187 protein-coding genes, 4 pseudogenes and 1 riboswitch (1 of these 192 only partly in view) are annotated in these 206,331 nt (G+C 39.5%); of the genes and pseudogenes, 54 read left to right on the top strand and 137 right to left on the bottom strand.

What is annotated here, in order from left to right; genetic code table 11:
• Positions 1-127: 127 nt before the first annotated feature.
• Both PO903_RS08665 and PO903_RS08660 read left to right on the top strand, forming a co-directional pair.
• Positions 128-1,056 (top strand): annotated as a pseudogene (locus tag PO903_RS08665) (DUF2268 domain-containing putative Zn-dependent protease).
• Complete coding sequence (locus PO903_RS08660; protein WP_273593158.1) at positions 1,031-1,810, top strand: MerR family transcriptional regulator; 780 nt, start codon at positions 1,031-1,033, stop codon at positions 1,808-1,810. The pseudogene PO903_RS08665 and the gene PO903_RS08660 overlap by 26 nt, the downstream one beginning before the upstream one ends.
• Before the next feature lie 497 nt (positions 1,811-2,307).
• On the opposite strand, the gene PO903_RS08655 is transcribed toward PO903_RS08660, so the two are convergent.
• A complete protein-coding gene (locus PO903_RS08655; protein WP_069329371.1) occupies positions 2,308-3,699 on the bottom strand; it encodes an NCS2 family permease in 1,392 nt (463 codons plus the stop codon).
• A 169-nt stretch (positions 3,700-3,868) separates the two neighbouring features.
• Positions 3,869-3,967, bottom strand: a riboswitch (purine riboswitch).
• Between the two features lie 443 nt (positions 3,968-4,410).
• Between PO903_RS08655 and PO903_RS08650 the strand changes: the two genes are divergently transcribed.
• The 5 genes from PO903_RS08650 to PO903_RS08630 all read left to right on the top strand — a co-directional run bounded on the left by PO903_RS08650 (position 4,411) and on the right by PO903_RS08630 (position 9,513).
• The gene (locus tag PO903_RS08650) at positions 4,411-5,211 is read left to right on the top strand and encodes an ABC transporter ATP-binding protein (protein WP_273593157.1); all 801 of its coding nucleotides are present in this window, start codon (positions 4,411-4,413) and stop codon (positions 5,209-5,211) included.
• A gap of 3 nt (positions 5,212-5,214) precedes the next feature.
• Positions 5,215-6,030: an ABC transporter permease gene (locus PO903_RS08645; RefSeq protein ID WP_273593156.1), complete on the top strand. Its 816-nt coding sequence runs from the start codon at positions 5,215-5,217 to the stop codon at positions 6,028-6,030.
• A complete protein-coding gene (locus tag PO903_RS08640; RefSeq protein WP_273593155.1) occupies positions 6,027-6,953 on the top strand; it encodes an ABC transporter permease in 927 nt (308 codons plus the stop codon). The genes PO903_RS08645 and PO903_RS08640 overlap by 4 nt, the downstream gene beginning before the upstream one ends.
• A gap of 75 nt (positions 6,954-7,028) precedes the next feature.
• Positions 7,029-8,105, top strand: coding sequence for an ABC transporter substrate-binding protein (locus PO903_RS08635; RefSeq protein WP_273593154.1), 1,077 nt, complete (start codon positions 7,029-7,031; stop codon positions 8,103-8,105).
• A gap of 49 nt (positions 8,106-8,154) precedes the next feature.
• Positions 8,155-9,513: an aspartate aminotransferase family protein gene (locus PO903_RS08630; protein WP_273593153.1), complete on the top strand. Its 1,359-nt coding sequence runs from the start codon at positions 8,155-8,157 to the stop codon at positions 9,511-9,513.
• Here PO903_RS08630 and PO903_RS08625 read toward each other — a convergent pair.
• On the bottom strand, positions 9,488-11,176 hold the full coding sequence (locus tag PO903_RS08625) for a PucR family transcriptional regulator (protein WP_273593152.1): 1,689 nt from the start codon (positions 11,174-11,176) through the stop codon (positions 9,488-9,490). The two genes, PO903_RS08630 and PO903_RS08625, sit on opposite strands and share 26 nt — an antisense overlap.
• Positions 11,177-11,507: 331 nt before the next feature.
• Between PO903_RS08625 and PO903_RS08620 the strand changes: the two genes are divergently transcribed.
• From PO903_RS08620 to PO903_RS08605, 4 genes are all read left to right on the top strand, one after another.
• A complete protein-coding gene (locus PO903_RS08620) occupies positions 11,508-12,899 on the top strand; it encodes an NAD(P)-dependent oxidoreductase (RefSeq protein WP_273593151.1) in 1,392 nt (463 codons plus the stop codon).
• A gap of 137 nt (positions 12,900-13,036) precedes the next feature.
• Positions 13,037-14,329, top strand: a complete 1,293-nt coding sequence (gene preA, locus PO903_RS08615) for an NAD-dependent dihydropyrimidine dehydrogenase subunit PreA (protein ID WP_069329377.1) — start codon at positions 13,037-13,039, stop codon at positions 14,327-14,329.
• Positions 14,326-15,759, top strand: a complete 1,434-nt coding sequence (gene hydA / locus PO903_RS08610) for a dihydropyrimidinase (protein WP_273593150.1) — start codon at positions 14,326-14,328, stop codon at positions 15,757-15,759. Before preA ends, hydA begins: the two co-directional genes overlap by 4 nt.
• Complete coding sequence (locus PO903_RS08605) at positions 15,759-15,986, top strand: hypothetical protein (RefSeq protein ID WP_069329379.1); 228 nt, start codon at positions 15,759-15,761, stop codon at positions 15,984-15,986. Before hydA ends, PO903_RS08605 begins: the two co-directional genes overlap by 1 nt.
• A gap of 149 nt (positions 15,987-16,135) precedes the next feature.
• Here the strand turns inward: PO903_RS08605 and PO903_RS08600 are convergent, their stop codons facing one another.
• The 7 genes and pseudogenes from PO903_RS08600 to PO903_RS08570 form a co-directional block, all read right to left on the bottom strand.
• Positions 16,136-16,921: a lytic polysaccharide monooxygenase gene (locus PO903_RS08600; RefSeq protein WP_273593149.1), complete on the bottom strand. Its 786-nt coding sequence runs from the start codon at positions 16,919-16,921 to the stop codon at positions 16,136-16,138.
• Positions 16,922-16,981: 60 nt separating this feature from the next.
• Complete coding sequence (locus PO903_RS08595) at positions 16,982-17,185, bottom strand: carbohydrate-binding protein (RefSeq protein ID WP_273594636.1); 204 nt, start codon at positions 17,183-17,185, stop codon at positions 16,982-16,984.
• A gap of 6 nt (positions 17,186-17,191) precedes the next feature.
• Positions 17,192-18,196 (bottom strand): annotated as a pseudogene (locus PO903_RS08590) (chitinase); the annotation flags it as partial.
• A gap of 348 nt (positions 18,197-18,544) precedes the next feature.
• Positions 18,545-19,384 carry a helix-turn-helix domain-containing protein gene (locus PO903_RS08585; RefSeq protein ID WP_273593148.1) on the bottom strand — a complete coding sequence of 280 codons (840 nt, stop codon included), beginning with the start codon at positions 19,382-19,384 and terminating at the stop codon, positions 18,545-18,547.
• A 194-nt stretch (positions 19,385-19,578) separates the two neighbouring features.
• A complete protein-coding gene (locus tag PO903_RS08580) occupies positions 19,579-19,947 on the bottom strand; it encodes a hypothetical protein (protein WP_273593147.1) in 369 nt (122 codons plus the stop codon).
• 222 nt (positions 19,948-20,169) lie between these two features.
• On the bottom strand, positions 20,170-21,342 hold the full coding sequence (locus PO903_RS08575; RefSeq protein ID WP_273593146.1) for a DNA glycosylase AlkZ-like family protein: 1,173 nt from the start codon (positions 21,340-21,342) through the stop codon (positions 20,170-20,172).
• A gap of 28 nt (positions 21,343-21,370) precedes the next feature.
• Entirely contained in the window at positions 21,371-21,967 is a 597-nt protein-coding gene (locus tag PO903_RS08570; RefSeq protein ID WP_273593145.1) for a lysozyme inhibitor LprI family protein, read from the bottom strand.
• Positions 21,968-22,893: 926 nt separating this feature from the next.
• Here PO903_RS08570 and PO903_RS08565 point away from each other — a divergent pair.
• Complete coding sequence (locus PO903_RS08565) at positions 22,894-23,058, top strand: hypothetical protein (protein WP_273593144.1); 165 nt, start codon at positions 22,894-22,896, stop codon at positions 23,056-23,058.
• A 950-nt stretch (positions 23,059-24,008) separates the two neighbouring features.
• Here PO903_RS08565 and PO903_RS08560 read toward each other — a convergent pair.
• Complete coding sequence (locus PO903_RS08560; RefSeq protein WP_273593143.1) at positions 24,009-27,287, bottom strand: Eco57I restriction-modification methylase domain-containing protein; 3,279 nt, start codon at positions 27,285-27,287, stop codon at positions 24,009-24,011.
• A 643-nt stretch (positions 27,288-27,930) separates the two neighbouring features.
• The gene (gene guaA, locus PO903_RS08555; protein ID WP_273593142.1) at positions 27,931-29,469 is read right to left on the bottom strand and encodes a glutamine-hydrolyzing GMP synthase; all 1,539 of its coding nucleotides are present in this window, start codon (positions 29,467-29,469) and stop codon (positions 27,931-27,933) included.
• A gap of 269 nt (positions 29,470-29,738) precedes the next feature.
• On the opposite strand from guaA, the gene PO903_RS08550 reads away from it, so the two are divergent.
• Entirely contained in the window at positions 29,739-30,392 is a 654-nt protein-coding gene (locus tag PO903_RS08550) for a DedA family protein (RefSeq protein WP_204826634.1), read from the top strand.
• Positions 30,393-30,843: 451 nt separating this feature from the next.
• Positions 30,844-32,274, top strand: a complete 1,431-nt coding sequence (locus PO903_RS08545; RefSeq protein ID WP_273593141.1) for a stalk domain-containing protein — start codon at positions 30,844-30,846, stop codon at positions 32,272-32,274.
• A gap of 104 nt (positions 32,275-32,378) precedes the next feature.
• Here PO903_RS08545 and PO903_RS08540 read toward each other — a convergent pair whose 3' ends face one another.
• The 7 genes from PO903_RS08540 to PO903_RS08510 all read right to left on the bottom strand — a co-directional run bounded on the left by PO903_RS08540 (position 32,379) and on the right by PO903_RS08510 (position 38,097).
• The gene (locus PO903_RS08540; RefSeq protein ID WP_273593140.1) at positions 32,379-33,554 is read right to left on the bottom strand and encodes a M20 metallopeptidase family protein; all 1,176 of its coding nucleotides are present in this window, start codon (positions 33,552-33,554) and stop codon (positions 32,379-32,381) included.
• A gap of 150 nt (positions 33,555-33,704) precedes the next feature.
• On the bottom strand, positions 33,705-34,340 hold the full coding sequence (locus tag PO903_RS08535) for a DUF421 domain-containing protein (protein WP_273593139.1): 636 nt from the start codon (positions 34,338-34,340) through the stop codon (positions 33,705-33,707).
• A 32-nt stretch (positions 34,341-34,372) separates the two neighbouring features.
• Entirely contained in the window at positions 34,373-34,819 is a 447-nt protein-coding gene (locus tag PO903_RS08530) for a DUF3290 domain-containing protein (RefSeq protein ID WP_273593138.1), read from the bottom strand.
• Between the two features lie 151 nt (positions 34,820-34,970).
• Positions 34,971-35,429, bottom strand: coding sequence for a thioredoxin-dependent thiol peroxidase (gene bcp / locus PO903_RS08525; protein WP_069329391.1), 459 nt, complete (start codon positions 35,427-35,429; stop codon positions 34,971-34,973).
• A 62-nt stretch (positions 35,430-35,491) separates the two neighbouring features.
• Complete coding sequence (locus PO903_RS08520; RefSeq protein ID WP_069329392.1) at positions 35,492-36,280, bottom strand: ABC transporter permease; 789 nt, start codon at positions 36,278-36,280, stop codon at positions 35,492-35,494.
• 4 nt (positions 36,281-36,284) lie between these two features.
• On the bottom strand, positions 36,285-37,079 hold the full coding sequence (locus PO903_RS08515) for an ABC transporter permease (RefSeq protein WP_137225949.1): 795 nt from the start codon (positions 37,077-37,079) through the stop codon (positions 36,285-36,287).
• Entirely contained in the window at positions 37,072-38,097 is a 1,026-nt protein-coding gene (locus PO903_RS08510; protein WP_069329394.1) for an ABC transporter ATP-binding protein, read from the bottom strand. The genes PO903_RS08515 and PO903_RS08510 overlap by 8 nt, the downstream gene beginning before the upstream one ends.
• A gap of 223 nt (positions 38,098-38,320) precedes the next feature.
• Between PO903_RS08510 and PO903_RS08505 the strand changes: the two genes are divergently transcribed.
• Together PO903_RS08505 and PO903_RS08500 are read left to right on the top strand one after the other, a co-directional pair.
• Positions 38,321-39,424, top strand: coding sequence for an LCP family protein (locus PO903_RS08505; protein ID WP_273593137.1), 1,104 nt, complete (start codon positions 38,321-38,323; stop codon positions 39,422-39,424).
• Positions 39,425-39,583: 159 nt separating this feature from the next.
• On the top strand, positions 39,584-40,903 hold the full coding sequence (locus PO903_RS08500; protein WP_069329396.1) for a glutamate-1-semialdehyde 2,1-aminomutase: 1,320 nt from the start codon (positions 39,584-39,586) through the stop codon (positions 40,901-40,903).
• A gap of 162 nt (positions 40,904-41,065) precedes the next feature.
• Here the strand turns inward: PO903_RS08500 and PO903_RS08495 are convergent, their stop codons facing one another.
• On the bottom strand, positions 41,066-42,424 hold the full coding sequence (locus PO903_RS08495) for an aminotransferase-like domain-containing protein (RefSeq protein ID WP_273593136.1): 1,359 nt from the start codon (positions 42,422-42,424) through the stop codon (positions 41,066-41,068).
• Between the two features lie 264 nt (positions 42,425-42,688).
• On the opposite strand from PO903_RS08495, the gene PO903_RS08490 reads away from it, so the two are divergent.
• On the top strand, positions 42,689-43,609 hold the full coding sequence (locus tag PO903_RS08490; RefSeq protein ID WP_273593135.1) for a DMT family transporter: 921 nt from the start codon (positions 42,689-42,691) through the stop codon (positions 43,607-43,609).
• A gap of 232 nt (positions 43,610-43,841) precedes the next feature.
• Here PO903_RS08490 and PO903_RS08485 read toward each other — a convergent pair whose 3' ends face one another.
• Positions 43,842-45,140: a VWA domain-containing protein gene (locus PO903_RS08485; protein WP_273593134.1), complete on the bottom strand. Its 1,299-nt coding sequence runs from the start codon at positions 45,138-45,140 to the stop codon at positions 43,842-43,844.
• A gap of 167 nt (positions 45,141-45,307) precedes the next feature.
• On the opposite strand from PO903_RS08485, the gene PO903_RS08480 reads away from it, so the two are divergent.
• Positions 45,308-46,393 carry a hypothetical protein gene (locus PO903_RS08480; protein ID WP_273593133.1) on the top strand — a complete coding sequence of 362 codons (1,086 nt, stop codon included), beginning with the start codon at positions 45,308-45,310 and terminating at the stop codon, positions 46,391-46,393.
• A gap of 154 nt (positions 46,394-46,547) precedes the next feature.
• Here the strand turns inward: PO903_RS08480 and PO903_RS08475 are convergent, their stop codons facing one another.
• The 18 genes from PO903_RS08475 to PO903_RS08390 all read right to left on the bottom strand — a co-directional run bounded on the left by PO903_RS08475 (position 46,548) and on the right by PO903_RS08390 (position 66,505).
• On the bottom strand, positions 46,548-47,582 hold the full coding sequence (locus tag PO903_RS08475) for a glycoside hydrolase family 88/105 protein (protein ID WP_273593132.1): 1,035 nt from the start codon (positions 47,580-47,582) through the stop codon (positions 46,548-46,550).
• Between the two features lie 88 nt (positions 47,583-47,670).
• The gene (locus tag PO903_RS08470; protein ID WP_273593131.1) at positions 47,671-48,966 is read right to left on the bottom strand and encodes a rhamnogalacturonan acetylesterase; all 1,296 of its coding nucleotides are present in this window, start codon (positions 48,964-48,966) and stop codon (positions 47,671-47,673) included.
• Positions 48,967-49,042: 76 nt separating this feature from the next.
• Positions 49,043-49,948, bottom strand: a complete 906-nt coding sequence (locus tag PO903_RS08465; RefSeq protein ID WP_502921672.1) for a carbohydrate ABC transporter permease — start codon at positions 49,946-49,948, stop codon at positions 49,043-49,045.
• Positions 49,949-49,950: 2 nt separating this feature from the next.
• On the bottom strand, positions 49,951-50,859 hold the full coding sequence (locus PO903_RS08460; protein WP_069329402.1) for a carbohydrate ABC transporter permease: 909 nt from the start codon (positions 50,857-50,859) through the stop codon (positions 49,951-49,953).
• Positions 50,860-50,970: 111 nt separating this feature from the next.
• Positions 50,971-52,263 carry an ABC transporter substrate-binding protein gene (locus tag PO903_RS08455; RefSeq protein ID WP_069329403.1) on the bottom strand — a complete coding sequence of 431 codons (1,293 nt, stop codon included), beginning with the start codon at positions 52,261-52,263 and terminating at the stop codon, positions 50,971-50,973.
• Positions 52,264-52,764: 501 nt separating this feature from the next.
• The gene (locus PO903_RS08450) at positions 52,765-54,324 is read right to left on the bottom strand and encodes a response regulator transcription factor (RefSeq protein ID WP_273593130.1); all 1,560 of its coding nucleotides are present in this window, start codon (positions 54,322-54,324) and stop codon (positions 52,765-52,767) included.
• Positions 54,317-56,080, bottom strand: coding sequence for a sensor histidine kinase (locus tag PO903_RS08445; protein ID WP_273593129.1), 1,764 nt, complete (start codon positions 56,078-56,080; stop codon positions 54,317-54,319). Before PO903_RS08445 ends, PO903_RS08450 begins: the two co-directional genes overlap by 8 nt.
• Before the next feature lie 233 nt (positions 56,081-56,313).
• Positions 56,314-57,219, bottom strand: a complete 906-nt coding sequence (locus PO903_RS08440; RefSeq protein WP_502921671.1) for an alpha/beta hydrolase family protein — start codon at positions 57,217-57,219, stop codon at positions 56,314-56,316.
• 121 nt (positions 57,220-57,340) lie between these two features.
• The gene (locus PO903_RS08435) at positions 57,341-58,615 is read right to left on the bottom strand and encodes a stalk domain-containing protein (protein ID WP_273593128.1); all 1,275 of its coding nucleotides are present in this window, start codon (positions 58,613-58,615) and stop codon (positions 57,341-57,343) included.
• A gap of 127 nt (positions 58,616-58,742) precedes the next feature.
• Positions 58,743-59,012 (bottom strand): hypothetical protein, encoded by a 270-nt coding sequence (locus PO903_RS08430; protein WP_273593127.1) that lies wholly within the window; start codon positions 59,010-59,012, stop codon positions 58,743-58,745.
• A 135-nt stretch (positions 59,013-59,147) separates the two neighbouring features.
• Entirely contained in the window at positions 59,148-60,020 is an 873-nt protein-coding gene (locus PO903_RS08425) for an inositol monophosphatase family protein (RefSeq protein WP_083243679.1), read from the bottom strand.
• Between the two features lie 47 nt (positions 60,021-60,067).
• Complete coding sequence (uvsE, locus tag PO903_RS08420; RefSeq protein WP_137225974.1) at positions 60,068-61,069, bottom strand: UV DNA damage repair endonuclease UvsE; 1,002 nt, start codon at positions 61,067-61,069, stop codon at positions 60,068-60,070.
• 92 nt (positions 61,070-61,161) lie between these two features.
• Positions 61,162-61,479: a hypothetical protein gene (locus tag PO903_RS08415; protein WP_069329411.1), complete on the bottom strand. Its 318-nt coding sequence runs from the start codon at positions 61,477-61,479 to the stop codon at positions 61,162-61,164.
• Between the two features lie 248 nt (positions 61,480-61,727).
• Positions 61,728-62,819: a D-alanine--D-alanine ligase gene (locus PO903_RS08410; RefSeq protein ID WP_273593126.1), complete on the bottom strand. Its 1,092-nt coding sequence runs from the start codon at positions 62,817-62,819 to the stop codon at positions 61,728-61,730.
• Between the two features lie 129 nt (positions 62,820-62,948).
• Positions 62,949-63,248 carry a chorismate mutase gene (locus PO903_RS08405; protein ID WP_069329413.1) on the bottom strand — a complete coding sequence of 100 codons (300 nt, stop codon included), beginning with the start codon at positions 63,246-63,248 and terminating at the stop codon, positions 62,949-62,951.
• A 158-nt stretch (positions 63,249-63,406) separates the two neighbouring features.
• Positions 63,407-64,381, bottom strand: coding sequence for a glycoside hydrolase family 5 protein (locus PO903_RS08400; RefSeq protein ID WP_069329414.1), 975 nt, complete (start codon positions 64,379-64,381; stop codon positions 63,407-63,409).
• A gap of 535 nt (positions 64,382-64,916) precedes the next feature.
• Complete coding sequence (locus PO903_RS08395; protein ID WP_137225982.1) at positions 64,917-65,360, bottom strand: copper amine oxidase N-terminal domain-containing protein; 444 nt, start codon at positions 65,358-65,360, stop codon at positions 64,917-64,919.
• Positions 65,361-65,389: 29 nt separating this feature from the next.
• On the bottom strand, positions 65,390-66,505 hold the full coding sequence (locus PO903_RS08390) for a YrpD family protein (protein ID WP_273593125.1): 1,116 nt from the start codon (positions 66,503-66,505) through the stop codon (positions 65,390-65,392).
• An 805-nt stretch (positions 66,506-67,310) separates the two neighbouring features.
• On the opposite strand from PO903_RS08390, the gene acnA reads away from it, so the two are divergent.
• Positions 67,311-70,040 carry an aconitate hydratase AcnA gene (gene acnA, locus PO903_RS08385; RefSeq protein ID WP_069329415.1) on the top strand — a complete coding sequence of 910 codons (2,730 nt, stop codon included), beginning with the start codon at positions 67,311-67,313 and terminating at the stop codon, positions 70,038-70,040.
• 211 nt (positions 70,041-70,251) lie between these two features.
• Here acnA and PO903_RS08380 read toward each other — a convergent pair whose 3' ends face one another.
• Positions 70,252-70,995 (bottom strand): IclR family transcriptional regulator, encoded by a 744-nt coding sequence (locus tag PO903_RS08380; protein WP_069329416.1) that lies wholly within the window; start codon positions 70,993-70,995, stop codon positions 70,252-70,254.
• Between the two features lie 268 nt (positions 70,996-71,263).
• Between PO903_RS08380 and PO903_RS08375 the strand changes: the two genes are divergently transcribed.
• Complete coding sequence (locus PO903_RS08375) at positions 71,264-72,355, top strand: alpha/beta hydrolase (RefSeq protein WP_273593124.1); 1,092 nt, start codon at positions 71,264-71,266, stop codon at positions 72,353-72,355.
• Between the two features lie 187 nt (positions 72,356-72,542).
• Here the strand turns inward: PO903_RS08375 and PO903_RS08370 are convergent, their stop codons facing one another.
• From PO903_RS08370 to PO903_RS08290, 17 genes and pseudogenes are all read right to left on the bottom strand, one after another.
• Positions 72,543-73,019 (bottom strand): HEPN domain-containing protein, encoded by a 477-nt coding sequence (locus tag PO903_RS08370; RefSeq protein ID WP_273593123.1) that lies wholly within the window; start codon positions 73,017-73,019, stop codon positions 72,543-72,545.
• Positions 73,012-73,527, bottom strand: a complete 516-nt coding sequence (locus PO903_RS08365) for a nucleotidyltransferase domain-containing protein (protein ID WP_273593122.1) — start codon at positions 73,525-73,527, stop codon at positions 73,012-73,014. The genes PO903_RS08370 and PO903_RS08365 overlap by 8 nt, the downstream gene beginning before the upstream one ends.
• Before the next feature lie 352 nt (positions 73,528-73,879).
• Complete coding sequence (locus PO903_RS08360) at positions 73,880-74,746, bottom strand: SDR family oxidoreductase (protein WP_273593121.1); 867 nt, start codon at positions 74,744-74,746, stop codon at positions 73,880-73,882.
• 106 nt (positions 74,747-74,852) lie between these two features.
• Positions 74,853-76,202 (bottom strand): F390 synthetase-related protein, encoded by a 1,350-nt coding sequence (locus PO903_RS08355; protein ID WP_273593120.1) that lies wholly within the window; start codon positions 76,200-76,202, stop codon positions 74,853-74,855.
• Positions 76,199-77,104, bottom strand: coding sequence for an MBL fold metallo-hydrolase (locus PO903_RS08350; RefSeq protein ID WP_273593119.1), 906 nt, complete (start codon positions 77,102-77,104; stop codon positions 76,199-76,201). Before PO903_RS08350 ends, PO903_RS08355 begins: the two co-directional genes overlap by 4 nt.
• A complete protein-coding gene (locus PO903_RS08345) occupies positions 77,101-78,093 on the bottom strand; it encodes an NAD-dependent epimerase/dehydratase family protein (protein ID WP_273593118.1) in 993 nt (330 codons plus the stop codon). Before PO903_RS08345 ends, PO903_RS08350 begins: the two co-directional genes overlap by 4 nt.
• On the bottom strand, positions 78,090-79,385 hold the full coding sequence (locus PO903_RS08340) for an ATP-grasp domain-containing protein (RefSeq protein WP_273593117.1): 1,296 nt from the start codon (positions 79,383-79,385) through the stop codon (positions 78,090-78,092). Before PO903_RS08340 ends, PO903_RS08345 begins: the two co-directional genes overlap by 4 nt.
• Positions 79,375-80,373 carry a beta-ketoacyl-ACP synthase III gene (locus PO903_RS08335; RefSeq protein ID WP_137224957.1) on the bottom strand — a complete coding sequence of 333 codons (999 nt, stop codon included), beginning with the start codon at positions 80,371-80,373 and terminating at the stop codon, positions 79,375-79,377. Before PO903_RS08335 ends, PO903_RS08340 begins: the two co-directional genes overlap by 11 nt.
• 55 nt (positions 80,374-80,428) lie before the next feature.
• Entirely contained in the window at positions 80,429-81,274 is an 846-nt protein-coding gene (locus tag PO903_RS08330) for a lipoate--protein ligase family protein (protein ID WP_273593116.1), read from the bottom strand.
• Between the two features lie 146 nt (positions 81,275-81,420).
• A complete protein-coding gene (locus PO903_RS08325; RefSeq protein WP_069329425.1) occupies positions 81,421-81,711 on the bottom strand; it encodes a hypothetical protein in 291 nt (96 codons plus the stop codon).
• Between the two features lie 13 nt (positions 81,712-81,724).
• Positions 81,725-82,216 carry a hypothetical protein gene (locus PO903_RS08320; RefSeq protein ID WP_137224951.1) on the bottom strand — a complete coding sequence of 164 codons (492 nt, stop codon included), beginning with the start codon at positions 82,214-82,216 and terminating at the stop codon, positions 81,725-81,727.
• A gap of 138 nt (positions 82,217-82,354) precedes the next feature.
• Positions 82,355-82,948 carry a GTP cyclohydrolase I FolE gene (folE, locus tag PO903_RS08315; RefSeq protein WP_137224949.1) on the bottom strand — a complete coding sequence of 198 codons (594 nt, stop codon included), beginning with the start codon at positions 82,946-82,948 and terminating at the stop codon, positions 82,355-82,357.
• Between the two features lie 60 nt (positions 82,949-83,008).
• The gene (locus PO903_RS08310) at positions 83,009-83,287 is read right to left on the bottom strand and encodes a YneF family protein (RefSeq protein ID WP_069329428.1); all 279 of its coding nucleotides are present in this window, start codon (positions 83,285-83,287) and stop codon (positions 83,009-83,011) included.
• 140 nt (positions 83,288-83,427) lie between these two features.
• Entirely contained in the window at positions 83,428-84,462 is a 1,035-nt protein-coding gene (locus tag PO903_RS08305; protein ID WP_069329429.1) for an HD-GYP domain-containing protein, read from the bottom strand.
• Positions 84,463-84,497: 35 nt separating this feature from the next.
• Positions 84,498-86,209, bottom strand: a pseudogene (gene queG, locus PO903_RS08300) (tRNA epoxyqueuosine(34) reductase QueG).
• 25 nt (positions 86,210-86,234) lie between these two features.
• The gene (lepB, locus tag PO903_RS08295; RefSeq protein WP_069329432.1) at positions 86,235-86,753 is read right to left on the bottom strand and encodes a signal peptidase I; all 519 of its coding nucleotides are present in this window, start codon (positions 86,751-86,753) and stop codon (positions 86,235-86,237) included.
• Positions 86,754-86,901: 148 nt separating this feature from the next.
• On the bottom strand, positions 86,902-87,330 hold the full coding sequence (locus PO903_RS08290; RefSeq protein WP_069329433.1) for a GNAT family N-acetyltransferase: 429 nt from the start codon (positions 87,328-87,330) through the stop codon (positions 86,902-86,904).
• 678 nt (positions 87,331-88,008) lie between these two features.
• Here PO903_RS08290 and PO903_RS08285 point away from each other — a divergent pair.
• On the top strand, positions 88,009-88,617 hold the full coding sequence (locus PO903_RS08285; protein ID WP_069329434.1) for a superoxide dismutase: 609 nt from the start codon (positions 88,009-88,011) through the stop codon (positions 88,615-88,617).
• 77 nt (positions 88,618-88,694) lie between these two features.
• On the opposite strand, the gene PO903_RS08280 is transcribed toward PO903_RS08285, so the two are convergent.
• The 4 genes from PO903_RS08280 to acpS form a co-directional block, all read right to left on the bottom strand.
• Positions 88,695-89,573, bottom strand: a complete 879-nt coding sequence (locus PO903_RS08280; RefSeq protein WP_137224947.1) for a DMT family transporter — start codon at positions 89,571-89,573, stop codon at positions 88,695-88,697.
• Between the two features lie 340 nt (positions 89,574-89,913).
• Complete coding sequence (locus PO903_RS08275) at positions 89,914-90,333, bottom strand: SMI1/KNR4 family protein (protein WP_069329436.1); 420 nt, start codon at positions 90,331-90,333, stop codon at positions 89,914-89,916.
• Positions 90,334-90,350: 17 nt separating this feature from the next.
• The gene (gene mutY / locus PO903_RS08270) at positions 90,351-91,742 is read right to left on the bottom strand and encodes an A/G-specific adenine glycosylase (RefSeq protein ID WP_273593115.1); all 1,392 of its coding nucleotides are present in this window, start codon (positions 91,740-91,742) and stop codon (positions 90,351-90,353) included.
• A 96-nt stretch (positions 91,743-91,838) separates the two neighbouring features.
• Positions 91,839-92,246, bottom strand: a complete 408-nt coding sequence (gene acpS, locus PO903_RS08265) for a holo-ACP synthase (RefSeq protein ID WP_069329438.1) — start codon at positions 92,244-92,246, stop codon at positions 91,839-91,841.
• 182 nt (positions 92,247-92,428) lie between these two features.
• On the opposite strand from acpS, the gene PO903_RS08260 reads away from it, so the two are divergent.
• Positions 92,429-93,259, top strand: coding sequence for an alpha/beta hydrolase family protein (locus tag PO903_RS08260; RefSeq protein WP_273593114.1), 831 nt, complete (start codon positions 92,429-92,431; stop codon positions 93,257-93,259).
• Positions 93,260-93,406: 147 nt separating this feature from the next.
• Here PO903_RS08260 and nadE read toward each other — a convergent pair whose 3' ends face one another.
• The 3 genes from nadE to PO903_RS08245 form a co-directional block, all read right to left on the bottom strand.
• Positions 93,407-94,216 carry an NAD(+) synthase gene (gene nadE, locus PO903_RS08255; protein WP_273593113.1) on the bottom strand — a complete coding sequence of 270 codons (810 nt, stop codon included), beginning with the start codon at positions 94,214-94,216 and terminating at the stop codon, positions 93,407-93,409.
• 152 nt (positions 94,217-94,368) lie between these two features.
• Positions 94,369-94,803 carry a BrxA/BrxB family bacilliredoxin gene (locus PO903_RS08250; protein ID WP_069329441.1) on the bottom strand — a complete coding sequence of 145 codons (435 nt, stop codon included), beginning with the start codon at positions 94,801-94,803 and terminating at the stop codon, positions 94,369-94,371.
• 104 nt (positions 94,804-94,907) lie between these two features.
• Positions 94,908-96,599: an ATP-binding protein gene (locus PO903_RS08245; protein ID WP_273593112.1), complete on the bottom strand. Its 1,692-nt coding sequence runs from the start codon at positions 96,597-96,599 to the stop codon at positions 94,908-94,910.
• 288 nt (positions 96,600-96,887) lie between these two features.
• On the opposite strand from PO903_RS08245, the gene PO903_RS08240 reads away from it, so the two are divergent.
• Positions 96,888-98,156 (top strand): BaiN/RdsA family NAD(P)/FAD-dependent oxidoreductase, encoded by a 1,269-nt coding sequence (locus PO903_RS08240; RefSeq protein WP_273594634.1) that lies wholly within the window; start codon positions 96,888-96,890, stop codon positions 98,154-98,156.
• Positions 98,157-98,260: 104 nt separating this feature from the next.
• Here the strand turns inward: PO903_RS08240 and PO903_RS08235 are convergent, their stop codons facing one another.
• Positions 98,261-99,139 (bottom strand): glycerophosphodiester phosphodiesterase family protein, encoded by an 879-nt coding sequence (locus tag PO903_RS08235; protein WP_273593111.1) that lies wholly within the window; start codon positions 99,137-99,139, stop codon positions 98,261-98,263.
• Positions 99,140-99,832: 693 nt separating this feature from the next.
• Between PO903_RS08235 and PO903_RS08230 the strand changes: the two genes are divergently transcribed.
• A complete protein-coding gene (locus PO903_RS08230; protein ID WP_069329444.1) occupies positions 99,833-100,300 on the top strand; it encodes a MarR family winged helix-turn-helix transcriptional regulator in 468 nt (155 codons plus the stop codon).
• Between the two features lie 317 nt (positions 100,301-100,617).
• On the opposite strand, the gene PO903_RS08225 is transcribed toward PO903_RS08230, so the two are convergent.
• From PO903_RS08225 to PO903_RS08200, 6 genes are all read right to left on the bottom strand, one after another.
• Positions 100,618-101,577: an NAD(P)H-dependent flavin oxidoreductase gene (locus PO903_RS08225; RefSeq protein WP_137224937.1), complete on the bottom strand. Its 960-nt coding sequence runs from the start codon at positions 101,575-101,577 to the stop codon at positions 100,618-100,620.
• Positions 101,578-101,601: 24 nt separating this feature from the next.
• Positions 101,602-102,405, bottom strand: a complete 804-nt coding sequence (locus PO903_RS08220) for an energy-coupling factor transporter transmembrane component T family protein (protein ID WP_273593110.1) — start codon at positions 102,403-102,405, stop codon at positions 101,602-101,604.
• Positions 102,398-103,255: an ATP-binding cassette domain-containing protein gene (locus PO903_RS08215; RefSeq protein ID WP_273593109.1), complete on the bottom strand. Its 858-nt coding sequence runs from the start codon at positions 103,253-103,255 to the stop codon at positions 102,398-102,400. The genes PO903_RS08220 and PO903_RS08215 overlap by 8 nt, the downstream gene beginning before the upstream one ends.
• Entirely contained in the window at positions 103,231-104,040 is an 810-nt protein-coding gene (locus PO903_RS08210) for an energy-coupling factor transporter ATPase (protein WP_273593108.1), read from the bottom strand. Before PO903_RS08210 ends, PO903_RS08215 begins: the two co-directional genes overlap by 25 nt.
• 13 nt (positions 104,041-104,053) lie before the next feature.
• Positions 104,054-104,605, bottom strand: a complete 552-nt coding sequence (locus PO903_RS08205; protein WP_273593107.1) for a biotin transporter BioY — start codon at positions 104,603-104,605, stop codon at positions 104,054-104,056.
• A gap of 177 nt (positions 104,606-104,782) precedes the next feature.
• Positions 104,783-105,112: a hypothetical protein gene (locus PO903_RS08200; protein ID WP_069329450.1), complete on the bottom strand. Its 330-nt coding sequence runs from the start codon at positions 105,110-105,112 to the stop codon at positions 104,783-104,785.
• Positions 105,113-105,319: 207 nt separating this feature from the next.
• Between PO903_RS08200 and msrC the strand changes: the two genes are divergently transcribed.
• Positions 105,320-105,799: a free L-methionine (R)-S-oxide reductase MsrC gene (gene msrC / locus PO903_RS08195; protein WP_273593106.1), complete on the top strand. Its 480-nt coding sequence runs from the start codon at positions 105,320-105,322 to the stop codon at positions 105,797-105,799.
• A 301-nt stretch (positions 105,800-106,100) separates the two neighbouring features.
• Positions 106,101-106,703, top strand: coding sequence for a nitroreductase family protein (locus PO903_RS08190; RefSeq protein ID WP_069329452.1), 603 nt, complete (start codon positions 106,101-106,103; stop codon positions 106,701-106,703).
• Between the two features lie 218 nt (positions 106,704-106,921).
• On the opposite strand, the gene PO903_RS08185 is transcribed toward PO903_RS08190, so the two are convergent.
• Complete coding sequence (locus PO903_RS08185; RefSeq protein ID WP_069329453.1) at positions 106,922-107,602, bottom strand: hypothetical protein; 681 nt, start codon at positions 107,600-107,602, stop codon at positions 106,922-106,924.
• A 448-nt stretch (positions 107,603-108,050) separates the two neighbouring features.
• Here PO903_RS08185 and PO903_RS08180 point away from each other — a divergent pair, with 448 nt between their 5' ends.
• The 4 genes from PO903_RS08180 to PO903_RS08165 all read left to right on the top strand — a co-directional run bounded on the left by PO903_RS08180 (position 108,051) and on the right by PO903_RS08165 (position 115,688).
• The gene (locus tag PO903_RS08180; RefSeq protein WP_241669423.1) at positions 108,051-108,920 is read left to right on the top strand and encodes an ABC transporter permease; all 870 of its coding nucleotides are present in this window, start codon (positions 108,051-108,053) and stop codon (positions 108,918-108,920) included.
• 13 nt (positions 108,921-108,933) lie between these two features.
• The gene (locus PO903_RS08175) at positions 108,934-109,875 is read left to right on the top strand and encodes a carbohydrate ABC transporter permease (protein WP_069329455.1); all 942 of its coding nucleotides are present in this window, start codon (positions 108,934-108,936) and stop codon (positions 109,873-109,875) included.
• A gap of 54 nt (positions 109,876-109,929) precedes the next feature.
• Positions 109,930-111,480 (top strand): DUF3502 domain-containing protein, encoded by a 1,551-nt coding sequence (locus PO903_RS08170; RefSeq protein WP_137224919.1) that lies wholly within the window; start codon positions 109,930-109,932, stop codon positions 111,478-111,480.
• A gap of 464 nt (positions 111,481-111,944) precedes the next feature.
• Positions 111,945-115,688, top strand: a complete 3,744-nt coding sequence (locus PO903_RS08165; RefSeq protein WP_273593105.1) for a collagen binding domain-containing protein — start codon at positions 111,945-111,947, stop codon at positions 115,686-115,688.
• A 104-nt stretch (positions 115,689-115,792) separates the two neighbouring features.
• Here the strand turns inward: PO903_RS08165 and PO903_RS08160 are convergent, their stop codons facing one another.
• Complete coding sequence (locus tag PO903_RS08160; RefSeq protein WP_273593104.1) at positions 115,793-116,605, bottom strand: helix-turn-helix domain-containing protein; 813 nt, start codon at positions 116,603-116,605, stop codon at positions 115,793-115,795.
• A 185-nt stretch (positions 116,606-116,790) separates the two neighbouring features.
• On the bottom strand, positions 116,791-118,161 hold the full coding sequence (locus tag PO903_RS08155; protein ID WP_069329459.1) for a dihydrolipoyl dehydrogenase family protein: 1,371 nt from the start codon (positions 118,159-118,161) through the stop codon (positions 116,791-116,793).
• A 390-nt stretch (positions 118,162-118,551) separates the two neighbouring features.
• Between PO903_RS08155 and PO903_RS08150 the strand changes: the two genes are divergently transcribed.
• Together PO903_RS08150 and PO903_RS08145 are read left to right on the top strand one after the other, a co-directional pair.
• Positions 118,552-119,208: a hypothetical protein gene (locus PO903_RS08150; RefSeq protein WP_273593103.1), complete on the top strand. Its 657-nt coding sequence runs from the start codon at positions 118,552-118,554 to the stop codon at positions 119,206-119,208.
• 59 nt (positions 119,209-119,267) lie between these two features.
• Positions 119,268-119,870, top strand: a complete 603-nt coding sequence (locus PO903_RS08145; RefSeq protein WP_069329461.1) for a hypothetical protein — start codon at positions 119,268-119,270, stop codon at positions 119,868-119,870.
• A 50-nt stretch (positions 119,871-119,920) separates the two neighbouring features.
• Here PO903_RS08145 and PO903_RS08140 read toward each other — a convergent pair whose 3' ends face one another.
• Both PO903_RS08140 and PO903_RS08135 read right to left on the bottom strand, forming a co-directional pair.
• Entirely contained in the window at positions 119,921-120,265 is a 345-nt protein-coding gene (locus PO903_RS08140; protein WP_161594296.1) for a DUF1292 domain-containing protein, read from the bottom strand.
• A gap of 88 nt (positions 120,266-120,353) precedes the next feature.
• Positions 120,354-121,553 carry an ROK family transcriptional regulator gene (locus PO903_RS08135; RefSeq protein ID WP_137224911.1) on the bottom strand — a complete coding sequence of 400 codons (1,200 nt, stop codon included), beginning with the start codon at positions 121,551-121,553 and terminating at the stop codon, positions 120,354-120,356.
• Positions 121,554-121,873: 320 nt separating this feature from the next.
• On the opposite strand from PO903_RS08135, the gene PO903_RS08130 reads away from it, so the two are divergent.
• From PO903_RS08130 to PO903_RS08120, 3 genes are all read left to right on the top strand, one after another.
• Complete coding sequence (locus tag PO903_RS08130) at positions 121,874-122,515, top strand: chromate transporter (RefSeq protein ID WP_273593102.1); 642 nt, start codon at positions 121,874-121,876, stop codon at positions 122,513-122,515.
• 12 nt (positions 122,516-122,527) lie between these two features.
• Positions 122,528-123,064, top strand: coding sequence for a chromate transporter (locus PO903_RS08125; RefSeq protein ID WP_273593101.1), 537 nt, complete (start codon positions 122,528-122,530; stop codon positions 123,062-123,064).
• 88 nt (positions 123,065-123,152) lie between these two features.
• Positions 123,153-123,752 (top strand): hypothetical protein, encoded by a 600-nt coding sequence (locus PO903_RS08120; RefSeq protein WP_273593100.1) that lies wholly within the window; start codon positions 123,153-123,155, stop codon positions 123,750-123,752.
• A gap of 81 nt (positions 123,753-123,833) precedes the next feature.
• Here the strand turns inward: PO903_RS08120 and PO903_RS08115 are convergent, their stop codons facing one another.
• Positions 123,834-124,736: an NAD-dependent epimerase/dehydratase family protein gene (locus tag PO903_RS08115; protein WP_069329466.1), complete on the bottom strand. Its 903-nt coding sequence runs from the start codon at positions 124,734-124,736 to the stop codon at positions 123,834-123,836.
• Between the two features lie 248 nt (positions 124,737-124,984).
• Here PO903_RS08115 and PO903_RS08110 point away from each other — a divergent pair, with 248 nt between their 5' ends.
• Complete coding sequence (locus PO903_RS08110) at positions 124,985-125,557, top strand: hypothetical protein (RefSeq protein ID WP_273593099.1); 573 nt, start codon at positions 124,985-124,987, stop codon at positions 125,555-125,557.
• Positions 125,558-125,711: 154 nt separating this feature from the next.
• The gene (locus PO903_RS08105; RefSeq protein ID WP_273593098.1) at positions 125,712-126,263 is read left to right on the top strand and encodes a hypothetical protein; all 552 of its coding nucleotides are present in this window, start codon (positions 125,712-125,714) and stop codon (positions 126,261-126,263) included.
• Between the two features lie 35 nt (positions 126,264-126,298).
• Here the strand turns inward: PO903_RS08105 and paiA are convergent, their stop codons facing one another.
• The 11 genes and pseudogenes from paiA to PO903_RS08050 all read right to left on the bottom strand — a co-directional run bounded on the left by paiA (position 126,299) and on the right by PO903_RS08050 (position 135,320).
• Positions 126,299-126,817, bottom strand: a complete 519-nt coding sequence (gene paiA / locus PO903_RS08100) for a spermidine/spermine N(1)-acetyltransferase (RefSeq protein WP_273594633.1) — start codon at positions 126,815-126,817, stop codon at positions 126,299-126,301.
• A 30-nt stretch (positions 126,818-126,847) separates the two neighbouring features.
• A pseudogene (locus PO903_RS08095) lies at positions 126,848-127,297 on the bottom strand (MarR family winged helix-turn-helix transcriptional regulator); the annotation flags it as partial.
• Positions 127,298-127,485: 188 nt separating this feature from the next.
• Positions 127,486-128,859: a TraB/GumN family protein gene (locus PO903_RS08090; protein WP_273593097.1), complete on the bottom strand. Its 1,374-nt coding sequence runs from the start codon at positions 128,857-128,859 to the stop codon at positions 127,486-127,488.
• Positions 128,860-129,000: 141 nt separating this feature from the next.
• Positions 129,001-129,483, bottom strand: a complete 483-nt coding sequence (locus PO903_RS08085; protein WP_273593096.1) for a hypothetical protein — start codon at positions 129,481-129,483, stop codon at positions 129,001-129,003.
• A gap of 125 nt (positions 129,484-129,608) precedes the next feature.
• The gene (locus PO903_RS08080; protein ID WP_273593095.1) at positions 129,609-130,283 is read right to left on the bottom strand and encodes a response regulator transcription factor; all 675 of its coding nucleotides are present in this window, start codon (positions 130,281-130,283) and stop codon (positions 129,609-129,611) included.
• A gap of 12 nt (positions 130,284-130,295) precedes the next feature.
• Positions 130,296-131,459 carry a sensor histidine kinase gene (locus tag PO903_RS08075; RefSeq protein WP_273593094.1) on the bottom strand — a complete coding sequence of 388 codons (1,164 nt, stop codon included), beginning with the start codon at positions 131,457-131,459 and terminating at the stop codon, positions 130,296-130,298.
• Positions 131,460-131,647: 188 nt separating this feature from the next.
• Positions 131,648-132,088: an SMI1/KNR4 family protein gene (locus PO903_RS08070; protein ID WP_273593093.1), complete on the bottom strand. Its 441-nt coding sequence runs from the start codon at positions 132,086-132,088 to the stop codon at positions 131,648-131,650.
• A gap of 136 nt (positions 132,089-132,224) precedes the next feature.
• Entirely contained in the window at positions 132,225-132,671 is a 447-nt protein-coding gene (locus PO903_RS08065; RefSeq protein ID WP_273593092.1) for a MarR family winged helix-turn-helix transcriptional regulator, read from the bottom strand.
• Between the two features lie 128 nt (positions 132,672-132,799).
• Positions 132,800-132,982: a hypothetical protein gene (locus PO903_RS08060; protein WP_273593091.1), complete on the bottom strand. Its 183-nt coding sequence runs from the start codon at positions 132,980-132,982 to the stop codon at positions 132,800-132,802.
• Between the two features lie 25 nt (positions 132,983-133,007).
• A complete protein-coding gene (locus tag PO903_RS08055; RefSeq protein WP_273593090.1) occupies positions 133,008-133,361 on the bottom strand; it encodes a DoxX family protein in 354 nt (117 codons plus the stop codon).
• Positions 133,362-133,565: 204 nt separating this feature from the next.
• Entirely contained in the window at positions 133,566-135,320 is a 1,755-nt protein-coding gene (locus PO903_RS08050; RefSeq protein WP_273593089.1) for a methyl-accepting chemotaxis protein, read from the bottom strand.
• 238 nt (positions 135,321-135,558) lie between these two features.
• Between PO903_RS08050 and PO903_RS08045 the strand changes: the two genes are divergently transcribed.
• Positions 135,559-136,437 (top strand): GNAT family N-acetyltransferase, encoded by an 879-nt coding sequence (locus PO903_RS08045; protein WP_273593088.1) that lies wholly within the window; start codon positions 135,559-135,561, stop codon positions 136,435-136,437.
• A gap of 138 nt (positions 136,438-136,575) precedes the next feature.
• Here the strand turns inward: PO903_RS08045 and PO903_RS08040 are convergent, their stop codons facing one another.
• Positions 136,576-137,007 carry a MerR family transcriptional regulator gene (locus tag PO903_RS08040; RefSeq protein WP_273593087.1) on the bottom strand — a complete coding sequence of 144 codons (432 nt, stop codon included), beginning with the start codon at positions 137,005-137,007 and terminating at the stop codon, positions 136,576-136,578.
• Between the two features lie 178 nt (positions 137,008-137,185).
• Between PO903_RS08040 and PO903_RS08035 the strand changes: the two genes are divergently transcribed.
• On the top strand, positions 137,186-138,037 hold the full coding sequence (locus PO903_RS08035; RefSeq protein ID WP_069329476.1) for an aldo/keto reductase: 852 nt from the start codon (positions 137,186-137,188) through the stop codon (positions 138,035-138,037).
• A gap of 88 nt (positions 138,038-138,125) precedes the next feature.
• Here the strand turns inward: PO903_RS08035 and PO903_RS08030 are convergent, their stop codons facing one another.
• The 3 genes from PO903_RS08030 to PO903_RS08020 are packed head-to-tail and all read right to left on the bottom strand — an operon-like array spanning position 138,126 to position 140,232.
• Complete coding sequence (locus PO903_RS08030) at positions 138,126-138,785, bottom strand: endonuclease III domain-containing protein (RefSeq protein ID WP_273593086.1); 660 nt, start codon at positions 138,783-138,785, stop codon at positions 138,126-138,128.
• Between the two features lie 39 nt (positions 138,786-138,824).
• A complete protein-coding gene (locus PO903_RS08025) occupies positions 138,825-139,481 on the bottom strand; it encodes an FAD-binding domain-containing protein (RefSeq protein WP_273593085.1) in 657 nt (218 codons plus the stop codon).
• Positions 139,441-140,232: a deoxyribodipyrimidine photo-lyase gene (locus PO903_RS08020; RefSeq protein ID WP_273593084.1), complete on the bottom strand. Its 792-nt coding sequence runs from the start codon at positions 140,230-140,232 to the stop codon at positions 139,441-139,443. Before PO903_RS08020 ends, PO903_RS08025 begins: the two co-directional genes overlap by 41 nt.
• Before the next feature lie 191 nt (positions 140,233-140,423).
• Between PO903_RS08020 and PO903_RS08015 the strand changes: the two genes are divergently transcribed.
• The gene (locus PO903_RS08015; protein WP_273593083.1) at positions 140,424-141,347 is read left to right on the top strand and encodes a helix-turn-helix transcriptional regulator; all 924 of its coding nucleotides are present in this window, start codon (positions 140,424-140,426) and stop codon (positions 141,345-141,347) included.
• 70 nt (positions 141,348-141,417) lie between these two features.
• Here PO903_RS08015 and PO903_RS08010 read toward each other — a convergent pair whose 3' ends face one another.
• Positions 141,418-142,167, bottom strand: coding sequence for an SDR family oxidoreductase (locus tag PO903_RS08010; protein ID WP_273593082.1), 750 nt, complete (start codon positions 142,165-142,167; stop codon positions 141,418-141,420).
• A 234-nt stretch (positions 142,168-142,401) separates the two neighbouring features.
• On the opposite strand from PO903_RS08010, the gene PO903_RS08005 reads away from it, so the two are divergent.
• A complete protein-coding gene (locus tag PO903_RS08005) occupies positions 142,402-142,947 on the top strand; it encodes a TetR/AcrR family transcriptional regulator (RefSeq protein WP_273593081.1) in 546 nt (181 codons plus the stop codon).
• A 99-nt stretch (positions 142,948-143,046) separates the two neighbouring features.
• On the opposite strand, the gene PO903_RS08000 is transcribed toward PO903_RS08005, so the two are convergent.
• Both PO903_RS08000 and PO903_RS07995 read right to left on the bottom strand, forming a co-directional pair.
• On the bottom strand, positions 143,047-144,087 hold the full coding sequence (locus PO903_RS08000) for a ketopantoate reductase family protein (protein WP_273593080.1): 1,041 nt from the start codon (positions 144,085-144,087) through the stop codon (positions 143,047-143,049).
• Between the two features lie 13 nt (positions 144,088-144,100).
• Positions 144,101-144,847 (bottom strand): acetoacetate decarboxylase, encoded by a 747-nt coding sequence (locus PO903_RS07995; protein WP_273593079.1) that lies wholly within the window; start codon positions 144,845-144,847, stop codon positions 144,101-144,103.
• A 164-nt stretch (positions 144,848-145,011) separates the two neighbouring features.
• On the opposite strand from PO903_RS07995, the gene PO903_RS07990 reads away from it, so the two are divergent.
• Positions 145,012-145,899, top strand: coding sequence for a LysR family transcriptional regulator (locus PO903_RS07990; protein ID WP_273593078.1), 888 nt, complete (start codon positions 145,012-145,014; stop codon positions 145,897-145,899).
• A gap of 60 nt (positions 145,900-145,959) precedes the next feature.
• Here the strand turns inward: PO903_RS07990 and PO903_RS07985 are convergent, their stop codons facing one another.
• The 7 genes from PO903_RS07985 to PO903_RS07955 form a co-directional block, all read right to left on the bottom strand.
• Entirely contained in the window at positions 145,960-146,994 is a 1,035-nt protein-coding gene (locus PO903_RS07985) for a peptidoglycan DD-metalloendopeptidase family protein (protein ID WP_273593077.1), read from the bottom strand.
• An 18-nt stretch (positions 146,995-147,012) separates the two neighbouring features.
• The gene (locus tag PO903_RS07980) at positions 147,013-148,353 is read right to left on the bottom strand and encodes an ABC transporter permease (protein ID WP_273593076.1); all 1,341 of its coding nucleotides are present in this window, start codon (positions 148,351-148,353) and stop codon (positions 147,013-147,015) included.
• Positions 148,346-149,251 carry an ABC transporter ATP-binding protein gene (locus PO903_RS07975; RefSeq protein ID WP_069329485.1) on the bottom strand — a complete coding sequence of 302 codons (906 nt, stop codon included), beginning with the start codon at positions 149,249-149,251 and terminating at the stop codon, positions 148,346-148,348. The genes PO903_RS07980 and PO903_RS07975 overlap by 8 nt, the downstream gene beginning before the upstream one ends.
• 192 nt (positions 149,252-149,443) lie before the next feature.
• Positions 149,444-150,379, bottom strand: coding sequence for an ATP-binding cassette domain-containing protein (locus PO903_RS07970; protein WP_069329486.1), 936 nt, complete (start codon positions 150,377-150,379; stop codon positions 149,444-149,446).
• 49 nt (positions 150,380-150,428) lie between these two features.
• A complete protein-coding gene (locus PO903_RS07965; protein WP_069329487.1) occupies positions 150,429-150,818 on the bottom strand; it encodes a GntR family transcriptional regulator in 390 nt (129 codons plus the stop codon).
• Between the two features lie 42 nt (positions 150,819-150,860).
• Positions 150,861-151,592: a hypothetical protein gene (locus PO903_RS07960; RefSeq protein ID WP_069329488.1), complete on the bottom strand. Its 732-nt coding sequence runs from the start codon at positions 151,590-151,592 to the stop codon at positions 150,861-150,863.
• A 341-nt stretch (positions 151,593-151,933) separates the two neighbouring features.
• Complete coding sequence (locus PO903_RS07955) at positions 151,934-152,122, bottom strand: hypothetical protein (protein ID WP_069329489.1); 189 nt, start codon at positions 152,120-152,122, stop codon at positions 151,934-151,936.
• A 626-nt stretch (positions 152,123-152,748) separates the two neighbouring features.
• Here PO903_RS07955 and PO903_RS07950 point away from each other — a divergent pair.
• The gene (locus tag PO903_RS07950) at positions 152,749-153,960 is read left to right on the top strand and encodes an MGDG synthase family glycosyltransferase (RefSeq protein WP_273593075.1); all 1,212 of its coding nucleotides are present in this window, start codon (positions 152,749-152,751) and stop codon (positions 153,958-153,960) included.
• 8 nt (positions 153,961-153,968) lie between these two features.
• Here the strand turns inward: PO903_RS07950 and PO903_RS07945 are convergent, their stop codons facing one another.
• The gene (locus tag PO903_RS07945; RefSeq protein WP_069329491.1) at positions 153,969-154,544 is read right to left on the bottom strand and encodes a xanthine phosphoribosyltransferase; all 576 of its coding nucleotides are present in this window, start codon (positions 154,542-154,544) and stop codon (positions 153,969-153,971) included.
• Between the two features lie 642 nt (positions 154,545-155,186).
• On the opposite strand from PO903_RS07945, the gene PO903_RS07940 reads away from it, so the two are divergent.
• The gene (locus PO903_RS07940) at positions 155,187-155,534 is read left to right on the top strand and encodes a helix-turn-helix domain-containing protein (RefSeq protein ID WP_083243654.1); all 348 of its coding nucleotides are present in this window, start codon (positions 155,187-155,189) and stop codon (positions 155,532-155,534) included.
• A gap of 199 nt (positions 155,535-155,733) precedes the next feature.
• On the opposite strand, the gene PO903_RS07935 is transcribed toward PO903_RS07940, so the two are convergent.
• From PO903_RS07935 to PO903_RS07850, 18 genes are all read right to left on the bottom strand, one after another.
• Positions 155,734-157,062, bottom strand: a complete 1,329-nt coding sequence (locus PO903_RS07935) for a UDP-glucose dehydrogenase family protein (RefSeq protein WP_069329492.1) — start codon at positions 157,060-157,062, stop codon at positions 155,734-155,736.
• A gap of 320 nt (positions 157,063-157,382) precedes the next feature.
• Entirely contained in the window at positions 157,383-158,561 is a 1,179-nt protein-coding gene (locus PO903_RS07930; protein ID WP_273593074.1) for a glycosyltransferase, read from the bottom strand.
• Entirely contained in the window at positions 158,525-159,892 is a 1,368-nt protein-coding gene (locus PO903_RS07925; RefSeq protein WP_069329494.1) for a sugar phosphate nucleotidyltransferase, read from the bottom strand. Before PO903_RS07925 ends, PO903_RS07930 begins: the two co-directional genes overlap by 37 nt.
• Before the next feature lie 60 nt (positions 159,893-159,952).
• Positions 159,953-161,239: a glycosyltransferase family 4 protein gene (locus PO903_RS07920; RefSeq protein ID WP_273593073.1), complete on the bottom strand. Its 1,287-nt coding sequence runs from the start codon at positions 161,237-161,239 to the stop codon at positions 159,953-159,955.
• Between the two features lie 35 nt (positions 161,240-161,274).
• Complete coding sequence (locus PO903_RS07915) at positions 161,275-161,880, bottom strand: putative colanic acid biosynthesis acetyltransferase (protein ID WP_273593072.1); 606 nt, start codon at positions 161,878-161,880, stop codon at positions 161,275-161,277.
• A 19-nt stretch (positions 161,881-161,899) separates the two neighbouring features.
• Complete coding sequence (locus PO903_RS07910) at positions 161,900-163,153, bottom strand: glycosyltransferase family 4 protein (protein ID WP_083243656.1); 1,254 nt, start codon at positions 163,151-163,153, stop codon at positions 161,900-161,902.
• Positions 163,083-164,336 carry a hypothetical protein gene (locus PO903_RS07905; RefSeq protein ID WP_069329498.1) on the bottom strand — a complete coding sequence of 418 codons (1,254 nt, stop codon included), beginning with the start codon at positions 164,334-164,336 and terminating at the stop codon, positions 163,083-163,085. Before PO903_RS07905 ends, PO903_RS07910 begins: the two co-directional genes overlap by 71 nt.
• Before the next feature lies 1 nt (position 164,337).
• Positions 164,338-164,880, bottom strand: coding sequence for a DapH/DapD/GlmU-related protein (locus PO903_RS07900; RefSeq protein WP_175425238.1), 543 nt, complete (start codon positions 164,878-164,880; stop codon positions 164,338-164,340).
• A gap of 65 nt (positions 164,881-164,945) precedes the next feature.
• Positions 164,946-166,106, bottom strand: a complete 1,161-nt coding sequence (locus PO903_RS07895) for a glycosyltransferase family 4 protein (RefSeq protein ID WP_069329500.1) — start codon at positions 166,104-166,106, stop codon at positions 164,946-164,948.
• Between the two features lie 304 nt (positions 166,107-166,410).
• Entirely contained in the window at positions 166,411-167,775 is a 1,365-nt protein-coding gene (locus PO903_RS07890; protein WP_137224864.1) for a flippase, read from the bottom strand.
• A gap of 95 nt (positions 167,776-167,870) precedes the next feature.
• Positions 167,871-168,854 (bottom strand): GDP-mannose 4,6-dehydratase, encoded by a 984-nt coding sequence (gene gmd / locus PO903_RS07885; protein WP_069329502.1) that lies wholly within the window; start codon positions 168,852-168,854, stop codon positions 167,871-167,873.
• Between the two features lie 64 nt (positions 168,855-168,918).
• Positions 168,919-169,857, bottom strand: coding sequence for a GDP-L-fucose synthase family protein (locus PO903_RS07880; protein ID WP_069329503.1), 939 nt, complete (start codon positions 169,855-169,857; stop codon positions 168,919-168,921).
• A 37-nt stretch (positions 169,858-169,894) separates the two neighbouring features.
• The gene (locus tag PO903_RS07875) at positions 169,895-170,590 is read right to left on the bottom strand and encodes a sugar transferase (protein WP_069329504.1); all 696 of its coding nucleotides are present in this window, start codon (positions 170,588-170,590) and stop codon (positions 169,895-169,897) included.
• A complete protein-coding gene (gene galU, locus PO903_RS07870; RefSeq protein ID WP_069329505.1) occupies positions 170,590-171,498 on the bottom strand; it encodes a UTP--glucose-1-phosphate uridylyltransferase GalU in 909 nt (302 codons plus the stop codon). The genes PO903_RS07875 and galU overlap by 1 nt, the downstream gene beginning before the upstream one ends.
• Before the next feature lie 373 nt (positions 171,499-171,871).
• Entirely contained in the window at positions 171,872-172,546 is a 675-nt protein-coding gene (locus PO903_RS07865) for a CpsD/CapB family tyrosine-protein kinase (protein ID WP_069329506.1), read from the bottom strand.
• Entirely contained in the window at positions 172,530-173,279 is a 750-nt protein-coding gene (locus tag PO903_RS07860; RefSeq protein ID WP_069329507.1) for a YveK family protein, read from the bottom strand. Before PO903_RS07860 ends, PO903_RS07865 begins: the two co-directional genes overlap by 17 nt.
• Positions 173,280-173,623: 344 nt before the next feature.
• Positions 173,624-173,920, bottom strand: coding sequence for a hypothetical protein (locus tag PO903_RS07855; protein ID WP_069329508.1), 297 nt, complete (start codon positions 173,918-173,920; stop codon positions 173,624-173,626).
• Positions 173,921-174,122: 202 nt separating this feature from the next.
• A complete protein-coding gene (locus PO903_RS07850) occupies positions 174,123-174,491 on the bottom strand; it encodes a hypothetical protein (protein WP_273593071.1) in 369 nt (122 codons plus the stop codon).
• Between the two features lie 462 nt (positions 174,492-174,953).
• Here PO903_RS07850 and mscL point away from each other — a divergent pair, with 462 nt between their 5' ends.
• Positions 174,954-175,430, top strand: a complete 477-nt coding sequence (mscL, locus tag PO903_RS07845; protein WP_069329510.1) for a large conductance mechanosensitive channel protein MscL — start codon at positions 174,954-174,956, stop codon at positions 175,428-175,430.
• 111 nt (positions 175,431-175,541) lie between these two features.
• Here the strand turns inward: mscL and PO903_RS07840 are convergent, their stop codons facing one another.
• Positions 175,542-175,847 carry a hypothetical protein gene (locus PO903_RS07840; protein ID WP_273593070.1) on the bottom strand — a complete coding sequence of 102 codons (306 nt, stop codon included), beginning with the start codon at positions 175,845-175,847 and terminating at the stop codon, positions 175,542-175,544.
• A gap of 170 nt (positions 175,848-176,017) precedes the next feature.
• Between PO903_RS07840 and PO903_RS07835 the strand changes: the two genes are divergently transcribed.
• Positions 176,018-176,647: an NUDIX hydrolase gene (locus PO903_RS07835; RefSeq protein WP_137224858.1), complete on the top strand. Its 630-nt coding sequence runs from the start codon at positions 176,018-176,020 to the stop codon at positions 176,645-176,647.
• Here the strand turns inward: PO903_RS07835 and PO903_RS07830 are convergent.
• Together PO903_RS07830 and PO903_RS07825 are read right to left on the bottom strand one after the other, a co-directional pair.
• Positions 176,644-177,438, bottom strand: a complete 795-nt coding sequence (locus PO903_RS07830; RefSeq protein ID WP_069329513.1) for a TrmB family transcriptional regulator — start codon at positions 177,436-177,438, stop codon at positions 176,644-176,646. The genes PO903_RS07835 and PO903_RS07830 overlap by 4 nt on opposite strands.
• A gap of 95 nt (positions 177,439-177,533) precedes the next feature.
• The gene (locus tag PO903_RS07825; protein WP_069329514.1) at positions 177,534-178,373 is read right to left on the bottom strand and encodes a zinc ribbon domain-containing protein; all 840 of its coding nucleotides are present in this window, start codon (positions 178,371-178,373) and stop codon (positions 177,534-177,536) included.
• Between the two features lie 230 nt (positions 178,374-178,603).
• On the opposite strand from PO903_RS07825, the gene PO903_RS07820 reads away from it, so the two are divergent.
• Both PO903_RS07820 and PO903_RS07815 read left to right on the top strand, forming a co-directional pair.
• Entirely contained in the window at positions 178,604-180,685 is a 2,082-nt protein-coding gene (locus PO903_RS07820) for an ATP-dependent helicase (protein WP_069329515.1), read from the top strand.
• Between the two features lie 97 nt (positions 180,686-180,782).
• Positions 180,783-181,526, top strand: coding sequence for a GTP pyrophosphokinase (locus tag PO903_RS07815; RefSeq protein WP_273593069.1), 744 nt, complete (start codon positions 180,783-180,785; stop codon positions 181,524-181,526).
• A gap of 69 nt (positions 181,527-181,595) precedes the next feature.
• Here PO903_RS07815 and PO903_RS07810 read toward each other — a convergent pair whose 3' ends face one another.
• Genes PO903_RS07810 through PO903_RS07795 form a run of 4 tightly spaced genes read right to left on the bottom strand, consistent with a single transcriptional unit; the run spans position 181,596 to position 187,231 of the window.
• Entirely contained in the window at positions 181,596-182,309 is a 714-nt protein-coding gene (locus tag PO903_RS07810) for a hypothetical protein (protein WP_273593068.1), read from the bottom strand.
• A gap of 12 nt (positions 182,310-182,321) precedes the next feature.
• Positions 182,322-183,209, bottom strand: a complete 888-nt coding sequence (locus PO903_RS07805; protein ID WP_069329518.1) for a M15 family metallopeptidase — start codon at positions 183,207-183,209, stop codon at positions 182,322-182,324.
• A gap of 12 nt (positions 183,210-183,221) precedes the next feature.
• Positions 183,222-184,091, bottom strand: a complete 870-nt coding sequence (locus PO903_RS07800; protein WP_273593067.1) for a hypothetical protein — start codon at positions 184,089-184,091, stop codon at positions 183,222-183,224.
• Positions 184,088-187,231: a DEAD/DEAH box helicase gene (locus tag PO903_RS07795; protein WP_137224848.1), complete on the bottom strand. Its 3,144-nt coding sequence runs from the start codon at positions 187,229-187,231 to the stop codon at positions 184,088-184,090. Before PO903_RS07795 ends, PO903_RS07800 begins: the two co-directional genes overlap by 4 nt.
• A gap of 273 nt (positions 187,232-187,504) precedes the next feature.
• Between PO903_RS07795 and PO903_RS07790 the strand changes: the two genes are divergently transcribed.
• The gene (locus PO903_RS07790) at positions 187,505-188,203 is read left to right on the top strand and encodes a copper homeostasis protein CutC (RefSeq protein WP_273593066.1); all 699 of its coding nucleotides are present in this window, start codon (positions 187,505-187,507) and stop codon (positions 188,201-188,203) included.
• On the opposite strand, the gene PO903_RS07785 is transcribed toward PO903_RS07790, so the two are convergent.
• The 5 genes from PO903_RS07785 to PO903_RS07765 all read right to left on the bottom strand — a co-directional run bounded on the left by PO903_RS07785 (position 188,186) and on the right by PO903_RS07765 (position 194,958).
• Positions 188,186-189,109 (bottom strand): ROK family protein, encoded by a 924-nt coding sequence (locus PO903_RS07785; protein WP_069329524.1) that lies wholly within the window; start codon positions 189,107-189,109, stop codon positions 188,186-188,188. The two genes, PO903_RS07790 and PO903_RS07785, sit on opposite strands and share 18 nt — an antisense overlap.
• 225 nt (positions 189,110-189,334) lie before the next feature.
• Positions 189,335-191,773 (bottom strand): glycoside hydrolase family 31 protein, encoded by a 2,439-nt coding sequence (locus PO903_RS07780; protein ID WP_273593065.1) that lies wholly within the window; start codon positions 191,771-191,773, stop codon positions 189,335-189,337.
• A gap of 116 nt (positions 191,774-191,889) precedes the next feature.
• Positions 191,890-193,158 (bottom strand): ABC transporter substrate-binding protein, encoded by a 1,269-nt coding sequence (locus PO903_RS07775; RefSeq protein ID WP_069329526.1) that lies wholly within the window; start codon positions 193,156-193,158, stop codon positions 191,890-191,892.
• A gap of 82 nt (positions 193,159-193,240) precedes the next feature.
• On the bottom strand, positions 193,241-194,077 hold the full coding sequence (locus PO903_RS07770) for a carbohydrate ABC transporter permease (protein ID WP_069329527.1): 837 nt from the start codon (positions 194,075-194,077) through the stop codon (positions 193,241-193,243).
• On the bottom strand, positions 194,077-194,958 hold the full coding sequence (locus PO903_RS07765; RefSeq protein WP_069329528.1) for a carbohydrate ABC transporter permease: 882 nt from the start codon (positions 194,956-194,958) through the stop codon (positions 194,077-194,079). The genes PO903_RS07770 and PO903_RS07765 overlap by 1 nt, the downstream gene beginning before the upstream one ends.
• Before the next feature lie 310 nt (positions 194,959-195,268).
• Here PO903_RS07765 and PO903_RS07760 point away from each other — a divergent pair, with 310 nt between their 5' ends.
• On the top strand, positions 195,269-196,027 hold the full coding sequence (locus tag PO903_RS07760) for a TspO-related membrane protein (protein ID WP_069329529.1): 759 nt from the start codon (positions 195,269-195,271) through the stop codon (positions 196,025-196,027).
• Positions 196,028-196,128: 101 nt separating this feature from the next.
• Here PO903_RS07760 and PO903_RS07755 read toward each other — a convergent pair whose 3' ends face one another.
• The 3 genes from PO903_RS07755 to PO903_RS07745 form a co-directional block, all read right to left on the bottom strand.
• Complete coding sequence (locus tag PO903_RS07755) at positions 196,129-196,509, bottom strand: RidA family protein (protein ID WP_137224838.1); 381 nt, start codon at positions 196,507-196,509, stop codon at positions 196,129-196,131.
• A 154-nt stretch (positions 196,510-196,663) separates the two neighbouring features.
• Positions 196,664-197,893, bottom strand: coding sequence for an MFS transporter (locus PO903_RS07750; RefSeq protein ID WP_273593064.1), 1,230 nt, complete (start codon positions 197,891-197,893; stop codon positions 196,664-196,666).
• Positions 197,894-198,166: 273 nt separating this feature from the next.
• Positions 198,167-199,597 carry a sensor histidine kinase gene (locus PO903_RS07745; protein WP_273593063.1) on the bottom strand — a complete coding sequence of 477 codons (1,431 nt, stop codon included), beginning with the start codon at positions 199,595-199,597 and terminating at the stop codon, positions 198,167-198,169.
• Between the two features lie 157 nt (positions 199,598-199,754).
• Between PO903_RS07745 and PO903_RS07740 the strand changes: the two genes are divergently transcribed.
• The 3 genes from PO903_RS07740 to PO903_RS07730 are packed head-to-tail and all read left to right on the top strand — an operon-like array spanning position 199,755 to position 202,006.
• Complete coding sequence (locus tag PO903_RS07740; RefSeq protein WP_069329533.1) at positions 199,755-200,612, top strand: carbon-nitrogen hydrolase family protein; 858 nt, start codon at positions 199,755-199,757, stop codon at positions 200,610-200,612.
• A gap of 3 nt (positions 200,613-200,615) precedes the next feature.
• Positions 200,616-201,326, top strand: coding sequence for a GNAT family N-acetyltransferase (locus tag PO903_RS07735; protein WP_502921670.1), 711 nt, complete (start codon positions 200,616-200,618; stop codon positions 201,324-201,326).
• Between the two features lie 8 nt (positions 201,327-201,334).
• Positions 201,335-202,006 carry a GNAT family N-acetyltransferase gene (locus PO903_RS07730; RefSeq protein WP_273593062.1) on the top strand — a complete coding sequence of 224 codons (672 nt, stop codon included), beginning with the start codon at positions 201,335-201,337 and terminating at the stop codon, positions 202,004-202,006.
• 633 nt (positions 202,007-202,639) lie between these two features.
• Here PO903_RS07730 and PO903_RS07725 read toward each other — a convergent pair.
• Entirely contained in the window at positions 202,640-202,867 is a 228-nt protein-coding gene (locus PO903_RS07725; protein WP_069329536.1) for a CsbD family protein, read from the bottom strand.
• Between the two features lie 362 nt (positions 202,868-203,229).
• On the opposite strand from PO903_RS07725, the gene PO903_RS07720 reads away from it, so the two are divergent.
• The gene (locus tag PO903_RS07720) at positions 203,230-205,908 is read left to right on the top strand and encodes a YhgE/Pip domain-containing protein (protein ID WP_273593061.1); all 2,679 of its coding nucleotides are present in this window, start codon (positions 203,230-203,232) and stop codon (positions 205,906-205,908) included.
• Between the two features lie 285 nt (positions 205,909-206,193).
• Here the strand turns inward: PO903_RS07720 and PO903_RS07715 are convergent, their stop codons facing one another.
• Positions 206,194-206,331, bottom strand: partial view of an HD-GYP domain-containing protein gene (locus PO903_RS07715; protein WP_273593060.1) — the final stretch only. 1,365 nt of this gene lie beyond the right edge of the window; the window shows 138 of its 1,503 coding nt (coding positions 1,366-1,503); its start codon lies beyond the right edge, outside the window; its stop codon occupies positions 206,194-206,196.

Here is a 206,331-nt window from a genome sequence, read left to right as displayed (position 1 = left end):
CTCTACATTATTGTACGATTGGGCGCATTAGAAATGAAAGTTTATGATGTGCCTATTCTTTTCTTGACTGTCACGTAAGGGGATACTTGATAATGGAATCGTCATCTTTAACAAAGGAGGGATTACAATGAATATAAAGGCACTACGTTCAGATCGAATCTATCAAACAATTATATATACTTCATCAGAACAAAAGGTAGAACAGTATCGTACACAGATGTTGCTTCCTTTTATAAAGAAATGGAATATTCAACAAATCCCGTATAAAGAAGATGCCTCTCATTCTTTTGATGTAATTACATTTAATAATATGATGAATATTGCTCCACAAGATATTACTGAAGATGTGTATCCTCTATTAGAAGCCATTTCCTCTGAGCAGTTTTGGAAAGATTGTGATGCAGCTGTGCAGGATAGTTTGAGCTTATTTGAACAAAATCAAATTCCTTTGAGTGTTACTAACTATGTGTATACCGTTTTATTAGGGGATTCTAATAGCTCCGTCTTAGCGATTAATGAAGGAATCTGCGGAGATGGTGGAATTCCTGGTCATATTCTAGTTACACTGATTCCAAATGAGTATACACTCCCTCGCATTCAGTCTGTACTCGCACATGAATGCAATCATAATGTAAGATATCAATTTATCAAATGGAATTATGAGCAGATAACGTTAGGAGAATTAATTGTGAGTGAGGGATTGGCAGAAAGTTTTGCCACTACTCTATATGGGGAGCATTTATTAGGACCGTGGGTGTCCAAAACAAATATGAGTACTTTAAATCATCACATTAAGCCCCTATTAGAAGATAAACTGGATCGAAGTGGCTTTAACCAAATAAGTCCTTATTTATACGGTGATGACATTACTAACACGAATATGGTGAACCTGTAGGCATGCCTTACGCAGGTGGCTATGCTTGTGGTTATTATTTGATTCAGTATTATTTAAAGAAAACCGGCAAAAGTATTATAGAAGCAACGATTACTCCAGCAGAAATTATTTTAGCGGAGACAAAGGAATTTTGGCATGAAACCACAATTATTTACGGTTAAAAATATACTGAATATTACAGGGATTACTAAACGTGCATTGCATCATTATCATAAAATTGGTTTGTTGCCTCCAAGTTATGTTGGTGAGAACGGATATCGGTTATATGATCAACAAGCACTTGCGACATTACAGATGATTTTGCTATTTAAAGAAATGGGATTTTCACTGACAGAGATATCTATTATGCTTCCTTTATCTAAAGATGAACAAAAAGAGATCTTACTTCATCAACGCGGTCTACTTGAACAACGAAAACAAAAGTTGACTACCGTTATTGAACAATTGGATCATTATATAGAAGGAACAGATATACAGAAGCTAAATATATTTGATGATTCTTCTACTTTCTCTCTCAAAGATCAGTATGATACAGAAGCTAAATTGGTGTATGGAGATACGGAGAAATATCAGGAATTCCAAGCAAACCTAGAACATTTATCTGATAGCGATAAAAAAGAGGCATACACACAATTTTCGGCAGATGTTGAACATATTTTTCACAGAATCGCTCAATACCAGCAACTTTCCCCATCTTCTAATGAAGTACAAGACTTAATAGGTCAATGGAGCCGCATGCTTGGGCGGTTTATGGTTTGTGATGAAGCTATTTTATTATGTATAGCAGAGACTTATGTGACTGATGAACGTTTTGTTCGTTATTTTGATCAGTTTGATGAAGAAGGTTATTTGGGCTTTTTGCATCGTTCTATTGTTTATTTTGTAAAAGAGTATAAAGAGTTGAGTGAGAGTTAAGTATGTAGGAGTAATAGCAATAAGATTCATTTAAGAAAATGAATTTGGTTTAATGAATCGAAAAAGAATAAATTGAATAGATCGAGCACATTCATTGAGGATATACACAATACTCATAAAAAATATAGAATACGAGTAATAAGCGAATCATTAAATAAGTAAATGAACCAAATATAAATAAATTAAATAGAAATGTACTAAAGAGAATTAAATTAATAGAATGAACTCAATCAAAAACCCCTTTTAACGGCTCTGTTAGCTGTTAAAAGGGGTTTTAGTTTTGTTACTCTTCGATTAATTTCAGGCTGATTTATTGCTTTTTTAGTTATGCTTAAATTTTGAGTTTTAATCATTTGCGTGTTATTCCGTTAGTTAGACTTGCGTCCATTGTGGAAAATTCCATACTGCTGTTACTTTTCAAATGATGAGTTAACTTTTAAATAATGCATTTCTTACTGGTATCATTTGATTCGAAAATATAATGTGATGATACTGGATTACTCTGAGCCCAGGAATGCATAGCGACAGATGACAAGGATAGCAAGTACCCACATCAACCAGTGTACTTTAACTTTACGCGGTGAAGCGATGTTGCTAAAGAATCCTAAAACTACGAAAGCAATAATACCTGCTGAGATCCCGTTTGCAATACCATTTGTAAATGGCATAAAGATAATTGTTAAGAAAGCTGGGAATGCTTGCATAAAGTCGTCCCACTCGATCTTGCTTACCTGACTCATCATCAATACACCAACAATTACTAATGCTGGAGCTGTTGCCGCAGAAGGAACCACCAAAGCTAAAGGAGCAATAAACAATGCACATAAGAACAATACTCCTGTAGTAATAGCGGTCAAACCTGTACGTCCACCTTCAGCTACACCTGCTGTACTTTCAACATAAGAAGTAATTGTACTTGTACCTAAAACAGCACCTGCACTTACCCCTACTGCATCAACCAACATAGCTTTGCTGATTTTCTTTTCGCCTTCTTCTTTGTTTTTGAACAATCCTGCACGTTCGGCTGTACCTACGAGTGTCCCGAAAGTATCGAATAGTTCAACAAAGGTAAAGATAAAGATAATTTCGAATAATCCTATACCGATTGCACCTTTGATATCTAATTGTCCAACCGCTAGATTATCAAAAGAAGGAATCCAATGTGCAGTAGACAAACTGCTTAGATCTGTAACACCCATTGGAATACCAATCAATGTAACTACGATAATACCGATTAATAATCCACCTTTGATACGTAATACCATCAGTATACCTATAACGAATAACCCGATAATCGCAAGTAATGTATCCGGGCTATGCATGAAATCGCCCAATGCTAATTGGAAATCAGAACCTTTAACTGTTACAGGAGCTGCTAATTGAGCAACATCTGTAACGCCTTTAACCGTAGCTGATACTGAAACTACATTTCCAAGCTTCAATCCAATAATGGTGACAAATAATCCTATACCTACAGTGATCGCCATTTTGATTGATTGTGGTACAGCGACCAGCAATAACTGACGAACTTTGGTAATTGTTAAAATGATAAAGATAATCCCCGAAAGAAACACTGCACCTAAAGCCGCTTGCCATGTGATCATTCCGTTGGAGCTAAGTACAACGGTCATAAAGTAAGCATTCAAACCCATACCTGGTGCAAGAGCTACCGGAATATTTGCAAATAATCCCATTAAAATCGTAACCAATCCAGCACCTACAGCTGTAGCGAAAAACACGCCTTCTGCGGGTATACCTGCTCCACCTGGTCCCAAGAACAAGTTATTAACGAACAGAATGTATGCCATCGTGATGAAGGTGGTTAACCCTGCGATCATTTCTGTTTTTACACTCGTGCCGTGTTCCTTCAACTTAAAGAAACGTTCCATTATTGCTATCTTCCTCCTCTTGGAAATGAATAGAGAAAACGACAAGAGACCCCGATGGACGAGCTGTTCATCGGGGTCTCTAAGAATCAGAATAACGGCGTGTCATAGCATTCCTTAAATAGCCTATGTATATCGATATCGATATACATAGACGCTAAAGAAAACCTACACTGCCATTGCTTCATTCCGTAGAGAGATCATTCCGGTGATCCGTAGAGACTCCTGAGCCTATTCTCAAGATTATACGAAGTGTTTTTCAATTGTCGCCAAACTCTATTCGCTGTCTTTGATACGTGTTGTTATTTTCATATCAAACAGCTTTACTTGTTACATTCTAGGATAGGATTATAAGGTTGTCAATCAAAAAGCGAATGTTATTTATATGTACATGTGTAATCGTTCGTCAATCTGTAAATATTATCTGTAATAATGATCACTTGATCGTTTTTCACTACCAAAAAATGATAGATTAATTCTAATTTTAACGAATATATGAGTGATCTGGACAAAGTGACGTAATTTTGTGATAGCAATCTTACTTTTTGTCTAATGCTATACGCCTTTATTTTATTTAATATGTTAGTTAATCGAACATAAAGTTAGTTTATATGACATTAAATATTGAGTTTAAGTCAATTTTTGATTATGATATGACTTAATCAGTTAGGTTAAACGTCATTAGAGGCTTATGAATCTTTGGAGGGGATAAAAATGTCTTTGACCGCTTCTACGGTAAAGCATCAAGTACAAACACCTGAGATTCAGCTAAAAGATGTTGAAATGCGTTATCCAACAGATACTGGTGATGTTCTTGCTCTACATCAAGTGAGTCTTGATATTGGAAAAGGAGAATTTGTCTCATTATTAGGCCCTTCTGGTTGTGGAAAAACTACATTACTTCGGCTTATGGCTGATCTGATTCAGCCTACCGGTGGCAGTATTCATGTCGCAGGCAAAACAGCTAAAGAAGCACGATTAGCTCAAAAATACGGGATTGTTTTTCAAAGTCCTGTGTTGTATGACTGGCGTAAAGTCAAACAAAATGTAGCGCTTCCTCTAGAGTTAGTAGGCGTTAGTAAAATCGAACGTGAACGCAAAGCCATCGAATTATTGGAATTAGTAGGACTTGAAAAATTTGCAGATCAATATCCATGGCAACTGAGTGGTGGTATGCAACAACGAGCTGCTATTGCAAGAGCACTGGCAATGGAGCCTGAAATTCTACTAATGGATGAACCGTTCTCTGCTCTAGATGAATTTACAAGAGAACGCTTAAATGAAGAGTTATTGTCTGTATGGAATAACATTCAGAATACGATTGTATTTGTCACTCACAGTATTCCCGAATCGATTTTTTTATCAGATCGAGTATTTGTATTATCCCCACATCCGGGACGATTGTCGGCAGTGGTTGAAATTCCTTTACCTAGACCACGTACACAGGAAATGCGTAACAGTCCAGCCTTTTTTGAATTGATTGCCCGTATTCGCGATAGCTTTGAAGGGGTGTGACGTATGAAAGGAAATCATCTTTTTGTACGTAATCGCCTGTTGCCTGCTATGGTCTGGGTTATTGCGATTTTGGTAATCTGGGAACTTACATCATGGGCACTATTAAATATAGGTCATCTGCCTTTGGCTCAATCCAAACTTCCTTATCTTCATGAAGTGCTAGCCACCAGTATTCAATATAGTGGAGCGTTGATCAAAGAAGGTAGTGCTACATTCGGTAATGCAGGCATAGGATTTTTGCTTGGCGCTCTGGCAGGTGTTGTACTAGCTATATTGATGAGCATCTCCACATGGATCGAAAAATTAACCTTTCCATATGCTGTAGCTTCACAAATGATTCCGGTACTCGGACTCGCACCTATTATTTATGGAATTGTACGAGATGAGTATATTTCACGGATTCTGATCTCGGGATATATTACATTTTTTCCGGTAGCACTCAATATGTTACGAGGATTACGAAGTGTTGAACCTTCCGCTCTCGAATTAATGCATTCTTATGCGGCTAAACCGTGGAGTATTTATTGGAAATTACGATTACCTGCTGCTATCCCCGGGCTTTTTAGTGGATTAAAAATTGCGGCTCCTCTAGCTGTAACTGGCGCTATTCTTGTTGAACTAATGGGAGCACAACATGGTATCGGCGTGATTATGCTTCGCAATCTGTATTATGGCCCTTCTCATGTATATATGTTCTGGTCGACTGTTTTTATCGGAGCTTTACTTGGCATACTAAGCTATTGGTTGATTAGCTTGATCGAACGTATCGTATCTCCATGGCAACCTGAATTCCGCTCCAAAGGAGGTAGCCATTCATGAACAAACCATCATCGGCACAGAACAAAAAAGTGGCTGCTACATATATCTCTGAATTACCTTCTTCAACTCTTCCTTCTCCACATTCTTTGTTAACAGAACAGCAACAAGCAAAAGGAACAGATCAACCTTCGCGCAAACGTCAGAGCAAGAACAAATCATTATTAGGTGGTGGAAAACTATGGCTTCCTCTTGGTTCAGGTATCTTATTCGTGGCGTTATGGCAAATAGAGGTTTTTCACAAGATATTTGATCTTAAAAAATATCAACTTCCTCTTCCTTCAGCAATTGCATCGTCTATACAAGAAAATTGGAGTCTTCTACTATCCTATACCGGATACACATTAGCTGAAGCTGTACTGGGCATGATCATAGGTTCTTTATTCGGATTCATTATTGCTCTTATCGCTACAGCTTCTCCACGTTGGGGTGCAGGAAGTCTTACTTTAGTAGCCGCTTTAAATGCTGTTCCTATTGTAGCGTTGGCTCCAATTATGAATCTATGGTTCGGTGATGGTATCGGTTCTCGAATCGCTATCGTCACTGCAACAACTATGACGGCTATGGCTCTTAATGCTTATAAAGGAATGTCATCTGTTGATCCACTCGCTCTTGATCTTATGCATTCCTATGCCGCCAATAAAGGAAAAGTCTTTCGTTATTTACGTATCCAACATAGCTTACCGTATGTATTTACTGCTCTCAAAATCAATGCTACTGCTAGCATGATCGGAGCTATTGTCGGTGAGTTCTTCTTTTCTTCGCAAGGACTGGGTTACCTCCTCTCTAATTCTATCAAAATTGCCAAAATGCCACTGGGTTGGTCATGTATCGTGCTGGCTGCTATCGCCGGTATTATTTTCTATATGGTGGTAGAGCGATTGGAAAAAGTATGTATTCGCTGGCATCCTTCTCAGCGCACCTAAATGACCGGGCATACATCCGCTTTATTTTCGCATATAGCTATCGAGAATAGATTAACGATTCAGGGGGAATAAAAGATGAACATCCAACCACAAAAAGTTCAAGCCAGTCTTGTAATTATGCTGGTGATTATGATTACGATGCTTGCAGGATGCGGCGGAATGAAAAGTGCTTCGACAGACACAGGTACAACAGCGAATGCCAATGAAGCGACTTCAACAGAACCCGTAACCGTCAAGTTACAGTTGAAATGGGTACCTCAAGCACAATTTGCTGGTTATTTTGTCGCTAAAGATAAAGGTTATTATGAGCAAGAAGGTCTAAATGTGGAGATTCTTCCAGGTGGCCCAGATATCGTTCCTGAACAACAGGTGGCTGGTGGTTCCGCAGATATCGGTGTAGATTGGGTTGGAAGTCTGCTGACGAGTCAGGAACAGGAAATGCCATTGATTCAAATCGCTCAAATTTTCCAAAAAAGCGGTCTAGTGGTGGTATCTAAAAAATCGGCTGGTATTAACACTCCTGCTGATCTAAAAGGTAAAAAAGTAGGCAACTGGATGGGTGGAAATGAATTCGAACTATTGGCTTTATTCGATAAGTACGGGCTTGATCCGAACAAAGATGTGAGCTTTACCAAACAAGGATTCACAATGGATCAATTTCTAGGTGGCGAATTAGATGCCGCTTCAGCTATGACCTATAACGAATATCAAATTTTGCTAGAGTCTGGTCTTAAAGATAGCGATCTGAATGTGATTGATATGAACGACGAAGGCGTAGCGATGTTAGAAGATAATTTATTTGCCAATAAAGAGTGGCTAGATGCGAATAAAGAAACTGCCGCTAAATTTGTACGTGCTTCACTTAAAGGATGGAAAGATGCGATTGCTGATCCTGAAGCGGCAGTTGACAGTGTAATGAAGCAAGCGGAATCGGGCAGTACTACGAAAGAACATCAACTCAAAATGATGCAAGAAGTAGCAAAATTGATTCAACCTGAAGGATTCGATGAAACTAAAATGGGCTACACTGACGAGAAAATGTTCCAGCAGACTGCTGATATCGCTTTGAAATTTGGCGTCATTAAAGAAGCGGCTAATGTGCAAGAAGCGTATACCAATGAAATTGTAGATATGGCTAGTAAAATGCAGTAAGAGTCACTGCTCGCTATTAATGATCCAGCAACAGAGAGGAGAAATCATCATGCTCGAATTAGGAACAGACAGTGAATCAGCAATCCAAAAGGATCAGCGCTATTTGTGGCATAATATAACTCCTTACAATGAAGCAGCTCCACCGATGATCGCTGCGACAGGTAGTGGATCATGGGTAACAGACACCAATGGTCAGCGTTATATGGATGGAATGTCTGGTCTATGGTGTGTGAATGTGGGCTACGGTCGCAAAGAGTTAGCGGAAGCGGCATATGAACAACTGTTACAACTTCCTTATTTTCCATTAACACAAAGTCATATGCCTGCGATTGCACTTGCGGAAAAGTTGAATAACTGGCTTGGTGATGATTATGTAATCTTCTTTTCTAATAGTGGTTCTGAAGCTAATGAAGCGGCTTTCAAAATCGCCCGTCAATATCAACAACAGATTGGACAGCATTATCGCCACAAATTTATTTCGCGTTATCGTGGGTATCATGGTAGTTCTATGGGTGCGCTATCAGCTACAGGGCAGGCTCAACGTAAATATAAATATGAACCGTTAAGTGGTGGCTTCTTGCATGTGGCTCCACCGGACAGTTACCGTCGTCCGGCTGGTCAAACAGTAGAAGAGTTCAACCTGCACTGTGCTCAAGCGATCGAAGATATGATCATCTGGGAAGGGGTTGAAACGATTGCCGCTGTAATTATGGAGCCTGTGATTACGGGTGGTGGTATTATTATTCCCCATCAAGTGTATATGGATCGGGTACAAGAGATTTGCCGTACTCATGGTGTGCTACTTATTATAGATGAAGTGATCTGTGGATTCGGACGATCCGGTCAAAAGTTCGGGCATCACAACTTTGGCATAAAACCGGATATTGTGACGATGGCTAAAGGATTAACGAGTGGGTATTTGCCATTATCAGCTACGGCTGTCCGCAAAGATATCTATGAAGCATTTAAAGATAAAAGTGATGATTACGGGCATTTCCGGCATGTAAATACATTTGGTGGTAATCCTGCGGCATGTGCATTAGCACTACGTAATCTGGAAGTGATTGAGCAAGAACATCTTATTGAACGTGCTCAACTATTAGGGCAACGCCTCAATACAGCAATGACGGATATTGCAGACCATCCACTGATCGGTGATATCCGTAGCTTCGGTCTGCTTACAGGAATTGAATTGGTTGAAAATAAAGACAGTAAAAAGCCAGCGTCACTCGATATCGTGAAGTCCATAATTGCCGGTTGTAAACGTAAGGGACTGATTATCGGCAAAAATGGCGATACGGTCGCTGGCTATAACAATATACTTACTTTCGCCCCTCCATTATCTTCTACAGATGAAGATTTGGAATTCTTGATTAGTACATTCAAACATGTGATGAGTGAGCATTAGGTAACGTCATTTTTTCTGGATACAAAAATTGATAAGCACGTAGAGCGACTTGAATCGATATGCGATTTTCAGGTGACATGTAATCTTCACCGAGCAGTTCGGTAATTTTGTCTAAGCGATAATATAACGATTGGCGTACGATAAATAATTTCTGCGCGGCAATCTGCTTGGAACCATCATGATCCAGATATACTCGTAATGTAAGAAGTAATTCACTGCCTTTGGACTGATCATGGTCAATCAGAGGCCCTAGATAGTTACGAATAAAGGTCTGAAGCGTTTTGCCATCATTCAAGCTGAGTAGTAATTGAAATACGCCTAATTCTTCATAAAATAGTAACGTACTATCCGAACAGGAATACAGAGATAAGGCTTGAACAGCTTCTTGATAACTGGCTGAAACATTTTTCAAATGATGACCGGATTTACTTACACCAATAATTAATTTCAAATGCTTCAGCTTATCATCTGCATGAATATGTTGTAGAGATTGTAATGCCTGTTGAAGTCTTGGCTTCGCAGGCATTTTGGCTTGTTGATCCAGAGCAATCACTGTCAGTCGATTATTTTTGAGTGTGATAAGTGGATGAAATAGATACTTTTCGAAAATAGACCGTAAAGCTAGCGAAAGATGAAATGTGATCGACTCCCACTCATTCTCTGAACTGTTCCATTTCACATCTTGCGGATTCTCAATTTCGATAAGGCAGACACGATAAGGTAATTCATTCATGGCGGCGAAATCAGGTCCAATTAGACTTTTGAGTCGATGTTCATCTTCAATCCTTCCATAAATCAATTCCTCCACCCATAGATTTTCTGAAAATAACTTGCGTTCTTCCATATAACGGGTACGTAACAATTCTTGAGCGATAGATAGCGAAGCCGAATCTAGTAATAAACAATCATACTCTTGTGGTTTGTGCGGACAGATCAACATAATGTATGCCCATGTCTGATCCAGAGCACCTACAGGCTTGAGCACAATCGTTTGTTGCTGATATTCACGAAAATAAGGTGCAGTATCATGTTGTACCCCATCCATACTTTCATTAAATGCTGCAAAAAAATCCAATAGCGGACGTTGCTTATCAGGAGCGAGTGCCGGGAAAAAGGAAGGTTTGCCTTGCAATTGTAAATAGATCACTTGATGATGCGTGCTTTGATGTAGCAATTGTAATACTTTCGTAGTGCCTTGCGAAGTGAGCGTTAACCGATTGAATTCACGTGAAATACTTTCTAATTCTTGAAGCATACGATGATGGTGATTAATAATCAATGAATGTAGATCGAGCGTAATATCTACAAACCGTACGGTTTCTTTAAAAATAATCAAAGGAAAATCGTGACGATTGGCAAGTTCAATCATTTCAGCAGGAATCTGTTGAAAAAAGTCGCCCAGTTCAATACAAAGACATGCTGCCTTTTTCTGAATTAAATTTTCCATAAATTCGAGTGCAGTTGCAAGATGATGATGGAATTGCATACCTGTAGTCAGAATCATTTCTTCTCCATGAATAAGACTTTCAAAATTAGAACTCTCCAGCACATGTACCCAACGAACATAATTCTTTGTTCCTCTTATTCCTCCGATTACTTCTGCTTGAGCAAATAAAGGTCTTGTCATCGCATCTTCGATAGTAAACATACGGTTTCCTTCCATCTCTCCCCCACCTTTCTCTAAATCATGGATCAATCACCTTCATATAAAGTAACGTTCAGCCGCACCTGTATCTACGCTATGGTCGTCAAAAATAAACTTTTGAAATTAGACACTCTGTCTAATGTAATAAAAAAGCGAATTGTCTATAGTTTTAATATATAAATGTTAGATTACATAACCTATATGGATATGAATTATACTATATTTATGCTTTATATGATATTTTAAAATAATTTCACCGAAAAAATCTATAAAAAGATCGATATTAGCGAAAAATATGTTACATTATTTAACACAAAATAGTTTTCTATACCCTAAGGAGGTTTAACCGATGGAACTTTCTTCTACATTGGCTTCGTTTACACCCGATCTATTTATGCGTAATTTTGCGGAAGCAGAACCTGGTCTAACTCACAAGGGAGCTATAGAAGAATCGAATCGCTGTCTGTACTGTTATGATGCGCCATGTATAACAGCTTGTCCTACCGGAATCAATATCCCTTCTTTTATCAAACGCATTGCAACCGATAATCTAAAAGGCGCTGCATATACGATTATGGATGCTAATCCTGTTGGTGCTAGTTGTGCTCGTGTCTGTCCAACAGAAGAGTTATGTGAAGGCGCTTGTGTACTGAATGAAAGTTCCAAACCGATAGATATCGGAAGATTACAACGTTATGCTACGGATTGGGCGATCGAAAAAGACGCTTCTTTATTCGAAGCAGGTATTCCTAACGAGAAAAAAGTAGCGGTGATCGGTGGCGGTCCTGCTGGCTTAGCTGCTGCACGTGAATTAGCACGTGAGGGATTCAGTGTCGTGATCTATGAATCGAAACCACTTGCAGGTGGACTGGATACGCATGGTATTGTCTCTTTTCGTTTACCTCAATCCATATCGCTCTGGGAAGTTGAACAAGTACGAAAGTTAGGCGTCGATATTCGCACCAATATGAAAGTAGGCACTGATATCACTGCCGAGCAATTACTGACGGAATACGATGCAGTCGTCTTAGCAGCTGGTATGGGATACGTTCCTCCGATCAAAATTGAAGGGGAACAACTACAAGGCGTCTATGATGCGATTCAACTGGTTGAACAGACCAAAACAGGTCAACCTCATGTTAATCTAATCGGCAAAAAAGTAGCGGTGATCGGTGCAGGGAATACGGCTATTGATGGAGCTACCTGTTCAGTACGCTTAGGTGCTTCTAATGTGAAAATGGTCTACCGACGGACACGCGAAGAAATGACTGCTTATGATTTTGAATATGAATTTGCCAAACAAGAAGGGGTAGAATTCAACTGGTTAACATTACCCAAGCGAATTATTGGTGATGCTACAGGTAAAGTCACTCATCTAGAGTGTGTGCAAATGAAATTAACAGGTGAACTTGGTAAAGACGGGCGGTTAGTGCCGATGCCTGTTGAAGGTTCTGAATTCTTAATGCCCGTCGATGCTGTGGTGACCGCGATTGGACAAGAACGTCGTACTGATCTGATTGAGCATTTTGGATTAGAACATACATGGGGTGTTGTCAAGATTGATACGACGACTCATCGTACCTCTAATCCTAAAGTATATGCCGCAGGCGATATTATATTCGGAGCGGGTCAAGGTGAAGCAATGGTGGTCTCTGCTGCGCAACAAGGAAAATTAGCAGCTTATGCAATCAGCCAACATTTACTTGCTCAAGAAGATCATTCTTTACGTTCGATTGTATAAAATAAGGCTTCCACTGCTATCAATACAAATAAGATTATTAAAATAAATCAATCCAAAATCTGATTTATAAATAGAAGATAGGCACATCTAATGTACTGTTTGAGATATAAGATGATATGACTAGGAGGTTGTTGATTATGGCAGATTTGAGTATTGATCTTGCAGGTATTCGTTCCCCTAATCCGTTCTGGCTCGCTTCTGCACCACCTACGAATACAGGTTATCAAGTACAGCGTGCTTTTGAAGCAGGTTGGGGCGGAGCGGTCTGGAAAACGCTGGGTGATCCGATTATTAATACATCTGCCCGATTTGCAGCGATTAATTTCAACGGACAACGAGTCGCTGGATTTAACAATATTGAATTGATCTCTGACCGTCCATTAGATGTAAATCTTAAAGAAATCTATGAAACGAAAAAACGATTCCCCAATCATGCAGTTATTGCTTCTCTAATGGTTGAACCGACTCAATACAAATGGCATGAAATTGTAAAACGAGTGGAAGATGTAGGTGTCGATGGATTGGAATTGAACTTCGGTTGTCCGCATGGTATGGCTGAACGTGGTATGGGTGCAGCTTCTGGTCAACAACCCGATCTAGTCCAAGCACAGACCACATGGGCGAAAGAAGTAGCAACGACACCTGTAATTGTGAAATTAACTCCAAATATTACGGATATCACGGTGGTGGCTCGCCATGCTGTTAAAGGTGGTGCGGATGCGATTAGTCTGATCAATACGATCAATAGTCTCGCTGGTGTCGATATTCATAGTTGGAATACCATCCCTCATGTCGGTGGCAAAGGGGCACATGGTGGATATTGTGGCCCTGCGGTAAAGCCGATTGCCCTAAATATGTTAGCCGAATGTGCTCGAGATATGAATGTAGGTGTACCTATTTCAGGAATCGGCGGCATTTCTACATGGCAAGATGTAGTTGAATTTATGTTGATGGGAGCTACAGGAATTCAAGTCTGTACTGCCGCAATGCATCACGGTTTCCGAATTGTCGAAGAAATGATCGATGGTCTCAACAACTATTTAGATGATAAAGGACTTAGCTCGGTGACTGAATTGATTGGTCAAAGTGTATCCCGTTATTCCAATTGGGGTGATCTAGACCTTAATTATCAAGTCGTTGCTCGAATCAATGAAGAAAATTGTATTAACTGCAATAAGTGCCATATTGCTTGTGAAGACACTTCCCACCAATGTATTGATATGCTGACCAATGCCGAAGGAAAAAGTATTTTGCAAGTTCGCGAAGAAGATTGTGTAGGTTGTAATCTGTGTTCTATCGTCTGTCCTGTAGATGGTGCGATAGATATGATCGAAATACAAAACGGTATGGCGCCAATGAGCTGGAACGATCGTCAAAAAATGATCGGTTCGTTGAATGATTCGTATACCGGAGCTGAGGTGATTGGATGAAAAAGATTATTCGAAATGGAACGATTGTAACGGCAGCAGATACGTATGTCGCCGATCTATTAATCGAACATGGGATCATCACCAGTATCGGGCTTCATTTGGAAGCAGAAGATGCTGAAATAATTGATGCGAGTGGTTGCTATGTATTCCCTGGAGGTATTGATCCCCATACTCATCTTGATATGCCTTTTGGTGGAACCGTTACGGCTGATGATTTTGAGTCTGGCACCAAAGCAGCTGCATTCGGCGGTACAACGACAGTGATTGATTTCTGCTTAACGACTAAAGGTAATACCTTGCAAAGCGCTGTCGATACATGGCATAAGAAATCACGAGACAAAGCTGTCATTGATTATAGCTTTCATCTGATGGTCTCAGAAATTAATGATATCGTATTGGATGAATTACCTCAGATTATTGAAAAAGAAGGCATTACCTCATTTAAAGTATTTATGGCGTACAAAAATACATTTCAAGCCGATGATGGTACATTATTTAGAACATTGCAAACAGCGAAGCGTGAAGGCGCACTTGTGATGGTACATGCTGAAAATGGTGATGTGATCGAATACTTAGTCGAACAAGCACTAGCCGCTGGACAGACAGAACCTATCTATCATGCGCTTACCCGTCCTCCTGAATTAGAAGGTGAAGCTACCGGACGTGCTGCTTACCTTACCGGTCTAACGGATTCGCAATTATACGTGGTGCATGTGACTTGTGCGGAAGCTGTCTACAAAATTGAAGAAGCCCGCCGTAAAGGTCTACGTGTGTATGGAGAAACATGTCCTCAATATTTACTATTGGATCAGAGCGATTTGGAAAAACCGAATTTTGAAGGAGCTAAATATGTATGGTCTCCTCCTCTACGTGAGAAATGGAATCAAGAAGTGTTGTGGAATGCTCTCTGGAATGGAAGTTTACAAACGATTGGTTCCGATCAATGCTCGTTTAATTTTAAAGGGCAAAAAGATCTGGGACTTGATGACTTCTCCAAAATACCGAATGGTGGCCCGATGATCGAAGACCGATTCAGTGTTCTTTATTCTGAAGGAGTTGCTAAAGGACGAATCTCACTTAACAAATTTGTCGATATTATTGCTACAGCCAGCTCACGTCTATTTGGACTTTTTCCGCAGAAAGGAACACTTGCGATTGGTAGTGATGCTGATATTGTGATCTTCGATCCAACTGTCAAACGGATGATCTCAGCGCAAACACATCATATGAATGTCGATTATAATGCTTTTGAAGGAATAGAGATTACAGGTGAACCAGTATCTGTACTGAGTCGAGGAGAATTTGTGATTCGAGATAAACAGTTTGTCGGTACACCGGGAACCGGTCAGTATTTGCATCGTAATCGGTTTGAAGTTCCTACAACCCTGTTATCTTCTACAACTGAACAAGTAAGTGGAGGGATACGATAATGTCTGCTTTCGCTGATTTTGAAAAAGAAAAGCTGGCGATCGATCAATGGCTAGATAATGGATATAAGGTTATCGCTATTCAGGAAAGTCTGGAAGGCGCATGTGTCAAATTCAGTAAAGACCCTTCTCGTGCTAAGCATGATGATCTTCATCTCATTACTGCTGATGCTCGTAAATATCTAACGACTCGCTTACTAATGAATGGACAACTCGCTCGTTCGGTGTAACCTCTCCTCTTTACGCATAGATATCCTCCTATTCAAAAAGCCCATCTATACCGAACCAGTACCTCTTACTGGATTCGATCAGATGGGCTTTGAGCCATGTTGTCATTTCAAAAAGTAGATTGGCTTAGAAGTGAATGGAAAATATGAATTTACTGCAATCCAGCAAGCAATTCCCAGACATCTGAATGACCTGGCATTTCCCCGCTTGTCCACCATTTCGCACGATACGTTTTGCCATCATAGCTGACAGTATCTCCACCAACATAAATCATAGAAGGGCTCCAAGCGTTAGCAGAAGGTTGTCCTGGATCAGTAGGAGTCGTCGGTGTTGTTCCTCCAGTACCTTGTCCCGTAATATTCACATCGATCACCTGATAAAAAGCATTGGCGGTATCGCTAATATCCCATACGCCCAAGATGACATGGTAGCCACTGCGGTCTGACGGAATATTAATTGTATGACTCACATTCGCAGCCGGCTTGGCTCCATTGTCATTAATCACAGCAATTTCTTGCAATGTACTACGCTTCAGTGGTTCATTTGGATTCCAACCTTGCTTGGTGATGTAATACTTCCAACTGGCTGTTGCATGTTGAGCTGTTAATTTCCATTGAACTTTGAGTGCACCTGTTTTGATATCTGTTTTGTGCCAGCGGGTAGATGTCTGCTCATCTAGCGGTGCAAATCCTGCTACACCGCCGCTTGCAATATGCCCATCTGTCGGTCCTGCTGATGGATAGCCTTTGAGTGCTTCAATACTTTGCGGTTCATACTGAGCACTTCCCACATTGGTATTGAGTCCGAGTGCATTCGATCCTTTGTAAGCACGACTAGCAGGCTGTTCGATATAACCATGTGCCCAAATGGTACTGCTCATTAACAAAGCACATGTACTAATAGCCACAGTCGCTGTCATCGCCTTTTTCCAATTCATTTATAGACCTCCCAAGTGTTCCAAATCTATACGGTATAAATGATATGATCGAAGAATCTATTACAGTTGTTGCCATACATCTGCTTGTCCAGGTGTCTCGCCTGTAGTCCACCATTTGGCACGATACGTTTTGCCGTTGTAGCTTACAGTATCTCCACCGACATATACGGCAGATGCTGTCCAAACTTTGGCTGTTGGTTGATCAGGATTGGTTGGTGTGGTCGGTGTCGTTGGATCGGTTGGTGCAGTACCGTTATAGATCAAGTTGTAGTACGCATTGGAAAAAGCTTTGTTATAAGGTGTTCCTGCACTATTGCTACCCAGATCCCAGTTTACTGACCATGTCATTACACCTTTGAGCGATTGACCTTGTGATTGTAATTTGGAAAATACGTTATACACTACTGTTGGATCTTTGACTGTTCCATTGCCCCCTGCATCTGGATTAGCAGGTAAGCCTAGCACTAATTTATTGGCTGGAATCTGTAGCAATCCTCTTGTGCCATGAATAAATGAATCTGCCATATAGTAAAGGAAATTATATTTGTCTGCATCTGAATTTTGAGCTAACCACTTGCTCACTTCGTCGACCCAGATGCCATCGCCTGCCTGATTGTACAATTGAGGCGCTATAAAATCATAGTAGCCTGCCAGACTGGTTAAGTACGGTTCGTAAGCTCCACCTGGTTTCAAGTATGGAAATTCAGGAGCCATACTAATCAGAAAGTTCTGACCTTGCGCTTTGTAATGATTTTTGACGATCTTAAGCGCGGCTGGAATAACCGTTGTGTTACTACCTGCTTTGATCGAATTTTGCTCCAGATCGATATCTAATCCATCAAATCCATATACATCAACCAGACGAATAATCTCATTGGCAAAAGCTTGCTCTTGTCCTGCACTGAGTTGTACATGAGCATCTGCTCCACCTAACGAAAGAATAACAGCTGTTCCTCTTGCATTTAACGTAGCGACTTGTTGACGAAATTCAGCATCGGTTCCTCGATCTGGCTTAAATGTAGGAATACCATTTCCAGTCATAAAAGCAACCGTAACCACATTGTAGGCTGTTGGAGATTCACTTAAAGCCATCGTACGTGAAGTCCCACCTGCATAACCGTCTTTGGCAGAAGATGTCCAATTTTGCCAGTAGCCTACCATAACTTTTTTGCCACTAATACTTGGCATCGTGGAAGCACTATCTGCGGCTTGAGTGGTCGGCATCGATGTAGCCAGTAACGAACAACTCATCACTCCTGCTAATACCCATTTCATTAATTTGCCTTTTTGAATGATATTCATCATATACACTCCTTCAAATAGTAGAATAAGATATTGCCTGATACCCTTACGATTTTCCCGACAGCATGCTACATGACAATGAACAACATAGGTTTTCCCATTTTCCAATAAATCCCTTTTTCAAGGTATAACTGAATTATACTGCTTAGATTGTGAAAAACTTATGTATATCCGCATAATCTAAGGCAAATTGTAGTAAAGGGCTATTCTCTCGCTTTTGATCATTAGAATAGTCAACAAATAAGATCAAAAAAACAAAAAAACCTTCTCCATATGGAAAAGGTGAACAGTGTCAAAAATGGATATATCGTGCAATACCTTTTAATATACGCCAAATAGTTCTTGCAACAACTGAGACTTGGCATAACACTGCTGTGCTTTGAACTGTTGTCCAATCTGCTCATAACTGTAGCCACATTCATAATACAGTTGATCCAAATAATAACCGATCTGATGATTAGCACAATAACGAATACCCTGAGTGGCATATTCAATCGCTGTCCGATAATCTTGCGTGTCTGAATAAGCTTTGGACAAATAATAAAAGATCGGCGTAAATTGATCATTTCCCTCACGATATATATGCAGGGCACGCAGGCATTTATGTAACCAACCGATACATGCTCGATAATCCCCGTCCATTCCATAAGCAATGGCTAGTGCTTGAATCACTTCAATCTCATACAAAGCTGGAATCCGTTCGCAATGATAAGTTAATTTCAAAGCTAACTGAATCATCGGAAAACCGCGATCAACAGCGCCTAGATGTACATGGGCATTGCCTTTCTGATACAGTACAAACTGCTGATCCATCAATGAATGTCGACATATCTCTTCGACCTGATGATCTTCGATATATTGTAACAGCTCCAGATACATATGCTTTTTCTGCAAATATTTAATGTTTTTACGAATATTCTGAATCTCATTAATCTGCTGTTCGTTCATATCGAAAAAGATACGAATATCCAGACTAAATTTATGAGCAATCTGAAATAAAATCTCAGCCGATACCGATTCGACTCCTTTTTCAATACGGCTGATCTGTGATTGATTACAAATGCCTAAAGCCAATTGTTGCTGTGTTAATCCACGTTGCTGTCGAATCTCTCGAATCCGTTGTCCGATCCAGCGGTAATCCAGTACAGTCTGGGTAACCAATGCACACTACCTCCTGAATACTTCTGTTATACGTCTATCATAAAGATAGAATTACTCTAGTATCAGGTGTAGAAATACGCATATCGAGAGAATTTCTTAGCATCTATCAGAAAATCAGATGATTTCTACTATCTCGGATAAATTGCTATTGATTCTGTTGAATAGAAACATACTTACCTAGTATTCTACAGACTCTACGGATAATCTAATGTCCCTTTTACGACAACATGTTTGCCTTTGCGATCTTCGAATACTTTGACATGCACCCGTGTACCTTCTTGAAATTTGGGAAGATTCATCGTATACACTGTTGTTTTGACAGTGGCTTGAAAAGGAAGCGCTGTTGGTCGCTCAATCTTCAGCACAAGAATAATCTCAGGTTGTCCACTGGTATACTGCCCTGTAGGAGTAGTAGAAATAATCGTTGCTCGGGCAGAGTACCCTTCTAGTATCGTCTGTTCTGCGATACTTTTCTTATTTAACATTTTTGGTAACACAATAGCAATCACTGCAAAAAAGATCAGTAATCCGATACAACTTAATATCAGTGTAAATGGCTCCAATAGTCTAATCTCCTTTGGCTGATGATAGTATTGTCCCGTTATTTATTGCGCTTAGTGTATGTATACTCACTATTCTTGTACATTGCTTATATCTTATCATGTTCTAGGAGTCACTACTAAGATTAGCAAAAGCTTCATATCATATTCGAGTCTATATTTTAATCCACAACAAAAGAGCTACCTTATTGAGACATGAGGTAGCTCTGTGACGCTCTATTCTTTTCAAGACAAGTGTGAATACTTCAGATACGTAGTCTCTTGCATAGAAACGATCTGTTCTGCTTCGACAAATACGCATAACTGTTGCAAAATCAATTCAATCGTTGACTCATGCTCAGTTGCTTGAGCAGAATCAAACAGCGTTAACTTTTGCACCTGTAATTCTCGGCGCTGGCGATCATTTTTGAGATCAACCACACCCACGATCTGTTCTCCAATCAAAATGGGCATTGCAAAGTAACCGTATGTCCGTTGTTCTTTGGGCATATAACTTTCCAGCTTATAGTCGACGTCAAATAACTTCAACAATCGTGACCGATCACGGATCATATTATCAAAAGGAGATAATAATGTCGCTGCGGTACCTTTTATATTTTCTAATGTGGTCAGTAAAGGAATATCCTGTGTACGTATAAAATGTTCTTCAGCAAATTCTTCAACCTGTATACGTTGAATATGTCCTTGCTCTAGCTGTTGCTTGATATACTGGTTAACGGCTGTTTTGTTGAGATTAAAGCAAGCTTTCAATTCTTTCAGTGTAGCGATTCCTAGATTCTCAAACGTTAACTCCATTAAATACGTATTCAATGTTGGTTCATGTTCAACTATTCGATGGTCTTCAATATCCTGGTCAGTGCGTGTATATAATTTATTGAAATGGTGATCTCGACTGACTTTGACTAAGCCTGCACGCCACAACTGATCCAGTGCTCGCCTTGCCGGTGTCATACTCCATGTCGCTCCACTTGATGGATGATTATGTTCAATATCACGCGAACGCAATGGCTGATTAAATTGCACTTGCTTATAAATATCCAAAATTAAATCCAACTTGGGTTCGTTCATGATCTTCATATGATGGTGTGCAAAATAATGATGCAAATGTTCATACGAAGATGCTGGCAACAAACACAAAGCAAACAAATACACTTCAAAGATCGACTGCTCCTCATACAACTCCAACAACCATTCCCGCTTATACCGATGATCTCTCGACCAGAAAAACAAATCCTGACTACGAGATAAGACATTCATCGTATCGAGCTGAACATAACCGAGTCGATTGAGTGTATTCAGCACTCCGTTTGCATTTTGGTAGTGATTGAGGTGAGGTTGTAGCAGTCCTTGTTGGTGCAGTTGCAGACGCTTCATCTGTGCTATGGTCGTTGTCAGCATGGAATCCTCCTGTTATTGATTGTATAGGTTATTGATACACAAATTGCAGTTGGTGATCATTGAGTTCGTAAACATATTCCATTAGTTGAATCGTTCTTTCGCGTGTTCTAGACAATTGGGTGCTGACTGCGCTAACTTGCCCTTGAGAACCAAAATGGGCATTTTTCAAAAATGTATCTTCTACAAATTCAGACTCTTTGGTATCATACGTTTTCCAGCCTGCTTGAGATTGCTGTAATAAAGCATACTGAGATGCAGATAACTTGGATTTCAGTTGTTGCATGGTGTTATTCAATTCCACATTCCATAATTTCAAATACTTCGCTTCAAGTGCAACCCAACCCGTGGTCGAGAACTGGGTAGAGTTCTGAAATTTATTATACTCTTTATGATACGCCTGATCTAATGGATTGTTATGAATAAGAGTATTAAATGTATCTTCCGGGTCCATCTGATAATCGCCGTAATATTGGTTATCTTCTTTAGAGTCTGTAGTCTCTGAAGCCGTTACTGTAGTACTTGTGCTTGGGTTAGATTGGCCAGCAGTTGTTGTAGCTTGTGGATTAGATTGACTACAAGCTGTTAATAGTACACCTGTTAAAAGTAAAGTTGTTATAAGTTTCATCGTATTCTCTCCTTGTATTGAGCTTAGTGGAATTACATTTCGATTCAAGCCTAATCACTATATGTACGAGCAAATAGTTGGCTTTGGTATAGACGTTCTAATTATTTTCGTTGTTATCATTCTACGTAAACATCTTCGCACATGTGGAACAAGTTCATTGGGAACAGTAAGCAAGCCTCCTTTATGTATGAATATCACAGAATCAGATATAACTGCGATGATGGCAAAGCTAATCCGATCTAATCTTTGCCTCTTATGATGTTCACCAAAATCATGTAGTTCATCTTATCATGGTCACAAGTTCAAAAGGTAAAAATGATATGAATATCAACTAAAATTCTGTTATTTTTTGTCTCTTTTTTTAATTTTTATAATAAAATAGAGATATAATTATAGAGGTGATTATATTGATATTAGCTAATGAACTTTTAGAAAAATATGAATATAAAGAGCCGATTATAGCTAGTATGATGGATACAAGAAAATGGGGGATTGAAAAGGAGAGTTTTCATCGTAGTATTTGGTTGAAAAAATGAACTTGAGCGTTACGAAGATGGTATTTACTATTTTACAAAATGGAACACTTTATTAAATCAAAAAAATAAGTGAACGTACTGTTATAGAACGGAAATATATAAAGTCACAAAATGAAGTCCACGGCTATTTATCTGGACTAGCATTTGCTAATCAAATCAAAATTACGACTCAAGTTCCTAAAAATCTAGAAATTGTAACAGAAAAGAATGCCAGTAAAAAACGAGAGATTTCTCTACGCTCTTATACGTTAATTTTGAAAAAACCACGTGTAGATATTAGGGAGAAAAATTATGTAATTGATTTGAAATTATCTAAGATAGAAATTAAGCAGGTCATTTTAGCATACCCTAGTAAAATAGCTAAAAGATTAATGGAGACGGAGATATACGATGTTCTTTTATAAAGATAAAGAAGCGTTCAAAAAATTAGTTATTGTACCTAGTGAAGCTTTAAATCTACCTGAGTCTATTGTTAAAAAAGACTATTATATATCTCTCTTATTAAAAGCAATCAGTGAACAGATTCCAGAAATTATATTTAAAGGTGTTAGATGATGTACTTCTATAAAATCTTTCCCTAAATCTCCATACGTTTTTTCGAAATTAAACCATATACTATACAATCTAAACTGTGAATTTCAATTGCTCTTTTCTATTTTTAGGATTACGTTCATACGTATTAACGAGATAAATCTTTTGGGAACCTTCAACTCTATTCTCATTTTCTATCTCTAAAGCTTTAATATCATTCGTCGTAATCTCTAATAAATTTTCTGATCTTTTATATAATTTTAAAAGACGAACGATATCTTGGTACTCTATTCTTTTATGTTCCAAAATGTCTACTACTTTATCTAAAGATTGGTTCTCAAAACATCCACGGCATTCAGCTTTTATTCCTAGATAATACAAAATACTAGCTGAATCTCTTCCATGCAAAAATCAAAGGAGGTAAATTATTATAATTATTTGTATTTTCATCATAATAATTTAATTTTGTAAGTCGATCCTTTGCTATTTCCAACTCTTCTACAGTAAATAAAGGTTCAAATGCTTTTTTCAATATTAATGCTTCTACTATTAAATCTAATCAATTTAAATTTACTAATTCTACAAATCCATCAGATAATTTATTAATTTTGATTAGTTTTTAGACCCCTTCGTTTGCAACCATTTATCTAAATTTAGATGGTCTATATCCAATTGCTTTAGAACCGTCATAAATTTTCAACATTGCTTTATTAGAATCATTTGTCAGTTTTCTCACCTCTATTTTTATTGGAATTTATTTCAATTTAAAAAAATTCCTTGTTATATTAGGGATAGTTATAGTAAATCTAACTCTTTTATAATTATTAACTACGTTTATTCATTTGAATTTCTATCGTACTAAATCTATATCCATGTTACCTATAACGAAGAATGCTTCATGGAATAATGAATTTTTCCTCACTAATAAAATAAGAGATACTCAAAAAACTTGAGTATCTCTTATTTTATACAAATTAGGATAGAATTTCTAAATATATTTCATCAATCATTTTAAGCATTTTTTCACTCACTGGTTCTTTCTGTTGATGAGCTCTCTTTGAAATTTCTGATAATTTTATATGATTATCATTTGCAGAATCATATTGAGGAATTTTAAACCTAGGACGGATAGGAAAAGATCTAGAATCTGAAGAATTCAACATGTATTCTTCAACAATCGAACTATTTATTATTGAGCAGATATAGTGTGCTTCATCATTTGTAATATACGATCCATCTTTATTTTGACTTATAGTCACAGCATGATTTTGGAAAATTGGCCTCTTCCACTCATCCCACGGGGTTTTAACTTGAGTTATAACACAAGCGCCCCATTTGCTATTATCTCTGAAAGCAACATAATTTTCTGCAAAGGTATAAGCGCCAACTCGAGCAAGCGAATAATAAGGAATGTTATTTCCATTTATAAGTTTATTACTATATTCATTTTGGGACTCAAATATTTCTTTATTTTTTTGGAAATAATTTGCCGTATTAGGCGCTTTTCTTCTAAGTTCTTTTAAAGGCATTGCTACTTGTGTGCTATAACTTGAGTCATAAGCAAATGGAACTAATAAGTCACTCTCTGGAGTTTGGAATTTTTTTATAGAAACGCCTTTAATCAAAGGTACTAACATTGACTTTTCAAAAAAATGATGTTTTTCTGGCATTTTAAATTTAGACCGAGAATTTTGGATATTTTTCACAGTCACATGAGTACTATTTGATGGCATAGAATTATCCACTTGAAAAATCATTAATTCTTGTGGATATACTTCAATTCCTTCACGTCCTTTATATTCACTCGTACCTGCAATTTTTGTTAAACTATCTATATTTTCGCGTTGTTTAATATACGTAAAGTAGGTACTATTATCAGTAGATTGATACAAATATCCTTCTTCTTTACTAAAAGTACTATCAAAATCAATCAAATCTATTTGAGAAGTCATACTTGGTTTCTTCACAAAAGATGTAAGCTTAATACCTTCCTTATAATTAACTTCTGTAAAATTCATAAAGTAAGTATAGAACTTTTGTTGAACTGGAGCAAATGGATGACCTGCTCTCGTCCAATTAAATATTTCTGAAAAGTACATTCGACGCTTATCAGGCAACAATAAATCTCTAAAACCTTCATATGATTTTTGATACATTAATGTATCTGGCATCAATAAAGCTAATATTCCTTTGCTTGACAGCCAATTTGTTGCAACAACATTCGTAATTAAAGCACAAATATTTAAATTAATTCCACCAGTCATCCCATCACCAGAAAAGAGTGTATCTGTAATGTGTAGAGCCTTTATTTTATCACGATATCCAGAAGGTAAACTCTTCCAATCTACCCATGGTGGGTTACCAACAATCACATCAAATTTTCCAATACTTGCGGTCGTAATATAATTTGTTATTATTCTAGCCCAAATACCATTCCACTGATTTCTTTCCATTTCAACTAATTTACTTGATAACAACTCAATATTTTGTTTCACCTCTTCAACAAGTTCATTATTTGGTATTAATGCAATCAATTTCTTTTGTACTGTTTCTTCGTCTAAGTTTTTTATATCTATCTCAATACTTGTCATTGTTTTTGAAAACCTTTTTAAATCATAAGTTATCGATTGAGGAAGAATAATATTAATATCTGAAATTTGAGTGGATATTTCATATTTAAAACAAGGTACTCCACCTATTTCTTTAATTTCTGGAACATATGCAGAATCTCCAGAGTATACAGGAATTTCAATACCCTCAGATAAAATATCATTTGATAAAAGATTAGATATATTTAAGAAATAATTAACTCTAGCAGTTAAAACAGTAACTGGATTAATATCTATTCCAACAATGGATTGTAAAACCTCGCTCAATCTTTCTTTGTCAGATAAGCCAGGTAAATTATCTAATTTTCTTTTGATCAATACTGTTAAAAAAGTCCCTGAGCCACAAGTCGGATCCAGTCCTCTCCATGTAAGCAGATTGTAACCAGATAATTTAGATATACTCTCATCAACTACCTTTTCAGCTAACCAATGCGGCGTGTAATACTCACCCAAAGCGTGTCTTACTTCTTTTGGTACCATCCCCATATAAAGTTCTTTGAAAAAATCATGTGATTGATTCTCAATATGAAATAAATCAGAATGAACATATCTTACCAGTACCCTAAGAATATTATTTATTTTTTGAGATATTTCTACAGTCCATTCTTCTTCAGCTACATACCAAGAAAAAAAATCTCCCTCAAGTAAATTCAAAATTCCATATTCTCGAAAAATTGCACCATCCTCTAAATCAAAAAAAGTTGTTCTTAAATGACTTGAGCTTAAATTTCTAAGATCATCAAAGTCCAACATTCCTTCTTGGAAACTAATATTGCTAATGACTTTAAAAGCTATCATTTTGATACAAATTGCATACGAAGTCTGTAACGCAAATAAAGCCAAATATTCCTCATCAGCATTAATAATCATTTTAGAGAAATATTCTGATATTGCATTTCTCCGTTTAATAATGGCTTCTTGCTGCGACTCATCATCATGAGAAAGTTTAAATAATTCTTTCCATTCTTCAAAAAGCATTTGAGTTTTTTTTGTCATATTATTTTGTAGTACATAGAATAATTCAATACTAAGTTGCTTACTCAAAGGAGCAGCACCATCAATTGATAATGCAAGATCTCGTTTTAAATTTCCTGCTGATAATTCCACTTTATTCACACCAATAAATGATTTCACAAATAAATCAACTAATTTTCCATCAAAGTTATCTAGCCCTTGACGATTGCTTTTACCATCTGCATAAACTATAAATTCTCCCCTTAATCCATCAGTCACAAGCGCAATTGACTTAACTTCACTGAATTCATTAAAACCAGACATATAGGATTCAGCTTGTCTTACCGCATTAGTAACTTGATTTTTATTTGAAAAATTTCTCTTATGCTTAAATTCCACAATTAAATTTCCGATGCTTGTATCGGCTCTACCTTTAGTTCTATGATAACGTGTCGAAACAGATTTTTCCTTTTCTGGAATATAATAAAAACCTAGATGTGAGAATAGATCATGAAATAAAGAGCGAAACTGATAATCAAATTCTGATTCAATCTCAGCTTCATTAGTTGCTTTATTACCTCTTGCTAAAATTTCATTAGCAACCTGATTAATTCTTTCTTTGTACTTATTCGAAACAAGAATTGTATCTAGCTCTTTTCTACGAATTTCATTAAATTGTTCTTCAGACATTTGCTATCCTCCTACATAATTTACAGTTTGAAAATTCAATGTTTAAAATCATCCTATTGGTTTCTTTAGACTGGTATCTCTTTAATTATTAAAAGTATTGTATATAAAGTTATATAGTAAAAAATTTTAATACTATTGGGATTCCTCTTTTTTGAGTCTTTTATCTTATCTAATTTCGCTTGATCAATAACCCAGTTTATTTTGATTTCTTTTATCTCTTTATCACATTTAAAAACTTATTTATTTTTATTGAATTTCTTATAATTTATTACTCTTAGATTTTAATAAAATTAAGATAAAATTTTTAATACAGTTTAAAACTTCAATTGACGTTCTTTTAAAAAATTCTTTTTATTCCATGAAATTCTTGAATCATTTTTTCACTAACTAAATACTTAATTGTATTTTATACTGCTTCTCCTATTTTAATCATTAGTTATAGTATATCAGACTAGTATACTTTCGTAATTTAAGTTTAAGAAAACTCATATTATATCTTAAACATGGAAAACCCCACCTAGAAAATTCATGGTGGGATTAACAATAAAAAATAAAATGATTTCATATTTAGTTTTTTTAATCAATGCAGAATATTCAACATACTAATATAATTAGCATAAATACTTATGTTAACTATTATTAACTACTCCCACTCAATCGTAGCTGGTGGTTTGGACGTAATATCGTACACAATACGGTTTACATTATCGACTTCATTGACAATACGTACCGAAATCTTTTCTAACACATCCCACGGGATACGTGCCCAGTCGGCGGTCATGCCGTCGATCGACGTTACAGCGCGAATACCTACCGTGTACGAGTACGTACGAGCATCGCCCATGACGCCTACGCTCTTCATGTTAGGAAGGGCTGTGAAGTACTGCCAAATTTCGCTTTCAAGACCGGCTTTAGCGATCTCTTCACGTAAGATATAATCGGAATCGCGAACGATTTGCAATTTATCTTCAGTCACTTCGCCCAAGACACGAATCGCTAGACCCGGACCCGGGAAAGGTTGACGCCATACGATGGCAGCTGGCAATCCACATTGTTCGCCGACTTTACGTACTTCGTCTTTGAATAGAGCTTTGAGTGGCTCTACCAATTCAAAGTGCATATCTTCTGGCAATCCACCTACGTTATGGTGAGATTTGATCGTTTGTGCTGTTGCTGTACCACTTTCTACAATATCGGTATAAAGTGTACCTTGTGCTAGATACGCGAAGTCGCCCAATTTGCGGGATTCTTCATCAAAGCAATAAATAAATTCGTTACCGATGATTTTACGTTTTTGCTCTGGATCGTCAACGCCTACTAATTTAGACAAGAAACGCTCTTGTGCATCAATTTTGACGACTTTCATATCGAACTTACCAACGAAAGTATCCATAACACTTTCTGCTTCACCTTTACGCAATAGACCGTGGTCGATAAACATACATGTTAATTGTGGACCGATCGCTTTGTGTAAAAGAATCGCAACTACTGAAGAATCGACACCGCCACTAAGTGCACACAGTACATTTTTGTCGCCGACTTGCGTACGAATCTCTTCGATCGTGTCTTCGATAAACGTCTCCATGCTCCATTCGCCAGAACATTTACAAATTTCATATAAGAAATTACGGATCATTTCGTTACCGAACACCGAATGACGTACTTCTGGATGGAACTGTACAGCATACAATTGGCGCTCTGCATTACTCATCGCTGCAATCGGTGCAGATTCTGTACTTGCATCCAATACGAACCCTTCTGGCAATCCGACTACATGGTCACCATGACTCATCCATACCGTGTGACTGGATTCCATACCTTTATTCAACTCACAATGAGCCATAAAGTCTACATCTGACTTACCGTACTCACGCTTCGCAGAACGTTCTACTTTACCGGACAATTGTTGAGCCATTAATTGCATACCGTAGCAAATACCGAAGATCGGCACATTCAGATCATAGATTGCTGGATCGACATGCGGTGCATTTTCTGCATATACGCTAGAAGGTCCACCGGAGAAAATGATCCCTTTCGGTGACAATTCACGAATCTTTTCGACCGGGGTATTAAAAGGCATTAATTCACTATACACCCCTAGATCACGGATACGTCTTGCGATCAACTGGTTGTACTGTCCCCCAAAATCGAGCACTACAATTATTTCACTTGGACTATTCATTCACGAGCCTCCCATATTTCAATGAGTCTAATTATACCTATGTGCAAAAGCCACCGTCAAGGCTTCTCACCTTACTATAGCAATTAAAAGCAGGGTTTCTTCCCGTCTATCTCAAGATTGCGTTTACATTTTAGGAATAACCTTATTTCTTTTAAAATACACCTATTAATAGACTTTGTACTTTCCGATAGATTATGATGTAATAGATTGTTTTATTTTAGGATTAATAGTCAAATATAGAGAAATTATAGTATTCCGGAGGACAGCACATGCAATTGATACATTATATAGAATCTCTTTTTACTCATCATGGTTATCTGGTGCTATTTCTAGGGTTGTTGCTTGAATTTATCGCTCTTCCTTTCCCCGGTGAAACAACGATGGGATATGCTGGTTATTTATCTTATATGGGTCGTCTTAATATGGCGTTATTATTACTGTGCGCGTTTGCAGGTACAACAATCGGTATGACGATCACTTATTTTATCGGTCGAAAAGCAGGGCTTCCGTTCTTGCGGAAATACGGAAAATGGCTGTTGTTGCCAGAGTCCAAGCTGGATAAAGCACAACTCTGGTTTGGTAAATATGGATATACGCTTGTATTCTTTGGCTATTTTATACCGGGGGTACGTCATTTCACCGGTTACTTCTCTGGTGTCATGAACTTTAAGTTCTGGCGGTTTGCTGCTTACTCGTATAGCGGAGCATTGATCTGGGTAGGTGTTTTTCTAGCACTGGGTCGAATTTTTGGTCCACAATGGACGATGGTCTTTCACTGGATTCATGAATATTCATTTGAAGCGATTGCGATTATTGTGGTATTGATCTTATTCTTTATTATTGTGAAGTTCCGTAGACGGTTAGGTATCGCACTTGTGAATCGTTTTGGGAAAAAGAAACCCAATGATTCCACGGAGGAATAGAACAAAGTATAAAAACAGCGAAGAACGTGGCAGTGGATGCTACGTTCTTCGCTGTTTTTAGTTATTTTATACTGAATGCGGCACTATTAGAGGATATGCTCATACTTATATTTGTACTTTTGGCAGCTTGCATAGGTGCTTTGGATACACCATCCAAAGTAATGTTAATTACGGATACGTTTACCTTGCATAAATATTTTATATTTGGATTTTTCATAGCAATTGTAGTAGCGCGTATCTTATAAAAATTGATATTGTAATTCTGTTCCATTTTGCACCATTATAAATACTAATTTTGGTGGTAAAGTATTTTCATAGGCTTCAAGTTAAAAGATTGAAGATTTGCTTTATATTTTTAATAAGATTTTGTGACTGAGAAGTGAATATATTTTATTTATAAAATATACTATTTATGTAATAAAAACCATATGTAATCAGGAGGCTCATTATCATGAAAGTAAGTAAATATGCTATACCGCTCTTTGTTTGTCTATGTTTAAGTATGTGTATGCCTTTTCATACCACATCAGCCAAAGACAATGCAACACACGCACTAGAATCTATCAGCTACATACAAACTTCATTAGGCACTTCCTACGCTATTGACAAAGACGGTACTACATGGACATGGGGTGTAGGGCGAAATTCGGGAACAGGCGATAATTATGTTCATGTTTCTCCACTTTCTTTTACTGCACCGACTGCATCTTTCAAAATGTTTGCTCCCGGTACGGACGTTTATACAAGTGCGGTGACCAAAGAGGGGTTAGTTTATACCTGGGGAGTTGATGATCCAAGTGGACAAAAAACATCCAGCCCGGTACAAGTACAAGGTCTGAAGGATATCGCTATTACAGCTACAGGTACACATCACTTTCTCGCCCTGGATAACAATGGACAAGTATGGGGATGGGGTGATAATACAGAAGGACAATTGGATAAGTCCAAAGTAAATACTACACCTTTTTATAATACACCTGTACGTCTGTCCGGTTTGGATCAAGTAACGTCTATTAATGCCAGTGATAATTATTCGATTGCCTTAAAAAAAGATGGAACGCTCTGGGGATGGGGATCTGTTAGTAGTCCTTCGATATCGCCGACGTTGCTGATCGGCGGAAAACAAATTGTATCTGCGACTATGAGCTATGGAAAAGTTATCGCTGTCAACAAAGATGGAAAAGTACTGTATTGGGATCTTACTTCTGGTATGCATGCTCCCAAAACCTATACATTGAAACTACCAGTCACTTCGACAGATAATGGTTCAGCGGGTGTAATCTATGCGATTACAACTAATGGTTCGGTCTGGGAAATAGATCGTCAAAGCAATCCACCGGTTATCACACAGGTAAAAGGATTACAAAAAATTGTACAGATCTCTTCAGGTAATAGCTTTACACTGGCTCTTGATCAGAACGGTACTGTACACAGCTGGGGCATTAATTCCACAGGGCAGCTCGGTATCGGTAGTCCATTCGCTTCAGATGGTACTCCCACACCTGTTATTGTACAAAAGCCTATCACTGTACAACTGAATAATACTGAGCTTCGGATACCCAATTTGCCATTCTTAAAACAAAATGCTGTCTATGTACCCGTACGCGGACTGTTCGAGAAAATGAATGCGACGGTTGTATGGGATAAAAAAAATAAAAACGATGTATCTATTACAAGCGGCACCACCAGTATTCGTCTGACTAAAGGAAAAAATATGGCTATTGTAAATGGAAAAAGTGTACCCTTATCTTCTCCACCGCAGTATGCTAATGAAAGTATTTTTATTCCGTTGCGCTTTATTTCAGAGACGATTGGCGCTCATGTCAATTGGGATAGCACAAATTATACTGTCAGCATTGATACCAGTGCTGACCATCATTAATATACATTAGATCATGAAACGGTAAAATAAAAAGAACCTGTCGATAGATTAACTCAATCGACAGGTTCTTTTTTATACACTTTTCTCTAACAGATTCTATCTACTTATAACAATTTATCTGCGGCAATGCCTAAAAAGACTTTAGCTCCATTCAAAAGCGCACGTTCATCAATATCGAATCGTGGATGGTGATGAGGGAATGCAGTATCTTCCGTTTCATTTTTCGAGCCGACAAAGAAGAAGTTACCCGGACGCTCTTGCAAATAATAAGCAAAATCTTCTGCACCCATCGCTGGTGGTAACATAAGAAATGCTTCTTCGCCCATCGTATCAACGACTACTTTTTGTACATGTTCTGTTTGCTCCGGTGTATTCACGACCGTTGGATACCCGTGAATATAATTAATCGTATAGGTGGCATGACTGGCTAAAGTAATACCGTGTACTAAATCACGAATATCCTGCTCGATTTTGGTGCGAATCTCTGGATCAAATGCACGCACCGTACCTTCGATTTTGGCTTTATCCGCAATAACGTTAAATGCTTGTCCTGCTTGAAATACGCCTACTGTAACAACAGCCGATTGCATAGGGCTGATATGACGGGATACAATCGTCTGCAAAGCACCGACTAACTGGCTACCAATAACGATGGAATCGACTGACAAATCTGGCTGTGCTCCATGTCCACCTTTACCTTGAATCGTAATCGAAAAGGAATCTGCCGATGCCATCGCAGGACCTGAAGCTGTTCCGATTTTGCCTAGTGGAAGAGCACTGGCTAAATGCGCGCCATAGACTTCATCGACTCCGTCTAGTGCTCCATCTTCGACCATCGCTTTGGCTCCACCTGGAAGTAATTCTTCAGCATGTTGGAAAATAAAACGAATCTTGCCTTTCAAATGTGCTTGTTGATCGCTAAGTACACTGGCTACGCCAAGTAGTGTCGCTGTATGCCCATCATGTCCGCAAGCATGCATGACGCCATCATTTTGCGAACGATATTCAACTGTATTTTCTTCATGGATAGGCAATGCGTCAAAGTCTGCGCGGAAAGCAATCGTTGGACCCGCTTGTCCGCCTTGCAGATCAGCAATCAGTCCGCCTTCGCCTACACCTGTACGTACTTCATAACCGAATCCTTTAAGTGTATCTGCAATAAATTGTGATGTTTTGACTTCTTGAAATGATAATTCAGGAAACTGGTGCATATGTCTGCGCCAAGCGACCATTTGATCAAATTGTGCTTCTATTGCTTGTATCCATTGTTGTTTTACCATAACTGTAAGCCTCCTATATAGTGTGAATCCACCTCTAAATATTCCATTATTTAGAAAAAACCAATGACTCCAAACTAACATAGCTCACTCTTTATGTCAAATTTATCATATAAATTATTGATATTATAAAGGCTATTCAAGACCTCATTTTTACTTTTTGTACGCATGTAGACGGAGTTCGCCTGAAACATATTCGCCTAAATAAATCTCTGAGATCTGATGATGTGTTTCTTCTTGGACTCGCTTTTCTAGCCATTTGATATCTTTATGAATCAGATCGAGTACATCTTGATTCACTTGTCCATCGACAATGATAGGATAGCGTATATTTTCATCTCCATACTGAATGACTGTTAATTGTCCATTTTGTTCTAAAATGGCTCGTTTTATATTTTGAATTTCGTAGATGCCCATAGCGCGTAGCTTAAACATTAATTCATTAGCCGATATTCCACAGCGTAGACATTCTCCCACTTCTACTTCACCATTGACGACGAGATTGATCGGCTTGCCATCGACAATACGCTTAATGTACGGATTGTGCTGTTTGAGGAATTTGATCATAAAGACAAGCAATGTCCAGATCATCAATACTAGAAAAAATTGCAATGGCTTCACAGCTTCATTATAGATTACACCACCTATAATTCCCCCGAGCACATAATTCTGTACTTGATCAATCGCAGATGTGGGCGCCAGATTGCCTTTGCCCATTAGATTAATCTGTAACACCAGACAAAGAATACCCAGTGCTAATTTGATAATAACCGGATAATATGCTTCCATAAATTGTGTCCTTTCTGTCGAGTGCAGTCTGTTTATTTGTCGTTCACATGAATATCTGGATTGACCAGATATACCGTTTCTAAAGTATAAGCACTCATATCATTATTAAAATGAGCACTATAGTATTGAGTAGGTGTTTTGATAATCACTTCATCTACCAGTGTCGTCGAATTCACACTGATCTTCGTCTCATCCAGTTGTTGATCTTTGGCGAGTTGATGGACAAATTGCACCATCTGCGAGTATTTCGAATACGTACTTTGATCTTGGGTATAATCTGAATACTGTACGCCAATCATAAACACAATGACCAATAGCAAAATAATACTCAAATCACGGTATTTGGTCTCGATTCGTTTACGCATATATAATGAAAACAATACAAGCAATAAGATCAAAGCAACGAAAATAAATATATATTTGAGATATACATTAAACGTCGATTGATTCTCCAAATAAGCAATCGTATAGAAATCCATAGACAAACATCCTCTCTTTTTTGACGTGTACTCTCACTTGTCTGTAGCAACGTAAGCGCAATCTTAGAAATAAAAAAAGCAACGTCTTTGGAAGGACGTTGCTTTGAAATAACTATCATAGATCATCATTAACTTGTAGAGGTAGAGCGACTTATAAAGCAGCAAATACGTCTTCCGTATGCCCTTTAACTTTCACTTTGCTCCATGCTTTGATCAATATACCTTCTTCATCAATTAGAAACGTAGAACGCACAATACCTTCGTATTCTTTGCCATACATTTTCTTTAATTGCCATACGCCAAATGCTTCAGCTACTGCATGATCAGGATCAGACAATAAAGGAAAAGAAAGTTCATACTTTTGTGCAAATTTATCATGTGACTTGACTGGATCAGGGCTAATCCCGAGAACGACCGCACCTTTTTGTTCATAAGCCGCTGCACTATCACGGAAATCACAAGCTTCTTGTGTACAGCCTGGCGTGCTATCTTTAGGGTAAAAGTATAACACGACCTTTTTGCCACGATAATTGCTTAACGAGATTTCTTGACCTCCTGATGCTTCTAGTGTAAATTCAGGCACAGGTTGTCCTACTTGTAGTTCACTCATTGTATAGCCTCCTTTGAAATATCGCTGGTAGTGATCATACACTGCTTCAGATCAGGTTAGACTTATGATCCTGCTCCGCGATAACGCTTGATCCCACCATTCCAGAATAACAATCCTAATGTGAAAAAGACAATCCCCATCACAGGTGTAATCCATGCCATACGAATCATTTCAGGTCGATCCAAAAACAGTGCGGCTGGATAGATACCCACAAATGCAAATGGTAATATCCATGTTAGCAAAATTTGAATAATACGATTGTAGATCGTGATTGGGTAACGTCCATAAGTCTGAATATTGTACATCAACGGAATAATGCCTGTTGGCGAATCCGAGTAAAATGAGATCGAAGTCAGAATCGTATAGATACCTGTATAGATCAGTGTCGAACCCAGTACCATAACAATCAGTGCAGGGATATGCCACCATAACAATTCAATCCCAAGTTGACCTCCACTCCAGAACATAATAATCACACCGATGAACGAACCGATTAATGAAGGTGGATCGAGGTTTTCTAAAAAAATCTGAAATAGATTATGTGCAGGACGGGTCAAAATGCGATCCATTTCTCCTTTGACAATATAACGATCGCCAAAGTTCCATAGATTCACAAAGCAACTATATAGCCCGTAAGGGATCATAAAGTATCCATACACAAATACCACTTCAGCTTCTGTAAATCCACCTAACGTATCGGTATGCGCAAATACAACGAAAATAAAGATTAAGTTCGTCGCTTGAAACAGCAGATCCGAGATCACTTCTACCCAAAAATCTGCACGATACGTTAAGCGTGTCTTCGCATAATTCAGAAAATATTCCCATACCAGTCCAAGATAATATTTCATCTGCTTAGCCCCCCTGTACGAACAGCCGCACACGAGCAGCACGCCATATAAAATAGATAGGAATCAATAATAGAACAAACCAAGCCACTTGAATCCCTAACACTTCCAAAATACCTGTTCCTTTGACACGACCTGTAAATACCGAACCCGGCAAATACGTAATCGCTTGAAAAGGAAGAAAATTCATAATGGAGACTAACCATCCCGGGAAAAAGCTAATCGGAATCAATAGCCCGGAAAATAGATCGACGACAATCCGCTTCATTCGCATCATCCCTTCGTTATTTTCAACAAAAAAGGCAAGCATTCCGATAATAATATTAATCTGCGAGTTAATCAGAAAACTGAAAAATAACATTATCAGAAAACCTATCCAAGAGGTGATGCTTGTCGGCAATTGAACAGGGAATAATAGTAACGCAATCAACATCCCTGGAATCATAAATAGTAAGAACCGGAACAACCCTTCTCCGAATCCTTGCATCATTTTGACCATTAAATAGTTGTATGGACGGATAAACTGAATCGCAATCGTACCGTCTCGAATCTCGGTCGCAATCTCCCGATCTAGATTGTTAAAATAAAACGAACGTGCCATCCAAGAAACAGCAACATAGGTCGTCATCTGCGCCGCTGTAAAGCCTGCAATCTGTTCTTTACCCCCGTAGATAGCTTGCCATGTAAAATAATACACACCAATATTGAGCGTATACACGAGAATACCCGAGTAATAATTAACTCGATACGCTAACATCGTCAAAAAGCGGATACGAATAAAATCCCAATACAGACTAGACATGAATCTTAACCTCCGGCTTTTCTGCTGAACCGGAACTGTAGATCTGACGTACAATTTCATCGGTACTGGTCTCTGAAATCTGGATATCCAGAATCTCGACCTGGCTGAGCACTGCTGTTAGCACATCAGACACGGCTGTATCTGCGGTTACTAAAGCTGTTGCTACCAGTTCACCTTCTTGTGTCCATTGTACCGGTAGGCTGGCTGTCCATGCCTGTAGCTGAGAAGCTGTAACGGCTTTGCCGAACTGGAAGCGTACTTCTTTCCCTTTGCCCCAGCGAGTCTTCAGATCATCTAAGCCACCATCATAGATAACATTCCCTGCATCTAGCATAATTACGCGCGAGCAGAGTGCTTCGATATCTTGCAGATCATGAGTCGTTAGCAGAATCGTTGTGCCTTGCGTACGATTGAGGTCTTTCAAAAATTCACGAATTTCGGATTTGACCACGATATCCAACCCGATTGTTGGTTCATCCAAAAAAATAATCGACGGATTGTGTAACAATGCTGCAACTAATTCACAACGCATCCGCTGACCCAGACTTAACTTACGCACTGGACGGCTTAATAAGTCTTGTAATTGTAGACGTTCCACCAGCTCATCCAAGCGTTTTTTGTAATCTGCTTCAGATACCTGATATACTTTACGAAGCAATTGGAACGATTCGATAACTCCTATATCCCACCACAACTGACTTCTCTGTCCAAAAACAACACCGATCCCCTGTACGAACTTTTCCCGCTCCTGATAAGGCACATACCCGTTGACCTTGATCTGTCCGGATGTAGGAACAAGAATACCGGTCAGCATTTTGATGGTGGTTGATTTGCCAGCACCATTTTCCCCGATATACCCACAGATTTCTCCTTGTGGTATTGAAAAGGTAATATCGTTCACCGCAGCGACTTCATTATACTGTCGTGCGAATAAGTCTTTCAGTGCTCCGGTTAATCCTCCGCGGCTCTTCTGAATCTGAAAGGTTTTGCGTAAATCTTGTACTTCGATCGCCTGCATGAGTATCTCCTTTATGCTTGATTGATGTTCATGTTAGATATGCGCTAAATTTGGCGTCATTTATAACAATCTTGTCAATTCGCTGTAATTGATTGTTGCCTAAAAAAAAATTATAATGTACGGGTGTCATGAAGAGCAATCAAAAGTGATAAACAATTTTTCAAATTGGCATTAAGATTCTGTAAACATAGTATAGACCTCACCCTCGAAAGGAAGAAAGAACATGAATGTAAAGACAAAGCGAACGCTGCTTTGGACCGTAGCAATTATTGTAGTTGCGGTTATAGGCTATGCGATTTATTATTTCACAGCAGTATTTAACCAAATTGATGGCTTGCAAAAAACAGGCGCTGCTTCACCTTTCAAAAATGTACAACCTACCAATGTCGCTGCGACTCAACCTCCAGTATGGGAAGGAACCGAACCGGTCAATATTCTGTTAATGGGTGTCGATTCTCGTAGTGCAGATGATGGTGAGATTCCACGTTCAGACACAATGCTTGTCGCTTCACTCGATCCTGTCAAAAAAACAATTCATTTATTCTCGATCTTGCGTGATACGTATATTCCGATCTCTGGTTATGGTGAGAATCGGATCAATAGTGCGATTACCCATGGACCGAATACAGCTATGAAGACCGTTAGTGACTTGCTTGGTATTCCGATCCAATATTATGTCTACACAGACTTCCAGGGCTTTATCAAACTGGTTGACGCTGTAGGTGGTATCGATTTTGATGTTGAAAAAGATATGCATTATACCAGTGCCGCAGATAAGCATGAATATGATATTGATCTCAAAGCAGGCATGCAACATTTAGATGGCAAAACAGCTCTTCAATATGTACGTTTCCGTCATGATGCCATGTCCGACTTTTCTCGTACCGAAAGACAACGTGCTTTCTTAACCGCTGTTGGCGAGAAAATGAAATCCACTACTTCGATTATGAATTTACCAACGATCTTAGAACAGGTGAATCCGTATATCGATACCAACTTGAGTACCGATGATCTCTGGAAACTAGCTTCGGTCGCTTATGATAGTAAAATGAACGGTAGTGACCAACTGCCTCCAGATGATCTATTAGCGGAGAAAAAAGTAGGCGGCGCGGATGTGATCGGCATTAAGAGTAGCGAAGAATTACAAAAATATGTACAAGATGCACTGAACAAATCAACAGTTGAACCGACTCCTGTATCTACAGGCTCTACGAAAAGTACAACAGGTACAGACAGTTCTTCCAGCTCAAGTGCTAATCCAGAACGTACAGGTAGTTCCTCTTCTTCAAGTTCAACCTCGAATAGCTCAAGCTCTTCGGTGCAGTAAGCTATTAAGATAATCACTCAACATTCTGTAGCAACAATGGTAAAATAAAAGTAGCGCAGTTCAACGATCGTTACACCTGTAATTATAGCGCCCATATCAAGGGCGCTTTTTTCTTGTCTGAACGGTGGTTGCTGTTATTTTGAATAAGGAGCGATTGTATTGAATCCACGAACACGTTCTTCCCAATTATATGAACAAGCACTAGAACATATTGTAGGCGGTGTGAATAGCCCGTCTCGCTCATTTAAAGCTGTCGGTGGCGGTGCACCTGTATTTATGGCTAATGCCAAAGGCGCTCATTTCACAGATGTTGATGGCAATAAGTATATTGATTATCTGGCGGCATACGGTCCTATTATTACAGGGCATGCTCACCCTCATATTACTGAAGCGATTACCAAAGCCGCGCAAAACGGAATTCTGTATGGTACACCGACAGAAATCGAAATCCAATTAGCAATGATGCTTAAAGACAGTATTCCTTCATTGGATAAAGTTCGCTTCGTCAACTCTGGTACAGAAGCGGTGATGTCTACAATCCGTGTCGCTCGTGCGTATACCAAGCGGAATAAAATTATTAAATTCGCAGGCTGTTATCACGGTCATTCGGATCTGGTATTAGTCGCCGCTGGTTCTGGCCCTTCTACACTAGGCATTCCAGATAGTGCAGGGATTCCAACCAGTATTGCGCAAGAAGTGATTACTGTTCCCTTTAACAATCTAGAAGCATTACGCGAAGCTCTGGAACATTGGAGCGATCAGATTGCAGCTGTAATGGTAGAGCCGATCGTTGGGAACTTCGGTATGGTAATGCCTGCTCCTGGTTTTCTAGAAGGATTATGTAAATTAGCTCATGATTACGGCGCTTTAGTCATTTACGATGAAGTCATTACAGCTTTCCGTTTCCATTATGGTTCCAGTCAGACGTATGCCGGCTTAGACAATCACGATCAGATCGTCCCTGACTTAACCGCTCTTGGTAAAATTATTGGTGGCGGACTTCCTATCGGTGCTTATGGTGGACGCAAACATATTATGGAACAAGTGGCTCCACTAGGCCCTGCTTATCAAGCAGGTACGATGGCAGGTAATCCTGCGTCTGTCGCTTCGGGTATCGCTTGTCTGGAAGTGTTACAAGGCGAAGGGGTCTATGAAGAAATGGAACGTCTAGCGATTCGCTTAACCGATGGATTGCGTGAGTCTGCGGATCGTCACGGCGTAGCGATGACCATTAACCGTATTCGTGGTGCATTTTCAACGCATTTCTGCGATCATCCAGTGACGGATTATGATCAAGCTCAAGATACGGATGGCGAGAAATTCGCAGCGTTCTTCCGTCATATGCTAGATCGTGGTGTATGTCTGGCTCCATCCAAGTATGAAGCATGGTTCTTAACCACGGCTCATGTGGATGCAGATATTGATCAGACGTTGCAAGCGGCAGATGAAGCGTTGAAGTTGGTTGCAGCAGGGAAGTAATATGCGACTACGCTTCATTATTTAGCACATCCATATATCGTTTGGATGATCCAAAACATAAATCAAGCGACTTGTGTATATATCACAGGTCGCTTTTCTTTTGCTCGATTCATTTTTATAAAAATAGTTATGATCAGTAACTAGTAGCTCCTCATCATAAAGTTACAACTTGGGCGTGATAGATAATTTGCGAATTTCTTTGGCTATGATTTGTAGTGTAGGATCAATCTGTTCTTCAGGCACATTCGATACGTTAATTCGCAGTAAATTCATAGTATACGGGCTATTAGCTAAAAAGTGCTGACTGCCATCCCCTACAACAATTTTCTGCTGTGCTAAGCGCTTGATCAAGACAGACGTGGGGAAATTATCCGGTAATCGCAAAAATGTATGCACAGCCTGATTGCGAGGAGCATTGGCAAAAATAGGATCAGCAGATAATTCATCTAATGTACGATGCAGTTGAGCAATACGGCGATCGTATCCTTCCAGTAGATACCGACGATAACGTGTAAACATTCCATTTTTGATGTACATATGTAAAGCTGCTTGCGAAAGAACAGAACTGTCGATATCGAGCAATCGTTTATATTGCGAAAAGGTAGAAATAAGCGCTTCAGGTAAAACAGCGACACCGATCCGTAGACCGGGAAAAAGAATTTTAGAATAGCTTTTGAGATAAATAACATGCTCTGACGTATCATACGCATATAGCGGATCATTCGAGACGGCATGTTCCAGATCAGACAAATAATCATCTTCTACAATATACACATCATACTTGGTAGCTAAGACAACTAACCTCTTCTTATCTGCTGTCGATAACGATGTACCGAGTGGATTATGAAATCGTGGAATCACATAGAAAAACTTAATCTCTCCACTCTGGAAAAGACGTTCTACTTTTTCCCAATCCAGTCCATGGACAGTTCGTTCTACCCCTTCTACTGGTACATGTAGCGCTCCCAGTAATTCAATCAGCAAATGGTAACTCGGTTGCTCAATCATAATCGTCTGTCGATCGTTTGGAAAAGGCATCATCGTCAAGATCGATAATGCTCGCTGAATGCCTGAAGTGACAAATAACTGCGATTCCCGTGCAAATACCTGAACCTCTTCTAACTGTTGCCTCACTTCACATAATAAGGGTGGCAATCCTTGAGGCATCCCGTACGAAAATAATTGATCTCGGTAGACTTGTGTCGCCTGATTAAGACAACTTTGGAAATCATCATAGGGAAACAATTCAGGCGCTGGGGCTGCCGATGATAAATCCACTTGATCGCGTACTGGATAACGCTGTTGATGGTACCCTTGCTGTGCCACATAATACCCACTGCGATCCATAGCATAGATCCACCGCTCGCGTGCTAATTGTTCATAGGCTCCAATAATAGTCGATGGGCTACAATGGTTCGTCTGAGACATAACACGAATCGAAGGTAGCTTCTGACCCGATAATAAAATACCTTGCTGAATCTGCTCTTGAATCTGAGCAACTAATTGTTGTTGTTTATTCATCCAATCTGCTCCTTGCCAACCTTCTCATTTTGATATGGAGGTACACATGAGTCCGAGTGATGTGTACCTCATTATTTTGAATCATATATATGTCATTCTTTAGTAGCATTAGTATGTCATATGCTACATCCATTTTTCTATTATCTTCTACTCTATCTGTATCGGTACAGTTTGATTTTATCGTGATTGTGAGCGGTTTACTAGCCGCGGTATATTGAATAAGCGTTCTTATTCTATAGCAAATGATCGTTTGGAGGTATACCGATGTCTACAGATTCAAAGCGTTTACCCGCTTATTTTGCTGCACTGGCTCATGCACTAATTATAGGATTTTCATTTTTATTTATGAAAATGACAGTCGATACCGCTCATCCATTGGATGTACTGGCTCATCGGTTTTTGTTATCTACGTTGGTGATGGGCATTCCGATTGTGTTCGGTTGGATTAAGGTCACATGTACATGGCGAGATATCTGGCGCATGCTACCTTTGGCATTGTTATCGCCGATTCTATTTTTTGCTTTTCAAGCGTTTGGGTTATTGTATGCTTCTTCTTCCGAAGCTGGCATTATACAGGCAACCGCGCCTATTTTCACATTGATCTTAGCGACTTATTTTCTTAAAGAACAATCTTCATGGATACAGAAAAGTTCACTGTTATTGTCTGTGATAGGGGTAGTGTTTATTTTTGTTATGAAAGGCGGTACCCACTTTTCATTGAGTAATCTGGGTGGTATTTTGTTGTTGGTAGGGTCTGCGCTTTGTTTTGCAGGGTACGGGGTACTGGCTCGTCCGCTGACACGACAGTACAATCCGCTTCAATTAACATGGGTGACGATGATTACAGCTTGTGTATTATTTAATGTTGTCGCACTTGGTCGCCATCTGATCCTCGGGAATATGATCGACTACGTGCAGCCCTTGCTACAACCGAATTATGGATTGGCTTTATTGTATCTAGGTATCTTATCTTCGCTAGGCACAACTTTGTTATCTAGTTATGCCCTTTCTCATCTGGAAGCAACCAAAATGAGCGTATTTAGCAATTTTGCTACGATTACATCGATGATTGCAGGCACTGTGTTTTTGCACGAGCAGTTGATGTACTATCACATCATTGGTACAGCCTTGATTATTCTCGGCGTATTGGGAACCAATTGGGGGAAGCGTTCGATAGAAAGTTGATATGTGAAAAAGAGAAATCAGGTTTTACACATCATTCATATGTAGTAACCACATGTGTAACCTTTCTTTATCTCAATGAATGGTTACAATAGATATCTGTTAGTTCTTCAAACTCAAAAAGAGCCAAAAGATGATGAAAGCCCTCTGTATATTACACAAGATGCTTTGCTACCTTCTGGCTCTTCATTCTTCATTCTTCATTCTTCATTCTTCATTCTTCATTCTTTTAACATTATGCCAAAATGCCTTTTCTTCTCGCTTCTACAATCCAGCTTGGGAACTCACTCAACAATCGATCATATAACTCTTCATCACTGACTTTGGAAATATCGTCTAACTCGAAAAAGCTCGCATTATCTATAAATCGCCCTTTGAGTTCGTCCAATTGACGCAGAATACCGTAGTTGGCATTGCCCAGGCCGACAAACTGCCAGAATAGATTCTGATGAGAACTGTCGGTAATCAGTTTAGTGATTTTGCTTTTACTACTTACTCCACCATCGCTGAAAAAGATAATATACGTCGGAATCCGTACATTCGGCTCTTCGACGGTATATTTGCGAATCACATCTTCCATCACGGGCGGTTCATTGTTCGTTCCACCTTTGCTTCCTAGCTTATACGTGCGTGCGACATAATCTTTGTAATCTTCGGCTCGTACGCTTGGAGCCCGTAAAAATTCTTTGGCAAAAAACCATACATCTAATTCTCCATTATCATCAAATGCTGTCGCAATCGCTAGAATACGCTCAAACGCTTCTTGCACGATTCCTTTTTTGTAAAGGGAATACATTGAACCTGAAGCATCGAATACTACCGCCACTCTTGCTTGAATCGGTGGAATTTGTTTCTTTTCCAAAGATAAAGTCACTTTACGTTTGAGTAAATCGATTTTGCCTAAAGATGGATTAGGCGGTGGTGTCGCAGATTCAGGTGTCGGTTCAGAAATCACGGGTGCCGGTGTAGTCTCAACAGAACTTGTTGGAACATCTACCGTTTCTTCAGGGCTGTCATCAATCTCTACCCCAAATGATTCAGCTAAAGGCTTCAATCCGCCAAAAAATCCACGTCCAATCGCTCGAACTTTAAATCCTTGCTGATAACGATAGACTTCTATAAAAATAAGCGCTGTCTCTGCGGTCGCTTCTGTAATGGTATATGTAATCTCTTGCTCACCAATATGAAGCACAGCCTGGCATCCTTGCACTTCTGCAAAAGTACCGGCTCCTTCTAATGTTGCTGTAAATACACATTTGGCAACAGGAACACTTTGTAGTTTATCCATATCTAATGTGAATTGTGTACTTCGCTCTGTCGATTGTGTACATTGAACCGATTGATGCGGATCGACATTTTGATTATAAAAAATAAAATAGTCATCCGAAGGAGCTTTGCCTGCTTCATCGACCATAAAGCAACTGATATCGAGTGGTGACGGTGAAGATTCACATTGAATTGTGACGTTCAATGAATGACCCTGTGCTAGATTAGTATTTTGCCCTTGATTCAATACGATATGTTCGCTAGCCATAACAGCAACCCCTTTTTGAATCATGATTGTTATATTCTTACCATAAAGCCTATTATTTTCCTCGTCAAATCTAAACATTACATAGGCTATAAATATACGGTATAATAGAATAGAATATATAGGTATGCTACATAAAATAAAGGATCGTACAGAAAGGATTATCTTTGATGAAAAAATGGATATTAACGATAGTATTGCTTCTATTATTACCTGTACAAGCCTTTGCTGCAAATAGTACAGATGATCATTTATCTTTTCCTGAAGATTTCCATATTGATACACAAATTGTGAATCTACCCCATGATCAAGCCGTTCTAGTAGATATGGCTGAACACAACATCGAAATGGTTGATCTCAATACATCGAAGTCACTCTGGAAACAGTCTTATGATCGTATTTTCAGCTACGATGTGTTGATCGGTTCTAATAAGATGGTATTGCTTGTTGATCATAAGAACTCGCTACAGAAAATCACATTATCTACAGCGAAAGCCACAATGGGTAAAGTGCTATCCACCACGACTTTGCCACAGACTCTGTATCAATCTGTTGCCGGGAATGGTTCACAGCTAGATTGGTCTGCACCAACAGCAACAACTAAAGAACAGATTGTAGTTCAATCAACTAAACAGTTGTCGGTCTATCAAGCACCGTGGAAAAAGGCTGTTCTCAGCACAACACCTTTGATTCAGCAGACCTTTAATTATGAAAATGCTACTCCGTATCAAGTAAATACTCAATCGCATTATGTGGTCGCTCAATATAACGGTGGTAGCTTGATGCAATCCCAAAATGTCTTTTATATCTGGGATACTGCTCAACCTACAGCAAAAGGCAAAACGATTACGACTCCATGGAATATTGATGCTGATTTTCAATTGCAAAATAATGAACTGATTCTCTACACTACCAATATTAAAGGGAATCCGTTAGGCACCAATACAGACAAACCTTTTCCAGTCTATGCACGTTATAATCTAGCTACAGGTCAACCTACGTATGAAATGATGCGTACGTTAGCGGATCGTGATGCAGAATGGACAACCGATTATAATAACAATCAAGTCTTTCTTGTAGACGATAGTGAGCAGAAAAATTATTTGTATGATCGTAACGGTAAAGAAATCTGGCAAATGTCCAAAACATCTGACAACACAGTATCCAAATTTATTAAATACGAAAATGGTCTACTGTATATGATTGTTGAGAATCTAGATCATCAGTTCTCGATCGTGAAGCAACCGCTATTGTAATCTTATCTATCTGTTGCAATAAAAAGATAAACACGCTGTTCTTATACAAAGAGCAGCGTGTTTTTTTATATCTTATTTATGGAGCTAACAAGTCTACTTAGCGTGATATCTTATCCCTTTTTTCGAGACAACTATCTATACGATAGCAAACGATTTAACCAAATACATCTTCTTTGGTTCGTACCAGTTGAGCTAGAAAAGCTAAACCTAATCCTTGTCCCCAACCTTGAATACGTTTGGCTGGCACTTTGCGGTAGCCGTCGATATCGTTCATGACAGCCGTCCCTGCGGATACACCTGTGATGGTGCCATCTTCTTTGATTTTCGACAGAATGCCATCTATCGCTTTTTGCGTATATTTATTATACAGTCTGCCTTGCAATAACAACGCTGTCGCAATACCCGCAGAACCTGATGTTTCCAGATAAGACGTCTCATCTGTCAGTACAGTATGCCATAACCCTTCTGGCGATTGCAGACGCACCAGAGCACTTAGTTGATCTCGTAGAGAACCATCGATAATCATATAGGATGGATGTTGCACCGGAATAAATTTGAGTGCTTTTGCCATCGTGAGTGCTGCCCATGAATTGCCACGCGCCCAGTACATACCTGACATATGATGCTGATTCACATGATCCCAACCATGATAATACAGATTGGTATCGTTATCTTGCAAAAACTCTTCATGTCCATGATACTGCTTCAAGCCATCTTCAATATATTTTTCATTGCCTAACAAATGACCAATCCGCAACAAATAATAACCCGCCATAAACATCGTATCTACCCATGCTTGCTGTGGAAATACATCTGTCAGCGAATTAACGGTATGCTGGAAAATACCATCGGCGAAGCGCTCTGCTTTGCTATCGAGAAATTCTGCCATTTCTTTCGCAATATCCAAATACTTCTCTTCACCTGTTGCTTCATATAAGGTTAGCAAACAGTGACCGATCGAGACGCCATTAACCGATAACTGTGGTAGTCCTTCTTCGATCTGTTCATCGATCCAGATTTTGAGTTTGTCCAAGTATTCCTTTTTGCCAGTCGCTTCATAGGCTTCACATATACCATAAAAAGCCACACCACCCGGCCAATCCCAACGGAAATCCATATTAAATGTACGTTCAACGACGCGATCTATCACATCACGGATATGTTGTTCATCAAATTGTAATGCAGGCATAATATAATCATCCTTTCGCTATCACTTATAGAGTTATAATCAGAAATCGGAATATTCTTATTACAGAATAGCTAGATCAGCATGTAGGTTAGCGTAAATACATCAATAAAGGTTGAATCGCTAGCTCACGAATACGTTCAGCAACCAATTGGGCAACTTGAAAGGCACCTTGTTCTTGAAAATGCGTATTGTCTTCCATCCCATCAGGAAAATGGATATATTCTCCCGGATACAACCATACGAATAACGACTTGCTTTGTTCTTCACCCAACGACTCTAATAGCATCTTGGTCTGCTCTGCTAGATCAATTAGGGGTACTTGCTGTTCTATCGCTAATTCTTTGACAGCTACAATATAATCGCCATGTGTATCCATAAGGAATCCATTGGCATCAAAGTAACGCCGACTTACCGGTGTGATTAAGATTGGGTTAGCCCCTTTAGTGCGAGCGACTTCGATATATTGCAATAAATAATCTTTGTACGTTGTAAATGGTTCTGTACCACGCGCAGGATCATTCTTTTCATCATTATGACCGAATTGGATCAACAGAAAATCGCCTGCTTTGAGCTGATCTGCAATGATAGTCAGTCGTCCTTCATCAATAAAGCTTTTGGAACTACGACCAGATATCGCATGATTATCTACACAGACATCATGTTTGAATAGTGCAGGCAACATTTGCCCCCAACCGGCATAAGGAGCGCCGCCTTCCTTCTGATCGGTTACAGTAGAATCTCCTGCGATAAATAGTTTGAGCACTTGAGGTACTGCTGTAATCTCTACCGCATTTAGACGTGGCGCTTTGCCACTGATATGCAGTTGCAATTTATTGTCGATCACAGGAACGGTAAATAATTTACTGATCCACTGCCCCGGCAACGTGTCGATAGGCGGTAACATCAACTTGCCTGCTCCACATTTGATAATCGTATGGGTAGCCGCTTGTTCATCTCCCACCATGATCTGGATCTGATATGTACCATTAGGTAGATCAGTTATAAATGAAGTCCCTAGCGGAATACAGAAACTACTTTTCAAATGATCGGTAGTCACGACACTCTGGTCTGTACGGTTGTAATGACTGTACATAGCGCTTCGTTCTCGTCCATATACTCTTTCTGGATGTGCAAATCCATACGACGACCTATTCTGCACATTCTCCTCGTACCGATCATCAGGAGACACAGCGATATAACCGGGAGTGACTTCTCCCGGTCCAAAATCATATCGCAATGGTGCAGGTAACGGTTCAGGCACTGAAAGATCAGATGTAGATGAAATAGGGATAGAGGACGATTCACCTAATGCTGCGTTGGCATCGCCACCTTCTGTTATCCGCCATGGTTCTGTAGAAGTATGAGTGGTTGATTGATCATTCATTGGTTCCACCATCCTTGCCTAGATCGCTTTGATCCTGAATTGCTACAGTATCGTGCATACTTTGTTGTTGTTAAAATTATCCTTTGATCCCGCTAGAACTAATCCCTTCAACGATATGTCTTTGGAAAGCGAAGAAGATTGCAACAACAGGTAGTAAGCTGACAATCGACATCGCAAACATCGCACCCCAGTTAGAAGACGATTCGCTATCTAAAAACATTTTTAGACCCATAGAGACTGTATATTTATCCGGTGAATTCAAGTACAATACCGGACCGAGTAAATCTTCCCAACGCCAGTAAAAGGAGAAAATCGCTGCTGTTGCTAGCGAAGACTTAATCAGTGGCAAAATGATCTGTATAAACAAACGGAATTTACCACAGCCATCAATCGTTGCCGCTTCATCCAAATCTTTAGGAATCGTGCGGATAAACTGTACCATCAAGAAAATAAAGAACGGTGCTCCGAAAAACTGTGGAACGACAATTGGATAGATACTGTTCAACCATCCTAATTTGGTGAAAATAATATATTGTGGAACTAGCACGACATCATGAGGCAACATCAAAGTAACCATCATAATCGCAAACCAGAAGTTCCGACCTTTAAAATTCAAGCGAGCAAATCCAAAGGCAATCACAGCAGACGATAAGACAACGCCGACCGTAGAGATCACTACAATCACCAGTGAATTCCACATATAATGTCCGAAAGAATAACCGCCGACACCTTTCCAGCCTGTAATATAGTTATCCCACATCCACTGTGCAGGTAATAATGTATTGGCTGTTGCAAAGATCGTACGGCTTTCTTTGAATGAACTCAGTAACATCCAGGCAATCGGATACATCATTAAGACAGCGAGTAAACCGACAAAAATATGATAGATAGGCCATTTGATTTTGCGCCAGAACCAACCTTTTTGCGCTCGTGTACTGCTGATCACATTGTATTCTCGGATAGACGCTTTACGTTCAGCCATAATTAACGCCCTCCCCCTTCAGATTCATAGAACACCCACATTTTAGATGTTTTGAATAATACAAATGTTAGAATACCGATAAAGATCAACATTACCCATGCCATTGCAGCGGCATAACCCATATTGTTGAACATAAATGCCTGACGGAATAAATACAGTGAATACAACATGGTTCCATCCAGTGGTCCGCCTTCTCCTTTGGAGATCACATAGGCAGGTACGAATGTCATAAATGCACTAATCGTCTGCATAATCAGATTAAATAAAATAACAGGACTGAGGAGTGGCAATGTAATATTCAGAAATTTGCGTACAGGTGAAGCGCCATCGACACTAGCGGCTTCATACATTTCCGGTGAAATATTTTTCAAGCCAGCAAGGAAAATCAACATCGATGATCCAAATTGCCATACTGATAACGTAATCAGCATACCTAGAGCAGCTGTAGCATTACCAAACCAGTTTACAGGTGCGGCACCGAACGCCATTAAGAAATGGTTGACGATCCCTTGCTCACTAAAAATATTACGCCACATAATAGATACAGCTACACTTCCACCAATAATCGAGGGCAAATAATAAATCGTCCGATATGTACCCACCATCCGTGATGCTGTATTCAGCACCATCGCAACAAATAAAGCAAAAGCTAATCGTAATGGAACACCTACAAATACATAATAGATCGTGACTCTCACCGAGTTCCAATACTTCGGATCATTGGTAAACATTTTTTCAAAATTACCAAGTCCTATCCAGCGTGGCGAAGTAAACAAGTTATAGCTTGTAAAAGATAGATAGAGCGATATAAACATAGGGATCAAAGTAAAAGCCAGAAAGCCAATAATAAAAGGACTAATAAAAGCATATCCGGTCAAATTGGTTTTTAAAGATTCATTACGTATAGCCATAAGCGTTCGCACCTCCTCAGATCGTTGAGATTTTGAGAGATAAGAGTGAACCGGGTGGAAATCCAATGTCCGGTTCACTTTCTCTACATGTATCAGCTAACGAGTGCCATATTAAGGTTGATTGTTTGACAAAATCGCATTAGCATCTGCACGGAACTTCGGTGCGACTTCAGCAGCGGTTGCTTGTCCAAAGTTAATTTGCTCCACATAATCGGTTAGTGCTGCAATAATCTCAGCAGATCCTACAGGTGGTGGAGGACTCATAGGCGAACTAATTGGTTCCATTTTGGCAACAAAATCAAATACTTGTTTCTCTGTTTCACTTAGTTCTGGTGCCACTGCTTTTTTCACAGCCGCAGAGATCGGTACACCGCGCTCACCTTTAATTAATTTATTCGCATCTTGATTGTTGATCCAGAAGTCGATAAATTTAGCTGCTTCGTCTTTGGATTGCGAACTTTTCGCTACAGCCCAGTACATACTTGGTTGCATATAAATTCCTTTTTCCATATCCGGCCCTACCATCGGAGCAAGCTCCATCGGACGATTCACAACACGCTGTAACGCTACGAATTGATTCGACCATTGCCAGATTCCGATACCTGTACCTTTTACAATATCCGACTCTTCTAGAATCCCTTTAGTCTGGTTCAATTTCTCTTGGGAAGGGACAGCACCTTCTTTGATCAGCTCTGCTAACATGCCGAAGAATTCAGTGAACAGCGCATCATCTTCATATCCAAGTGCGGTTCCTTCTGCATTGTAAAGCGATTGACCTTTGGTACGTAAAAAGTAATTAAAGAAAATATCTGCTGCCATCGAACTATCAAAGTAGATTCCTTTGTCTTTTGCTTTGAGCGCGATTTCTTTATATTGATCCCACGTCCAATTGTCTGGAATTTCATTAATACCTGCTTTTTTCAAAATCGCTGGATCATACTGGAATCCTAAAACGTTAACCCCTGTTGGCATACCGTATTGTACGCCACCAATCACACCTGTTTTAAGTACGTTTTCAGTCACATCATCAACTTTAATTTTACTGCCTAAGTAAGGGGTCAAGTCTTCCAATTGTCCATTTTTAGCGTATTGGCTAATATAGGATACATCCATTTGCATAATATCCGGCAATTGATTAGCCGCTGCTTGTGGCGCTAGCTTTTTCCAATAATCGTCAAAAGAAGCATATTCGATATCAATATTCACACCTGGATTTTGCTCTTTATACATATCAATAATTTTTTGTGTATATTCATGTCTAGTATCTGATCCCCACCAAGCAATACGAAGCGTTTTGCCATCTGTACCTCCACTCGCATTACTACCTCCGCTACCTGAATTACCGCAAGCTGTGATAAAAAGTAGAATAGTGACCATGAATAACAGTGCTGTTTTTTTTCTCATTATATTCTCCCCTTTCGTTAATCAAACAGATGATGGCTGTTCATATTGCTCAAAATAAGTAAGTAGAATACGATGATACTCTTTTTTTGTTAACGCTTACATTTAAGTGATACCTTCATTTTCGCAGATGGATGATCACAAATGAATACACAAATCCGATGTGATCGTGTAAAAAACAGAGTAGTCTGAATTTCTGCTAAGACGGATATTTGTATAAAAATGACTTGGTTTACGGTATAAAGTGGCTTTGGCTACGATCATCATCTTATTCTTGTCGTCGCTTGGTGTCATGAACTCCCTTGAATAACCGCTATGCGGTAGGGAGTTTATGACAAAGGCGATCGCTTCGCTCTTTCAGAATATGATGATGCTCTTCTCTTGCGCGTTGAGGTACTGTAAATTTGATTTAAGTCAAAATAAAAAGCGACAATCAAAAGTCGCTTTTTATTTTGAGGTATGTTGTACGATATTTTACTATTAATGTATTTTCCGAAAATAAGTTTACTCTTCACTTTTCCGATATTCGGTTGGGGTCATGCCTGTCCATTTTTTGAATACTTGACTGAAATATTGAGAGTTGCCACCGAATCCGAATAGTTCGGCGAGTTCAAATACTTTTACATCTCCACTACGACGAATATGATCGGTTGAGCGTTCAATTCGATAACGATTGACATAATGAGAGAAATTATCGCCGGTTACTTTTTTGAAAATCTTACCGAGGTAATCAGGGTTCATATAGAGCATCTGATTGGCGACACCGTTAAGTGATAATTCAGCACTGGTGTAATTTTGTTCGATGATCTGGATCATTTTATTGACGACCGAAGATTGACGATTCACATTGCTCTTATAGTAACTCATCGTTAAGTAAGCCGCCGCTTCTTGCACGAATTCATGCAATCCAGTCAGTGTATCTAACATCGCCAGTTCTGCCATTCGGCTGGTAAATAAAGAACGTTCTTCTGGTAAGCATAAGCGAATCATAACGGCATACAATTGCAGCACATACGAGCGAGTGACTCCAATATCATGTCGCCATTCGGCTAACGTTACAAATAAGCGGTCAATTTCTGCGGTCACTTCTTCCATTTGCCCTGATTTGATTAACAGTGTGAATGCTTCTTCATCCAGTTCAAAAGAAGTACTGTCTTTCTGATCGGCTAATGCTAGATCAGACTTGGTAATAATACTCCCTTCGCCTACATAGAAGCGATGATTCATACACTGTTGTGTATCCCGATACATACGACGTAATGAGATCATATAATCCGGTTCACTGAGAGCGATTGTTACTTCTAATTTGTAAAAGCCTGCAAAGACATTCTGTACATGTTCCAGATCACTAATCAGCTTCGAGATCGAAGTAGGATCATCTAATAAAAGAAGTAATTCATCTTGCATATGAATCGTTGTGCCCATCAACACGCCATCCAGTAGATCATCCGCGATATTTTTCAGTGCAAATAAATGTTCATATTCATGAGATTCTTCGACACGCATCAAAGCCATACGTACTGGACGATCACGCAGATTGAGATGAAACAGTTGCTCATAATAATCGAGATCACGTACACCGTACATTTTATTCGCAATAAATTCTTTCAGAAATTGTTCTTTCACTTGGGGCAACATACGTGTGAATTGTTCTTTCATACTGTTTACGAATTGATCCCGTTCATGTTCAACCTCACGTTCAGATAATAATTCACCGATCGCTTCTTGAATCTGACGTTCGTTGCAAGGCTTCACCAGATAATGCTTCACCCCGTATTGCATCGCTCTACGTGCATAATCAAAGTCTTTATGACCGGACAACATAATAAACCGTACATCTGGAAATGATGCATGTGTCTTCGCTACAAGTCCAATCCCATCCAATCCCGGCATCGAAATATCACTAATCACGATATCCGGACAATTCGCTTGAATCTGTTCATACGCTTCCAGTCCATTACGAGCCGTACCGATCAATTCAGTTCCACTTTCTTGCCAGTTCACAACCTGTGATATTCCTTCTAAGATCATCCGTTCATCATCCACTAACAATACTTTATACATCTTGCGCTTCCCCTCTTTCATAAGGAATACGAATATGAAAAGCAGTAATCACACCGGGTAGACTTTCAATTTCCATTCCATACTCTGAGCCAAATGTTAGCCGAATCCGTTCGATAATATTACTGAGTCCAATCCCTTCACCACGTGTCTGTACTTGTCCGCTATGCAGACGTTCTAGAAATTCAGCCGTCATCCCGGGCCCATCGTCTTCGACACTGATATAAAGTACATCTTCTTCATGTCTAGCTACAATCCGAATATGACATACGTTCACACTGGGTTCCAACGCATAATGAATCGCATTTTCGATCAGTGGTTGTAAAGTAAGCTTGGGAATAAGGGCATCTTTGAGATCGTCAGGGATATCGACTTCAAAATGTAATCGTTCTTCAAATCGCATCTGCTGAATCGTGACGTAACTATAGACGATATCAAGTTCACGTCCTAACGGGATCAACTTTTCGCTCATATTCACAGAACTGCGTAGCAGAAAACCTAAAGCTTCGACCATTTCAGAGATTTTGGATTGTTTATTTACTTTTGCCATCCAGTTAATAGATTCTAAGGTGTTGTATAGAAAATGGGGATTGATCTGTGCTTGTAATGCTTTGAGTTCGGTCTCACGAATAATGAGTTGTTTGGCATAATTTTCATCGATTAATTCACTAATTCGCCGTAACATACGATTAAAGGTACGGTGCAATAATCCAACTTCTGTCTGCGAGCCTTCGGGTACAGGCCCCAGTGTTAATTCTTCCAGACGATCCAGATTACCGGTCTCTACCGTTCTCATTTTCTGCAATAAACGTTCCATCGGTCTTGTAATACTGCGAGATAATCGTGTGCCGAAAGCTAATCCTAATAAAAAGATAGCGATAAAAATAATAGTCACCAGACGCTTCATCCATGTAATTCGTTCGAACATCAGGTCAAAAGGAGTCATATGCAAATACGTCCAGCCCGTATAAGGCGATTGAATCCGAGCGGAAAAATACCCGCCTTCCGGCAAGTTCACTACACCATATGGCTGATTGCGACTCAGTTCTTGGTTAACCTCTGTTTCGCTAAATGATAATTTCTCAGGATACACAATCTCTTGATGATCTGCGATCACCAGTGTACTTCCTGCCGACTGATGAACCTGTTTATCGACGATCCGGTCGATCCGAATACGAATAATAACCGTACCTAGATTTTTAAGCGTGAATGTCGATCCGGTAAAAGCTTTGAATTGCCGAACCGCTAACAGCGAAGATTTGCCACCAACGTACCAAGCATTCGCTCCATTATTCTGGTCTGCTAGCGTGGTTAGATCGGTTCGCAATTCAGCCGGTATGCCTTCCCGATTGCCTGCTGACATCACTTCTCCTTCTTTATCAATGACCATCATGGAGTACACAAAAGGTTCAGAACCGGCAAAAGCGATCAAGCGATTGGTCAGCTTTTTGCGTAATACATTTTTTTGATATACCGAATTAGTCTGTTCCAGTTCTGTTAAGTACCGCTGTAATTGCTCGTCTGTGACAACTTTAAATGATAAATGCTCCATATCTTTCAGTTGATTTTCGATTCCGACCGAAGACATATTGAGTAGTTCAGAAGTCTTCTCATACATTTGGCTATCATACGTTTCATACAAATTACTGAGTACCAGTGCATAAAAAGCAAAGCTTCCTAACAACAACACAGAGATAAGTAGCAACATTTTTCGATGAATACCTAGATTATTGTAAGCGCTTTTAATTCTGGTAAACATAAGAATAGTCTCCACCTTTGCTACCCCTTAGTATTTACACTTTTAATGATAACGTTTACATTTTTATTAATTAAATTCCAATTCCTGTATGTTTATTATAGCGTGAATACTCCAAAATTTCAGTATATGTTTATAAATACCAAGTTTTACAATCGTATATAGCAAAAAATAACCTCTTTTGAGCCTCAGAGGTTATTTGATATGATCTAGTTTAATACACTATAGTTTACATTTTACTTAAGCGTATTTGCTTGAAGAAAGTTTAATATATCGCTATTTAGGATCTCATGAAAATCGGTACGATTAAATCCGGCAGGATCTTGAGAAGGAGGAAATGTTGGATTTTTCATCCCTTCAGGAAAAGGGCTAAGAAATGAAAAATGTCCTGCATTTTGAATCGTTCGATATTCAACTTGTTGAGGATATGCTACTCCATGTAAAACAATTTGAGCGTGAAAATAAGGAGTATACTGATCTTGCTCCGCATCTAGCATCAGAATAGGTATATCTACATTTTTCAATGCTCCTTCTTCTCGAAACCATACCGATGCAGGTGCTAATAATACAAGTGATTGAATTCGGTGATCTGAAGTTACTTCTATCGGATGTTCAGTTTGATCTGGAGACTCATGGTCAAATGAAGTCGGTAACCCACCTGCTACAGCTAATGCTGTGTACCCTCCCAAAGAATGACCAATTAAAGATACGCGATCAGACTGTACCACTTTTTGAAATACATTATTCTCAAAAAACCAATCGATAGCTAGTCCAATATGTCTTGGTCTATGTGTAAGATTCTGTATCGTACCTTCCCATTGATTGTTATTGCGATTATTGTAAAGATGCTCTGGCATGCCTACTACAAATCCATGACGTGCTAAATATTGAGCTAATGTACGATGTACCAAAGGGGAACCACTATTCCCATGTGAGATGATCACCAAAGGGAATGACATGTCTTCGATGGGGTCTGCATCTTTTGACAATTCTAATGTGTAGGGTCCGAGTGGTTCGATACATTCAGGACTTGTTGTCGGATACATAATCGTCATTGGAAAGGATACAGCTAATGATGCATCTTCTACTATCACCTGACGATACCCTGCATGATAACGATGGCTTATTTCTTTACTTTCCACATAACACCTTCCTTTTCTTATCTATTACTATTCTAAAGTTAGTAGTTGCTTATTATGTATAGAGGGCTTATTGCTAAGAACCCTCTCTATTTGATTGCTAGATACGATGTTATTTATTCTATTATGATCTAATAAAAACCGCTTTCCAGCGAGCTACATATTGTACATTATAATCAAATGCTTGAGTGAGTACAGTTAAAGGCACATAGACTTTCTGCGTTTCTTTAGTCGTTTGTATAAAAGCACTGTTATCTATCATTTGATTAGCACCATTTACTTTGATTTGTTTACTATTTACTGGAATAGTGATTTTGTTTTTGCCACTTTGGATCGTTGCTGTTTGTGTAGCATTCGACCAGTTGACTGTTGCACCCAAAGCTGTAGTGACATCTCGCAATGTAACATAGGTTTTGCCTTTACGAATCAGCGGAGCATATGCCGTTTGAAGGGCTTGCCCGTTGGTTACAATCACAGGAGTTCCTGATGTAGCAGATTGTCCTTTTATAAATGGAGTCCTATCCCCTTTACTTCCCCAGATCGTTTGTGCAAAAGTATGAGCAATCGCATCGTACCCTGTCTGATTCGGGTGAATATCTCCCTCTGCAATATGAGTCATAGCTAACTCTTTGCCCGGAAAATCTTTAGAAACATGAGCTACACGCACATCATATCCTTGAGCGACATAAGACTTTACAGTCTGATCAACAATCTGGCTAAATTGATTAGCCACTGTATTCAGTCCTGCATATAATTGAGTGCCTACTTCAGCAGGCATAGGTTGGTATTGATCCGCAACTACAATGACTGCTTTGGCATTGAGCGATGTTAATTGCTTCATAATATGATCGATATTGATTTTGTACTTTGTACCGACTTGATCCAGATTCAGACTGGAAATATCTTGTGGCAATTCATTCAGAGAACCCAATGCGTTCAGGAAATCGTTACCTCCAATCGTCACCGTAATCAGATCCGCTTGAGCAATATCTTTTTTCGCCTGAATCGTACCTAGTGAATAGACGGCTCCCGGCAAATTAGCTTGAATATCATTCGTCGTGATCTTTGATCCTGCGGTGACTTCACTCAAATAGTTATCAAGTCCTGTGCTGGTTAATCCAAGGATGCTGTGATTCTGAGATTGTACAGCACTGCGGAATAACCCTTGTTCTGCGAGTCGGGGTGCAAATCCATCATAATTAGCAGCTTTCACTCCAGGCTCATATCCTGCTGTAATCGAATCGCCAAGAAAGACCATATGTGAAAAAGCACGCTTGGCATCTGGATTCTGACTTGAGGTGGCGGCATCCACTTGCGCTCCTCCTAGACCTACACTACTACCGACTAGACTGATTATTACCACCATCAAACCTAGTATTTGTTTATAATTCTTTTTCATTCCGTGCTTCATCCTTTCTATCTCTGGTTCTGTCTAGTAACTTCGATTGTTATTTACACCAAAAAAAGCTGTTATCTATTTTCCCTAAAGGGTGGTAGATAACAGCTCTTTACCCTGTATGATGTGATCAACGAGATTCAGTATCATCTGTTGACTCTGGGCGCTTGATTTTGTTCATGTATTCATCATAACGTCCATCGATTTCTTTCGCCATTTTACGATATTGCATCGTTTCTTCAGCGATAGGATCAAGTGTAGTCTGAATACGAATCTCATACTTCGAAGGAATCATACGTCGCTCTCTAACCTCACGGTCTTCTTCTTGCATAAATCCTTCTGTTAAACGTTCGGTTAGCTCGCGTTCTAATTCTTCGGCTGATTTCTCAGGTGAGCTCATCTTGGTCACTCCTTTAACGATAATAATAGATTCGCCATAAGGACTTGGTATTTGTAATAAAGCTGGATAGTATAGTATTACCCCAAATCGTAGGGATGTTAATCGTTGTATACCACATGATCCCGATTCAAATCATTACTTTTGAGCCGGAATATGTTGAAGCCCTGCATCGTGTAATTCAGTCATTAATTCTTGATGAATATGACCATTAGTGGCTAACACATTGCGCACAGCTAGATGGTAATCATCTCCTGAGATATCTCCAATTTGACCACCTGATTCAGTCACTAACAATGAACCTGCCGCCAAATCCCATGCGTTCAATCCAATTTCCCAGTACGCACTTAAGCGTCCTGCGGCAACATAAGCTAAATGTAATGCTGCTGAACCTCCATTACGAATACTACGTACTTTTGGTACAATCGCATTCAATCCACTCATATTCAGGCGCAATGATTCCCCTCGATCTGCTGGGAAACCTGTAGCGACCAAGCTTTCGCCCAGTGTAGCTTCTTGTGATACTTTCATCAGATTACCATGAACATAAGCACCTTTACCTTTTTCGGCTACAAACAGTTCATCATGAGAAGGGTCATAAATTACACCAATAATTACTTCACCTTTGTGAGCAAGCGCAATCGATACACAAAAGTATGGGAAACCATGCACAAAGTTAGTCGTGCCATCAATTGGATCGACGATCCATACATATTCTGAATCTTTCACTGCATCAATCGCTTTAGCCGAAGCTGCTGCGCCTGCGCCCACACTTTCTTCTCCCAAAAATTCATCATCCGGGCAGTAGGTTAGAATAAGCTTACGAATCATCTGTTCTGCGCCTTTATCGACTTCAGTGACCAGATCTTGTGAAGAGACTTTGGTATTTAATTGTTTATAGTCACCTAGCTTACTTTTGATCCATTCGCCTGTTTTGGACGCCGCATTAATAGCTACAGCTACTTTACTTTTTCCACTGACTACATAAGGTACTTTTTGTTGTTCTTCCATCATTTCATTCCCCCTGATTTCTGGAATCTACATCTACCTACATTATATCACGACAACACTTCTATACTTCCACCATCTATGATCCGTACTCCGTCATTTTCGTACTTTGTCAAGTCACGCATTAATTGAAATAGTGCATGGTCTTTATGCTTCGCTTCAAGCATGACATCCAGATGAGAAGAAGTGCGTGCAGCGACTCTGAGGAAATCCAGTAAAGGCCCTGCTTCTACACCATCTGCATGACTTCGACGATCGGTGTCGCTTTTGGGACTAGACGCATGAATTTTGGGTGGTAAGTGTATACCATCAGGCACATCAGTACGTGCTAATGGAGAATCCCATGTTTTGGCTACTTCTTCCCACCAATCGGAAGCTGGTTCTCCATGACAATTGACCATATGATGATGAATATCGAGCACCATCGGCAGACCGGTCTGCTGGGCTACTGCAAGCGTCTCGCCTGTGGTATAGGTTTTGTCATCATTTTCTAGCGTGAGACGGCACTGAATCTCTGCACTCAAGCGACCAAAATGTTCTACAAATCGTGCTGCCGATGTAGGCTTGTCTCCATAAGCTCCGCCAATATGGATATTGTTCTTTGAACGAGCATCCAGTCCCATGGCTTTGAGCATATTCACATGGTATTGCAGATCACGAATCGAAGAGATCAGTACTTCCGGTCTTGGCGTACTAAGTACTGTATAATGATCTGGATGAAACGATACTCGCAGATCATGCTTACGCACATATTCCCCGATCTCTGCAAAAGGTTCTGCCAACGCTTCAAACGGATTCCAATCGTGCAAATCGGTATGGGTCGCAAGCGGAATTAATTTGGATGAAAAACGGTACATCTGAATACCTTCAGCTATATTATGGCGTAACAAACGTAAGGTATTGTGTAAGTTAGTCGTAGCAATTTGTTCTAACAAACGCAAGCCTGCTTCACGATCAGGCAGTTTGCTGAATCTTGCCATTGTCATTGTTTTGGAAGGTGAAGAATCTGCGATCTCTAGTGACATCGCCACATATCCGAATCGTACAATCATAGGGTTCAAGTGCCTCCTCTAGTGTGATGTCCAAGGTGTATACAGAAGAAAAGCATTCGATCTAGTATGATTCTGTATGTGTATGATTAAACCTATTCTTGCTCTCCGAAAAACATTTCATGTGCAAGATCGGTCTGTACTCTTGCTTCTTCTTCTGTTAATTTGCGAACCAATTCAAGTTCTACGGCGGTGACTTCACGACCTTGGAAGTTGATTTCAGCGATAGACGCTGTGATTTTGACGATGGCAATCGCTACGTTTTTGGGTGTATAGGCGATTACTTTTTGTCCGGTTGGATAGACGCGAAATCCGCTTTTGAGCATTTTGCCTTTGCCGTATTCAAGCAGTTCGAGTAGTTCTTGTTCGTTTTTGAACTTACATACGGAGTTAAATTCGGTTTGAAATCCCATGGTCATTGCTCCTTTCGAGTGGGCGGTGGTTGAGGTGAGGTACGGACGCTTCGGGGATAGGATGTTATTGCCGTCGCATTTAAGCTCCGAAGTAGCTTTCAATGAAAGCTTGTAGCTCTTTCAGAACATTCTATCCCCTCCGCTAGAGGTACCTACACTTTTTCCACGCGGTTTAGTACATTTAATACCTTAAAAACCTTAGAGATGGGATGAAGCTAGTTTATTTTAGAATTATTGATGGTTGCTTACTATTCTCTTCCGTATTTCAGTTCATGGCGTTGGTTATAGCGATCTATACCTAGTGTGATCAGCTGATCCAATAGGTCTGGATAGGCTGTACCGGTTTCGCGCCATAGTAGTGGATACATGCTAAAAGCAGTGAATCCTGGCATGGTGTTGACTTCGTTGATAAAGATTTCGCCATCGCTACGGCGAACAAAGAAGTCGGCACGACATAGACCGTTTCCGTCGATAGCACGGAATGCGCGGATAGCGAGTTCGCGTAGATTTTCGGCAAGTTCGCTGTCGATTTCAGCAGGGATGACCATTTTGGATGTACCGTCGATATATTTAGCATCGTAGTCATAGTAATCGCTAGTGGATACAACTTCGCCGGGAACCGAAGATAATGGCAATTCGTTACCGAGTACGCCGACTTCAATTTCACGACCATCTACAGCTTCTTCGACGATCACTTTCAGGTCGTAACGTAAAGCATAGTCAACTGCTTTTTCCAGTTCATTACGGTCTTTGGCTTTGGAAATACCTACACTTGATCCGAGATTCGCTGGTTTGACGAAACATGGGTAGCCAAGATTGGTTTCGATCGTTGTCAAAATGTCGTATTGTTGCGTTTCCCACTCTTTGGCAATAAACGTTTCGTATTTACACTGTGGTAAATGAGCTTGAGCGAATAGCTTTTTCATAATCGCTTTATCCATACCTGTTGCAGAAGCAAGTACGCCTGCACCAACATAAGGCATATCCATCATTTCAAAAAGACCTTGAATAGTACCATCTTCACCATATGTACCATGGAGGAGTGGGAACAATACATCGATTTCGCTAGTTTGTCCGCTTAATTTTTTCCAAAGGATACTCATTGCTTGTGAAGTGGCTTCTGCACCACCATCGATCTGTAAATCGCTCAATTGGCTAGGCGCACCATGATACACTTCGCCCATATTCCAGCGTCCTTGCGGATCGATATAGATAGGCACTACATTATATTTGTTGTAATCAATCGCATTTAAAACAGAAAATCCAGTCTGTAAAGAAACTTCGTGTTCTCCAGATTTACCACCGTAAATCAAACCTACTGTTAATTTTGTTGCTGTCATTTCAGAACCCCCGTTAGTCATTGTACATATGAAAGCATGTGAATAAATGCTATTGTAAATGATCGTTATTATATAACCTGTATTCAGTATAAAGCTTGTAGAAAAACACTGCAAAAAAACTTTGTATGCTTATCTATTACTTGGATTGATTCGCTCATGTTCTTGTAGTTCATCTTCAATAAAACCGGCAATCATTGCTCGGTAGACCTTTTCTGCAATCGATGGATTTAATGCGTGTTCTACAGCCAGCTGACGAACTTTATGGATCACTGATTCAACTCGTGCGGGTGCTTTTACAGCATCTTTATCTTTTTTAAAAGCGGCTGCTTGCCTTACATACTGACTCCGTTCACTTAACAATTGAATGATGTGTTGATCCAATTGATCGATACGTTCCCTTACCTCATCTAAATTCTGACAATCTCTCATCTCTGCTCATCTCCTCTATTATCCTCTAGCTAAATCATTTCTAAATCTTGTTTCGTACTATTATAAATGTCTTCCTTATATTACCCAATACAAAATCAACAAAAAAAGACAACTGAACGATCCAGTTGCCTTCTTGTGATTCGCTATTACATATCGTTTTATTGATAAATTCCAGCTTTTTTCGAAGTCGCTTTGATACCATTCGGATCATTAACAACTACATTACCAGCACTTGTTAAGCTACCTGCGGGTCCATTGTTCAGATCAAGGTAAGATAGATCAGAGCTATTACCGTACCATGACCATGCTAACCAGCCGACTCCTTTTTGTTGACCATATTTCATAATGGCATACTCATCCACATCTTCACCTTGATGGTATCCACCAAATTCACCGATGATTAGAGCCAGACCTTTATTGAGTACATTTTCCATATTGGCTTTTACAGTAGCATCGTCTTTACCTGCATATTGATACATATGGATCGAGAATACCGTATTCTTTTTAGAATCGGCTGCCAATACGGCTTGTCCATAATCTACGATGGATTGTGGATATTGTCCCCAACCAGCAGCATCGACGATGAGTGTATGATTGAGTCCAGCATTTCTTAATTTAGGAATAGCTTGCTTGTAGCCATTCGCCCAACCTTCACTATTCCATGAACCGTACCATTCGTTGGCAATATTGATAATGACTCGATCTTCTTTGCCGACTAGCGCATCTTTGATACTGATCCAGTAGTTCACAGCATTGTTTAATTTGGCTACATCATCACTACCTGTCGCATCATGCACTTCCAAAACAGCGATCATTTTATATTGATTGACCAAAGCCAGAATATTTTTAACTGAGTTGATATCGTCTTTGGTGTACTGTGTTCCATCGGATAATACAATACGTACTGTATTGGCACCTGTTTTGGCGATGGCTGGAATAGCAGCATTCAGATCGTTTTTAAACCAGGTGTGAGAATGATTGACCCCTCTCATCACAAAAGGCTTGCCTGTTGAATCATACAATTTGGTACCGCTTACATAAAATCCGGTAGCAGCAGATGATTTCGATACCCCTATCGTTACAACAACCAACATCATTGCCAATACCACCATCAAGCTTTTTCTCAACAACATATTATTCCTCCTCTGCTATTTTGAAAATAAGCTGTCTTCCGACTGTCCCCTGTAAATTATCACCAAACGTATTAAATTACAATATTTGTTTTAATTGTAATTATTCAATTAGGTGATGAATACGGTATTAATCTAATAGAGCAACTAATTAGCATAATTTAAAAGAAGTATATAATTTATTTTAATCCTTTTTCATAAAGGTATTTTAAATAAAAATATAACTATATAGAAGTAAAATGATCGTATAAAGTAACTCAATATGTTTATATGAGTGATCTCATTTTTCAAACCTATTTAAGTACAGTTAAGTTGAATATAATACGCTTTAAATGAATCAGCCTTCTCATAATGATAGAGGATGAAATACTTCCATACATACTCTTTTAGAACAAAAAAAGAACTTATACATAGTTAATATAAGTTCTTTTTTCTGTATATTATTTAATATTACATAAATATCGACTGAGCTATACAACATACTTTCCATTAATTAAAAATTAAGAATAATTTAAAACACCTAAACTTTTACATTTATCTATTTAATTGTGTTTATAAATATAGTAGTTGAAGATTTTTCATATTGAACTGTTGCTCCTAAAGCTTCGCTAATAAATCTCAAGTTAACATATAGTATTCCATTTTGTATGAATGGAGACTGAGCGAGATCGTAACTTTTATTGTTTATATAAGCGGTATTTGAATTGGCAGTCAAAACAAATGATTTCATTCCATCTTTTGTTTTAGCAGTAACAGTTTGTTTAGACTGATCCCAATTCACTTCCATATTATATTTCGTAAAAATATCACGAAATGAAATCATGGCATAACCTGCATAAGAAATAAGAGCATGAGACTCAAATTTTTGTTTATTGACAAAGATCGTAGGAGTTACAGGTTGATTGCTAGCGTAGGTTGAAGGTACTGTAGCTCCGATAAAAAGCATTATTGACAGGCATAGCAGTGTGAATATTTTTTTCATTGTGATCTCCTCTTTTCAAATATGAATAATTACCCTGAAACAGTTATTGTTACTGTATTGTTTGCATCTCTTGTAATCGTCGTTTTCTCCGTTAATGGAGTACTAAAGGCACTACTTGGGACAGGATTATCATCCACTTTAATACTTGAATAAACAGCTTTGTTTTTACCTTTATTGGCTGAAGAAACAACTGTAGAAAGAAGTTTCCATTTATCTAAATTACTAATATTCAAACTTGAGCTCGCCGTTTCCATAATTGTAGTAAGCGCAGTCTTTTGAGTATGACTACAACCTTGATCTGTACAAATAGCTGTACCTGTAATTTTCATTCTAACTTTACCTTCATAATTATGCCAAACATAAAGAACAACATCCGAATCTGGAGAATACGCATTAGCTGCTTGTACATTAGAGTATCCTGCTATTAGGTCTGAAGAACTCGCTACTGAAGTTCCTTTTTTAACTACCATTGTAGGCTTCCAACCTTTAGAACTGGAACCGGGTCCTACACTCGAGTCATATACTAGCCCCATATCTGCTTCATACGTACCAGCACTAAATCCTGAATAATTATAAGCTGCTATCTCTTCTTCAACCTGTGTTTCATTTGGAAGATGAAGTTTAGTTGATAAATATCCGCCTGTTTTAACAATATTTTGCCTTCCTCCTATTCCATCACCAATTACAAAAGGTGAGCCAGCTGCTACAAGAGAAGTTGCAAGCGATTTGTTAGTGTAAACATTATCAGAAACTGTTGATTGATTTTTAGGAGTAAGCAAAGAATTCGAATCAAATTTCTGTATATCTAATTTTGGAGTTTGGTTAGGTGATTCCTCGTAAGAATAGATATAATTAGAATCTAAAACTATGTAATCATATATACCATTTTTTGTTTTAGCATCATCCATTTTATTTGTAGAAAAAATTTGGCTACTGTCCTGTTGTTTATCTCTTTGAATTCCTTGTTTTATTTCTAGAAGAACGTTATTGATGTTACTTTCTGAAATATTAAATGGATTATTAATAGAAACGCCATTAGAACTTTCTACTATTGATTGTTGAGATGCTTGAGTAATAGATAAAAAATTTGATGATAAAATACAAACTGTTACTAAACTCATAATAAGAAAAAATCTTCTTTTCATTATGAACATTACTCCATATATAATATGTATTTAATTACATTAAGAATATATATAATATATAGAGAAATGTAAAGATAATATTTTTTGAGAAAACAGATATTGATAATTAAAAATTGCGGAATTAATAATATACTTTTCGCTTCCTTATATAAAAGATTTTTTAAAAGTATTTTTAAGTATATATCCTCATTATTATCCATCAAAAATTAAAATTAAATTGCATATCTATTTATATCAATTAATGCTATTACTACAAAATAAAAGAAAACATATTATAAATAACTTATATAACTATTACAAAACGTATATGACACTATACAGTAAATAGAAACTTTAACTATTAATTTCTGGTTATATTTTTCAAGTAAAAGTACAAACAATAAAATGAATACTGCTGTTATAACAAAGAGTTTATTAAAAATTAAGATCATAACCATCTACTTTATTTTTTCGTTTTACTTTCATCCTATTCTTCCCTCTCTCATAACTTAAATACATTCATTTCCCAGGTAAATTTCTTCCAAAAACATCTTTACTACCTCCCATGTAAACGGTATACTTAATACAAGAATTACTTTTTGAAATTGTGTTTCACTGTGTGAAACTATAAACATTTTTATCGTTCTCCATTTTGAATAATTCGATTTTAGTTGCTTAATAGTATAGAATAGTAATGAATTGAACCGTTTTCATTTCTAATTTTATCCAGCAAGCGTTTGAAGATCATTTGCCAAAATGTTGAGGATTTTTCCCTGTAACGCAAAATCCAAAAAGTAAGCCGTATTTTATTTGAGGAGGGGCATCTATGTCACCAAAAGATTCATTTTCTGTTGGCCGAGAACTGAAAGTGAGAGACCAGTCTTACCGTTATTACAGCCTTAATGCTTTAGCTGAAAAAGGTTATGAACACATTTCCAAACTTCCTTTCTCTATTCGTGTGCTACTTGAAGCCGCTGTTCGTCAATATGATGGACGTGCGATTACTGAAGAGCATGTGAAGCAACTTGCGAACTGGAGTGAAGGTCGCGAAGAGAAAGAAATTCCATTTATTCCTGCACGTATCGTGCTTCAGGATTTCACCGGTGTACCTGTAGTTGTTGATTTAGCCGCTATGCGTGATTTTGTTAAAAAATCAGGTGGCGACCCTAAACAGATCAATCCTTTAGTACCGGTTGACCTTGTTATTGACCACTCCGTTATGGTAGACGCATTCGGTACGCCTGATGCACTTGAATATAATATGAATATTGAATTTGAACGTAATGAAGAGCGTTACCGCTTCTTGCGTTGGGCACAAACAGCATTTGATAACTTCCGTGCTGTTCCACCAGCTACAGGTATTGTTCACCAAGTAAACTTGGAGTATCTTGCTTCTGTAGCAGCAACTCGTACTGTTGATGGCGAATTGCAAGTATTCCCTGATTCCCTAGTGGGTACAGATTCACATACTACAATGATCAACGGTCTAGGTGTTGTTGGTTGGGGTGTTGGTGGTATTGAAGCTGAAGCAGGTATGCTTGGACAACCGCTATACTTCGTTATGCCTGAAGTAGTTGGTTTCAAATTAACAGGTAGCTTGAGCGAAGGCGCAACAGCAACAGATTTGGCGCTTACTGTTACTCAAATGCTTCGTAAAAAAGGTGTTGTTGGTAAATTCGTAGAATTCTACGGTCCAGGCCTAAGCAATATCAGTCTTGCTGACCGTGCAACTGTAGCTAATATGGCTCCTGAGTACGGTGCTACTATTGGTTTCTTCCCTGTTGATGATGAGACTTTGTTCTATCTTCGCAACACAGGACGTGCTGATGAGCAAGTAGAATTGGTTGAAGCATATTACAAAGCACAAAACATGTTCCGCACAGCCGAAACACCTGATCCAGTATTCTCAGATACGATTGAATTGGATCTAGCTTCTGTTGTACCAAGTCTTGCAGGACCTAAACGTCCACAGGATCGCATCGAATTGACTAATATGCAATCTAGCTACCGTAGTGCTGTTCGTACTCCTGTAGAAGCAGGCGGTTACGGATTGTCTGATGAGAAGATCGCTGAGAAAATCACAGTGAGTCATCCAAACGGTAAAACAACTCAAATGGGTGCTGGTGCAGTTGTTATTGCAGCAATCACCAGTTGTACGAATACATCTAACCCTAGCGTTATGCTTGGTGCTGGATTACTTGCACAAAAAGCAGTAGCTCGTGGATTGAAAGTGCCTAGTTATGTAAAAACAAGCTTAACTCCAGGTTCCTTGATCGTTACTGAATATCTGGCAAAAGCAGGCGTAGACAAAGATTTAGAAGCTCTTGGTTTCTATCTTGCAGGCTACGGTTGTGCAACATGTATCGGTAACTCCGGTCCATTGCCAGACGAAGTAGGACAAGCGATTGCAGATAACGATCTAACAGTTGCTTCTGTATTGTCAGGTAACCGTAACTTTGAAGGACGGATTCATGCTCAGGTGAAAATGAACTATCTAGCATCTCCTCCACTGGTTGTGGCTTATGCTCTTGCAGGAACAGTTGATATCGATCTACAAAACGATCCTATCGGTTATGATCCTACAGGTGAAGCTGTATACTTGAAAGATATCTGGCCTACAGCGAAAGAAATTCGCGATGCGATCGGCTTATCCATTTCTCCAGAAATGTTCCGTAGCCGTTATGAGCATGTATTTACAGCGAACAAACGTTGGAATGAAATTCCTGTACCAGAAGGCGAATTGTATGAGTGGGATGACAAATCAACTTATATCCAAAATCCGCCATTCTTTGAAAAACTGGCTGATGGTATGAAAGATATCGAAGATATTCGTAGCGCACGCGTGCTTGCACTACTTGGCGATTCGGTAACAACCGATCATATCTCACCAGCAGGTAATATTTCTCCTTCTTCACCAGCAGGCGAATACTTGAAAGAAAACGGTGTTGAGCGCAAAGACTTCAACTCTTATGGTTCCCGTCGTGGTAATCACCAAGTGATGATGCGCGGTACGTTCGCAAATATCCGTATTCGTAATCAGGTGGCTCCAGGTACAGAAGGTGGCGTAACTACTTACCTTCCTACTAATGAAGTCATGTCGATCTATGATGCATCGATGCGTTATCAAGAAGAAGGTCAGAACTTGATCGTTATCGCAGGTAAAGAATACGGTACAGGTAGTTCCCGTGACTGGGCTGCTAAAGGTACATTCTTGCTAGGCGTTAAAGCTGTTATCGCTGAAAGCTTTGAACGTATTCACCGTAGTAACTTGGTAGGTATGGGCGTATTACCACTACAATTCCAAGAAGGTTACGGCTGGAGCAGTATGGGACTTAAAGGTACAGAGACTTTTGATATCATTGGTTTGAGCAACGATGTTAAACCAGGTGAACAAGTTACGGTCAAAGGTACTCGTGAAGACGGTACAACATTTGAATTCCAAGTAACGGCTCGTCTGGATAGTGCTGTTGATGTCGATTACTACCATAACAGTGGTATCTTGCAAACTGTACTTCGTCAAATGATGCAAAACACTAATAAAGGTGAAACGGTATAATTTATCCTTCGTTTCGCTTTTCAAAGTATACATTACCAAAAAAAGGCTTCCTTAATCGGGAGCCTTTTTTGGTATACAAAAACAGCGAACTTCCTAACGCTTAGGAGATTCGCTGTTCGTTATATTGCCTTTATGATGATGAACTCTACTTTATCTATCTTGTTACTATATAGTCACGCAATTATCAGAGTAATCGTAGCATTATTAACTATCAACGCAGTTTAAAGCCCATCTCTTGCGCCGCTTGAATCAATACTGGCGCATATTCATGCAGTTTATCCATCGACAATCGACTGACAGGCCCTGAAAGAGATAGCGAAGCTCGTAATGCTCCTGTTCGATCAAAAATCGGTACAGCAACCGCTGCGGCTCCCGGTTCACGCTCTTCATAACTGGTTGAATACCCGTTACGCTGCACTTCTGCAAGCTGTTGACGATAATGCTCAACATCTACGGTAAGCGGCCAATCTGGACTATTTAACAGTTCTTCTTGCTGTTCACTACTGGAAAAAGCGACTAACACTTTACTGGATGCTCCTACTGTCAAAGGCAACCGTGCTCCTACTGGTGCAACACGTCGTACCGCCTGATTACTTTGCACTGCTTGAATCCGTAAGCGCTCGTCTCCATCTCGCAAATACAGGCTGATCGTTTCGCCCAGCTGTTCACGCAATTCTTCCATATCTGCAAGCAATAACAACGCAGGGTCATCGTTTTGTGATAGGTGAGTCGATAACTCCCAGATTTTGATCCCTAGACGGTATTTATCTGTACTGCTATTGCGAATGACAAAGCCTTTTTCTTCTAACGTAGCTAATAAACGATGTACCGTACTTTTGTGTAATCCAATTTCCGTAGCAATCTCGGTGAGTCCAAGATCGCTCGTTCGGGTAAAACACAGTAATATGTCTAACGCACGTTCTACTGCTCGTACAGTCAACTTGCGATCTTCCATTGTTGTCGCCTCCGCATTTGAATCAGTTTACAACGAATACTGTCTATTTTTGTAAGTTTCACTCAATGAAACTTGGTTACATAAATTATATCGAAGCTAGCTCTAATCGTAAAGAGAAATACGTCGATAATAAGGAAGAAGACGATCATCTAACATTGACTTTACTGAACTAGACTTTTACCATAAGTAGATATTGTCGAATCAAATCGGTTAACGCAACAATGAAGATGAGATACAACTACAAACTTTTAATTCTAGGAGGGGCAAGATGTCCAGTACTTTGCAAAAAAATGCAAAGCCCCATTCGTCTGAGCTAGAAGAGACACCTCCTGTAGTTTCACCAAGACAGATTCGAATAAAGCATGTTGTGGTAGCTTTTGTGTTATCCATAGTGTTTTTTTTCCTGTTTTGCTTTGTGGCACTGCATGCCTATATTGCTTGGGTGCTGTCTAATCCGACAGTAGCAAGTGTCTACTCTAATCCAATGCAGGCAAAAGGAATGGCTTACGAAGATGTAACATTCCCGGCAGCGGATGACAGCCGGATGATGCAAGGTTGGTATATTCCAGCGGAACAGAAATCGTCCAAAACGATTGTGTTTAGCCACGGATATGGTGCAAATCGAGAAGAAACATGGATTCCGATGTACGATCTCGCTCATTATGCGCATAAGCTTAATTTTAATGTGATTATGTTTGATTATGGATTCGCCGCTAAAACAAACAAAGAAGTCGCCACAGGTGGTAAAAAAGAATCTCAACAATTACTTGGAGCGATTCAACTTGCCAAACAAAAAGGTTCTCAAGAAATTGTCGTCTGGGGATTCTCGATGGGAGCAGGTACAGCTCTACAAGCAGGTCTCAAAACAAAAGATGTGACTGCGATGATTTTGGACAGTACCTTCTTGTTAGAACCGGATACACTCTACTATAATATCCAGCAACAGTTGGATCTTCCACGACATCCATCGCTGGAAATTCTGGAATTTCTATTACCTATTGTTAACGGAACAAGCTTGAATCAGATTCCATATCAACAGGTGAAAAAGGAAGATTATCCATTTCCTATTTTCTTTATTCATGGGACAAACGATGATAAAGCTCCTTACCAGATCGCAGAGCAACTTGCAGCCAATCAGACCAATCCCGATTCAGGAAGCTGGGTGATCCAAGGCGCTCATCATGAACTGGAATTCCGTGAACATCCACGAGAATATTTACGCAAAGTCTCAGATTTCTTAAGTAGCCTGAATCTAGCGAAAGAAGAAGACGTTAATAATGAACCGTTACTGAATGATGAATTGTCTAACAGTACTTCGGATACATCATCGTCTACTGCTAAGGATGCGAATAGTAAATAACATACGAAATAGCTATGACTTTAAAAGCCCAATTCATTCTCTTTTGAGAAGATGAATTGGGCTTTTGTTATGTATTAAGTGCTCTTACTGCATTTGTGGAGTATACACTTTTTAGAATAAATATTGATTCGGTAGATTCTCTGATTGTCTATAATTTTGAATATCAAAATCAGTCATTTTCTGCCTTTTACAAACGAGTGTCATTTCGAGAAGAATTATAATCAATATAATCGTAACCTAGAAATTCAACTCTCTGGTCAAGCGAAATACGTATCATTTCATTTCTAATATGAGTTAGTGCTCTTTCAGCGCTAGCATGATCTCTATGGCTAAAATGTCTATTGTCATCAGGATATCGTCCCAATGTATTATATTTAGCTAACGTTACACCATAAGCTTCGATACCCTCAAGAAGTGTAGGCATTTTCTCACGTAAAAGAATGATTTGTCTGGCTAGCTTATGATCATCATTCAATTCTGCTCCTAATAAAACACATACGCCTTTTAACCATTTTTCCGCACACTGACTAGCATTATAAGCGCTCTCACCAAGATAATCCATTTCAATATCTTCTCCAACATGTCTAGCAGCATCTTCTTTATTTGTTAAAAAATTTTTATAATTAACTTCAGCTTTACGAAACCAGCGATGGGGATCAACCATATAATTGAATACCTTCTCTTTCTATCGAATTCATAAAAGTTTGTCCATCATATTGTCCAATGGTACCTAGTACAATATCAAATTTTGCATCAGGAATATACTTTAAGGCTATCGTTACTAAAGAAGCATATAGGATATCGTATTCGTCTTCTTCTATACCATTACCAAGATATTCGACGTAGAAATCAAAGTCGCTTTTAGCATGACTGATTCCTTTGGCTTTGCTACCAAACAAGTATATTTTAGTAATACGCTCCTCCATTAAAGACATATCGCGGCTTATTTGTTGAGCTAATTCTAAATCTTCTTTAGCTGGTCCAATATGCTCATTTCGTTCAGCAATCATACTAGAATCAATATCTATCACCATTCGAGAAGAATCAATACCATTTTCTCGCAAAAAAATACGTAGTTGCTCAGTAATATGATTAGGTACATGCAGCGCCATAATATCTCCTCTTTCATATAAAACTGATTTTGGTGAATCCGATGCGAATAATGTAGTCATGTTTAAATCCCACTACGTTCATATAAAACTAGAAGGTTGATTAGAAAAACCACCATCAGCAAAAGTGTTTAAATCCCACTACGTTCATATAAAACTCCGAACTTTTACACCTCTAAACCCGCAGTACATCAACGTTTTGTCCCATCTGTTTTTTACGTTTTGCATTGAACCTCCAATAAGGAAAATAGACACTTGTCTAGAAACGCTTCAATCCCTTATTACACAAGGCATCCAGCGGATTCGACAAAATAATCGCTCACTGCATTTTTATCATCATTGCTTTATATTTAAATCATACGTCAGAACAACTCAATCTTTCAATACTATACGTAAATACATTTCCATATCCTTTTTAAGACTTCAACGCTCGACCAATCACCCATTCAAGCACACGCCAGGGTAATAGTTTGCGTGCCCAGATCATAATGTGAGAACCTTCTCCAATAGCATAGCGTAACTTTGGAGAACGCTTATCTACAATTTTCCCGACAAGATCAGCGACTTCTTGCGGATCAGGAGCGGATGCTGCGGATTTACGAGAATAACGCAATACTGCTTCTAAGCGAGATTGATAGGGTGAATCAGGAATCGTATGGATATCTGCCAGCCCTTTTTCCCAGATTGATGTCCGGTATGAACCGGGTTCTACTAATACCACTTTGATATTAAATTCAGCCATCTCATGATGCAAGCTTTCACTAAATCCTTCGATTGCGAATTTGGAAGTGGCATACGGTGCATATCCGGGAAAAGCAGATAGTCCACTCACACTGCTCATATTAATAATATAGCCCTGCTTTTGCTCACGCATCATCGGAAGAACCGCTTGAGTCATTGCTATCAGTCCAAACACATTCGTTTCTAATTGTGCTCGCCATGTCTCCATCGGTACATGTTCGATAAATCCACCTACAGCATACCCTGCATTATTGATAAGAATGTCTATATTTCCATACTGCTGTTGGATAGTTGTGACTGCAATCTGAATAGATAAAGAATCGGTCACATCCAGCTGGATATAATGAATACGGTCAGTGATTCCTTTTTGCTCAGCGATACGTGCCAGTTCTACGTTGCGTGTCAAATCTCGCATTGTAGCAATAACAGTAATTCCTTTTTCTGCTAATAACACTGCAATTAACAATCCAAATCCACTTGATGTGCCTGTCACCAAAGCGATACGTTTGCGTTCCAATGACGCTTCTACTTGGTTGGACATAAGATCCTCCTTTATCTACTTTATGTCTGAATATACTACTTTATTTTAGAATGATCCTATTTCATTTCGATATAGAAAATAGCTATAGAGCTACTTATCTACTGACTCACAACGCCCACTTTCGTTCGACTCGCCGTAACTTTATGATTCCGGGCGTGAACTCATATGCTGTAAAGGTAATCGCTGGCATGACGGCTTGTAAAGTATCGCAGATATGCTGGATACGATGAATGATTTGCGCTTCGACAGCTTGATCCTGTGCTATATGATCTGTTTTTCCAGTAAGACGATAGCTGATTTCCAGTTGGTTGATCTGATACTGGATCACACGATAATGTTCAATATCTGCGGAAGCTCCTATAATCGCTCTTGTGATCAGATCGGGGAATAGCGGTACTTTTTCTGCTGTCGTCTGATGAGTGACATAAAGAATATCGTCGCATCGTCCTTCAATCTGTTCGATAGTAAGCATCGGTGATCCACAAGGACAAGGCTCTGCGGCTTCGGTCAGAATATCATTTAAACGATACCGTATAATCGGTTGAGATACCCGCGAGAAGTCCGTGATAATCGGTACAAACCGTCTGCTTTGCTGATCCAACATTTCTTTCTCAATATGTACAATATCTTCGTTCAGATGCAGATTACCATATTCGCACGTCGCTCCGAGGAAACCTTCTGTACACTGATACACCTGATGTACTTTTTGCATAAAAACAGATTCAATATATTGACGATCCAAAGGATCTAATACTTCTGCCACCGAAATGATTTTGCGTGGCTCTATCGTTAACAAGCCTGATGATTGCTGCTCTGCTAATAAACGCAACATGGAAGCAGGCGCAATCAATAGACTCGGTCGGTATCGTTCAAGCTGCTCAATATGCGTTGTGATCGGTACCAATAGATCGAAATAACAAAATTGCAGTTTTCCTTTTTGTACCGATTCATACAGATTACTATTCGCTCTCAAAAAGAACGCAATCTTCTCAGGTTGCCGAATACCACCGGGTAACAACTTGGCAAGCACAGTCCCTGTCCATTGTGCTTGTTCTTGGGGACTCACTAGAAATAACCCTCGATTACCCGATGTACCCGAAGACAGTCCGATAGTCACTCCTTGCAAAGTAGGTTCAAAATCTCGTGTCTGCTCTGCTTGATCGGCAATCTCCATCGCTTCTCTTTTGGCAATACCCAGCGTATTCAATTGATCAAAATGTTCCATCATTATCGACTTATCTATCAACGGAAAGTCACGCCACTGATCATCAGTTATCCCTTGCCACAATTGCTGATAAAAAGGTGATTGTTGCCGTATATAACGCACATGCTTGATAATTTTCTTTTCTTGCCATTGCTCAAGCTCTGCTCGACTATTCCAACCTTTACGATAATGAGTACATACATAATGATAAAGGATGCGCATCGTATTTGTGAGTTCGCTTAATCTTTTCACAACCATCGCCCTCCCCACTGCTGTAATGCCTGCTTACAATGACTAGGGACGATCCGAATAGATCGAGATGAGAGGTGCAACTGACGTAATTTTTGGAGATTAAGCCTATATTGCTGACGATCTGACATAATCATACCTGCCAGAAAATGAGGCGGACGATTCTCGGTAAAAGCGATACTAGACCATACGGTATCCGCACATAACAAATAATCATCATTGGTTGTCGATACCAATAGTCCGATCATCCCTTCTGCATGACCAGACAATTCAATAGCAATCAGACTTCCATCTCCCAATATATCGTACCCCGTTTGCCACGGAAATTCTTGTGTAATCAGATCGTTGTCTCGGGATACATCATGTCCAAGATGACTATATAGCAATGAGGTTAACGGTTGGGAATCTGATCGATGCAACACACGCGAGCGTTCGGTGAGATCATCCGGCAATAAACCTGCTAGAAATCCTGCTTTAACCGCTCGGATCGAACTCAAATCTTTGACCGCTTGATACGATTCGGAAAGGTATATAAATGTCGCTTGCGGAAAGTCTTTTGCTCCAGCAATATGATCTCCATGAAAATGCGATAAGATCACATACTTAATCTGATCTGCCATAATGCCTTGCTGTTCCAATTGCGAAATGACCGAGTCCTCTTCCTGATAGATCACCGGTGTAATATAACGGTACAACGATTGTGGTAACGTGGCTGTTTCTTCAAAAAAGCGTGCACTATATCCCGTATCAAATAAGATATACCCGTGCTCAGGATGCTGAATACAAGCAAACCCTGCTGGAAATGACACCGCTCGTAACGAACCGCCTTGTAATGTCAAAAATTCAGGATGAGTACAATATCCAGCTGCTCCGATCCATAATCGCACTGCTGATGAAGTGATCATTGAGCACACCACCAATCTGCAAATCGCTCTAACCCTTGATCGACACTGATACGAGGCATATAACCTAATTTTTGCTGTGCTAACGAGATATCCAGTGTATGAGGTACTGCAATCGACCCTACACTATAACGAGTCAAGGGAGGTTCGCCTAGCGCTGGGAATAGACGATACACAGCTTCCATTCCTCCTGCGATCAGATGGGCTACCGAATAAGGTACATTTCGAGTATGTAAAGGTATATCTAAGCGTTCAAATAAACGCGACAACAATTCGACAAACGCAATCGGTTCACTATTGGATATATTGTACGCCTGTCCAAGCGCTGTCTGTGGTGCTTTTGCACCTAGTAACATTGCATCGACAACATTATCTACGTAGGTCAGATCTATCGGCGCGCGCCCCCCTTGTAATAGTGGCACACCGGATTGACGATTGACTTCTAATAACCGTGGAAATAACGTCTGATCCATCGGTCCAAAAATCGCACGCGGACGAATCATAATTGAAGCTAAACCTTGCTTTTTATAAGCTTGCAATACAATCTGTTCAGCTAATAATTTGGTTGCCGCATAATGATTGACTGACTTACGAGGTAAAGGATCGGATTCTCGAATCCCGTAGTGAGCTTTGCCATCAAAATAAATACTGGGTGTAGACACATGAATCAATCGCTGGACATCATGCCGAATACAACCATCAACAATATGTTGAGTGGCTTTTACATTGCTTTGATAAAATTGTTGATATTTGCCCCACGGCGAAGACAATGCAGCACAATGAAAAACGATATCTTGTCCTTTACAAGCTTCTATCGCTTGCTCTGCATCTCCTAGATCATAATAATTCATCTGTACGCCAATACGTTCTAATGCTTGTCCACGGCTTTCATCTCGCCCTGTTCCATGAACATCCCAGCCTAGTGCGACTAATCGTCTAGCTAGATGTCCACCCAAAAATCCTGTCGCCCCGGTAATTAATGCTCTGGTCATAAGCTCTCCTTTCCATTCCATTCGATATCATGGGTTAATGCTTCAGTCAGTGAAATACGCTCTGTACGACAAGTTCGCAACGCTTGAGCGACTAATCGAAATTGCTCCCAAAATGGCTTGCGATCGTCTGCCTGATATACCACATCTGTCGCCCTTTGTAGACTGTTCCACCAGTTTTTCCAAGCTTGCCAATCCCGATTGTATTTGATGCCTGCTATCCACATCGGTAACGTCAATACTCTAGCTGTTCCTACGGCTGGCATAATTACTTGACCACTTTGCGCTATTGACTCAGGATCTAGCAATGCTTGAATCATTGTATCTTGGTGTTGAAAAAGATGAATCCCACTGGTCGTTCGTGGATTACATTCAATCGGATATAGAATGCCTGTCGAATCTTCTTCAATAAAATCAAAACTAATCTGTCCACAAAAAGCAGTATTAGATGGATGTTGATCCTCTAAAGGTATCCCTTGAACAAATTGGCATACCCACTCGTACGCTTTATTATGCTCTATAGCTTCAAAATATACACTCGCTCCTGTACGTGATGTTCTATAGTTACTTGTATACGTAGCATGTGCGATCACGATACCTTTATGTACAAGACTATAGGTACAGATAGCTTTCCCTTTGATATATTGCTGAGCAATCCAAGCTGATGATTCATATTGTTTATTCATTGCTGTTGTTTCTGTTGTTATCATTGTATTTGCTGTAGTCTTTTGCTTTTTTGAAGCTATAATACGTCTGCGTTCCCACGGCATAATCACTCGCGATGCAAATCTAGAATAAATCGGTTTCCGCACAAATGTATGACCTTCTGCATCAGGCACCGAATAATCATAAGAGTCTGTTGAAGGCTCTACTACCGGGAAAGTGATCGGAGCGACTTGATTATTCATTATCACTTGTTCGATAAATTTTCCTTTGTGATGCAGAGTATGCAGTGTAGAGAGCGAAGGTGTAAGCACTCGACAAACCCTTTGCAATCGTTCCAGACCTTGCGCAATATAAAAAATCTCTTCACATGTCGGGAGCAAAAGATCGATCTGATGCTCTATGATCAATTGCTCTAATGCAGACAGATATAATTGCGGTTGTTGGCGGGGCGGTGGCACTTGAAAGCTCTCCACCACAGCACTCGATACACGGCACAGATGATACCTACTACTTTCAGCCACATAGACATAATGACCGTTACGATGCAAAAGGCGAGCCCACTCAAGCGCTACAGGAGCACGTCCACCTGTAATCAATATCCGTTGTGGTGTGACTGGCTCAGTACTCAAGCACCATTCCTCCTAATGATAATCCTGCCGCTGTTCCCATTAATAGAATGCGATCGCCACGTTCTATTCTTCCTTGTACAATCGCTTCATGAATGCCCATCGGAATAGATGCAGCTATCGTATTCCCATGATTAAGAGTGATATCGAGAAATTGTTGTTTGCTAATGCCTAACTTTTTGCGTATCAGGCGCATTGCCATAGCGCTACCCTGATGAGGAATAACCAATTTGAAATCTTCCATTTTGGTATGAGATTGCTCTAACAATTGATCAATAAAGTCAGGTAATAATCGGGAAGCCATGCGGAAGATTTTCTGTCCATCCATAAAAAATAAAAAAGATTCTGCTAGATCTTTTTGCAGATGAGCAGGTAATCGTGTACCTCCACCTTGAATTTCAGAATAACGTGCGCCTTTACTATAGGTTTGAAGCGAAGTATGTATAATTCGAGCAGACTCTTCTGGCGCAGATGCACCAATAATCACAGCGGCTGCTCCATCTCCGAATAAAGCTGCACTTTCTTTATTTTCCCAATTAAGCCCTGCCGATGCAATCTCTGTAGCTACCAAAAGAACATACCGATATCGTCCTGCGGCTACCAGATAAGACATCGTATCCAAGCCGACCAAAAAGCTTAAGCAGGTCGCATCAATATCAAAAGCAGGCACACCTGACTCTTCTTGTCCCATCGCTTGCTGGATAAATACCGCTGTGCTTGGTAATGGCTGTTCTTTGGTTCCACTTGTACATACAAGACAATCCATATCTGCAAATGTAAGACCTGCTGCATCCAAAGCATCTTGCGCCGCTTGTGCGCCCATCATCGAAGCTGTCTCACCTTCACTCACATAATATCTGGTGCCCACACCTGTCGCTTTGTGCGTCCAACCTGCTTGTACTCCTAGCTTCTGATCCAATTCTTCATCGGTTACTGCACGCTTCGGTAAATATTTACCGGTTCCTACGATTTTCACTTTGCGTAATTGCATGATAGACCTCTTTTCTTATTCAATCCCGTTCTTAATCCACTTCTACTTCGGTTCTCTATTCGTCATATCGCTGAATCAAGTACTCTTCCATCTGTTGAATATCTTGTAGTGAAAATAAAGTCTGTTCCTTGATCATTTCAATCGATTGACCTTCTGCTAAAATAGATTTTAATTGCTCTGTATATGAAGTTACATCGGGTACTTGCGCTAACTCAGATAGACTGCCCATCGTGCCTTGTTGTACAACAGGATATCCTTTGTCCTGCTCCCCTACTGCCAGATCATAAAAGCGCCGAATCCCTGCGGACAATTCATCTCCACGGCCTTCTACAATAATAAAAGCCGTAATAATATAGGCTTTGGCTTGTCTACGCTGAGCTATACCGCAGAACTTTCGTCCAGCAATACTCACATCATAATCTCCCGGACAAAATGCTCCTTCGATCTCACCCACATGAGCATGTGCATTCCACGGATCGACTGCTCGACTGATCCAATCCGCCATAAAGCGAAAATCGCGATGAATACTAATATTGCGCTTAGGATTAGGGAGTATAATCGATAGATTCAAAATACCGGGATGTAAAGGAACTGCCGCACCACCTGAAGGACGTACACAGACCGATGTACCCTTTTGCCGAAATTGTTCCATTGCTCGTGTAGCGTACGTCAATCGCCGATCACGCAGACCAATCGCCATACCATCTGTATGTCGCCAGAGATGAATCACAGGAGGATGCCCTTGCCCCACTTGACGACACATTAACTCTTCCCATGCTAATGGTGCTAATATCGAATCTCCTTGCTCTACCAATGGTCGTTCTACCCATACCGCCTGTTCCAAACCTACAGGCACATCGATTAATGTAGGGATAGAATGTCGATGATTGTCTGCTGACATCATGATTCCTCCACTTCAGTTGCTTGATTCTAATCATTGTATTATATCAGTTTCTATATGTCCTCTACATAAAAAAATGGTGGACACAACGCCATTTGGCATCATTTCCACCATTTTTGAATAATCACTTTTACCTTGTTATATCATCAAGAACGAACTTGAATTGCAGTATATTGTTCAAACCATTCCCGATTACTTTGCATACGGGCATCATATTGTTTTTGTCCAAGGTCTTCTTTCATACTCTGGCGAATAGCTCTCATGCCTACATTCATATCTACTAATTGCTTAGCAGAAGCAGGTTTAATCATCACTATTGGTTTTGAAGTAGTGCTCCATGTTTGAGTCACATTCTTTACACGACGTATATTTTGATTAGTATGATGAATCGATTGCAAAGAAGCTTCATTCAATTTAATTAATTTGTTTCTTAGCATCAGATCATCTCCTTTAATAATAGTATAACTCTATTATCCTTCTTGCATCAATATCATCTAAGTACATACCTTGACTATTTCCAATAAACTTTGCATTGAATCGTTGTTGATAATATCTGATTAATTCGTTTTTAGGAACAAATGAAACGAACCCATCATATCCTATAGATTGACTGTATAAACAAGCTTGTCCCAGAAGAACATCTGTTACATTCACAAAAATACGATCTTTAAAACGATAACGATTTTGAGGAGCGCTTTCTAACAAATCAACATATACATGATCATCATTATCACGATATGCTATTGCACCTTGTATGTAAGAACTATGTATAGAAAGAAGCTTATAAGCGTTATAGTCATTGTTGCTTTGGCAATATATCGACCAGTCAAATTCGACTTGCCATCCTAACTTATGAAGATTATCTGTATCAGAATCTACCATTGATACTATTTCTGCCAAGTAAACATGATTTAATCTATCTTTAAGATGCCAGTCGGGCATATGTTACAACTCCTTGATTACAAAATGACTTTATTAAGTGTAACATATTTTATACTTTCTAAATATACATCTATCTAAAATAAACAAAAACAAGACCCCTTCTATTTAGTAAGTAGGCGTCTTGTTTTTTATTCATATTTAGTCTTTAATCAATGCTAAAAATTCAGCACGTAATGGTGCATCTGTACGGAATCCACCGCGAACTGCGGAAGTGATCGTTTTGCTACCTGGCTTTTTAACACCTCGTGCACACATACATAGATGTTCGCCTTCAACCACAACCATAACGCCTGTTGGATCAAGTACTTCCACCAATATATCTGCGATTTGAGAAGTAATACGTTCTTGAACTTGTAGACGACGACTGACAGCTTCGACCAGACGAGCGAATTTGCTTAAGCCTGCAATTTTACCGCTAGGTACATAACCGATATGCACTTTGCCGAAAAAAGGAGCCATATGATGCTCACATTGACTGTAATAGACAATGTCTTTAACGATAACCATTTCTTCGTGATTCTCGTTAAAAGTTACACCTAGCGCTTCTCTAGGATCTACGCTATAACCAGCAAAAATCTCCTCGTACATACGAGTAACACGTGCAGGCGTATCAAGCAAACCTTCACGTTCTGTATCTTCTCCGATCAATTTCAAAATCTGACGGATATGGTCTTCAATCTGTGCACGGTTTTCACCGACTTCAAGATTGGTATAATCTTTGATACCAGCCATAGTGACCTCCTCTTCCCATTACAAGGTCTTTATGGACCTGATCCCTGTGATGCTACTTGCTTATCTTCTGCGTTTACCTGTATTTCCGCGACCCATAGGAGGCATTTTAGCTTTAGGCGCTTTGCCACCTTGTGGATTATTTTTCATCATTTGTTGAGCTTGTTGCATCTGCTTACCATTCAGGTTGTAACCCATTTGCTTCGCCATTTTTTGCAAAGCTGCTGGATCGTTTTGCATTTTTTCCATCTGTTTGCGCAAATAATATGCACCAATAAAAAAGCCGCCAATCAGACCGACAATCAAAGTCACGATTGGAATGACCCAGTTTAACCACGTCATAACTGCCACCCCTGTAGATGAATTATAGTGTGAAGTTCCTTGTAAAAGGGTACACTACGCCCTTAACCGATAAAGGCAGGAACAGCATTTATCATACCATTTCCGTGATCGGCTTAGCAAACATTTTCAATCGTTAGAAGTTACATCATAACTGCTTCAATAAATGTAGTCGTTGCATTCGCCAGATCAATTTCTTTGACGTCTAGATCGCCACCACTTCCGCTTACAATGCGTACCACCGGACGACCGGGTAAGCCCCTATGTTGTCTGACGATCACACCTGTTTCTTTATTCGATAATCGCACACCTGTACCATTAGGATACACCGAGATAATACGTGTAAATTCCACTAACACATCATGATCTAACATACGATCCGATTGAGCCATCATTTCTTCGCAAGCTTGATGAGGCAATAATCCCTGCCCACCGTTGTCTTTGGATGTAATCAGATTATCATAAGTATTCGCTGTGGCTACAATACGAGCATACACATGAATTTCTTCTTCATTAAGTCCACGTGGCTTGCCTTTGCCATCCATTCGTTCATGATGTTGAAGTGCAATATGAGCGATCATTAAGTTGAATTCTCGCTTGGTTTTGATGAGTTCGAATCCACGCCATGTATGATGGTTTTTGGAACCGATCTCCAGATCATCTTCCGCTATCTTTGAAAATTTACCAACATCATGCAGTAAAGCCCCTGTTGCTAAATCTTTCAGTTGATGTTGATTGAGTCCCATATTCATCCCCATCATAGCGGATAAAAGACAGACATTCATCGCATGTACATATTGCACATTATCGTTTGTTTTGATATCGGTTAATTGCACCTGTACTTCACGCATACTTGTAATATCTTCAAGCAATTGTTCAATACTAAAAGCTACTTTATTCGGACTCCACTCTTTACCGGAACGAACAGCATCGAACGTATCACTCATTTCACGGATCATCATCTGTTTGGTCGCTTCGCTGAGTACCTCTTCCATTTCAATATCAGCAAAGTTCTCATCTTGAATATACAACATCGTGACCCCGATCCGATTGAGCGTGTTAATCATATAGACGGTCAGTTGTACACCAGCAGACAATAGAATCGCTCCATTACCTGAATAAATCGCTTTGCCTAAATATTGCCCTGTCTCTACTTTATCGATGTTTACGTACCTCATGGGAAGTCTCCTTTACCGATATTAGGATATGAGCTCTATTTCAATTCAAATAGCACAGGTTCAATAGGATACCCTTCCAGATTCAACAACCATTCTTTCAGTGGTAGACCACTACCATAACCGACCATTTGTCCATTCATTCCAATCACACGATGACATGGAATAAGCAGCGGTACTGGATTACGATTATTAGCGCCTCCAACGGCTCGTACTGCTGTAGGATGGCCAATCTGCTGAGCGATCCATTTATACGAAACGACTTCTCCATAAGGAATAGTCTGTAACCCTTGCCAGACCAGACGCTGAAAATCAGTACCTTGCAAATCAAACGACAACTCAAAAATTTGCCGCTCTCCTGCAAAATATTCATGTAACTGCTGTACGGCTGACTGTAAATGATCAGGCGAATATATATACTCATGATCTCCATACCAGCGCTTCGCCCAGATCGCCATCTTATCTTTATTATCGGCATAAGATTTAAAATCTAAACGGCATATCCCGTGAAGTGACGATGTTAGCGTTATTGTTCCTGTAGGCGCCTTAATTTCATCATAATACAAAGAAATCATTCTGCGATCTCTCCTTCAAGTATAGCTTTGGCTTGGAGTAAACGTTCCGTGACTTCAGGCTCTACTTCTTTGGCGAGCGCATGGATCACTGCTTGTAGCGCATCTTCGCCACCTATTCGGCTAAGCGCCCATGCGATTGTTCCTCTGAGCTCTGGTCTAGGATCACGATGTAGTAATTCGGTTAACTTCGGCACAGCCGATTTGTCCCGGAAATTCCCGAGCGCAATAACTGCATTGCGTTGAATGGGCTTTTTGCCACGCCATGCCGCAGAAGTATCACCAAATTGTTCTTTAAATTCTCGATTACTGAGATCAAGTATCGGTAATAATAATGGCTTGGCTTTTTCTGGATCAGGGCGAAGTTCTTCTTGATGATTCCAGTTCTTGCCTTTGTTTTTGGGACATACAATCTGGCAGGTATCGCAACCATACAATCGATTTCCGATCTTACGCATATGTTCATCAGATAACATGCCTTTAGTCTGTGTTAGAAAAGAAACACAGACTTGTGAGTTCAATTGTCCGGGACCTACTAATGCTCCTGTTGGACAAGCATCTATACATTTGGTACATGTTCCACAATCTTCAGTAACTGGCGTATCGGGTGGAAACGGAATATCCGTGATCATATCACCTAGAAATATCCATGAACCTAATGTAGGTGAAATCACAGCACAGTTTTTACCGTAAAAACCGATCCCTGCACGCTGAGCCACCGCTCGATCTGACAACACCCCGGTATCTACCATACTTTCTATTCGAACTTCCGGTACCTTTTCCCGAATAAAATCTTCTAAACGCTGCATCCGATCACGTAGTACATAATGATAATCTTTGCCCCATGCTGAACGTGCCATAATGCCTCGATATTGTCCGGGTTCTGACTTAGGCGGGTTTTCCATCTTGGAATGATAGGTAACAGATATCGCTATAATCGACTTTGCTCCATCTAATGCCAAGCTCGGGTGAATACGTTTCTCAATATCCGGTTCTTCAAAACCTGATTCATGCCCTTTACGACGATGCTCTTCTAAGACTCCTTTTAAATACAAAAAAGGATCTGCTGTCGTAAAGCCTACATCATCTATGCCCAGCGATGGCGCAGCCTGCTTGATTTCAAGCTTGAGCTGTTCCCATCTGGTTGTTGTTTGTTGTAATACTTCTTGCTGCGTCATGCACTGTCACCTCCTATAATATGTTCTATAAAAATGCCCATTTGGATAAAGGCCATATAATAAAATCGGCACGCCCGACAATCTGCGTTAAAGCTATCGTACCAAAAATACGACTGTCTTTACTCATTCCTTCATGACGATTATCACCCATGACATAATATTGCCCTTCTGGCACTATCATCGGCTTGTGATCTTCATCTCCTATATCGGTATCAATATACGTTTCCTGCTGTTCAATCTGATTGATATATACTCGGTGGTTACGAATCTCAATCGTATCTCCGCCGATAGCAATGACTCGTTTCACTAACAATTTGGAGCTGGGGCTTGCACTCAATATAGGATCATGCAAAATAATAATATCTCCGCGTGCCGGTGTATGAAATTTATAGATTAATTTATTGATAAACAACCGTTCTTGCTGTACAAGAGTTGGCTGCATCGACTGTCCTTTAACTGTTGATATATTAAATACCCAACTATTCAATATGCCGAGTATGATTAATGCCAAGACCATCGTCTTGAGCCATTCCCGCCAATACATAATACACCTCATTTAAAATCTTACGTTATGTTTATTATACCTTAAATTCTTCCTAAATATAGAAAAGCACATCTTTATTCCCATCCGTGTTTCGGAGGGCAAGATGTGCTCATATGTGGATATTACATAAAATTCTTCTCTCTAAACTTTACGCATGAACAGCAACGATACTGAGTTTGTCAAAAGTCTTCAAGACTTTATTCTCTCCATATCCCATTGCTTCGTAAAGTGGTAATACAGCCTTGTTGTGCTCATCGCCAGCGACCATAATGCCACTGACATTGCGTTGCTCAAAACGTTGTTCCATAGCTTTGACAAGTGCCGTACCTACACCTCTGCGTCTAACATCAGGATGTACAGCGATGCGGTAATAACAACCAAAATTCCGATCGATTGTACCGATTAATAGACCAACAATCTCTTCGCCTTGTTCCGCTACTACGATTAGCTCGGAATCCCATGATAATTGTGTGGCGAACGGTCCCATCGTGTTCTCGTAACATTCTTCAGATAAAGCCACCTGCAAGAGTTCTGTAACGAGACTCAAATCACTTAATTTAAAGGAACGAACATTCATACTCCAAACTCCCTTTTCATCAGCTTGATTAAGTACACCCTTATAAAAAAACAAAAAGAAGGACATTCGCTTATAGAAGCGTTGCGTCCAACGATAAAGGATTGCATAAAATCCTATAGTACACATCGACCAAAAGACAACAAAAAACTGCAAAAATGTGCAGAATATAACCTCAACGATAATTAAACCACAATTTCCGCCAGATTACACCAATTTTCTTTTGAAAGCGCTTAATTACTCTGTTTTTCACCTATCAGTTCCACTTTAAACATAATTTGGTAATTAAAGGATATCCAATTATATTTATAAATAAACGCTTATAAATATTCACGACAATTATTATATCTTCAATTAAAGTTGTATGCGGGACAAAATATAGTATAACACTACTTTAGTAACCTCACTATACTTTTTGTCATATTTCGTGCATTTTCGACTCTTTTTCCTTCTATTCTTTTTATATATTAAAATAAAATAAATCGCTCGGAACCCGCACCACATCAACTTTCTAAACATAAAAGTTGATTTAGTCAAAAATATACGGTTTAATATAGAGAGTAATATGTTTATTTACATAGGGAACGGTTTTTAGCAGTTGTCATTAAGTTGAATACTATTTTTCTTATTGTTTCTGCTAACTTTCGTTTCTGAATTCTAAATTCTGGGAGGTATTTTACAATGGCATTCGAATTACCAGCATTACCGTACCCTAACAACGCTCTGGAACCACACATCGACGAACAAACGATGATGATTCACCATGACCGTCATCACAACACATATGTGACTAGTCTGAATACCGCTTTGGAAAGTGCTCCTGAATTGCAAAGCAAAAGCTTAGAAGAATTGATCAGCAACCTGGACAGCGTACCTGAAGGTATTCGTACAGCAGTTCGTAACCACGGTGGCGGACATTACAACCACAGTCTTTTCTGGGAAATTATCGGACCTGACGCTGGCGGCGCACCTACTGGTGATATCGCAGCAGCAATCGATAGCGAACTAGGTGGATTTGAGAAATTCAAAGAAGACTTCGCTAAAGCAGCAACTACTCGTTTTGGTAGCGGTTGGGCTTGGCTAGTTGTTAAAGATGGCAAATTGGCAGTAACAAGTACTCCTAACCAAGATAGCCCGGTTATGGAAGGTGCTACTCCATTGCTTGGTATTGATGTGTGGGAACATGCATACTACCTTAAATATCAAAACAAACGCCCTGACTACATTGCAGCTTTCTGGAATGTAATCAACTGGGATGCAGTAAACAAACGTTACGCTGCTGCAAAATAAGAATATACTCTTTTACAATAGCAGTATCAAAAAGCCCTTTGGAGTATTTATATTCCAAAGGGCTTTTTTTGTATTCTTTATACTCTGATCTTCTTGGTCTTCTGTACACCATTCATCAAAATAACACCTATAAAAATCACGATCAACCCGACAATCGTTCCTAAAGTAATATGTTCATTTAAGAGCAAGATTCCCCAGAAAATACCGAATAGCGGAACTAAAAAAGTTACACTTACTGTTTTGGTTGGGCCGACATGCTCCACGAGATAGAAATATAACAGGTAGCCAATAGCCGTACATAACACCGCTAACCCTAATACAGCGATCATCACCGTTAGCGAAATCGTTGCTGTCGGTACAGTCACTACACTTAAAGGAATAAGAATAATTCCGGCTGCTAGCTGTTGCCCGATCGATAACGAAAGAGCCGGTGTATTGGTAAAGGTAAGTTTCGTATATACACTGCCAATGCCATAAAATAACGCCGCTGTTAGTGAAGCACCGATCGACAACCATACTTCTAGAGTAAACGGAACTGAACTCCAACCCATCAGAATACACACACCTACAAGTCCAATCAGAATACCAATCACTTTACGAACAGATAAATATTCTTTTAACCAGATGCGAGCTACAATCGCTGTAAAAAGGGGGGTTGTAGCATTCAAAATAGCTGTTAAAGAAGCATTAAGATGAACAGCTGAATACGCAATAAGTGAAAAAGGAATAGCTGCATTTAATAGACCCAACATCAGATAATATTTCCATTCCTTTTTAAAATCAGGCAATTTGCGTACAATAAGCGCATAGATAAGTAGTACAATACCTGCAATCCATACACGTAAATCAATCAGCCAGATCGGCCCCAATACAGGTGCGGCTATTCGTATAAATATAAATGAGGCTCCCCAGAGAGCACCCAATAACAGTAACGCTCCTAATTCTTTAGGTTTCATAATGACTTACCTCCATCATTTCCAAAATATCATATCTCTGTGTACTATGTATTTTCGTTAAACTTTCAGCAATTGACTCTAATTGATAATGATTATCATTATAGATTAGAGTACCCATTGTTTCAACATGTTCTCCAAAATAAGTTACATCAAAACACACCGGATGATAAAACTTTCAATTGATTGCTTTTGGATTTGTCCTGCAAATCTACAAAGCCAAATTAGTATAGCTATATTCACAACAGAAATAGCGTACAATACTGAATCTCTACTGTACGCTATATTCTCGTTGTAACTATACTTTATGATGTCACTATCAAGCTTTAAAAATCAGTCACACTTAATAATAAGGCAGATCCTCTAGCAATTCGGCAAAAGAATGACGACAAGGAATGATCGACTCCTCTTCCTCAAGCCAGACAACAACTTCTCCATAGTGTTGAGGCACTATTCGTAACAAAAAGCTGTTACCTCCAGCATCAGAAGCAAATGGAATACAGACTTCTTGCAAAATATCCCACGCATACTGCATATCTATCATTAATTGCTCTATCGTTAGTGAACCATACGTAATAGGCATAAATCCATGAATCAAAGGCGCATATTCTTCCCCATCTACAAATAACGGTTCTAGATAACCTCCATTATGCTGTAAATAGAATTCTTTGAACGATTCTGGAATTGGATAGTCTATACTGTTAGCAAAGGTCTGCCATTCGTGCTCGGTTAATGATTGTTCACTTTCCTCTAACGATATCATGGCTATATCGCTCCTTTTTACTGGGCAAAATGCTGTTGCAGAATTTTGAGAAATAGATTGGGAAACGCATAATTTTTCATATCGTCTGCGGTAATCCAGCGATAATCGTAAGCAAAAGCTTCACCCACCAGTGTACTTGGAACAGCTTCATAAACTTCTGGATGCTCTGCAACCGCTTCTTGTTGTTCTACTGCCAATGTATCATCAAGGTGAAGTTGTTTTTGGATTTTCTGTAGACTGCTTGGTGTTGAACCTGATAATTTGAGTTCTAGTGTAGCTTGTTCATATTCCAAAGGATCGATCTCTTTCAAAGCGCCTTGTGACGCTTCTAACGGCTGTGTCGCCGAACTTGTATAACGAACAGCAGGCTCTGATTGTTGCCCTTTAGCAGAGACTCCAGCTTCACGACAGCGGAATACACGCATCGTCCAATGGATATGGCTAAACGTATGCTCTTCTGTAATCCACGGCTCTAGCGGTTGGATATCTACTCCTTCGTTATGAATCCCATACGTTAAGCGCTTCATTGCATCTGCATCCGACAAGTCTGCACCTGCACCTGCTTTTTTGGAATCGTCTGCAAGAATATGAGGCAACTCCCACATGCGTGCAAGTAATCCTGTAGCTGGACGTTGACGAATCAATACTTGTCCTGCGCGTTCTCCTGTTCCTTCAACCAGAGCCAGTAAACGATGTTCAGGACGTGGAGGTTTGGATTTGGTTTTGATCGGCAATATAAGCTCCATCCCATTCATTCGTCCTTCACAATGCTTCATCACCGGACAGGTAAGGCAACCCGGGGATTTGGGCGTACATACCATAGCTCCAAGTTCCATTAACGCTTGATTGAAATCCGAAGCACGACCACGTGGAATTAACTCTTTAGCGAGCACTTCCATTTTGACCCGTGTAGGCCCTTTAGCAATATCATCTTCTAAGCAGAAGTATCTCGATAATACACGCATCACGTTACCATCTACGGCTGGAACAGGAACACCATAAGCAATACTAAGCACTGCACCCGCAGTATACGGGCCTATTCCCTTGAGTGCAGAGATTTCTTCTGGTGTATTCGGTACAATGCCTTCATGACGCTCTACCACTTGTTGCGCCGCTGCTTGTAGATTACGGGCACGTGAGTAATAGCCTAGCCCTTCCCAGCTTTTTAACACTTCTTCTTCCGGTGCAGTCGCTAATGCTTCTACCGTCGGGAATTTCTCGATAAAGCGAGTAAAGTAAGGAATTACAGTATCAACACGTGTCTGCTGTAACATAATTTCAGAGATCCAGATATGATAAGGGTTACGACTTCGTCTCCATGGCAAATCACGCTTATGTTCGTCATACCAGACTAACAATTCACGACTAAAATACGTTTTGGCTTCTTGCTGTAAGGCTAAATTAGACATAGTACTCTCCTTCAATGATCGCAATCTTGTGTGATCAGATATGATGTAGAATCATGTTGTAAATGAGGTGCATAAGTGTAGATAACATGCTTAATTTCAATGGGTTAACGTTATTTTTTCGATAACGGCAAAAGCAGAAGCTAATTCGGTCTGGTGAGAAATGCTTAAATGAATAGCATACTGTTCAGCTTGATCTGATAATCCTAATCGCTCCCATGCTTGAGCAGATAAGGCAACCGTAGGTTTGCCTGAAGGATTCGGTACAATCTCTATATCACCAAAGCTTATTGTAGCGCCAATCCCAGAGCCGAATCCTTTAGAAATAGCTTCTTTGGCAGCAAACCGTCCAGCTACAAATTCGTGTAGTTTGGCTCCTTTGGTCTGAGCAATGTTACGTTCGGCTGGTGTTAGTATACGATCTATAAATTTGGACCCTTGTGAACCTGTAACAATTCTAGCTACCCGTTTAATTTCAAGGACATCATGTCCTATACCATAAATCAAAATACGTACCTCCTGCACATTCCAATCTTGAATACTATTATTGTACCATTGGTGTTGCTTGTACTGCCAAGCATGTATAGTTAGATATTGAGCTAAAGCCCGAATCATTGCTTATTCGATATCGGTTACGCTTTGATTACCAAGTGCTTTGGGTAAGTAGTACTTAGAAGGAGGTAATGATGATGTCAAATTCATTCACGATCCCCGGAGCAGACGGGGCAGTCATTCGTTGTACTCGCTACCCTGCTAAGCATGAAGTACGAGCTGTTATTATTATCGCTCATGGTTATAAAGGATTCAAAGATTGGGGCATGTTCCCGTATGTTGCCCAGCAGTTGAGCAGTATCGGTGATGTGATTACATTTAATTTCTCACATAATGGTATTGGCGAACAGCCAGAAGAATTTACAGAGCTTGAGTTATTTGCTCGTAATACGTATGGTTTTGAATTGGAAGATTTATCGAACTTGACGAATTATATAAAAGAACAATCACAATATCAAGAAGTACCTGTTTTTGTGCTTGGTCATAGCCGTGGAGGTGGAGTCAGTCTAGTGCATGCACTCGATCATCCAGATCAGATTGCTGGTGTATTATCATGGAATGGTATAAGCGATCTGCCAAGCTTATTCACGACAGAACAGAAAAAAGAAATGGTGACTGCGGGCAGAAGTTATATTACCAATGCACGTACAGGTCAACAAATGCCACTTGATCGAATCATTATTGATGATATTGAGGAGCACCGTGAACAATATGATCTGCTTCATCGAATAACAGAAGCTGCTTTGCCGATTATGCTTGTGCAAGGAACAGAAGATCATCCTCATCTGCTTGAAGGCTCACAAGCTTTGTTAAATGCTAATCCTTCGATTAACTATGTTGCTATTGAAGGCGGTAACCATATGTTTAATACGGTTCATCCTTTTGTCGGTTCTTCTCCTCAATTGGATCAAGCATTGGAAGCCAGCAGTACATTTATTCGTAGTGTTATTGGTAGTCGTTTGGATTAATCTATTTAGTTATTTGGGTTGCCACTTTACATCCAAGCATAAAACAGCGTTCTTTCAACCTTTGCTCAGGTTAAAAGAACGCTGTTTTTTCGTGTGTATAAAAAAATCCGTCATTATGTTCAGACTTTATAGTATAGCAACTGTGATTTAGATACCTGGAATTGGATCACGTTTGTGTGCAGTGCGTTTGTAATAACTTTCAAGACGCTCTGCTGCTACTGGATCTATTGTTTTGCCTTCTAGATAGTCACTATTGTCATTATACGTAATCCCTAATTCGTCTTCATCCGTTTGATCTTCCCATAGTCCAGCAGAAGGAGCTTTGTCTAGAATCGATTGGGGTACAGCCATATGTGTAGCCAATTGACGAACCTGACGTTTGTTTAACGTGCTTAATGGCGTGATATCTACTGCGCCATCCCCATATTTGGTGAAAAAGCCTGTGATCGCTTCAGAAGCATGATCGGTTCCGACTACTAACAAATTCAATTCATTAGCTAGTGCATATTGAGTGACCATACGTGTTCTTGCTTTGATATTACCTTTGGCTTGAGGTGTAATCGGATCTTGAATATCAATGCTTGGCAACACTTTATTTACAAGATCAGTGATGGCATCTACACCGCTCTGTACATCGGTTTCAACGGTATGTTCAAGCTTGAAAGCTTCAGCAACTGCATAGCTATCAGCAATATCTGATTGTTGTCCATACGGTTGATATACACCAAGTGTCATGTATTTTTTACCTGTGGACTCACTAAGCTCATCCGTTGCTTGTTTACAAAGACCTGCGGCAACTGCACTATCAATTCCACCGCTAATTGCAATCAGTAATCCTTGTGTACCTGATTGTTGAATATAGGATTTGAGAAAATCAACACGCTTGCGAATCTCTGCATCCGGTTCAATTGTTGGTTGAACACGTAAATCATCAATAATTTGCTGTTGTATACTCATCTTTATTTCCACTCCTTTTATTCATTCTGTAATACATCTTTACCCATTCCATTCTATTCATATCAGCTAAAAAAAACAAATGCCCTACCATTTTCAGCTTAGCCGAAAATCGCAGGACATTGATAGATGTTTATATAAACCGTTAGGTTAGATTACAGGCAATATTTTTCAAATGCATCATTCAATGCATAAGCAATATCTTCTGCTGAATTATTTTCAATCTGGTGACGCTCGATAAAGTGGACTAATTCTCCATCTTTCATCAAAGCAATCGAAGGCGAAGACGGTGGGAATGGTGCGAAATATTCGCGTGCTTTGGCTGTTGCTTCTTTATCTTGTCCTGCAAATACCGTATACAAATGATCCGGTTTTAATTCATTTTGCAGTGCTTGAGCTACGCCTGGACGACATTGACCTGCTGCGCATCCGCATACAGAGTTCACGACAACCAGTGTTGTTCCTTTTTGATCAGGAAGATGTGCTTCTACCTCTTCTGGAGTACGAAGCTCCGTAATACCTAGTGTAGTTAGTTCATCCCGCATCGGTTGAACCATATCTCGCATATATTGATCAAAAGACATTGACATTGTTATTCACTCCTTACTTTTAATAAGCGTTAAGTTATATTATACAGTCATATAGGCTGAAAGCAAGCAACAGAATACAATACTTGTTAAGACAATACCATAAATTAATCTTTATTTTCAGTAGAATTCACTTGATCATGCGAAGGATCAAAGATGACGTTAAACGTTGTTTTGACGCCTTCTTCTGATTCTACCTGAATACGACCATGATGGCGCTCAACAATACTCAGGCAAAGCGATAACCCCAAGCCTGTCCCTTTGGATTTGGTCGTATAAAATGGCTCAAATAATTTCTCCAACTTATCTGGAGAAATTCCCGGCCCTATATCTTGAATACTCATGGTCACCTCATTGCCATGACAATACGTCTCGATCTTGAGCTCACCTTTGTCATCCATCGATTCCATTCCATTGCGTGCCAGGTTCAGAATAAGCTGTTTGATCTCTTTGGAATTTAAGTTCAGTTCAGGCAAATCTTTGCCGGGTACAAAAACGATACTTTGTCCTCGTAGATTCGCATCTGCCCATAATAACGGCAGCAATTCTTCTATAATAGAATGTAAATGAATCCACTGCTTCTCAACCACTCGATTCTGTGCTAGAGACAAAAAGTCGTTAATAATACTATTTGCACGATCCAGCTCATCCATTACTATCACGTAATAATGATCTAGCGAAGGTGGGCTCTTTTCTTGCATTAACTGCAAAAACCCTCTAACGACTGCCATTGGATTGCGGATCTCATGCGTGATACTAGCAGCCATTTTACCAACGAGGCTTAATTGCTCCACATGATCCAATTCGTTACGTAACCGTTCTAACTCTGTCGTATCTTGACTCAAAATAACCACACCAGACGGTTCTTCTGAAAATGTACGCAAAGGCACGATATTCACATAAAATGAACCATAGCCTAGACGAAGCAATTTGTTAATCGTTTCTTGCCCTGCTTGAGCAGCTTTCGTTAACGTCACTACTTCGTGTAGACCTGGTGTAATATCTTCTTTTTGCAAGCCGGTGAAATGAAACCCAATTGCAGATTCTGCGGTCATATCCGGGAAGGAGCGTTTCATCAATTGCAAAGCGCTTGCATTAATCGAAGTAATCCGTCCATGTTCATCAAGCGATGTAATAATCATGGGTGATACATTCATAATCTGACGTAACTTTTCAGCTTCTGTAATAAATTTGTTCGATAAACGTAACATCTGTCGATCAATTTCTTTTTTCTCTATAATACGTTCAATCGCTTGCACGCAATAATCTCCTGCAGCTAATGCCGCCAAAACAATCATCACGACCATGATCCAGAGTTCCGTACTCATAGGTACTGCATTTTGATTTAACAACGAAATAATCATAGATAATACAGCACTTAACAAAATAAGAGACGCTACAAACGAGCGTTTAACTTTTAAAGTCGCTATGCGAAATCGTAAAGAAATCAGGCATATAAACGGAAACAGTAATAATCCGGTATCTATAAGTAAGCCATTCCAACTCCAATGGTTGTTAAATATAAAATACATTGCGATACCTAACCCCAGCAAAACTATACCGCGAAGAGGGCCTATATACATGACTCCAACAATCAGTGAAACTACGCCCATATGTAAAGCGTAGGGAGATGCACTATACATCGAGAAAAACCAACAAATCATTATACTAATGGCAAAGGAAACTACAATAACGGGAGAATATCCACGCCATGCTAATCGTCCATTATGCAAGGAATCGTAGCCACTGCGTTCAATAACGCCCATGAAGAAAAAAATAGCAGAACCTACAGACAACATTTGCAGTAGAATTTCCTTGACGACAATAATAATGACGTGCCCCTCCTTTACATATGTCTTATCCCGATTAAATCATAGCAGACATTACATTACAATATATAGAAATTTACGCTAATATTTTGAAATCATCTACTCAATACCCCTGCTCGCTATCATTATAAACATTTGTTCAATAACTATTTATGATTTGTTGTCCTATCCATTCCTTATTAGTGGTATATTGAAAAAGAACGATTCTTGGATAGTACAGAGTCTGTTCCTATTTTTAAGACAAAGGAAAGATACATGTTGATATACGATATTATAGTAATTGGCGGCGGATCAGCTGGACTGATGGCAAGTGTCGCAGCAAGTGAAGATGGTGCACAGGTTCTACTCGTTGATAAAGGAAACAAATTAGGGCGTAAGCTTGGAATCTCTGGTGGTGGACGTTGCAATGTCACCAATGCCAAAGAAATCGATGACTTGATCAAATACATTCCGGGTAACGGACGTTTTCTATACAGTGCTCTCGCTAATTTTAGCAATCGAGATATTATGACTTTTTTTGAAAATATGGGTATTCAGCTTAAAGAAGAAGATAACGGTAGAATGTTCCCTGTATCAGACAAAGCCAAAACAGTTGTCGATGCACTGATTAATAAAGTGCGTTCTCAAGGCGTACAGATTCGTACCAATAGCCCTGTAGACGAAGTGCTATACGATCAAGGACAGGCTGTCGGAGTACGACTTCGCTCTGGCGAAGTATTTCACAGCCGGGCTGTTATTATCGCTGTAGGTGGTAAATCGGTTCCTCAGACTGGTTCAGAAGGCGATGGTTATGCCTGGGCAGAACAAGCAGGACATACGATTACAGACCTTTATCCTACTGAAGTTCCTATGACTTCACCAGAACCATTTATTCAGAGCAAAGAACTTCAAGGATTATCTTTACGTAATATCGGCTTAACCGTCTGGAATCCAAAGGGCAAAAAGTTAATTTATCATGATGGCGATATGATTTTTACCCATTTCGGGATATCTGGTCCTACCGCTCTAAGATGTAGCCAATATGTGGTCAAAGCACTCAAAAAATTTCCGGTGACTTCTATTATGGTCACGCTAGACTTGTTTCCTGACAAATCGGTAGATGATGTCTATAATGAAACTCTTGCTTTAGCGGAAACGGATTCAAAAAAAGCGATTAAAAATGTATTAAAAGGTTATCTACCTGAACGAATGATTCCGCTGATCTTGAGCAAATCAGGACTAGAAGACGATATTACCTTCTATAATATTCCCCGTCAATTATGGTTAGAGATGGCGAAATTACTCAAAGCTTTCCCGATTGCGATGCATGGTACACTGTCGATCAAAGAAGCTTTTGTTACAGGTGGCGGTGTAAACCTGAAAGAAGTCGATCCCAAAACCATGGAATCTAAATTAATGAACGGATTATACTTTTGTGGTGAAGTGTTAGATATTCATGGCTATACAGGTGGATACAATATTACTGCTGCTTTTACTACCGGTTATAATGCAGGCAAAAGTGCAGCACTTCAAGCCAGTCAAGTATAAACGATTTTGTTTATACACAAAAAGAAGCTTTTCCTATCGTTATGGAAAGCTTCTTTTTTGTATGATAGTTGTGCAATATAGATCAAATAATAGCTATCCTTATGTTATTCGTTAAGATACGCAAATAATCCTTCTGGATCATCGGTCTGAATCATATTCACACCACGGCGAATATGCCATTCCCATCCTTCTGATACATCTACCCGAGAAATAATATCTGAATGACCACCGCAGATCGAATCCCACATTGTATTTGTCCAAATACGGCAATGATTGCTTTTGATACGGTCTAATACTTCTATGGATATCCGTTCGTCTGCTTCATCTTCAAAGCAAATCTCAAAAGCTTGTGGCTGTACCGCTGCACAAATGTAATCAATATCTTGAACCATCTCCGGATTCGAATCATCAATAATCTGCATATACAACGGTTGCTCTATTTTATCTGCCAAAAATAACTGTACTTCTGCCGCACTGGCTGTACTTTTAAATAAAGCTTGCGATACTGTACCTGTACGTAATAATACTTCATAGACTTGCTCCCGATAATCCCAACATTTATCCAAATTAATCATAACTTTATTTTTGATCAAAATTAATATTTCTTCTAATGTAGGAATACTGTAATTGGTTAATGTTTGATTGATTCCACCTTGATATTGACGCAGACGAAGTTCCCGCAACTGTCTAAACGTCATTTCATTAATAGAGCCTGTTCCATTGGTCATTCGATCGACGGTCTCATCATGCATCAGAATCAACACACCATCCGCAGTCTGTTGTACATCAATTTCAATCATATCCGCTCCAGCAACAACTGAATATTGAATCGCTGCTAATGAGTTTTCTGGTGCTTGCTTCCAATTTCCTCTGTGTACAGCCATCATCACTCGACCGTTCGGGTCCCAAAAGCTAGATAAAATCTCTTTCAACGACGATTCTGAAGGTTGTTTGCGTGCAGCAGCGATATTATTTCTCACCATGTATCATTCCTCTATTCTTTTATTCGTTAGAATTAATTGAATTTCATCAGATGTGGTTTCTGCGTTATAACTGATCTTTATACTGTAATCAATAAGGGTCAAAATCAGTAGATATTTGATCTCTTTTTATGTAAATTCGATTTTTGAATTATAAACAACTTATACACAAATTAGTACCAGATATTAAGGGTTTACACACACTTTATCAACAAGTTATACACAGCCTGAGGATAGATTTAAGTAAAATACTTCCACCTTAATCATTTAAAAAAATAATTATGCACCGAAATCAGGGGATAGATTGTGGAAAACTGCTTATTTATACGATTTTGCTATACATTCTATACTAATTTTACGTATATTGTCCGTAATTTAATATTCACTCTATTTATACACACAATTATCCACAAATTTTATCCACTTATACACAGTTAACACACAGCAAACAAAGCAAGAGAAAATCTATTTTTTTGTAAATTTTATGTTTCAAAAATCGTTATCCACAATTTATCCTACTTTTCCACGCTTTGATTGGAATTTAATATTTAAATTTAATATTTAAAAAGTCTACCATTGTGACAAATCGCATGTTTTTTCAATAAAATTACAAGTAAAATAGATTTATATTCCAATCCATTAATTCATTTGATGAATATATTCCACACTAAACTGCCTAGAAAGGGTGAATTTATCATGATCAATATGTCCATGAATGATACTGAACAATCTATGCACCTTTACCGTGTTTTCGCTAAAGCTTTTAAAAGTTTGAGTGAACATGCTGTAGCTGGAAGCAAAATTGAAGGCTTCAACTCTACTGCTTTTGCTGTAATGGAAGTTCTTTATTTTAAAAGCGCCCAACCGATACAACAAATTGGTGCTAAATTATTACTACAAAGTGGTAATGTTACTTATGTGATCGACAAGTTAGAACACAGCGGATTGTTACGCCGTCATCCTTGTCCTACCGATCGTCGTGTGATCTATGCTGAACTGACTGATGTGGGACGTGCTGTGATGGATGAAATTTATCCAAAATATGAAGAACGTCTGAATTATGCGTTAAGCGGTCTGAATTTCCAAGAGAAAGAACAAATGATTTTCTTACTCAAAAAATTAGGTATGGAAGCAGAACGTTTGTCTCCTGCTATGCGTAAATAAACCGTTTGTACGTTCCGCATACTCTATTAAAAAAAGGATCATTCCCTATTTTCTCCATGTTGTGCAGGAGAGAATGCGAAATGATCCTTTTTGGGTTTGTTTTTTGAAAATATCGCTTGGGTGGAGTGAATGAGAGCGCTACGGGGAATAATCGTTCTTGTCGTCGCTGGTGTAAGCTGATCCCTTGAATAACCGCTTTGCGGCGGTAGGGATTAGCTTACAAAGGCGAGCGCTTCGCTCTTTCAGAATGATTATTCCCCTCCGCTCTAGATCGTGGTGGGAGATATTTTAAGAAAAAAATTAACCCTATTAATTGATTAGGTTGACCACTTTTGACGGATGTCTTGGGCTTCTTGGAGCATGCGTTGGATGAGTTCTGCTACGGTTGGGATGTCTTTGATGAGACCGATGACTTGTCCTGCCCAGGCGAAGCCTTGTTCGGGTTGGTCATCATAGATCCATCGTTTGTTGGCTTCGCCACTGATATAGGATTTTAACGCTTCATAGGTGGGTGTGGCTTGTTCGATTTTTAGAATTTCATTGGTATAGTCCGTTCGTAATACTCTTGCAGGTGCTTTGATAGAGCGTTTGATAATCACGGTATCGGATGCTGCGCTGTCGACCAGTGCTTTTTTATAAGAAGCTGATGCATGTATACATTCGGTTGTAGCAATAAAGCGTGTGCCCATTTCTATACCTTCTGCACCTAGCGCATGTGCCGCCATCCAGCCTCGACCGTCTCCGATCCCTCCTGAAGCGACCACTGGAATACTCACTGCATCGACTACTTGGGGAACCAATACCATCGTTCCTACATCATCGATCCCCAGATGTCCACCGCCTTCTTGTCCAACAACGATCACAGCATCTGCACCTAATTGCTCTGCTTTTTGCGCTTGTCTGGGTGAAGATACAAGCACTAATGCTTTGATAGCTGTAGGTCTAAGCATCTCTAATACAGGTGCTGGATTGCCTCCTGTAATTGTGACTACTGGAACATGTTCATCTATAGCCACTTGTACTCGATCTTCATAACCGAATCCATACTGCCCTATCGCAAAGTTCACCCCAAACGGCTTATCTGTTAATGTACGTAGACGACGAATATCTTCACGTAATGCTTCGGCATCTGGCAGACTCATAGCTGTAATTTGCCCGAGTCCACCTGCATTACAGACCGCAGCCGCAAGGTCAGAGTAACCTAGATAGGCTAGTCCACCTTCTATGATGGGATATTCAATCTGTAATAGCTCTGTTATTCTTGTATTCCATTTCATCATTATCATCCTTATCTGATAGGTCTATATCTTCATTATATTTAATAATAACAGACCTAGCGCAATTAGGATGGCGATAATCATCACGATATAATCGATAGATTGCCACTGTAGTTGTCGATACGATGTTCTGCCTTTACCTTTGCCATAAGCACGAGCATCGATCGCATCACTAAGATGTTCAGCCCGTTGAACAATCGTAAATAGCAATGGAACTAAAATAGGAATATACGCTAGCACACGTTGTGGTAAGCGAAGTGTAGTGAGATCGTATCCTCTTGCTTTTTGCGCTAACAAAATACGCTCTAATTCTTCTAAAATAGTCGGGATAAAACGAATCGCTATCACGATCATTAATGAAAATTGTTCAATAGGTACGTTAAGTTTCCCCAGTGGATACATTAATTTTTCTAACCCGTAGGCTAGTGTTAACGGCTTAGTCGTTAATGTTAAGATCGCTGCCAGTATGACTAACAAAATAATGCGCCACACCAAACGTACACCATTCTCCAATCCTTCTATCGTAATGTGTAACCATCCCCATGACCAAATAATGCTGCCCTCTGTAAATAGCATATTGTAGACAAACGTAAATAATAAAATAACGACTAATGGAATCAGTCCACGCCAAAAAATAACAACTGGAATACGAGTGATTCCTACAATCACGATCACAAATAAACTAGCTACGATATAGCTAATTCCTGTATTCAGCCATATCAAGCTCAGCATAAATATAAATAAACTGATCAATTTCGTACGTGGATCTAAGCGATGAATAATCGAATGAGTCTCTACATATTGACCAATAAGTACGGGATTAGCCAAAAGCCTGCTCCTTTCGATGCCAAACAGGTATAATTTTGGCGAAAATATCTTGTTCACGGCAACTGTCTATCTCTATCTTCTGCCCGGAGCATTGTTCGATCAACTTCAATAATTGAATAGATTCTGGCAACACCAATCCGCTTTGTTCTAATAGATGAGATTGCTCAATAAATAAAGTCACAGGATCATACTGTCCGATCAATCGACCTTGATGCAATAAAAGAACTTCGTCTGAATATTGAGCTACATCGTCCATATGATGAGACACCAAAATCAGAGTGCGATTCTCTTGTTTTTGCCATTGCTGAAGCCACTGTAGCATATCTGTACGACCGACAGGATCGAGACCTGCGGTAGGTTCATCGACAATCAACACTTGAGGATTCATCATTAAAACAGAAGCCAATGCTACCCGTCTTTTTTGCCCGCCACTTAATTGAAAAGGCGCTAACTCTAATATATCTTCAGTTAACCCCACTTGAGGCAAAATAGCTGTAATCCTTTGCTGGATTTCCGAAGCAGAACAGCGTTGTTGTTTGGGTGCAAAAGCTAATTCTTTAGCTATAGTCGTCTCGAACAATTGATGCTCTGGATATTGAAAAACATAACCGATCTCAGGTCGAACCTTGACCTTTCCTTTGGCATCTGTTGCTACCGCTTGATCGTCAACAAGATACTCTCCTTGGAATAGAGGAATTAATCCTTTCAATACTTGCACTAGTGTCGACTTGCCTGCTCCAGTCTGTCCAATCACTGAGATCCATTGGCCAGCTTCAATCGTACAGCTTATATCTTGTAAAGCATGATGATCTTGATAACGTACACTTACCTTTTGGAGTTGATAGACCATTGTGTCTGAACCGCCTCTTTCCACTGGGGTGCCACAGGAGTGGTGAGTTGAAGGAGCTGATGAACACGCACAGCAAAAGGAACTTGTAATTGATACCGGGCTACAGGAACGTCTGCAAAAAAAGATTGCGGTGAGCCATCGAAGATCAGTTGTCCTTGATCAATAAGTAATACACGTTCTGCTGTTAACACTTCATCCATATGATGGGAAATATGAACAATCGTTATCCCTTGTTGGTGAAGCTTGTGCATGATATGAAGCACCTGCTCTCTCCCTTGCGGATCAAGCATTGATGTCGCTTCATCGAAAATAATCATATGCGGACGCATCGCTAGTATGGCTGCTATCGCTACACGTTGCTTTTGCCCACCAGATAATTGATGAGGTTCTGCATCGATATGGGATTCCATCTGCACTGCTTGTAATGCTTCAAGTACTCGATATTCCATTTCAGCGCGGGGTACAGCTATATTTTCTAAGCCAAATAGTACTTCATCTCTAACCGTAGTTGTAATAAACTGATCTTCTGGATTTTGAAAAATATAGCCGATCTGTCGCCGAATATCTGCAAGTTCGATCTGGTTAGATGTATCTAATGTGTTCCATTGCACTGTGCCCTGCTGGGGTAATACCAATCCATCGATCAACTTGGCAATCGTAGATTTCCCACAACCGTTGGCTCCGACAATCGCTACAAATTCGCCTGGATGTATAGTAAAGCTCATATCTTCTATAATAGGCTGTCCTTTTTTATAATAAAAATGAACATGATTGAATGTCAGCATTCGTTCACTTCCTTTATTGATTAGCCTTTACTTCTATCGGACTAATCGCTTTTAACTGCCATATAATGATAGCGGCAATAACGGCTTTGATACAGTCTCCCGGTAAAAAGGCTACGCCTCCTACAAGCCCTGCCCATACAGAAGTATTCGTCACCCATGCCATAAACGGAGCACCGATCAGATTGATCAACAATACGCCGAAAATGATATTGATCAGAATCATTTTCCATAATTTCAAACGAGACCATACTTTTTCGGTAGCATATCCGATACAAAAAGCAGCAATCGGCCAGCTCAATAGATATCCTCCTGTAGGCCCCACTAGAACAGATAATCCGGCACGTCCACCGGGTAGTACAGGCAATCCTATCGCTACCAAGACAAGAAATAAGACCAAAGCAATACCGCCAACCTTTTTACCTAAAAATCCTCCAGCAATCATAACGCCCAGTGTCTGTACTGTAATCGGCACCGGAATAAATCCTAAAGGAATCGGTGGGATCAATGCGAATACACTAATAAGAGCAGCAAATAAGGCTGCATATACCATTTCTTTTGTTGTCATATTCTAACCTCCGTTAATTGTTAACCACTTTATATAATTTAGGTTAACAATTAAAAGAAGTCAATTTATTTTTATAAATATACTGAAAAGAGCGTTGATATCCGCTTAGATAGCGAAGATCAGCGCTCTTTTCAATGGGAACGATATTGAGCTATAGATTGGAATAAAGAATAATCGTTAACCTACCACCGATGGTTCTTTATATGATTTGCGTTGACTTACCGATTTGGAAGAACCCGGAACCACTTCTCCGCACAATAGAGATAACCGTTTACGGATCGCTTTTAACTCTTGAATGCCTGTACCTGTGATTATATATTCATCGCTACTGGAGGTCAGCATATTTTCCTGTACCAGATATTCTAGTTCTTGCTTAATCTCACGTTCGCCTACACGATAACCCCGATCTTCCAGAAACGGTTGCATATCATTGACTGTTAATTTGGCTTCATGGGAATGGTGAAGTAGATGAATACGAATAAACAAATTCTGTACTTCAGCGTGCATAAATTCCTCTCCTTCCGGTTATTAGATTCACGCTGTAATTACCCGTCGCCCTAGAAGCGGAAACAATTTCTGGGTTATTTATTGATCAATTACCTAATCGTTGGGATGATGCACAATTTCGACTTTACTATTTGCAAATAAATAGAGCAGTTGTATACTGTTTTATAGGCTTGATGGTTATAATCTATTGGAAAAAAGGTGAAACTCATGTTTGAAAATATAGCGTATAGTGGTACGCGTGAAGAACAATACAAGACGGCTTTGAGTCAATTGAAAAGTCTAATTGCGGATGAGCCTGATCGTGTAGCGAATCTGGCTAATGCATCTGCGTTGCTAAAACAATGCTTAAACGATACGAACTGGGCAGGATTCTATCTATATGATGGTAAAGAATTAGTATTAGGTCCTTTTCAAGGATTGCCTGCTTGTATTCGCATCCCTTTAGGCAAAGGTGTATGTGGTACATCCGCTTCAGAGCGTCGCACATTACGCATTGCGGATGTACACGAATTTCCTGGACATATCGCTTGCGATGCCGCTTCAAACAGCGAGATCGTTGTTCCTTTAGTCAAAGGCGATACGTTAATTGGTGTACTCGATATCGACAGCCCTCTAAAAGAGCGTTTTGATGCAGAAGATCAAGCTTTTTTAGAAGAATTTGCTGAAATACTGGTTGGCGCTCTATAATTGTAGTTCTCTAATCAAACATCGATCGTGTAAAAGATTAAACAGTAACTACTTTGATCTTATAAAGTAGTTACTGTTTTTTATGCTTGTACACAGGACAAGTGCTATTACAAGGAACATTCTTCTAACTCTACACTCTAAATTTATTCTATCCACATGTGTATAACTTTTTTCGGAAAGTTATCCTTATTTATCTTAATGTTAAGATTTTTTTGGATTACCTATTGATTTATAACAAATATGTAGTATCATTATAAAAGTAAGTAACAAACATTTATACATTCCAAGGAGGAAACACATTATGGCTTTAGACTTTTTCCAAGCACTTGAAAACAGACGTTCTATCTACGTAATCAGCAAAGAATCTCCAATTGCAGATAGCAGAATCCAAGAAATCGTTGAAGAAGCAGTAAAATATACTCCATCTTCTTTTAACTCTCAAAGCGCACGCGTTGTTGTATTACTAGGCGAGCAACATGATAAATTATGGGATATCACTACAGAAACATTGCGTGGTATTGTAAATAACGAAGAAGCGTTCCAAGGAACAGCTGACAAAATGAGTATGTTCAAAAATGGGTATGGTACTGTATTGTTCTTTGAAGATACAGACATTATTACAAATCTTCAAAATCAATTTGAAGCTTATAAAGACAACTTCCCACTTTGGGGACACCATGCTAACGGTATGTTGCAATTGGTGATCTGGACAGCACTTGAAGCAGAAGGTCTAGGCGCTACACTACAACATTACAATCCAGTGATTGATGCAGAAGTAAAATCAACTTGGGATATCCCAGCACAATGGCAATTGGTTGCACAAATGCCTTTCGGTAAACCTGCTGCTCCTGCTGGCGAAAAAACATTCCAACCTGTTGAAGAACGCGTTAAAGTCTACAAATAAGTAAACCATCGCACATAAGTTAGGATGAGGTCTAACAGGTAAAGCGTATATGCTAGCTGTTAGATCATCACTATCCATATGTACAACAAAAAGCACCTCTTATCCGAAAACTTTCCCAGTCATTTAGGGCAAGATTTCAGGCGATAAGAGGTGCTTTTTCATTAGTACTCATTATAGATACAATCAAACTCAGACAAATGGCGAACACATTATGCTTATTAACCTGAACTTGTATCTTGATACTGCAAGCTTACGCGTTTAACATTACCCTCAGCATCCAGTTCCAATTGAACCGTTTTGCCTGTCATATCCGCTGCGCCTGCTTCTACATTTTCTTCAAAATCAGCAGCTTTATTATAAGATACTTCTTTTTCACCTTTTTTGATCATTACGGTCTTCGTATCTTCACTTACATACGTTCCGATTGGATCTTTAGTCGTATTATCTTCATCATTTGCTGCTTTAGCTAGTTCTGCACTGACAGCGGATTGACTTTGATTATCAATTTTGACACTGATCTCTTGTCCATCCATATTGTCTGGCAACGAATCGCCTTTTTCAAACGAACTTTTCTTCGGAATCACAACTTCGTTTCCGCTCACTTTAATCGTCAAATTATCTTCATTTTGACTAACAAAAGTACCTACTACATTAAAATCAGCATTCATATCTGATTTGTTCGGATCAGACGAATACTGTCTTAGATCCGCTAGGTCTGATTGCTCGCTCGCATTTTTTTGATCGGTTGTGCTGCTATCGGTCTGACCTGTATTTGGACCTTTATTTTCAGTCTGGTCTTGTGCAGCAGGTGTTGCGTCCGGGTTGGAACATCCGGTTACTGCTCCTGCAATCAATAGACTGCCTAGTACAGTAAGTGTCGTATACTTGAATGATGTCATTGGAATGATGCCCCTCTCTTTGAGAACAATAGATTAACGATTCTGTATGCATCTTCAATTAGATGCTTTCGTTACTCTTTACCCCAAATGCACAGGGTTCCAAACTATGAATCATTTACAATATTAAGCCTGCTATCATATCATGTCGAAATTGATCATACAACCTCTTTTTGTAACCCTTTTCATTTTTATGATTTACCCTTTTCTAAAATTCAAATCGTAGCAGAATGATGATGGTTAATAGCAGTATTGTGCAATAGAAAACGCAAAGAACCCCTTACAATAAAAAGAACAACAACACACTTAGCAAAATGTAAGCGCTACAAAAAAAGAAATGGTTTAAAGCACAAAGGAGGAATATCACTTGGATACAGCCAAATCGATCCCTGCTGTACGTGTCAAAAATTCCAAACGTAAGCATTTCCGCAACAGCCGTGTGCTCCTGCTGATGTGCTTGCCAGCTATCGTATTCTTTTGCATTTTTGCTTATCTACCTATGCCTGGATTATATCTGGCTTTTGTCAAATATAATTACACCGATGGAATATTCAGCAGTCCATTTGTCGGATGGGATAATTTCAAATTCCTTATCATTACCGGCGATCTCTGGCGACTCACCTTTAACACAGTGGCATACAATATTGCTTTTATTGTACTTGGTAATATTGCCCAGATCACCGTGGCTATTTTATTAAATGAAATTCGCAAAAAATGGTTCAAAAAAATATCGCAAACGCTTATGTTTTTGCCTTATTTTATCTCTGCGGTACTGATCGGTCTGCTTGCTTATAATATTTTGAGCTACGATTACGGGTTGCTGAATGGCATTTTGCGTTCTCTTCATCTTGATCCTGTCAAAGCTTACTCTGAACCTCATCTATGGCCATTTATTATTGTGATCACATATCTCTGGCAGACCACTGGATATGGATCGATTGTATATTTCGCTGCAATTATGGGACTTGATAGTGAAATCGTAGAAGCATCTGAGATTGATGGAGCCAATGCTTTCCAACGTATTATCTATATCGTTCTTCCATGGCTTAAGCCTACTTTTATTATTCTTTTGTTGTTCTCACTAGGTGGTATTTTGAAAGGAAACTTCGGCCTATTCTTTAACCTCGTGGGTGCGAATAATACAGCACTGTATGCAAGTACAGATATTATCGAAACGTATGTATTCCGTTCCTTGATGACTAACTTTAACTTCTCTATGGGTAGCGCAGTGAGCCTATATCAATCTGTCTTTGGATTTGTTGTGGTATTAACAGCGAATTGGATCGTCAAAAAAGTATCGCCTGAAAATTCACTATTCTAGGAGGTGAACATGAATGGATATTCGCAATGAACGTGATCTGATTGGAGGTAATACTCCACGACCTGCACGGATTCGTACCGATTACACTGAAATCATTATGAGCTGGTTTGGTTACATTTTTATCGGGTTATTCGCCATTTCTTGTTTGCTGCCTTTTTTGATCATTCTAGGCACTTCTTTTACAAGTGAAGCGGCTGTCAAAAAGTTTGGCTTCAATATATGGCCTCATGAATTCAGTACTTTTGCTTACCAGATCGTTTTTGAAAATCCCAAATTGATTATCGGTTCTTATCTGGTCACGATGGGCATTACGATTGTGGGTACTGTGGTGGGTCTATTTATCGTAGCCATGACAGGATATGCGTTACAACGACCTGATTTTTCGTATCGTAATAAGATCTCATTTTTTATCTATTTCACAACGTTATTCTCCGGTGGATTAGTTCCCTTTTATCTACTGATCACTCAATACTTAGATCTTAAAGATAGTTACTTAGCCGTTCTTTTACCGGGGTTGTTAACTCCTTTTCTGATCATTATGATGAAAAGTTTTGTACGTTCTATTCCCCATGCGATCACTGAATCTGCGAAGATTGATGGCGCTGGCGATTTTACAATCTTTTTACGACTGATCTTGCCAATGACGACTCCAGCACTAGCTACGATTGGACTGTTTATTGCACTTGGATACTGGAATGAATGGTATAACGCGATGCTATTTCTTTCACCGGATATGGATTATCGTCCTTTGCAGTTATTTTTGTATAACGTGGTAACCAGTGCAGACTTTATTCGTAACTCTGCGGCTTCATCAAATGTAGCGATGAGCGATGTTCCACTGGAAACGATGAAAATGGCAACTGCGGTTGTAGCGACTGGGCCTGTTATTTTATTTTACCCATTTGTGCAACGTTATTTTATTAAAGGGATTACTGTTGGTGCGGTCAAAGGCTAAGTTCATCCTACCGTCTATGCGAAAGATTCGCTTTTATTCTAAGGAGGTTAACAGATGTCCAGATTTCGTAAATTAACGATTTCAATACTGATTGCAGTGATGGTCATTAGTCTTGCAGCATGTGGAGGTAAAAAAGAAAGCAGTAGTGCAGGTGGCGATACTTCTCAATTCGTGACTATTAGCTTTGTCGTCTTAGGAGACAAACCAAAAAACGGTCAATTCGAAAAAGTGATGGAAAAAGTTAATGCTATTATGAAAGAAAAGATCAATGCTGAACTACAATGGAAATGGGTCGAATGGGCAGATTGGCAGACCAAATACAATCTGTTGCTTGCATCCGGTGAACCTGTAGATCTAGTGACAATCGGAACGGACTGGTTGGATACATGGTCTAATGCACAACGTGGTGCCTTTTTACCACTAGACGATCTTCTACCTAAATACGCTCCAAAAACGTGGAAAGAGATTCCACAAGAAGACTGGGCACAAAGCAAATACGATGGCAAAATCGTTCTTATTCCTGAAAACGATTACACGCAATGGATCAACCATGGATTCTTCTATCGTGGAGATTGGGCGAAACAAGCAGGCATTACAGAACCGATCAAAGATTGGAATACGATTGGCAAATATCTGCAATGGATCAAAGACAACAAACCTGATGTGATTCCTTATGATGTTCAAGCCAGTACAAGTAACTTTGGAGGTTGGGTGCAATCGTATACGCCTCATCTAGAGTTACCGATCTCGACAGGATATATGCCTATTTTCAACACCGAATCGTATGATGATCGGTATAAAGTCGTTAGCCCGGTATTTGAAGATACGTTCCTAGACTTTGCTAAATTGATGAAAGATTGGGCGGATAAAGGATACTGGCGTGAAGATGTACTAAACAACAAAAATGATGCACGTAATGCACTACGCGCAGGTCAGAACGGTATGGACAGTCATCATACACAGACATTCTCTGGACTTCGTGTACAAATGGATAAAGATCAACCCGGTTCTGAACTGATGATGTATCCGTTCTCCCGCACTAGCAATAATTTACTAGAAATGCCGATCACTCATGGCGGTGTATCTCTTGGTGCACATAGCAAAAATCCAGAACGTGCATTGATGGCATACGATCTTATTCGTAACGATAAAGAAGTGTACCAGTTGATTAACTATGGTATGGAAGGCGTTCAATATGATATCAAAGATGGCAAACGTGTACTTCCTGCGAACTACAATGAAACTAACGATTCATTCTATTCTGACTTCTGGGCAGGACGTATGGACAAATTTGAGATTCCTAGCGACACCACATGGGATAAGATCGGTACAATGTATGATGAGTACGACAAAATCAAAAAACCTTATCCGTATGGACAATTTGTATTTGACAAAACAGCTATTGAATCTGAATTAACGGCTATCTCTCAAGTCACAGGCGAAATGGGACCTGCGATCTCTTATGGTAAAGCAGGCGATCCTGCGCAAGCTGTTCAAGAGTATCGGGATAAGCTCAAATTGGCTGGTTATGATAAAGTAATCGCTGAGCTACAACGTCAATTAGATGCTTATAAGGCGCAAATGGATAGTGCCGGTACGAAATAAAAATTAAAGCTTAAATTAAAAGTAGGAAATCCTAAAGAATTATCTTTTAGGATCTCCTACTTTATTTTCATTTTCGACAAGGTGTTACAAAACTTTCTTCCTGGTTTATAAACTATCATTGGCTTGTTATAGTACTAGCGACTTATTTTTAAAATAGATACGATTTATTTATGCGTTTCTATCGGCTTGTATGATATAAATAATGAGTCAGTTTTAATTTCTAGTATTTGGTTTTGCTTCAATTCATTAGTTTTGTATTTATTACTTGTCCAAAAGTTCCTGCCCAATTGCTAAAAGTTGTTGAGAAATTGTTCAGAAACAGCATGTATAATGTCAAAGCAGGTACTATCAAAAATGAAAGGAGCAACTCACACAAATAGCTTAATTTTAAAACTTACAGTAAGTCAACTATTAGTCGTCAGGCTCGCATGCCACTTATCATTCAGATTGCAAGGGGATATTAGATGAAAACAGCAAAACAAATAAGCGCATTCGTACTGTCGCTAATTCTTATGTTTCACCTTCTTGTTGGTGCAACTAGTACCATATACGCTGCCGATACAACACCAGCTAGCCCGGAATCTACTGATTCCTCTCAAGCCGTTCAATCAGGTTCTACAGATGCTACAAGTAACAATAGTCAATCTACTGTACAGTCGGATACATACGCCCCGACAGATGGAAGTGGATCTGGTAGTAATGGATCAACAGGAGATCCAGGTACAACTCCACCTACAGACCCTACCACTACAACGCCAGCTGCCCCGGACCCTGCTCCAGTAGCTAACTCACAAAGTATCTTAACGAATGTTACTATTGTTGATGCTAACAATAACGTAATCGATATGGTCAAAAATCCAGATTATCAGATCGAAGCAGGTGCTCCTGTCAGTCTGATCTATCAATGGCAATTGCCGGATGACGGATCATACAAAGCGGGTTCTACTTTTGAATTTGATATTCCTTCAGCGTTCAAATTGTACAATGATATCAATAACGTACCGCTCAGTTTTGATGGTGATTCTGTAGGTAGCTTCAATGTAACGACTAAAGGTCATGTTACGATGACATTTAACAAATTCGTTGAAGAACATTCTCAAATTGGCGGTATGCTTCAAGTTAATACTGAATTTAGCAAAGAAATCTTAACAGGCAGTACAGAAGTCAAGATCCCGTTTCCTATTAATGGTGCGGATCAAGTGATTGTTGTGTTTATCAAACCTCAAAAAGGTACAGCAATCAGCAAAAAAGGTGAAGTTCAAAAAAATCAACAAGTGAATTGGACGGTTGATGTTAATACCAATCTAAAACATGTTCAAAATGGTGTTCTAACCGATCCCATTCCAGCCGGTCTTACTCTTGATCCTAATTCGATTCATGTCTATGAGTTGAATGTCAATGTAGATGGTAGTACTAAAGTCGGTCAAGAAATCACTTCAGGTTATCAATTAACAACGAACCCTGCTGATTTCAAAATTGCATTTGATCAAAGTATTCGTTCAGCTTACCGTGTAACTTACTCTACAAGTGTAGATAAAGGTACACAAACGAGCTATACGAATACAGCGACACTTACAAGTGATGTTGAATCAGTCAAAGCCAGTGCTACAGTCAGTGTCAAACGTGGTGAATTTTTATCTAAAAATGTAGTCGGCTATGATGATAAGACTCGCACCATCTCATGGGCTATCAATTACAACATGAATGAACAGCCCATTTCACAAGCCAAAGCACTACTTAAAGATCGCTTTAATGGCACACAACAATTCCTTCAGAATACATTTAAAGTGGTTAATGTAACGACAGGTACTACAATGTTCGAAGGTACAGATTATACGTTAACACCTGTAACTAACGATAAAGGCACTAACGGTTTTGATCTTCAATTCAACTCTGATATTACTTCTGGTTACACAATCACTTATCAGACACAAGCCACTGGACGTGTCTATACCGATGAGAAAGTAATCAACAAAGTAACTTCAGACGGAACAAGCGAACAAGCAGGTCAAAACTTGCAAAGTACGATTTTTGTCAAAACATTAGCAGATGCCAATTATAGTAGTAAAATTGCGACATGGAAATTAGTTGTTAATCGCGATGGATATACAATGTCCAATGTAGCGATTAATGATTATTTCACTAACGGTGGCTTAGAATTCTTACCTTCTACGCTAGTGATTCGCAAAGCCGATGGCAGTAAGCTTCCAACCGCTGCTTATACGGTAACAACTAGCAATGCCAAGTCTGGTTTTGATATCAAATTTGCTCAAGACGTGACAGAACAGTTGACTATCCAGTACGGTACAACGTTCAACAACGATTGGAAAATAGATAAAACAAAACCTGAATTCTACAATGGTGCTAAATTGACTTGGACGGAGAACGGAACACCTCGTTCACAGACGACAGAAGCACGCTTCTGGCCAGATAATATGACCGTTAATAACGGTTCTAAAGAAGGCGTCTATAATGCAACAACCAAAGAAATCACATGGACGATCAAAGCGAATTACAACAAAAAGGAACTGCCTAATGCTGTGATTACAGATACACTTGAATCAGGTCAGACCTATGTACCTGGTTCACTTGAAGTGAACAATCTGAATATTTTAGGCTGGTGGAATGGTACTTCTAAAGGTTCTACAGTAGATCCTTCAGCGTATACATTCACTGCTCCAACGGCAGAAAATACAAATGTACTAAAACTTGCTTTTAATAACACAATCAAAACACCTTACTGGATTACGTTCAAAACAACGCTTGAGAATCAAGTGATTGAATCGAACATTCATAATGAAGCTGTACTTCGTAGCGGAAATGATTATTATCCGTGGGCAGCTGTTGTTCAGATTCCTAAAGGTGGCGAATATGTCTCCAAAACAGGTACACAAGATGGAGATAAAATTAATTGGACGGTGTATATCAACCGTGGTCAATCGTATGTTGAAAATGCCAAAATTATAGATACTCCTACAACTAACCAAATGTTATCTGCTAGTTCTTTCCACTTGTTCGCAGCTAATGTAGCGAGCAATGGCGGACTTGCCAAAGGTAATGAATTGGTGAAAGATACAGACTATAAATTAGCATTTTTTGCAGGCGATGCACCTCGCTTTGAACTGACTTTCCTCAAACCGATCTCATCTGCATTCATTCTAGAGTATTCAAGTATGATTACAGCATCGGATAGAGAAAAAGTAAGCAATAGCGTAGCCTTTACAGGTAACGGTATCAAAACGGGTACACTCGTGACTCAGGAAGAAATTGAAGTTCGTACTTCTTCAGGTTCCGGTACCGGTTCTGGAGTAGTCGGTAAGTTGTCTGTACAAAAAGTGGATAAAGACGATAAGAGCTTGCCGCTTGAAGATGCAACTTTCAAATTACAAGATGTAGCTCAAGCGAAGCCAGCGATCGAACTCACAACAGATGCACAAGGTCAAGTGATGTATACGAACCTGCTCTATGGTAAATATACATTGCAAGAAATCAAAGCACCTGCTGGATATGTTCTTGATCCAACGATTCATAATGTAACGATTGATGCGACTACTCAGAAAAAAGGCAACATGTTATCCATGACGATCACTAACGAGAAAACACCTGTTGTGATCCCGCCGGTAACAGAACCACCAGTAGTCACTCCACCTGGAGGCGGCGGTGGTGGCGAAACACCTACGACACCAACAACGCCGACAACACCAGATGGTTCGACACCAACGACTCCTGGACAACCATCTAACAATGACGATGATGATATTCCTGGTGGACGTGTAGAGCCTACACCGGATGATCCATTTGCAACGGTTCCAGTAAATGATGATCCGATTCCGCAAGGTAATACAGAACCAACACCAGATACACCAACACAGCCGTCACAACCAGGGAATGAGCCGTCAACTCCGGTAAGCAACAATCCAACACCGGGTTCACCATCAGACCCAGAGGTTCCGATCAATGATGATCCGATCCCTCAAGGTAATGTACCTGTGACACCGGACAAAGATATTCCGGTTAACGATGATCCGATTCCTAAAGGAACAGTACCAACGAATCCGTCTAACCCAACAAGCACACCTGATGTGGATCGTTTGCCACAAACAGGTGAGTCCAGTAACATGCCTTTCTGGTTAGCTGGATCTGCATTATTATTGTTTGGATTGTTGATGAGACGTGTGCAACACAACAAACAAAATCGTTCTAAATAATAAAATGTAACTTCCGTTACATGAATACACAAAGCCCCTGTGCTAGAACAGAACGATAGCGATTATCGTTTCTGTTCTAAGCCACAGGGGCTTTTTTTGTGCCATTAAGAAGTCAGTATGATCGGTTGTAATGTATGTCCTTGGCGAAATGTCGATGGATTGACACCAAAGTGCTCAGCAAATTTACGGGAAAAATAAGTCTGTGAATTGAAGCCTACTTCATAGGCAATTTCGTTAATATACTGCGGGGTGAAACGTAACAGATATTCAGCTTGTTCTAGCCTCATACGTGTGACTGTATCGACGATGGTCTCCCCTGTCTCTGCTTTGTATAGATGTAACAATCGCGAAGGCGAAAGACAGACATGCTGTGCGAGATGCTCGATACGTATGTCTTCTTTGTAGTGTTCTTTCAAGTAATGAATGATCTCTGTAATTCTGGAATCGGTACGATCTTCTTGAGGCTCATAGTATACCGTAATCGATAGTAAAATTTCGCTAAGGGTATGAAAAGAAAGTTCATTATCATATCTGCTCACAGGCTCTGTGCAATATTCAAGCAGTCGTTCAAAGGCATGTTGGACACGTGAAGCTAAAATAGAATGATCGATTTGTATATGTAGGCTAGGACAGAAATCTTGAATACTTTTGAGTAGAATAGACCATTGAGGATGAGCGGTAAAATAACAACAAATGCCTTCCAAACGATGATGTGACGGCTGGCAGACGCTTTTTTGCATACCGGGTGGAATAATATCAATACTTCCTGCACGACATTCCAGACGATGATCCTGATCATGAATCATTCCCTGACCGGACAATGTATAAAGAATAACCCATTTCTGTTGTACCTGCGGACGGTAACAAGGCGATGGTCCAGCTAACAAATAACGATCAGCCGTTAATTCTGCATACATAGTAATACCCCTTTCCTTGTGATGATTACAGAATATACAGTCTCCTTCTCCAATAAATGTAAGCGCTTTATTTCGATGATATCTGAATTGTTAACGTCTGACAAGAGGGAAATTACGCAGTGCCATATAAAAAAAGCGCAATCCTTTGGATAAGGATTGCACTTTATAGATCTTTTTAACACTGGCTATTCTTCTAAAAAGTACGACAGATCAGACATCGCTGTCGGATAACCATAGATTGTTTTTTTCCATTCATCAATATCCAGATCAAATTGAATCGCTGTTGCAAAATGATTAATCAAATCATCTGCTTCTCCGCTTAATATATGAGCACCTAGCACTCGTCTTGCTTGCGTATCTATAATGACTTTGATGCGAGCATGTTTTTCATTGGTTCGTTTGTAGGTGTACCATGAGGAAGTATCCATATCGTTTATTTTGATATGATCACCTAACTTTTGCGCTTCTTCAACAGTCATACCAACCGATGCTAACTTGGGAATAGTAAATACGATACTTGGCATCACTTTGTAATTCGGTATTTGCACATTGTGTTGAAGCAAATTCGCTCGTACCGCTTGAGACTCCATCCCTGCAATCGGAGTGAGTGGTAATCCTTTGGTTGCTGCTACATCACCAGCCGCATAGACACGTGGATTACTGGTACTTTGCAAATACTCATTCACCGTTATTCCTTGTTTCTCTGAATCAATATTGGCTTGATCCAGCCCAAGCTTATCGATATTAGGTACACGTCCTGCACCGTGGATCACCAGACCACATTCGATCTGTACCGATTTTTCTTGTTCATTAGATTTCTGCACAGCCTGTACGCTGTATTGATGTTCTGCTGTCTGCTTGATCGCTTGAATCTCTGTATTCAGATGAAATTGGATACCGACTTCTCGTGAACGCTTCATCAATTCATCCACTAAATCAGGATCAAAATGACTCAGTGGTTGTTCTCCATGATGGATGATATGTACTTCGGCTCCTGCTCTTACCGCAATATGAGCGAATTCCATCGAAATATAACCTCCACCGACAAATACAATCGTAGACGGCAATTGTTCCAAACTCAGAAAATCATCGCTGTTACCTAGATACTGCTCTCCTTCAATCGATAATGGAGCAGGCTTAGCACCCGTTGCAATTAAGATATGTTTGCCTTTCAGCTGATCGTCTCCTACTTGAACAGTATCTTCATTGATAAACGAAGCGAATCCGTGGAAAGTCTCTACACCCGCATCCTTTAATTTCTGTTCATGAGCAGGAGGAATATCTTCGACAAATGTTTCTTTAAAAGCCATCAGGTCTGCCCAGTTGATCGTCGGCTGATCTTGTACCCCTTTGCCACGCATTCGTTCGTTCCAATCAATAATCTCAGCCGCACCAACCAGAACCTTCTTCGGATCGCATCCACGAAGCGCACAAGTGCCACCGTAAGCTCTAGAATCAATAATCGCTACCTTCCAGTCCTCTTTGCTACAAGCGATGGCTACACCCGCTCCTGCGCTACCTGTTCCAATAACAATCAGGTCATATTGCTTCTCCATCTTCATTTCCCCCTTGAGTCTTATTTATATATAACTTGTCGCAATATTGGTCTATGAATAACAGTCTCTTTAATACTTTAAACCTTAAAACAAGATAGCAATCTACCACGGTTTGTTAACGATTATTATTATTTTTAAAATATGGATAAATTAGTATTGGTTTTTTTCAATTTACGTGTTAAATTTTCAACATAATCATTTTATATACTGCCAAACGCTAGATTCGAAATGTAAGATATTTTGCCTCGCAAAAATCATTTCTTATAGAACTCGATCGCGTTTCTGTTGCCAAACGCTGATTGTCCGATATTTTGCGTTGCAAAAATCATTTTTGATTGCATGGGGTCGCGTTTATACTGCCAAACGCTAGATAAAAGGGGATTATCACAGATGAATAGAAAACTCATGCTTACACTGGTGCTAACAGCTGTTTTGACAGGTTCTAATTTGATGTTTGCAAGCGCTACCTATGCGGCTACGGATACTGATTTACCGGATGGCACGTATACGATGGATCTGGAAACGATGGCTTCTTCATTCTCTTCTTCTTCGCTAGATGACAGTACAGAAGTTGTAGACGAAGACACGTATGAAGATAGTGAAAGTGTAGACGATCTGGACCCTGCTCTCGTTGAAGAAGCTTCTCAGCTTTTAGAGTATAGTGATCAGATGGCTCCGTTGTTGGAGTATGAGAAAAAGGCATGGACAGCTTATTACAAAAATGATTATGTAACTAGCAGCAATCGCAAGCAAGAATATATGCTTGTCACCAATACGATTATCCCAAATTACAAAAAATTCTTAACTGGCATCAGACAAATCAAACCGGTTAATCCTGAGCTGGCTAAGATGCATGCTAAATATATAAAAGGCGCTACTATTGAAATGGAAGCCTTCGTTTTATTCCAAAAATATGTATCCAAAACCAAATTAAATGATGATATACTGAACAAGTCTAATGCTAAACTAGATGTAGGCGGCGATTTGTTGCTTCAATTTGATAAAGAAATGGAAGCTTATATTTCCAAATTCCTACCTGCACAATAAACCTTAGCATGTGAATATATCCAAATCGTACTTTACACACTAAGGGGCTATTATTACTCATGAACAAAAAGAATTTATGTACAGCATTACTTGCTTTTCTACTGATCGCTACTCCTTTGATGCCTACTGCTTCTGCCTTCGCAGCCGAAGATACCACTTCGACAGATTCAACAGACAGTGAATGGATCTCAGAGGACAATAGTACAAATGTAGATGAAGATACGTATACTGACGAAGATATTGATCCTGCTTTGTTAGAAGAATATGAGCAATTGTTAGATTATGCAGATGACGTTGCGGTCTTGGCTGATTATGAGAACAAGTCGGTAGACAAACTCAATACGTTTAACGGATTCGGTACTTCTAACCGTAAACCTGCTTATACTGCACTGACCAAGACGATTATCCCGAACTATACTTTGTTTTTAAAAGGCATGAAAAAGATCAAAACCAACAATAAAGAAATAGCTTCTATGCACAAAGTGTACATCAAAGGAGCTTCTCTCAATCTGCAAGGGATGAAATTAATCAAAAAAGGATTATCTACTTCTAAAGTGAATTACACCTCTGTTCAAAAAGGAATTAATCTGATCGGGCAAGGCGGCGACTTAGTAGAGCAATTCAATGATCGATTTGCAAATTATATTGTTAAGTTTGAATAAATAAAAATAAAGCCTTCCTCTACATCTATGAGGAGGGCTTTATTTTTATTCTACTTATCGGTAGGATTGTCTTTATTTAACTGAATAATAACTTCATACACTTGCCCCATGCGTTCCCATTCTTCATCATCGGTAATATGATTTAAGAAAAATTCATCTTCTTCCTCATCATATTCCACTTTCAAAATCGTACCATCTAGCGGAGAAGGTTCTTTATGTAACAAAAGAGCATATGGAATCTGATCATACGTAAACGTTTTGACAATCATCATATCATGTTCATTACCTTGTTCGTCCAATATGAGAAACCCTTTTTGAAATGCTTCGTCTTCTAGCAATCCAAGATCATCACGGAATTGCCCTAGTTCGATCGGAAAGTTGTTGTGGTTACTCATCATTTTTCTCTCCTCAGATATACAGATATTGTAATGTCACATCGCCATGTTAGCATCATCCCGACGTAGCGTCAATCCACCGATCCGATTACAACTCCATCTGTTGCAGAATCATTACAGCAGCGCCTACAGCAACAGCGCGTTCTTGTAACACGCCTTTGGAGAAGATGGGCTGGTAACTATCATCATACCCTACTTTCTTGCGAGCCACAGCTATGGCTTGTTCATAATAAGAAGGATTGGCATTAATCAGAGCTCCGCCAAGGATCACTTTCTCTGGTAGTAGAATATGAATAATATTGGCAAGACCAATCCCCATATAACCAGCAGAACGAGCAAATAACTCTTGTAGAAAAATATTCCCTTGATTCAGCCCTGTAATCAACGTATCAAAATGAACTTGTTCCGGTCTTAAATCTTCTGCGGCTTCCCAGATATCCATGCCAAGCTTCATCCGTTGCCGAACTTGTTGTTCTAACGCTTGAACCGAAGCAAAAGCTTCTAATGCTCCATAATTTCCTTGATCATGAAGTCTTTCTCCATCGGTCTGAATAATCATCTGTCCGATAGATCCTTCACGATCTACAGCCCCACGTACCAATTGTCCACCAGACATCATAGCAGAACGAATCCCTGCTCCTACATTTACAAATAACATATGTTGCATGTTCTCATCTCGAACTGCCCAGTGTTCGCCGATCAAAGCTGTATTCGCTCCATTTTCAAGCACAGCCATCAGTCCTGTACGTTCATTCAGCATCTGGCAGATCGCAACATTTTTCCAACCGTTCGCCGGAAAATAAACAGGATTCAGAATGATCCCTTTTTCTCGATCTAGAGGGCCGACTGCACCAATGCCTATACCGATAATCTGACTCCATGTTAATTGATAATCATTCAACATCCAGTCGATACGTTCTTCCACATAATCGACTAAGCGCTCCGGTGTCATCTCTTCATCCATAAACCAGCGATACGAAGCAATCGTGTTCATCTGAAGATCGTATAATCCTAGCACCGAATAGACACGAGAAATCTCCAATCCCAAAATATAACGATGAGTGGGATCGATCCGATATAATGTAGGTCGCCGTCCACCTGTCGATTGTCCTTGACCTGATTCACTGATCCATCCTTCTCGTACCAGTTCATCGAGAATACGATTCAGACTGCTACTCGTAATATCCATTTCTTGCAACAACTCGGTTTTGGAAATCTGGTCTTGCACCGCTATACGATCATAGACTTGCCGTTTGACCATTTTCATTGGAAATTGAAATGTATTCATACGTTCTTCCCTTCTCTAACATTTAGCAGGATACATGCGACATATTTTATAAAAAAAGAGGTGATACCGTAAACGATCTATCCCTCTTCAACTCCGCTTCAAGGTTAAAATCTGCCTTCATTGTATCCTGTAAACATCGCCTTGACCACTTTTTATCAACGAGAAAAAAAGAACATAAATACACTTATTTTATAGCCTATTTTTGATTTATAAGCAAACACTTTAGCAATGATTAGAAACATTGAACTCCTCACAAGCCAAAGTTTATTTCAAAATGATTAAAAGATGATATACTTGTAACTAAGAGCGGAGTGAAGAACATGAAAACAACTAAAACTGAACATCTTCAGTTCAACATACATTTATTATGGAATCTTTTCTGGATTTTTTTCAAAATTGGCCCTGCGACTTTTGGCGGTGGTTATGCGATGATTCCGATATTGGAAAAAGAAGTGGTGTACAAGCGTAAATGGATTCATGCACAAGACATGAGCGATCTATTATCGATTGCAGGTTCTGCTCCTGGCGGTGTAGGAGTGAATGCTTCTACGTTTCTAGGATATCGAATGGGTAAGATTCCCGGAGCGATAGCGGCTGTACTGGGTATTACATTACCTACGTTTTTTATCGTATTTGCTTTAAGCGCTTTTTATTCTTTTTTTCAAGATCAACCTAAAGTGCAAGCGGCTTTTCAAGGGATTCATGGCGCTGTGATCGGGCTGATTGCTGTTGCGGCTTATCGGATGGGTAAAAATGCACTCTTTGATCGCTCTACGATTGTTGTTGCGATTGGCGCACTCATTACACTGCTGATCACCGGTCTGAATCCGATCTTTATGATTCTTTTCGGACTTGGAATAGGGATCTTAATTATTCAAGCCAAAAAGAAACTAGGCATGACCACACGTACTGAAAAAGCCACCCATGATCATATTCCACCGACGATCGAGTATTATATCTAAGGGGGAGATATCATGTTATTATGGCAATTATTTTTAAGCTTTTTAAAAATTGGCTTTAGCTCATTCGGTGGCGGTTATGCTGTGATTCCGATGATCCAGTATGAATCTAGCCGATACGGATGGCTAACCGATGCACAATTTCAAAGTACAGTCTCCCTTGCTGGAATGTCCCCCGGACCGATTGCTACCAATAGTGCAACCTTGATTGGCTATGAGACCGCAGGCTTAACAGGAGCTATCGTAGCGACGACAGGGATCGTACTTCCTTCGCTGGTTGTTGTGATTATCATTGCAGCATTCTTTTACCGTATCCATTCGAATAGGTGGGTCAAATCATCTTTTTACGGATTACGCCCTATTATTACCGGATTGATTGCTTACGCAGCGATCCATTTTGGTCTGTCTAATCATGCTGAAGTTGTCATGAGCTGGACGACACTAGCGACTTTACTGATTGGTGTTGCCGCATTCTGGGCTATTGTTAAGTACAAGCTTCATCCTTTAATGGTGATTGCAGGTTCAGCAGTTATTGGGATTGTGTTATTTTAGTGTTACCTCTTGGCGAACCTTTTCTGATATGATACCTTTATAAATGGATTTTTATAGAAAAAAAGGTACAAAGGAGACTTTATTGTCTATGAAAAAGCAATCGTTGCGAGTGATCGTGATGTTGATGGTATTTACACTTATCCCTGTGTTTTATTCATCAGCCACTATACATGCAGCAACAACAAACAAACCAATGTCTAACCAAAGTCCTTCTGCACCTGAACCGATTGATATCGAAGAAGATACCTACAGCGATCATGAAGTCGCTCCTGAGCTACAGCAAGCTTTTGATGATTATGTCGATTATTATAGTCAATATAAAGAGTGGGTTCCTTATGAGACCAAAGCAGTCTCGATTCTAAACAAGTACAAAAAAGTATTAGCTTCTACACGCAAGCAAGCTTATAGCGAAATGACGAATATCGCGATTCCCAATTACAAAAAATTTCTAAGTGGAATGAAGCAACTAAAACCTAACAACAATGACCTTTCCACTATCCACTCCAAATTGATCAAAGGAACTACGCTTCAATTGGAAGGGATGATCCTTTTCCAAAAGTACGTGTCTAAACTTAATCCTGACCCAACTATTATCAAAAAAGCGAACGTCAAATTCACTCAAGGTCAGTTATTGATCAGTGAATTTAATGAAGAAATCGCTTTGTATAACGCTCCATTTTCACAGTAATGACTCTATCGTAGATCAATAATAAAAAAAAGGATTTAGCTGATATGACGGCTAAATCCCTTTTTGATCGTATGTTGTATTCTATTTTGTATCTACGTCTACATAAGATCTCCAATAATGCTGTTGCTCGAATCCAAGCAATCGTTTGACTTTGGTATTGCTCACCAATGTCTCATATTCACCTAATTCTTTTTTCACAGGAACATTCGGATAATACTCTGCGATTAATTCTTTGGTCGGTCGATCAGAAGACACATCATCAGCCGCAATATTCATCACCTGGAATCCTAAGCCATCTGTCTCTACCGCTAATCGGCATGCCAGTGCTAGATCACGAGTATCAATATAGCTCCATGTTATCCGTTTACGCTGAATAGGATCGGCAAAATAAGCAGGGAAATCTACATATCTCGCAGGATCAATCACATTGGCAATCCGGAAGCAGTATACATCAATACCTGTACGGGTCTGAAAAGCTTTAGCAGTCACTTCATTAACTACTTTAGACATAGCATAACTATCCATCGGATTAATAGGATACTCTTCATCCAATGGGAAATAATCAGGATCACGATGTTCATCTGCAAAACAAGTACCATAAGTCGTTTCACTCGAAGCAAGAATCACTTTAGGAATATTATATTTAGTTGCCGCGTCTAATATATTGTAGGTGCTCATCACATTAATTCGATACACTTCGTTATCAGGATACGTTAAAATTTGCGGAATCGCCGCCAGATGAATAATGGCATCAATCGGTTGTGATGCGATCGATTCGTGGTAACTTTTATCAATCGTAGGACTAGCCAAAGCATTAAACACTTGCCCTGCATCCGTAAGGTCTGTAATTAATGTCCGTACATGTGGATGATCCAAAGGCACTTTATCCAGATTCAGTACCTCATACCCTTGTTCAAATAGTTCTTTCACTACCCATTTACCAGCGAGTCCACTACCACCTGTTACAATCACTCTTTTGACCATCTGTACACTTCCTTTTCCTTAAGAAGATAGCAAAGCACCTATAGAACGTGTTAACATCTTACCGTGTTTAGCAATGTGCTAAAGGTTCATTCTTTATAAGTTAACCGTTTCCAATACTCACCAAGCAATTAAATTTACGTTCGCGTATATTCTTTACTTTTTAAAGTTTATTCACTAGAAAAAGATAATCGCCGATAATCATATAGAACCACTTCGCTATTTAATACGTATATAAGGAGATTATAAAAATGAAAAAGAAAGTATTAATAACTATAGCACTAAGTGTCTTGCTTGCAGGAAATCCTGTTACCTCATGGAATACACAGTCTATATTTGCTGAAGCTTCAAATACCACACAAGAAGGAAAGTATGATACGTATTTTGCAGAGTATCGCAAACAGGTGAATCCAGAATTATGGGAAAAGTACGATGATTATGTGATCTATTTTTATGCTAATCATAATTATGATAGCTACCAATTAACTGCACTAAACACTTATGAAAAGAATAAGAAGCTCAAAAAAAGTACAATACCTAAAGGTAAAACAGCCATGAAAAATATTGTTATTCCGAATTATAAAAAATTTCTAGCAGGGATCAAATCTATTAAGCCTACACAACCGGAATTAATAGCGATACATAATAAACTAATTAAAGCCACTTCTATTCGACTAGAAGCATTAATGCTATATCAGCAATATATTTCAAGTAAAAATCTAGACGAACGATTTGTAGAAAAACATTATACTAAAATGAATGCTGCTAACGCATTAAGCTTAGAATTCCGTCAAGAAATTTCAGATTATGCAGAGCAATTTTAATATCATAATCGTTTTTATTATTAATAATGCTTGCTAACTTTCTAAAAGAAAGAGTGCAAAATGACGATACAAATAGTAACAGGAAATGACAAAATCAACCTATGTTATAATGAGTCTTCTCTAATATATTAGCGAAAGGGGATTATATAGTAACGTGAAAGCTCGATTATTGTGGATATTGACGCTGACCTTTTTGATCGTACAAAGTGCGTTATTGGTTGCACCTCTTCAGTCCACTCATGCAGCAACTTCTTCTGAATATGGTTATGATGATAGCCATGTCCCTGCCAAATACAAGCAGGCGTATCATGACTATGTGGATTATGATGCTCAATTGGAACCTCTTCAAGAATATGAACAGATTGCTCTGACTATTTTTAAAGAAAACAAAAAAGTGAAAGCTTCAGATCATCGTCCTTCTTATGTAGAGATTACAGGTATTGCCCTTCCGAACTATAAAAAGTTTGTTAAAGGGGTACAAAAAATCTATACTCCTAACAAAGACTTGGCTCGTATGCATAGAATATATGTAAAAGGCGCTAATTATCAATTGCAAGGTATGCTTCTTTTCCAAAAGTATTTATCCAAAAAGAAATTAGATCCTAGCATCTCCAAAAAAGCAAATACTCAATTAGCAATAGCTAACAAATTACTGACACAGTTCCATAAAGAAATAAATGCGTATCAAGCTAAGTTCTCATACTAATTGCATCCTATTCTAGACAAAAAGACCACTTATCATTAAAGTGGTCTTTTTGTCATGATTAAATCAGTCTGCTGTTCATCTCCCATATAAAACGAATGTTGACCGGTTAGCTCAAACCCTAGCTTTTGATAAAAGGCGATAGCATTATCATTCTTTTCCCATACGCCCAGCCACATCTGCTGTTTATTCAATTGTTGCGCGATCTGAAGGGCTTGCTGAAATAGATACTTGCCTACGCCATGCTTTTGAAATGATTGCTTGATATAGATGCGTTCAATTTCCAGAGCATCTTCGCTCATTTCTTCCGATTGTGCTTGACCCGTATTGATCTTGAGATAACCAGCAAGTTCATTATTCACATCAGCGAAAAAGAACTGCGAATACGGATTCTTTAATTCTTCTTCCAACTGTGGACGATTGAATGCTTTCTCCAAATAATGATCGATATTTTCAGGTGAATTCTGTTCTCTAAATGTCTCGTTGAATGTCTGATAGCTAATCTCTTGTAACTCTTCGATATCTTCTAAAGTACATGGTCGTATTGTGATACTCATCTGGGCAGATCGCTCCTTTATACCATCTTGATAATTGCGTTTATTGCCTTTCTTCACAAATGTCCAATCCTTTTCTACATTTTTTCTTACTTTTTGCAGAAGGTCGAAAATCAAATCAGTTTCGGCTTCTGACAATCCTTCCAGTGCCACCAGATTAGAGTAATCATTTTCTTTTTTGATCATAGGATAGATCCGTTCTCCTTGATCTGTAGCAAAAAGTTTTTTGATCTTTTTGTTATGTGGATCTTCTTTTTTGTGCACCAATCCATTCGCTTCTAAATTTTTAATCGCGCGAGCAGCTGTTGTTCGATCGACTTTGATCATTTCTGCTAATTTTTCTTGAATCATACCAGGGTTCTCACAGATACGTACAAGGTACAAATACTGACCTTTTGTCAGGTTATACTCTTTAAATTCAATATTGCTAATACTATCTAGCGCTCTAGCAATCATTCCGATTTCACGAAGTATCTCTTTCATATATATCTCCTTTAATCATTTTGTTGTAAATGCAACAAATAGTTGATATTAATATAGTTTATTTTTGTTGTATTTGCAACAAAAAACCACTTCATTCATCAACGAATGAGGTGGCTTTTCGGAGCACGTTTATGGTTTGAATGTCACTGGATAGAACTAATGATGAATACAAATGCTGATAATACCTATTATTTTCGTGTAACTGTATATCCTTTTTTCTCAAGCAAATGAATAATACCATCGTTACCTAGATAATGAGCAGCACCGACAACGATAAAGTATTTCTGATTGCCACCACTTTTTAGATAGCCATCAATTTTTTGCGCCATTCCAACGTTGCGATCAACCAGTATCGCTTTATTATATTCTTCATTACCTGCTGTACTGTTTGTTAATTCTAGCAATTTTTTCTCATCGCCTGTTTTCCACATTTCTGCGGCTTCATCTGTATTTTCATGCAGATCAGCTTGATTCGGGTTGTCCAAATCGTAGAGTGTAGAATACAGCATTTGTTCTTGTAATTCATCAGAGAAGTTATTTAGCATCGTAAGCTGTGAGTCTTGTGACTCTAATTCCATCACTGTGATTTTGCGTTCTGCGGCTTGTTGAATAAAATGCAGATCGATACCATCAGCAGATTTGTACTCTGGATCACTTGGAGCAAATGAGCTAACAATCATATCTGCTACCCATGGTTTGAAACGATCTAACGCATCGCGTTTCCAATCATTCGCTAGTAGCGCTTTACCTAATTTGGCATACGTATACGTAGAAAGATGATCTTGCAGTCTGCTTCCATCTTTGTACTCACCGATTTCCAATACACGCTTTTGCATCGCTTCGTCCGATATCTGGGTAATGTCTACTTCTACCCCAAGATAATTAGCTTGCGCGAATGCTTGTTCATACTCTTTACGTAACGGATAAAAACTTTCATTGGCAATATGTATAGAACCGACCAAGTACACGGTATTCCCGTTATTTTGTACTTCCCACATAAATCCACGACCACCTGTATCGGCAGTTTCTGTAGATGGTGCAGGTGTTGGTGTTACAGTACTGCTAGGGTCTGGAGTCACGACAGGTGGTGCTGTATTCTCTGTAGGAGCAGTCGTTGTATCGACAGGAGGAGTATTGTTTTCTACTACAGGAAGAGTGGGTGCAACTGGCGGTGAAGTCAGCTGGATTGTACGCGTTTTGGCATTCCAGATCACTGTGTATCCTGTTAATTCACCAAATGTGCGAATCGGCACATAAGCAGTTCCATTGATTTTAAATAGTTTGCTGTTAACAGTAACACTTTTGCCATTAGCGACAACCGTTATGCTGTCTTTGGATACTTTGGACAATTGAATATTCATTGCTTGTAATGTCGAACGAAGTGGAACTAAAGTAACTTTCTGTTGAACAGTGGGTGCAATGCCTTTACTGTATTGAATCTTCTGATCATTTACCTTAACGGTTAACGGCTGTGTGGATGTAGCCGCCATTGCTGGTGAAGCTGTCGCCAGTAGACCTGCTGCGAGCACAAGCGAAAGCATCTTTTGGTGCCAATTTTTCATGATAGAACTCCCTCTGAATGTGTAATGTGCATTCAAAGCCAAACGTGTCCTTTTAAATATTGCATAATCTAGTTTCAAGTACAATACATTATTTCGTTATATTTATACTTTGTGATAAATAAAGGGATATTTGTAAATCAATTAACTGACTTTAGAAGGTGTAAACGCCTGCTTAATCTCTGGAAATTTGGCATACAATATTAGGCTACGTGTAGCGAAAATAACAGCAATTCCGATCCACAATATCCATTGAATACGGTGATACCCTGTTGCAAACTCTCCAAAAGCAAAACCTAATGTCATTCGAATCCCGATAAAGCTTGCCCACGTAATGAGCGTAATTGCTGTTCCTTGAACATAAACAATTTGATTCTGAATATATACTTTGCTGTACCATGCTTGTATGGTTCCAGCGATCAAAGCGAAAGTGATAACAAGAATACATTCGATCCATTGGGTCATCGGCACCGCTTGTTGAGGAAAGGTCTGATGCACTTCATAGACGGCAAGCAATGGTAATAGAATAAAAAATAATTTCTTGACCGGTTTGGGACGCAATTGACGAAAAATAACCCACACAATAATACAAATCACGAGTAATGCTGTACCTACATTCGAATACATAAGATGACCTCCTTGGAATTTGGTTATACCTTTATTCTAAGAGTCTCACCATTTGTATTCGTCTACTTGCAGGTTGATCTTTCAGCACCTTTGTATCTATCTAGCGATATACCTAACTTTCTCTCTTATTGCACTAAACCTTGTCGTATCGCCAGTACTACTGCTTGCGTCCGATCTTCTACATCTAATTTTTGAAAAATACGATGTGCATGCGTTTTGACAGTACCATGTGAAATATGTAGCGCCAGTGCAATCTCTGAATTACGTTTGCCATACGCCATCTGCTGTAACACAATTAATTCTTGATCGGTTAACGGCTCGATCATTTCATATGTGGTCGGATGAGGTGGTTGTGAGGGTTCTGCCTTTTTGAGCGCTTCAGCGAGTGCTTTGCTAGCAAGTGGTGTTTTGTATAGTGCTTCACCTTTATACACTGCCCGAATGCCTGCTAGTAATTCTTGCGTATCTGCATCTTTCAGTAGAAAACCAGTGGCTCCTGCGCGGATACCTTCTTTGATATAGTCTTGTACATCGAATGTGGTCAGCAACACAATTTTCATATCTGGTAATACACGTAAAATCTGTTCTGTCGCTTCTAACCCGGAGCACTCTGGCATCTGAATATCCATCAATACCATATCAGGCTGTTGCGCTAGCGTAACTTCTAACGCTTGATTGCCATTACTTGCTTCACCTACACATTCCATATCAGGTTGTGCATTAATAATATACTGTAATCCTTGACGTACAATCGGTTGATCATCTGCAAGCACGATGCGAATTCGGGATGGATCACTCATGATTATTTCTCCTTAAGGTTGGATTGGATTTCCGATCGGAATCATAGCTTGAATACAGAAACCATGAGGTAACACAGGCTCAAATTGACAGGTTCCTCCTTGTTGCTTACAACGTTCAATCATACTTTTTAATCCATAGCCTATCTTTACAGCATCTTTATTTGTATAGATTCCATTATCGGCAATACGTAAATAGACGTGTTGATCTTTTTCTTCAATATGGACGGAAGCAGTATCCGCTTGTGCATGACGAAGTACATTGGTTAATGATTCTTGTAGGACTCGATACAACACAATACTAGTCTGAATCGACCATTCTGTTATGGGAGAATCTTCTACAAAAGTAAGCTTGAGCGCAGAACGTTGCCCTGTTTGTGTAATTAATCCTTTTAAAGCGACCAATCCTAAGCCCATCTCATCATTTGACCATTCTTTAACAGCTATACGTACCTCTGTAAGAGCTTGACGAGCGATGCCTATTAATTGCTTGATGCGCTCTGGCATATGCTGTGGTTCTGTAGATTGCATAATCTCCAAAGCTTGTAATTGAATAATAAGCGATGTCAGTTGATGCCCTAATCCATCGTGTATTTCTCGCGCTAGCCGTGTTCGTTCTTCTAATGCGGCATAACGTACTGAATGAGCACTTGCTTCTTGCAGTTCCAGATGGGCTTCTTGTAACTCCTTATGCGCTTGATCTAATTGCTCCAGATGTGATTTGGTCAAAGCATAAGCATTTTGACGAATTTGAGAACTACGTACGACTAGAAAAACACCGATAATCGCTAACAAACTCCCAAAAGAAAAAGCATACACTAACACAATCACTGTGATCGTAACCAGACTCACAACGATCGTGACATACCGGTAATTACGATTGATAAATATACTCAAAAACAATAACGGCCATAATAAACTTGAATTCACAGATCCATACTGATAATGAAGATATAATGCTGTACTGATAATAATCGTAGAAAGAATAATATATATCGTTCGATTCCGCCATATTGTAGGAATCCAAATAATAGATACATAGAGAAGTAAAATCAATAAAGTGCCATACTGATTAAATACTCCGTAATTCGCATATTCATTATAGCTAGTGATCATCAGTACGATCGTTCCAAATATACGAATCAAATACCTATACGCATGTTCTTGCTCTATATCCATATGTACCCTCCGCTGATCTAAATAACATCTGTATGATTGTATTTATTGTAGATCAATATGCAAAGATTTACATCTACTTAAAGATCGATATAAATGTCATCGTGTATATCTGTAGATAGATATAACTCTAATATTTGTTTTCTATTCAATAGCTTCATGATATAAACCTTATCAATTTGGTATAACGTTTATGCTTCTTGTTCTTCTTGTGTCAGGAGATATGCAAAAAAGTCACTAAACGTATCCCATGTATCAGGCGCTACTTGAAATGATCGGTCATGCAGTTGATAGACATCGATGCTATCGCACCAGATCACCGATGGAGTGGTTGCTGTATCCAAGACGATCATACTTCCCGCAGGCTCTGCTAAAAACACTAACGAATGAGGAAATTGAATGTCTTTTCGTAAGCGGAGTGTTTCTTCGATTAGATTAGGATGATGATTGGCATAACTAAATATAGAAATGCCCCCGACCAACCCTCCATTAAAAAATAAAGCGATCTCTTTAAAATCGTCAGGTAATTGCAACTGTAATTGTTGCTCAATCTTAGTCACTACCTGTGGTGTGATCACCTCATCTGGAAACAGTAAATCATATCGTTCTTTGATTGACGGTATAGTGTTCATTTCTGCATCGCTCCTTGCTATTTAACTCTATAATTATTGTATTCTATGTATTCATCCAAATGATACAACCTTCATAATCTCGCCCATCTAAAAAAAGTAGAAGGCATATAACGATGCACTCTACTTTTTGGGGTGTTTATTTTAGATTTTGAGAACCTAACCCGATCTTTTTGAGCAATTCGATCAACTGCTCTTTTTCCTGGTTAGATATAAAAGCAAAGTTTTGAGAAATCGTCTCGACATGCTTGGGAAATAGTTCGGCAAATAATGCTCGACCTTCTTCTGTTAAATGCACATCAAATGTTCTTCGATCTGTAGGATTTGGCTTTCTTTCTACCAGTCCTTTTTGCTCCAGCTTATTGACCACATACGTAATACTTCCGCTAGGTATAGCCAACTTCTCACTAATTTTCTGTACAGGATGAGGCCCTTTATTGAAAAGAAGTTCAAGTGTTATAAAGTTCTCAGCACTGATCTTATGACTTTCAATATCTTTACCAATATTCTCGATCACTGCTTTGGAAGCATTACGCCATACACGAAATAACCTCAAATCTAATTCACTGCTATCTTGATCTTGCATTGCTTAACCTCCAAACTAAAGTCGTTCTGGCTCCTGATGAATACCATCTTCTACTCTGTTAATCATTATACTGTTTTTCGGAGGGATCAATAAGTCCTTCTACGGATCATGACTTATTATCATTATGATTATAGAAAATCATCGTAACAACAGCCAACTTCAGCTTCTTCTGATAATCCCCATGCAAGGTATAGAAAAGAAACAAGATGATTAGGAGATTCGTCTTCATGGTGTTGATCTACTGTTTGCTTTTCAATGGCTAATCCATCATATGACTTGTTATTGATATTTGATTGCTCTGTACTGTTCATTTATATTCCTCCATAGATAAGAGTGTTACAGCACTGTATTTACGTTTAGCAACAAGACAGCAATTCCAAGAAGCAATAAAATAATTGGCATTCCCATTTTGCTCGCTGGATCTTTAAGCTTAATATGTGTCATGATTCCGCCGAGCATCGTTCCAATGACTAACAGGCTTCCTAATACTGCCCCTAGACTGTTCCAAATTCCCCAGATCAGCAAGATCGCTGCTGCGATTTCGACAACACCTGTAAATATTCTAAATCCACTTCCATAACCATAACGCTTAAATTCATCGACCATTTGTTGAGCCCCAAATTTCATACTTCCGAACATTAAGAACCCTAATCCCAAAATAACTTGAAGAACGATTGATGTAATATGCACTTATTTTCTCTCCCTTTGTTCTATCTTTTTATTTATCCTAGTTGTAGGATAAATATATCCTAACATTAGGATATATATTATGTCAATGCTAAATATATAGCTTTTCACACAAAAAAAGACCACTCACAAAGAGTGGTCTTTTTATTATTTGTATTCCATATTTGGTTGTATGTGTAGCCGTATAATCAATTTATCCATCGATGATTAGACTTTTACTGTTTTTATCGCTTTATTCATTTCATGAGTCTGTTGTTCTAATACAGTAGAGGTCTGTGCTACACTTTCGAACATGGTTGCTTGTTCACGGATCAAGCGATAGATTTCATCCGAATGATCCGATACTTCTACCGAAATCTGAGCAATCGTATGGACAGAAGCCGCTGCTTCTTCCGAACCTGCCGATATTTCTTCGGCTGCTGTAGAGACTTCTTGAATACGTGCAGTCACCGTTTGGAACGTATCCAAGACCTGAGCAAATGCTAATTCTGCTTCAGCAGTCAGTGTCACTCCTTGTCCAATTTCTTGCACGGTCACTCCAACCTGTGAACCAATCTGCTGAGATTCTTGTTGAATATGCAATAACAAGTTCGAGATATTTTCCATAGAAGTGCTTGAAGCTTCTGCAAGCTTTCTGACTTCAGCAGCAACTACAGCAAATCCTTTGCCCTGCTCACCTGCATGTGCCGCTTCAATAGACGCATTTAACGCTAACAATTTGGTCTGACTGGCAAAGTCACGCACTGCTTGTAATGCAGTACCAATCTTTTGCGAATAATTAGTTAACACTTCGACTCTCAATACGACTTTACCCGACACATCTGAAATATGTTCCATTTGCTTTTTCATACGTGACATACTTTGTTTACCTGATTCTACGGTCGTTAGCGCACTTGTAGCCGCGTCCGATACCGCCATAGAAGATTCCGATATCTCTGTGATGCCTTTAGCGATCTCTTCCATCGCATGCGCACTATCACTTGCCCCTTGCTTTTGAGTACGTGCGCCATGTCTAATCTGTTCAACCGATTGATGGACTGTGGTGCTCATGGCTAACATTTCTTGAGTATTATGGTTAAACTGCTTGGTCGATTCTGATAAAATGTCTGTCGTTACAACTACACCTTCCACCATATCGCTCACCATTTTTTTCAAATGACCTGACATATGCATCATCGCTTGATAGGTCGTTCCTATCTCATCTTCACTCCGTAAGCGGTATGAGGTTAAAATCTGATGGGCTGCTGCAAGTTCGCCTTGTGCCATTTTTTCCACACTTGCTTTGAGTGGCTTCAGTGGACGTAATCCTCTAATAATAAACCACATCACAATCGCTATCCCCACAATTGTAATCAAGACCAGCAAACCATAGAACGGAATACTTTGTTGGATAATATCGGATTCTACACTTCCGATAATGGAGACTGCTGTATCAATACCGAGAACACCGATAAGCACGCCATTGCTATCGAGAATCGGTGCATACGACGAAATATAGTTCCCATATTCGGGATTGTTAATAACAGGAGAGCTGGCTGTTTGTCCTTGCTGTAACTTTTGAATCGCTTCTACAGGAATATCGGTAACCTCATTGATAGCGGAAGCTTTATCCGGATCTTTCATGCCGTCTATCATAATAAGAGGGGTACCTTTATCGTCTATTTTGACAAAATAAACATACATAGCACCAATACGTTCACGAAAATCATCCAGTTCATCACGAATCTTCAGAAACATATCGTTTTCTTTGGGGTCTTTCGCAAATGTTGCATACGAGGCTTTGTCCAACTGGTTCACATAACTCTGCGCAATTTGAATATTGTAACTTGAAATAGCGCCTTGTGCGGCTGATCTCATATTAGCGATCTGTAGCAATATACTTCCAACAACAATAATAGTAATAACCAATGTAACAAAAGCAATAATACGTACCACTAACCGTTTTCTAAAAAAACCGATCATTCGCTTTCTTCCCCTCTGATCAAAGCAAACTTTTTGAATACCCCTACCCAAAAATCATATGTCCGAAGCACTATGTTATGGGAAAATAGTAAACGAATATGTCGAATTATGCAAGAGAATATAAATTATAATCAAAAATTTTTATAAATGAAAATAATGTTAAATACTTGCTAGAATGGCCCTATATCCTTTCTATTTTCTTGTTGATTCTCTCTATCATTTAAGCAATACTAAAGTCATGCCAACATATACGATTAGCAAAATGACTGATTTTTCAGATCAGCAAATTGATCAAATTCGATTATTAGAAAAAAGATGTGCAAGCTTTGACGCATCTAACTTACGGGTGGGTATAGAAAGTTTGAAAGAAGTACATGGAGATGAGGCTTTTCTGTGCTATAACGAAGATCAGCTTATCGGATTTTTAAGCTGGTATACGTCGGATAGGATTGAAGCTAACATCAATGCTATGGTTCATCCAGATTTCCGTCGTAATGGTATCTTTAGAAGTCTATTAAACAATGCTCTCGCTGATATGCACCGTATAGATATACAACATTGTTTGTTTAGAATCCCTTCTAATTCCCAATCAGGTATAGATTGTATACAGCATATTGACGCTGATTTGAGTCATTCTCAATTCTCAATGACTTTTAACTCTATACAGGATAATATCGCTTGCTACAATCATCTTCATTTAAAAGTTGCCGAGAAAAAAGATACCGCCTTTCTCGTCTACTGTTTTGTACAAGCGTTTGGAGATTCAGAGTCTTGGACGAAAGAATATCTGGAGAATACGAGCAAAGAACCTACACGATTAACTTATCTAGCTCTAGACAAATCACATCCTGTCGGAATGATTCGAGTCAATACGATTCAAACCAACACCGCAGTTATACATGATTTTTGTGTACTTCCTACTGTTCAAGGTAATGGCTATGGTCGAAATATTCTTGCTCAACTGATTACTTTATTACAAGATCAACAATATACTGAGATTCGTTTAAGTGTAGTGACAGCAAATCGGCAAGCGTTAAGTCTTTACCAGTCTGTTGGATTTAAAATTTCCGCTGAATTTTATTATTATTCACTGCCACTTGTTTCAATAAGTAAATAAATATAAGTATATTTATAATTAAAAAGCTCTTTAGTCTATTAAAGACTAAAGAGCTTTTTGATGATTTATTTTAAAGTAGTAATAAGACAGCCAAACGACTTTGATATAAGGTAAATCTTTCCTTGTTGTCACTGAAACTTAGGAATGTGTGGGCATTGCAGATATCGCTTTATTTTGTCCCCATGTACGAGGATTGGTCGTATCAGGAATACCCTCCGTGAGAATAGCCTGATATTGAATCGTTTTTTGTTCCAAATGGGCTACCCGCTTTTGTGCTTCTTGTAGTTGGATTAAAGCCACTTCTTTGTATTCCATCATCATTTCATTGCGCTGAGGAATAGTAGCATCTCCTTCTAAGCAAAGGTCAACGTATAATTTGATCGTTTCAATTGGCATTCCTGTCTGCTTGAGACATCTTGCTCCATACAACCAGTTGATCGATTCTTCATCAAATAACCGAATATTATTTTTGTTACGTTGGACACTAGGCACTAATCCTTTATCGGTGTAAAAGCGTACAGCATGTTCAGTAAGTCCTGTTATCAGAGCAGCTTCTTTTACAGTAAGCATCGCCATATCCACCTTTCCAAATTCATGATAGAGAATCGCTTGACTTCGTGTAGCACGAAGGGAATAAGCTCATTATACTGCAAACATATCACAAGCAGAATCTATATTCACGCGCTATGTATATAGATGAGTGATCCTTTGCTATTTCAAATACAGAACCAGTACAGGAGGAATAATCATGCAAACTGTCACATTGAATAATGGTGTTACTATGCCCATCTTAGGCTTTGGTGTCTATCAGATTCCAGATGCAGAAGAATGTGAAAATGCTGTCTATGAAGCGTTACAAATTGGATATCGTTTGATTGATACAGCGGCTGGCTATATGAACGAAGAAGCGGTAGGACATGCTATCCAGCGTAGTGGTGTGCCCCGCGAAGAATTATTTATTACAACCAAGCTCTGGATTCAAGATGCTGGCTACGAGAGTGCCAAAGCCGCTTTTGCCAAGTCTTTACAGAAACTTCAAGTCGACTATCTAGATCTATATCTAATTCATCAGCCATTCGGTGATTATTATGGAGCTTGGCGGGCGATGGAAGAACTCTATAAGGAAGGGAAAATCAAAGCGATCGGTGTTAGCAACTTTTTACCTGATCGTTTAATGGATCTAATCGTGCATAATGACATCCTACCTGCGATCAATCAAGTCGAAACCCATCCTTTTCATCAACAGATCGATAACGCTACTTTTATGAAAGAACAAGGTGTACAGATCCAATCCTGGGGGCCTTTTGCAGAAGGACGTAATCAGATGTTTAGTAACGAATTACTAACTTCTATTGCTGAAAAGCATTCCAAATCAGTCGCCCAAGTCATATTACGCTGGCTTGTTCAACGCGATGTTGTCGTAATTCCCAAGTCAGTACGTCGAGAACGTCTTGCTGAGAATTTTGATATTTTCAGCTTTGAACTGAGTAGAGAAGAAATGGAGCAAATTGCTACTCTAGATACAGGAGAAAGTCTTTTCTTATCTTACCTTGATCCAGAGATCGCCAAAATGCTCGGTAATTTGAGAGTGGAATTATAATATATTGATCACAGCAGATACCTTCATTCTAGATTACCTTTTATAACATACTAAAAAGGACAGGTATGTAGACTGTCCTTCTTTATATCTAACCTATCGCGCGAGTCTGATTATATTGACACCAATCTCGAAGTGCACATTCTTTACATTTGGGAGCCCGTGCTTTACATATTTCCATTCCATGACCAATTAACCATTCATGTGCATGCTGTTTATATTTTTGAGGTGTGATTGTATTGATAACATCAGCCGTTTCTTCACTAGAACGTGTATTTACTACGCCTAGACGATTCAATACACGATGAACATGAGTATCTACAGCAATACTAGGCTCTCCTACACTGAAATGCATCATAATATCTGCACACTTCCGACCTATTCCGCTGAGCTCCATCAGCTCCTCTTTGGTTTGTGGAACTTCTCCATCATATTGTTCTATAAGTTGATGACACATTTTTTTTAAGCTTTTGGTTTTGCGATTATAATGAGCAGCAGGTTTGATTAAAGTAGCTAACTCCTCATCTTCAAGTTCAATTAATTCTTGCGGTGTAGAAATCTTTTCATATAGTGCTATGCAAGCTTTGACTGTTCTTTTATCATGAGTCATAGTAGAAATCGCTACAGATACTAATAGTTTAAAAGGAGTACTGTTTAATCCATGAGTAATCCAGTCATTGTCTGTTTCTTCAAAAGTAGGCTGAGTATGGCTTAATATCTTATACATCTGTACGATTTTAGTCTTATTCACCCCATTCACTCCTTCTTATTTCTAGCCACATAAATGAATCTACTCACTGGCATGACCGTTCTTTTTTATCCCATATAATAGTTTTTTGTGATCATCCATCGACTGTTTGAGGTCAATAATAGGTGTGATATAGGGATTGATTTCAAGACTCCATGGTTCATGGATATTTGTATCATCCAAATGACGCAATTCAGGAATATATAATTTGATAAATTCACCTTTAGGGTCATTTTCTTTACCCTGCTTAATCACATTATGCATTGGAATATGATGTTTAGGATCAATACCAGATTGAAGTTGCATCTGTTTCCAGTGAATCCCTGGATCATAATCAGTAAAAGCATGAGCCAAAACCTTGCCAACCACTCGCCAATCTAAAAGCAAAACGTTACATTCAAATGTCGCTAACATGGCTCGCTGTTTAAAATTAATCCATCCTGTTTGTTGTAAGCTACGCATACAGGCATCCAGAAATGGGAATCCTGTTTCACCTTTAATATAAGCATTCAATAATTCAGGATTCTGATGACGTATACCTTCAAATCTAGAATCTAATGACCTAATATGCATCATAGGAAAGTTCTCAACCGTCTGTACAAAGCTACTTCGCCATTCTAGACGTGCTTGGAAAGACTTCAATTGTTCAAATAAAAAATCATATTCTGATGGATTCGCAGTCTGTTTTAAATGTTTCATATGCTTTTGCACCGCACGCATCAAAGATTTTAACGAAATATTTCCCCATGTCAGATAAGGGGGATATGATACTAGATGAGGAAGGCGCAACATAAGGCTTATTCATATCTATGTTGTACCGCATATACTTTTCTTCAAAAAAGCGCTTTGCATAGGCAATGCCTTCTTTTTCACCACCACGTATATCGATTGCTCTTTCTTCACCAGGAACCTGCAATGATTCCAAAATAGTGAGATCATTGGTGAGTTCGTTAGGAACTGTTGATAACGAAAAAACCTGTTGAGGAATAGCAAGAATCGGTTCTTTTATCCATTCTTTTAAAAAATCTCTTCTTCTAGGTGCATTTTTTCCCCTAACCACAGGAAAATCAGCATACTCTGTCCATAGGCATGTATGTTCATGCATCCAGCGTTTAACACGTAGATCGCGATCAAAAGTAGGTTGAATCCCATGCTCATAATGACTGTGCATACGAAAAGCTCCATATATTTTATAAATATCATCTAAAATCGATTCCATTTCACCGATCGCTACGTATAATTCTCCTCCTATTTTTCTTAAAGACTGTTGTATATCTTCTAAACTTTGTTGCATAAATGTAAAATGACGTTTGGCTAAATCACCTGCCTGCCAAATTGAAGGTTCAGCAATATACATAAATAGAACTTTTTCGCCTGTAGCTACTGCATGATGAATAGCTTGATGATCAAATAAGCGAATGTCTCTTTTAAACCAAACCAGTTGCAACATTAAATGTCCCTCCTACACTTACGTTCTATCATTTTTACTTCATTTCTATTATGGTCTATTATTCTATTTTCATTTGTAGATCAAAATCATTTGTATTTTAAGTATACTGTTTAAACCCTGACAAACTATGTCATAATATAATTATATTATTTAATGTATCGTTATTTATGTTATAGATAGGTGGATATGTTATGAAATCAAATCGGTTATTCGAAATATTGATGATATTAATACATAAACGAAAAATGACTTCCAGTGCATTAGCGACACATTTTGAAGTATCTTTGCGAACTATATATAGAGATATCGAAGCCTTATCTATAGCAGGCATTCCTGTATACACAACTACAGGAAAAAATGGCGGTGTACATTTAATGGATAACTATGTACTAGACAAATCTTTTATTCCTGATAAAGAACAAAGCGAAGTATTATTAGCGTTGAAAAGTTTGAGTACGGTCCCCAATATAGACGAAACAAAAGTATTAAGTCGATTATTAGCGTTATTTGATCAGAAACAGAACCATCGAAATTTAGACTGGGTTGAAGTCGATTTTTCAAGATGGCAAAGTACCGATCATGAGCAAGAATTGTTTAACCAACTCAAGCAAGCTATTTTGAATAAACAAGTTATACAATTCGACTATATCAATGCTATGGGCGAAGAAAGTATGCGTACGGTTGATCCTTTAAAACTTATATTTAAGTTTAAAGACTGGTATGTACATGGATATTGTAAAAATAAAAACGATTTCAGAATGTTCAAACTATTACGGATCAAAAATTATCAAACGCTCCCCTTAAAAATCGAAAAAGAGTATATGCATGTCCCCGTTCCGTATCAAAATAATTATGTAGATCCTAATCATATGATTCATGTAGAATTGTTATTCCCCAAAAATGTAGCTCATAAAGTTTATGAATGGTTCGATAGTCAATACATCTTTAACGAAAATGAGCAACAGTTACGAGTATCTGGAACACTGATTAAAGATGATTGGTTTTTCTCTTCTTTGCTCGCTTTCGGCTCAGATATTGTTGTAGAAGAACCTTTATATGTTAAAGCAGAATTGATTCGAAGACATCTCAAAGCTGCTGAAGATCTGGGCTTGTAATTCTATCATTCTCAAAGCAAAAAGAGCCATTATCAATAACGGCTCTTTTGATGTAATCAGTAGATATAACTTATATTTGTGATGCCATATCGTTCAGTTGTGTAACAAATGCTCCTTCATTAGAACCTTGTTGATCACGAATCATTTTTGCTTGCTCAACGATTACTTCTTCTGTATCTGTACCCAGTAATCGTATTGTTTCTTTAATAAAGTCTTCAAGTGGCATAGCATGCGGATCTTTACTCAGATCTGTCATAAGTTCTGTCTGAACACCCGGCGGTATGATTTCGAGTACTTTTACGGTGGTGTCTTTTAGCAAATAACGTTGGGATAATGTGTAAGAATGAAGTGCTGCTTTGGTCGCTGAATAGATCGCCGTTGCCGCATAGGGAATAAATCCAACCGCAGAAGTTGTATTGATAATCACAGCGTCTTCTTTAGACTTCAAATGTTCGATCAATGACGATGTTATGCGGATCGGTCCAAGTAAGTTGGTAGAAACGGTTGAAATCAGAATCTCCTCATTTATGACACCCACAGCCTCATCGAAAAGCATAATACCTGCGTTGTTAAATAACATATTCAATTCGGGAAAGTCCTGAATAAGTTGCTTAGATGTTGCTTCAATACTGGATAGATCTTGTATATCCAATTCAACTGCTGACATTCCGGGATTAGCACTCAGAACTTCCTCCAGACGCTCTTTTCTGCGACCTGAAATGATGACTTTGTTACCAAGATGGTGCAATGCTTCTGCTAGCGCACGGCCAATTCCTGAACCGCCACCTGTAATAAAAATCGTATTCCCTGTAAGTTTCATATCTAATTCCTCCACTGTTTTATTTTGCATAACTTTGTGATTGATTACATGGTTAGCTGAATAAGAAGTTGCTCCTTACCTTACTCTTTAATCGTTCTGAATAGACTAACCACCTTCGTAGGATTATACTATTACAACAGTAGTTGCTTTAGTAGTTCAATCTTATCTGGAACAGTATGGAGTAACAACCAACAATATGAGCGATATGTTGGTTTAAACAAAGGAGTTGAATGAATGGGAATGAAAGTACGAAATATACGTACCACTCGAACAAGAGAATCGATTTTTGAAGCACTTTTTGAACTCATCGCAGAAAAAGATGTGGATAAAATAACCATACAAAATTTAACCGAACGTGCCCAAATCAATAGAGCCACTTTCTATGCTCATTTCCAAGATAAATATGAATTACTCGATGAAATTATACGGCAATCCTCCGAAGAACTTGTTCAACAGCATACAAATGGTGTGTGCGCATTTACCAAAGAAACGATAATGCAATTAGTATTCGCAGCCTTTGAATATCACCAGCAAGTTAAACAAAAATGCCTTCGGAATTACCCAAAAATCATTCCGCTACTCTCTTCTAAATTAATTGTTGCTCTAAAAAACTATTTGGATCTGGCGATGCAGGATATATATGCTGAAGAACGTACTTTGTATGTACAAATTTATGCCCATATGATCAATGAAGCTGTTACTCTGCATACTTCTGAACAAACCAAACTAAGCCAACAAAGTGTAGCAGAACATATTGTTCAAATGGTACGTCTAAACTAATCCATCGTGGATCTCAATTAAAAGAATACAATCTATATTGGTTCTAACGAAAAAAAGGACTTCCTTATGCTTGGAAGTCCTTTACATGTTGTTGATATATCACTTATTCTGTGGGATGCTCAATAACTTCTCAAATGCTTTGATATTGGTATCAAAGTTAGGCACCGTTTGAGATTCTTCAGCAAATTTGATCTGTGCTATAACTAAATCGTTAAATGGTGTGGAGATTCCAGTGCCTTCTGCCATTTGTGGAACCACTCCATTAATATAATCGATTTCAGTTTTACGTTTTTTCTCCAAATCTTGAAGCATACTTGCTCTTAGCAATCTAGAGGGTTCCATGACGACTCTAAAGGTTTGGATACGTTCAGGCACATCATGTTCGCTTGTTAATTCTAGAGATTCCAAGTCAAATCCACCCATTTTGGCAAATGCGACCCCATTGGCGTGTCCAACTTTTATCGTCTCATCTGCGATATGAACAGCACTAACAATACCCATGTCATGATCAAGAATATCTCCATATTCCCCGTTTAATGCTGCGGATAAACCACTGAATGCATTGTTAATCAGCAATTTCGACCATTTTGTTCCTACTAAATTATCGGAAATATGTGTTCCGCCTACAAGATCCAAAACCGATTTAATACGCTGGATTCTTGCTGTCGTTTCACCGTTTAATTCTCCAATTTGAAAAGCGTACTCTTTAAATTGAGTATAATCGGTTGTGAGTTTGGATACGCCGGGTTCAATAAATGTAGCGCCAAATTCAACAGAACCTGCAATAACACGTTCCTCACCAACAATAGAAGCTACTTTCTGTTCAGGTATACCGTTTTGTAAAGAACAGACTACACTATCTTCGTTCAAGAATGGAAGCAACTCTTCAAGTACAGAGTCGTTATATAATTGTTTGGTTAACAGTAAGACTAAATCATATTTCCCTGACTTGTTTTCAGGGGTAATAGCTTTCACCTTAGCCTGAAATTCGGTGGTACCAATGACTTTAGCTCCTACTTGGTTGAGAGTATCTACATGTTCTTGGTAAGCATCAATCAACTCAACGTCTATTCCTCCAGCAGCAAGATATGCTCCCACTATGGTTCCCAAAGAACCTGCTCCTAAGACTGCAATTCTCATTTAAAAATCTCCCTTATTGTTCTTCTAGATAATTATATACAGGTTGTGCCGCATTCAATGTTAAATCTGTAAGAATATGAGATGCTGAAACGACTTCCAAAACAGGCAGATCGGCAAGCGGTGCCAGTGCGTGTTCAAATAATTGAAGTCTAGCCGGTCCAGTCCAAGCCCATTTAACATCTATATTCGTTATTTGTGTTCGTACCAAATCACAAATCTTTAAATTCCCATTGTAATCTGTAGCAATTTTAACCATAAAATTAGGGCGACAAATTTCACTTTTTGCTATTTCTTTATCCATTTCAACATGCTTATATCCCATAGTGGCATTTGCTATACGAAGTGAACCGTAATCAAGCGTGCCTACTAATGTATCTGAATCTACATAAAGTTTAGGCGCACCTAACTTTTTGGGATATGCTGTAAGCTCTCGGCCACTTGCAATCGCTGGAAAGTTATCGACGTACATCGAATGGGTGTAATCGCCATCTTCACCATTAAATCGGACAGGAATGACTTGACCCGCTTCAGTATAAGCACCCAATCCAGACACATCGGGCATCCACATTACTTCGAATTTGACTAAAGGTTCACCGATTTCAAGAGGTTCTGGTACGGCTGCTCGTAAAGCTTTCTCATCCGTCCGATAAATAATATTGAGATATTCACGGTTAATAAATTTGTAGGGTGGCATAGGGTAAGCGGGTGCAGTTAATGGTGTGTTGAGATTTTGGGCTATATTATTGATATCAATTTTCATCATGCACCTTCCTTTTTCACTCAAAGTTTTTAGTAGCTATTTTACTTATTGGTTAGTGTTTACTCATATATCTTATATATCTATAATACATCTATATTTACATATAATCTAATATATAATAATGTATATATACATTTACTCCAATAAATAAGTGAGGGATATCTATGGAATTGCTTCAGCTCAAATACTTTCAGACTGTTGCCTATACAGAACACATTTCCAAAGCAGCCCAACTATTGAACATCGCCCAGCCTTCTTTAAGCCTGACTATCAAAAGACTTGAGGACGAACTGGGAACAACGTTATTTGATCGCAAAGGAAGAAATATTCAACTGAGTGCGTCAGGCAAAATTCTTCTAAAGCACGTCAACCGAATTTTTATTGAGATTGAAAATGCCCAAATCGAAATTCAATCGGAAGAACAACACCTTGCTAACAATATAAAAATAGCCATTTCCAATCCAAGATTTCTGACCGGACTAATCAGTGAACATATCAATCTTTTTCCTACATCCAAAATTCTTCAGTCTATTGGAGTGAAAAGCGACATATTAACTAATTTGAAAAAGGGGGATATTGATTTAGGAATAACAGGTCACCCTATTCAAGATGAGGAGCTAGCCAGTTGTTTACTGGTCGATGAAGATATCGTTCTCGTTTTACCTTCCAACCACAGATTAACAGGGGAAAATGAAATTTCTTTAAGTCATGTCGCTGATGAACCATTTATCATGCTAGCGAATAATGCGGAGTATAGTGCGTTTACTACTCTTCTTTGTGAAAAAGCAGGCTTTAGCCCAAATATTGCATTTGAAGTCGATTCCCATTTACTGGTCGAAATTATCAAGCTTGATCAGGGTGTCGCTTTAATTCCTATTTCCGTTTGTAGAACATTGGGGTTAAATTATATACAAATTACGGATGACTCTACTACTTATCCTGTTAGCTTATCCTGGGTAAAACACAAGACGTTATCCTCTTCAGCAACACATTTTCGTGATTTTATTATTTCGTACTATCAAGATAACTATAAAATGTTCAAGGTGTATTAAACTTTTTATATAAAACAAAAAAGGATAGTCATCATGACTATCCTTTTTATGATCTTTGATTTACTTGGCTGTAACCGTCTCACCTTGTACAGGCTTAATTCCATCTTTCCACTTGATCTGAATCGCTTTGGACTTGAACAGATCCGCCCCATCAGACACCTGATAATGTAAATGCGCTTCGCTGGAATTACCGGAGTTACCGACCAATCCTAGTTGATCGCCAGTCTTGACCATATCTCCAACTTTTACTAATGCCGATCCTTTTTTCATATGACCGATCACGCTGTATTCCCCATTCGCATGAGCAATCACCACTTCATTACCCGCAGGAACTTCAGGGTTCATTTTACCTACAGGCTCGTTATCTGCAATATTGCTCAATACCGATACGACTTTACCATCAGCAGGTGCGTATAGTGGTTGTCCAAAAGCATAATAGCTTTCATTTTTGAGTGGATCGCCACTATAAGAGTGTCCATCTTTGCGCTGGATAAAGTCATACGCATAACGCTGACTTTCGTACTCATAATGGTAATTAATCAATGCATTATTCCCACCCCAGAACACAAACCAGTCTCCTTTGAACGGAAATGCGTATTCATTTTTGGTAGTGACTTTATCTGTATCCGGTGCTGGTGTTAATGCTTTGGCTTGTAGCCCTAGAATCGTTCCCTGCTTGTCCATCGTCACATTCAATCCTAGATCACCTGAATCACTCACCCATGAACGAACATCTGCATCGTTGATCTCCATATCTGCTGCTTCGTTGAATGTTTTGACTTGTTTTATTGATGTTTCTGCTGAAGTAATAAAATCTTTCTCCGATATTTGCTTTTTAAAATCATCGCTAAATTGATCGTACACTTCTTTATATTTACCATCTAATAATGCTGTTGGAATGTCTTCCGCTGTAAGCTTGTCGGAATCGGTTGTCGGTTGTTCAGTGGTTGCTGGCGGTGTGGTGGTTTCTACCGTTGTTGGAGAGGGTTGAGCTGCATTACCTCCACAAGCTGCTAGAACTACGGTAAGGGCTCCTAAAGCTAATCCCATTTTGCTGTAATGCATCCAGTTTACATTGTTTCTTTTTTTCATCATATTGCACCTCTTTATATACTATAATTTATAAGATTTCATTGCTTTACGTAATTCTTTCAAGGTTGGACGTTTACCATACATTAATACACCGGTACGATAGATTCTGGCAGATAACCAACCGAAGAAGAAAATCGATATCAGTAGAATAGCAATTGAGATCGCTATTTCCCAGATCGGCATAGAACCGAGTCCAATACGTACAATAACTGTCGTTGGAGAGAAGAATGGAATATAGGAAGAGATACGCATTAATAACGAATCTGAATTCGAGATACTAAATATTCCGATATAAAATGCCGCTAATGTTAACATGGTGATCGGTGCTATAGCTTGCCCTAAATCTTCTGTACGGCTCACAATAGAGCCGATCGCTGCAAACAAGGTAGCGTATAAGAAATAACCCAGTACATAATACAGTAATCCAAATCCAACCACGTTCAAAGATAGATTACTTACATGTAGATCGAATCCAGCTAGTACTTCTTGATAGTACGGAAGAGATAAATTAATCGCGATCACGATACCATAGGAAGCAATTTGTGTTAGTCCCACTAAGAAAACGCCGATAATTTTACCGAACATTTGAGTCAGCGGAGATAGGCTGGAAATTAAAATTTCCATAACACGCGAACTTTTTTCTGCTGTAATCTCGGAGGCGATCATATTGCCTGTAATGGTGAGCGAGAAGAAGAACAATATCATTAACAAATAGACTAGAATATAGTTCTCAGTGTTGGACTTTATTGGATTTTCTTTCGGTTCTGTCGAGTTCTTATTCAGATCATCAATAGAAGTCTGATTGACTATAACAGGTGTCCCAATCTGTTCCAACTGCGTATTGGTTAACTTGCCTTCTGCAATATATTGAACTTTGGCGGTTTGAGTAGCCGTTTGTAATAGATTTTGAATCGTTGCATTATTTTTCTCACTGACATACGTAACCGTTGGGAAAGCCACGTCACCTGTAGTCGGCTTTTGCAATAATAGATAGCCGCCAATACTTCCGTCTTCGACCTGTTGGCGAAGAACCGATTCAGATTCTGCTTTGGCTTGCCATTGTAGCTGTGTGTCTTTGGCTTGACTGCTTGCATTCGTAGCTGTGTCCTCTGCCGCTGAAGATAACGTTTGTTGCTTTTGCGCTGCTTGCTGAATCTGAGTCGCAATTTCATTGTAGCTACTGGTTGCAATACCAATCTTCATATTGTCTTCACCGTTGTTACCCGAAAATAGTTGAATAAAATACGGCACATTGAGTCCAACCAGTAACAATACTGCAAGAGTTAATGTAGTCCACCGAAACGATTTATTTTTGACTTTATTACGATAGGTAAAATTAATGACATGTCCAAGCTTATTCATTATTGCCCACCACCTTAATAAAGATTTCGTTCAATGTTGGTTCCTTGATCTCGAACTGTTCTACATTTCCATGTTGCATTGCTAATTGTAAAATCTGTTGTGCTGCTTGCTCTTGATTAATATGGATCAGATAACGTCCGTTCTCATCTTGTGGCTCTACATGCACGATACCTTCAATATCGCTTAAACCAGATAATGGATGAGCTGTACGCAAGACTACTTTCTCGCGTGGATATGTGTTTTTGATATCTCGTAAATTTCCTTGCAATACAGGCTTAGAACGACGAAGTATCGTCATATTACGGCATAACTCTTCTACATGTTCCATCCGATGAGTAGAAAATAAGATCGCTGTGCCATCATCCCGTAATTCTTGAATCACTTCTTTGAGCATTTCTACATTGACGGGATCAAGTCCACTAAATGCTTCATCGAGAATCAAAATACTCGGATGATGTATGACAGCAGCGATAAAGCCCATTTTCTGCTGATTTCCTTTGGATAACTCTTCTATCCGTTTATCTAAATACTCCATCGCATCAAAGCGTTCTAGCCACTTGTGTAGACTTTGAACAGCATCTTTGTGAGTCATACCACGCAATTGTCCAAGATAGACCAGTTGATCACTGATTTTGACTTTAGGGTATAATCCACGTTCTTCCGGTAGATATCCCATTTTGTGTTGTAACTCTTTGCGATATGGACGACCGTCATACAGAATCTCGCCTTCATCTGGATAAATTAGTCCCAGTACCATCCGCATCGTTGTTGTTTTGCCTGCTCCATTTGCTCCAAGCAAGCCGTAAATTTCTCCTGCTTCTACTTCAAGAGACAGTTGATCTACAGCCGTTTTACCTGCATAATGTTTGATAATTTGATTCAATACCAATGGTTTCATCACTTTATCGTCCCTTCATATCAAATATTTTGCATCAGCAAAAATCATTTTTTCATTGAACTGGGGTCGCGCTTATACTGCCAAGCGCTTATCGTAAGATATTTTGCTAAAGCAAAAATCACTTTTTCATTGAACTGGGGTCGCGCTTATACTGCCAAGCGCTTATCGTAAGATATTTTGCTAAAGCAAAAATCACTTTTTCATTGAACTGGGGTCGCGCTTATACTGCCAAGCGCTTTGGCGCCAGTAGTATAGTAAGTCTTCCCATTCGAGTCCGCGGGTTTGGATGGGGATATTATTTTCAGCGGCGGCTTCTTCTAATTCAATAGCATTCGTTGTTATCACACGTACAGAGAGATCGGATTGTGCTTCCCATGCGACAATGCCGTCACATTCATGCAGGCTATGAATAACATCTGCATCGCCTACACCTGCATTGATCCATATTTCTTTCCATGTTTGATACAGTGTATCTTTTTCTTGTATACCATAGATCATGCCGTCATTCATCAGCATGACATAATCAGCAAGCCGTTCCACTTCTTCCATCCGATGAGTGGTGATCAGAATACTAAGATCATCGGTATCCATAAGTTGATGCAAGGTACGAATCATATCTTTCCATGCGAAAGGGTCTAGTCCAGAAGACGGTTCATCCATCAACAGCAGATCAGGTGAAGTGGCTATTGCAGCAGCTAATTCAAATTTTTGCCGTTGTCCTTTGGACACTTTATTTAACTTGGTCGTAGAAGGTACTTGAAATTCAGTCAGCATTTGTTCGAATCTTTTTTGATTCCATTTAGGATACCATTGAGAGCGGAAATGGGCGGCATCTAGAGCAGTCATGCGATTTTCTTCAATTGATGAATGTTCAGATACATAAGCGATTCGTTGCCGGATCGAGAGAGGCAATTCGCCTTTGGCTGGTTGTCCAAACCATGTCATCCATCCTTGATCTGGATAAATGGTCTGCATCATCAAATTTAACAATGTACTTTTTCCTGCTCCATTTTCACCGACAAGAACAGTAATATACCCTTGAGGTAATTCAAGATTAATAGGCCCAATAGTATGTTGACCTCGTGTTTTGTAGACTTCATGTAATGAAATGACTGATTGTTCCTGCATAGCTGTTTCCTCCTTAGCTATATGATAGGCTTATCATTCAATAGTGATGTTATGTTGTAAAATGTTGATGGATTAGCTCTGCAAACAATTGTTGCAACTGCTGTTCATCCCATCCAAGGGCAGTACTTTTCTGAATCGCTTCATTTAGAATTTTGCGTACATTTTCTTCACTCATCTGGGTAAGTTGCCCTTGTTCGACTTTGGTAACAAATGTTCCTGTTCCCTGGCGTGTACGTAACCATCCTTCATTCTCCAAGTCTTGATACACGCGTCGAATTGTAATAACACTACATTTCAGATCCGCTGCAAATTCACGAATAGAAGGTAATAATGTACCCTCTTGCAATTTGCCTCCAATAATGAGAGAACGTAATTGATTCTCTACCTGCCGATATAATGGTTCAGCACTATCTTCATTGATCTGCACAGGTATCTTCATACGCCTACACCTCCTAACCCTAGCGCTCTCAAATCCATTACCTTATACCAAATCTCTATGTCTTAATGTACGCCGAATCCCATAAATAGATAACGTCATACACACTATACTTACTGCAATACAACTCCACATTAGTGGTGAAGCCAAGCCATATTTCATAGCCACTAACAAAAAGGTGTTGGTGATATTCCAATCTAACCAGACACTGCAAATCGACAATATAACAAGTACAAAAATAACAATAAAAGTAAATTTCATATACTTTTTACCGGAGAGACTAAATTCAAAATATAAATAAAAACTCATTAATGTTATACAAAAGCCAGCCCAAGTGAGTGCAAAAGCAATATAAGAAATGAGTGAAATATCTACTTCAAAACGAATCCTCATGATATACAGAATAGAGAAAAATAATGTCCAGTTATATAAAAAGATAAGTGCCATCTGTTGAAATCTTCCCCATATAATCGCAGCTGAGGAAACAGGCAAAATACGAAGATAGACTAAATTTTTGGTGTACGTATCTTCTTTTTGTAAATTAAATGCTCGCCTAGAAAAATCAGTTCCCAACAACGGTGCACAGATCAGCATAATAAAATCAGTTGTACTCGATTGTAAAAAGTGATTTTGTCCAGCTAATGTACCTGTATAAAAAAGAATACCTAGTACACCACCCATATAAAGTACAAATATACTAGACCAGACAAACATCAGCCGATTGTTCGCAAAATCTTTACGAGCTAATATCCAACCGTATTTGAAATTTTCTATCATAAATATATCCTCCATTCGGTGTATATACTGTATATATCTATATACACAGTATACATTATATATATACAGTGTCAATAGATTTAGAGATATTCGTACTTTATTTTTGGAGATTATTATCTTCCATATTCGAATATTAACTTTAATACGTTGTTATAGGAATTAAAGTTAATATTTTCATCTTAAAAAACACAAAAAAAGTCCTCTGGCGGTCAGTCGCCAAAGGACGGTATGTCTTGCTTTCATTAAATTACGAAAATAATCATCACATTCATTGTTCAGTTGTTACATTAAATCTTAATCATTACATTTTCAATAATCGTCGCATGTGCTTACATACTTAATCAAGAGACGGACGAATCTAACTTAACAAGTTCATCCTCGACAAGAAGCGTGAGTTCTTCTTCGTATCCCCCGGTTATGTGATACTTGCGAACATATTCCTTAACAAATTTCTTTGGATCCTTAGGCCGAAAAATGCGTGTCATTTCTCGTAGACTTTCCTTGACTTCATTGTGTCCTTTAGTTGCCATGGAATTCCCTCCCAAAACGTGCCTTGTTTTTGAGAACGCCGAAAAGATCCTTTGGTGTGTTTGTAGTTAGATATGAAGTTGTATCTCATCTGTGATCTTTTAGCACTTTCTTCGGGCATCTGACATATTACATACCCTTTAAGATAAATGCTGAATCAATCCGGCTGAATGCTCTTATCTTCTTAGTACAAGGCTGATCTACCCGCATATGGTATATCCCTGCGCATCTAAGCGCCTCTCTAGTGTGTTGGTCGCTGTTAGCAACGTGTTCAACGCCAACCCTTATCTAAGCACCTTATTATTTTATAATATCATACTTTTTAAGATTGTAGCACTTTTGTTTGTTAAAAAAAGGTACGAAATAGGTTAATTTTTGGGCGAATAATCATCGTTTTTATAGCGGTAAAAACTCTTTAGAACATGAAATAAAAATGCGTTGTCTCGAAAAGGAAACCAACGGGTAAACTATAGTAGAAAGTGACTTTTGCAGATTGAGTTGTCTCTATATTATATACGTAAAAATGTCCACATTGGATTATCTATAACTTCTCGTGCTATGCTCAACAAGAATAGAGAAGCAGCTCATATAGAAACAGAATATATATGGCTTAGAAAGGAATTCTAGCATGTCTTACAATTCATCTTCAATTCTAATCTTATATGCAAGTTATGGACATGGACATTATCAAGCTGCCAAGTCTTTGCAAGCCAGTCTATTCGAACGTGGTGTTCCACGTGTAACGTTACTTGATGTGATGGCTGAATCTCACCCTTTGATCAATAAAGTGAGTCAATTCATTTATATGCAAAGCTTTACTACCATTCCTCACTTGTATGGCTGGGTATATTACAGCACGCGCAAAATGAAAGCCACTTCTTTATTCGGCAAAGCTCTTCATTCGCTAGGTATGCAACGTTTACAAACGGTATTAGAGCAGGAGCAACCTGATCTAGTGATTCATACTTTTCCTCAATTGGTATTACCTAATATGAAAAAGCGTTGGAAACTTACGATGCCACTTGTAAATATACTAACTGATTATGATCTACATGGACGCTGGTTGCATCCTCATGTTGATCATTATTATGTACCAAGTACAGACATGAAGCAGGATATGTTGACTCATGATATCCTACCAGAACAGATCAGTGTATCCGGTATTCCTTTACGAGCTGACTTTGATCATCTATCTACCGATACGTATGAAGTATCTCATCAAGCAGAGCGTGCACAGCTTCGTATACGTGCTGGTCTGCAACCGGAGTCCAAAACCGTACTGTTACTTGCAGGTGCTTATGGTGTGCTTAAAAACGTTCGTGAAGTCTGTGATCAGCTTGCTAGTCGTACCGATACCCAAGTGATCGTGATCTGTGGTAAAAATGAGTCTTTATTGCAAGAATTAAATACTCATTATGGTGATCATCCTGCTTTTACCCTGATAGGTTTTACAGATCGAATGAATGAATGGATGATGATGAGCGACTGTGTGATTACCAAGCCAGGCGGTCTTACCGTCGCTGAATGTATTCACTGTGCATTGCCACTATTTCTACTCAAACCTGTACCCGGGCAAGAATTAGCGAATGCTCTGTATTTGCAATCGTATCAAGCTGCTGAAATATGCGATTCTTCAACGGTATTAGCTGAACGTCTGATGATCGCTTTAGATCAACCGGAGATTTTAGAACGTATGCAAGCACAGCTTCGTACACTTCAGACACCCCAAGCTTCTCATTACATTGCCGATGATCTGATCGAACGTTATCTGTCTCAAGCTCATGCTACTCAGTTAGTCAAAGTACCACTGAAGCCCAATCTGCGAACAACGATTAATTAAAACGGAGACTATTCATCTACAAATTCAACACGTCCGTTATCTAGCGAACGGATTCGTACCAGTGATTCTAAGCGATATCCTTCATCTATAAGCAGTTGAGCGCCGGGTTGGAAAGACTTTTCGATCACAATACCAATCCCTACAACTTCTGCGCCTGCTTGTTTGACTATACGGGCAAGACCAGAAGCAGCTTCTCCATTAGCTAGAAAATCATCAATAATCAGTACCCGATCACCAGGATGTATAAATTTTTTGGAGACGGTAATATCATTACTTTGCTTTTTGGTATAAGAATACACGGTTTCTACAAAAATATCTTCTGTTAATGTAAGAGACTTCTGCTTACGGGCAAAGATCAATGGAACTCCAAATTCTAATGCTGTCATAATACCAGGAGCAATGCCTGAAGACTCAATCGTCAAAATCGTTGTTACACCTGTATCTGCGAATAATTGTGTAAATGTTTTGCCGATTGCCTGCATTAATACAGGGTCCATCTGATGATTGAGAAAAGAATCGACTTTGAGTACTTGTCCTTCAAGGACAATCCCCTCATTGATCACTTTTTGACGAAGTAATTCCATAATTGATTCCTCCTTGGTTATCTTTAAAGAATACAAAAACAAGTGAAAGTACATAAACTATATCATGCCTACTTCACTTGTACTGCGCTATACAGCTACAAAATCATTTAAATTCTTTTTTATATTTGAAAGGACTTGTCTAAATGCCATAGTAAAGCATAGCAAAGTAGTGGTATAGTAGGACTATATAACTATTATTCGTTTATTTAGGTTGTATGTTCATTATATTTTTCTAAAATCCGATATATAAAGTGATCCATACTACCTTCTTTTTGCGTATATTTTATATACATTTATTGGTTATTGAGTAAAACAATAACTAAGTAGGTAAGTTATATGTTGTATTCTTATATTTTACATAAAACAGCATATGCAATTTTACCTAATCATTATATATACTAAGATGTATACCTACTAGACTCCACTCTCTATAATTTATCTACTAAATTAGTATATAGCAGTATAAGAAAGTATATCGTCGAAAACAAGAGTATAGATGGTAAGACATGCTAGTTAGGAATTGTATTTATATAGGCAATAATGACTTCACATGATATAATATGTATTATTGTCTGCGGCTTTTTTCCTAACTGTAACAGCATCCGGTCGCACACATTTTAGGTTATTTAGGGGGTTTTTGAATTGTTTGCCAAACGCCTCAAACTACTTCGCAAACAGCGAAATATGTCGATGAAGGAAGTTGCAGATCATGTAGGAGTAGCTAAGAGCACATACGCAGGCTACGAGTCCGGATACAGACAACCCACTTTGGAAACGATCCAATCTATTGCTAAAAAATTGAGTACTACTTCTGATTATTTGCTCGGTTTGACCGAAGAATATGATCCTACTCAACAAAATACGAATGCACGTGAATTTCTCAACTATACCCAACTTCATTGGGATGGTGTGCCACTTGAAGAAGAAGATCTTCAATTGATTCGTCAACTGTTAGAGCGTGTAGTAAGAGATCGTTCCCATTCCCAGTGAAATTTCCATTCTATTTCTCATGATTAGCGCTGATCGAGCGTAAGAATATTCAATCACGATCTACAACCAGAGCTCTCCAATTTTCGCTGATGATTATGGATAGATGTCCTGATCCTCATATCTGAATACAACAGCAAAAAAACCGACCCTGAAGATACACTTCAAGGTCGGTTTTTGCTATATAGGTTAGAGATAAGAATTAAGATTGAGTCGCGATAAAGTGATCACGAAGCAATGCTGGACGACCCATAGAATGGTAATCGAAGCCTGTTTCTTTCACACGTTGCGCGCTATATACATTACGTCCATCTACAAGTACAGCTTGATTCATAACAGCTTCTACTTCTTTAAGATCGATATTCACGAACTCACCCCACTCGGTTAACAAGCAGACTGCATCACAACCACGAGCGGCTTCTAAAGCACTTTCTGCAAAAGTAATCGATTCGTGATCATATTCACGGCGGAAGTTTTCTGCGGCTACTGGATCAAATACTTGTGGTTTTGCACCGAATTCTACTAATTTCGGTACGATCTCCAATGATGGTGCTTCACGAATATCATCCGTATCTGGTTTGAATGCTAGACCCCAGACAGCGATTTTTTTACCTTGTAAAGTACCTAATGCTTCTAACAACTTATCAACGATTCCCCAACGCTGTGCTTGGTTGACTTCAACTACAGATTTCAGTAATTTAAAGTCATACTCTACATTACCTGCGATTTGGATCAAAGCATGCGTATCTTTCGGGAAGCAAGAACCACCGTAACCGATACCTGCATTCAAGAATGAAGGCCCGATACGACGATCCATTCCCATTCCTTTAGCAACTTCATCAACATCTGCGCCAACTTTATCACAAATGTTAGCAATTTCGTTGATAAATGAAATTTTGGTTGCAAGGAAAGCATTAGATGCATATTTGATCATTTCAGCACTACGGATATCTGTTACTACTAGATTTTCAGTCAAAGGACGGTGCAATTCAAGTAGCAAGTCTGCTGCTTGTTGTGTCTGTACACCAAGTACTAGACGATCTGGATTGAATGCATCTTTAACCGCAGAACCTTCACGCAAGAATTCTGGAATCGAAGCTGTATCAAAAGGTTGATCGGTTAAAGAAGCAATAATGCTATTTACGCGCTCATTGGTTCCAACAGGAACTGTACTTTTCACAGCAACGACAGTGTAGCCTTTCATGGAAAGTGCAATCTCACGAGCCGCCGCTTCGATATATTGTAGATCTGCTTCACCGGAAGGAAGTGGTGGAGTACCTACTGCAATAATCACGAGATCCGATTCGGATACCGGTCCACTCAAGTCCGTTGTAAATGTTAATCGTCCTGCTTCTACATTCTTCATCATCATTTCTTGAAGACCTGGTTCGTAGATCGGGATGCCACCATTTTGCAACGTCTCGATTTTAGAAGCAATTTTATCCACACAACGTACGTTGTTTCCTATTTCTGAAAAGCAGACACCTGATACCAAACCTACATAACCTGTACCTATTACAGTAATATTCATCATTACCACTCCTGTTCCTTATTTGTAATTTTATATTTCAAAACAGATTGAGTATGTTATTCCTAAACTCTATTCATCTATCCCGTAGTTCAACCGATATAGTATTTATAAGAAATTGATTCATTTGTCAGATTGACAGATTCAATCTAGTACGGATTCAATCTATGATTGGACAAATACTTTTCAATCTCATTCTATATTTGGAGGCTGACCATTATGAGATATCAAACCAATCCATCATTTGCAAAAGGATGCCTATGGGGCACTGCACTTTCACTATTATTATGGGGTGCTATCGTCTGGATCGTTATGCACTAAGTTCAGACCACTTTTACATGTTGTAAAAGATTTTGAATATAATCTGCAATCTCAACTAAAGTAGAACTAGATCGTTCATTTATGCTTAACCCTTTGCCTGGTTGTGCATCATGACGTTGACCTATCTCGTCTTCTGTTGATAATGTTAGCTGCTGAATCTCTTCCCATGACATCAAGTACAATGGATGGTCGCTAGGAACAGCTGCAATCGTATGACGATCTTCATAAAAATGACTGCGATTAAGCAAAATGAGTGGCTTTGCTAACTCGATAGCTTCACAGACGGTACCCCAACCTGGCTTAGTAATCACCAGATCGGCGGCAGCTACATAATTCTGTGATTCGGTGTATTGATCAGGAATCTGTACAACATTGGGATGGTCAATATCCATATTGGACGATACGATAAATATGCATTGTTCACTATCCCACAGTTCCATCGTTGACCAATGATCCACCTGTATACTACGACCTAAGCCAAAAAAGATAATTTTACGTTGCCCGGTCGGATCTAATTCTGTACGTATACGCTTGACTTCCTGAAGATCAGGTTGTCTGCAAAAGAATCCAGTATCTATTCGGCATTTGCGTCCCCACTCGGGTTCAGCACAACCGGCTAGACTGATAAAATGATCCATTTGAGCATAAGCGGCACGCAATGTATTTAAATCTGACTTTTCCAACATATCTTGATAAGCGGTGTACCAGGTAAAGTTCGATATGCCTAAAGACTCTATACCTGCACGCTGTGCGGCGACAAACGGAATCGGTGAAATATCACTGATCACCAGTTGCGCCTTAACTCCAAGTAAAAATTGCTGTTCTTGAGTAACTCTTTCTTCAAACAACGACATATCGAGGTTATATTGTTGTCTAAGGCTCTGTATATCTGCTGCAATCGAATCGTGTTGTAACACATAACCGGTATCAGAAAATATACTTCTAAATTCAATACGATGATCATTGCTGATCCATGGCAACATTTCTTTTTGTAATGAATCGATTAAAAACGGTAATGCTTTGCCGCAATTAATGATTAATCGGATAGGTTGATCATGATGTCGCTCTAGTACCGTGCGGATAATTGCGATACTTCGCGTGGCATGTCCATATCCGTAATCTGAAATGTAATAACAGATGGTGATTAAATCTTCATGCAGTTTTGTTCGATCTCTTCCCATGAATGGAATAGCTCCACAATTTGATCGTTCTGCGCATTAAAGCCCGTTTGTACAACGATCACTTCTAGATCCTTCACTGCACGGATACTATGAAGTGCTTTGACTGGAATATGCAGTACGTTCCCTGCTCTTACCCGCATCATGTTACCATTGAGAACAAATTCGCCTTCGCCTTTAACCACTGTCCATACTTCTTCGCGATCCGTATGTGACTGATAGCTCAAGTTCTTACCTTCTTGTAGACCGATACGCTTCGTTAATACACAGCGTCCGTCTTCATACTTCTGATCATCCAATACAACAACCCAGCCCCATTGACGCTCTTCATACATAGGACCTTGATCAAAATTCACTAATTCTTTCAAACGTGGACTGGATGCTTTGTCAGATACCAGAATACCGTCCGGGCTTACAGCAACAACAACATCTTTCATACCTAGAATCGTAACAGGTACGTTGGTTTCGTTAACCAAATGCGTATTTACACAGTCTTCACTGATAATACCGCGTCCAATTTGTACGCTGCTCATTTCCTCGGTCAATGTATTCCATGTACCCAAGTCTTTCCAGTAACCGGTATATGGAAGAGCAATAATATTTTTAGCTTGCTCGACAACTTCATAGTCAAAACTGATTTTTGGTAAACGGTCATACTGTTTAAGGAATTGCTCATATTGAATTGGTAATCCTTTTTCTTCAAGTAAGCTAATCAGATAGCCTAGTTTGAAAGCAAACACACCACAGTTCCAAAGTGCATTTTCTGCAATTAATTGTTCTGCATACTCTTCAGTCGGTTTTTCTTGGAAACGGCTTACTTTGCGAAGACCGGTTTCTGTCGTTTCACCTGACGGAATAATATAACCATATTTAGAAGAAGGATATGTTGGTTCTACACCGATTAGTGCGATATCTGCATCGGATTCTTGTAGTGCCATTTCCATACTTTTTACTGTGTCAAAAAACATATTGTCTACATAAGGATCAACTGGCAAAATCGTAATGACTTCATCCAAGCTGACACCTTCTATGGAATATAGATAGGTTGCTGCAAGTGCTATAGCAGGAAACGTATCTCTTCGTTCTGGCTCAATAATAAGAGGTACATCAGCACCGACTTGACTCCGCATAATCTCGACTTGAGATTGACCGGTTGCGATAAGGCTAGATTCGCTTAATCCACAAGCATCCAATTGATTCCATACACGCTGAACCATTGATACCAGTTCACCTTGTTCATTTTCCAGTACTCTCAAAAATTGTTTTGATCTTGCATCGTTAGACAGAGGCCATAAACGCTTACCTGAACCTCCAGATAAAAGGATAAGTTTCACTCCAATCCCTCCCATTTCTTTTTTTAGTATGTTACGGATGGTTGGTCGTTCAGACTATATTTATCTTGATTCAGAAACCATAGTTGTGGACGGGGACTGTGTCGCCATGGATAACAATAGCTGACGATATTTTTCCAGCGATACATCGCGGCGTAAATATTTTTCCAGATAGTCCCGGCCATTTTGACCGATCGCTTGAATTTCTTCAGCATCCATCTCATACAGACGACGAAGTTGAATTGCAATATCCTCATAATTTTGAGGTTCTGCTACAAGTCCACAAGCGCCTTCTACGATCAGACGATGAGCTTCACTACCTGATTCCAGTACACCCAGTACTGTTTTACCAGCCGCCATAACGCCGTAGATTTTACTTGGAACAGAGACCCCTTTGATGCCTTTCTGATTCACGACCAGATGAACATCAGCTGCATTAAGCGAATATTTCAAATCCTCTTTCGGTTGGAAAGGGAGAAAACACACTTGACCGGATTCTTCGAGTCCATGTTGTGCTGCATACTCCTGCATCTTTTTCTTTACCGCACCTTCTCCGATAAAAGCAAAGACCAAGTTTTTGCAATCTTTCAGACCCGGTATAATCGTCATTAGATTTTCTAGATCATAATAAAGACCTAGATTACCGGAGTACATTACAACAAATTTATCTTGCCAGCCATGATCAGCGATAAACTTAGCGACTCGTGGATGATGTTTATCCAAAGGAACGATTTCTTCTTCATTCGTCCAATTGTTAATCACTGTATTCTCGATATGCTTGCGTCCACCAAAGCGATTCACCAATGTTTCTTGCATGTCTTTACCTACGGTGATAATATGATCCGCCATCGAGCAGTTGATATTATCAATCGCACGCGCTACATTGAAAATCCATTGTCGCTTCGTGTAACCGACAGCTTCTGCTTGTTCAGGGTTGAAATCCTGAATATTGTAGATATGTTTGGAACGTTTGAATAATTTACCGATGGTACCGATCAAACCGCCTAATACTGGTGGTGTAGAGATCGTATAGATAAAGTCTGTATTTTTTTGCTTCAATAACAAGTAAGTCGCATAGAAGAAGTACGTCGAAATATACTTGATCCGGCTAAACTTACTTTGCTTATCCACCTCAGGAAGACGAATACGGATCACTTTAATATTTTCAAGATGATCGGTAATATAACGTCCTTTTGCTGCGGCTTCGCCTCCATACCCTGGAGGACATTCTGCAATCACTGTAATATCAAAGTCATGTTGTAAGTACAGACACAACTCGGTTAATAATTGTCCCGTTGATGCATAATCGGGATAAAAGTAGTTAATGACAAAAACTATTTTTGGTTTCACATTCATCCCTCTTTTGTCTATAGGACTCATTTGGTTTATTTGATACGGTGTACTTGAGCAATCGGTGTAACTTGATGTTCTGTCGGTACTTCTTCAGCGAAACGATGCTTGTGAAATGCAGCCGGGAACCCGATATGCACTTCATTCGCTGGAATGTCTTTGAAAATCGTACTTCTTGCTCCTGCAACACCTAATTCATGAATCGTAACGCCTGGATAGACAAATACGTCGCTTGCTACCCATGCACCATCTTTAATATGAATAGGCTTTGTAATTAATCCGAACGTTGGATCATTAAGCTTATGACTACCTGTACACAGATAGGAATTCTGGGAAATCACACAATGGCTGCCGATAACAATCTCATCAAGACTGTAAAATTCAACATTATCGCCGATCCAAGAATACTCTCCGATCGTAACTTTCCACGGATACGTGAATTTAGCAGATGGACGAACATGAACACCTAGTCCAAGCTTCGCTCCAAAGCTATTGAGAAGAAATCTTCTCCAGTTATACATATTGTGTAGGGAGAAACGGAATAACGTTCCTTGTACAAACCACCACAGTAGACAATAGAGTCCTGATTTTCCGCGTGAATACTCTTCTTGTGAATATTGATCCAGTCTGATCTTTACCATCTTCATCCCTCCTTCCTGCTTATTTCATTGAGGTGGATTCCGAATAGACGACTTTCTCTTTGGTACCACCGCTGATTGCACGATTCAGTACTTTATCCAATTTGCCAGCCACGACTTTATGAGAACAATCGCTGATCAACCATTGCATCGCACGAGCTGGATATAGACTGTATTGTGCTGGATGACGCAAAATTTCGTTGATTGCTGCTGCTAATTCTTGTGCACTATCATTACCATAGGTGACAAACATATTTTGGTTAATCAGATTAATATCAGATACACCGGAAGTTAGAACCAACTTACCGTATTTGATATATTCGACCACTTTAGAAGGGAACGAACATTCACTGAACAGAATCTTTTCACGTTGTGTATTTACAAATAAATCCGCTTGTTCCATCAATGCAGCATAATCGTTATCATCCAGAAAACCATGGAATGTGATATTAATACGTGCATTAGACTGACTTGCGATAAACTGTTTTACTTTTTCTTCTAATGGACCATAGCCTGTAATATCTAATTGAATCATGCGCTCAGTGTTCACATGGGGGAGCGCTTCAAGCAGAATTTCGATACCACGGTCGTAATCCAGTCGTCCAGAGTACACCATACGAAATGCTCGATCGGCTGTACCTAGATTCACTTCCTGCACAGGTTTGAGCTTTGCAGGATGAACCGTACCTCCGCGGACAACTGTGTAGTTATCCGTGCGAATTCTTTTCTTGAGTACAGATGTAACAAGTACAGCGCCATCTAACAATTTGTTAGCAAATTTCTCTACCATGACGGTTAGCTTTTTGTAGTACTTATTCGTTTCTGTAACAGCATAGATTCCATCTTCATACTCAACGATAAGAGGTACACGATATAGCATTTTGAACAACATCGCTGGTAACGCGGTTTCTAAGCGATAATTGTAGAAAATCACAGCACGTGATTCACCTTTATGCGCCCGATTCCAACGAACCAGTTGAAAGAATGTCGTAAATAGTGTCAAAAACAGACTGATAAATTTCGCATCTACGGTTGCCGGATAAATGACTTCACTTCGATGTCCAATCGAATAACGATCTGCGCTGAAAAAACGAAATGTATTCTTTTTGAGTAGCAATGGCGAGATCACCGTAATCTGGTTATCGCCTTCCTCCAACGCATGCAAGATACAGTCAATTTTTTTATTGCCTGCCGTATGCTTTGAGCTATATCCCCTTTTCTGGTGCAATTGCTCGTCCACGTAAGGGGCTACGTAAGCGATTGACTTCGTTTCCATGGAGTTGTTCACCACTCTTTAATTTTTGTTCTGAAGCTTTAACATCAAAAAACATTAACATGACGAACAATGGCTGAAAGATCATGTTTTCCGTTGAAAATACAATGATCAGTGCAATAAAGATCAGTATGCTTTGAAACACACTTCCGATCGCTCGCTGTAATCTTGAATAATAATAAATCAGCATAATCAGTAGTAAAGGTAAGCCAAATTGATAACCAAAGGTTAGTAGTGAGTTCGATGAATCTCCGATCCCATACCTTTCCATCAGTACGCTATTGTTCTGGAAGCCCCAACCGACTAGCGGTTTCTCTATCATCAACTCCAGATTCGACGTGGTATCCAAAGATCGACGATCAAACGATTGATTGCCATCTTGAAACTTATCTGCAATAACACCACTTTGACTTTCAAAATAAATGAGCGGAATTAACAGCAACAACGGAATAATGAGCTGTGTCATTTGCTTGCGTTTACCGCTACGGATTAGATAAGCGAAGTAGATCAATCCGCAGATCATATATCCTGAAGTGGACATCGTTGTAAGTAATGTGCCGGTAACGAGAATCAATTGCCATTTGGGCAGCTTCCGGTTGGTGAACAGCATCAGGAAAATGCCCAAATTCAGAAAGACTTGAAAAGCACCAGGTTCCCAGAAGATCCCCTGATTTCGTGACATATTCCAGTTCCCATATACATAAAATGGTGTGATTCGATAAACACCGTTCCACACATCCACTGTTGGGAAAGTGGATCTTACAAATTCAGGGCTAACCACACCCAAAGCGTAAAAAGGTAAACTTAGTAATGCTAATGCAACGATAATCCACTGATAACTTTTACCAGCCTGATGAATATCCAGTCGATTGATAATCATAAAAATCGCTAGAATTTTCAGGATCAATCCACCATAGCCCCCGATATTATCGCGGTATAATAATAGATTAAATAAGATAAAAGCTAAGATGACCATCAAAGTCAAAAAGTGCTTGGGTTCTATTCGCTTTGGAAAGTAGAATACTACTGCTGTGGCGAACAGAATCATAATAAAGAGGGAATAATACAATTTGCCGAATAACACAGAACCCGACGTGATCACTATAAGCACCATCGTGATAAAAATGATGAGCTTATTCTTAACTGTGATATCTATTTTTGGCGACAAAGCCTGTTCATTCAGCATATTATTCCACTCCTTCCAAGTGCTTAATGACTTTAGCCGGTACTCCAGCAGCAATACAATTAGGGGGAATCGAGCTAGCGACAATACTGCCTGCTCCGATTACACTATTGCGACCAATCGTTACTCCTTTGAGTACAATCGCATTCGCACCCACCCATACATTATCTTCAATGATCGTATCGGCTTTACCCACATCTAGCGGATTTTTGTTAAAGCGGCGATTCTCTGGCTTAATCGGATGAAAATCAGTATCACTGATCTGTACGTTTACGCCCAGCATCACTTGATGACCGATACTTACACGCGATACGGCACAAATGCTCGCTCCGCTGATGCCTACATCATCGCCGATCTCAATCACTGCTCCTTCTGCAAGGGTACGAATCACTGTACGATGATTAAGACCTATCGGATTGCTATAATCCGATGAACACAAAATAGCGTTATGTCCGATTCGAATCGAGCTTCCCTTTTCTCGATCCACAATCGGCATTCCTACAGCGATCAAGTTGTTACCAAATTGAATCTGCTGTTCTTTCAGCATTCTCCGGGTGAAGACGGTAGAACACTTTTTAGCTATTTTGCGTTTGAAGCGTATAAAGCTTGTGATCATACCGTTTCCCTAACAAAGAATCGGTTATAGAAATCAAATGTCCGCTTGGTGTTCTTACGCGCATCGAAGTTCTCTTCTGCAAAAGCCAGTGCATTTTGAGAAAGCTTCTCGTACAATGCTTTGTCTGTACCGATCTTAACCATATAATCTTCCATCGCTTTGTGATTACGATCCTCGAACAGGAAGCCTGTTTTGTTATGAAGAATCAGTTCATTCGGTCCACCAATATTGGTAGCAATCGCTGGTTTCTTCATCGAGGCTGCTTCGATAATACTGCGTGAAAAGTGAGGTTCTACAAACGGGCACATCATCACATTACTTGCGGCAATCAATTGCGGTACATCATCACGGAAAGCCAATGTAATGATCTGATCATTTCCTTTAGCTTCTGCCATAACTTTGTCTTCATACGCATTATTTTTATTAAAGTAAAATCCACCAACGATCAACTTGAAGTTCGGATGATCTTTGCTGATTTTGTTAAATGACTTCACCAGATCCAATACTCCATTGCCTGTTACTACACGACCAATGTACAAAAAGACGATATCGTCATCGTCTATACCGAGTTCCCGACGAACAGGAGTCCCGTTTACATCTGGATTGTAGGTTCCAAAGTCCACGAAGTTGTATACGACTTCTAATTCTTTACCATTACTATCCACCGTCTCGGAATCGAACTGATCGATAGAGATATAACCGTCTACATATTTGTGATTCATACGCTTCAAGATATTTCCGGCAAATGAGTTCAACAGCGGTTCACGTACGTGACAGACCACTTTAGTATCTGGAGATACTTTTTTGACGGCTTTTGCCACTTGGAATAAACATGTGCTGTTCAAATGAACGATATCTGGTTTGTATTTACGAATATATTTTTTAGCTTGAAAATAAGTTGGTAATGCTCCGATCAGATTACGAATAAACAACTTCGGTCTCATGCCAGAAACTGTTGATCCGTGGAAAGGAAACATGCCTTTAGCCACTTCTACAGGTAATCCACCGGATTCCAACAGTTTTACTGCGGGACCATTGCGAATCGTTAGCACGTGTCCGTCAAATTTGGTCTTATCCAGATGACTAATGAGATAAGTCAGACTTTTCGGTGCTCCGCCCATGAATCCTGAATGATGGACATATAGTACTTTTTTCATCAGCTCTTACCTCCTTATGTCTGTGATTAAAATGCTTTGAAATACGAAGTGCTCAAGTTTTTCGGAAAAGGTACACCACTTCGTGAACAAAATCGTTCTTGTCGTCGCTTGTTGTTATCGACTCCTTTGATTTCCCGCTTTGCGGTAAGGACTCGATAACAAAGGCGAACGCTTCGCTCTTTCAGAATGATTTTGTACCCTTCGTTCCGACGCTTGTCCTATACTTGAACACTTCATTTCAAAAATGATTTGTAAGCAAGATATAATATCGGTCTGCATGTGAAGCAAACCCTTTTAATGTAGATTAGTTATTGGTTCTGACTTCACGTTTGCCGGGTCTAAGTTTGTTGAAGATGGCGGTGAAGGGAGAGATTAGTGTTTTGGACATCATGATTCCGGATACGCGGGTTTCTTTGAATAAGAAAGTAAATGCGTAACTGGATACGATAAATGCCACCACTGTTCCCATCGCTGCGCCGACTCCACCGAACATAGGAATCAGAATTAAGTTAATTCCGACTTTGGCAACAGCACCCATGACCTGACTGATCAGTTCAAAGCGATACAAGCCTTCGCTAATGATCCATTTATTCAAGGCAGCTCTCATAAAGACGAAAAGACATGCCCATACGTGAATCACTAGAATACTGATGGCGCCTGTGTATTCTTGACCGTATAAGATCGAGATCACTGGTTTAGCCATAAACGTGACGACAATACAGATAGCCAGTGCGAACCAGAACAACATGTTGTACAGCTTTTGCAGTTCGGCTTTATAAATATCAGGGCCTAGTTGCTTGTTTTTGATCATACTCGGAAAGTATGATGCAGCGACTACGGTTGGTATGACGTACCATACTTCAGATAGTCTAGCGGCTACAGCATATACTCCAACGGCTGTCTCATTAATCATGTAGTTCAGCATAACCTGATCAATTTTGAGATAGATGATCGTGGAGATTCCGGCTACGATCAAAGGCCATGAGCTATTCATCAATCGTTTACCAAGCGGCCAGTTAAATGACCATTTGGTAAATTGAATTTTGTTTCCCTGTGTGAATAGTAGGAAAAGAAATCCAAGAATTAACTCTAGTGCATACGAAACAGCGAACCAGATTAATGGTGCGTGCATGACGACAAGCACTATTTTCATAATGGTGGTTAATGCAAAAGCAGCACCTTTGGCATAGACAGCATATTTGGCTTCCACGACTGAATCGAACCACTGGGAAATCACATCCAGCGGTTGAAACAGAAGGTTAGCTGCAATAATGACCATGCTCCACTGCACGACTGGATCTTGTCCAGGCAATGTAAAAGCAGCAACAACGGTAATTGCAAAAGCAATCAATCCACTAAACAGACGTAATAATGAGACTGTTCCGAGAATTTCCGTTTTATTATCAGGGTCTTGCACCAGTTCTTTGACAATAATATTAGCAAGTCCTAATGGAACAACAGCACCAATAATAGTGACAAAAGCAATCGCGAAATTATATTGTCCAAATTGCTCGGGACCCAGATAACGCGCTATCCAGATACTGATGATCATGTTGATCGCAAGTCGTCCGAACTTGTCCATGATCTGCCAGTTGGTATTGAAAAAGATTTTGCGTTTCTCTGGCGTCATCGAAAATTTCTTTCGCATTTTGGCGATCGGGTTAGCCATGTGGTTATCATCTCACTTCATCATTTTGCAAAAGTCCGTGGCAGTAAGTTACCCCTTAACTAATCTTTTCCTATTCGCTTTATGAAAGGAATCGATTAATATACAGGTACTTCTACTGGTCTTCCAGCATGACGTTTAAGATCTGCGTCCACCATGTTTGCTACCAATTGTTTGAAACCAACTTCCAATTCCCAGCCCAATTCTTGCTTCGCTTTCGTGCAATCACCAAGCAACAAGTCTACTTCTGCTGGACGAACAAATTTCTCATCAATAACTACATAGTCTCTCCAGTTCAGACCCACATGATCAAAAGCAACTTGTACTAGCTCTTCAACCGTGTGCATTTCACCTGTAGAGATAACGAAATCATCCGGTGTATCTTGTTGAAGCATCAACCACATTGCTTTAACATAGTCTCCTGCAAAGCCCCAGTCACGTTGAGAATCCAAGTTACCTAGACGAAGCTCTTTGGCTAGACCCAATTTGATCTGTGCTACACCGTCAGTAACTTTACGAGTTACGAATTCAAGACCACGGCGTGGTGATTCGTGATTGAACAAGATACCGGAGCAAGCGAACATGTTGAAGCTTTCACGATAGTTAACTGTGATCCAGTGTCCATATAATTTAGCGACGCCGTAAGGGCTACGCGGATAGAAAGGTGTTGTCTCGATTTGCGGGATAGCTTGTACTTTACCGAACATTTCACTACTGGATGCTTGGTAGAAACGAGCATCTGGCTTAGCAATACGTACTGCTTCTAACATGTTCGTTACAGCAAGTGCAGTCAGTTGACCTGTCGCAATCGGTTGTGGCCAAGAAGCCGCTACGAATGATTGGGCTGCCAAGTTGTATACTTCATCCGGATTAGAAATACGTACCGCTTCGATCAATGAAGCCAAATCCGTCAAATCGCCTGAAATCCATTCGATTTTATCTTGGATATGCGCTACATTTTCATAGTTCGGTGTACTTGTTCTGCGGCGAAGTCCAAATACTTGATATCCTTTTTCTAAAAGCAATTCCGCCAGGTAAGATCCATCTTGTCCAGTAACTCCAGTAATTAGTGCTCTTTTCATAATTAATTCCCTCCACAGTATGTTTTTATTTTTTTAAAATATATTTGAAATGTATGAGTTTAATTTATTGATTTACAGCAACCGTATTACGGAAATCAGCATAGACAGCGCGGATACCTTCTTCTAAAGGAATACTTGCTTTCCAGCCCAATGCGTTAATTTTAGTTGTATCCACCAATTTACGTGGTGTACCATCTGGCACGCTTGAGTTAAATACCAAGTCGCCTTCGTACCCAACAATGTTTTTGATCATCAGCGCCAGGTCTTTGATCGCGATATCTTCACCAACACCCACATTCACGATTTGGTTATCTTCGTAGTTGTCCATTAAGAACAAGCACGCATCTGCAAGATCATCCGCATGTAGGAATTCACGTTTTGGTGTTCCTGTGCCCCAGATTTCAACCGTTGGGCTGTTATTTTCTTTGGCTTCATGAATTTTGCGTACCAATGCTGGCAATACATGAGATGATTTAAGATCGAAGTTATCATTCGGACCATACATATTCGTAGGCATTGCTGAGATAAATCGTGAACCGTATTGACGGTTGTAAGATTCACACATTTTGATACCTGCGATTTTGGCAATCGCATAAGGTTCGTTTGTTGGTTCCAACTCGCCTGTTAGAAGATATTCTTCTTTAAGCGGCTGTGGTGCGAACTTCGGATAGATACAAGTTGATCCTAAGAACAACAATTTCTGTACTCCATTAAAGTGAGCTGCATCGATAACATTTGTCTGAATCAACAAATTGTCGCGAATGAAATCAGCAGGGAAATCGTTGTTAGCCGCAATACCGCCTACTTTTGCTGCGGCTAGGAAGACATAATCAATCTTTTCTTGTTCAAAAAAGCGATACACATCGTCTAGTTTACGCAAGTCCAATTCAGAACTACTGCGATAGATTAAGTTATTATATCCTTGTTTTTGTAGCGCACGTAGGATTGCAGATCCAACCAACCCTTTATGTCCAGCCACATAGATTTTGGCATCTTTATTCATTAATGTGTCACCTCGTCCTTATCTTATGATGTTGTTCTCAAAACGCGTCTTTAGAACCGAAAAGGACTCTAACTGTTTTGAAAAGAATATAAATGTCGAACAGGATTCCTCTTTTCTCGATATATTTCAGGTCTAGATCAACCATTTCTTCAAAGCTTAATTCATTACGTCCGCTTACCTGCCATAATCCGGTACATCCCGGTATAACACTTAGACGCAATTTGTCACGTTTAGTATATTCTTCGACTTCTCTTGGCAATGGAGGACGTGGTCCAACCAGACTCATATCACCGCGAAGTACATTCCACAATTGTGGAAGTTCATCGATACTCGTTTTACGAATAAAGCGTCCGATACGAGTAATACGTGGATCGTCTTTCATTTTGAACATCGCACCCTGGATTTCATTCTTCTCTAATAGTTCTTTCAGACGCTCTTCGGCATCCGATACCATTGATCTGAACTTGTACATCCTAAATGGCTGTTCATCTTTACCGATCCGTGTCTGATAGAAAAATACTTTTCCTTTGGAGTCCTCAACTTTAATCAAAATGCCAAGTACAATGAAGAGCGGTGACAATACAATCAGACCGAGCAATGAGCAAAAGATATCCAACATGCGTTTCATCAGTACATAAAAACGTAATCTAGCTGACGTTTTACCAACATGTCTTGCATAAAATTCGCTATAGTTCGCCCAGGCTTCCGCTTCACTCCCTTGTCTTGGAGTCATTAGCTATCACCTCTTACCACGAGCAACTCTTCTTGCAGTAACTCTCTTTCCAATGTTTCTTTAAGAGAACGCAATAAAGGTGCTTTCAGGTCTTCGTTTCGTAACGCAAATTCGATCGTTGTTTGAATAAAACCTAATTTTTCACCTACATCATAGCGTGTACCCTGGAAATCATAAGCGAATACTTGTTGCAATTCATTTAAGCGTTGAATCGCATCTGTCAGTTGAATCTCTCCACCTGCGCCTACTTCTTGCTCTCCTAGAAATTCAAAGATTTCCGGTGTAAGCACATAACGTCCCATGATCGCTAGATTGGATGGTGCTTGACCTGCTGGCGGTTTTTCTACAAATTGGCGAACTTGATGAAGTCGACCAAATTGTTCCGACGGATCAATAATTCCATATCGATGTGTCTGATCTTCAGCAACGGTTTGTACACCGATAACTGATTTCTCAGTAAGCTCGTATTGTTCAATCAATTGACGTGTACAAGGCGTATCGGATTGTACGATATCATCACCCAATAACACAGCAAATGGTTCGTCTCCAATAAAATTACGTGCACACCATACTGCATGCCCTAATCCTTTTGGCTCTTTCTGCCGAATATAATGTATATCGACTTTAGAAGACTTCTGAACTTCATCCAGCAAATCCAATTTGCCTTTTTCCAACAGAGTCGCTTCTAATTCAAAAGCATTGTCAAAATGATCTTCAATCGCACGTTTACCTTTACCAGTTACGATAATAATGTCTTCAATACCCGAAGCGATAGCTTCCTCAACGATATATTGGATCGTTGGTTTGTCTACGATCGGTAGCATTTCTTTCGGCATAGCTTTGGTTGCTGGCAAAAAGCGTGTGCCTAGCCCCGCCGCGGGAATGATAGCTTTACGAACCTTCTTCATAAAATCACGCCCTATCCTGTTTTTTTGTTTTTGTGCATCATGCTGGCCAAGTTGCAGGTATGTAAGCATTTCGATCTCAACCTTTTCATAGAAGGTGAGGTCGCTGCTTAGAGCCTATTGTTGCGGTAGGAAGTCTGAAGACAGGAGTTATATTCTCTCCAATGGTTTTTTACTATAACGCACATCTTCAGCATCTTCACATTCAGGCTCTCTTACATTATAAGAATGCGGGCATTTAACCCGTCCTCACCATCATACCCTTGACGATAAACGTCTAAGGCTACTTACATAGCCCACAGCATGACCGAGTATCTCCAGTGATATGGGTGCAGGAGACATTACCCCAAGCTTGACCTATATAGTTGTAAGTCAATTATTGCTCTTCATGATAAGCCGTTGATAATGTTTTGCGACTCGCTTGATTGAGTACCGCTCCTAATACATGAGCACCTACAAATTCAAGGCTTGCTGTAGCTTTGACAATATCTTTACGACTGGCTCCACCTGCTTTGATAACCATGACAACACCCTCACATAGCGGCGTCGCTACCTGTGCATCGGTAAATGGTAACAAAGGCGGTGTATCGAGAATTACAAGATCGTATTCGGACTTCACTTCTTCCATTAATGCTTCCATCCGTTTAGAACCCAAGATTTCAGAAGGATTCGGAGGTACAGCACCGGAAGTCATTACACTCAGATTCAATGTTCGTGTCGATTGAATTGCTTTGGATAGATCGTCTTTATCAAATAACACATTGGATAACCCGATATTGTTAGAAATGTTAAAAATACGATGCATGGCTGGATTACGTAAGTCTCCATCAATAATGAGTACGCTACGCCCTGTCTCAGCATATGCTATAGCTAGATTAGCAACAGTTGTACTTTTACCTTCGCCCAATGTAGCAGAAGTGACGATAATGCTTTTCACTTTGGCATCCAATCGGGAAAAATCGATATTTGTACGCAGACCTTTATAAGATTCTGCGATCAATGACTTTGGATTCTCTTTGGTAATTAACGGCCATTTAAGTGTGGTTGGCACGTTCTCCACCTCCTGTAAACGGCTTAGCTGGCACTCTCTCTTTTGCCGTCATGTCTTCTTCTTTCATTTTGGCAATCACTCCAAGCACAGGCATTCCGAGAACATCGCGGATATCTTCCTCGCTTTTGATGGAATCGTCCATATACTCCAACAAGAAAGCAATAGCGATACCAACAACCACAGACAATACTAATGCAATAAGAACAAATAACATTGGGCTTGTTGTAATCGGTGCTGTAGGAACACTAGGATCTGCTTTGTCCAAAATAATGATGTTATCAAAATTCATTAATGTTGGAATCTCACGTTGGAACACGGCTGCAATCGCATTTACTTTTTTAGCAGCACCTTCATACGAAGTATCCACTACTGATACAGACATGACTTGTGTTTCATTGACTGCATTCACACTCACCTGATTGATCAACTGAGAAGCGTTAGCATTCAAATCTGGATACTCTTTTACCACTTTGTTCATAATGGCAGGCGTTTTAATAATTTCTTTGTACGTTTTGATTAACTGAATATTAGAGTTGATCGCTCCGATATTAGCGGTTGTACTATCCTCACCTGCTGTTGGACTACTGTTTACAACCAATTTGGCTGTAGCACTGTATTGCGGGCTATTTGTCATATAAGCGTACACGCCAGTTCCGACCGTAATCACCACAATAATCAAAAGTACCAACCATAATCGCTTTTTAATAATATTAAAATATTGTTTAATCTCCACAATCCTACCTCCAATTACGTATAAGTTGAACGGATCTTCAGGCTACGAACCTATGCGACCGTTCTTTATGTGTATATTGAATGACTTCAACACTCCTCCTATTTTGAAAATATCCCCTGATGACCAATGCCTAACATGACTCCACCCAAGTTGTATCACAATCAGTTACAGTCTGTCATTTATTTATTACAAATTTGTAACATAGTTTGAATAAGAAATAACGGCGTTCACATAATTCCTAGATTACGAGAGATAGCCGTCTATTGTGACTGGGTTGGAATCGCTAGAGTATCACAACTCTGTCCATAAATCTAATTGTGTGTACTGCAATAGTAGGAAACATCTTAGGTGCCGAGGTTAGCAAATGTTGTAACTTCTTCATCAGCCACATGATCCGGATACACCTGATAGGGGTTTGACGGAGTTTGAAAAAAGGTTTGTGTATGAAGTGGTTGTTTAGCTGCCCATTGAGTTGAAATAGCTGTCCATTCACTTTGACTTGTCTCCAACACTTCTTCGTTAACTGATGTCCTTGATTCTATATGAGTCTTTTCTTGAAGCGGACCGTCAATCAATCGAATCAGCATAAATACTTCTTGAGGCGTACCCTCCATATCAATACCTTTAAAACTGATTTTCATCACGCGCCCACCTCTCTTAAAATGATTTTATAATTTCATCGCATAATAGCTAAGCTTCTAAATTATTACATTTGTGTAATATGATTTCCAATCCAAAAGTTATTCGTTTTGAATAACTCCTGCGCTCATTATAATGCGTTCTGAAAATTTTGTAAACCTCTTTCAATTGCAAATTTTCTTACATTTTACTTTTTTAGGCAATTTACTTCTCTTGTTTTGTGATAAATCCTTCCAAAGTACCGCCATTATTTATATGTTTTACAAGATCATCTGCACTGGCTGTTAGACCCGATTGTTTGAAAAGTAAGTCTACTAACACAGCAACATTGACTCTATTTTGCGTATTTGTATGCAAAGGACGATATGTTTTACCTTCATAAATGCCATACTGATGGGATATTTCTTTAGGTAATGGAGAAGTTGCTTTCGTAAGCCATTCATTGACATCAAAATCTTTATTGCTTTCTTTTTCCTGTTTGAGCGATGGATCTACGGAAAGTTTATGAAAAAAAGCTTTAACACCATTCCGCTTTTGAATCCACTGATCATTAAGGACGTTCTGGTTTCTCACAGTTATTTCCCTCCTGTTAATCCTGTCTCTTTTTATTCGTTTCGCATAATTATAAAATAGGTTATCTGAAAATCATGTCGAAATCTAGTATAAAAATAAAACTTTATTTATTTAAATTTCGACTTTCTATCCCTTTTGAACTGAGCAGAAAGCAACACTAAATGTCGGATGACTATACCTAAGACTCACTTTATTTGAGCAAAGTATCTAAATTGAGTCTTATTATCTAGTTCCCAATCGAATAACAGGTAACTAATTAAACAATTCAAATTTTAGGTTTATAGCCTATTATCTTCTTTACATGATTATAATTAGGAGTATAAAGTCTAAATAGTTGTCATTATTCCATTTCTTTCACTGTATTACTTATGTTACGATTGAATTGTTCAAAAGGCATAATGGAGCATTACCCCAAAGTAACGTGAATTATTCATAAATGCTAAAAGAGAGGAATAAAGAACTATGGGATTGTTAAAAGAATTTAAAGAGTTTGCAGTACGCGGTAACGTGATCGATCTTGCAGTTGGGGTTATTATCGGAGCGGCTTTTGGTAAGATTGTCACTTCTGTCGTTAATGATATCATCATGCCTCCTGTTGGGAAATTGCTCGGAGGAACTAACTTTTCAGATTTATTCTGGGACTTAGACAAAACGTTCAGTGGTTCTACAGCAACATATGCTTCTCTTGCAGAGGCTCAGCAAGCAGGAGCGGCTGTTATCGCATACGGACAATTCATTAATACGGTTATCGACTTTCTGATCGTTGCTCTATGTGTGTTCCTATTAATCAAAGGAATCAATATGATGAAACGGAAAGAACACGAAAAGCCTGCACCTGAGAAAACTACACGCGAATGTCCATACTGTATGACTGAAATTTCAATCAAAGCCAGTCGTTGTCCGCAGTGTACATCCGAGCTACATAAGGCACATGCGTAAATATGCACAAAAAACCTCTTTCCATCAATACGGAAAGAGGTTTTTTTATATAATCAGAATAGATTGCAACCTTGTAATCATTTTTCTGCTCCCTCTGTATCATTATACATATCAGATAGGGCGATTAGAGGTAGGCAACAAGTTGGACAGTATTCCTTTTAAATCCCGATCTTCTGTAAACTTTTTATCACCGGTATCCAGTTCTTTTATACGAATATGGTGAAAAGGAGCAGGCGACTGGGTAGGCATAAAGCGTAAAGAATCTCCTCTGTCTGCGGTCACTTCATATTTCATATCTTTGAACATTTCTTCCAACTGTTCTGTTGTAGGTGCTTTGCCATCTTCGACAAAAACAAGACCTCTTAACGCCTTCACTTCATGGTCATGAATAACATCAAATTTTACAATACATTCCATTGTTTCTCATCCTCTCCGTATATTAGTATTTCTTCTCTGTAAGAACTCTACTATTATAATAGTAGAAAGTCGTTTTTTTTACGTAGCCAAAACAACTTATAATTCAATAATAGAACAAATATGTGCTGTTTGAATATGAACTATTTAACTTTGAAGGGAAGTGTCACCAAATGGTAACAACTGAAATGCTCGATATCTATGATGAACAAGATCAACATTTAGGTACATGTGAACGCTCTGAGGTTCATCGACTAGGACACTGGCATCATACTTTTCATTGCTGGTTAATCCGGGATACTGTTGAAGGAAGACTATTGGTTTTTCAAAAGCGTCATCCTGATAAAGATACTTTTCCTGATATGTATGATATTACGGCTGCTGGTCATTTATCTGCGGGTGAGACGTTTATAGATGCTGCACGCGAAATTCAAGAAGAATTAGGACTTCCACTTCGATATGAACAATTAACTCATGTATTGGATATACGTGATGAGACATTTGGAAGTACTCGTCATGGAGCATTTATAGATCGTGAAGTCAGCAGTGTATTCGGTGCATTCAGTCCGTATGAACTTCCTAAGTATCAATTGCAACAAGATGAAGTCTCCGGTATTTTTGAAGCGCCTTTACAAGCCATGATCGAACTTTATCAAGGAAAATGCAATGAAGTGATGGCTTCTGGGGTCTATACGACAGATACCACAGCAACGATTCACAAGCTCACTGTACATCGTGAACAATTTGTTCCTCATGAAGGGCATTATTATATCGATGTTTTCCAGAAGCTGCTCACTCTTTAATCGATATCTTTGTGTACAAAGCTAGGCATATATTTATTTAAAATGTGTTCATATCCTTCTCCATAGCGCTGAATCAGCTCAGCACCCAGGTCATTTTCAAGTTCAAACAGAATAATTTCCTGGGCAAAATGTTGAAGTAACAATTCTACCATCAATGGATGTTCTGTAACGATCGCTTGAGCAGGCAATTCATCGCCTCTCATACCTACAATACACCAACGCCGATCGACCACCAGCCAGAACTTGCGTCCCCCTTGTTGACTCGCAGTTAAAGGCAACATGCCTGAGAATTTCCCATCTTCGTCACCTTCAAAAGACCAAAGTACTCGTACACCCCGTTGTTCTGCTCGCTCTAATCCTTGCCTTGACCATTTGGCTTCTTCCCGCCATATTCCTGCTACAATCTCTTCGCTCGCTTTATCCAGTTCACGATTCAATGTCTCAATCACTTTACGTTCTCCTTCTACAATAAAGAAAGAAGGTTGTTCATGAGTTTCACTAGGCATATGTTGTTCTAAATAAGTTAATGATTCGCCCATCTGACCTGAAATCATCTGAGTAAATTCTTTGATCGGCATCATCGTATAACGAGCAGGTTCGCCTGGTGTCAGTTGGATCACTCCTCGTGATACCAGACGTTGCAGTGTAGCATATACATTCGATCTTGATACACCCAGTCGCTTAGCCACTTCATAACCGGATTGTGTCCCTTGCTGAGTCAGACTTACCATCACTTTGGCTTCCAGTTCAGTAAACCCTAGATGGCGTAAATGGTTAAGCAATTGTTCCATCAGGTGCTTCATCCTTCCCGATTGGTGTTCAGAAGATGTCTATTGATGTATTGCAGATACGATCATTATGCTTACCGAACAGTATAATATTGAAATTATAGCTGTTCTGCGCCACAGTTCGGGCACCATTTGGAACCTTTTTGCAAAGAACTTCCGCATACCTGACAACTGAACATATCTGTTCCTAGTTCAGGTTCCATCTCTTCTTCGATCACTGGCGTAGATGTAGCTGTTGCCGCCGCAGGAATAACAGGCTTCTGCACAGGCTCTTGTTGCAACTCTTCTTTTTCCAATTTCACTTTCGGTTCAGGTTGAGCAGGGTAATCTTCTTCATCCGGGTTCTCATCGACACCTAGATTTTCTTTCCATGAACGAACCAGACGATCCAATTCTTCTTGACGTTCATGTTCTTCACGTAGACGATCGGCACGACGTGATTCTTCTTCGTCCACAGTCATGTCTTGTAACTCTTCGTCTTCTTCGTCCAATTCCTGTTCATACTGAGTAGGATAGACGATAGGTGAATTACGTTCATCATCTGGATCATCGCCAAATCCTTGCTCACGTTTAGACGCAACCGGTAACTTTTCCATTTTGCGTCCACAATTTGGACAGAAATTAGCTTCTAACGATACAACGGTTCCGCATTCGCATACCCGTTCGTTTTTCAAAACAGCAATCTTCGTATGCACTTCATCGATTTCTTCCATAAGAAGATCACATGCTTTGCACAAATCAGTCATCTCTTCTTCAGCAAGAGACATATCTCCGGCACGGTACCCTTCGTAAAATACTTGACCCATCCGCAAATAATGAACCTCAATCTCGCGTTCAATATCTGTCACATGACCGTTTAACCGGTTAATCTCTACTGCATTCTGTGCACGCTCGGTCGCTTTACCTGCGCCGCTTTTGAGCCGTTGCAACAAATTCATGACTGTTCTCCTCCTCTAATTCACATCATTTCATCATGTTCTCATGGATGAATGATCGTTACCGTTTTCATTGAATTTTTCATATGAATATACTCGGGGTACTACTTCAACTGCTATCTATCCATTATAATAGAAGGATATGTATAGCAGTACCCGGATACGGGTTGCTTCTATCATACCAAATTTCTGCTGTACTTGAAAAAGATAAGCCGGAAAGGAAGATTTATCTGTTGAAAGACACCCTATGGCAAGATTACCCGAGACCTCAAGGTATTCAACCGCATACAACTGTTCCGGCTGCCGAAAGCGCACCTCGTGATACCAGTATAACCCTTATTTCGGATGAAGAGGACGATGCTTCGTTTTTCCGTGCTCTGGAAAGTCAGGGTATTTTACTGAACGCACCGCAAATTGAAGCTGTTCGTCATGGCACAGGTCCACTTTTGGCATTGGCTGGAGCAGGTTGTGGCAAGACGACTGTATTGACTGCACGTGCAGGATATTTACTCTCTGTACGTAACATAGATCCGCGTCAGATTTTATTAGTGACATTTACCACCAAAGCCGCTGCTGAAATGAAATCCAGAATTGCCGCTTTGCCCGGCATCTCCGCCGCCAAAGCACGTGCTGTTGAAGCACGTACGTTTCATTCATTTGGGCTATTGATGCTTAGACGATATGGCAATCTGAAAGAAGAAATCTTCGGTGATGCACGTGCCCAACATGCGGTATTGCAACGTTTACGACGAGAAATTGGTTCGACAAGCACCACTCCACCCGAGACGTTACTAGCTACCTTATCGGCGATGAAGCTAGATGGCGGATCCGCAGAGGATCTACCTAAAGATACGCCTGAAGAGCGAGATCGTTGCGCTTTACTTTGTCGTTATGAAGAATGGAAGCAAGAATATCGCCGGATCGACTTTGATGATATCTTGTTACGCACCGATATATTGTTAAACGATCCACATACGTTAGCGATATTACAGGAACGTTTTCAATATGTGATGGTCGATGAATTTCAAGATAGTAACCGACTGCAATACGGAATGGTTCGTAAAATTGCAGATGCTCATCGCAATCTTATGGTGGTTGGTGATGATGATCAGACGATCTATTCATTTAATGGAGCGAAGCAAGAATACATTTTGAATTTTCCGCAAGAATATCCGGGAACCAAAATTATTGCACTTGATATTAATTATCGGAGTCATCCGCAGATTCTAGGTCTGGGTACACATATTGTGACTCATAATACAGCTCGGCATCACAAAGTATTGAAAGCTGGCGTAGCCGCAGGACAAGCTCCACGTTATCTGCGTCCTGCACATGCCGATGCTGAAGCCGATCAAGTGGTTCAACGATTGTTAGAACAACAAAAGCAAGGGATTCCGCTAGGTGATATTGCTTTACTTCATCGCACGATAAGCGGTACACGAGCAATTGCAGAACGGTTGTTAATGGAAGATATTCCATTTATTCAATACGGTGAAGCTCCTGTATTCTATGATCATGCGCTGATTCGTCCGATTATGGATCATTTACGCTTAGCCGTTAAGCCTAGACGGATGGATGCTCTTCCCGGCGTGATTGGCCCACTCTATATCTCTAGAGATGCAGGTATGGATCACATTATGATGAAAGAACAGCAACAATCCAAAAAGTATCCTTTAATTCATCTGTATCATTGGGATCGACTCAAATCTTTTCAGCGTCAACAAGTGAAAGATCGGATTGTGTTTCTCAAAAAAATCAAAGAAATGAAGCCACTGTATGCGATTCAAGAAATTCGGCGTGTATTTTATGATAAATTCGCCAGTGCAGACTTTAGTGGGCCAGCGACCCGACACAAAGATACAATTCGTGAGACACTGGATGAACTTGAAAGTGCTGCTGGCAAATTTGCTACAGTAGAAGAAATGGTTAAGTTCGCCGATGAATTATCTATGAAACGTGAAAAAATGACTGAACTACTCAAGCAAGAATCACCGCAAGGTGTTCATCTGATGACGATTCATCGTGCCAAAGGATTAGAGTTCCCTTGTGTGTATCTACTGGGCGCTTCGGAAGGTATTTTACCGCATGAAGCGGCTTTGCAAGATTTTGCACCTGAAGATGTACGGGCTGCGCAAAACATGAAAGGTCCTGATAAAGAAGGGATACTGATGAAAGCCGCACTAGAAGAAGAACGCCGCATTGCTTATGTTGCTGTTACACGTGCCAAACAAGAGCTGTATGTGTCTTCGCCTGCAATGCATCATGGTAAAACAGTTGCGCCGTCACGCTTTTTGATCGAAGCGTTTAAATCCTAACTATTCGTAGTCTTTATGCAAATGTAATGCTAGCTCTATAGCCTTATATTTTGTTTCCCTTTTCAACCCATGTACAATAGAAATAGAGGTGAATCGTATGAGTGAATTAGACAAGATTATTTCGCTAGATCTAAACAATCTAGATTTAGCTAAGCTTAAAGAAATCAGTGAACATGCCGATACACTTAAACAATTTGAAGAGTGGAAAAAGCTACCGATTTTGTATGAGCTAGCATTAGAAGAATTGCAGAATAAAATCAAATTAATTCAAGCCGAATGGGAATTAACCGATGGCTTTAGTCCGATCGAACATATTAAGACTCGTCTTAAAGATCCCAAAAGTATGATCGAAAAGCTTGTTCGTAAAGGACTGGATACAACGGTTGAAAATATTTTTGAACATATTCATGATATTGCAGGTATGCGTATCGTGTGTGCTTTTGTACAAGATATTTATCGTATGTTCAACCATCTTCAACAACGTGAAGATATCAAGATTATCGAAATTAAAGATTATATTGCTAATCCCAAATCCAATGGATATCAAAGTCTGCATGTCATTGTAGCTGTTCCACTGGTCTTAATGGAAGGCAAACGTTGGATCAAAGTCGAGATTCAGTTACGTACACTGGCAATGGACTTCTGGGCAAGTCTTGAACATATTATTTTCTATAAATACGACAAACAAGTCCCTGCACATATTGTAAATGAACTGACAGAAGCTGCCAAAGCCGCAGATGAATTGGATCTTAAAATGCTAAATCTGCGTAAAGAAGTCCTTTCGCTAGATGATTCGGTCCCTCCTCCACCTCCATATGTACGCAAAGAATCATCAAATTAAGCTATAAATACACACCAAAAAGCATGCGATCTCCATCATAGGATGAGAATCGCATGCTTTTTGGTTCGTTTATGAGGCGACCGCTTCGAATGTAATCCGACTGACTTTCATTGCTCCGGCATCCCACTGATAATGCAAAATGGCTGTTCCGACCGCTTCACCATCTGCTAATTGAGCCGCCACTTCTGCGGTTAATGTATGATCTTCATCCAGACGATAATCAATAATATTGCCGAACAGAGGCAATTCATTTTTATCGGTAGCTTTCAAAGACAACTCGACCGCAGGCTGATCGGTGACAGTAGCTTTGACCGAAGATGTTCCTGATTGATGCACCACTGAAAAGGAAACATGCGCTTTGGTATACGCTAGTGCATCCTCAACAGTGATTTCAGTCTGCTCTTTGGTCTCAATCACATGGGCTTCGGATATGTATACACCTGTTCCATAGCCTTTAGTCGTAATCACAATCATCTCCGCTTGCCCGTCCCCATTCAAATCTTGTTCATGAATCATCGGTTCATAACCCGGGTTGCTTACTGTCTCCCAGTCATACTGTTGCGCTTGCTCGCCCTGACCTTCATCAATCGCTATGTTGTGATAGACACCGTTCTTCTCTTCACTCGCATACAGACTGATCTTGCCTTCTTGAACCAATGGCGCAACTGACGCTTCAACAGATGGAGTCGACTTCTGAATCGATGCGCTTGGGTTAAACGCACATCCGGTCGCTTCCAACAGTAAAATAGTAGCAAATACCGTCATTTTCCGCCGATGGTTCATAGCTTCCCTCCTTTATTTTTGAATCTGATCTTCATCAAAATATTCTTCAAGCGTAAGATTTTTAGCAGTAACATCTTGTGCTAAATCTTTGCCGATATAACGAATATGCCACGGTTCCCATGTATACCCTGTTAGGGCATCTGCACCTTTTTTGTAACGAATCACGAATCCGTACTCAGCCGCATGTTTGGCTAACCATTTGCCTTCTGCTGTTCCTCCGAAAGACTGCTCCAAGCCATACCCGATACCCGGACCCGATACATCTATGGCTAGTCCTGTCTGATGCTCACTGGTTCCCGGCTTAGCACTCACACGGTCAGTGTATGCTTGTCCTTTGGTCGCTACATTATTATTGTAAATCGTAACCTGACGTTTGTATGAACGGTACCCAGATACCGCTCGTAGATCCAGACCTGCTTTTTTGGAAGCTGCAAATAGTTTCTCTAATGCTCCTGCGGCTTCTTTACGCATATGGCTTTTTTCTAATACGCCGTCATATGAAAAAGCGACTTTCGGTACAACCAAATCAGGCGGAATATATCCGTCAGGCAGCGAACGTTTTTTGTTAACGATGACTGTCATTGATTCAGGATTAGTGATTACCATTTTGCCATTCATCTTTTTGATCGTCGATTGAAGAGAACTATCTTCACGCTGTTGAATCAATGGATCTACAGTGCTGGCTGTATTGCTCGCCGTAGAAGCAGTGCCACTGGTCGAACCTGTTGTCTGCGCAGTCGACGAATCGTTACCTGCTGTTGTAGCAGCTGTATTGTTGGTCGGAGCTGTCGTTGCCTGTTCTGCACTTGCTCCACAACCTGCTAATAAGACTCCTGATAACAATACACTTGCTGGAATAATCATGTTCCATTGCACACGTAATGGCTTTTTGGTATTCATTATAAATCTCCTTTATTTTGCAAAATGACTCCGCATCATACGTTCTGCCACCTGTTTGCGTACTTCTTGATAACCTATTCCGGCGCCTTGTACCCCTGGTAATAATGCTTGAATATCAGGTATTTGTAATTCTTTATTTTCGACAAATGGAATTATCTTTTTGGCGGTTGCGCCTTCTAATTGCTTATTCCACTTTTTACTCGATTGGTTCAAATACGCTTCAATCTCTGCTAGTCCTTCTCCGGGTTGATGCAGTGTTCCGGCTGTTGCCGCTTCAGCAAGTAAACTGCCTAGATTCGGTTCATCTGAAAAAGGCTGTCCAGCCATCGTACCATCTTCTAGAGCGAATTCACTTTGAGCTTGTTCGGAGACATGTTTGCCCCAGATATGGAAAATATCTTTGGATAACGTCTGTGGACTCCAGCCTGCTAATTGCCATGCCAGCAAAGGATTCGCTGACAGACGTTCGATCGACTTCTGGATCACAGCTTGCACTTGCGGACTTTGCAATTCCCACTGACTTTCCACTTGTTGCACAGGTAGATTGGCAGAGGTGGATTGTTCTTTGAGATAAGGTGTATAAAGTAGTAAATCTTCTCCAGTCGAAGACCATTCATGTACATCTTGAAGCACATGTTTGGGCATCAGGTCGACGTCTTTGGTTGTCGCTGAAGGAGATTCCATATTTAACAATAGATACATACTCCATGCCGAAGCACTGAGTGATCCCAACATTTTTTGCTTTTCGTCTTCCGATGGAAGTTCAATATGCAAAGTTACATTTGAATCTTCAGTGGCTTTGGCTGTAGAAGGATAGACCTGAGCCTGAATCTGCCCTGTATGGACTTGCCAGTTGCTTACTGTCCATTCTATATCACTCATTCGTCAGCTCCCCATTCCGCAGATTGAAGAGATACCAATTGCTTCAATTCTTCATCTGACATTTCAGTTAGCCATTGCTCGCCTGTACCGATTACTTGCTCTGCCAGTGTTTTTTTACTTTCAATCAATTCATCAATACGCTCTTCTAGTGTACCCTGACAGATTAACTTATGCACCTGTACATTACGGCGCTGTCCGATCCGGAATACACGGTCTGTCGCCTGGTTCTCTACCGCAGGATTCCACCAACGATCATAGTGAATCACATGATTAGCTCGGGTTAGATTCAGCCCTACGCCACCTGCTTTGAGAGAAAGTACAAATAATGGAGGTCCTTGATCATTTTGAAAAGCATCGATCATTTCGTCACGCAATACTTTGCTGACTCCACCATGTAAAAAGAACGGTTCTTGTCCATAATGCTTACTCAGACGTGCAGTAAGCAGTTCACCCATTTCGACATACTGGGTAAAGACTAACGCAGATTCCCCGCTATCACGAATCATATCCAGCAGTTCGATCAAGCGTGCCATTTTACCAGAACGTTCTTGTTTGGACGTATCTGGCTTACCGTTACTGGCTACCAGATGAGGATGATCACAAATCTGCTTCAATTTGGTCAATGAAGAGAGCACAATCCCTTTACGTGTAATGCCTCCACTACTGCCCATCCGTCCTAACATTTCAGACACCACACTTTGATATAGACCGGCTTGTTCGACCGTCATATAACAATACGATTTGAGTTCGATCTTATCCGGTAGATCACGGCGAATATCAGGATCGCTTTTCAGACGACGCAACATAAATGGAGCTACTAATTTGCGTAACGTCTGTAAGCGACTTTCCATCTCAACACCAGACGCATTATACATCTGACGGAACGATGAAGAAGTGCCTAGATATCCTGGATTCAAGAATTGGAAAATAGACCATAACTCACTCAAACGATTTTCTACAGGTGTCCCTGTCATTGCAATTCGGTGAGGAGCATTGAGTTTCATTACACTTTGCGCTTGTTTGGTACGGTAATTTTTAATATATTGAGCTTCATCCAAGACGATCGAAGCCCAGTGCACTTCACGTAAATCTTCTCCATCTCGTCCAGCTAAATGATACGTGGTCAGCACAATATCATGGGAGCGAGCTTCTTGTAGAAATTCTTCGCCACGTGGACGACGACTGCCGTGATGAATATAGAGATTCATTTCAGGTGCAAAACGTTCCAATTCACGTTGCCAGTTCCCGAGTAAAGAGGTCGGGCAGACGATAAGACGTGGACCTGCGGAAGGCTGGTCTAACATACAAGTGATTACCTGTATTGTTTTACCGAGTCCCATATCATCAGCAAGACAAGCACCGAATCCTAGATCACGCATAGCCGCAAGCCATTGGAATCCTCGCTCTTGATAAGGACGTAGTGTTCCATGAAGACCTTCAGGTACTTGACGCACAGGAATATCCCGCCAAGCATTGCCTTCCATCAGACCATTCAACAACGATCCAGTCTCAATTTCAAAAATATGCAGACCATTCCATGAATTTTCGTCTTCATCCGCATAGATATGCATCAATTCATTGAACGAAATTTCGCCTTCTTCATGACGGCGAATAAAGCGCAATACCTGACGAATTTCGGTCAGATCGACTTCGATCCAGCCACCATCAAAAGGAATCAAAGGCACACCGTTTTTAGCGATTTCCGCTAATTCAGCCACAGTTAATGTTTTGCCATCTAGAACAGCTTCCGGTTCAAAGGCAACCATCTGATTCATACCCAGACGGGATGTTTCTTCAGGTCCACGACTGCTGTCTTGTGGAGTTTTAAGTTTTAATTTGACTCCGCTACGGCGCTTACCTTCTCTTGTCCAGCGTGAGGGAATCTGCACAGCCACGCCAGATTTGCGCAATCTAGGTACATCTTCTTTGAGAAAAGTATAGACATCCGCAGCTTCCATATATCCACCTTCAGGGCTTGCTACTTCTAGAAAAGAAGCTACAATCGGTGAACGTTCTGCCGCTTGTCCGAGTTGAATTAAAATATGCTGTTGTACATTTTCATACGTACGACCACGTACGACTAACTCTGTATCATCATGCTTCCATAACACACCTACAGGTATCAATATAGCTGCATCGGATTCATCATCTGCCCAGAAAGACATTCGCCATTCTTGAGTGTTCGAGTACATCGCTTGTTCCGCAGGTGTAGCATCTGCTGAAACCGGTGGTTCCAATCGCACCACAAGGCGTAATTCTCCCTTGCGTTCTTCAACACTGTCCATTTCAGGCACAGGTACAGCGGCTCCATTATGTTCACGAATCTGTGCCGCCAGTTCAGCCATATCATCGGCTGTTCCTTGTACTGCTAGATCACCTGTCGCATCAAACATCGAGTTCCACCACAAATGAGCTTGTGGTGAAGTTCCGCGGCGGTAAGCTGCCATATAAGCTCTAAACTTGCCATAACCCGCATCACGGAACATACGCCGAATCTCGGCATCCATCACAGCGACCAAGAACGAATGCAGTACATCTGCACGTGCTTGTGCCGGACGATCCGGTTCTGAAGCAGGGAAAAGCGATAGCGCTGATAATCCGATCATCGGAATAGCATCTGCTAATTTGCCAAACATCTCACGGTCTTCCCCTTGTAAAAGAGGTTTCCATGTTCCATGTAATGTAGCTTGTGCACTGCGGCGACCTGTTCCTGCAATCACTGTGCTATCCGGCAAAATCTTACCTTCTCGCAATAGCTTTTGTGCAAATTGAACAGCTCTATGCCAGTAGCGCATCTCTCCACCCGGTGTAATTCCTTGACGTGCTAACAATGCTTCATCCCAATTTAGTAGCAAATCATAAGCTTGCTCAGGGGATAAAGCGAGTCCTTCCACCATTCTACCTGGCAGGCGTTTGCTTCTTCCTGCGCGACGTGTAGGTACTTCTTTGGCACTTCCACCTGAAGGACCGAACTTCAATTCAGCTAGACGCAATCCAGATTGTGCAAACGGCTTGCGACCGATTGGCATCTCTAGACGACGCATGACTTTCATCCAAGCATCGACCTTAGGTTCAGACATTTCACCGGAAAAACAAAAAAATACGTCTCCGATCCATATTCCATATAACGGTTGATCCATCTTTGTCTCCCGTCCATCTCAGTTACGTTTTCATAATAAGTGCTTATCTATACCAGCACGACTAAGTCAAATGAGAAAATGATTTTATCACCAAAATTCTGACAAACAACAATAATCTTTGTCAAAGTAGGTATCTTATCTATTATAAGGGTGGATGCCCAAAAATTCCAGATTTCCTACTAAAAAGACTGAGATTCATTTTAAAAATCTTAAAATGGCAATCGGGAACATGGTAAGCTGTCTATAAATAGGAGTACAGAAAGAGAGGTTGTTATGCGAAAAATACTGGAAGTGATTGCAACAACGCCAGCAGATGCTATCATTGCAGATCAAGCAGGTGCAGATCGAATCGAATGGATAGCGGCTCAACAAGAAGGAGGGCTTACACCCAGCCTCGACGTTATCGAACAAATGACCGAATCGGTCTCTATTCCTATCAATATGATGGTGCGTCCACATAGTCATCATTTTGTATATGATGCTGCTGATCTAACACAGATGGTACAGGATATCCGTCATATCTCTCGTACGGATGTAGCAGCGATAGTCACTGGTGTACTAACTGCGGATAGGGAGATTGACATTATTGCATTAGAGCGACTACTGGATGCGGCAGATGGCAAGCCTTTTACGTTCCATCGTGCTTTTGACGAATTGGATGATCTAGAGCGAGGGCTGGAGATATTATCACGCTATCCTCAGATTACGCATATTTTAACTTCAGGGGGGCAACCTTCAGTGATACAAGCTACCGAGCCAATGATTACTCTGGATCGCTTAGCCAAACAATCTCATATTCAATTGATTGCTGGAGCAGGATTAACTTTGCAGAATCTGGCTCCCTTTATCAAAGAGACATGTATTCAAGAAGTTCATTTGGGTAGCGCTATGCGTATCAATAGCGATATTCAGCTTGCTCTTGACCCTACTCGAATCGCCGAAGCACAGCGTATTTTACAATTGAGCATTTAACATAGCAATTCGAGCCGCTCCTACCATGCCTGCATGATTCCCTAATTGTGCAGGCATTAATAATACCGGTCTACCGCCCAATTCTTGAATACGTTGAAGAAGCAATTCCCACCACGTTCCACGTGTAACAATTACACCACCACCGATCACAATCGCCTGTGGATCAAAGATTTGATCCATATTAATAATCGTATTTGCCAGATCATTGATCCATCCGTCTAATATAAATAATGCTTCTGCTGTGCCTTGCTTGGCTTCTCTCATCAAAGTATATGCATTCCAACCGGGTACATACTCATCTGCACGACGATGTAGTGCTGTGCCTGAGATATACTGTTCAACACATCCTTTTTTACCACAATTACAAGGTAAGCCTCCAGGGTGTAGAATCATATGCCCTAATTCACCAGCTCCTCCGTATTGACCGGAGATGACTTCACCATAGTGAACAAGCGCACCACCTACTCCTGTTCCGATCGTTAGCATGATAGAAGATTGCACCTGAGAAGATGCACCAATCCAATCTTCTCCTGCGGCAGCAGCATGAGCATCATTGACAATCCATGATGGTAGTCCTGTTGAAGCGGTAACCAATTCAGCCAGTCGCATTCCTTTCCATCCCGGCAAATTATCAGTCGCATCAATTACGATCCCACTTTCACGATCGATTCGACCTGCGGAACCGATACCGATACCATGAACGGAGATAAAGCGTTGTTTCACACTATCATAGACAATACTTTTGAGTTCATTGGCGATATATAAGACTCGTCCTAATATAAATTCAGCACCTTGTTCTGCTTGGGTAGGCAACTCCATACGTTCAATCATCTGTCCCTGCTCATTTACCAAAGCACCTTTGATGCCAGTGCCTCCTATATCTATTCCGATCCAGCATGATTGCATGTATTCATCTCCAATATAAGTAGATTTCTATGTAATATAATCATCTAAGACAGTTCACATCTATTTTATAATTTATCAATCTAGTCTAAAAGCTCATTTGGGTAGTTATCATCATTATCGTCTTTTTATTTAAAATCATAAGTAAAAATGAAGATATCTATTTATATCATAACATGGTAAAAGGTCATCTCCTTCACCAATCTCTGTGAAAGAAATGACCTTTTTTTAGACTTTTAGAACCCATTCATTTTGTTCGGTATCCAATACTTGAATTAAAATATCGCCACTTTGTTCATCCATACTCCAGCCTGTTTTCCCTTCAGCCAGATCATCCAATGTGATTGACTCTAGCCCTACAATTTCGGATGGCGTAAATTCAGGTTGACGTAATGTAAAGCGCAATTGATCACGTACAGCTACATATTCTCTATGAGCATAGCGCATCGACAACCGTAATCCATCGGTCTCCCCTTGTACACGAATATCCAGCTTCGAGTGCTTGCCATTTTCATAAGCAAATGTTTCTCCATCATCTTCATATAGACTGTATGCCGCGGTAAATGAAGTATCTGCAATCGCACCATAAATATGGAATGTAATCGAATCGTCAGCTTGATCACCGGTATATTGACGTAAAGATCCTTCAACTACAATCGAACTTGCACGGATAAACATCGGTAATACATCCAGCGGAGCATCAACTAATATATGCTTGCCTCCTTGATGACGTTCACCTGTCCAGTAATCATGCCATATGCCTTCTGGTAAATACACTGCACGACAGTACGTATCCGGTCGGTAGATCGGTGCAATTAATACATCGGCGCCTACAAGAAATTGATCACATAGATTCGTCACTTGTGGATCACGTGGATATTCTAGAATCAATGGACGAATAATCGGCATTCCTGTCTGGGACGCTTCATGAAATAGATTGTACAGATGGGGTAACCAGCGATAACGTAGCCCGATATATTCACGCAAAACACCTTCAATCTGCTCACCAAACGACCATGGTTCCTGACGTGTTGTGCCCAGAGAAGAGTGATTCCGACAATACGGGAAAAAGGCTCCCATCTGCGTCCATCTTACCAATAACTGTGCAGACGTATGATGTGCGAATCCGCCAATATCAGGCCCTGCAAAAGGTAATCCGGATAGACCCATATTAAGTACCATTGGAATCGCCATCGCCATATGCTCCCAGAAGCTACGATTATCCCCTGTCCAGATAGCTGCATACCGCTGAATACCTGAATAACCTGCACGGGTCAAAATAAATGGACGACGACCATTCATATGATCTTTCATACCTTCATATGTCGCTTTGGACATTAATAATCCGTACAAATTATGCAATTCTTCATGTGTCATTGACTTGCCATTATTTTTGTGAATCACATCCAAGTCCATCGTTTTCAATGTATTAAAAACAGCCGGTTCATTCATATCATTCCAGATGCCTTCTATTCCGAGTGAGGTATAATATTCATGCAATTGACCCCACCACTCCGCTGTTCGATTATCTGTGAAATCAGGAAAAGCGCTGGTACCCGGCCATACATCTCCGAAATAAATATCTCCTTCTAAGTAACGGCAGAAATGATCTTCTTGCACCCCTTCACGATATACGGGATATTTAGGATCTTTTTTCACGCCGGGATCGACGATTGGTACGATACGAATCCCCATGTCCTTCAGTTCGGCGATCATACCTTTCGGATCAGGAAAGCGAATTTTATCAAACGTAAATACACGATAGCCTTCCATATAATGAATATCCAGATAGATCACATCACACGGAATATCTTTCTCACGGAAATCACGTGCTAACTGCATCACTTCACTCTGGTTCATATAACTATAACGGGATTGATGATAACCAAGCGCCCATTTGGGTGGTAAAGAAATACGTCCAGTCATAGCGGTATACCGACGAATTACATCTTTCAATTCCGGTCCATAGATAAAGTAGATATCGTATTCACCTGTAGAACATCCAATCGTATAGGCTACACCATGTGAACGCATATCAAAGTCTGAACGCCCCGGGTTATCCAAGAAAATGCCGTATGTGGTCTCGCCTTGCATATGCAGCAATAATGGAATCGATTCATACAACGCTTCGATCTCTGGCATATGTGGAGCATACACATCCGTATTCCACATCGTATACCGTTCTCCACGTTTATCAAGAAAGCTCGACTTTTCTCCTAAGCCATAAAAGTGAGAGCCTTCTTGCATATTGAACAGTCCATTTGTTGCTCCACGCGGACTCCAACTCACTGTTTCTTGACGGGCAATCTCTTGACCATTCTTGTCTAACACCGTTAGTGCAAACGTTTGCCTATTGAGCAAAACTTGAATAACCGATGTTGTAAAAACAAGGTTTTCTTCATTTTCTTCAACTTCTGGTTGGGATGTTTCTGTACGAGGTAATATGGCTATCGTTGTCGATAAATCAGGATATTCTCCTTGAAATACTTTGAAGCGAAATTCGCCATCTGATAAAAAAATAAGCGCCGCATGACTGCGTTCTCCGTAACAAAGGTAAGCTCCATTATGTTCTTGCCAGCGAATCATATGTCCAAATGAGTTCCATGTTTCTTGCACTACAGGTAATCCTGCTTTGTCCGGGTGTATCGCTTCGCTTGTATCTTCCATTCTACTTTTCCCCTCCACTTTGGCTTTTGGTGGGACATGATATACCTTGATCATAGATCAGGCTTACACCTGCTACTCGCTTAGCCTGATCTACGACAAGACCTATTCATGTCAGACTATCTTAATTGCAAATTAACCCATTCTGCTTGCATTTGTTCCAGCATCTCATCTCTAGTCAACTCGCCAGCGATGTATGCTTGGATCGTACTGCCGTAATCTTTGGTTAATCCTGTTGCAAATCGTGGGAATACCCATTGGAGCGTTTTGCCTGCTTCATTGTATTTTACAATATCTGAACCGATAGGGCCTAGCTGTTTATCGGTGGTAGGAATACTTTTGAAAGCAGGTATAAATTTAAATTCGTCAGTGATATAGTGTTTTCCTGTATCTGAAGTCACTAACCAATTTAAAAATTCTTTTGCTTCTGCTTTAACCGGTGAATTCTTGTTCACAATCCAGTTGTTAGGCACGCTAACAAATAGACGATCATTTTCTTGCTTATCATTATTAATCGGGATAGGCATAAGTCCAATATTCATATTCGGCTTAATCCCGTCAATCTGTACCTGTGTCCAGTTCCCTTGTTGCATCATTGCGGCTTTACCATTGGCGAACAACGTCACCTGTGTATTGTAATCCGTCGTTAACGGATTATTATTTCCGTATTTCACCATCAGATCAACCAGATTCAACCAGTCTGTAAATTTCTCGTTTCCTGGAATCTGTGCTGTACCTGCATCCAATTGTTGTAGAAATTGTACAGGATCACTTTGATGCGCAAACGGAATATTGGAATTATGATTCCCTAACACCCACCATTCTTGGAATGCATTTGAGAATGGAATATAACCGGCAGCTTTCAGCTTTTCACAGACGGCTTGTAATTCTTCTAATGTGGTAGGTAATTCTTTAATCCCTACTTTATCAAAAATATCTTTGTTATAAATAAATCCATATCCTTCTAGACCGATCGGTTGTCCATAGATGTGCCCGTCACGACTAATCGATTCTTTCGCTCCATCGACCAGATCGCTCACCCACGGCTGATCTGACAAATCTTCCATGTATTCAAACCACAGATTCATTTCTTCATATCCACCGTTACTGAAAATATCAGGTTCATCGCCTGAAGCAAATTTGGCTTTAAGCGAAGCCGCATAATCACTACCGCCACCGACAGACTGAATATCCAACTTCACGCCAGGATGCGTTTTTTCATACTCTACTTTTAATTTGGCAAGTGCATCAGAGATTTCTACTTTATATTGATAAATATGAATCGTTTTGGTTCCACCTGCATCTTCTGTATTCTGATTGCCACAACCGGATAATACTGTCGCTAATCCGAATAGCAAAGTCAGTGGTAGTAAAAGTATTTTTTTCATACTTCGATCCTCCTGTTTTGCTGATTTAGATTTTTTCTCTATTTCATTTTGAATATTAATTGTAGTTCAGAGAATCTTCCTATTAACCTTTAACTGATCCTGAAGTGATACCTTCGATAATATAACGCTGCATAAACAGGAAGAAAATAATAATAGGCGTAATGCCAAGTACCAACGCAGGTAATGCCATATCCCATTGCTTCGTGTATTGACCGAAGAAGCTATACGTCGCGATAGGAATGGTGCGTAATTCTGGACTCGATAAGATTAGAGAAGGCAAAAGATAATCGTTCCAGATCCATAATGTGTTCAGAATAATAACTGTTACAAACATCGGCTGCATTAATGGACACACAATACGGAAAAACACACCGTAACGTGAAGAACCATCTACACGCGCCGCTTGTTCAATTTCAAGAGGAACCGTTTTGACGAATCCGTGGAAAAGAAACACAGATAACGGTGCTCCAAATCCAAGATAACTTACGATCAATCCGTACATGCTATTATTCAAACGATATTTACTTGCCATTTCCATTAGTGGCAACATGATCGATTGAAAAGGAATAACCATCGCAGCAACAAATACGAAAAACAGAATGCGATTAAACAAAGAAGGCTGACGTACCATCTGATAAGCCGCCATTGAACTGATTAAGACGAGCAATAGATTACTAACGATCGTAACGATCAATGAATTTTTAAGTGCTGTAGGAAAATCAATAGCTGTCCATGCTTTGGCATAATTGCTCCATAAATAAGCTTGCGGCAAGCCTGCTGAATTGGACAAAATGTCTGCAAATGACTTAACAGAGTTGACCAATAGAAAATAAAACGGAATCAGGAAGATTAAGCCGACAATCACAACAATAATTTCGAGAATCAGTGTACGGACACCGTATCGTTTTTGAATATCCATTACAGTTCAACCTCCCTGCTTTTCGTCAGACGTACCTGCACACTGGTAATCAGTGCAACAATCACGAAGAAAATAACAGCTTTTGCTGTACCTAAGCCTAGACGATTATTGGTAAAGGCTTCATTATAAATATCCAATGCTACCGATTCAGTCGCTTTGAATGGTCCACCATTGGTTAACGCTAAGTTGAGATCGAACATTTTGAATGCCCATGAGATCGCTAAGAACAAGCAGATCGTAATCGCAGGCATAATTAATGGGAAAATAATATGACGCACTACTTGCCAGCGTGTCGCTCCATCAATCTCAGCCGATTCCAAAACATCTTTGGGTACATTGTTTAACGACGATATGTAAATAACCATCAAGTAACCTGCGGTCTGCCAGACAAACACAATCACGATTCCCCAGAATGAAGTAGCGCGATCACCTAACCATGGAAGATTGAATAACGATAATCCAGTAGCTTCACCGACAGCAGCAAATCCTTTGATAAAAATAAACTGCCAGATGAATCCAAGTAATAATCCACCGATCATATTCGGCATAAAGAAAATCGTACGCATCAGATTACGTGTAAATAAAGGCTTGGTCAAAATATACGCTAAAGCAAAGCCTATAACATTGGTAATAATAATGCCTACTACTGTAAAGCGAACGGTAAACCAAAACGCATTTCGGAAATCAGGATCTTTAGTAACAATATGTGTGTAATTGCTAAATCCAACCCAGTTGATTGTTTTCGAAATCCCATTCCAATCTGTAAATGAGTAGTACAGTCCCAAAATAAAGGGGATAATCACAATCAATGCAAAAAACAAGGTTGCAGGTCCTACAAAAACAATCTGTTGAATCCATTGTGACGCTTTTTTACCGACCATATTCAATGTCCTCCTTCAAGTCCCTTTTATCAGCTGAAACAATCAACATATTGTTATATACCCAAGGTTTGTCAAATTGATGACTGTTTTAGGAATATTCATTTCAAATTATGAGAGCGTATTCATTTTTTTGAATCCAATACATGCATATATGAGTATATCCATATGATTAATTTCATCACTTCTGCTAATAGGTGGTAAATAACTCATCCTGTGTAATTACAGCTTCAAATGGGTATATAGTTAAAGCATTCTGTTTATTGAATGTTAGCTTTACATATAAACTCAAAAAAATAAGGAGGGGCTCCTATTGTCCAAACTCAATACGTACAAATGGCTTAATGCAGTAGCTATCGCAGCTGTATTGGTTATGAATTATCTAGCAGCGACATTACCGTTATTTGGTAGAGGTACAGGTGAAATTTCAGACATGTTCGAAATTCTATTAACACCTGCTAGTTATGCATTTTCCATATGGTCTGTAATCTATCTGCTATTAGTCGGCTTTGTAATTTATCAATTCCGCAACTCTTCTGAAAGTAACGAAGGAATCGAAGCAGTCGGAATGTGGTTAGTCATCAATTCATTATGTAATATCATCTGGTTATTCTTCTGGCACTCTTTATTAACTGAGATTGCAACAGTGATTATTATTTTGTTATTATTAACCACCATTGTGTTGTATGTACGCACAAGAAGAATCGTTCGTCCTTCTGTAGCGCAGATTATTCTCGTCAAATTACCTTTCAGTATTTATATGGGTTGGGTATCCGTAGCTACGATTTTGAATATAGGGATCGTCTTACACAAAAATGATTGGTCTGGTTTTGGACTGTCACCGACTGTCTGGTCAGTCATTGGACTAATCGTAGGTGCATTGATTGCTCTTGTTATTGGATATCGCTATCGTGATAGTATTTATCCACTTGTCTTTGTATGGGCGTATAGTGCGATTGCATTCAAACATCAAGACTCCCATGCCACATGGTTAACGGCTATTATTTTAGCAGTTGTGCTGTTTATCTATGCGATCCTTATCTTCTTTGTTCGTAATCGTACAAGGGATTAAGAATGTAATAGATATGTAGTGCGATTGTGTTGCATGATCTTTAATTTGATCAAAAAAAGGCGTTCTCTATACACGAGAACGTCTTTTTTAAGTTCATCTAATTATTTTTTCAAAGCGATAACTTCGATCTCAACCAAAGCATCTTTCGGTAGACGAGCTACCTGTACAGCGCTACGTGCCGGATATGGTTCTTTGAAAAATTGACCATAAATCTCATTCATTGCTGCGAAATCATTCATGTCTTGCAAAAATACAGTCGTTTTGACCACTTGATCTAAACTGCTACCTGCGGCATCTAGAACAGCAGTGACATTTTCAAGAGCTACACGTGCTTGCTCTTGTACACCTTCTGCTAATTCTCCACTGACAGGATCAAGACCCAATTGACCGGATGCGAAAATAAAAAGCCCTGTATCAATCGCTTGGGAATAAGGTCCAAGTGCTCCAGGAGCACGATCGGTAGAAATCGGTTGTTTGCTCATTGATCATAACCTCTTTTCATCAAAATAGTGTAATCGAATGTATACTCATAGTTTACAGTATGCCTGAACTCATTTTAAGCGTGTACACTGGAGTTTGGCAATTTTTATCTGTTCAATCATGATAATCTTCTATCTGTTAAGTCACTCGTTAGATTTACAAAGAATGAGGATTGGGATTTTTCAATACTTTACGTCCTACTGTCAGGGCTAGTAATAACAATAGAATACCTACCGCTGTCTGAAATCCAAATACCTGCACCCATCTAGGCAAAGGCTCAATCCATTCAAAAATCTTACCACCTACCAATGGCCCGATAAAAGAAGTCAGTCCTGTAATGGCAGAATAGACAGCGATAAACATCGGACGATCATTTTTCGGCGTATCTCCAATAATAAAGTTAAAAGATAATTGGTTGAATCCACCCACTCCTACGCCTAGCAACATATGAATAATCAATAACGCCAGCACCGTCGGAATAATCGCATTTAGACTCCAAGCGATACAAGAAGCCGCAATAAATGGCAATGTCCAATACAGCAATGTTTTGTTGCTAAAGCGTGCATTCATATTGCCCCAGAAATAAAAGCTGATCATCATAAATATGGTCTGCACTACTGTCATCGTCGATGTAATCGAGTAACTCACATGCAGTACTTCTAACATCACATACGAGTATAACGGAACGACCAGTGTCTGCAACAATAACCAGCACGCTAGAAACCATGTTGCTTTCATAAATAGACCATCATATAACGGCTTACGCAACATGGGTACGAACTTGGTCTCTGCTGAACGCTCGAAAGGTGCATCTGGATAGAATAAAAAGATCACCACATTCATAACAACACAGATCCAGACAATAATATATAAAATCAGAAAACCTTGCCCGCCGGGATACTTATCCAGTAAAAAGCCTCCGACAAATAATGTGATACTACCGAGTGCATTCAATATTGTATTACGAATCCCAAAATATCTACCTCGTAATCGTCCGGGCACAATATCCCCGATCAACGAAGCCCATACGACACCGATTACAGCATTCGCTACAAATGCTGAAATATACAACATAATAAAAGCAGGAACCCAGAGTTCTTTGGCAAAAATAAACGGTACAAGCCCTGTGGCTCCCCATAATACGCGGTGCAGAAATACAGATAAAATCAATACCCATTTCCGCTTATGTAATCGTTGGATAAGAAAAGCAACAATCACCTGTCCGACATTAACCAGTGTGGTTAATGCAATCACAAATCCAATCTCTCCTGCTGTCGCACCAAGATACAGTAAAAAACCGGTTAAAAAAGGGCCTCCTAATAACGTCGCAAATATCGTGGCTGGAATGCCTTCTGCTGTAGCGATTCGTAAATGATTACGATACATCGAATATCGTCGCTTCTGCACATTCAAACGGTTAAGTCCAAGAGCACGTCTTCGTTTGATAAGTATCCTCTCCTTCGTAAATGACAAAAGTAACCTTGACTACGAAAACTTTAGAGTTAGGTTTGTTTACCCTTCCTGAAGATAACCAAACGTTGATTATACTCTTGTTTAGACATGTATCCGTTATCATTTCAGCAATCATGCAACAAACAAATTGATAAATAAATTGAATTTATTTGTTCAATTTGCTTATGCCGATGATAAATGATGGATTTACAGTGTTGGAGATGAAGGCTCATCACGATCCATATGTAACAACGGAAGATAGAGGGCAAACGTGCTCCCTTCATTTTCTGTACTATCCATATGCAGATAACCACCTAACATATTCGCTAGATCACGACTGATCGATAGTCCTAGACCTGTACCTCCATAACGACGAGTGATCGAACTATCTGCTTGTTCAAAAGCTTCAAAAATCAATTGATGCTGAGACGGAGGAATCCCGATACCTGTATCTTGTACTGAAAATACAATCCATTCACTATGATCTTCTGCACAGCGATACAGATAAAGATGCAACGTAACGCTACCTTTTTGTGTAAATTTAAAAGCATTGGCAAGCAAATTACGCAAAATCTGTTGGATACGCTGAGCATCTGATGCCATAGTCGGTGGAATATCCTCTTCTTGCTCTGTGTAGAAAGCAATCCCTTTTTTACGAGCCATAATCTCAAAATGCATCTGTAATCCTTCCAGCAGTTCACGTAGATTCACTTCTTCATACGTAATATCCAGTTTGCCCGCTTCTACTTTAGACAAATCGAGTACATCATTAATCAATTCGAGAAGATCCAGACCCGATCGATAGATCATTTCACTATAAAGAACCGTTTCTTCTGCTGTCCGTTGATCTTCTTTGTCTGCCATCATCTGCGCTAAATTGATAATACTATTAAGCGGAGTGCGCAATTCATGAGACATATTAGCCAAAAATTCAGATTTGTATTGAGAGACCAATAACAATTGCTTGGCTCGTTCTTCTAACACAAATTGAGTCTGTTGCAGTTCTTCGGTCTGTTGATACAATAACTCATTGGCTCGTTCAAGTTGCAACATACGTTGTTGTTCCATATGAAAGTCACGCAAAATCAATACAAATACGCCACTCATTAAAATAGACATCGGCAAAGTAAACGGCATGATCTCGAATACATAGACACGTGTCGGTACAACACCTAATACAGCAATATCAAATGCATTAACCATATTCACGACCAGCACAGTGACAATCCCTTTAATAGACAACTTCACCGCACTATTACGCATCCAAATATTAAGAACAGCACAGACTGCTCCCAAAATGGTCAAATTCAATACACCTACAAAAGCCGCTGTATCAATACTGAAGGTTAATCGAGTTAATCCTATCCCAATACCTACCAACATAATGACAATCGGACGTGAATAAACAGCCGCTGCTACGATCAAAGGTAAAAATCGCAGATCAAAAATAACGTTTTCACTTAACCGAAATCCAAAAAAGCAACTTGCCCAACCCGCAAAAATCAATAAAAAGATTGAACTAATATACTTAATGCGTGCTGAAAAGCGTATAAGGGCATATTTATAAATAATATTTGCCACATATGCAATGGTGACCATCATACCCGCATTCATCAGGAAATTCTTTATGAACCCCACATGATCACCTCTAATTTTAATGTAAAATAAAGTAAATTTATTATAGTATATTCCAATTAAATTTGCAGTATATACCACATCTTTTTTGCTTTTTGGTAACGTTTATAAATTCTGTTATGATGTCTGTATATGAACTTCAAGGAGGTTTGAATTGGTTATGAAATTTCGCGTATCGGCGGTACAATATCGCCTTCAAACGATAGCGTCTTTCGAAGACTTTGCAGCTCAAGTTACTCATTATGTGAAGACGGCTCAAGAATTTGAAGTCGATTTTATTCTGTTTCCCGAATTTTTCACCACTCAATTGTTATCCATAGGTGATGTGCACGGCAAAGCTTTAGGTATCGAGAAATTGCCCGAGTTTACCGACTCTTATATACATTTGTTTCAACAATTAGCTCAAGAAACAGGAATGCATATTATCGGTGGTACCCATGTCATCGAAAAAGAAGGAAAATTATATAACACTGCTCATTTATTTTATCCAGATGGACGGGTAGCTGTACAGCCCAAACTTCATATTACACCAACAGAAGTGACCGAATGGAATATGTCACCCGGTGAAGGCTTAACCGTATTTGAGACCGATAAAGGTACAATTGCTTTATTAACTTGTTACGATATTGAATTTCCTGAAATTGTACGTATGGCAAAAGCTAAAGGTGCAGATGTCATCTTCTGTCCATCCTGTACTGATGATCGTCATGGATTCCATCGTGTTCGCTATACCAGTCATGCTCGTGCTGTCGAGAATCAAATCTATGTAGTCACTACAGGAACAGTCGGTTCATTACCAACGGTAGACTTTATGCGTGGTAACTTTGGACAAGCGGCTGTTATTACGCCTAACGATGTTCCTTTTCCACCACGAGGTATTCTAGTCGAAGGCGAGATTAATGATGATATGATCGTGACTGCCGATCTGGATCTAGAACTATTATATCAAGTCCGTGAAAAAGGTTCTGTTACCACATGGCGTGATCGCCGTACCGATCTCTACACCGATTGGTCTTAAGTCATGAGCACTTTCGAAAGTACTCTTCCATCATATTATAAATCTTGTTATGTATTCCATAACCAAATGCCATATCCTGCTATTGTGCGTTCTTATACCGAAAAAGATTTTGCAGACTTGATCGAAATTCAACGTGCGGCGTTCCCTCCACCCTATCCTTCGGAGTTGTGGTGGAATGCCGAGCAACTGCGTGAGCATATTTCTCGCTTTCCGCAAGGAGCTCTTTGCATCGAAATCGATGGTGTGCTAGCAGGTTCGATGACTTCATTATTGATTCATTTCGATCCTGCACATCCTCAGCATACATGGGAAGAAGTTACAGATAACGGGTATATTCGCAATCATCAACCGTCAGGAGATACACTGTATGTCGCTGATCTATGTGTACACCCTCATTATCGGCAATGGGGCTTGGGTAAATTAATGATGCAGTCGATGTATGAAGTGGTCACAGCGATGGGACTGACCCGATTGCTTGGTGCAGGTCGTATGCCCGGTTATCACAAAGTCGCTCAGGACTACACGCCACAGCAATATGTCGAAGCGATTACACAGGGCACACAATACGATCCGGTCATTTCTTTTCTACTGCGATGCGGACGAACACCACTGACGATTATTGAAAATTATTTAGATGATGAAGAATCACTCCATTATGCTGTTCTGATGGAATGGCAAAATCCGCTTCTTATTAAACGTAACTTGAAAGGATGACCTTATCAATGGAATTTGTACGTATCAATCATATCGAAGATCCGTTATTTGCAGATATGCACGGCTTAATGGGACGGATTTTCCCCGCAGAGGAAGTACTATCATTTGACCTATGGAAAGAACCGTTAGAAGATCCGGGTATCCGCGTGTTTGTAGCTGTACATGAAGGCAAAGTCGTAGGTGCAACAGAATATCGTTATTACGAAGATGATAATGTAGCGATGACTGACTTTACAATTATCGGTGAACCCGGACTTGGGATCGGCGCTTTTCTAGCCCAACAACGCCAGCTCGATCTACAACAAGTCGCTAGTGAAGCAGGCAAAGAACTATTCGGTATGTTCGCTGAAATCTACGATCCCTATCGTATCGAACATCATGAGTTTGGTGGCATCAAACCCATGGACCCATTTGTACGCCGCGAAGTTCTGTCTCATCTAGGCTATCGCAAATTAGACTTCCCTTATATTCACCCTTCATGGAACAATGACGGTGAAGCCGTATCCGAACTCGATTTCTGCTTTTTAGCCTACGATCCTGCAACTCAATCTCTACCCGGATCAATGATCGAAAAGTTCCTACGTCGTTACTACGCCGTCCTAGCTCAAAAACCAGAAGCATGGGAACAAATGATCACCCAAGTCGGCCAACGCTCCCAAGTCTCTCTACTCCCACTCTAAAATAAAAAAATCATACCAAAAAGCTGATGCCAGCAAGAAACACTTCCCTAGCATCAGCCTTTTTACATTCTCATTTATAATCATATGTATTTGATATATTCAATATATTTAAAATCCACATATTTTTTTCAATAAACTGTAAACTATTCCATCATTTCACCCGTATATATAATATATAAAACAAACAAATTTCTTTAACACCAAAATCTTAAAATCCCTATAACCCAATCATACTCTCTTAACTTTCCTTCTCTACCCTGCCCACATCCGCGGCGGAGCCGCAAGAAAAATCATTATTCCATGCCCGAGCACGTAGTGAGCGGAGAGAAGGGGAATCTTCTGAAAGTCGCCTTTGAACGGTGATCCCTACCGCAAAGCGGTTATTCAAGGGATCATTGTTCACCAGCGACGCCAAGAAGATCCCCTTCTCGCAGCGCCTCTCCACGCGCCCAGCATCCCATTATTTTTCCCATTACAAATGAATAAGGCGATTGTGATATCCCCGATTAAGGATATTACAATCGCCCTTTATGTTATGTGCCATCTATGTCGTTGTTAGTCACATGCAAGACCAATTTTACGATACTTTGACCATTCTGGCAAGTCTAAATTTCAATTCTATTTCGATACAGCTTATAACAACGTGTTATTTGCACTATTTTCATAGTGACGCTTACTCCACGTATTGTACTCTTCTTCTGCTGCTTCTTTACTATGTCCATAACGCTCTTGCAGTTTTCCGATAAACTTCTCTTTCTCACCGTTGATCACATCAAGATCATCATCAGTTAGTTTACCCCACTGTTTTTTCGCTTCACCTTTAAATTGAGTCCATTTACCTTTGATAATATCATCATTCATGGTTATTCGCTCCTTTATCATTTTGGATAGGATCAGTATCAGATTAATGATGATAACTTTATCTGATATTCATACCGACTTACTTTGATTCAAAGCATTCTCATTATGAAAATTATGATATAATATATTAATTAGATAGCCTACCTAAGTAAAAAGATAATATTCACTTGCTTGTTAGGCATATAGCGTTTATTATCCATACTCAAGGTGTGTAACCTTAAGGTACTGATAGAAGCTATCTTATTTTGTATTTAACCTGACCTTTTGCTTCTGAATCTTTAGGGTAATGTTAAGAATTAGAGGTTAAATGATATCATAGACTATTGAACTGACTATAGGCGATTAGGTGGTATAACAAAGTTATGAGAAATATTTGGACTATTTATAAAAGTGATTGGAAAAACATTTGTGGCGTCTCTACAGGTATTCTACTGGTCATTGCGATCATGTTATTACCTTCTGTATATGCGTGGTTTAACCTCAAAGCGATGTGGGACCCGTACAGCAATACATCAGGCATCAAGATTGCGATCACTTCTCAAGATAAAGGCACCAAGATTGAAGGCAAAGAGATCAATGTCGGGGATCAAGTACTGCAAAATTTAAAAAAGAATACGACACTTGGCTGGACATTTGTGGATGAACAGACAGCCAAACATGGCGTAGATACAGGAGAGTATTATGCTAGCCTGTTAATCCCATCCGACTTTTCTGACAAAATCGCAAGTATCTTAACCGATGATCCTGTCAAACCCAAAATCATTTATACGGTGAATGAAAAAATCAGTGCAGTTGCTCCTAAGATTACAGATAAAGGTGCATCTACGATCACTCAACAGATCAGTGACGAATTTATAGCGACTGCAAGTGAAGCCGTACTTACCAAGATGCAAGATGCAGGCATCAAATTAGAAGAAGAATTACCAACTATTCGTAATATTGAAAATAAAATTTTGACATTAGAAGCTCGATTGCCAGAAATTGATGAATTTGCAGATAAAGCGTTAGAACTTGAGAAAAAGCTTCCTCAGATTGATGCTCAAGCTCAAAAAATAGTTGCTTTGCAAAAACGTATTCCTGAAATCGAAGCCGCTGGCGATATGATTCTCAAGGTAGAAGATAATCTACCGAAGATCAAAGAAGCAGGCAACCAGATTCTTTTACTCCAAAAGCGTCTGCCTGAAATTCAAGCGGCGGCAGATAAAGTCAGTGAACTGGACAAAAACTTTTACAAAGTCGAAGATGCGCTGAATCAAGCGATTGATGATGCTGACAAATTATCCGGCATTATCACAGCCGCTCAAGAAGCATTACCTAAAGTCAAAGAAATTACCGATATCAGTGCTGATTTTACCAATCGAGTGAATACATTTTTAGATGAAAACGATGGTGCTTTTGATTCAGTAGCACCTATTGTTCGTCAAAACCTAGTCCTTTTACAACAAACAGCGGATGCAACCACTCAACTGGTAGATGCGATTCAAGGAGCCGATATTGATCCACAAGCAGCATTGGATGCTCTGTCGTTTCTCGATACACGATTATCTCGTGCTATCGGTATTATAGAACGTACAACTGATCTATTAACTCGCTTAAATAATGTACTACCTAACCATCCACTCGATAATCCGATTAGTCGTCTGAATACCGTGCATGACAAATTTGAACGTCAATTGGATCTGGTACGCAGTATTCATCAAGCGATAACCAATGGACAACAACCGGCTGAAGATATTTTGAACAATCTTCGTCAATTGTCTACTGATGCAAGTGATGCTTTAGGAGATCTTATTTCAAGATACGATTCAGAGATTGTACCTAATATTAATCAAGGATTAGATAATCTCAAAACCGTCGCCAAAGACGCAGCCAGTGTTCTACAAACGGCTCAACAGAAGCTTCCTGATGTCGAAGCTGTACTAAACGATGCTCAAAGTGGTGTGGCTTTCGGTCAAGAAGAGTTAAAGCAATTGCAGACCGATCTACCGAATATTGAGAAAAAATTACATGATGCCGATCAACTACTACAAAGCAAAATGGTCGAGTTTACCAAGCTGATCAACAATGCTGCTGATTTTGTAAATAATGATCTGCCTGGCATAGAGACTAAAATTCATGATGCTGCTGACTTTGTACGCAATGATCTACCCAAAGCAGAGAAAGAATTAGATAAAATTACTGATTTGATTCAAAATAAACTGCCTGAAGCTGAAAATGCGGTGCACAAAGTAGGCGACTTTATCCGTAATGATCTGCCTGGACTCGAAAAATCAGTGCACAGTGCAGCCAATAAAGTTCGTTTGCTCAAAAACAGTGATAGTGAGTTGTCGCAGATTATCAAATGGCTTAAAGGGGATATTCAACAAGAAAGTGACTTTTTATCTAGCCCTGTTGAATTAGAAGCTAATCGCACATATCCTATCCCTAACTATGGATCAGCCATGTCTCCTTTCTACACTACACTCTCGATTTGGGTAGGAGCGATGTTGTTAGTCTCCATGTTCAAAGTGGAAGTAGAGGATATTGAGAAAAGGTATCGTCCATACCAGATTTACTTTGGTCGAATGTTCACCTTTATGACGATTGGTATGGTACAAGCGCTGATTATTTCACTCGGTGATATCTTTATTTTAGGTGCCTATGTCGTCGATAAAGTCTGGTTTGTCGGATTAAGTGTGTTAATCAGTATGGTATTTGTCACGTTAACGTACACCCTTGTATCGGTATTCGGTAATATTGGTAAAGGGCTTGCGATTATACTGCTCGTACTGCAATTTTCAAGTTCAGGCGGTACATTCCCTGTCAGTATGACCGGTACCTTTTTCCAAGCCTTACATCCGTGGTTCCCATTTACGTATGCGGTTGAAGTGCTACGTGAAGCTGTCGGCGGTATGCTGATGGAGACGGTCTATCGAGATGTGATGTATCTGGTTGGATTTATGATATTGTTTATGCTCTTTGCAGTCATATTCAAAAAACCACTTGGACCGTTAACCGAGAAAATGGCAGAAAAAGCGAAAAAGACAAAACTAATTCCTTAAGCGCTTGGCATTATAAGCGCGATTTCTTCTACTTCAATCAAACCTGATTTTTGCACAGCAAAATATCTTACATCCAGCGCTTGGCACCATAAGCGCGACTTCTTCTACTTCAATCAAACCTGATTTTTGCATAGCAAAATATCTTACATCCAGCGCTTGGCACCATAAGCGCGACTTCTTCTACTTCAATCAAACCTGATTTTTGCATAGCAAAATATCTTACATCCAGCGCTTGGCACTATAAGCGCGACTTCTTCTACTTGAATTAAAAAAAGAGCTAATCTTTTAAGAGATTAGCTCTTTTTTCTTGCGATAATTATCAATAAAAATGGAAGCAAATTGAGGGTCCCACTGTGTTCCCCGTCCTTCTTCCAAAATCATAATCGCTTTTTCAGAAGGCATTCCTTTACGGTAAGGACGATT

The sequence above is a fragment of the Paenibacillus sp. PK4536 genome (assembly GCF_028594455.2).
Lineage (GTDB): Bacteria > Bacillota > Bacilli > Paenibacillales > Paenibacillaceae > Saccharibacillus > Saccharibacillus nuruki.
Note: the sequence above shows the minus strand (reverse complement) of the source record. Positions and strands in the feature narration are given on the sequence as shown.

Coding starts and splice junctions, on each gene's coding strand:
- PO903_RS08320 (WP_137224951.1), bottom strand. CDS start 82,216: ATGCCCGACTGGCATCTTAAAGATAGATTAAATCATGTTTACTTGGCA.
- PO903_RS08085 (WP_273593096.1), bottom strand. CDS start 129,483: ATGTATTCGAATGTAGGTACAGCATTACTCGTGATTTGTATTATTGTG.
- PO903_RS07765 (WP_069329528.1), bottom strand. CDS start 194,958: ATGGTCGGTAAAAAAGCGTCACAATGGATTCAACAGATTGTTTTTGTA.
- PO903_RS08140 (WP_161594296.1), bottom strand. CDS start 120,265: ATGAGTAACCACAACAACTTTCCGATCGAACTAGGGCAATTCCGTGAT.
- PO903_RS08210 (WP_273593108.1), bottom strand. CDS start 104,040: ATGCTGACATTCAATCATGTTCATTTTTATTATAAAAAAGGACAGCCT.
- PO903_RS08490 (WP_273593135.1), top strand. CDS start 42,689: ATGTCTACAGATTCAAAGCGTTTACCCGCTTATTTTGCTGCACTGGCT.
- PO903_RS08135 (WP_137224911.1), bottom strand. CDS start 121,553: ATGAATACATTTCAATTTCCAATGAAAATGGTCAAACGGCAAGTCTAT.
- PO903_RS07815 (WP_273593069.1), top strand. CDS start 180,783: ATGAGTGAATTAGACAAGATTATTTCGCTAGATCTAAACAATCTAGAT.
- PO903_RS08445 (WP_273593129.1), bottom strand. CDS start 56,080: ATGTTTACCAGAATTAAAAGCGCTTACAATAATCTAGGTATTCATCGA.
- PO903_RS07970 (WP_069329486.1), bottom strand. CDS start 150,379: ATGCAGGAACAATCAGTCATTTCATTACATGAAGTCTACAAAACACGA.
- PO903_RS07770 (WP_069329527.1), bottom strand. CDS start 194,077: ATGGATATTCAAAAACGATACGGTGTCCGTACACTGATTCTCGAAATT.
- PO903_RS08130 (WP_273593102.1), top strand. CDS start 121,874: ATGAAAACAACTAAAACTGAACATCTTCAGTTCAACATACATTTATTA.
- PO903_RS07910 (WP_083243656.1), bottom strand. CDS start 163,153: ATGGAAACGAAGTCAATCGCTTACGTAGCCCCTTACGTGGACGAGCAA.
- PO903_RS08640 (WP_273593155.1), top strand. CDS start 6,027: ATGAACAAACCATCATCGGCACAGAACAAAAAAGTGGCTGCTACATAT.
- PO903_RS08125 (WP_273593101.1), top strand. CDS start 122,528: ATGTTATTATGGCAATTATTTTTAAGCTTTTTAAAAATTGGCTTTAGC.
- paiA (WP_273594633.1), bottom strand. CDS start 126,817: ATGAGTATCACAATACGACCATGTACTTTAGAAGATATCGAAGAGTTA.
- PO903_RS07755 (WP_137224838.1), bottom strand. CDS start 196,509: ATGAGCAAACAACCGATTTCTACCGATCGTGCTCCTGGAGCACTTGGA.
- PO903_RS08435 (WP_273593128.1), bottom strand. CDS start 58,615: ATGAAAAAGAATTATAAACAAATACTAGGTTTGATGGTGGTAATAATC.
- PO903_RS08645 (WP_273593156.1), top strand. CDS start 5,215: ATGAAAGGAAATCATCTTTTTGTACGTAATCGCCTGTTGCCTGCTATG.
- PO903_RS07915 (WP_273593072.1), bottom strand. CDS start 161,880: ATGGTAAAGATCAGACTGGATCAATATTCACAAGAAGAGTATTCACGC.
- PO903_RS08050 (WP_273593089.1), bottom strand. CDS start 135,320: ATGATCGGTTTTTTTAGAAAACGGTTAGTGGTACGTATTATTGCTTTT.
- galU (WP_069329505.1), bottom strand. CDS start 171,498: ATGAAGAAGGTTCGTAAAGCTATCATTCCCGCGGCGGGGCTAGGCACA.
- PO903_RS08215 (WP_273593109.1), bottom strand. CDS start 103,255: ATGGTCTATCAACTCCAAAAGGTAAGTGTACGTTATCAAGATCATCAT.
- PO903_RS07990 (WP_273593078.1), top strand. CDS start 145,012: ATGGAATTGCTTCAGCTCAAATACTTTCAGACTGTTGCCTATACAGAA.
- PO903_RS07905 (WP_069329498.1), bottom strand. CDS start 164,336: ATGCTGAATGAACAGGCTTTGTCGCCAAAAATAGATATCACAGTTAAG.
- preA (WP_069329377.1), top strand. CDS start 13,037: ATGGCAGATTTGAGTATTGATCTTGCAGGTATTCGTTCCCCTAATCCG.
- PO903_RS07750 (WP_273593064.1), bottom strand. CDS start 197,893: ATGTATCGTAATCATTTACGAATCGCTACAGCAGAAGGCATTCCAGCC.
- PO903_RS08380 (WP_069329416.1), bottom strand. CDS start 70,995: ATGGAAGATCGCAAGTTGACTGTACGAGCAGTAGAACGTGCGTTAGAC.
- PO903_RS08020 (WP_273593084.1), bottom strand. CDS start 140,232: ATGTTGCAACTGGTTTGGTTTAAAAGAGACATTCGCTTATTTGATCAT.
- PO903_RS08450 (WP_273593130.1), bottom strand. CDS start 54,324: ATGTATAAAGTATTGTTAGTGGATGATGAACGGATGATCTTAGAAGGA.
- PO903_RS08190 (WP_069329452.1), top strand. CDS start 106,101: ATGGCTTTAGACTTTTTCCAAGCACTTGAAAACAGACGTTCTATCTAC.
- PO903_RS07900 (WP_175425238.1), bottom strand. CDS start 164,880: ATGCTGAAAGAACAGCAGATTCAATTTGGTAACAACTTGATCGCTGTA.
- PO903_RS07775 (WP_069329526.1), bottom strand. CDS start 193,158: ATGAAAAAAATACTTTTACTACCACTGACTTTGCTATTCGGATTAGCG.
- PO903_RS08250 (WP_069329441.1), bottom strand. CDS start 94,803: ATGTCAATGTCTTTTGATCAATATATGCGAGATATGGTTCAACCGATG.
- PO903_RS08520 (WP_069329392.1), bottom strand. CDS start 36,280: ATGAAATATTATCTTGGACTGGTATGGGAATATTTTCTGAATTATGCG.
- PO903_RS08475 (WP_273593132.1), bottom strand. CDS start 47,582: ATGCCTGCATTACAATTTGATGAACAACATATCCGTGATGTGATAGAT.
- PO903_RS07835 (WP_137224858.1), top strand. CDS start 176,018: ATGGTAACAACTGAAATGCTCGATATCTATGATGAACAAGATCAACAT.
- PO903_RS08260 (WP_273593114.1), top strand. CDS start 92,429: ATGTCAAATTCATTCACGATCCCCGGAGCAGACGGGGCAGTCATTCGT.
- PO903_RS08660 (WP_273593158.1), top strand. CDS start 1,031: ATGAAACCACAATTATTTACGGTTAAAAATATACTGAATATTACAGGG.
- PO903_RS08285 (WP_069329434.1), top strand. CDS start 88,009: ATGGCATTCGAATTACCAGCATTACCGTACCCTAACAACGCTCTGGAA.
- PO903_RS08065 (WP_273593092.1), bottom strand. CDS start 132,671: ATGCAAGATCAAGATAGCAGTGAATTAGATTTGAGGTTATTTCGTGTA.
- PO903_RS08565 (WP_273593144.1), top strand. CDS start 22,894: ATGTTCTTTTATAAAGATAAAGAAGCGTTCAAAAAATTAGTTATTGTA.
- PO903_RS08495 (WP_273593136.1), bottom strand. CDS start 42,424: ATGAATAAACAACAACAATTAGTTGCTCAGATTCAAGAGCAGATTCAG.
- PO903_RS08465 (WP_502921672.1), bottom strand. CDS start 49,948: ATGGCTGAACGTAAAGCGTCTATCCGAGAATACAATGTGATCAGCAGT.
- PO903_RS08045 (WP_273593088.1), top strand. CDS start 135,559: ATGCCAACATATACGATTAGCAAAATGACTGATTTTTCAGATCAGCAA.
- lepB (WP_069329432.1), bottom strand. CDS start 86,753: ATGTATTGGCGGGAATGGCTCAAGACGATGGTCTTGGCATTAATCATA.
- PO903_RS08540 (WP_273593140.1), bottom strand. CDS start 33,554: ATGGTAAAACAACAATGGATACAAGCAATAGAAGCACAATTTGATCAA.
- PO903_RS08145 (WP_069329461.1), top strand. CDS start 119,268: ATGAACAAAAAGAATTTATGTACAGCATTACTTGCTTTTCTACTGATC.
- mscL (WP_069329510.1), top strand. CDS start 174,954: ATGGGATTGTTAAAAGAATTTAAAGAGTTTGCAGTACGCGGTAACGTG.
- PO903_RS08390 (WP_273593125.1), bottom strand. CDS start 66,505: ATGAAAAGAAGATTTTTTCTTATTATGAGTTTAGTAACAGTTTGTATT.
- PO903_RS07965 (WP_069329487.1), bottom strand. CDS start 150,818: ATGAAGATACCTGTGCAGATCAATGAAGATAGTGCTGAACCATTATAT.
- PO903_RS08625 (WP_273593152.1), bottom strand. CDS start 11,176: ATGGAAGGAAACCGTATGTTTACTATCGAAGATGCGATGACAAGACCT.
- PO903_RS07830 (WP_069329513.1), bottom strand. CDS start 177,438: ATGGAACAATTGCTTAACCATTTACGCCATCTAGGGTTTACTGAACTG.
- uvsE (WP_137225974.1), bottom strand. CDS start 61,069: ATGATTGTACGATTCGGATATGTGGCGATGTCACTAGAGATCGCAGAT.
- PO903_RS07735 (WP_502921670.1), top strand. CDS start 200,616: ATGAGCACTTTCGAAAGTACTCTTCCATCATATTATAAATCTTGTTAT.
- folE (WP_137224949.1), bottom strand. CDS start 82,948: ATGGCTGGTATCAAAGATTATACCAATCTTGAAGTCGGTGAAAACCGT.
- PO903_RS07855 (WP_069329508.1), bottom strand. CDS start 173,920: ATGAAAATCAGTTTTAAAGGTATTGATATGGAGGGTACGCCTCAAGAA.
- PO903_RS07730 (WP_273593062.1), top strand. CDS start 201,335: ATGGAATTTGTACGTATCAATCATATCGAAGATCCGTTATTTGCAGAT.
- PO903_RS08110 (WP_273593099.1), top strand. CDS start 124,985: ATGAAAAAGAAAGTATTAATAACTATAGCACTAAGTGTCTTGCTTGCA.
- PO903_RS07725 (WP_069329536.1), bottom strand. CDS start 202,867: ATGAATGATGATATTATCAAAGGTAAATGGACTCAATTTAAAGGTGAA.
- PO903_RS08025 (WP_273593085.1), bottom strand. CDS start 139,481: ATGAAACATTTAAAACAGACTGCGAATCCATCAGAATATGATTTTTTA.
- PO903_RS07795 (WP_137224848.1), bottom strand. CDS start 187,231: ATGGATCAACCGTTATATGGAATATGGATCGGAGACGTATTTTTTTGT.
- PO903_RS08605 (WP_069329379.1), top strand. CDS start 15,759: ATGTCTGCTTTCGCTGATTTTGAAAAAGAAAAGCTGGCGATCGATCAA.
- PO903_RS08310 (WP_069329428.1), bottom strand. CDS start 83,287: ATGACGTGGTTAAACTGGGTCATTCCAATCGTGACTTTGATTGTCGGT.
- PO903_RS08575 (WP_273593146.1), bottom strand. CDS start 21,342: ATGCTGACAACGACCATAGCACAGATGAAGCGTCTGCAACTGCACCAA.
- PO903_RS08365 (WP_273593122.1), bottom strand. CDS start 73,527: ATGACTACATTATTCGCATCGGATTCACCAAAATCAGTTTTATATGAA.
- PO903_RS07810 (WP_273593068.1), bottom strand. CDS start 182,309: ATGAACCATCGGCGGAAAATGACGGTATTTGCTACTATTTTACTGTTG.
- PO903_RS08070 (WP_273593093.1), bottom strand. CDS start 132,088: ATGAACACTATACCGTCAATCAAAGAACGATATGATTTACTGTTTCCA.
- PO903_RS07720 (WP_273593061.1), top strand. CDS start 203,230: ATGAGAAATATTTGGACTATTTATAAAAGTGATTGGAAAAACATTTGT.
- PO903_RS07805 (WP_069329518.1), bottom strand. CDS start 183,209: ATGAATACCAAAAAGCCATTACGTGTGCAATGGAACATGATTATTCCA.
- PO903_RS07880 (WP_069329503.1), bottom strand. CDS start 169,857: ATGAATAAAGATGCCAAAATCTATGTGGCTGGACATAAAGGGTTGGTT.
- PO903_RS07985 (WP_273593077.1), bottom strand. CDS start 146,994: ATGATGAAAAAAAGAAACAATGTAAACTGGATGCATTACAGCAAAATG.
- PO903_RS08335 (WP_137224957.1), bottom strand. CDS start 80,373: ATGCAATTACGCAAAGTGAAAATCGTAGGAACCGGTAAATATTTACCG.
- PO903_RS08000 (WP_273593080.1), bottom strand. CDS start 144,087: ATGAGAATTGCAGTCTTAGGAGCAGGTTCTTTGGGAACCATAGTGGGA.
- PO903_RS08280 (WP_137224947.1), bottom strand. CDS start 89,573: ATGAAACCTAAAGAATTAGGAGCGTTACTGTTATTGGGTGCTCTCTGG.
- PO903_RS07780 (WP_273593065.1), bottom strand. CDS start 191,773: ATGGAAGATACAAGCGAAGCGATACACCCGGACAAAGCAGGATTACCT.
- bcp (WP_069329391.1), bottom strand. CDS start 35,429: ATGAGTGAACTACAAGTAGGACAACCTGTGCCTGAATTTACACTAGAA.
- PO903_RS08015 (WP_273593083.1), top strand. CDS start 140,424: ATGAAATCAAATCGGTTATTCGAAATATTGATGATATTAATACATAAA.
- PO903_RS08415 (WP_069329411.1), bottom strand. CDS start 61,479: ATGGGATTTCAAACCGAATTTAACTCCGTATGTAAGTTCAAAAACGAA.
- hydA (WP_273593150.1), top strand. CDS start 14,326: ATGAAAAAGATTATTCGAAATGGAACGATTGTAACGGCAGCAGATACG.
- PO903_RS08515 (WP_137225949.1), bottom strand. CDS start 37,079: ATGTCTAGTCTGTATTGGGATTTTATTCGTATCCGCTTTTTGACGATG.
- PO903_RS08370 (WP_273593123.1), bottom strand. CDS start 73,019: ATGGTTGATCCCCATCGCTGGTTTCGTAAAGCTGAAGTTAATTATAAA.
- acnA (WP_069329415.1), top strand. CDS start 67,311: ATGTCACCAAAAGATTCATTTTCTGTTGGCCGAGAACTGAAAGTGAGA.
- PO903_RS08165 (WP_273593105.1), top strand. CDS start 111,945: ATGAAAACAGCAAAACAAATAAGCGCATTCGTACTGTCGCTAATTCTT.
- gmd (WP_069329502.1), bottom strand. CDS start 168,854: ATGAAAAGAGCACTAATTACTGGAGTTACTGGACAAGATGGATCTTAC.
- PO903_RS08560 (WP_273593143.1), bottom strand. CDS start 27,287: ATGTCTGAAGAACAATTTAATGAAATTCGTAGAAAAGAGCTAGATACA.
- PO903_RS08205 (WP_273593107.1), bottom strand. CDS start 104,605: ATGACAACAAAAGAAATGGTATATGCAGCCTTATTTGCTGCTCTTATT.
- PO903_RS07785 (WP_069329524.1), bottom strand. CDS start 189,109: ATGCAATCATGCTGGATCGGAATAGATATAGGAGGCACTGGCATCAAA.
- PO903_RS08470 (WP_273593131.1), bottom strand. CDS start 48,966: ATGAATGATCAATCAACCACTCATACTTCTACAGAACCATGGCGGATA.
- PO903_RS07975 (WP_069329485.1), bottom strand. CDS start 149,251: ATGAAACCATTGGTATTGAATCAAATTATCAAACATTATGCAGGTAAA.
- PO903_RS08150 (WP_273593103.1), top strand. CDS start 118,552: ATGAATAGAAAACTCATGCTTACACTGGTGCTAACAGCTGTTTTGACA.
- PO903_RS08655 (WP_069329371.1), bottom strand. CDS start 3,699: ATGGAACGTTTCTTTAAGTTGAAGGAACACGGCACGAGTGTAAAAACA.
- PO903_RS08535 (WP_273593139.1), bottom strand. CDS start 34,340: ATGGAAGCATATTATCCGGTTATTATCAAATTAGCACTGGGTATTCTT.
- PO903_RS08550 (WP_204826634.1), top strand. CDS start 29,739: ATGCAATTGATACATTATATAGAATCTCTTTTTACTCATCATGGTTAT.
- PO903_RS08375 (WP_273593124.1), top strand. CDS start 71,264: ATGTCCAGTACTTTGCAAAAAAATGCAAAGCCCCATTCGTCTGAGCTA.
- PO903_RS08430 (WP_273593127.1), bottom strand. CDS start 59,012: ATGAGCTCACCTGAGAAATCAGCCGAAGAATTAGAACGCGAGCTAACC.
- nadE (WP_273593113.1), bottom strand. CDS start 94,216: ATGAGTATACAACAGCAAATTATTGATGATTTACGTGTTCAACCAACA.
- PO903_RS07960 (WP_069329488.1), bottom strand. CDS start 151,592: ATGATAGAAAATTTCAAATACGGTTGGATATTAGCTCGTAAAGATTTT.
- PO903_RS08650 (WP_273593157.1), top strand. CDS start 4,411: ATGTCTTTGACCGCTTCTACGGTAAAGCATCAAGTACAAACACCTGAG.
- PO903_RS08305 (WP_069329429.1), bottom strand. CDS start 84,462: ATGAGGTACGTAAACATCGATAAAGTAGAGACAGGGCAATATTTAGGC.
- PO903_RS08080 (WP_273593095.1), bottom strand. CDS start 130,283: ATGAGTGATCCATCCCGAATTCGCATCGTGCTTGCAGATGATCAACCG.
- PO903_RS08350 (WP_273593119.1), bottom strand. CDS start 77,104: ATGATCACTTCATCAGCAGTGCGATTATGGATCGGAGCAGCTGGATAT.
- PO903_RS08275 (WP_069329436.1), bottom strand. CDS start 90,333: ATGATATCGTTAGAGGAAAGTGAACAATCATTAACCGAGCACGAATGG.
- PO903_RS08180 (WP_241669423.1), top strand. CDS start 108,051: ATGTGCTTGCCAGCTATCGTATTCTTTTGCATTTTTGCTTATCTACCT.
- PO903_RS08510 (WP_069329394.1), bottom strand. CDS start 38,097: ATGCAGGCGATCGAAGTACAAGATTTACGCAAAACCTTTCAGATTCAG.
- PO903_RS08400 (WP_069329414.1), bottom strand. CDS start 64,381: ATGTTGTTGAGAAAAAGCTTGATGGTGGTATTGGCAATGATGTTGGTT.
- PO903_RS07875 (WP_069329504.1), bottom strand. CDS start 170,590: ATGACTCCAAGACAAGGGAGTGAAGCGGAAGCCTGGGCGAACTATAGC.
- PO903_RS08600 (WP_273593149.1), bottom strand. CDS start 16,921: ATGAATTGGAAAAAGGCGATGACAGCGACTGTGGCTATTAGTACATGT.
- PO903_RS08225 (WP_137224937.1), bottom strand. CDS start 101,577: ATGAAATGGAATACAAGAATAACAGAGCTATTACAGATTGAATATCCC.
- PO903_RS08410 (WP_273593126.1), bottom strand. CDS start 62,819: ATGACAGCAACAAAATTAACAGTAGGTTTGATTTACGGTGGTAAATCT.
- PO903_RS08245 (WP_273593112.1), bottom strand. CDS start 96,599: ATGTTGTCTGTAGGTTCTGCTATTTTTTTCTTCATGGGCGTTATTGAA.
- PO903_RS07930 (WP_273593074.1), bottom strand. CDS start 158,561: ATGGGAAGAGATCGAACAAAACTGCATGAAGATTTAATCACCATCTGT.
- PO903_RS08230 (WP_069329444.1), top strand. CDS start 99,833: ATGATCAATATGTCCATGAATGATACTGAACAATCTATGCACCTTTAC.
- PO903_RS08010 (WP_273593082.1), bottom strand. CDS start 142,167: ATGAAACTTACAGGGAATACGATTTTTATTACAGGTGGCGGTTCAGGA.
- PO903_RS07790 (WP_273593066.1), top strand. CDS start 187,505: ATGCGAAAAATACTGGAAGTGATTGCAACAACGCCAGCAGATGCTATC.
- PO903_RS08290 (WP_069329433.1), bottom strand. CDS start 87,330: ATGAATGTTCGTTCCTTTAAATTAAGTGATTTGAGTCTCGTTACAGAA.
- PO903_RS08090 (WP_273593097.1), bottom strand. CDS start 128,859: ATGAAAAATTGGCACCAAAAGATGCTTTCGCTTGTGCTCGCAGCAGGT.
- PO903_RS08005 (WP_273593081.1), top strand. CDS start 142,402: ATGGGAATGAAAGTACGAAATATACGTACCACTCGAACAAGAGAATCG.
- PO903_RS08505 (WP_273593137.1), top strand. CDS start 38,321: ATGAATGTAAAGACAAAGCGAACGCTGCTTTGGACCGTAGCAATTATT.
- PO903_RS08530 (WP_273593138.1), bottom strand. CDS start 34,819: ATGGATTTCTATACGATTGCTTATTTGGAGAATCAATCGACGTTTAAT.
- PO903_RS07825 (WP_069329514.1), bottom strand. CDS start 178,373: ATGAATTTGTTGCAACGGCTCAAAAGCGGCGCAGGTAAAGCGACCGAG.
- PO903_RS07840 (WP_273593070.1), bottom strand. CDS start 175,847: ATGGAATGTATTGTAAAATTTGATGTTATTCATGACCATGAAGTGAAG.
- PO903_RS08200 (WP_069329450.1), bottom strand. CDS start 105,112: ATGCACGCTGAAGTACAGAATTTGTTTATTCGTATTCATCTACTTCAC.
- PO903_RS08040 (WP_273593087.1), bottom strand. CDS start 137,007: ATGCTTACTGTAAAAGAAGCTGCTCTGATAACAGGACTTACTGAACAT.
- PO903_RS08120 (WP_273593100.1), top strand. CDS start 123,153: ATGAAAAAGCAATCGTTGCGAGTGATCGTGATGTTGATGGTATTTACA.
- PO903_RS08485 (WP_273593134.1), bottom strand. CDS start 45,140: ATGGCTAGCGAACATATCGTATTGAATCAAGGGCAAAATACTAATCTA.
- PO903_RS07895 (WP_069329500.1), bottom strand. CDS start 166,106: ATGAAAAAAGTACTATATGTCCATCATTCAGGATTCATGGGCGGAGCA.
- PO903_RS08330 (WP_273593116.1), bottom strand. CDS start 81,274: ATGTCAGCAGACAATCATCGACATTCTATCCCTACATTAATCGATGTG.
- PO903_RS08570 (WP_273593145.1), bottom strand. CDS start 21,967: ATGAAACTTATAACAACTTTACTTTTAACAGGTGTACTATTAACAGCT.
- PO903_RS08455 (WP_069329403.1), bottom strand. CDS start 52,263: ATGAGAAAAAAAACAGCACTGTTATTCATGGTCACTATTCTACTTTTT.
- PO903_RS08115 (WP_069329466.1), bottom strand. CDS start 124,736: ATGGTCAAAAGAGTGATTGTAACAGGTGGTAGTGGACTCGCTGGTAAA.
- PO903_RS08160 (WP_273593104.1), bottom strand. CDS start 116,605: ATGTATGCAGAATTAACGGCTGATCGTTATTTGTTAGCTGGACCATCG.
- PO903_RS07950 (WP_273593075.1), top strand. CDS start 152,749: ATGTCTTACAATTCATCTTCAATTCTAATCTTATATGCAAGTTATGGA.
- PO903_RS08545 (WP_273593141.1), top strand. CDS start 30,844: ATGAAAGTAAGTAAATATGCTATACCGCTCTTTGTTTGTCTATGTTTA.
- PO903_RS08620 (WP_273593151.1), top strand. CDS start 11,508: ATGGAACTTTCTTCTACATTGGCTTCGTTTACACCCGATCTATTTATG.
- PO903_RS08185 (WP_069329453.1), bottom strand. CDS start 107,602: ATGACATCATTCAAGTATACGACACTTACTGTACTAGGCAGTCTATTG.
- PO903_RS08170 (WP_137224919.1), top strand. CDS start 109,930: ATGTCCAGATTTCGTAAATTAACGATTTCAATACTGATTGCAGTGATG.
- PO903_RS08345 (WP_273593118.1), bottom strand. CDS start 78,093: ATGACCAGAGCATTAATTACCGGGGCGACAGGATTTTTGGGTGGACAT.
- PO903_RS07995 (WP_273593079.1), bottom strand. CDS start 144,847: ATGAAAATTGATATCAATAATATAGCCCAAAATCTCAACACACCATTA.
- PO903_RS08630 (WP_273593153.1), top strand. CDS start 8,155: ATGCTCGAATTAGGAACAGACAGTGAATCAGCAATCCAAAAGGATCAG.
- PO903_RS08405 (WP_069329413.1), bottom strand. CDS start 63,248: ATGAGAGATTGTCAGAATTTAGATGAGGTAAGGGAACGTATCGATCAA.
- PO903_RS08460 (WP_069329402.1), bottom strand. CDS start 50,859: ATGGCTATACGTAATGAATCTTTAAAAACCAATTTGACCGGATATGCT.
- PO903_RS08480 (WP_273593133.1), top strand. CDS start 45,308: ATGAAAAAATGGATATTAACGATAGTATTGCTTCTATTATTACCTGTA.
- guaA (WP_273593142.1), bottom strand. CDS start 29,469: ATGAATAGTCCAAGTGAAATAATTGTAGTGCTCGATTTTGGGGGACAG.
- PO903_RS07945 (WP_069329491.1), bottom strand. CDS start 154,544: ATGGAATTACTTCGTCAAAAAGTGATCAATGAGGGGATTGTCCTTGAA.
- PO903_RS08635 (WP_273593154.1), top strand. CDS start 7,029: ATGAACATCCAACCACAAAAAGTTCAAGCCAGTCTTGTAATTATGCTG.
- PO903_RS07935 (WP_069329492.1), bottom strand. CDS start 157,062: ATGAATATTACTGTAATAGGTACAGGTTATGTAGGTTTGGTATCAGGT.
- msrC (WP_273593106.1), top strand. CDS start 105,320: ATGTTTGAAAATATAGCGTATAGTGGTACGCGTGAAGAACAATACAAG.
- PO903_RS08425 (WP_083243679.1), bottom strand. CDS start 60,020: ATGGAAGAACAACAAAAAGTACCTTATGTAGTCAGTGGAAAAAGTAAA.
- PO903_RS07800 (WP_273593067.1), bottom strand. CDS start 184,091: ATGAGTGATATAGAATGGACAGTAAGCAACTGGCAAGTCCATACAGGG.
- PO903_RS08325 (WP_069329425.1), bottom strand. CDS start 81,711: ATGCTAAGAAACAAATTAATTAAATTGAATGAAGCTTCTTTGCAATCG.
- PO903_RS08175 (WP_069329455.1), top strand. CDS start 108,934: ATGGATATTCGCAATGAACGTGATCTGATTGGAGGTAATACTCCACGA.
- PO903_RS08035 (WP_069329476.1), top strand. CDS start 137,186: ATGCAAACTGTCACATTGAATAATGGTGTTACTATGCCCATCTTAGGC.
- PO903_RS07890 (WP_137224864.1), bottom strand. CDS start 167,775: ATGGCTAACCCGATCGCCAAAATGCGAAAGAAATTTTCGATGACGCCA.
- mutY (WP_273593115.1), bottom strand. CDS start 91,742: ATGTCTAATTTAGCCTTACAGCAAGAAGCCAAAACGTATTTTAGTCGT.
- PO903_RS08060 (WP_273593091.1), bottom strand. CDS start 132,982: ATGAACAGTACAGAGCAATCAAATATCAATAACAAGTCATATGATGGA.
- PO903_RS07955 (WP_069329489.1), bottom strand. CDS start 152,122: ATGGCAACTAAAGGACACAATGAAGTCAAGGAAAGTCTACGAGAAATG.
- PO903_RS07980 (WP_273593076.1), bottom strand. CDS start 148,353: ATGAATAAGCTTGGACATGTCATTAATTTTACCTATCGTAATAAAGTC.
- PO903_RS08075 (WP_273593094.1), bottom strand. CDS start 131,459: ATGGATATAGAGCAAGAACATGCGTATAGGTATTTGATTCGTATATTT.
- PO903_RS08360 (WP_273593121.1), bottom strand. CDS start 74,746: ATGTCCAACCAAGTAGAAGCGTCATTGGAACGCAAACGTATCGCTTTG.
- PO903_RS08395 (WP_137225982.1), bottom strand. CDS start 65,360: ATGAAAAAAATATTCACACTGCTATGCCTGTCAATAATGCTTTTTATC.
- PO903_RS07740 (WP_069329533.1), top strand. CDS start 199,755: ATGAAATTTCGCGTATCGGCGGTACAATATCGCCTTCAAACGATAGCG.
- PO903_RS08155 (WP_069329459.1), bottom strand. CDS start 118,161: ATGGAGAAGCAATATGACCTGATTGTTATTGGAACAGGTAGCGCAGGA.
- PO903_RS08235 (WP_273593111.1), bottom strand. CDS start 99,139: ATGGTGAGAAATAATATCGCTGCTGCACGCAAACAACCTTCAGAATCG.